Here is a 230,686-nt window from a genome sequence, read left to right as displayed (position 1 = left end):
TAAAAATAGAACCGCTTCGCTGGTATTATCACTGCGATAAAATCGGAATGCTTGTTTGGCAGGATTTTGTAAGCGGAGGCGGTCCATATAAGGACTTTGTCGTAAAGTATGCTCCTTGGCTTGGTTTTAATTTTAAAGACGGAAAAAGCCGTTATGCTCTTCACGGAAGAAAAAGCGAAACCTGCCGGAAAAATTTTATGCGCGATGCCGAGCGTACTATCGATTTATTATACAACATAAGCTCTCTTGCAGTCTGGGTTCCTTTTAACGAAGGTTGGGGCCAGTTTGATGCCGCCTCAGCAGCCGCCCTTGTACGCAAAAAAGATGCTGCCCGCCTAATCGACCATGCAAGCGGTTACTTCGATCAGGAAGCCGGGGACTTTCACAGTTACCACATTTACTATAAGGCTTTTAGACCTAAAAAAGATAAGCGGGGCAGGGTACTGGCCCTTACGGAATTCGGAGGCTTCAGTTTGCCGGCTCAAGAACATATGAGCTCTGATATTCTATTCGGCTACAAAATGTTTGGAACCAAAGAAGAGTTGAATGATGCTGTTTGGAAGCTTTATACAAAGGATGTTTTCCCTGCTATTGAAAAGGGCTTGAGTGCTTCAATCTATACGCAGGTAAGCGATGTGGAAGACGAAATAAACGGAATTTTTACCTATGACAGGAAGGAAATAAAATTTGATGAAGCCTTGGGATTAAAAATTACAAAAACATTAAACGAAATTTTTAAGGAGAAATTTAATGGGAATTTATAATTACACAGTTAAGGACAGCTTAGGAAATGACTTTTCTTTTAATGATTACAAAGATTATGTTATTTTAATCGTGAACACGGCTTGTGAGTGAGGACTTACTCCTCACTTCCAAGGTTTGGAAGCATTATACAAAGAATACAGGGATAAAAAATTCCTTGTTGCAGCTTTTCCATGTAATCAATTCGGCGGTCAAGATCCGGGCACAAACGAGGAAATCAGAAATTTTGCTCAAAGTAAGTATGGGGTTTCTTTCCCCATAATGGCAAAAATTGAAGTCAACGGTGAAAATACCGAACCTATTTTTTCTTTTTTAAAAAAAGCTTCAAACGGTGAAGACATAAAATGGAATTTTGCCAAATTCTTAGTCGATAAAACGGGAGAAAGAGTTACCGCCTATGCTCCGACTGTTGCACCTGAAGACTTAAAAAAAGATATTGAAAAACTATTGAATTAGGTTTTTATTGACGGCATTTTATTCTTGTGATATAATCCCTCATTAGGAGTTATGATGAAATTTAAGCACATTTTTATGATTTTATTTTTTGCGGTAGTTTTTCAGATTTTGGGAGCTCAGGCTGTTCTAAGTCCCGAAGTTCTAAAAAAAATAAACGGAGCCGTATTTGAAGTTGTTGTTTTAAAACCGGAAGAAGGGAAGCTGGAATATGAAAAAAAACTTCCCATGGAAAGGATTCCATTTGCAATACGAAACGACAAATATATTCCCATAGGAACCGCTTTTTTAATGGATGACGGCAAATTCTATTCTGCCGCCCATGTTTTTAACCTTTATGAAGAAAGTTTTTATAACGACTACAACCTCCGTTCGGTTTCGGGGGATATTTATAAGGTAGGATCGGTTTTAAGTTACTCTGTTGAAAAGGATTTTATAATTTTTGAGGCAGAAAATTATAAGCATGTAAAAGGCGAAGGCCTTTCAGCCTTAAATGAATTCAACTTAAATACCCCCACCTTTTCCGTCGGCAATGCTTTGGGCGAAGGCATTATAATCCGTAACGGTCTTCTTACAAGCCAAACCTTTGAAGAAAGAAACGGAAAATGGAAGTGGCTTAGGTTTTCGGCTGCAGCCAGCCCCGGCAATTCAGGAGGGCCGCTTATTTCACCTGATGGAATGGTTTTGGGAATTATTACCATGAAAAGCGAAAATGAAAATTTAAACTATGCACTTCCCTTTGCCGAAACAAAGAATATTGCAAAAAATCTAGGTACGGTCTATCTTCCTATTTTTTATAGGCTGCCTCATATTCTTGAAGAAAGCAGTTTTTATGAATTTAAGTATGAAGAAAAATTACCCAAAAAGCTGACGGAGGTTCGAAAATCGGTCCTGTCCGATTATAAAAAATTTACACTCAGCATTATAGATGACTTGAAGAAAAAATATAGTTTTTCCGGAGCCGAATCCTTTACCAAGGCCTTGGGTTCGGAAGAGATTATGTATGGAGCTTGGGCTCCTTCTTTTCCTCTTCATTTGGCCCGTCAGGGAAATAAAAAGTGGGGATTATTTATTCCCAATGATCTAAAAGAATATAAGCTTCCTCAAAACGGCAAAGTAGTTTACGGTAAAATGCTTAATTCAACCATGGCTTTGATAAAAAAGCCCGATAATGTAAGCGAAAAAGAACTTATACAATCCCCGAAATTATATATGGACTATATTTTAAGTGCTGATCGTATTTATAGGACCGTCGCAGGAGAAAAAGTTCCTGTTTTATCTTACGGACAGGCATCAAGGTCTGAAAGCCATATAGATGTTTACGGTAGAAAATGGCTTGTAAATTATTGGGAGCTTCCCTTTGCAGACGGGGAAGTTATATCGTATTCTCTTCCTGTTCCCGGAGGAATCTATGTTATGAGTAAAATTGATGCAATTTCTTCTACAAGGAACGGACATAACCTTGATTATAGTTTTATGACCGACTATATTCTACCTTCGTATAATGCAAATTTCGGAGATTGGAAAGAATTTTTATCTTTATCGCCCAAAGATTATCCTATTGACCCTATGCTTGCAGCAATTAAATTTGATTTTAATTCAAAGAATACGATTATAAAAGCCGGAGATTATGATTTTTCAATATCCAAAAAAGACTTTTCAAGTGATAAAGAAACTACCTTAGTGCTTTCTTTAGGATTTAATTTAAAAGGCAGTACGCCCGGTATTGAAGTGCGTAACTTGCAAATGTTTACAAAGGCCAGAAGCGATGATTATATATATATCGGGCTTTCAAAAAATTTAAAACCGCCTAAGGAAGCTCCCGAAAAAAATATAGAACAGTGGCAGCAAAAAATAAATCAAGCAGCTCCTTATAATGCGAAACCATATAATCAAGATCAGTATACATTTTATGATGAAATTCTTTTTATGGATGATATAAAAAAATCCGATACGGAAAAAATCAATCAATTGTATTATATAAGTTTAGAGTTAAAACAACAGGATAGGTTTGAAGAAATTCAAAAATTGGCTGCTGAAATAAAAAAAGGTTTAAAATCTCCCTTAAAAAAATAACTAGGGAATATTTATAGGAGAAATTATGGCAAAAGAATTTAGAACAAAAGCCGAAATAGATTTAGGCGAAGGTTTTAAAGTTGAATGTGAGGCATCAGGCAAGAAAATTATTGCGGATGAGCCCTTGAGTTTCGGGGGAACCGATTTAGGAATGAACCCGATAGAACTTCTTTTAAGCGGTTTGGGAGCCTGTAAGTGTGTTACTTCAAAGGTAATTGCAAAGAAAAAAGGTCTCAAACTGGATTATTTGGCTGTTGAATGTATAGGCTTTTTTAGACCGGGTACACTGGGACTTTCCGATATTGAAACAATATATCATATTAAGTCCGATGCTTCCGATGAGGAGCTTGAAAAATTTATGGCTTTGGTTGACGACAGCTGTCCGGTACACGCCACAATCAAAAATCCTGCCCCGATAGCTCATAAACTTATCAGAGTTTAATATCTGTAATTTTATTGAGCCTTAAAGATACGGATTTAATCCGTATCTTTAAGAGCCTCTTGTTTTTTAGCCTTTTTCTTGCGTCTATGCTTAACCTGTTTGCCGAGTTTTGCAGGGCGTACTTGGGTTCTGTCCATTGATACCTTTATTCCCAAATCATTTAAAACGCTTTTTACCGCAAATTCCAATTCTTTTCTTTGAGGGTTCATGGGGAGAATAAAGTGCCTGCATTCCTTGTAAACATAGGTATAAACTTCTTGCGGCGGCCCTTCGGGATTTGCAATCAGTCTGATGTAATCTTTAAGTAATGATTTTAAACATTCTCCCTGTTTTATTTGAGGTTTAGCATCGACTTCCTTATCCAAAAGAGCAAGATTTTCTATATATATCTTTTTAAATTTTGAAGACGAATCTATAAAGGCGCATGCCCCAGGCTGTAGGTAAACATAGAGCTTAAAATCCAAAAGCTTTTTTATAATATCGCTTGCATGCCCGCTAAAAATAATCTTATTTATTTCTTCGGTTATTCTTGAAGGGGATACAAATTCCAAAAGATGGGCATTTTTTCGTATTTGAAGCTGAAGAAAAAACGGAATACCGGAATCCGTCATTGCCGCATACTTTATAGCCCGAATCATTCTTACAGGATCTTCCGAAAAGATAAGCTGGAGGGGAATAATAGGTCTTATTTTTTTTGCTCTTATGTCCTTAACGCCGTCTACATAGTCTATTACAAGCTCATGTATGGGGTCGTAATAAAGCGCATTTAAAGTAAAATCCCTTCGGTGAACGTCTTCATCTATTGTGCCGAATTTGTTTCCTATGCTTCCGTCTTCCGTTGATCTAAAGGTACTTACCTCATATATCTTTTCTCCGAAAAATATATGAACCAACCTAAAACGCCGGCCTATTACTCTGGAATTGCGGAACATTTTTCGTATTTTTGAAGGTTCGGCCGAGGTCGCTATATCGAAATCTTTTGGAACATGACCTATCAATAAGTCTCTTACTGCTCCTCCTACTATGTAGGCTTCAAAACCTTGAGAATTTAAACGCTGTATAATTTTTACGGCTTCAATGTCTATTTTTTCGAGAGCAATCTTGTGCTCATCCTTAGTATAGACCAAAGCCTGCCGAACCTGCTTTCCTTCGGCATTTTGACCGTATCGAACTAACATTTATGAATGAATATATTGCATGTAAAAAGGTTTTATGTCAATGAGTACCGCCTATTTTTGCCAAATTTCTATGGTTTTAGATAAAGAAGCCCTTTTTAAATTCGTTACAATATGATATAATATTCTTTCTATACATTAGGTGATTGCATATTGGAGAAGTTGCGAAAAAATATGACAATAGATAATGCAGGACTCGGAACTATAATCTCTACAGACATAGTTGTTCTAAATGATCATGAAAGAACATTGGTCAAATATGCTTTTGAACAATTGAATGAAGAATACAAGTCCACTGTTTTGGAAATAGGAAAGAAACTCATGGATTTGGAAAGAATGTCGGTTGCGATTTCCCACTTTCCTTCGATCCATGAGACAAGCATTCTTGCAGGCCAAAAACGCAGTCAAGAAACACTCATAGAAACTCTGTGTAAAACTCCTTCCGATGCCCGTACTCTTTCAATGCCCACGAAGGCCGTATTGGGACGCGGTTTTCTTGTTGCAAAATTCCATATATTTTCTGCCATTACCAAGATCGCTTCAAATTCATCATTTTCGGAAGAAAAAATTGAAGAACTTAGAGCGGCTACTATGAATATCATGTTTACGATTATGTCCGAAGACGTTTATATTTCGATTTTGGACAGCAATATTTTGGATAAACAAAAACGAGAAAAGGTCGCAAATGCCTTAACCTATCTTTGGGAGCACCGTTTGGATCAAAACACAACTTCTTTTGCTCCCGTTCTAACCCGCGTCTGGACTGCCCGTGACACAATAGCTCCGGTATTCGGTACGATGATGGGCACCAGCGAGCTTTTTTTGCTTTCTTCCAAATTGGATGATTCTTGGCAAAGTTTTATGCTTGCAAAACTATCCAATAAGATTATAGGGCAGTCTCTGGAAGAGTTTTTATTCGGCATCTCATATGAAGATATTCTCTATGTACGCAATCAGTTGGTAAGCTGTAAAATACCTGCAATGGGCAGGGAAGATGTTGCCAAGCTCTTAAATAAAAAACTGGATTTTGATAATTCCGATCCTCGCCATTTTTATTCTTCATATGTACAGCGCCGAAACAATGCCGATGCCCGCAAGCGCCTCAACGCCGCCGGCCCTAAAAATACGATTGAAGACTACTACATCAGCTTTTTATTCGAAAAAGGCTTGGAGCTAAAAGACGGGAAGGCGGAGACAAAAAAGTAAGCCTTATTCTCGTCAAGTATTTTTGGGAAGAATATTGTTTCATTTGCCGGATTAATAATAGAAATTGTTTTTTTGTAAAATTGTCAAAAATTTGGCTAAGTCCTCAATACTTGTAATAAAAGGGAAATATATAGAAACAAAGAATTCTTTTTCGGTAGATGATGCGATATTATCTCCAATTTTATCGTAATTTTGTTTACTGCCATAATCTTTAAGATAGTTTTCAACGCCGTATATTTCGAAGTGAACAGAACTAATTATATTCCAGTCAAAAAGTTGTATTTGATTCCTTGATATCTTTGTTGTAATTGAAATAGTATCAAAATCGAACTCAATATCACATAATCCGATAAAGCTGATTACAGGGATAGGGTACATATCCGGCTGATACTCTCCTTCGGAATTTTTATGATAATGACCATTAAAGAAACCTCTGTTTATTTTGCTGCCTGTATATTGTTTTATCAATGTTCTATGCAGTTCATGTGATTTATGGATTATAGGAGAATAAATTCTATTCAGTATCTCTCGTGTAGCTTCTGCCATAGCGTCTAATTTAACAAATTTCAGCCATTTATACAAGTTATTTTTTTTGGCTAAAAATATGTCTGACCTGACTTCTATAGTATGTTTTTAGATTTTACTAATTCCCGGCCTTCAGCTTGTCTATCGTTTTGACCATCGGTTTATACCGTGAGAGATTTTTGTTTGTAAAATTGTCCCATGCCGTGTACATGTGCCCGAGCATAGCAGGGTTATCCTTGTATAAAAGCGAATAGTCGATGAGAGCATTTACCGCTTTAATGCCTTTGAAACTTGTCGGCAGAACACGGAACCCCTTGTTTAAAAAATAAGGAATGGAGCCGTAGCGCTCCAGCTCGTCATAGTGCCAGTCGCAGATGATGATGTCCTTAGGGATAAGGTCTACGGCGGGGTAGGTTCCGTTACATGAGCTTTCGTATTCGCCCTTATAACCGCTATCTTCATCCTCGCTGTCGATGAGACGGTCGCCCCACATATACATTGTAAACCCGCGTTTTTTGACACAGTGATCGTAGAGTCTGTTCACGGCACCGGCGAACAGCTCGGCCTTGTCTTTTCCGCGGCAAAGGGGGCATGCGTCTTCGCCGATCAAAAACACCTCATCCAAGCCGACGTGTATTTTTTTTACCGAAAAAACTTCTGTAATTTCGTCGATTAAACCGAATAAAATCGTGTAGACTTTTTCATTGGAAGAACAGAGGCTGCGGCAATAAATATCCTTATTGCTGGGGTAGAGGCCCGGCGTTTCGTCCAGCTCGGGGTAGGCTTTGAGCAGGGCGAAGGTTTCGTTTTCCCACGATTGATGGCCGAGGCAGTTTATTTCGGGGATGAGGTCGATGGAAAGCCTGCGGCATTCTGCTGCAATTTCGCGTGCGACGGTTTCGGAAAGCACATATTTGTTATAGAGTTTCGGGTCGCTTTTCCATTGATAGTTGTAGCCTATTTCGAGAAAAAGCGTGTTGATTCCCCGTTTTTGTAAATCGGGCAGTTCTTTTATCAGATTTTTGCCCGTTTTGTCGGTATTTACGCTTGCGTGAAATGCAATGACGAATTTGCGTTTAGGCATGGTGCCGTTTGTTTGAGCGTAAACAGCCGGCTGTAAAAGCAAAAGCAGCAAGAAGGGTACGAGTACCATTGCTTTTTCTTTGAGAGTTTTTGTTGTCATAGTGAACCTCCTTATTTAGTATACCACCTTTATCACTCCCACTCAATAATTATCATAGCATATTTGTTTCTTTTATGTATTGTCAGTATCTATTAAGTTTCTAAAACCAAACATTTTATACCTATTTTTTGTGGTTTTAGAGGTTTTTAGTATCAAAACAGTATCAATAATGATACTAAAAATATTACTATCATAATCATTCCATTTTTATCTTTAATACCACATCACTATTGCTTAATAATCGCTTTATTTCTTCCTTGCTTAAATTTTTAATCTTCCCAATTCGAGTATATTCCCATGTGTTTGCTCCATAAAATACAACTATTTTGTTTCCGGAGTACAGCATTATATCTCCGGCTTCTGCTGTAATTCTTTTATCAGATGAGGAGTAAGTTTTACCCAGTTCTCCTACCTGCTCGAAATCGCTATATTTAGATAACTGGATGGTTACCTCTCCTTGTTTTAATTCTTCCTTTAGTTCCTTTACAGTATTATTGTTTTCCCATTCAACATCAAGTACAGTGCCATCTATTTGCATGTCTTTTATCATATTTTCATAGGCATCTTTTCCAAAGTAATAGTCTGTTTAACGATTCCTTTTTCCAGTATTTTCTGTTCCTCGGATTTCCTCATGATAGAAATAATCCACGATCACCGGATGTCCCTGCGGGACTCTGCCATAAGGCATTTCATTATCCACAAAGGGACAATCATACTTCTTAGCCATTTCCTCAGCTTTTACTTCAAGCGCTTCAAAGTAGCTGCGGTTATGCTTGTTATAGATCTCATCGTAAAGCGGTACAAGGTCAGGATATTTTCCAGCGATATAATCCATAATCGTCTTCTTGAAACCGCCCCGAAGATTGAGATTTTCGAGCCAGAACAGATCGCACTGACCCTTTACCCGCTCAAAGATCGCTTCAAAGTCCGTGATACCGGGGAATACCGGGGATACGAAACAGACTGTACGGATCCCTGCGTCATATACCTGCTTCATAGAAGCGATACGACGCTCAATGCTCGAAGCAGAGTCCATATCGTTCTTAAAATTTTCATCCAGTGTGTTGATCGACCATGAAACGGTTACTCGTCCAAGCTTCTTCAGCAGATCGATATCCCGTACCACAAGATCAGACTTTGTGCAGATTAGAATATCTGCGTCACTGCCGATCAGCTGCTCCAGAAGTTTTCTGGTATTCTCGAATTGCCCCTCCTGTGGATTGTAGCCATCCGTCACAGAACCGATGACCACCCGCTGTCCGGCATATTTCTTCGGATTTTTAATTTCCGGCCAATGCTTCACATCAAGGAAAGTGCCCCATTCCTCCTTGTGTCCGGTAAAGCGCTTCATAAAAGAAGCATAGCAATACTTGCAGGCATGTGTACAGCCTACATAGGGATTGACCGAGTAACCGCCTACAGGTAGACTGGACTTGGTCATGATGTTCTTTGTTTCCACCTCACCAATGAGGATTCCATCGATTACTTCTGCCATGATCTCTGTACCTCCAACACTTTATTGAATTCTTCCGGCATTTCCTGAATCATATTTTCATCCCCTATGATAGAGACAAGGTCTTCCTTCATAAACACCGGAATGCCGAGCGCGTGTGCCTGGTCCGTCAGAGACCATGCCCACTCCGGCTCCGTATGAACCTTCCTGCTCTGAGCTCCGGTCATGGTGCCGACAACGATCCAGTTGATTCCGGAAAGTCCAACTGTACCGGGATCGTCGAATAACGGCTCAAAGGTAACATGGTAGTGTTTTGCTCTGACGTTTCTCCGAAGCGCGTCAATACGCCACAGTTCTGCTTTCCTCGTTACTGTAACGCCAAACCATGCGTTTTCCAGATCGGTATCAAACTCCAGCAGATCGGGGCGCTTGGTAAGAAACAGGAACTGATGCTGTGGATTTTCACGGATCTTTGCAAATACCTCGTCTCTCCATTTCAGCTTCCATCCGGAGAGATCGCTCATGCCGGTAAGAAGAAAGTTCTGCGGACGTTTCTTTTCCATCATCTTGAGCTTTCCCGGAAAGAATTCAGGGTCAGCGAAGTCATCAATCATATGCCAGCGTTTCACATTGTTGCGGGCATAGCAATATGCACACCCCACTGTACAGCCGATGACAATATTCATGTTTTGAATCTGATCTTTGATACAAATACTCATGACTTCTGCCACTCCTCAAGATTCTTTCTGATACGGTCGAGGCATTCCTCAAACCGGGTAATTTCTTCCTCTGAAAAACCTTTGTAGTAAATACTGCCCATCTCATCAGATACAGAATTGTACTCATCCTTTAAGGCATGTGCTTTCTCAGTCAGAAACAGGAGTATTTTCCTTTTGTCCGTTTCAGACTGAACGCGGCTTATCAGCCCTTGATTTTCCATTCTTTCCAGCATCGTCGTAAGAGAAGTTATCGCTAATCCACATTTGATCGAGAGTGACCCAATCGGGATTCCATCCTCCTGCCACAGCACATAAAGAATACGCCCCTGGGCTCCATTGAACGCATCAATATTCTTTTCACTGAGAATCTTCTCAAAGATCCGGTCTCCAAGCTGTTTTATTTTGGTGACAAGAAATCCTCCATTCATTTCCATACAAAAGCTCCTATATAGTAGTTTATCAAATCATACTATATAGGAGCTTTGTTGTCAACAGTTTGTATGTCTAAATAGAGGTAAATTCAAATTTATCAACTACTATTTCCACAAAAGCCTCCCACCAAAATGATGGAAGGCTTTCTAAACAATTTATCTAAATTCAACAACTTCCTTTTAAACCTACTTTTTCTCATTTTTAGTATCAAAACAGTATCACTAAGGAGCTTTTTGCTTCCGTAAACCGTTGTAATATTGTATTTTCAACGATTTTACGGAAGAAACATTTTTGTTACTCTACTCCCACTCAATAGTAGCCGGCGGTTTTGAAGTTATGTCGTAGACTATTCGGTTGATGCCCTTTACTTCGTTTATAATGCGGGAAGAAACCTTATCCAAAACCTCGTAGGGAATGCGTACCCAGTCGGCTGACATAAAGTCCGAGGTTTTTACTGCACGCAGGGCGAGGGTGTAGTCGTATGTTCTAAAGTCGCCCATAACACCCACCGTCTTTGTTGAGGTAAGAACGGCAAAATACTGGCTTAAATCCTTTTTTATGTCAGCATGCTCAAGTTCGCTCCGCCAGATAGCATCGGCTTCCCTTAAAATATCGAGCTTTTCTTCGGTTATTTCGCCCATGATTCTTATGGCAAGGCCGGGACCGGGGAAGGGCTGGCGGTGTACTAAATAATCGGGGAGGCCGAGCTCCGTGCCTAGGTTTCGTATTTCGTCCTTAAAAAGCGTTTTTAAGGGCTCGATGAGGGACTTAAAACTTATGTGATCGGGAAGGCCTCCGACATTGTGATGGCTTTTGATTACGGCGGAACCCTTGGTGCCGCTTTCAACTACATCGGCGTAAATTGTACCTTGGGCAAGGAAATCCACAGTTCCGATTTTTTCGGCTTCTTCTTCAAAAACGCGGATAAATTCTTCGCCGATTATTTTCCGTTTTTTTTCAGGGTCGGAAACGCCTTTTAACTTGCCCAAAAAACGGCTTTCCGCATTTACGCGGATAAAGTTCATTGGAGTATCCCTAAAGGCTGCCTCTACCTCATCTCCCTCGTTTTTGCGCATAAGGCCGTGATCCACAAAAATACAGGTTAGATTTTTACCGACAGCCCTATTTAAAAGAGCCGCAAGTACGGAAGAATCTACTCCTCCCGATAAGGCTAAAAGCACCTTGCCGTCTTTTACCGTATTTTGTACATCTTTTATAGCCTCAGCCAAAAAGCTTTTCATATTCCAATCGCCTTTAGCACCGCAAACATTGTATAAAAAGTTTTTGATTATATTTTGCCCTTCTTCGGAATGTTCGACTTCGGCATGGAATTGAATGCCGTAAAGTTTTTTTTCTTTATTTGCCATAGCCGCATTTTTTGTATTTGCCGTTTGAGCTGCCGAAACAAAGCCTTCAGGCAGGCGGGAAACGCAGTCGACATGACTCATCCAAACCGAAGATTTATCTTTTATATTTTTAAATAGCGGAATACCTGTGTCGAATTTTGTTAAGGTTTTGCCGAATTCTCTTTTTAAGCTTTTTTCGACCTTGCCGCCTAGGCAATGGGCCATGGCCTGCATACCGTAACAAATGCCTAAAATCGGAATATTTAAGTTAAAAATTTCTTTTGGGGGCAGGGGAGCTTTTTCTTCATAAACGCTGTTAGGCCCTCCGGTAAAAATGATACCTATGGGTTTATTTTCCCTTATGTAATCAAGGGCCTTTGAGGCCGGCACAATATCCGAATAAACATTTAGGTCACGCACGCGCCTTGCTATGAGCTGATTATACTGACCGCCGAAATCCACAATTAAAATCTTTTCCGTAATCTTCATAAAAACTATTTTAGCCGATAAGGGCTTTTTTTTCAAGTAAACCAAGTTTTTTTTACGAATGCATAAAAAAAAGCCCCATCCTCAAGATGGAGCTTTTTAAGGTTTGGTGTAAAATTAGAACTTGTAGCCTACGCCTAGACCGAACTCTATTTTCATTTGATGACCGCCTTTTATGTTTGCACCGGCTTTCTTTGCTGCTTTTGCAGTCGAGTTCTGTCTCAAATCAAAACCGAAAGTTGCTTTGGGTGTTACAAAGAGATTGCCTGTAACAGTGATATCGGCTCCTACACCTAAAACTAGGTAGTAATGATTTAAGTCTTTTTTTTCATCATCAGACAGATGCTCCTTTGCATTCTTACCGTCATACTTAGCTGAAACATTGAAATCCACTTCCATACCGGCTAAGGGGTATAGCTTTACAATCTTAGCAATGGTAAAGGGATATTTTCCCAAAACCGAAAGGCGGAGGTTTATTAAAGATGTCTTATTATCTTTAGTTGTTCCTGAAAGAGGACCGGCATTTTCAAGTTTTGCCGTTATTCCGCCGACGAGGAAATTTACTCCTAAGCCTGCTCTTACGTATTCGGCATCAAAGAAACCGTTAACACCTAAAAAATTCACAGAAGTAGTTCCTTTTACATCTTCAACTTTAACTATGTTCAACATATGAGCAAAGCTAAAATCGCCACCTGCACTGAAATCAAGTGCAGCCAAAGGTGTTGCAAGCAATGCAACCAATAAAAAAACAAAAATAAGTTTTTTCATTTCATTCTCCTTTTCCGTAATTTTACGGAATAATTTTTTTGAGAAAATTCTCATTTGGTTGTAACCATAAATAAGCTTTTAATTTTATTGACAAGTTTACACGATACAACACGTACATAAGTATAAGTTATTAAAAAGAAAAGTCAAGCCCTCGCTATTTTTTTTTAAAAATTTATAGACGGCTAAAATGATTGACTCTTAATTGACTTATGATAATGATTATGTTATACTTTTTTTTAAAGAGGTATACAAATGTTTTTAAACAGTGTTGCCATCCGCACGGATGAAATGGAAAAATCACTTGAATTCTATGAAAAAGTACTTGGATTTACTTTTAATTATATGATGTCGGCCGCTCCGGGAAAAAGAATTGCTTTTTTAACGGAACCTGACAGCGGAATGAATCTTGAGCTCATAAGTCATGATGTTTCTAAGCCGCAAAATGGCAGCCGACTTTCTCTTACCGTTCAGGTCGATCAGATAAGCGAGGCCGAAAAGTACCTAAAAGCTAAAAATGTCCGTATAACGGCTCCTCCAAGAACCGTAAAAGACGGTAAAAAGATTTTAACGGCCGTAGATCCTAACGGTGTTGAAATAGACTTCATCGAATTCAAAAAAGAAAACGAATAAATTTAAAGAAACCGATTATCGAAAGATAATCTTCTAAAAACCTATGTTTTTAGAGGCTGCCTAAAATAAAAATCTTATTGGAGGTAATATGATTAAGACTGTAAAAGATGTAAATTTAAAGGATAAACGCATAATAATGCGTGTAGATTTTAACGTTCCTATGAAGGACGGAGTAGTGCAGGATGATACGCGGATTAGGGCGGCTCTTCCTACAATAAAATATATATTGGAACAAGGAGCAAGAAGCCTTGTTTTGATGAGCCATTTGGGTGATCCTTCAAAAGATGCAAAAAAAGCCAAGGAAAAGGCCGAAAAAGACGGAAAACCCTTTGATGAGGAAGCTTATATTAACGGAAAGCATAGGATGAAACCTGTTGCAGAATACTTATCCGGCCTTCTTAAACTTCCTGTTGATTTTGCTCCCTCCTGCATGGGACAGCTTGAAAGGGTAAAAGCTCTTCCACAGGGCGGAATTCTAATGCTTGAAAACACCCGCTTCCACAAAGAAGAAACTTCAAAGGAAAAGGCCGAGCAGCAAATCTTGGCAAAAGAACTCAGCTTGTACGGTGATATCTATGTAAATGATGCTTTTGGAACGGCTCACCGCTCTCATGCTTCTACAGCCGAAATTGCCAACTTTGTCAATACAAGGGTAGCCGGCTTTCTTATGGAAAAGGAAATTAAATACCTTGAGCCAATGTTAAATAATCCTGCAAAGCCAATGACGGCAATTATAGGAGGAGCAAAGGTTTCTTCCAAAATTGCAGTTTTGGAAAGTCTTTTAAAAAATGCATCTTCTTTAATTATAGGAGGAGGAATGGCCTACACCTTCTTAAAGGTTCAAGGAAAAAAGATCGGTAAATCCTTATTTGAAGAAGATTTTATGGATACTGCTAAAAATCTTTTGGATAAGGCTGAAAAACAGGGTGTAAAGATAATCCTTCCTGTTGATCATATCTGTTCCGAAACCTTTTCTCCCAATGCCGAAGCCGTTTTAGTTGAAAGCACAGATATTCCCGATAATCTTATGGGAATGGATGTAGGCCCTAAGACCTTGGCTCTTTATAAAGAGATTATTTTGTCGTCAAAGTCCATTGTCTGGAACGGCCCCGTAGGCGTTTTTGAGTTTGAGGCTTTTTCAAAGGGAACGGAAGAAACTGCCCGCCTTGTAGCAGCTGCAACGGAAAAAGGTGCACTTACAATCGTAGGCGGAGGTGATTCGGTTGCTGCCGTAAATAAGTTCAATCTTGCCGATAAGATGAGTCATGTTTCTACCGGCGGCGGAGCTTCCCTCGAATTCCTTGAAGGAAAAGTTCTCCCCGGCATTGCCTGTCTTGATACTATTTAATTTTTAATGAAAAATAGGGCAAATAAGGCTTTTTTTTCTATTTTTCTCTTGGTTTTTCTTTGTTTAAAAGCTTTTTCTGCGGGAGTTTCGGTTACCGATGCCGCAGGAAGGCTGGATCTAGATATTTCATGGGATCCGCTTTCGCAAGAACTTATTTTTATAAAAAATAATTCTCAGGTAAGCTGCAAAATAGGGGAAAGCCTTATAATTTTTGATAACGAAAAAGCCGATTTTACTCCGCCTCCCTATCAAAAAGACGGTCTTACCTTTATAAGCGGTGAAATGTATAAAAAGCTTGAAACTTTTTTTGCCGTACCTCAAAAAGAAGAAAATTATAGGGTAGGGGTTATCTTGATAGATCCCGGACATGGCGGAAAAGATCCCGGCTGTGTCGGCTCTTATGTCGAAAATAAAAAAACGTTTGTCTTATACGAAAAGGACATTGCCTTAAAGGTCAGTTTAGATCTGTACAAGATGCTTAAAAAGGCCTATCCGGATAAAAAAATTCTTTTAACCAGAAATAAGGATGTCTATCCGACCCTTGAAGACAGGGTAAACATGGCAAATTCGGTAAAATTAAAAAAAAATGAAAGCATTCTCTATGTTTCCATCCATGTAAATGCATCCCTTAGCTCAAAGGCAGCCGGTTTTGAGGTCTGGTATCTTCCTCCGGAATACAGGCGTGAAGTAGTCGATAAAAAAACCGTGCCGAAAGAAATTCATTCCATATTGAATTCGATGATGGAAGAAGAATTTACTATGGAAAGTATTTTAATGGCCCAAAATATTTTGGACGGATTGGATGCTCAAATCGGAAAAAAAAGTCCAAATAGGGGAATACGCGAAAATCAGTGGTTTGTGGTACGTAATGTCAAAATGCCCAGTGTTTTAATTGAATTAGGCTTTATCAGCAATAAAACCGAAATTAAGCTTTTAAATTCTCCTGACTACTTGAAAAAATGCTCCTTGGGAATATATAATGGACTCTCTGCTTTTATAAGCAATTTTGAAAATAATTGATTTCGGGGTATATAATGAATTACATAAAAACAAAGATAATTGCAGCTTTTTTATTGATTGTCATAATAATAGTTGTGCTTTTTACATCGGTTCTTAATAAAAAGTACGATCGGTATGTTATGTTTTTTAAGAATTCCATAACGGGAAAGATTGATACCGAAATCCGTTATGTTCCGATCCAAAATATAATGGAGCCTGAGGCTGCTTTTTTTGAAGAATTGATGCTTGGACCGGTTAATCATTATTGTTATTCCTTTATCAGAGCCGGGTCCAAATTACTTTCCTGTTTTGTAAAAGAAGGTGTTTTATATGCCGATTTGCCTGTAGTTTTTATCGAAGATATTAAACAAGAGCTTGATTCCGATGAAATTAGGTATCTTTTGCAAAAAAATATATTTACCAACTGTAAGGACTTAAAAGCGGCTCATATCTTCGTTGAGGGTATAGAGATTTACGAATTATTAAAAAAATAACACTAAAAAGCAAAAAAAGTGTTGACAAAATTGAATTATTACGTATACTTATAGTATACAGGGCATAAATTAAGTGCATAAAAGGAGTTTTTGAATGAAAAAAACATTTATACTTGTTGCTATGGCATTCCTTTTAATGGGTGCCGTTGCGGTTGCTGAGGAAGCGATTATTATTGACTTCGCACTGTTGAATGCAGATATCATCGCAGATCCTAATGGTAAGATGACACAAAACAGAAGAACTGTTATGGATTACGGTAAGGTAGCCGGTGCTTCTTACACAGATGAGCAAAAAGCTTTGATGAGAACATCTTTGGCTCTTGAGCAGTGGGATGTTGAATTGAATTCTTCCGCTCAGAATCCTCTTTCTGTTGCTACTTCGACGATTAAGGAAGCTGAAGTAAGAGCTGAAGGAGAGAAATTTGCCGGTCAAAAGTTGATGGGTGTCCGCATCTTGTTCCCCGAGTGGACAAACAATGCTAATGCAAAAATTAAACCCGGATTTTTAATTCCTGCTTATGAAAAAATGGCTCAGGTTGATGATCAGGGTAATTTGCAGGAACCCACTGCAGAAGATAAGGCTTCCGGTAAATCAAGATTTGAAGACGGCTATGGTGTTGTTCGAAATACCGGCGTTATCAAATCAATTGCCGTAAATACCTATGGTATGAACTTCCCCCATGGTCTTTATGTTCTTCTTAGAGATCAGAACAATGTAGTAAAACGATACTTCATGGGTTATCTCTTGTTTGACGGCTGGAGAGAATTGGTATGGAACAATCCTTCATACATTGCGAACGTAAAGTCTAGGGAATTGAGGCTTTATCCTGTTTACCCTACAGCTCTTCCTCATGTAGCTTTTGAAGGTTTCTTAATTACTCGTGATGCCGCTCATGACGGCGGAGATGCTATTGCATACTTCAAGGATGTTAAGATCATCTATGACAAAGCCGTATTGACAACAGTACGAGACTTTGCTGATGAAGACCTTTGGGGTATTCAGGAAGAAAGAGAAACAAAGAGAAAGAAGATTGAAGTTGAAAAATTCGGACACACTCAAGTTTTACGATTCCTCGAACAGGAAAAGATGGCTACAGAAGAAGGTTTCACACCTTCAGAAGGGTCCGAAAAGAACCAACAATAAGTTCTAAAAAATGATAAAGCGGTCGAGACTGCTCGGCCGCTTTTGTTTGATGTCCCTGTGTAAAAATGATTTTAACAAAATATGTTGTCTGAAGACGTACCTTGGCTCCCTAAAAAAGAAAAATTAAGGGAGGTTTATACTTCTTATGTGCCTCACTTAAATATCTTGATAGTGCGCATAGAGGAGTTTCTACGTTCTATAGTAAAAATAACTTCTGCTCCTACATATAAAACAAGGGTAAAAAGTTTTAATAGTTATTATTTGAAACTTTTAAAATTTCCTCCCAAAAAAGATACATCAGATCTTCCTGTTCTTACCGACATTCTGGGAGTAAGAATAATATGTCCATTTTTACAGGACATAAATGAAGTTGAAAGAATTCTGCTAAAAAATTTTAAGATAATAGAAGTGGAACGTAAGGGGTCTGAAAGAACTTTTAGAGAATTCGGGTATGAATCGGTTCATTTTTTGCTTGACATACCTGAAGAATTTAAGGTAGGTCTTGTCTTACCTAAAAATTTAATTTTTGAGATACAGCTTAGGACTATTCTTCAAGATGCCTGGGCTGAGGTTGAGCACGAGTTGGTATATAAATCGGAGTTTTCTCCCTTTGATCAACCCCTAAAAAGAAAGCTTGCTTCGATAAACGCAAGTTTGAGTTTGGCTGATATTATTTTTCAGGAAATTCGCGATTATCAAAACAAGCTTAATGCCGAGCTTGAAAAAAGGCGCTTTGAATTTTATTCGATGGCTGATGAATATACGGCTCAAGTTTTACCTGAAACCAATATTGTTCAACATGATAATGTTGAGCATGGAGAGGAGTTGAAGCTTGCCGAAACTATAGATGATTTGATATTATCTGCAATTGAAGCTCATAATCAAAACCTTTTCGATAAGGCCGAAAAGATTTATACAAAAATAATTGAGCAAAATCCTAACGATATAGTTTTGTCGGTTGTATATAAACACAGAGGTATGGCCTATTTTGCCCAAGCTAATTATGAAGGCGCCTATGCCGATTTTTTGCAGAGCTGTAAATATAATTCTGCAAATTTTCGTTCGTTTTATTATGTGGGAATAGCTTTAACTCTCTTAAACAGAGATGATGAAGCCATTGAATATTTTACAAAATCGCTTGAAATAAATAAGTTTCAAGCCCATGTTTATTTTAGGCGTGCCTTGTCCTATTTTAAACTGGCCTTATATCCTGAAGCTGCCAGGGACTTGGATTCTGCCTCGGACCTTGGTTTAGCCGAAGAAGATGCAAAAAAATTGCGTATAGCTATTGCAAAAAAAATTGATATGGTGTAATCTAAGCGGCTGTATTATGTCATATACAATAACTATAGTTTTAAATTAATTACGGAGGTACCTTAAATGAAAAATCGATCTGCGATTAAAAGACATAACCAGAGTGAAGTGCGCCGAATGCGAAACCGCTCTGCAAAAAGTGAAGTACGTACAACAGCTAGAAAGTATACTGAGGCTGTTCATGCAGCTAATGCGGAAAATGCCGCAGCCTTACTTCGCGAGCTCTCCAGTCAGCTTGATTCTGCAGCCCGAAAAGGAATTTTAACAAAAAATTCGGCAGCCCGCAAAAAGTCAAGGATGCAGCTTTTGTACAACGCTTCATTTGCAGCAAAATAAGAATGAAGAAAAACCGCAAAACCGATTGGGATTGCGGTATTTTTTTATAGTTTACCAAATTTGCAGTTTAGTTAAGATGAAACAAAAGCGGTCAAAAATAGACATAATAGATTCCGTTTATCGAAACAATCCTCAATACCAGCTTAAGCAGATTAATGCCATAGCTAATCTGTTTTTAGATGAGCTTTCCGTGCTTTTGCAGCAAGGAATTCCTGTGGAGATACGCGGCCTAGGTTCTTTTGATTTTGCCGTTTTGCATGGCCGAAAGAATGCTCGTAATCCTAAGACCGGAGAAGCCGTTTTAACTGCCGATAGGTGTAAGGTAAGATTTAAACCGGGAAAAGAGCTTAAAGAAGCTCTTCACAAAATCGATACTCAAGAGCTTATTGAATCATGAAAAATAAATTTATATTTTTTACTTTAAACCTTTTGCTTGCTGTTTTAGGGGCCGTTCTTTTTGCCTTATCCCATCCTAATTATTTGAATTTAAACGGGTTCCCTTTTTTTGCATATATAGCTCTTATTCCATTTTTTTTATTACTTAAAAGAACTAAGCTAAAGTTTTCATTTTTATGGGGAGCCTTTTCCGGTGCTCTTTCATATTTTATCTTTAATTTTTGGATAATATTTTTTCATCCCCTTGCTATTTATATAATAATTGCAAAGTATTGTATTCTTTATTCCGTTTTGTTTTTTGTCTTAAAAATAATAGACTCGTATTTTTCCCGTTACTCTTTTATTTTTCAAACGATAGCTTGGGTTGCTTTTGAATATTTAAATACCCTGGGTTTTTTAGGTTACTCCTACGGAATAATGGGTTATACGCAATGGAATTTTCCGATATTGATCAGAGTATCTTCAATATTCGGGGTATGGGGCATTTCTTTTTTGCTTGTTTTCTTTTCAGCATGTTCAGCCTCCTTTCTTTTTGAATTTTATAAAGAAAAAGATATAAAGAATGTTTATCAAAGATATAAATTGCCTATGATGATTTGGGTAGGTACTTTTTTTGCATTTATTTTATATGGAGCTTTTACAAAGATAGATCTTTCAGAGGCTCAACGGGCAAGGATTGCTCTTGTGCAGCCTAATAGAGATCCTTGGCTTGGAAATTTGGAAGTTTATAGAAATAATTATGAAGAACTTAAAAACTTATCTGAAAAAGCTCTTAAAAATTTTCCTGATATCGAATTAGTAGTTTGGCCGGAAACGGCTTTTATTCCTATGATAAGATGGCATTATAAATATACCTCAACCTATAATCCTAATTCTCTTTTGGTGCGGGAATTGCTGCATTTTTTGGATAATCAAAAGGTTCCGTTTTTAATAGGAAATGATGACGGTGTTTTGGATGAAAAATTTTCAGATAATAACTTTGATAATCTTGAGGATAAGAGGCTTGACTATAATGCAGCCTTACTCTTTATTCCTAAGAAAAATGTTTCACCGCCTGAACCTCAGACTTATCGAAAAATGCACTTAGTTCCATTTACGGAGCACTTTCCTTACCAAAAACTTTTTCCACGCTTTTACGAATTTTTAAAAGAAAATGATACGCATTTTTGGGAAAAAGGAAAAGAAGCTAATCTTCTTGAATTTAATAATTTTAAAATCGGAACACCGATATGTTTTGAAGATACCTTCGGTTATATTTCAAAAGCTTTTTCAAAAAAAGGTGCTAATATAATCATTAATCTTACAAACGATGCTTGGGCAAATAGTGCTGTAAGTCAGTATCAGCATTTGAGTATGGCAGTTTTTAGGGCTGTCGAAAATCGCCTTCCGGTTTTAAGAGCAACAAGTTCAGGGCAGACAGCCTTTATCGATCAAAATGGAAATATTCAGGAAATGCTTCCTCCCTTTATCAAGGATATTTTGGTTGCAGATGTTACCGTCTTGACAGAAGGGCATAAAACCGTTTACTCTTATCTGGGCGATTTTTTTGGAGTTCTTTGCACAATTGTTTTAATTTTAAATTTGTGCTTTATCATAATTAATAAATTTATAAAAAGATCGGAGGTTAAATGAAACGGAATAATAAATATAAAGAAAAGAATGTTACGGTTTTAGGTAAGGAAACCGTTTTTGATGGGGTGATGAAATTCTCCGAAACCTTACAGATTGAAGGAAAATTTATCGGAGCCATAGATTCTCAAGGTTCCTTGTATATTTCAAAAAATGCAGACTGCAGAGTTCAGTATATTAAGGCTGCTTCGATAGTTGTTGAAGGCGTTATCGTGGGATCCCTATCGGCTGCCGATAAGGTCGATTTAAAGTCCGGATCTTCCGTTAAGGGGGATATTACTGCCGGCCGTCTTAGAATAGCCGATAAGGTTTCTTTTGAAGGTTCTGTGAAAATGATTAAAAATAACAGCTTTCCCGAAAAAAACTTTTTTTCTATAAAGTCCGATCAGCTGAAAGAACAGCTTAGCCGTGAGTGATGCTTTTTTATAGGAATTTGAGTGATTGATTTTGAGCTTATAAAAAAAGTTTTTTTTGTTCTAAGAGAAAGAGGCATTAAGCTTATAACCGCCGAATCTTTGACTGGAGGCTTGATAGCTTCCGAATTCACAAAAATATCGGGGGCTTCAGAAGTGCTTTGGGGCGGTTATATAGTTTATACGCCTCAGGCGAAAATCTCGCTTTTAAATATAGAGCCTGATATAATAGACTCTTTCGGAGTGGTAAGTCCGCAAACCGTAGAAGCTATGGCTTTAGGTGCCGTTAAAAATTTCTTTAATGCTTCCTGTGCTCCTGAACCTGCTGTTTCTATTGCGGTAAGCGGAGTTGCAGGCCCATCAAGCCTTGAAGGAAATCCTCCCGGGACAGTATGTGTTTCTTCCGCTTTTTTTTGTCCGGCACCTTCTGATTTAAAAATTTTAAAAAAAGATGCTTTTGTTTTTAAAACGCATACCTATCGGTTTTCAGGCTCAAGGGATGAGGTAAGGGAACAAACTGTAAATAAGGCTTTTTTGCATGTGTTATCCTTAACGGAAAAAACGGCAGCCCCGATTAGAAACTGCCGTGATTTTAAGTGTTGAACCGAAATTGATATATAATACTGTTTTTCTTAAGACTCCTTGAAGTTTTTTATTCGTAAGGGATAACTTCGGTCCTCCACAAAATCATAAAATGAATAGCTGTGTCCTCGTATTTTGTACCCTTGTACACATCCAATATGGTAATCTTAACATCTTCTTGTTCGGGTAAAAAACTTATGTCCACAGTTTGCGGGTGGGGTGTGTCCTTTACGGTGAACTCTTTTTTCTTGCCGCTTGTAACGCCCTCAACCATTATCTTTTTAATTCTTCCGTTTTCATCGTAGAGTTTAGGATTTGAAGCGGAAATATAACCGTTCATCAGGAGTATGTATTTATCATCACTGCTCTTCCATGTTTTTATAACAAAGGACTCTCCTATACCCCAGCCGGCTACACCTTCTACCCAAGGAGTGTCTTCTCTCATGTCGCATAGATTTTCTATCTTGTATTCTCGTTTTCCTTCTTTTGATTTTTCGACAAGATGAGAACTTACATTTTCATAGTAAAAATAAGGTGTTTCTCCTGTTCCGCCTGTAGGAAATCTTGTAAAAAAGCCTGAAGCTTTTTTACCCTTGCTTGCGGGCAATATACCGAGGCCTATAACGGCATCCTCGTTTTCTCCCCAAGCTTTTTTTGCCAAGCCCGTTAAAAGCATAAATTTATTGCCTAAATATTCTTTTGATTTTGGATCAAGGTTTGCATATAGGTCATCAGGCATATCGGCATCCAATTCAAATAAGGGAAAGCGGCCTATGTACTTTTTTTTGTAAGTATAGACCTTTTTTACCTCTTGTTCTTTTGCATTATACCAGCTTATTTCGATCTTGTTTCCTTTTTGGAATTTAATAAAATAAGCAACGGGAGGTCCGTCTGTATATCCGAAGCCTGCCAAATCAAAGTTTTGTCCTACGGCAAAACTACCCATAATTAAAAAAAGACATAAAAATAAGCTTTTTTTTAATAAATCGATCTTAGTTTTTAAAAGCATTTTTTTCTCTCCTTACTGGTCTGCTCGTGCATATATAAGTCCTATAACTTCACTATTTTTCTTATCGGGAAGCCAAATTTCAAGTTGTGTATTGCCGATATTTTTAGTAAAAAATTTGACTGTTATATAAATACTATTATCTGAATCCTTAACGGTAAAGTCCAATTTCTTTTTTTCAAGTTTTTTGATAATTTGTGAGTATGTATTACCTCTTTCGATAATAAAGCCCTTTACATCAGCCCTATGAACAATCTCGAAATTAATACCTATATATTCAAAAATACCGTCATTAGTGAGACTAATTATAAATCCATCATCCTCATATACAACATCGTATCTTCCCGGCTTATGTCTATAAAAGGTCGGCTTACCGATTTTCTTTTCAATATCTTCTTTGGTATGTGTTTTATAAAATTCAAACTTTTTTCCACGCAAAATGATGGGGCCGTCATTAATTTTAACTTCACTAACATCATTGGCATATATTTGTACTAAAAAAATACAAAACAAAACACAAATAAAAATATTCTTTTTTCTCTTTAAAATCATTTTTCCTCTCCTTATAATCAATTGCTGTGTTACTTATTGGCAATATCCATATATAGTATTGCAACAAGCAGGACATTTTGCTTTTCATATCGGGAACACACAATCGTTGTGTTTACTTTTCCGAATTTTTTGCTCACAAACTCCATATCGATGACATGATTATTACCTTCTTGTTCATAAAGATTATATGTGATATTGAGATCCTTTATTTTTTTTCGAATACTTTGATATGTATCATCCTTTGTGATTTCTAAACCATATATTTTAACAGGCTTCATATCTTCTTTCATGAAAAAAAAGCTAAATCCACAAAAATAATTTTTATTGTCAAATAAAAATGCCACTCCTTCATCTTTATAAAAAATCTCAATAAAGTTTTCCTTATTCGAACTGCCGTCAGCTTTACCTATCTTTTTTTGTAATTCTTGTGGTGTATATTTTTCAGTTGGAATTAACTTTTTATTTCTAAAGATAAATGGATCATCGTTAATTATGAATTCCGCTTTTTCTGCAGCATTAAGAGTTGCTGCAAAACTTCCCATAATTAAAAAAAGACATAAAAATAAGTTTTTTTTAAATAAATCGATCTTAGTTTTTAAAAGCATTTTTTTTTCTCTCCTTATAAAAGTTTTTAAGTAATTTTTTAGCCCGGACAGGTTTTAAAAACTATTTAATCCATATACCATAGGCTTACATCTGTTACTTCTTGTTTATCTGAATCTGAACAGTTAATTATTAATTTAATATTTCCGAATTTACTTTTTATTGTAATTTCAAATTTAAGCCTTCTATAGTTTGTTTTATAAATAATATTGAAATTTTTTTTAAGTTCTATTAGCTTTTTGACTATGCTTGAATGATTATCATTTTTTGATATGAGTAATCCATAAATGTTTAAGCCTTTTAATTTTTCAGGATGGTTAAAAGCTAATCCATCAAATGAATTCTCTTGATTAAAATTAAAGATAATCTTCTCTTCATAAGAGCGGCACCAACCTCCGGGATTATCTTCATGCCAATCAGGTTTTCCCAGTTTTTTTTCAATTTCTTCTCTGGTATATTTTTTCCAAGGAATAAGGCTTACCCCCTTATAGATAAATGGCTCATCGTTAATTACGAATTCCGCTTTTTCTGCAGCATTAAGAGTTGCTGCAAAACTTCCCATAATTAAAAAAAGACATAAAAATAAGCTTTTTTTTACTAAATCGATTTTTCTTTTTAAAAACATTTTCTTTCTCTCCTTATAAAAGTTTTTAAGTAATTTTTTAGCTCGGACAGGTCTTTAAGACCTGTCCGATGAATATTTTATTTACAAATATTCTATTTCTTTATTTCAAAATAAAGACCTCCTAAATTTGATGTAAAGTCTGCTGTACTCCTAGCTCCTCGTACATCTTTCCATGATTCTCCATGACGTCCCATATACGGTTCAATAAATCCTCCGTTTACGTACCCAATACCATGTTCACCGTCTTCTGGCAATTTATCATTCCCCCAAAAAGCTCTTTGCGGGAATCTTATCATAGCCGGATTATCTCCAACTAAAGCTTTTAATTCTTTTTCGCTGAGACCAGCCGGTATCTCGTAATAAACGGCATCTAGTCCAAAGACTTCTTTGATAACATCAGTATGCAGTTTACATTTTTTACTGGAAACAGCTTTATTTGTAATTTTTTCTACATCTTCTTTTGTAAGGTCGTCTTTATAAGTATATCCCGACAATCTGACTGCACCTATGGTTGAATTGTATTTACAAGTATTAGGATATATAACTTTTCCATTTTTATCCTTTTGCATCGGTAAATCATCCTGTACTTCCTTATAGCTAGCATCAAAGCTCAGCTTTTTATTTGTCAACTTATCATCATAGTAAGCAGCCAACATGTCATTTTTGCATCCTGTCTTAGCATTTACAGTTTGTTCTATTGGATTTGTCAGGTTAGCTAATATACTCCTCGCTCTTTCAGCCGGTGAAACAGGTTTAGGACTTACATCTGCTGCTTGTGTTGTTTGCGTGGTATTGATGTTTGCTGCAGGCGGGGTGGTTGTTTGTCCTCCGTTTCCTACGCTTCCGTTTCCAATATCTCCATCATCATCGGTAGGAAGATTTGTGTTTCCTCCTGTTTCATCATCACCGTTGTCAGGTGTACCTCCTGAGGAACCATTACCTCCGTCATCATTTACCGGATTACCTGGGTCCGATGGGGTATCTTCTGTAGGATCTTTAGAATCTCCGCCTCCGTCACCATCATTTCCGGTATTGGGCGGATTTCCCGGGTTTCCTGTACCCGGTGCCGGCTTTGGATTAGTTGGGCTCGGTGAGGGTGCATGATGATGATTCCCGTCATCATCAATGATATAATCAGGTTCCGGTGATGGGTTACATACATCAATACCTCTTGTGTTTATAGTGGTGTCACCTCCAACTACATTCATCAGATCATCCATTTCTAATAAGTGATATAAATTTTTTCCGTTTTCCATAAAATTCTCCTTGTAAAAAATATTTTTTCCATGCATAGAAAATATGGAAGCTTTTGGAAATCACTTAGTTTTCCTCCTGCCTCCATTATATTATAGCTTTTAGTTAAAAACAATAGTACTTTTAACAAAAATAAATTTAATTTTCTTAAAAAATTCTGAATTTGTATTTTAATATAATTTTAACCGGTCAATGGGGGTAAGTTGACAAAGTTATTGATTAAGTTATTGATTATATGTTAAAATCCGGTAATATGAGAGCCTTTTTTGTTACAATTTTTATTGTTTTAAGTTTTGCATTATTTTCCGAAGCCGATGTTAAAAATATGCATGAGTTTTCTTATGGAATAGAAGCCGATTTATCGAGAAAGGGTAGGCTGGAAGCTTTTTCTTATGTTATGAATTACGGTTTTTTCATTCCCAAACTCTCATCAGGGCTTGGAGTAAAAACCGGATCTGATTCTATTAGCGGAACTTTATACGGAAAATATTCACCTCTTAAGCTTAAATATTTTTCTCTTGGTGTTCATGCTATATATAATTTAAACCTTTTTACCGGATACTGCATTGAAAATAATTTTTTGCTTGGAGCTAATCTATCTGCCGGAAAATTGGATAAAGTTTTATTTTCTTTCGATATATCATATTTATTAAAGCTTACAGATTTTTATAAGCTGCCTATTATACCATTAATAAAGGATAATACCTTAGCCTTATCATTAAAATTAGAAAGCCTAATTAAAGATAAATTTTTACTGAGATTTAAGATAGCTTCATATAGTATGCATAATTATCCTTTGTTTTTTACTCCTATTTTCAGTCTTGAAACGGCCTGGATTTTATCGTCTGAGATTAGGCTGAATAATTTCTTTTCCGTAAAATATTCTGATATGTTTACGCTTACATCTTATCATTCAAATATGATGATGGGGATTTCGCTTGTTTTTAAAATTCTACCTAGGAAGGCATAAAATGATAAAAAAAAGAAAGCTGCTTGTTTATATAATTTTTGTATGTCTCGTTCTTATTTCTTGCGGACATGGTTTAAGTGAGTTTTTGTACAGACCTAATAGTGTTTCAGACAGAAGTACAAAGATAGTAGATTTGGCCGCCCCCCATACATTGCCTGCTTCAAAAAAATTTACATGTGTAATATTTACAGATATTCACTTTGGTGCCGATAGAAGACGCTATGATAAAGAATTTATTGACTGGTTGAAAAATAAAAAAGCTTCAAATGAATTTCCTTCTTTTATTATTTCAATGGGAGATATTGTTGAGCATGGAAAAGAAGAAGAGTATAAACAATATGTTTCTTTTGTAGCAGATATAAAAAAAATACAGGATGTTCCCGTATATACAGCCCTCGGAAATCATGACCTTCATAATTCAGGATGGCTGCATTGGAAAAAATATATTTATCCCCATGTACCTTATTACCGCTTTAAAACTAACAAATTTTCATGGTATGTTATTGATGCAGGGGATGGAATGTTGGGAGAGCCTCAGCTAAGAAATATGGTAGAAGAAATGAAAGCTGATCCGAATCCTAAATTCGTATTTTCTCATTATGCAATTTATGGAGGAGGTATTCCATATTTTGTTATGTTAAATACAAAAGAACGGGCAGTTTTGATTGATACCTTCTCAAGAAATAATGTAAAAGTCTTTTTTGCCGGCCACTATCATCCGGGAATGCTTATTTATAGTTATGGCACATTTTCGGAGTTAGTTGTAAGAAGTATTTTAAAATCTCCATCATGGGTTGAACTTTCCATAGATGAAACTAATTCTTCCTTTTCCGTTAAAGAATATAAGTAAGTGAAACACATATAATACGCTCTCTTGACACTATTTATTATATTAGATACTATCTTCACATAGTAGGAGTCTTAATATGAGATTGGTTTTGGTAAGGCATGGTGAAAGTGAATGGAATAAGCTTAATTTATTTACCGGCTGGACGGATGTCGATTTAAGCGAAAAGGGTGTAGAAGAAGCAAAAGAAGGCGGAACCTATTTAAAAAAAGAAGGTTTTGACTTCGATATTTGCTATACATCCTATCTAAAACGAGCAATTCATACCCTCAATTATATTTTAAGCCAGATGGATAGAGAATGGCTTCCTGTCATAAAAACTTGGAAACTTAATGAAAGGCATTACGGGGGCTTGCAGGGCCTAAACAAGGCGGAAACAGCCGAAAAATACGGAGAAGATCAGGTAAAAATTTGGCGCCGTTCCTTTGATATTGCTCCTCCCGTTTTGGAAGAAGGAGATAAGCGCTGCCCCTATTTGCAGGAACAGTACAGGGGTATTGAAAAATCAGAGCTCCCCTTAACCGAAAGCTTAAAAGATACCATAGCCAGAGCCGTTCCTTTTTTTGAAAAGACTATAAAACCTCAAATGCTAGAAGGAAAAAGGATTCTTATCACAGCCCACGGTAATTCCCTCAGGGCCTTGGTTAAATATTTTGAAAATTTAAGCGATGAAGAAATAATCTCGGTAAATATTCCGACAGGCGTTCCTTTGGTTTACGAATTCGATAAGAATTTTAAGGTTCTTAGTAAACGCTACCTTGGAGATCAAGAGAAAATCAATGCTAAAATAAATGCAGTTGCAAATCAAGGAAAAAAGAAATAAGGTAATAGCATAAAATGAAGCGAATTTTAGTAGGATGTATAAATCATGAGTCGAATAGCTTTAACCCCATTATTACGGGGATTGAAGACTTTGTTATTTTTAGAGGAGAAGATGTTTTAACCGAAGGCTTAAAGCCCTATTATTCTTCTACGGGAATTATTGAGACCATTCAAAAATGGGGCTGGGAGGTAGTACCTGCCGTAGTTGCAAGGGCTGTGCCGAACGGCTTGGTTGATTATAATCTATACACCGAACTTAAAAAAGATTTTTTAGCTTATATAGATAAGGCTCTTTTGGATGCCCCGATTGACGGCATCTGTCTAGGTCTTCACGGTTCCTTAAAGGTTCAAAACATAGGGCCTGCAGAAGGCGACCTTTTAAAGGCTATCCGTGAAAAACTTCCCCGTATTCCTTTAACGACAGCCCTCGACATGCATGCTACGGTAACCGACGAGATGATTAGGTATTGTGACGGCATTGTAGGCTATAAAACCGCCCCCCATATTGACTGTTATGAAACGGGAGTTCATGCAGCGGAGCTTTTAAAAAAGGCTTTGGACGCTTCAAATAAGCTTTGTATAGGAAGGGTAAAAATCCCAATGCTGGTAGCAGGCGAAAAAAGCGAAACCGCTGCAGAGCCTATGAAAAGCTTAATAGCTTCATGCGTTGAGGCTGAAAAAGAAGAAGGCTTACTTGCAGCATCAGTTCTTTTGGGCTTCCCATGGGCAGACAGCAAGGATAACGGCGTAACCATAGTAACAACGGCCTTAAACGATCAAGGCCTTGCAGATAGGGCTGCCTTAAAAATAGCTAAAGAATTTTGGGCCGAGCGTCATAATTTTAAATTTAAGGTAGAACATTATGATTCTTTTACTTCAATAAAAACCGCTATAGAATCGGTAATGCAAAATAAAGAAGGTCCTGTCTTTGTCTCGGATTCGGGCGATAATCCTACAGCCGGTTCTACCGGAGATTCTACCGAGTGCTTTGAGGCTCTTTTAAAACAAAAAGAAGCTTTAAAGGATCTTCCCACCAAGGTGCTCTATTCGGGATTTTTCGATAAGGTTGCCGTTGAAAAATGCTTTGAGGCAGGGGAGGGTGCTTCCCTGGAAATAACTATAGGCGGAACATGGGATAAAATTAACGGCAAAAAAATTCCTTGCGCTGTAAGGGTCTTAAAACTTGTAGAAAACTATGGCGTTTATAATTCCCGTTTAGCCCTTGTCGAAATGGGAGAGACAATAATAGTTTTAACCTCAAATCACATAGGCTTCGGGGATGAAGAGCTTTTGCCTGCCCTAGATGTAAATGCAGAGGATTATTGTATAGTTATCGTAAAGCTGGGCTATTTGGAACCCTGTTTTCAAAAAATAGCAAAGAGGGCAATATTGGCGGAATCTAAGGGCTGTTCAAACGAGGTTTTGGAAACATTGGATTATCCTCAAACTCCGCGCCCCATATATCCATTGGATAAGGATATGGATATAAAATTATAATTTAAAATCGGTTGGTGTTATGAATAGAGAGAGTGTGCTGCGATTCGGAATAGATGTCGGCTCGACTACAGTAAAGGTAGTTGTTTTGGAAACTGACGGGACGGTTTTGTTCAGTAAATATCAAAGACACAGAGCCGATATAAGAACGACTATTATATCCGTGTGCGAGCTTGCCGTTGAAGCCGTCGAAAAAAAATACGGCGAAGATGTGGAGCTATCCCTCATCGTAACCGGATCCGGAGGCCTTGCCGTATCGCACTGGCTTAAAATTCCCTTTATTCAAGAAGTCGTAGCATCTACTGCGGCTGTTCGTAAGATAATTCCTCAAACCGATGTTATTATAGAACTCGGCGGCGAAGATGCAAAGATTACCTATTTTGAGCACGCCAATATCGAACAAAGAATGAACGGTACCTGTGCAGGCGGTACGGGTTCCTTTATAGACCAGATGGCTGCCCTCTTGGAAACCGATGCTCTTGGTTTAAACGAGCTTGCAAAAAAAGCTCAGACCATCTATCCGATAGCCGCCCGCTGCGGGGTCTTTGCCAAAACCGATGTTCAGCCCCTTATAAACGAGGGTGCAAAAAGAGAGGACATAGCAGCAAGTATCTTTCAAGCTGTTGTAAGCCAGACTATTTCGGGTCTTGCCTGCGGTAAACCTATCCGCGGAAAGGTCGCTTTTTTAGGAGGCCCCTTACACTTTTTAGATCAGCTAAGGCACAGGTTTATCGAAACCTTAAAACTTAAAGATGACGAAATTATTACGCCTGAAAATTCCGAGCTCTTTGTAGCCATGGGAGCTGCCTTAAGTGCTGCAGGAAGCTCTAATATACCTAAGGCTTCAAGCTCTCCCTTTCAGCCGCAGGTTCCATTGGATCTAAAAAAAGCTCAATTTAAAACCTCCTTAAAAAAAGAAGAAAACAAAGCGCCTCTTATTTTTGAAGAAGAGCCTACAGCTAAACCTCATTTTATAAAACTTTCTCAATTTAAAAAAGATATTTATAAGATAGCTTCTTCAGAGATGACTGAGGTTCAGCGCCTGCCTCCTCTTTTTAAAAATGAAGAAGAACTTGAAAGTTTTAGAATAAGACACGCAAAGGAAATGGCTCCCTCAGCCGATATTTCCGGTGCTTCGGGACCTGTATTTTTAGGGCTTGATGCAGGCTCAACTACAACCAAGGCCGTTTTAATCGATGGGGACGGAAAAATCCTATGGCGTTTTTATGATGTAAATGCGGGAAACCCCGTCGAACTTGCTGTAAGGGTTTTAAAAGACCTCTATAAGATACTTCCTCCAAAGGCCTTTATAGCCCGATCTGTTTCTACAGGATATGGAGAAAGCCTTTTTCAGGCAGCTTTAGGTGTGGATGCCGGAGAAGTTGAAACAATCGCACACTACCGTGCCGCAGAATTCTTTTTGCCCGGAGTGGATTTCCTTTTGGATATAGGCGGACAGGATATGAAATGCCTCCGCATGAAAAACGGAGCGATAAGTTCTATTCAGCTAAATGAGGCCTGTTCCTCTGGCTGCGGAAGCTTTTTAGATAATTTTGCCCGCTCCCTCGGAATGAACATAAGCGAGTTTGCAACCAAAGCCCTTCTTGCAGAAAAACCGGTAGACCTAGGTACAAGGTGTACTGTCTTTATGAACAGCCGTGTTAAGCAGGCTCAAAAAGAAGGAGCTTCCGTAGGAGATATTTCTTCGGGTCTTTCTTATTCCGTTATAAAAAATGCCCTCTTTAAGGTTATTAAATTGCGCGATGCATCCGAGGTAGGAAGTAAGGTAATAGTGCAGGGCGGAACATTTAATAATGATGCGGTTTTGCGTGCCTTTGAGCTTGTTTCGGGAAGGCAGGCTGTCCGCCCCGATGTTGCAGGGCTTATGGGGGCTTATGGAGCCGCCTTAATTGCAAAAGACCAATGGCATGACCTTCAAGAAGAAAATCTTTCCGAAGGAAAAATAAGATCAAATATTGCCGATATGGAAGGCTTGGAAAATTTTAAGGTAAAGCTTGACTTATTACGCTGTCCCAAATGCCCCAACAACTGTCTTTTGACTGTAAATACCTTCGACATATCCGGAGTAAAACGCCGTTTTATCACGGGAAACAGGTGTGAAAGGGGTGCCGAGCTTGATAAGAACAGTGGCCTTGAAGAATGTTCATCTCAAGTTTCCGCTAAGGATCACGAAACAGTAAACAAAAAAGATATACCCAACCTCTTTGACTGGAAGTATAAGAGGCTTTTTAAATATAAGCCCATTCCTAAAAATGATGCACCCAGAGGCGAGATTGGAATTCCAAGGGTTTTAAACATGTACGAAAACTATCCGTTCTGGTTTACCTTTTTTACGGAACTTGGTTTTTCGGTTAGAATTTCTCCTCGCTCTACACGGGGAACTTATGAGATGGGGCTCGAATCTATTCCTTCCGAATCGGTTTGTTATCCTGCGAAGATTGCCCACGGGCATATCGAAGCTCTCTTAAAATTAGGAGTAAAAAATATCTTCTACCCCTGTATTCCATACGAAAAAAAAGAAGATGAGGGGGCCGGAAATCATTATAACTGTCCCATTGTTACAAGTTATCCTGAAGTCTTAAAAAACAATATTGATGTTCTCAGGCAGGACGCGAATATAATTTATCTAAATCCATTTTTACCATATTACGATAAACACCGTTTAATTGACCGTCTTTATGAAGAATTGGGTACAAAGTTTTCGATAAGTTTTGAAGAGATAAGGGATGCCGTCAATTCCGCTTGGGAAGAGGAAAATAATTTTAAAAAAGAAACGGAAGAAAAAGGCGAAGAAGTATTGCGTTTAATGAAGGAAAAAAATCTAAAAGGTATTGTGCTTGCAGGACGCCCCTATCATCTTGACCCTGAAATAAACCACGGCATCCCTGAGATGCTCAACGGTTTAGGTCTTGCAGTTTTGACGGAAGATTCCGTAGCTCACTTGGGAAAAATAGAACGACCCTTACGTGTTGTGGATCAATGGAGCTATCACAACCGCTTATACAGGGCGGGGAATTTTGCCTCAACTCAAGATGATTTGGAATTTATACAGCTTACCAGTTTCGGCTGCGGCTTGGATGCGGTAACAGCCGATCAAGTGCAGGAAATAATAGAATCCAAGGGAAAAATGTACACCCTTATAAAAATAGATGAGGGCTCTAATCTGGGTGCTGTAAGGATAAGGGTAAGAAGCCTATTGGCTGCCGTAAAGGAAAGGAAAAGAAGCAGGCTTATTTTAAGCAAAAAATCGGCAGCCTATGAGCGCATAGTTTTTTCAAAAGAGATGGAAAAACGGTACACCATTCTGGCACCTCAAATGTCTCCCATTCATTTTGACCTTATAGGGGCAGCTATTTCTCATTCCGGTTATAACCTTGAGATCCTTACCGATATAGATCAAACTGCCGTTGAATACGGCTTAAAGTATATAAACAATGATGCTTGCTATCCTGCAATCATAGTTGCAGGTCAGATGATAGCTGCTTTAAAATCGGGCCGTTATGATTTACGCACCACAGCTCTGGCTATTACCCAAACAGGGGGAGGCTGCCGAGCCACAAACTACATAGGCTTTATAAGGCGTGCCCTCATAGATGCAGGCTTGGGCTTTGTTCCGGTAATAGGTATAAGTGCCCAGTCCATCGAAAAAAATCCCGGCTTTAAATTAAAGCTCCCTGTTTTACACAGGGTCGCTCAAGCTATGTGTCTCGGCGACCTTTTAATGAGGGTGCTTTATCGTACACGTCCCTACGAAAAAGTTCCCGGTTCTGCAAACGAAATATATAAAAAATATGCCGTCCTTATCAAGGATGCTATAAAAAAAATGTCTCCAAAAAAATATAAGGAGATTATAAACGGCATTGTACGCGAGTTCGATAATCTACCCTTAAAAAATATTAGAAAACCGCGTGTAGGTGTAGTAGGAGAAATATTGGTTAAATTCCATCCTGCCGCAAATAACGATATTTTCAGTACCATTGAAAGGGAAGGGGCGGAATGCGTTGTTCCCGATCTTTTAGATTTTTTCCTTTATTCTTCTATTTCGGGTATCTATCAAAATACCTATCTCGATTACTCGTTTAAAAAACGCCTCTTTGCAAAGCTTGGTATCTGGGTAATGGAAAGATACAGAAGGCCCATAAAAAAAGCTTTAAATAAGAGTAAGCGTTTTACTTCTCCTGAGAGTATATACAGATTGGCCGATTCGGTTGACGGAATTTTACAGCTTGGAAATGTTACCGGGGAGGGCTGGTTTTTAACTGCCGAAATGATAGAGCTCATTCATTCGGGCGTTTCAAATATTGCCTGTGTTCAGCCCTTTGCCTGCCTTCCAAATCACGTAACCGGAAAAGGTATGATAAAGGAATTGCGCCGCCGTTACCCCGAGGCAAATATTTCGGCTATCGACTTTGACCCCGGCGCCAGCGAAGTAAACCAGCTCAACCGTTTAAAACTCCTTCTCGCCAACGCAAAACCCGGCCTTCACCCGGATGAAACGAAGTGAGTAAGTGTGAAATGTCTCTTACAATTTATAAAGTGTGAAATACCTTGCTCCTTATGCTTGATAAAATAAGATAAATTGAGTATTATTATATTAGTTATTGATAAGGAGGTGTGATAAACAGTTCGGCACAAATGGTGCCTCTCTGTTTATCTGCCGAGTTTGCCTTTCGGCAAACGTCGCATTATTGTATGCAGTTTGTAAACAAACTGCGTGAAAAAACTTTTTTCGCAAATTGCTATTTGCTGCAAAAAGTTTTTATTGGAGAAACAAAATGAAAAAATTAAGTTTTACCGTAGCAGCAGCTGCGGTTGTTGTTGGGATGGTTTTGCTTTGTACTGCTTGTCAATTTGACGGACAAAAAATTGTTGACCAATTTCTTTTAGGTTCTTACGGAACATACTCATGGAATTCGGACAATACGAAGCTGACAATCAAGAGCAACGAAAATAATTTTCAAAAGCACTTTGCAGGATTAGGCAAAAACAGTGTTACTCTTAAAAAAGAAACTGTAGGGGCCGCCAAATATCTTACAAGCCCAGAATACTATCTTGACGCAAAAAGTATGGACGGTGATGTTTGGCAGGGGATTTTTTATTTAAACGGATATGGCTTTCGCACAATTAAAATTACGCTTAAAAGCGGCGGCCGTTGTGAGATTCAGCCCGGATTATCGGTTGAAGAAGGTATTAAATTTCCTGAAGATTTAACGATTACAGGATCCCTTGAATCAAATGCTGGAAAAATATTGCCGAAAGCTCCTTCTACTACCGGTATGCCTACATATACCAAGCAATTTTTTGCCGCTGTAAAATCCGATTCGTTAAAAACAAAATGGGTGGACGATAATGAAGTTGAAACTTTCACATATTACAGGAAGGATCAGGAAAATATGATGGTTACGGAAACCTGGAAGGGTTCACCGCAGTTATTCGTAAAAGGCACTGATGCCGGAGTGTATTACAAGAGAATTTTAAAATATGACAACACAAACACCTTTGTTTCCGGTACCTTTGAAATCTTTATCCCGAAAGGTACAGCTCTGCCCGCAGTTTTTCCTTAATGGTTGTTTAATCTATATTGAAAGGGAAGGGGATACCCCTTCCCTCCGCACGAATAAAATTTAATTCTTTTTAAAATTTTTGCTATTAACTTCAAATATTCTCTACAATAATTATGAAAGGGGAAAAAATTTTCTCTTTTAAATAATTGCTATGAGAGGTAAAAATGAAGAAGCTATTTAAAATCACCCTCCGCAACGACTACGCTTTTAAAAGAGTCTTCGGAGTAGAAGAAAATAAAGATGTTCTTCAGGATTTGTTGAAATGTATCTTAGACATTCAACCTGAAGACATCGCAGGTTTGGAGCTTTTGGATAAGGAGCTCCATAAAGATTTGATAAGCGATAAAACCGGTGTCTTAGATGTAAAATTACGCCTAAAAAACAATACAATTATCGACATCGAAATTCAAAACAGATGGAACAGCGAGTTTGTTCAAAGAACCATCTTTTACTGGGCTAAAATGTATACGGAAAACTTAAAAACAAGCGAAGTGTATACAAAACTGCCGAAATGTATTACAATAAACATAGTGGGCGAAGGTTTTGATTTGAACAATCTTATTCACAGTGAGTATAATGTGATAGAAAAGCACATAAACGACAGGCTTTCCGATGAGCTTGAAATCCACTTTTTAAACTTAGCCAAAGTTAAAGAACAACAAGAAAGCTTTGAACAGGACGAAAAGAAAAAGAAACTTTACAACTGGCTGAAATTTATTAAAACTGATAATCCGGAGGTAAGAAAAATGTTAGCAGAAAGTTCAGAAATGATGGCAAAGGCAAATGAAACAATAGAAGTAATGGAAATGAGCCCAAAAGAAAAGTGGCTATATGAAAATCGCATGAAATATGAACACGATAAGGCTTCTTGGAAACATGTAGGTTATCAAGAAGGTATTGAACAAGGTTTTGCCGATGGCTCTTACCAAACAAAACTTGAAACGGCAAAGCTTATGAAACAAGCAAATTGTGAAATCGATTTTATTATGAAAATGACAAGTCTCAGTAAAGATGAAATTGAAAGGATCTAGATTAAGGGAGGGCTGCAGCCTGCCTAGGCTCCAAGACTAACCACATTCAGAATAGGTTCAGCTTGAAAACATTTAGGTAAACACTGATTATCTAGACTCTTGGTATTTGTATTTTCCATAATTCGATATTTTCCCCTTCTTGACACTAAACTTTTTATTTTAGTATAATCCATAGTTATCATGGTAAGTGCTATCAAAAGGATAGCGTGCTATCTTTTGATAGCAATAAGGAGTTTGCGTTGACAAGAGATTTAGGAGTATTAAAAGGAATTTATCTTGCTCCTTACATGCAGGTTGCTACCGCCTTAATCGGAAAGGCTCGTCATGCAGGAGGCAATATGTTCCGGCATCAGGTAGATACTATGGCTATTCTTATAGACTATGGATACATCGACAGTGTTCTTTTAAAGGCTTCTTTAATCCATGATGTTATAGAAGATATCGAAGATTTTAATGTAAACGAAATTTTAAGTATTGATTCCGAATCGGGACAGGTTTATGAACTTGTTTTGGAAGTTACAAAGAAAAAAGGTCAAGAAAAAACCGAGTACCTAAAAAATATAATAAAAAACGGATCAGAAAAGGCTAAAATTTTAAAATGTGCCGACAGAATAAGCAATATGATAAGTTTAGGCTTCGTAACGGATTCCGAATTTATTGAACGCTATTGCAATGAAACCGAACTCTATATTTTTCCTATAGCTTTGGAAGTTAATTTTGAAATGTACAAGGAGCTTATGGCCTTGGTGGTTTCCCGCAGGCAATATTTGGTTGAGTGCGGTTATCTTGAAGAAAGAGTAAAGAAAATGCGCAAGGCAAGATAAAGGGGGGTGGAGAATTTATGATTGAAATTTCAAATGTTTCAAAGGCCTACGGCTCTTCTAAAACAAAAGCTGTAGACTGTATTTCGGTAAACGTAAAAAACGGCGAAATCTTCGGTTTTTTGGGGCCGAACGGAGCCGGAAAAACAACTACAATTAAAATGATAACCGGAGTCCTTAATCCGGATTCAGGATCGATAATCGTTGACGGTGTAAATATAGCTGAAGATCCTATGGAAGCAAAGCGCAGGATAGGCTATGTTACCGATAACCCCGAGCTTTTTTCTCAGTTAAAAGCTGCAGAATACTTAAATTTTATAGGGGACGTTTATGGGGTATCTGCCGATGTAAGACAAGAAAGAATAGAAAAATACACTAAACTTTTCGGAATAAATGATGCTTTAAACGGGAGCATAGGAAGTTTTTCTCACGGAATGAAGCAAAAACTTTTGGTTACCGGAAGCCTCTTATCAGACCCTCCTGTTTGGATTTTGGATGAGCCCATGGTCGGCTTGGATCCTAAATCAGCATTTTCCTTAAAAGAAATTATGAGAGAAAGAGCCGATGCAGGAAAGGTCGTTTTCTTTTCTACCCATGTTATGGAGGTCGCCGAAAAACTTTGTGACAGGCTCGCAATTATAAATGCCGGTAAAATTATGTTTGAAGGTTCTTTACAGGAATTACGTGAAAAAAGAGGAGAAAATGCTTCTCTTGAAAAGCTCTTTTTGGAACTTGTTGACGATAAACCTTCTTTTAATTTGGGAAACGGTGAAGCTTAAAGAGAGTTAAAAATTATGAAAGTTTTTTTTAGATTGGTTAAAATTTATTTGGCTTCTGTTTTTAACTTTAAAAATTTTAAGGCTCAAATTCAAAAAAGAAAAAAGAAGGGTGATCAAACCGTAACAAAAAATTCCAAGGCTAAGATGTTGGGAATGGTAATCCTCTTTTTATTTGTTTTTGCGGAATTTTTATTTATTTTCGGTTTTTTGATTTTCGGTCTATACGGAACGGCAAAGGCCGTAAACAATATAAGCATTCTTTTTGAAGTAACGGCACTTCTGATCTCTTTTATTAGTCTTTTATTCGGGTCCATGCTTACTATTTCTACCTACTACATAGGCGAAATTGAAGAACAGTTTTTGTCTATGCCCATTAAGCCGCGTACCTTGTTTGCATCAAAGTTTTTTGCAAACAGCCTTAATTCGATTATTACCTCTTTTGCTTTTTTTGCAGTTTTAATGGGAATTTACGGGTATATGGAATCTCCGCCCTTTATGTTTTATATATCGGCTGTCATCTGTGCTCTTGTAATTCCTCTGCCTATGATTTCCGTATGTTATTTTTTTAATATCCTTATTATGCGTTTTACTCGAGTTTTTAAAAATAAAAACGTTATAATGGCCTTAAACGGAATTTTAGGTATGGCTCTTGCCTTAGGTTTTAATTATATAATTCAATCGTCTTCGGGTTCCGATCCTGAAGCTCTTTATAAAATGGTTGAATCCAAAGCTGCCGCCTTTCAAAATTTCGGGTCATTCTACCCGCCGGTAAAACTTGTAGGTTATATTTTAAGTGAACCTTCTTCTGTTTTAAGCTTTTTATATATCCTATTGTTGATTGCTTTTTGTGCAGCTCTTCCGGCCTTGGTTATAGGATTTATGTCAAAACTTTATACGGAAAGCTTAATAGGCTTTAACGAAAAAAGTATAAAAAAACTGGAAGCAAAGCAGGTTTCAAGTTTTTTACATAAAAACATAAAAAAATCATCTCCCTTTATTGCTTATGTAAAAAGGGAATTTAGAATGATGAACCGTACTCCCGTTTATCTTTTAAACGGCCCTTTTTCCATTATCTTTATGCCTATCTTGTTGATTGTTATAAGTATTGCAAAGGGATTAAACTTAAATAATATTCCTCCCAATATAATCGATTTTATGCAGGGAAATGCAGGCTTTGTAATTACAGGCCTTGCAGCAGGCTTTTTAGGTTCAATGACCAACATCGCAGATACGGCTCTTTCAAGAGATGCAAAATTTATTCCTTTTATAAAGAGTTTACCGGTTAATATTGCGGTTTATATGTATGCCAAATTAGCCCATGCTATGATTTTTGCTCTTTTTGCCATAGTAATAGGCGTGGGGTTTGCAGGCTTTGTATTTAAATTCGGCCTTCTTCATATAGTTTTATCGTCTCTGGTAGCTCTTTGCTTTTCGGCCCTTGTAAACCTTGTTTCTTTATTTTTGGATACTGCCCATCCTAAACTTCATTGGGATAATCCTGTTGCGGCTATGAAGCAAAATACAAATGTGCTTTTTATTATGTTTTTTAATATGATTATATTGGCTCTCTCTGCTGTTGTAGTATTTTTCACTATGAATTCCTATTTTTGGCTTATCTTAATCTATTTTTGCGGTATACCTGCAGCCGTCTTTGCGATTTTGATTAAGCCCTATGGAATATATGCAGAAAATAAAATTGCAAGTATTGAATTGTAATTACCTGCTAGACTAAAACGCGTTTTTTTTGTAATCTTTTAAAATATTATGGAAAGACTTAAATTATATTTTTCTTATTTTAAGAACAAGATTCTAAAAAAGTATGAGAGTAAAAAAGCTCAGTCGGTAATAGACACGGAAGAAATAAAAGAAGAAATATGGGAAGCCGATTTTTCTAAAAAGGAAAAAGCTCGTTTTATTGAAGAAACGGGAGACGGGTATCAATCCTTGTTTGAAGAAAACCTTGACGGTAAGCATTCCTATTCTTTGGAGCTAAAGCGTAAACATCTTTACGCTTGGGCCCTAAACCCCTTATTTAGATATAAGGACTTTGTTCTTGATGCCGAAATTGAGCTGCCTGTTTTTACCGATAACTTCTTTCCTGAAGAAAATACAAGTGCGGGCTATTGTGCTGCAGGATTTGTCTTTAGACACATAAGCGATAAGGCCTTTTATTCGCTTCTTATTTCCGACAAGGGATGGATAAGACTTGAGGCTGTTGTTAATTCTACTCCCATGCCCATCCTAGGCTGGACAAAGCCCTTGACCGATATCGATAGTTCAAAATTTAAAATAAAATTAATCTGTGCGGGAACAAGTATAACGGTTCTTGTAAACAATACTTGGTTAGGTAAATTCGAGTCCGATATTGTTCAGGCTGCCGGAAAAATCGGCTTTGCAGGGCAGAACTGGGAAACCTATCCTAAGGTAAAATTTTACTTAAACGAGTTTAAAATTATCTCTCAGCCCCTTCTTGTAGAAAATACCGATTCTGCCGCCAATAATCCTGATGCAATTTCTCCTGAAGCCTATATTAACCTTGCTTCAACCTATTATGCTATGGGGCAATATGTTGCCGCCATCTACCAAATAAAACAGGCATGGAAACTCCGTGAGCCCGGCATTCAGGATCACATTTTAGCCGGAAGAATATATTTTGCCCAGCATTTAAATGAAGAAGCTGAAAAAGAATTTTTACATGCCCTCGATATTGAACACGATAATTATGAAATAATGGCCGAGCTTGCCGGCCTATACTATCAATCCGGCAATATGAAAAAATTGGGAGATATTCTCAAAGATATTCCGAATGATGAAATTGAAAAGTCGGTCTTGCTTTGCTCTTTAAAGGGGCATTTTTTAAATTCCCAAGGGAAACATGAAAAATCGGCCGCCTTTTATGCAAAGGCCTTTGAGTTAAAACCGGATCAGGGCTTATTAAAGTACAATGAAGCAAACGAGCTAAATCTTGCCGGAAAAACAGCTGAGGCTGTAGAAGCCTATACTGAGGCGGGGAAACTTTTTTTGGCTTCCGAAGAATATAACGAAATGGCCAATGTAATAAACGCCCTTGAGCGTATTGCTCCTGAGGATGAGCGTACCTGGGCCTTAAGCGGTAAATTCTATTATGCTGTAGACAATAAATGGGAAGCTAAGCTTAATTTTAAAAAACTATGTGATGCAAAGACGAGTGATTCTACAATATGGTATTTGTACGGCCTTCTTATTCATGATGAAAAACCTGAGGAAGCCGTCAAATTCTTTAAAAAGGCTTGTAAGCTTGGGCCTGAACACGGGCTTTATCATTTTCGCTTGGCGGAGGCCCTGTATTTAATAGGGGAAGACTGCTCTGTTCCTCTTTCGGAAGCTGAAGCCCTTGAACCTAATAACGGCTGGATTTTTAATTTAAAAGCTCTTTGTGCAATCGATGAAGATGCCTTTTTTGACGCTCAAATCGAAATTGAAAAGGCCCGAAAGATGCTCCCCGACGAGATAGTTATTTTGGAAAACTATGTTGAGATTATGCGTCTTCAAGGCCGTTTAAAAGAATGTGCACCTCTTTTTGACATCGAGGCGGGAACCGCCGATTTGGCTGCAGAAAGAAATAGGGCAGAGGCATTCCATATTTATGCAAATGCCTTGTTCTTTGATGAGCAATATGATGAAGCCGATATTTGGTATCAAAAGGCCTTAAAGCTTAAACCCGTAGATCCCGTTCTTCTAACCGATAAGGCAGAAAACTCCATAAAGATAGGCTATCTAAATGATGCTGACGGCCTTTTGGTTAAGGCTATGGATATAGAACCTACGGAAAGAATATACAGGCTTATTTCCCTTCTTGCAGTAAAAAAAGGAGACCATGCCCGTGCAGAAGTCAGCTTAAGACAAGCCATCGAAGAATTCGGCGAAAGCGAAGAGCTTTTATTCGATCTTACAAACCTTTATATTCAGACAAATCGTAAAGAAAAGGCCAAGGAAACTATAAAGCTCTTAACAAACTGTGAAGATCAAGAACGCCTAAAGGAACTTAAAGCTCTTTTAAAAAAATGATTTTAAAGATTAAAAAATCAAAACCCGTATCTCCCATGCCCATTGAAGTACCTCCTTCAAAGAGTCATTCAATGAGGGCTCTTGTTTTGGCTACATTTGCTGAAGGTCCTTCCCAAATAAAAAATCTTCTGATGAGCGGAGACACTAAAACGGCTGTATCGGTATTTGAATCCTTAGGCGTAAAATTTAAAATAGAACAAAAAAACATATCCTCTGCCGATATAATTGTTTTTCCGCCGAAAGAAGGCTTAAAAAAAAGAATCGAAAAACAAAAGCAGATAAAAATAGATGCGGGAAATTCCGGCACTCTTTTTTACTTTTTAGGTTCCATTCTTTCTTTAATGTCTTCCGATTTTATTTTAACCGGAGATTCATCTATTTTAAAGCGTCCCGCGAAGCCTTTAATCGAAATTTATGAGGAGCTCGGTTTAAAATACGAATTTCTTGACGGTTTTGAAAAGGCTCCCATACGGGTTTTACCCGGCTCATCTTCAATTAAAAACCTTAAAGGAAAAACGCTCTGTCTTGAGGGGGATTTTTCACAGGTTGTAAGCGGCCTCCTGCTTGGAGCCGGCTTACTCGATTTTCCTTTACAAATAAATTTAAAAAGAGCAGGGGAGCTTCCCTACTTAAAAATGACCCTTCATTGGCTTAAAACTTGCGGTATTAAATTTGATGTTTCGGACGATTTTAAAACTTTTAAAATTATAGAAAGTCAAAAAATTTTAGGTTTTTCGGCAGGCATTCCGGCCGACTGGTCTAGTGCTGCCTTTCCCATTGCCTTAGCCCTGATTACGGCTTCAACTATCAGCATAAAGAATATAGATATAAATGATGTTCAAGGAGATGCGAGGATAGTAAAGGTCTTAAAAGAGATGAATGCGGATATCCGCTTTGAGGAGAAATCGCAAACCCTTAAAATTTTTCCTTCAAGTTTAAAGGGCGGAACCTTTGACTGTTCCGATATTCCCGATGCAGTTCCGGCTCTTTCGGCGATAGCCTGTTTTGCAAAAGGCGAAACCATTTTAAAAAATATAGAAATCTGCCGTTATAAAGAGTGTGACAGACTTTCCGTAATTTCCTCAGAATTAAAAAAACTTGGAGCCGATATTACGGAGGGAAGGGATGTTTTACATATAATAGGAAACGCAGGTAAAAACCTAAGCCCCGCCTCGGTTGATTCTCATAAAGATCACCGCATAGCTATGATGCTTACCATTATAGGCTTTGGTATTGATGATAAAGATGGGACTGTATTTACCCTAAAAAACGCAGAGTGTTTTGATATAAGTTATCCATCCTTTTTGGAAGATCTAAAAAGGATGGGATTTAACATTAGTCAATAAATATGTAATGGTTCCATTAATAAGCAGTTGACTTTTTCTATTTAATGTTTTAGACTTTTTAGGTGGTGTATTGGTGTTTGATATAAGGGATTTCGGATGTGTATAAGAAACTAATTCTTTTATTTTTTATTTTGATTACTTTTAATTTATTTTCTGATGAGGATGTTCTTGTTTTTTACTCTCAGCCTTCATCCATTGCATCCAAATTTGTTACCGGTATTTTGCAGGATTCATACGGCCGGATTTGGTTCGGTACTAAAGAAGGTTTGGCATATTATGACGGTATTAAATATAAAAATTACGAATATATTCCTTTTTCAAAAGATTCCATTCAGTCTTCGCAAATTCAATGTCTTTATAATGACCCTAGAAAAGCAGAAAACGGAAGCGATGTGTTTTGGATAGGCACTTTTTACGGAGTTGAAAGGTTTAATGTCGACACGGAAACTTTTACCCATTTTGATATGACGAGTTCGGTTGTTCTCTGCTTTTTAAGGGATTCTCACGGCCGCTTATGGATCGGAACCTTGGACGGCTTGTATATACTAAATGAAGATGACGGTTCCGTTGTTAAATTTTCTCAAGCTTCCGAATTTTATATAGGAAACAACGGAATATCCCATATTTATGAAGACTCTGAAGGGCGGATATACGCATGTACACATGAGGGCTTATGGGAATATGATGAGCCCAATAAAAGATTTCGACGATCAAGGCTTTTTGAAAAAAATAGTGCGGTTACTGACTCAATTATTAATAATATTTTTGAAGAAGACGGAATATATTGGGTATCCGTTTGGGATACCGGACTATTTCGAATTGATCCTAAAAACGGAAAACGAGACCTGTTTTCATTTTCAAACAACAAAATAACATGCCTATCAAACGAATTTTCTGATAATGTACTATTGATAGGAACTTGGGGCGGCGGCTTAATAAGTTTTGATAAAAATACATATTCTTATACCGAGTATACTTCAAAACAGCGTTCATATAATCTTTCAAACGATTTTATTTTTTCGATATATGTAGATACTTACGGCTCATTATGGGTCGGCACAAACGGAGGCGGAGTAAACATATATGATACTAAACGTATGTGGTCAAAACTAATATTGCCCCATGAAAATAAAATCGACGGCAGAGAAAATTCGGTTTCCGGTTTGACTAAGGATAAAAACGGAAACTTATGGATAAGTCTTTTAAATAACGGTATAACTTATTATGATTTAAGCACAGGAAAAAAGAAATACTATCGTTATTCCGAATCTAAAATTATTTCCAACTCCGTATTTAAATTTTACATAGATAAAAATGAGGATATATGGGTTGGTACGGATCTTGGGTTATGTAAGTACGATAAAAAAAAGGATGCTTTTGTTGGAGTTAATCTATACAATGATAATATAATTGAAGACGGTGAAAGACTTATATACAATATCATAAGCGATGATAACGAGTTTTTATGGATAGGTACTTATGATGGAGGCCTTATTAAATTTTCACCTTCATCCGGAATTCTTAAGCGATATAAAAATGATCCTAAAAATCCCAATAGTATATGCAGCAATCTTGTTTTTAGCCTGCTGATCGATTCTTATAAAAGACTTTGGGTAGGAACCAACAAGGGCCTTGCCGAGTATAAGCCTTCAACCGATGAATTCGCAATATACCGATACGATGTAAATAACAGAAAAGGTATTTCTTCAGACCGAATAACCTCATTATTTCAAGATGTTTCCGGTAAATTGTGGATTGGAACAAGTGACGGAGGAATTAACATATTCGATACCGAAAAAAAAGAGGCGTTAAATTATACTGCAAATGAGGGGCTCCCCGCAAACTTTATTATCGGTATGACCCATATGGATAATCACTCCATATGTGTTACTGCAATAAAAGGTATGACAATATTTAATAAAGATACTGAAATTATATACAGTTATACTTTATATAACCATGAAAGACGATTTACAACAGTTCCTATTATGATTGGAGATCAATGTTTTGTGGGAACACAAGAAGGCGTTTTAGGCATGGATATTAACTATCTTTTATCGTTTAAAAGACAAGAGGTTCCCGTAAAAATACGAACTATAGGTATAAACGGAAATCAGACTCCGGTATTTAAAATAGATCTTCAAAAAACTTATAAATATAAGTATTCCGAAAATAATATAAGCTTTGAGTTTTCATCGATGGATTTATCTCCTCTTTCAAGACCTTCTTACATTTTTATGCTCGAAGGTTTTGATAAAAATTGGATTAATGCCAATATGAAAAATTATGTACAATATACTAATCTTAAACCGGGAAAATATACATTTAAAGTAAAGGATATTTCAAATCCATATCCTGAACCAACATCTTTTACTTTTATTATAGAAAAACCTTTTTGGCTTTCGACGCCGATGATAGCCGTCTATATTTTAATTTTTGCAGGCTTAACTTTTTTAGCTTGCAGGATTAATAGGCTCTTTCAATATAAGATTGCCAATAAAAAACTTCAACAAGAACAAAAAGACCTTATATCTGCAAATGAACAGCTTACGGTTTTATCTACGGTTGACGAATTAACAGGTGTAGGGAACAGAAGACAGTTGGACACAGTGGGTAAGGATCTTTGGCGTAGGGGATTGGATAATAAACAACCGATATCATTGATAATGATAGATATAGATTTATTTAAACAATACAATGACCTGTATGGACATCAGGCCGGAGATAATGTTCTTAGAACTGTTGCTCAAACCTTACAAAAAAAACTTAGAGCAAAATATGATTTTGTAGGAAGATACGGAGGAGAAGAATTCTTGGTTCTGCTTTATAATAGCTCTGCCTCCGAAACAATGAAGATAGCCGAAAAACTCCGTATTGAAATTAAAAATTTAAATATTGAACATTCGGCTGAAAAGGATAAGATCTTAACTATCAGTTTAGGTGCTTATACTTCCGTTCCTAATAATGAGCTTTCATATGAAACTATGCTTTCTTTTGCAGATTCTGCTCTTTATAAAGCTAAGGAAAGCGGAAGAGATATCTGCAAAATGTATACGGAGTAAGACTTATAAAATAATATCTTCCTATTGACCATTGCAAAGATAAGGTGTAGACTGTTCATCATGAAAGATAAAATAATTGACGCTGCGATTAGACGCGTTCCGGACTTCCCTAAAAAGGGAATCCTTTTTTATGATATTACCGGTATTTTGGTTAATCCGGAAGTTTTTAGCTATTGCCTTGATAAGATGACGGAAATGTACAAGGATAAAAAGGTAGATGCTGTTGCCGCCATTGAGGCTAGAGGCTTTATATTTGCTGCTCCCTTTGCCTATAAAATGGGAATACCTCTTATTTTAATTAGAAAGAAAGGAAAACTCCCCGGAGAAACTTACTCTGCCTCGTATGACCTTGAGTACGGACAAGCATCTGTTGAGGTTCACAAAACCGATGTAGTAAAAGGTCAAAAAGTCCTTCTTTTAGACGATCTGATTGCCACAGGAGGAACTTTAAATGCAGCCCGAAGTATTTTAGAAGAGGGCGGGGCAAAAGTTGTAGGTTTTTGCGGAGTTGTAGGTTTACCCTTTTTAAATTATAGCAAGGTTCTCGGGGATTTGCCTGTAAAGACTCTCATAGAATATGACAGCGAAAAAATTTAATTCTATTTTTAAGATTTTTGATTTTTTTATTGCATATTTTTTATTTATATGATAAAATCTAAAAGTTACTTTGTAAATTTTTACAAAGTAACTTTTAAACTTAGGATTTATGCTTTATTATACGTATTTGGAGTTATGATATGACTAAAACAAAAGGAAAAGTAGTCGGTATTAACGGTAACATGATAAGCGTTTCTTTTGAAGGCTTGGTTACCCTTAACGAGGTAGGCTATGTTGAGGTTGGTTCAAAAAAACTAAAAAGCGAGGTAATCCGTATCAGGGGGGAAGTAGCTCAGCTTCAAGTATTTGAAATTACAAAGGGAATAAAGGTCGGTGATATCGTAGAGTTTACCGGAGATCTTCTTTCGGTAGAGTTGGGCCCCGGTCTTTTAGGCCAAGTTTATGACGGGCTGCAAAATCCCTTACCTGAGCTCGCTGAACAAGCCGGTTATTTTTTGGAAAGAGGTATCTATTTAAATGCCCTTTCCCGCACGGCAAAATGGCACTTTACTCCCTCTGCTAAAGAAGGAGACACATTAAAGCGAGCAGACTTGCTGGGAACCGTACCTGAAGGCAGTTTTACCCATCGTATCATGATTCCTTTTAACATGTATGGAACTTATAAATTAAAATCTATAAAACCTGAAGGCGATTATACAGTAGACGATACAATAGCCGAGGTTACGGACGAAAGAGGAAACGTAATACCTCTTACCATGAGTTTTAAGTGGCCTGTAAAACGTGCAATCGACTGTTATGCAGAACGCTTAAAGCCGACGGAAACCTTGGTTACAAAGATGAGAACAATGGATACATTTTTCCCCGTTGCTAAGGGCGGAACCTATTGTATTCCCGGTCCATTCGGTGCAGGAAAAACCGTTTTGCAGCATGCTACCAGCCGAAATGCCGATGTCGACATCGTTATTATTGCAGCCTGCGGTGAGCGAGCCGGTGAAGTTGTAGAAACTCTTACAGAATTCCCCGAGCTTAAAGACCCCAAAACGGGCCGAACCCTCATGGAGAGAACCATAATTATCTGTAATACGTCTTCAATGCCGGTTGCTGCCCGAGAGGCCTCGGTTTATACAGGCGTAACCCTCGCGGAATACTATCGCCAAATGGGCTTGGATGTTCTTCTTCTTGCAGACTCTACCAGCCGATGGGCTCAGGCTCTTCGAGAAATGTCGGGCCGCTTGGAAGAAATCCCCGGTGAAGAAGCCTTCCCTGCCTATCTTGAATCCTACATCGCCGCCTTCTACGAAAGGGCAGGTATTGTCCGATTAAGCGACGGTTCAAAGGGCTCCGTTACAATCGGAGGAACCGTATCTCCTGCTGGCGGTAACTTTGAAGAGCCCGTAACTCAAGCCACGCTAAAGGTAGTAGGAGCCTTCCATGGTCTTTCACGAGAAAGATCCGATGCCCGAAAGTATCCGGCAATTCACCCCCTCGATTCTTGGTCAAAATATCCCAGCGTTCTTCCTTTAGAACAAGTCAAATACGGAAGAAGCTTTTTACGCCGAGGAACCGAGGTTGAACAGATGATGAAGGTTGTAGGTGAAGAAGGAACAAGTATAGAAGACTTTATCATTTACTTAAAAGGCGACTTACTCGATGCCGTTTACTTACAGCAAAACTCCTTTGATAAGGTAGACGATGCAGTTTCGGTTGAGCGCCAACAGCACATATACAATATTTTGATTGAAATTTTAGGTACTTCATTTAAATTTGTTTCAAAAGATGAAGCCCGCTCTTATTTCAGCAAACTTAAACTTATGTTCATCGACTATAACTACTCGCCTTGGGGCTCGGATGCATTTAAATCCCATGAAGACGGAATTAAAAAGCACATCGCCGAAAAAGCGGATAGCTTAGACGAAAGAGCTAAAAAATTATTGAAGCAGGCGGTGTAAGATGAAAAAGGTATATAGTAAAATAGAATCGATTAACGGTTCGGTTATTACGGTTAAGGCCGACGGCGTATCATACGGAGAATTGGCCGAGGTTCAAACCCGTTTCGGAGCCTCCCTTGCAGAAGTCAATAAGCTTGAAGGAGACTTGGTTTCATTGCAGGTTTTTGCAGGAGGTCGAGGTGTTTCAACCGGAGATGAGGTACGCTTTTTAGGTAAGGAAATGCAGGTAAGCTATTCCGAAGACTTGCTCGGCCGTATTTTTAACGGTTCAGGCGATCCGCGGGATTCAGGCCCTGCTTTAAAGGATAACATGATTCCCATAGGCGGCCCTTCGGTAAACCCCTCAAAGCGTATTCTTGCAAACAGAATGATTAGAACCGGTATTCCGATGATCGACGTATTTAACACCCTTGTCGTTTCTCAAAAGCTTCCCATATTTTCAAGTTCCGGTGAGCCTTATAACGAGCTTTTAGCCCGAATAGCCATGCAGGCCGAGGTTGATGTAATTATCTTGGGCGGAATGGGCTTAAAATATGACGATTATCTTTATTTTAAGGACACCCTTGAAGAAGCCGGTGCTTTGAGCCGCACTGCCATGTTCGTTCATACGGCAGCTGACCCTACGGTTGAGTGCCTTATGATTCCGGATATGTGTCTTGCAGTTGCAGAAAAATTTGCCATTGCAGGCAAGAACGTATTGGTTCTTTTAACCGATATGACAAACTTTGCAGATGCAATGAAAGAAATAGCCATTATTCAGGAACAGGTTCCTTCAAACCGAGGTTATCCCGGAGACCTTTACAGTCAGCTTGCAGCCCGCTATGAAAAGGCTGTAGACTTTGCCGATGCTGGTTCCGTTACGGTCTTGGCCGTTACAACAATGCCCGGTGATGACGTAACGCATCCGGTTCCGGATAACACCGGTTATATTACCGAGGGTCAGTTCTATCTTAAAAACGGACGAATCGAGCCATTCGGAAGCCTTTCACGATTAAAGCAAAACGTAAACGGTAAAACAAGGGATGACCACCGAGCCTTGATGGACAATATGATTAAGCTCTACGCCTCATATAAGGATACATTGGAAAAGAAGTCCATGGGCTTTATGATGAGCGAATGGGACGAAAAGCTACTAAAATACGGTGCAAAATTCGAATCGGGAATGATGGACTTATCCGTAAACATTCCGCTTGAAGATGCCCTAAATCTAGGCTGGAAAATTCTTGCCGAATGTTTTACCCGTGAAGAAACAGGTATTAAATCCGAGTTGGTAAATAAGTACTGGCCGGCAAACTAAAGGGTAGGCTATGGCGATAAAACTGACAAAAAATGAGCTGAAGAATCAAAAAGAATCTTTAAAAATGTATAGAAGATACTTGCCGACTCTTCAACTCAAAAAACAGCAGCTTCAAACCGAAATCCGCACCATCGAAGCCAGGGCTAAAGAAGTAAGGCTTCACAGAGATGCCCTTCATCGCGAATTCGAAGACTGGGTAGCGGTATTCGGCGAGCAAAATGTTTTTCACCCCTCGATGGTTAAGATAAAAGAACTTTTAACTTCAACCGGAAATATTGCGGGAGTGAGTATCCCTGTTTTTTCAGGTGCGGAATTTGAACGCTCTAAATATGATCTTTATAAGACTCCTCTTTGGGTTGATACGGCTGCCGAAAAATTGCAGGAAGTTTTGAGCTTAGACCTTGAGGCAAAGGTGCTTGACGAACAAGTCCGCCTATTGAATTCCGAGCTTAGAACGACCACTCAGCGCGTAAACCTCTTTGAAAAGGTTAAGATACCCGAAACTAGGGCAAACATAAAAAAGATTACGGTTTATTTGGGAGATCAGCAGGTTGCAGCTGTTGTTCGCGGTAAGATTTCAAAAAAGAACCTTGAAAAGGTTCATCATAAGGATGAAGCTCTATGATTGTACAAATGAAAAAAGTAACTCTTTTAGTCTTAAAAAAAGAACAGCGTCATGCCTTAAAAGATTTAAGAAAATTAGGGCTTTTACATATTGAAGACCGTCCTGCAAACGGTACTTTAATAAACGAGCTAAGATCCGAAAAAAACGATATAACTCTTGCTATGAGCCTTTTAACGGAATATCTTCCCAAAAAAGAAAAAAAAGGAGTAACACCTCCCTCTCTTTTAAGCGAAGAAGATACCCTCACCTTTGTAGATTCCGTCTTGTCCTTAACAGCTTCTTATAAGAGCAATATGGAAGAATCTGCAAGGCTTTCAGGCGAAATAGCCTCTTATGCCGAGTGGGGAGAAATAAATACTGCCGATTTTAATTTCTTGGAAGAAAAAGGTATCTATCTTTTTCCTGCAACTACCTCATTAAAAACTTATTCTTCCCTTTCCGAAGATATTAAGACTATTTTAGTGGGGAAGGGAAAAACGGGGGTAAGGTTTTTAATCTGGAGCAAAACAAATGCTCTTCCGGTTGATTTACCTCAGGATATTATTCCTTTAAAACTGCCTGAAACTTCCGTTAAGGCCTTAAGAGAAAAACTTAAGAGTTTAATGGCTAAGATTTCTTCTTACAAGCAGGAAATGACAAAGATGTCTGCCTACTTAAACTCTCTCCGTGCCTTGGATGAAATTGTTACCAAGAAGCTTCAATTTGAGATTGTGCATGATGGTATGCAGACAATAGATTTCGGAAATCAAGATGATGAAGAGAGAGTTCAATTAGTTTGGCTTACAGGTTATATTCCATGCGAAGATGAAGCAAAACTTTCTTCCCTCGCAAAGGAAAAGTCTTGGGCCTATATTTCTCAAGATCCCGAAGAAGAAGATCCTGTACCTACAAAGATAAAGCGTAATAAGATTGTAAACCTGATTTCTCCCTTAATCGACTTTTTGGGTACGGTTCCCGGTTATACTGAGCCTGATATCTCTCTTTGGTTTCTGCTCTTTTTCGGAATTTTCTTTGCAATGATTTTTGGAGATGCCGGTTACGGTGCCGTTTTGTTCGTAATTTCAATTATTTTGATATTAAAAACAAAGGCAAAAAAACAAAAAGTGCCTACAGCTTTTTATATGTTCGGCTATTTGGGACTTATGACCGTTATTTGGGGTACCTTGGTTTGTAACTGGTTCGGTATGTCTACCGAAATTGTACCGCCTTTTCTTAAAAAATTGGCTGTTCCGGCTATTGCAAACTTTACCCCTGAGGATGTACGCAATCAAAACCAGATTTTGCTTTGCTTTACCCTAGGCTTAACCCAGCTGATGATAGCCCATGTAGTAAGTTTATTTAGGAATATTAAGTCCCCTAAATTTCTTGCCGATGTAGGTTCTCTTTCGATGCTCGGCGGAATGTATTTTGTGGTTTTAAACCTTGTTGTAGATTCCCAAAAGTATGCAATAAATAATGCCGTGCTTCTTGCGATCGGTGCGGGTTTTGCTTTAAACTTTATCTTTGTAAACTATTCTAAAGGAATAGGGCAGGCTATTGTTGAAAGCTTAAAAAACATTATCAATATGCTTTTGGGCGTAGTAAACGTATTTGCAGATATTATGAGCTACATAAGACTTTGGGCTGTAGGTCTTGCCGGAGGCGCTATAAGTGCAACCGTAAACGAGATGGCAGGCCCTGCCTTAGAGGCTTTATAATCTTTGCAGGTGTCTTACTTTTATTGTTCGGACACGGTCTTAACTATATTATGAACGTGCTTTCCGTTATAGTCCACGGTGTTCGATTGAATACCTTGGAATTCTCTAATCATGTAGGCTTGACTTGGTCGGGCTTTAAATATGAACCCTTTAACGAATAAATTTGGAGGAAGGATATGACTTTTGGTTTTTTTGGTGCTGCTGCTGCGTTGGGTATTTCAGCTATCGGTTCTGCAATCGGTCTTGCAATTGCAGGTCAGTCAACAATCGGTGCATGGAAGCGCTGTTATTTAAATAACAAGCCCGCTCCCTTCAGTTTGGTCGCCTTTGCAGGCGCCCCGCTTACGCAGACTCTTTACGGTTTCTTGCTTATGAACAGGATGCTTACATCCTCCCAGAGCGATTGGTTCTTATTGGGCTTAGGCCTTGTTTGCGGTGTTTCTATCGCAGCTTCAGCTATTGCTCAAGGTAAGGCTTCTGCTTCAGGTTCCGACGCTATGGCTGAAACAGGAAAGGGCTTTGTACAGTACATTACTATCGTAGGTCTTTGCGAAACCGTTGCTCTTTTCGTAATGGTCTTCGGCATGATGAAATGCTAAAGCCTACAGTATGCGGGATGATGAAGTGCTAGGTTTAGCCGGTTTTATGCCGGGTATTGACTAAGATAGTATTTTTTGATATTCTATGAAAACTCCGGCTCGCAGAAAATGCGGGCCTCAGAAATGTGTCCATAGGAGGGAACATGAGAAACTATGAACTTATGACGGTTTTTCCGGTTGAAGAGGATCTCTATAAACCGGGAATAGATGCTCTACATTCAATTCTGGCGGATTTCGGTGTTCAGATCAAATCTGAAGAGCCTTTCGGCGATCGGGATTTAGCTTATGAAATCAAAAAGAAGACAAAGGGACGTTATGTGCTTTTCAACATTGAAGCAGATCCTGCAAAGATGATTGAATTGGATAAGCGTTTTAAGCTGATCACTCAGATGTTGACCTATCTTTTTGTTCGTTTAGAGGACTAAAAAGGAGACTTTATGGCAGATATAAATCATGTAGTATTGGTAGGCCGCTTAACTAGAGATGCTGAGCTTAAATATACGTCTTCCGGTATTGCGGTTTGTAATTTTGCTATAGCGGTCAACAGAAGACGGAAAACAGGCGATGACTGGAGCGAAGAAGCAAGTTTTTTTGACGTGGTTCTTTGGGGCCGGCAGGGTGAAGCCTTAAACCAGTACCTTGTAAAAGGTAAACAGGTTGCTATTGACGGAGAGCTTAGGCAAAACCGTTGGGAGCAAGACGGGCAAACCCGCAGCAAGGTTGAGATTGTTGCTAACAATATTCAGCTTGTCGGAGGCTCGGCAGGTCAGGGCGGACAATCACAGGCCGCACCTCAGCGCCAAGGATCATATCAGGGCGGTGGAAATAATTCGTATAATGATGGAAATCAAGCACCTTCTGCTTATCAAAGAAGACAGGAGCCTTCTTATGATGATTACCAGCCGGATATGGGAAATTCAGATTTGGATAATATTCCATTTTAAGGAGATTTAAATGTCGGACGAAACAATGAATGATGTAGACATGGAAGCTAACATGCAGGAAAATATTCGCGAAGGCGAAGACAAAAGAAAGGGTAGATCTTTTTACCGCAAAAAGGTTTGCCGCTTTTGTGCACAAAAGGTAAAGATCGATTATAAAGAACCGGATGCCTTACGCCGTTTTATAACCGAGAGAGGTAAGATTCTTCCCAGAAGAATTACCGGAACTTGTGCAAAACACCAGCGAAAACTTGCCGTTGAAATTAAGCGTGCAAGAGCTGTTGCATTGCTTCCTTTCGTTATGAACGAATAGGAATTTTAATGTAAGCAGCTGCCTAAAGCTTCATTGCGTTAGAGTTTTTGCTTACATTAAAAATTAGACTATGTCAAAAAGCCCTTTCCGACTCCCGGAATTGGGCGGATATTTTTTTAGGAGCTTGTATATGAAAGTAATTTTAAATGAAGATGTTAAGTATCTCGGAGAAGAAGGCGATATTAAGAACGTAGCTAAGGGATATGCCCGAAACTACCTTTTCCCCAGAAACTTAGCTGTTCCTTGTAATGAGTTTACTCTGGCTCATTTTGAATCACGTAAAGAAGAAATTGAAGCTAAAAAGGCTGCAAAACGCCAAGATGCTGCAGGGCTTAAAGAAAAACTTGAGGCTCTTTCAATTAAGATTCTTATGCCTGCAGGACCTAACGGAAAACTCTATGGTGCCGTTACAACTCAAACTCTTTTTGATGAACTGCAAAAACTTAATTTCGATATTGAAAGAAAACGTATCGAAATCCTCGGTCAGACAGTTAAGAGCACAGGTGTACATAAGGCCATTGTAAAGCTTTATGAAAATACCTCTGCAGAGATTTCTTTTACCGTTGAGGCTCAGATTGCTGAAGAAAAGCCCGTTAAGGCTTCCGAGAAAAAAGGACGAAGACCTCGCAGGGATGAAGAAGCTTCTGATGAACAAATTTTAGCAGAAGAAAATTCCGTTACTGAAGAAGCCGTTTCTGAAGAAATTCAAAATTCGGAATCGGAAAACTAAGACTTTATAAATATGCGGATATTTTATCCGCATATTTAAATTTTAATCCTTATGGATAGTAAAGATATACAACCCCAGCCCAGATATAAACGTTTTACTATTCGCTTTTTAGACCGCTCAATAAGATTTTTGAGTGCTTCTATCTTTGCTTTTATTATTTTTTATATTTTAAGCAGTTCCCAAGATTTTTTAGATTCCAGCCTGTTTATAATCTTAAATGTATTGATGAGTCTTTGTGTCTTACTTATAATTTTTACTTTTGCAGCAATTGCCGTTAGAATTTTTTTTATGATACGTTATAAAGAGATTAATATTATAAAATTCATTACGGATATATTTTTATTGTTTTTATCGATAATATTGGCTGTTCTTTTTTCTTTTCTCGTAGTAGTTGCAAAGGGAAACGTATAAAAAAAGACTGCCGCAAGGTTTTTCTTGGGACAGTCTCATTAATATTTCGATAAGTTTTAAGCGGTTTTTTCGTCGAGAAGTTTTATCTTCGGTTTTGACGAAGAGTTTCCTATCATTTTTTTATTTATTATCAGCTCTTTTCTACCCTTTATGGAGGGGGCTTCAAACATTGCATCCAGCATGAGCTTTTCGACAATGGAACGTAAACCTCTCGCTCCCGTATTTTGGTCTATAGCCTGCTGAGCAATGGCTGTAATAGCATCTTTGTCAAAGTGAAGATCGACATTATCAAGTTTAAAGGTTGCCTGAAACTGTTTTATTATGGCATTTTTGGGTTCAACCAATATTCGTGTTAAATCTTCCTTTGTAAGCTCATTTAAGGCTACCTTTATCGGGATTCTTCCTATCAGTTCCGGGATAAGCCCGAATTTTACCAAATCATCGGGTGAAACCTGATCATACAACTCGGTAAGATTTTTTTCGCTCAGCTTTTTTACCTCAGCACCGAAGCCTATAGGCTTTGTAGAGATGCGGGCTTCCACTATCTTATCCAAACCCACAAATGCCCCTCCGCAGATAAATAGGATATTTGTTGTATCTATTTTAAGCATGTCCTGATTCGGATGCTTTCTTCCGCCCTGAGGAGGTACAGAAGCTGAGGTTCCTTCTATTATTTTTAGAAGAGCTTGTTGAACACCTTCGCCCGATACATCTCGGGTAATGGAAACATTTTCGCTCTTTCTGGAAATCTTATCTATTTCATCGATAAAGATGATACCCATTTCGGCTTCTTTTATATCTCCGTTTGCATTTTGGATAAGCTTAAGAAGGATATTTTCCACGTCTTCGCCTACGTAGCCTGCTTCGGTCAAGGTTGTTGCATCGGCGATGGCAAAGGGAACCTGCATTTTTTGTGCAAGGGTTTTTGCTAAAAGAGTTTTACCCGATCCCGTAGGGCCCAGCAAAAGGACATTTGACTTTTCTATGACTACGTCATTCTCTAAAGGAGGATTCATTATCCGCTTATAATGGTTATAAACGGCTACAGATAGAACTCTCTTTGCCTGTTCTTGACCTATTACATATTCGTCAAGATATTCTTTGAGCTCTTGAGGTGTAGGAATGGCTCCTGAACGGTCAACAGGCCTGACAGTCTTATACGATTTTATATAGCTTTCGCAAAGATCTACACATCTATCACAGATGGCAATACCTCCGGGACCCGGAACTACAAAGCGTTCAGAGCTTTCCGGTTTATTACAAAAAGAGCATATTAAAGCTCCGCCCATTCTATTTCTAGCCATCTTTTCTCCTATTCATAACGGTATCGATAATACCGTAGGTTAAGGCTTCTTCAGCCGACATAAAGAAATCTCTTTCCATATCGGCTGCTACCTGCTTTTCCGTCTTGCCGGTATTTTCCGCAAAGTATTTAATAGTAAGTTTTTTTAATCTTACAATTTCCTTGGCTTGGATATTTATATCTACCGCCTGTCCTTGAACTCCTCCCCATGGCTGATGAATCATAACACGGGATGAGGGGAGGGCATAGCGTTTATTTTTTGCTCCTCCGGCCAAAAGGACTGCTCCCATACTGGCGCATTGCCCCAAGCAAATTGTTTGTACATCGGGACGAATGTGCTGCATAGTATCGTAAATCGCAAGGCCTGCCGTTACAGAGCCTCCTGGACTGTTTATATAGAGGCTGATATCCTTGTCGGGATTTTGGGCCTCTAAAAATAAAAGCTGGGCTACAACCAAATCGGCAGACATATCGTTTATTTCTCCGTCTACAAAGATAATTCTATCCTTTAAAAGACGCGAGAAAATATCATAGCTGCGTTCTCCGTTTCCGGTTTGTTCAATTACATAAGGTACAAGTGTACTCATTTTTTTTCCTTAAAACAGTAAAATTTAATCTTTTAAAAGTTCATCAAATGTAAGCTTTTTGCCTTTTTTGATTGTCGATTTTTCATAAAGAGCTTTAAAAAGTTTTTCTTCTTTTAGACCTTCGCTTAAATATTCTTTTTCGCGAGGGTTGGAATAATATTTTTTCAGCTCATCAAGAGCGATATCCATTCTTTCGGATAAACGGACATATTCGGCCTCAATCTCGTCATCGCTTACTTCAATATTTTTTTCTTTAAGAAGGGTTTCAATTAAAACTCTTTCCTTTAAAGTTTTCTCGGAATCCTCTCTCCAGCCTTCTAAAAGAGCTGCTTTTGATTGCGGGCCTTTACCGAACATTTTTTCAAGTTCTTCAGGCGTGGTTCTAAATTGATTAGCCATCATCATCCATCTGGATTCAAGTTCTGCTCTTACCATAGATTCAGGCAGGTCTATTGTATGTTCTTTTACCATTTGTTCGGTTAAAGCATTTTTTTGTAAAGATTTGATTTTTTCTTCTACGCTTATTTCAAACTTTTTCTTGATATCGGCCTTTAATTCGTCCAAGTTCTTATATTTTTCGTTTATATCTTGAGCAAAGTCATCATCAAGGGCCGGTAAATCTTTGTATTTAAGAGCTGTAAGAGTTACCTTTATTTTCTTTGTTTTTCCGGCAAGGTCCTTGTTTGAATCATCCTCGGGGAAGGTCTTTGTGATTTCCTTAGATTCACCTTTTTTCATGCCGACTATATCATCATCAATCTTATAGATATTTAAGCCTGAACCTATTGTAAATACAAAGTCTTTTCTTTCGGTGCCTGAAATAGTTTTTCCTTCATCGTCAAGTTCGCAATAATCGATTGTTGCAATATGGTCTTTTTCGGCTGAAGTTCCTTCTTTGCAGGCTGTAACAAGGGCATTCCGCTCTTGAAGCCTTTCAAGTTCTTTTTTTATGTCTTTTTCAGAAACGCTTGCTTCCGGCACTTCAATAGTAAAGCCCTCCGTTTTTTTAATTTCTACCTTGGGGAAGACATCATAATGGACTGTAAAGGAAAAGTCTTCTTCAACTTTTAATTCGGGCTTTTCGTTCAGTTCGGGATAAGAGTAGGGGAGAGGTCTTTCATATTCATCAAGAGATTCAAAGATTTCTTTTAAGGACTCTTCGATTAGGTCTCCTGCAAGATCTCCTTTGATAGCATCGCCGTATTTTGTTTCAAGTACGGATACGGGAACCTTTCCTTTTCTAAATCCCGGTATTTGAAGCTCTTTTGAGTATTTGTTGAGCAGTTTTTTATAGCTTTCTTGAACATCAGATTTTTTTATTTTTACTGAAAGTTCCGCATGTGATTTTTCTTTAAGAGTTACGTTCTTTTCGTAGTCCATTTTTCCTTCCTTAGAGTTGATTTTAAGACAGCCCTTTGTACAAAAGGGTATAAAAAAAAGCGATCCGTTCACCGAATCGCTTTAGAAGCGGGAAACGAGGATTGAACTCGCGACATCCACCTTGGCAAGGTGGCGCTCTACCACTGAGCTATTCCCGCAATTCTACTCCACTTTTTGTTTTGTGGAATTGTGCGAGAGGAGGGACTTGAACCCTCACGCCGAAGCACTAGATCCTAAGTCTAGCGTGTCTGCCAATTCCACCACTCTCGCTTAACAGTGAGCGTGTGTATAATATACATAAACCCAAAAAATGTCAAGTATTGAAATTTTATGAGTAAGTCATCTAAAATGTCTTGCTCATGGGGAGGAGTATATGCTTTTTTTATATTTTTGTCAATAGTTTGAGATAAAAATGTCTAAATAATTGACAATTTTTTTTAAAATGTCTATCATGTAAATGTGTATTACTAAATTTTAACCAGACTGTTCGGGAGTTTTAAATGTTGAATGATATTTATAAAAATGAAATAATTAATGCATGGGTAGAAGACAATGAGCCTGTAGATTTGATTGAAAAAAGGTATAAAAATATAAGCAATATTGTTGATGGCATGTACGATTTTGTATTATCATTTTCTTATTATTATACTATAAGGAGAGATTATGGTACGGGTAAGAAATATACGATGATTGAAATGCATATTTTGACCGATATTTATGATAATGAAAATATAACGGTTTCAGCTTTGGCAAAAAAATGGAATAGAACATCAAGCGCAATTTCTCAAATTGTGCATAGGCTTATAAAATGGGGCTTGGTTTATAAGGAGGTAAACCAAGCTGACGGTAAAGTCTTTTTTTTGCACACTACAGAAAAAGCAAAAAAAACGGTTTTAACTCATAAAGCTTATGACAATAAAGACAATGTCAAGACAAGAAAAAAACTTCTTGAAACTTTTACCGTTGATGAAATGGTAGCTTTTGATAAAATTTTGAAAGCTTACACCGATATTCTCGAAAAAAATAACAGCAAAAATAAGCCTTTATAAAAGACCTCCCCACATTTTATATATTAAATATGAGGAGGAATTTTACCGGCAGTAAATTTTATTTTTAATGCCGGTTTTTAAGATCTTTTAAGGCCTTATTTAGTCTTTCTAAACTTTCTTGAATAACAGATGATGGAGCTGCCAAGTTGATTCTTTCAAATCCTATACCTCCGTCTCCAAAAATATAGCCTTCATCAAAAAATATTTGAGCTTTGTGAATCATAAATTCTTCCATATCCTTATGATCCATTTTCAAAGCTCTAAAATCTATCCATTGCAAATAGGTGCCTTCAATAAGAGGAGCCTTTATTTCGGGGTGATTTACTTCAAAAAAATCTTTTACAATTCTTTGATTTTTGTCGATTACCTTTATGCAGTCATCCAGCCATTTTCCGCATTCTTTATAGCAAATTTCGCAAGCCTTATATCCGAGTGTAGTAAATGGCATCCCGCTTGTAATATCCCGAGACTTTGTAAACCTTTCCCTGATATCCGGATTTTTAATTATTATATTGCTCATGCCCATTCCTGCAATATTAAATGTTTTAGACGGTGCAGTAAAAGTAATTGTTTTATCGGCAAGCTGCTCATCAATAGATTGGAATACTGTATGCTCATAACCGGGCATAATTAAGTCAAAGTGAATTTCATCTGACCATAGCATAAGATCGGATTTTAAAACTATATCCTTTATTTTTTGAAGTTCATCTTTTTTCCAAACCCTGCCTACAGGATTGTGCGGCGAGCAAAAGAGCAAAGCCTTATTGTTTTTATCCTTGGATAATTTTTCTAGTTTTTCAAAATCGATTGTATAATATCCGTCTTTTTCCAATAATTCACATTCTATGATTTTACGCTCTTGATTTTTTATAGCCATAAAGAAAGGATAATAAACGGGGGTGATGATAATGACTCCGTCTCCCGGTTTTGTAAATTCCCTAACGGCATTGAACACTGCAGGAACGACCCCGGCAGTATTTATTATCCAGTCTGTTTCAATATCCCATTGATGCCTATCCTTCATCCATTTTTTTATGGTTTTTTTATACTCTTCAGTCGGTCCTGTATATCCTAACACTGTTTCGTCAAGATATTTTTTTAAACCTTCAATAAGTTCCGGCGGATTTTTAAATTCCATGTCTGCTACCGAAAGAGGAACCACCTCATTTCCAACCTCAGGATTTTGTGAATACATTAAATCCCACTTAAGTGAACCTAAGTTTTTTCTTGAAATTTTTGTTGTAAAATCGTAAATCATTTTTTTTCTCCTATTCTTCAGTTTCAGCAAGTAAGGCATCTTCGATAATTTGCCTTTTATTTGCTTCCAATTCTTCAATTTTTACATGTTTTGATTTTAAATTATAAATTGATAGAATCGATATGATAACCATAATCCCTATCATCAAAAGTTTTTCCTTTGTAGAAAGCATCATAAACAGGTTATAGCATACTATGGCTGCACAAAGTGCCGAAAGAATACATATGATGTCCATAAGTATTCTGGGCATATGCAATACCGATTTTTTCCATTGCTCCGGATAATCCCGTATCACCTTAATACATTTTATATTTGTATATAGGTTTGTAAGCATTGCAGGTATCATTACCAGCGAAACAATAGCATCTAATTTTAAGCCAAGCAAAACCGGTAAAATTGATAATATGTAATAAATACCGTAAACAGCCCATGGATAACCGGTCTGAGTTGTTTGTGTAAAAAATTTTGGAAGCCAACCTGCTTGTGCTACTTTTAGTATTGGATATCGAACCATTATTATGCCGGTAATCATAGATGTTGCTATGGCAAAGACAGCCCCTCCCATTATAAAGAGAATAAAAATTGATCTTGGGAAAATCTCAGCTGCTACAAGTGAAAGATTTTGACCTGCAACCTCGCTTATGGGAAGTACTCCTGCCGATACATAGCCCATTAAGCCATAAACAATGGCAATTGCTATTGTTACGAGGAATATACCATAGGGTATATTTTTTTTTGGCTTAATAGTTACTGCCGATACAGAAACCGGCCCCATTGTGGTTCCTTGACATGCCCATCCCATTATTGCAATGCCGGCAATGATACCTTTAAATCCGTCTGTAAAAAAATTGGGATCTGTGAAATAGCCCGGTTTTACCTTAGGAACTCCAAATACAATATAAAAAATAATTGCTAGGATTAATACTACGGTCATTATATTATTGATTGTAGAAACAAATTTTGAACCTCTTATAGTTGCTGCAAAAAATAAGGTAATAATTATGATCGCAATTAATTTAGTGTAAGGTAGAATTTGAGGAAAAACTATTCCTGCATAATTTACCATTGCAAGGCTATACATAGCAACAGAAAATCCATTAATAAATGTTATGTATCCATTTATACCTGTAAAAAAAGGATTAAACACTAGGGCCTTTTGACTATAATCACCTCCTTCAAACATAAACATTGATGATAAAAGGACATTGTAAAAGTATGCTAAAAGCATAAAAATACAACCAGCCATAATTGAAACGACAATGGATTTACCTGTAGCGGCAATTCCTAAGCCTGTTAACACGAAAATCCCTGAACCTACGGCTCCGCCAAAACCAAGAGAGAAAATGTTAAATAAATTTAAATTTCTCTTTTCTTTTTTTGCTTCCATAACTGCACTCCTTTCATTGATATTATAGTTAAGGTTGTTTATTATTTACACCATTAACTATTAAGTATATTATAAAATATCTTTTTAAAAAACGCAAGTCTTCTTTTAAGTTTTTTTTATTTTATACTGACAAAGTTATAAAAAATGCTTATATTATTAAGTAAATTAGTGTAGAATTTATAAATAAAACAGGAAAAATCGGTAAAATACTTAAAAATGCGAGAAGATTATAACTTAGGCTTTATTTTACAATATGAAAATGTTGCTTGGTTTGATGAAGAATGTGGAGAAGTGCGTATTTTAGACAGGCGTATTTATCCCGAAAAAAAAGAATTTTGTATATGTAAAACATACGTGGAAGTTGCAAAGGCTATTGCCGACATGGTAACCCAAAGCGGCGGGCCATTTTCAGCGGCTGCTATGGGTATGGCTCTTGCTGCCTATCAAGGAAAAAATCTTTCAAAAACGGCATACCTTGAGTTTATGAAAGAGGCAGCATATATTCTATCCCATGCCCGTCCTACCACAAGCAAGGCAATGCAGCTTGTTACAGCCGAATCATTGAGCCTTTTTGAAAGACTCATCCAAAGCGGATTGTCTTCAAATGAAATTATTACCTCCTTAAAACAAAATGCAGTAGAGCAAAACAATGTCAGGTATAAAAAAAATACGGCAGCCGGCTCTTTTTTTGCCGATTTGGTTCCTGACGGATCTTCGATTTTAACCCAATGTTTTGGAGAGACTACAGTCGGAGGATATTTACGCAGGTTTAAAGAAACCGATAAAAATATCAAGGTTTTTTGTGCCGAAACCCGTCCATATTTTCAAGGAGCCCGATTGACCGCTTCTTTGGCCTATGACATGGGCTTTGACACGACCGTCATTACCGACAATATGATAGCCCTTTTAATGAGCGAAAAAAAGATTAACTTTTGTGTTTCAGCTTCCGATGTTATAAGCCTTGACGGTTCTATCATAAACAAAATAGGAACCCTTCAAATTGCTATAGCTGCAAGTTACTTTGGTATTCCTTATTACGCAATAGGCTTTCCCGATAAAAATTATGTTTCTGCAAAAGAAGTAAAAATTGAATATAGAAATCCTGAAGAAGCTCTTTACGCTATGGGAAAAAGAACTGCAATTTTACCGGATGATTGTAATCTTGAAAATAAGAGCGGTTCAATCTCAGGGCTTTATCCTGCCTTTGATATAACGCCTTATGAACTTTGTGCAGGTATAATTACGGATAAAGGTTTTTTTCAACCCGGAGCTTAAGCTATAGTTTAAATATAAGACTGATTGCAACAGACTCAAAGAACATACCTATCTTCTTTTTTGAATTGATTATTTTTTGCGTAAAATGAGCTTCATCTTTGTAATTATAATAAATTGGAGCTGTCTTCCATACAGCTTGTAGTTTTATTCTTATTTTTTCAGATGGTTTAAAAAAGAGTTCATTCTTTAATTCAAAAGTCCATAATTGTTCGGCCTTATTTTTAGTAAAGGGGAGTGGCTTATATAGGTTTTTATGGCTTATAAGCTCTACTCTTATAGTGTTTAAGTAAAGAGGCATATTGTATTCTATCGAGTATGTTCCGGTATAACGGGCTCCGTTTCTATTTTCACCTAAGTCATTATCAAAAAAGAAAAAATCCTCATTTGTTTGAGGAACAATGTCTTTGTAACTTATAATATGCCTTGTTTTTAAAATTAGACCTGACCATTCATTTTTTATTTTTGAGTTTAAATCAAAATAAAGTTCTAGGCCTGCATTGAGATCAATAAAGAATTTTGAAAAATATAGCGGTTTGATAACCTGTAAGTTATTGACATTTTTATTTTCGGCAAGTCCATAAAAATTTAGGCTAGGGTAGGCCCAGCCTGTACTTATCGTAGTTCCGGAGAAAAAGTTGATAAAAGGCAGATAAACTATTTTTACATTTAAACACCCCAAAATATTTGCAGGCTTCAATGAGGCCCTAAATTCAAGCTCGGTATATTTTGAATCCGAATTTTCCTTGTAAGACCTTAAAAAATGCGATATAGAAATATTAAAATTTAAAGGATAGTTTAACTCTACTTCAATTTCAGTTTTTGTTTTATTTAGATCGGTATTTCCAAAAACATATGAAAAATTTATGAGAATTAAAATACAAAAACATATCTTTTTTAATTTCATACTTTATCTTTTTACAAAACAAAAAAGCCGAAGCAGGGATATCCCGTTTACTTCGGCTTTTTTATATTACCGATTATATCGGAAACCGATTAATCGTTATATCGGAAGCCGATTTATCGGTGATGCCTCAATTTTTTTACTGGGCATTTGCGGGGGTTGTGGCCGGGAGAAGATTCCCTGACCTGTCGATTATATCAACCTCCGAATTAGGTGTAATCTGATCTACATAGAATGTGTACATAACAGGCTCAGAAACATTGCCTACATTATCGATAGCTTTAACTTCGATTTTGTAAACTGCATTTTGCGTAAATCTGATCGGTTCTACATACTTGGTATATTCTCCGTCATTTACTTTTACATAAATTGCATCAACGCCTGAAAGATCGTCTTTTGCTGCAAATGAAACGGTTTCACTTGTAGAAACAATAACTCTGCCTTCTTCATCTACAACTCTATCGCTGGGGAATACCATGTACTCCTCATCCTTGTTGATAAGACGGTTTGAATTTGCAATGCTTACGACGGGAGCTGTCCTGTCGATAGTAACTGCGAGTAACTTAATAGGAGCAAGGTTTCCTACATTGTCAATAGCTGTGTAATAAAGGTTTACAGGTCCTTCACCATCTAAGGAAACATAGGTCTGTTCAGACTCTTTTCCGTTTCCGGATATTTTAAGAGAGTTAAGATCCGTTCCCATGTAACCGGCTGCTACACCTGATCCTCCGACTATGTCGGCTGCAGAAACATACCATTTTGTATCGGCTGAGCAATAAACTACGACACCGTCATTGTACAAAGGTGCTGTTGTCTTGATCATTGTATCAGGAGCTGTATTATCTACGATTACCGACAAAGTTTTGGGCAATTCCAGATTTCCGCTGTTATCAAATCCTCTGTATGAAATATCATATTTTCCTTCTTCAAGAAGTTGGAAGGGGTTTTTGTATCTCATAAAATCTGCACCATTCAAGGCAAATTCTACAAAGTCAAGACCGGTTTCTTTATCGGTTGATCTTAGTTTAAAAAAGACATCACTGTTTACATAGTTGGTGCCTTCTTCAACATAGTGAATTGCGGGGCGGACATAGTCTGTTCCAACAATCGAAGGAGCCTGTGCCCAAGCCGAAACCACTAAAAGTGAACATACGGCTACAAAAAAAATTTTTTTAATCATTAGTTACCTCCAAAATGATTTTTTAAAGTTTCATAGTGTTTATTTAACACTGTGAATTTCTACTCTTCGGTTTTTGAAGCGGTCAGTAATCTCTGAATGGCTTCGGGCAGGTTCACTTGCTCCTTTACCTTCGACGATTATATTGTTCGCATCAAACAGCTTCATTTTTTGAAAATAGCTTGCAACAGCAATTGCTCGCTGTAATGCAATACGATCTTCATCCTTTTGTGAATCCAGTTTTGCACTGTGACCATAAATGACGATTTTCTTTACATTTTTTGCTTTTAGATCTTCGCCTATTTCTTTTAGTATTTGTGCGGTAAACTGATCGATTTGATAAGATTGCGGTGCAAAATATACCGTGTAATAATCATCAGACATATTTTTTTCATTTGCTTTCTTATCTGTTTCTTCCTTTACTACTTCTTGTTCTTGAGTTTTTTCAGGTTCAGCCGGCTTTTCTTCTTTTTGCTTGGGAGCAGACTTACAGGAAAACATAAAAAGAACAGACAATAGTAAAAGTAATACTCTTACTTTTTTCAAAGAAACCTCCTTAAAATAATAATCCTAGATATATTATCCTGCTTTTCCTGCCAATAGTCAAGAAGATTTTATCTTTTTATCTATCATTTTTCTTTAGCTTCGGTAACAAAGGTCGTATATTGGGATAAAAACAAGAGCGGGACAGTGCCTATGGGGCCGTTTCTTTGTTTTGCCAAAATGAGTTCGGTCGGAATAGGTTTTGCTTCATCTTCGCTTGTGTCGGCTCTTTCACGGTGTAAAAACATGACCACATCGGCATCCTGTTCAAGAGAACCCGATTCCCTTATATCGGCAAGCCCGGGTTTTTTTCCTTCGGCATCCCTTGTCAGCTGGGATAGGGCAACTACGGGAATATTCAGTTCTCTTGCCAAACTTTTTAGAGACCTTGAAATTTCGGCAATCTGTTCATGACGCGGTATGCTTGCATTTTCCCCCGTAATAAGGGTTATATAGTCTATAAAAATAATTTTTACGTTATAGGGCGGACTGCAAAGCTGGCGGGCTATGGCTCTTAAATCCAAAAGCTTCATATTCGGCATATCCACAAGGTAAAATGGGGCTTCATAGAGCATACCGCAGGTTTCTGATACCTTGCCGAAATCTCTGGCCGTTAGGTTTGCAGACCTTATTCTGTTCGAATTTATTTTTGCTCTTGAAGCTATCAAACGCTGTACCAGCTGCATATCCGACATTTCAAGAGAAAAAAAGGCAGTCGGAATTTTTTCGTCAATAGCGATGTGGGCCGCCATGGTCATGGCTAGGGCTGTTTTTCCTACGGAGGGACGGGCTCCTATTATTATAAATTCCGAGTCCTGAAATCCGTAGGTCATATTATCCAAATTACCGAAACCTGAAGGAACACCGGTGTATGCTCCCTTGCGTTCGTGTAGTTTTTGGAGAACCTCCAAAGTAGGCATTATGACCTCAGCCAAAGACTTAAAAGTCGCCGAATTGCCGGCTTCCGTAAGGTCAAAGATACTTTTTTGAGCTTCTTCCAAGACTGTCCGGCTTGATATGCTGTCATCAAATACATCTGCAGAAATTTTATTGGAAACTTTTAGCAAATTTCTTCTTATAGCGGCTTCCAACACGATTTTTGCATAAAATTCGTAGTTTGCAGAGCTTGGAACCTCATCCGTAAGCGATGCTATGTAGCTTGCCCCTCCGACTGAATCCAATTCATTTACCGAGCGAAGATAGTCTGTCAATATTAAAATATCCGCCTTTTGAGACTGGGTGTCTAATTCCGAAATAGCCTTATATATCTTTTGGTGCTGAGGAGAATAAAAAGCTGACGCATCTAAAATCGGTCTTACAAAGGTAAAGACATCAGGATCTATTAAAATAGCTCCCAAAACAGCCTTTTCTGCTTCCATATTGTGAGGCGGAAGCTTGTTTTTTAAATTTTTTACACTATCCATTAAAAAAGCCCTCTCAAGCGAGGGCATTTTAACAGATAGTAAGATTAAAATCTAGCCTAAAGAAAACTTAAATTTTAAAAAGTTTAATATCTACGCTTTTATTTTCTTTGATTTCTATTTTTAACTTGTTAAATCCTCCGGGCCTTCCGCCCTTATGGTTGCCGTATCCTACAGGTTCCTTAGGCATGCCTAAAAAGTTTCTGTCCAGTTTATCGTTTTTGTTAATGTCTTGATAAACAAAAAAAACATATTCTCCTTGAGGTAGTTTTTCCGTTATTGTCATTTCCTTACCGTCTACTTGAACGCTGACAGTCTTTAAAGGCTCTTTTTTCTTAAAAGATTGTGCATCTTGATAGATACTCAAAAACAGTTTTCCTTCGATAGTTTCGATGTTGGTAATATTAAGAGTAACCTCAAATTCGGGTCCTGTCTCTTCCGAATATAGACCCGTAAAAACCGTCAAAAGAATCGTAAAAATAAAAATAATTTTTTTCATCATGTTCTCCCGTACCTTATTCGGCATTGCCGTAAAGAATCTTTACTCGGTATATTTAGATAAAAATATACAACAAGCATTGAATTATAGGAGGAATCAAAAAAGTAATTTCTGTGGTGGATAATTGACAAAAAATAGATGAATGGCCTATACTGCATTATAGAATAAAAAAGGATGGAGCATGTATGAAGAAGTTTTTTACTTTAGGTGTTGTTAGAACTGTGATTTTTGCTGTTTTGTTGAGCAGTTTTTATATGAGCTGTAAGCAACCGGTAACAGTTATTAAAGAGCCGTATGAGGTAAATACCAATGCAAATCGGATTAAAATACTGGTAATTGGTGAGCATTTAACAAAAGAAAAAGTTTCGTTTTGGGTTGAAAAAGGAGCTGTAGGTTCTGAGGTAAAAAAAGAAGCTGAAAAACTGATTACTTTTACTTCCGGCTATGAACTTGCTTCATGGAAATTGAATCAACAAAACGGTGCGGATATAAGCGATAAGGAAAAATTTACCGACGATTCAGTTCTCTTTGCGGTTGCAAAAAAAATAGACGAGCCGCAAAATACCAATATTAAGATTACTATCAAGCAGGTTGAACATACAACCGTATCGGAGCCGGAGTTTACCGTTGGGTCAAGATCATCTTGGCTCAGCATCAAAGAAACAGCAATCAAGCGGCTTAATGTTGAAACAGGGTATGAGCTTATCGGTTGGAAACTTCGCACACAGGACAGTGTTTTTATCAATGATTCATACACCTTTGAAAGCAATACGGATATTTTTCCGGTTGTTAGACAGCAAGGCTCACCGCAACTGAAAAAGTTTACTTTGAGTATATTCGGCGATAGCAATATAACAGTAAAGCGGCAAACGCTGACGGTTGAAGAAGGCACAAAGTGGTCTGGGGTTAAACAGGCAGCAACTGATAGTATAGAATGTGCTGAGGGCTATGAGTGTATAGCTTGGAAAATCGACAATCAAAGCGGTGCGGTTTTAACCGACGACCATGAGTTTACGGCAGACACAAAACTGTTTGCTGAAGAGAAAAAAATTCCTGTTCCTCCGGCCGAAATGATTACCATAACAGTTCAAGGTGATGTCGGCATCGAAGTAAAAAAAGATAGTATAGAGGTAAAAAAGAATTCCGTCTGGGCCGGTATAAAAACCGCTGTTGCATCGTGTGCGGTATGTAAACAATATTACGAATTTGTGCAATGGAAACTGGCTGATGGGTCTGGAACTGAAATAACAAACGAAACCTCATTCACGGAAGATGTAACTGTTTTTGCCGTGTCCAAGCGAAAAACTGTCACCGTCAGTATTGCAGGAAATGACAAAGTTACGGTAAACACAGCAAGTCTTACTATTGACTGTGGGTCGCTGTGGTCTGAAGTAAAATCTAAAATTGAAGCCTGCATAAGCGTTGAAAACAGTTCGAGTATCAGCTGGCTGCTCGGTGATGAAAATGGTACAAGTATAACGGATAACTATTGTTTTGACTCTGATAGTGCCGTCTTTGTTAAAGCATTTGACACAGGAATTTTTAGGCTGGATAACTATGGGGCAATTACTGGATACACTTGTCAACCTGAAAATTTACCTTCACATCTTGTTATACCCGATCAAATAGGCGGAAAAACCATTACAACAATAAACCAGAATGTATTTATCAACTGTAATGCAATAAAAAGCGTTTCTTTCCCAAAGACTCTCATTAACGTACAACCATATGCTTTTAGAAATTGTAGGGAACTTCAAGCAGTTGAATTTGCAGATGGGGGAACACAATGCTATAGTACTATTTTTGATCAATGCAAAAAATTATCAAAAATTACAATCTTGGGCGGTGTGGTAAAGAGTAACTTCTACTATGCTTTTTCAAGCTCTAGTCAGCTGCATATTTCTGAAATTGTATTATGTGAAGGTGTTACAAAAATCGAAGGTTATGCATTTAATAACTTTTCAGAGATAACGGAAATAACCATACCGGCGACTGTTACCGATATCGATACAAATGCTTTTGCAAATTGTACAAGCCTTAAGACGGTAGAATTCAAAAAAGGTTCTGTTACTATCGGCAATAATGCATTTTACAACTGTAACCAAATTACGGAGTTGCGTATATTGAGCGGTGATATAAACTTTAAGTGCTCATTGGTACAGCAGCCAAATAAAATTTTGAGTCTATACCTAGGTGAAGAAGTTACTTCAATATGTTCTAATGCCTTTTCCGGCTGTACACAACTTACGGGTTTGGATATTTCACACTGTAAAAAACTGACGTCAATACATGCTGCTGCTTTTAGTAATTGTACAAGTTTGGAAGTCCTTAAATTACCGGCTTCGCTTGAATTTATCGATAATTCTGCGTTTTTATCTTGCAGCGGTATTGCCGAGTTGGATATTGCCCATTGTGAAAACTTGAAAAGCATAAAGTCGACAAGCTTTGAAAATTGTTCAAACTTAAAAACGGTTAAGTTACCTAAGTCAATAGAAACTATTGAAAATAGAGCTTTTTATGGTTGTTATCAGATAGAACAAGTAGATTTATCGCCATATTCAAAACTTACCAAAATTGAAGACAGTGTGTTCTCCGGATGTTCAGCACTGCGGAGCATTACCTTCCCGGATAATCTTGAGCGAATTGGAAACTCTGCATTTAATAACTGTTATGCTTTGACGGCTGTACAGTTTCCGAAAAATCTTGAGCAAATAGGGGACTCTGCATTTAGTAACTGTTATGCATTGACGGCTGTGCAGTTGCCGAATAATCTTAAGCGAATCGGAAACTATTCATTTAGTGACTGTAGTGCACTGACGGCTGTGCAGTTGCCGAATAACCTTTTAGAAATAGGTAGGAGTGCTTTTTATAATTGTTCGGCAATTACCGGCATTACTTTCGGTCAAAAATTGAGAACAATACAAGATAATGCATTTGAAAAATGCCGCGGTATAAGAGGTGCACTTGACATGCGGGCATGTACAAATCTTACCGAAATTGGAGGTTCAGCCTTTTTAGACTGTTCGGCGATTACGGAAATCAAACTGCCCGCTTCGTTGCAAACGCTCAAGGATAAGAGTTTTGCAAACTGCATATCTTTACAGAAAGTTGTTCTTGGAAACGGTGCAATCACATATACAACTGGTACTAGCGGTTCTTTTCTTAAGTGCAAAAGTATTAAGGAGCTGACAATTCTTTCAGGCAAAGTAACTTTTAAGGTAAAAGATATGCTTGCCGATTCATATAAAACGATTTCCTCGGTTGTTTTCGGGGAGGATGTTACCGAAATTGGTTCTACAGCTTTTAGTGAATGTCTCGGTATAAAAGGCGTTTTGGATTTGTCGCAATGCGATAAATTAACATCAATAGGTTATTCGGCCTTTTCCGGCTGCTCAAGGCTGCTTGGAGTCCGGTTACCGAAAAACCTTACCAAAATCGACAGTTCCGCCTTTTCAAGCTGTATAGGTTTATCAGGTGTTTTGGATATGTCCGCTTGTAACAAGTTAGTGTCGCTCGGATCTTCCGCCTTTTACGGTTGCTCTAATATAAGCGACATTAAATTCCCCAAAAACATTAAAACTATCGGGTCATCTTGTTTTACAAATTGTTACAATATAGCAGGCTCGATTGATATGTCAGGCTGTACGGAATTGCAAAAAATCGAAAATTCGATATTTTCTTCCGATAAAAAAATACAAACAGTAAAGCTACCCCCGAATATTACCGAAATAGCTGACTCGGCATTTTTAAAATGTTCCGGTTTGACGGAAATTAAACTTCCGGAAAGTCTTACAAAAATTGGGAATAAAGCGTTTGGAGAATGTACTGCCTTAGCTTCAGTCGAATTTGGAAAGGGCGATATTTTAATGGCAACCGGAAACGATGCGTCGTTTTATAATGACAGAGATATAACTAAATTATCTGTTTTAAAAGGCAATATAAATTTTAAGTGTTCAGATGTCTTCCCTCATTCGTATCAAAAAATTAAGACTCTTATTTTAGGTGAAGGTATTACAGGAATCGGGGCATCTGCGTTTTCGAGTTGTAATGGCATTGAAGGCACTTTGAATTTAGGTAATTGTAGGGCATTGATCGCTATCGGTAATCAAGCCTTTAATTCATGCTATGGAATAACCGGCGTGCAATTCCCTGCAAGCTTACAAACACTCGGAGAGTTGGCATTTAACGGTTGTAATGGCATAAACACAATGATGGATTTATCTCCGTGTACTTCAATGCAATCTATCGGAAAATCCGCATTTTATAACTGTACAAAAATTACCGGAGTAAAATTCCCGCAAAGCCTTACATCAATCGGAAGTACTGCTTTTTATCAGTGTGTTGCACTTGAAGGTATGGTAGATTTATCCTCGTGTTTAGACCTTAAAATTATTGATGTCGGACTATTTCAAGGGTGCGGTTTAATAAGCGGTCTGAAGTTACCTAAAACTATCACTACAATTGGAGCATCTGCGTTTGAAAACTGTAAAAAAATTGATGCAGTTGATCTATCAGTATGTGCCGACTTAACTACTATCGGGGTGCAGGCATTTAAATCTTGTGCGGAAGCTGTCATAACCTTGCCGGGTAAGGTAAATTCAGTTGGTACAGCCGCTTTTGGAAATTATTCAAATGATTCATACTGTAAAAAAGTACGTATTCCCAGAGGGGCTGACGGCGATAGTTTGAAGGGTAGGGTAACAAGCTCCGGGTACACTGAAGCGAGAATTGAGAGGTATTAAGGCCTTTATGTGGATGATAATAAGCCAATGCAGGGTAATTGACAATTTCTTTTTTATTCCTTAAAATAGCTTCCCTATGAATAAAAATATTACGATTGATGAACTGCGTTCAAAATATATAGACTTTTTTAAAAGCAAGGGGCATGTGGAAATTTCGGGGAGGTCTCTTATTCCTGAAAATGACCCCACGGTTTTATTTACAACTGCCGGTATGCACCCGCTTGTCCCTTATTTAATGGGGGAGCCTCATCCTGCCGGAACCCGTTTAACCGATGTGCAAAAATGTGTGCGCACGGGCGATATAGATGATGTAGGGGATGCTTCTCACCTGACCTTTTTTGAAATGCTTGGAAACTGGTCTTTGGGAGATTATTTTAAAAAAGAATCAATCGCCTATAGCTTTGAATTTTTAACGGATGAAAAGTATTTAGGGATTCCTATCGATAAACTTTCCTTTACTGTCTTTGAAGGAAATGAAGACGCTCCCCGTGATGAAGAATCGGCTTCGATTTGGGAAAGTCTGGGTGTCTCTAAAGATAGAATCTTTTTCCTCCCCAAAGAAGATAACTGGTGGGGCCCTGCCGGTGAAACAGGCCCATGCGGTCCCGATACGGAAATTTTTATAGATACGGGAAAACCTGCCTGCGGTTCAAATTGCCGCCCCGGCTGTAACTGCGGTAAATATGTAGAAATATGGAACAATGTTTTTATGCAATATCATAAAAACATGGACGGATCATATTCTCCCTTAAAAAGAAAATGCGTAGATACGGGAATGGGGGTTGAACGAACAGTTGCCATGCTTCAAGGAAAGCCTTCCGTTTATAATACCGAAGCCTTTACTTCAATTATTAAATCGATTGAAGATATAAGCGGCGTAAAATACGGCGATAACGAAAAAACCGATACCTCTATCAGAATTATAGCCGACCATGTCCGAACAGCTTGCTTTATTTTGGGAGATCCGAAAACTACGCTTCCGTCAAATATCGGGGCGGGCTATGTTTTAAGAAGGCTTATCAGAAGGGCTGTAAGACACGGCAAAAAACTCGGCATAGACGGCAACTTTTTATCCGTTCCGGCTTCTGCCGTTATCGCTCAAAATGCCGGCTTTTATACCGAACTAAAGGAAAATGAAACCTTAATTTTAACGGAACTTAAGGCCGAAGAAGACAAATTCCTTGAAACCTTAAAAAAAGGCGAGGCAGAATTCGAAAAAATGCTTCCGAACCTTTTAAAAAATCCTAAAAAGATTATTCCGGGAAGAATGGCATTTAAACTCTATGATACCTACGGCTTTCCTATCGAATTAACGGAAGAACTTGCCTCCGAATCGGGTTTAACCGTAAACAGGGAAGAATTTGATGAGGCTTTTAAAAAGCATCAGGAACTATCCAGAGCCGGAAGCGAACAGGTATTTAAGGGCGGTCTTGCCGACCATTCGGAGCAGACAACGGCCTATCATACGGCAACCCATCTTTTGCACAAGGCTTTAAGAATGGTTTTAGGCGATCATGTTCAGCAAAAAGGCTCGAATATAACGGCTGAAAGGCTCCGCTTCGACTTTTCTCATCCCGAGCCCATGACGGAGGCCGAAAAAAAAGAGGTTGAAAGGCTTGTGAATGAGGCTATAAAGGCCGATTTGCCCGTAACTATGGAAGTTATGCCTTTAGAAGAAGCAAAAAAAATAGGCGCTATGGCTCTTTTCGGCGAAAAATATGAAGATGTTGTTAAGGTATACAAAATAGGAGACTTTTCTACCGAGGTTTGCGGAGGCCCCCACGTTGAAAGAACAGGTTCTTTAGGCCGTTTTTGCATTAAAAAAGAACAGTCTTCTTCCTCAGGGGTCAGGCGAATAAGAGCTGTACTTGAACATTAAATGTAACTTATTGCCGTTCAATTTTGTTAATAGGGCGAAGATCGGCTTTGCCTTCTTTAAAATATATCATCCCCATATGGGATAATAGATGAGGATAAAATGAAAAAGAACATTTTTATTGCAGTTATGTTAGTCGGTTTTTTGGGCCTTTTGTCTGCCCAAAATGATTTACAGGTTATTGCACAGGTAAATCTGTCAAAAAAGGAACCTATAACTCTTGGTCAGCTTAAAAAGCTTGTAAAATTTGCCGAATCTCAGGGCGGAAATATAGCTACAAATGATGATAAAAAGCTTGTTTTGGAAAGTTTAATGCGAACCAAGCTTTTGGTTCAAGCTGCCGAAAAAGAAAATATCAAGATTTCCAATTCCCAAGTTGATAACGCTTTTAACGATGTGCTTTCTCAATATGTAAAATATCCAATAACAGAGAGCGAATTCGCTAAATTGATAAAACAAAAAGAAAACATATCGCTTGACGAGTTTATGAAAAAACAAACAGGTTGTACTGTTGAAGAACTCAAAAAAATTATCAAAGATAATCTTATAATTCAAAACTATATAGCTTCAAAACATCAAGCAGAAATTGTAAAAATGGCAACACCTACAGACGCTCAGATACGTTCATACTATGAAATGAAAAAAGGTGAGTTGGTTCGTCCCGATATGGTCAAAATGCTTTTTGTCGCAGTAAAAAAAGAAGGTAAAGACAAGGAAGAAATAGATAAAATTAATGAATTGCACAAAAAGGTTAAGAAGAATATAAAAGAGATTGCAAACATCAAGAAAAATGCAGAAGCCGGTAATTACGTTGCCCAAGAAGGTTATATACCTAAAACGGCAGAGGGTGCTCAGTTGTTAAATGCTACTCCTGAAGCCTTAATGGAAATTTTCTCAAAAGATGTAAACTATATATTCGATATACAGGATAGGGTAGACAGCAGACAGTTTTTTGTTATAACGGAAAAGCTTAATGCCAAAATTTTAACTTTAAGTGATGTCCCTGATCCCTCATCTACAGTTACGCTTTATGATCAGATAAAAGCCCTTCTTTCTCAGGGACTTGCACTAAATGCTATTCAATCTATCATTCAAACTACATATGAAGGTTTACGCACCGATGATAATTGCAAGATATTAAAAAGCGATGCTGAACTTGATAAACTTCTTAAGTGGTAATCGATAGATTTTAAATGAGTGTAGGCAGACGCAGAGGACGGATTCTCGCTTTTCAAGCCCTTGTTGCTTGGGATGTTGGAGGAGCCGTCCTTGACGATTTATTGAATTTCTCTTGGCAAAATGAAGACTCTATAAAGGATCCCAATGGCTATCTCTTTCCTAAAATGATGGTCTTGGGTACAATCGAAAATATAACCGAAATAGATAAGGTAATTCAGGAAAATCTGGATAACTGGGTTATAGATCGGCTTAATTCTGTAGATAAGGCGATTTTAAGATTGAGTGTCTATTCTCTTATATATCAAAAAGATACCCCTCCGCCCATCGTAATAGATGAGGCTATAAATTTGGCCAAAGATTTCGGTACCGATGATTCCTATAAATTTGTAAATGCGGTACTTGACAGTATTAAAAATAAGTCTTAAAATTTAAAAATGCAGCGGCTAAAGACAGTTTTTATTCTTTTTATAGCTTTTTTATTTTTTTCTTGTTCGGGCAAAACTAATGAACAAGCTTTTTTTAAAGAACTTTCCAAGATTGATCTTCAAATAGCGGAAGGTTATCAGGCTAAGGCTTTGAAGAGTTTAAAACGTCTTCAAAAAAAGGCCGTAAATTCTACAAATTATGTAAGTATTGTCAAACGGCAATTAAAACTTAATTCTATTCCCGATGCCTTAATTTCTCTTCAAACAGGCATAAAGAAGATTCCTGATTCGCCGGAGCTTTCTGCCTTATTAACTTCGATTCTTATTGATTCAGGAAAGCCGGCTGAAGCTCTGCCTTATTGTGAAAAATTAAAAGATACGCCTTATGCTTCATTGGGTGCCGAAGCCTCAATTTTGTCCGATATCGCCTTAAATTCCTTTAATTCCGATTTTAGTCTTTTAAAAGCAGCTTACGATAAAACTGAAAATCAAGTTTTTTTAAAGAATGCCGCTATTGTCTTGGCCGCCAAGGGCCGTTTAAGGGAGGCTTCTAATTTACGCTATAATATTCCGAATGATGTTGCTCCCGAGCATCCTTTTTTTTGGAGCTGTATTGTTTACGACCTCGGTGTCTTCGATTCTATTTTCGGTGATTTATATTTTTCTCTTGTTTATGCGGATAAAGACGGAGGCGAAGGTAAAACGGCTGAAAATGCACGGCTTCATCTTATGCTTGCTGCCGATGCAGCCTACGGGCAAGGAGATACGGAGAGGGCTAGGGCCTTTTGGCAGGCTGCGGCCGATAGAAGTCCCGAAGCTTCTCCCATAGTATTTTATGATTTGGCTCTTACGGCTCCTGATGAAAAAGAGCGTGTAGATCTTTTAATAGAATGTATTGATTTATATCCGGACTTTTACCCTGTAATTGCCCGCTATGTCCGTGAAGATATTGCTTTACGCGAATTAAATTCGCAAGATGAGCTTAGTGCCTATCTTGAATCTAAGGGCTTTTATTCAATTAAGATGGAAGAAACTTATTTTACCTCTCCCAAGATGACATATAAGCCTGAAGACCTTTTAGCAAGGGCTATGAAGAATCCGAATTTTGACCAAAGGTTTATTTTAGAAGAATTTAGATACAATCAAATAACGGATAAAACCTATGCTTCCAAAGCAAGGGGCAAGGCCGATATGTGGAAGATTCTTGAAAAATACGGCAAGGAGTCCATTATCAGAGAATATGCAAAATGGTACTTTGCTCAATCGGGAGATTTTAATGCTTGTCTTAGCGTTAGTGAAATAGGAAAACGATATGAAGATTCTTTTTATGCAGGGATAAATTCGGCTTTGAGCGGAGACTTTGAAAATGCCGTATCTTCTTTTGCGGCTTCTGCACAAGTTTCTGCCTATGCTTATGCTTCTACGGTAAATTCCGCCTATATGTATTATATGTCGGGTAAAACCTCTGAGGCTGTAGATACTTACAGCCTTGCCGCATCAATGACACAGGATAAAAAAAGACAAAGTATGCTTCACTATGAAATTGCCTCAATTTTTTATGAAAGAAAGGCTTATGATAGGGCTATAAGTGTCTTAGGTTATGCCTTGGAATTAAATCCTAAAAACTATCAGGCAGCCTCCCTCTTAAAAAAATTAAAGGAGTTTAATTAATCGTTTTCGAGTTAAAAGGATTAATCTTCTTCTTCAAGTTTAAAAACCACTATACCTGAGGTTTCATGTTTATCGGGTATAAAACTTGATGCAAATAAAACGGTAATTACAGCTCCCATCTTATCCGCCATTCCTGAAACCTTTCCGGATAAACGCTTGTTTTCTGCATATTCTTTTACGATTTTAAATGCATCATCATAATCTTCACGAAGAATATAAAAGTCGGTATGGTTAAAGCCGGTAACACCGTATCCTACAAGAACCGAAGCTACATGTTCATTTTCAACACGGTATGGAATATGTTCACTTTGAAATAATGATTTTATCATCATCAAGTCTTCTTGATAGAACAAGTGCATAAATTTGACGGCCTTTTTTCCCGATTGGACAGCTTCAAAAAAAGCATCTTCCATTTCAACTACATCATCTAAGGCTTCATCTTCTGCAGCAGTTCCGTCGTTTAATTTAACTCCTTCCGAATTTTCTTTCCACGATTTTTTTAAAAATAAAAACACAAAAATACCGCTCAAAACAGCAACTAACCACCACATAAGCACCTCCAATACCGATAAACAGCAAGGCAGAATTCCTGCCGAACTGTTTATCGAACCTCCAATAATTTTTTTTCAAAGGATCACGGTTACCGCTAAAAAACAACAAGTTTTTTAGTACTGACCTTAAATCATCTTATTCATTTTTCCGTAGATAGTGCGGACTATTATTTTTTGGTCTTCGTTAAAATTTTCTCCTGCAAGGTCAATCAAGCTTTGAAGGGATACAAGGCTTTCGTGTAAGGCCGTATGAAAACCTCTTGAAGTTTTAAACCAAAAATGTCCTGTACCGTCACAAAAGAGGGTTATAAAGCCCAGCTGCTTTGTAGTCTTTTTTGCTATTGTAGTTCTAAATAAAAGATTTAAGGAATTTACAAGGGCTTCCAAGTCTTCTTCAATAAAATAATTTTTATTCCTGTCAAAGTGCTTTTCATCTTCTGTTTTTTCTATCTGTTCAATATTAAAATTATTTACCACATTTAAAATTAAATCCATCTTTTCGCCTGAGAGGAGCTCGCTCTTATTGATTTCTATTTTTCCCCTTAAGCCCTTTAATTGCTCCAAGGCTCCGTTTTGATTTTCTTCACTGTATTTTTTGAAGACAGCCTCGGCCGTAAGTTTAAATTCTTTCCATGGAAGAATGAGATGCTTTTTGCCCTTGATTTTTTTGATAAGATAGCGAGTTCCCTCGATAAGAACGCTTTCTTCTTCCGGCTTTTTCTTTTCTTCTTTTTGGTCTGCCCTGTGTTCGTCTTTTTCTTTCTTTGCTCTTTTATCCTTTCTTTCTAAAAGGGCAGGGGCAACCTCTTCAATTATCTTTTTTGAAAGAGGAGAAACCGACATGGCATACATACGCGAAGTTCTGACTATTTCGCCTGCAACTATAAACTGTTCTTTTTCCTTGTACATGCAGGAGCCGGGGTGGATAAAAATCTTTTCTGTTGTGAGGGAGCGGTAAGAGTCCCTTCCCTGAGCCGAGCATACAAACTGAATCATTCCCTTGGCTATAGCCGTAAGGTAGTGTTCCATTTTTCCGCCCGAAAGAATCGGAACGCCCATATCCGAAACTATGAGTTCAAGTTGTTCTTTTATGTTGGCTATTTCGGCCATTACTCTGTCATCGAGATAGTGAATTTTACAAAACCTTTCCTTATCGAGGGCTTGAGAGTACATTCTAAAAACCTTTAAGAATGAGGCAAAATCTCCGAGGGGTTCATCAAAAAGGGCGTGAGCCTTGCGGGCTTCAATTTCTTCGCCTTCGGGGAAGATGACGGGGCTCCGAGCCGATAAAAAAGCCGCGGCGATTAAAACTTCTTCTACAAGGTCGGGGTATCTTGTAATTGCTTCAACTATGATTCGGGATTGTCTTGGAGCCAAAGGGAAAAGACACATCATCTTTCCTATGCTGCTTAAAGAGCGGTCGCTTTCTAGGGCATCGAGCATGTTTAGGGTATCTATGGCTCCTATTATGCCTTTTTTACCCGGAGGCGAAATAAAATCGAAATTTTCAAAGTCGAGAATTCCCAGTTCCGCCATACGCATAACAACCTCGGATAGGTCTGTACGGTAGATTTCTTCGAGGGTATAAAGCTGTCTTGTTTCAAAGTCCTTGCGTGTGTAAAGGCGGTAGCATACTCCTTCCTGAGTTCTTCCGGCTCTGCCTCGTCTTTGATTACATGAGGCTCGAGATATTAGGGTTTCATCCAAACTTGAAGTAAAGGTAAAAGGATTATAAAAGTTAAGTTTTGCAAGCCCCGAGTCTATAACGGCAGCAATGTCGTTTATCGTTATGGAGGTTTCCGCTATGTTTGTCGATATAACAATCTTCTTTTTTCCGAAGGGCGGGGATTTAAAAACTCTTTCTTGTTCTTCTTTGCTTAAACGGCCGTAGAGGGGGAGAATAAAAAGTTTTCTGTACCACGGTTCTTTTGAAAGTCTTTCAATGCAGTCCTTGATGGCTCTTTCCCCCGGAAGAAAAACCAGAATGGCACCGCTTCGTCCCTCGCTTAAAATGCGTCCTACAATCGAGGCTATCTTGTCCATCAAGGCCGTTTCCGCTTCTTGGGTATCGGTAGAAGCCTTAACCGCAGGGGGGTCAAAGATCAGGGTAACAGGGTAGGTGATGGCATCTATTTTGATTACGGGGCATCCGTCAAAGTACATCGAAAATAGATCTGTATTTATTGTGGCCGACGAAATTATAACCTTAAAATCTTTTCGTTCCGTTATTATCCGTTTTAAAAGTCCCAGTATAAAGTCTATATTTAAGCTCCGCTCATGAGCCTCATCTACCAAGATTACGGAGTACTTGCTGAGCCAAGGATCCAGTTTAAGTTCCTGTAAAAGAATGCCGTCGGTCATTATTTTTATTTTCGTATCGTTTGAAGTCTTATCTTCAAAGCGCATCTTATATCCGACAAGGCCGGGCATAGGCTCTTTAAGCTGTTTTGAAATAAATTCGCTCACCGAAAGGGCTGCAATACGCCTCGGCTGGGTAACGCCTATCATACCTGAACGGCTGTAGCCTGCTTCATGTAAAATAACCGGCAGCTGGGTAGTCTTGCCTGAACCCGTAGGGCTTTCTACAACGATTACCTGATTGTGCTCAAGCATTTCCAATATTCTGTCTTTTTGTTCGTATACAGGTAGATTTTTATATTTCATATCTTGAGCATTATAGCTTATTTTGTAGGAGGCTTCAAGTATGGTGGAACAGGCTTGACAACGTATTTTCAACATGATAGACTATTTACAAGTATGTATATTTAAAACTAATTTAAGGATATTGTATAATCATGACACCACATAAATCGTTTATTTCGTACTTTAAAAAATTTTTATTTAGGCATAAAATACTTTTTGCGAGTTTATGTTTATTCTTTTTTTCTCATATTGGGCTTACTTTGTACATACCTCAGCTTTTTCAAAAGTTTATAGACGGAGTTTCAGGCGGACTTGGGACAAAAAGTATTTTAGTAATTGCTCTTTTTTATTTGGGATTTGTTTTTTTTGTAGAGGTTTTAAATACTTTCCGCAATTTTTTTATGCAAAAGCTTTCTTGGAGTTTAACTAAAGCACTGCGTTCCGATATGCTAAAAAATCTTTTGCAATTGGATATGACTTTTTATCATAACAATTCTGTCGGCGAATTGGTAGAATGTGTTGAAGGCGATGTGTTAATTCTTTCAAATAATATTTCTACTTTTGTACTTGATATAATTTCGAATATTATTATTCTTTTTGGGATTTTAATAATTGTTTTTTTTAATTCCGTTCTATTAGGATGTATTTTTGTTATTTGTTCCGTTATCAGTATTATTATGATGTTGCGTCAATCCAAAAAAGATACTAGTTCTCTTGAAACTGTGCGAAAAAAACATGGCAGAGGTGAATGCCCTTGTTACGGAAACTATTACAGGACGAGAAGAGCTTCACAGCTTAAACGCAAGAGATAAAATCCTTGAAAAGTCAGACAGCTTACATGATACATCTTTTAAAAATGAAAAAAAATTTTATAGACTTTTTACTTTTACGATGATGTTAAACCAAGCTATAACATTTATTGAAAAATCCTGTTTGGTTGTGCTCTTGTTTTATTTACTAAAAGATGCGAAGCTAAGCCTCGGTCAAACTTTTATGTTATATAATTATTTTGTACTTTTAGAATGGCCGCTTGAAATGCTCGCTCAAAATGCAACTACATTTCAGGGTCTTGGTGCAAGGATAAATAGGGTTTTTAAATTATATATTGAAAAGCCCCATATTTCTTTTGGGAATAAAACTCTCGATGATAAAACATATAGTGTTGAGTTTAAAGATGTTTCCTTTGCCTATGATGAGCGGGATTTGATTTTAGATAATTTAAGTTTTAAAATAAATGCCGGAGATCATTGTGCTTTACAGGGAAGGACTGGAAGCGGAAAATCGACTCTTGTAAAACTTTTATTAAAGCTTTATGAACCACAGTCCGGAGAAATTTTATTAAACGGTGTTCCATTAAATGAGTTCAGTCAAAAATCGCTTGCTGAAAACATCGGATATGTAAGTCAGAGTATTGTTCTTTTTTATGCAAGTATTAGGGATAATATCCGCATGTTTGACGAAAGCATTTCCGATGAGCAAATAAAAGAAGCTTTAAAGAAAAGCGGAATGTATGAAAAGATTATGGCTTTACCAGGAGGCTTAGATTATATTTGTGAAGACGGAGCGGCAAATTTTTCCGGTGGAGAAACTCAGCTTTTAGCTTGTGCGAGGTTATTCTTAAAACAAAGTAAAATTATTATTTTGGACGAGTCCACTGCAAAACTTGATAATACTGAGCAGGAAAAAATTCAGCTTGCATTTGATGAACTTATAGAAAACAAAACGGCAATTATAATTGCCCACAGAACTGAAACTTTAGAAAAAACAAATGTAAAATTTTTATTGGAGAATGGAAAATTATCTCAAGGAGAAAAAGCAATCCTCTCCGAAGGAGGAGCAAATGAAACAAATTAAACCGGAATCCTTATTATCGGTTAACTTAAAAGTTATAAAACGGCATCCGTTTTTTTTCTTGGCGGCAATGGTCTCGGCTTTTTTGCTTCAGTTTACCGCCGGATTGTTTCCTGCATTTATCGAAAAGCAAATGTTTTCTCTTTTTGAAAATAAAATTGATTTGCCATTGGGTGTTTGGTTTATTATTATTTTGATGGCGACCGGATTTTTGTTTACAGCTTTTGCATATATAACTATGAATATGGGATGGCTTTTTAGAACAAAAATAAAAAAACTTTTTGTAAGTAAAATGCTTCGGGCAATTATATTACAACCGAAAGAGTTTGATACTTCTGAGGCAATCGGGGAAACCGCTTATAAATTCCGTGAAGATATAGATCAACTTTCTTTTTTACTCACAGGATCTTTTCCGCATTTTTCTACATCTTTAGCTATTGCTATCGTAACGGTTGTGTTAATGTTTTCTGTTAATGTAACTTTTACGTTTATTGCTCTTGTTTTAATTGCTTTGAATATTGGGATTATTACTTTGCTGCTTCCAAAGGTAGAACGCTGGCGTGAAAACAGCCTCAAAGCGGCTGCGGCAACTTCAGGTTTTTTAACGACTGCATTACAATCCGCCCAAGAAATAAAAACCGATTATAAAAATCAAAACTTTATCGATGCTTATTTTAATATAAATCAAAAAGCTGCGAAAGCCGCTCTTCAGGAAAATATCGGCAGCTCTTTAATTAAATCACTGTTTAGATTGGGGCATCAGCTGATTACTTCGGCAATGTTGATTTTTATTGCTTTAAACATCGAGACTATTAGTTTTTCTGTGGGAGATCTTGCTTTTTTTATCAGCTTATCTGTTTCACTTTCAAACTTTGCATCTTCTGTTTCGGATTTTTTTGTCAGCATAAAACAAACAAAAATTTCTCTGGAGCGTGTTCAAGATATTTATACAAAAGCTAAAAACGAGGATGAACAGCTTGATATAAAAAGTCCGCAAGAATATAATATCGAGTCCATTGTTGTAAAAAATCTTTGTGTGGAGTATCCCGAGAGCAATTTTAAAATAGAAAAATCGTTCGAGGTTTCCGGCGGGGAGTATTATTTTATTACAGGTGCCGTTGCTTCGGGAAAAAGTTCTCTGATAAAGTCCATGCTGGGAATTACTAAAAAAGCCGGCGGTGAAATAATCTTAAATGGAAAAATAATAGAAAAGCCCGAAGCGATTTTTGTTTCGCCCCTTGCCGTTTATGTTCCGCCGACCCCGCAAATTTTTAACGCAAGCTTGCGTGAAAATCTTTTACTCGGTCTTAGCTCTGAAGCGGAAGGGACCATTACCGAAGCGGAAATCCAAAAAGTTTTAAGAATTACCCGCTTAGACAAAGACATGGAAACCATGCCCAACGGCTTGGAAACAAAAGTCGGTAACTTAACGGGTGGCGTTTCAGGCGGACAAACCCAACGCATTGGAATTGCAAGGGCTCTTTTATGTAAGACTAAACTTGTAGTTTTAGACGATTGCTTTACTGCCGTTGATTCCGGGCTCGCAGGCGAAATTCGCAAAGACATCGCCGCTCTCGATGATTTAACGGTAATCGAAATAAGCAATCGCTGCCCAAATCTTGAAATGATTCCGAGAATAAAACAGCTTGAGTTTTAAACCGGCAAAATATTTAAGCCGAATCGGTCAGATTTAACCTGAGGCAATACGGGGGCTTGACATAGGTCTCTTAAATTGTTACCCTATTTTATTATTATGGTTATCAATTTGATTTGGAGAAAATATGAGCTCAAATTTTAAACTATCGATTATGCCGATTTTTGTTCCGCTTTTTGCGGCTCTTATTGCCGTAAGCGGTTTTATAGCATTTCCTCTTCCCGGAACTCCCGTTCCAATAGTGCTTCAAAATATGATGCCTATTTTGGCATCGGGGCTTTTAGGGGGGCTTTACGGGACGGCTTCAACAGCTCTTTTTTTGATTGCCGGTTTACTCGGCCTTCCCGTTTTTTCGGGCGGAAGAGGGGGGCTTGCACATCTTTTAGGGCCGACGGGAGGCTTTTTAATCGGCTATCTTGCGGCAGCAGCTTTTTTAATTATTTTTTTTAGAAAGCCCGGAGCAAAGGACCTTGCCTTAGTTTCTTCAGGTAAAAATAATAGCATTAAGTTAATAAACTATTTAAAAATAATTGCAGCCTCTTTTTCAGGCTTTGCTCTTATTTATGTTTTTGGGATAGCAAGATTTATGCAGCTTACAAACAGGGGGCTTTTTGAATCATTGAGCCTTGCCTGTATTCCTTATTTGCCGGGGGATTTTATCAAGATGATATTAGTTTCCGCTTTAATTTATAAGCTGCGTCCCGTTACGGCAAGATATTTTTTAGAGGCTTCTTCTTAAACCATGAAAGCAGAAATTATAAGCTTAAAAAATATAAGCAAGACCTTTGTTCAAAGCTCTTTTGACGGAACGGTTAATTTTAAGGCCTTGGATGAAATTTCTTTGAGCGTTTTTAAGGGAGAGAGCATTCTTATTTCAGGCGCTAACGGTTCGGGAAAAACTCTTCTTATGTCGATTATTGCAGGGCTTATAAGGCCATCATCGGGGCTTGTAGATGTAAAAGAAAGATGCGGCATAGTTTTTCAGGATTCAGACTTACAGATATTGGGAGAAACACCTGAGGAAGATATTATGTTCGGGCTAAAAAATATAAAACTTCCGCAGGAAGAAAGAAAAAAAAGACTGGAAACTGCCTTGGAAAAAACAGGCTTAAAGGATAAGCGTTATTATTCTTCCCGTTCCTTATCGGGAGGAGAAAAGAGGCGGCTTTGCGTTGCAGGAATTTTGGCGATGAAGTTTCCGGTAATCATCTTTGATGAGCCCTATGCAAATTTGGATTATGAAGGGGTAGTGCAGGTTAATTCCCTTATTAAAGAATTAAAGACCGAAAACTATACCCTTCTTATTTTAAGCCATGAGCTTGAAAAATGTTATGCCCTCGCCGACAGGTTTTTAGTTCTCCATAGGGGGAAAAAGGTTTTTGATGGGACTGCTGAAGAGGGCTTAAGACAAAACCTAAAAGAATGGAGTATAAGGCCTCCTCTTACTTCATACACAAAAAGGGAGGATTTAATTTGGATATAAGGCCCTTATTTTCTTACCGAAGGGGAACGAGCTTTTTACATAGGATGTCCCCCCTTTTAAAATTGTTTTTTCTTTTCGGCTTTACAGCCATAATTTTTTTCTTTCCTAATTATGTTTTCTTTTATTCGGTCTTTTTTGTTTTTTTTGCCCGTTTTATAGGTTTTTCGTTTTTAGAGCAATTACGGGATTTAAAACCGATTCTGCCTTATTGCCTGCTTCTTGTAAGCCTCCATGTTTTTTCGGTTCTTATAAAAACGGAAAGCAGTATAAAGGATTTGGTCTTTCTTATTTTAAAACTCATCTGTCTTATGCAGATAAGCTCCCTTTTTTTTAATACCACAAGCTCTCTTCAATTGAAGGAGACATTAGAAAAAATTTTACCCTTTAAGCTTGCTGTTTTGTTTTCCCTTTTTTTGTTTTTTATTCCTCTTTTGTTTTCTATTTGGACAAAGCTGGATCACTCTTGGAAGGCAAGGGGAGGAAAAAAAAGTCTTTTAAAAATTTTTAAACTTTTTCCGATTTTTATTTCCGAAGCCCTTTACAAAGGCCAAAAACTGATGTATGCACTGCGAAACCGCTCAGAATGAACTGAAAAAAATAATTGACAAAAACTTATAATTATCTTATAATAGAACAATGATATCGATTAGATGGAGCCGAAAAGCGTCAAAACAACTTAACAAAATACAAAAAGCTGATAAAAAGCAAATTCTTGAAGCTGTTGATACTTTATCCGGATTTCCGTATGTTTTAAATGTAAAAGCATTAAGTAATCATAAATACGATTATCGATTGCGTGTCGGTAGATATAGGATTCTATTTAATCACATTGAAAAAATACATATATTATCAATCGAGGAGGTAAAAAAAAGAGATGACAACACTTATTGATGTTCAATTTATAGCAGGAAAGGACGGGAAACCGGAATATGCGGTTATTCCTTTTAAAGTTTTTCAAACATTATGTAATCATAAGGTAAGAGAATTTAACGAAAAAGAAACAATTCCGCATGAAGTAATAAAAAAAATACATTTGGAAGATATGAGTTCCATTCAGGCATGGCGTGAATACTTAAACCTTACACAGACTGAAATTGCCGAAAAAATGGGGATAAGCCAAGCAGCCTATAGTCAGATGGAAACATCCAAAAAGAATCGAAAAGCAACACTGGAAAAAATAGCCCAAGCTATGAATATTGACTATTTGCAATTACGAATATAATTTTTATACATTATATAAATTTAACACAATTAAATTCGTATTTTATGCCAAAATTTACAGCATGGTTGACGGTGCAGCCCTTATTTTGTATAATCATACTCTATGAAAGTATTATATTTAGGCGAAGAAACTTTGAGGGAAGTATCCAAACCTGTTGAAAAAATAGATGAAAATATTAAAAGCTTAATCGACGAAATGTTTGTTACCGTAAAAAAAGAAAACGGTATAGGCTTGGCGGCTCCGCAAGTAGGAGAAAACATAAGACTTTTTATCGTATTTATAAACGAACAAAAATATGTTTTTATAAACCCTGAAATTATCGAAACGTCTCAGGAAATGTGTTTGATGGAAGAAGGCTGTTTGAGCATACCTAAGGTCTATGATGAAGTTATGAGACCTTCAGCCGTAAAAGTGCAGTTTTTAAATATTGACGGTAAAATAAAGACCATTGAGGCCTCAGGACTCCTTGCCAGAGTTATTCAGCATGAAAATGACCACTTAAACGGAATTCTTTTTATAGACCGTTTAAGCGAAGAAAAAAAGGCCGAAGCTATCGAAAAGTTTGAGCATAAAAAGGCTCTTTTTTCAAAAAAGAGGATCCGCCTGAGATGAGAATCCTTTTTGCGGGAACTCCTTCCTGTGCCGTACCTGCCTTAAACCTGATAGCTCGCGAATTTGACCTTTGCGGAGTATTGACAAATCCTCCGGCTCCGGCAGGACGGAATAAAAAGATGCAGGATTCCGATACGGCTCTTGCAGTAAAGGAGCTTATAAAAGAAGGTGTTTTACCGGAAAACTTTCCTATTTTGACACCTCAAAAACTTGATGATAATTATAGAAAAGAACTTGAGGCTTTAAAATCGGAGCTTTTGGTTTGTTTTGCCTACGGTAAAATTTTCGGACCTAAGACTATGGCTCTTTTTCCGCTGGGCGGAATAAATATTCATCCCTCTCTTTTACCAAGGTGGAGGGGGCCGGCCCCTGTTCCTGCGGCCATATTGGCGGGAGATAAACTTACCGGAATTACGATTCAGACCCTTGCTCAAAAAACGGATTGCGGAAGTATTTTGGGACAGCTTGAAATTCCCTTAAATGATTCCGAAACAACGGAAAGCCTTTTAGCCGATTGTGCCGATAAGTGCTGCCCGCTTTTACGTGATGTGCTTTCGGATTTTGAAAACAAATTAAAGCAGGCAAGGCCTCAGGAAGAGGCAAAAGCTCTTTATTGCTCAATGTTAAAAAAAGAAGACGGGCTTATAGATTGGTCAAAGCCGGCTGAAGAAATTGAAAGAAAAATAAGGGCATTTACCCCATGGCCGGGCTGCTTTACCTTTAAAAACAGCGAAAAAATAAGCATAATTGAAGCTAATTTATATGAAGATGCTTCAAATGAAATGACAAAAAATAAAAAATTTGGTACAATACTGGGTACCGATAAGAAATGCGGTATTTTAATTCAAACAGGAAATGGAATACTCGCTGTTTCGGTATTACAAAAGCAGGCAAAAAAAAAGCTTGAATGGAAGGATTTTTTAAACGGCTCTCCGGATTTTTTGGAAGGCGGTTTTGAAACATAAATTTTAAAATATGGATGGTGGAATAAATGGGTCTTGGTGATATTGCAGACAGCATAGAAAGTAACGGAAAAGTGATAGTTATTACTTCTTTAGTAATGCTTGTGTTTTTTATTATTGTTTCTACAATCGTGTTTTTTATGTCGGTAAAAACGGCCGATCAAGTTTTGGTTCCTAATATCGAAGGCGAAAAATTTGAAGATGCGGTTCTTAAACTACAGGTTAAAGAACTCTATCCTCGTCTTCAGTTAAGATTTTCGGATAATACCGAAGATGCAGGGACGGTTTTAGAGCAAAGCCCTCCTGCAGGAACTATCGTTAAAGCCGGAAAAAGAATAACTGTCACTGTAAGCAGTGGTGCCGTTCTTGACAGAGTAGAAAATTATGTGGGAAAAACCTTATCGGAGGTTCAACAGCATTTTGCCTCTCTTTTTACTTCAGGCCGTAAACAGTTGATTTCGATAAAAGAACCGATTATGTACAAATCAAGTTCAATTCCTGCCGGTACGATTTTGGAGCAAAATCCCGCTCCGGATACAAAGATATCCGAAGGCGTTTTTATTGAATTTATTGTAAGCAAGGGCCCTGAAAATGAGAAGGTTTCCGTTCCAAACATGGAAGGGCTTAAACTTGACGATATTTATTCTGCAATAGCTCAAAGTAAAATTTCATTTGTAATAAAAGCCGAAGTCAATTCTTCTCTTGATGCCCCGGTTGTTGTCAGTCAAAGCCAGCCGGCAGATTCCTCTATAGATGCTTACTCTCAAATAGAATTAGGTATGCAATTCCCCGATTCTACCGAAAAAATGGTTTACGGTGTTTATTCGCCTGCTTTACCTAGATATCCTTATCCGGTAAAAGTTACGGTTGATGCCGTATATCCTGACGGAAAGAGAAAGGAGCTTATAAGTTTTAATCATCAGGGAGGAAAATGCAGCATTCCTTACGGTCTTCCCCAAGGGACGGTTCTTGTTCTAACCGTATTAAACAAACAGGTTCAAATGTTTGAAGTAAAACAATAGGTTGTAACTAAGATAGAATTCATATTGTTTAGAGTTTGTATTCTATAATAAATAAATTAAGGAGACATAAAATGAATAGAAAAATTTTGAGTATTTTAAGTGCCTTTATGTTTTTGATTGTTTTGGATTCATGTAAAACAGCACCCAAAAATGATCCTAATTTTTTAGGTGACTTTTCTCCTATAGATTTAGGAACACTTATCGGAGGTTCAGTTAAGAGGACAAAGGAAGAGATAAAACCTACCGAATTTAAATTTACTTTTTACCCACGCACAAATATTGTATCTATTGAGCATAAATTTATGATTGATAAGGTTGAAGTTTTTTTGGATCAAGCAGATAGGGAAATATTGATTAAGGCAATGGAAACTTATCTGTCTTCTTATAACGATAGAAATTTGAGTGCCGCTAATGCAAAAAGAAAAGCTTTTTTCGGGAAGACAAAGGTCTCTATGACTTGGGGACTTTTTGGCGGAGGCGCACATGAGGCAAAACCGACATTAAGAGCAGAATATCAATTATTATCTGAAAATAAACCTTATTTTATATTAGGTAATGCAACAACAAAGGCTATAGGGGAAAGAGATGATGCAAGCTGTCCGGCTTTACGATTGGCATTTTCTCCAGCCCAATGTGAAGACCTTATTGAGCTTTTAAAACAAGATAATCTTGTTAAAATTGTAGAAGGTATGCAAAAGGACTTTGATCGTTTTGAACCTTCAAATAAAACTGAAAACGGCAACAAAGAAAATGCGGAAAAAGATAAGGTAAACTACGACGGTTTTTAACATAAAATAAACCGCAAAGGTTAAGAAGATCGCAAAGATTTTTTTAGGATGTTTTTTAATCAATTATTATTCTTTGCGCTCTTGTGGGGTAATTTTATAATATAATTATTATAAAGTGTATCTTTTATAAATCTTCTATATTTCCATCTTGGTGTACGATAAATACTCTTGGAGTGTTTTTTGTAAAAAAACCGTTTTCTACTACACCTGTAATCTTGTTTAAACTTTCTTCCAAGGCTTTGGGATCTACATCGGCTGCTTTAGGCCATTTTACATCAATTATAAAGTTTCCGTTGTCGGTAACAACAGGTCCCATTTTTTTTACGCCCTCACGCAGAAATACTTCTATGCCTTGGGCTTCAAGAGCCTTTGTAATACTTAAACGTGCTTCCGGTATAATTTCTATCGGAAGGGCAAATCCTTTTCCCATAGATTTAACTTTTTTTCTTTCATCGGCAATGACAACAAATTCTTTTGAATTATATGCTATTATTTTTTCTTTGAGGAGGGCAGCTCCGCCTCCCTTGATTAGGTTTTTATCGGGGTCGATTTCGTCTGCTCCGTCTATAGCAAGGTCTAAGCTTCCTCCTATTTGCTGAGAACTTAAAGAATAAATAGGGATGCCTAGTTTTTCACATTCGATTGATGTTTGAAAACTTGTAGGTACGGCGTATATTTTTTTTAACTTACCTGACGACAATAATTGGGCGAGACGGTGTACAGCCGGCATAGCTGTAGAGCCTGTGCCGAGTCCTATCTTCATTCCGTCAAAAATTTTTCCTTCCGAAAAAAGAGTGTCTATTGCATGATAGGCAACTCTTTCTTTTAACTGTGACGTGTCCATTATAAATACTCCTTTCCTGCAAAAGCTTTAAATTGATGATAGGCTTGATATTCAAGCATTTTATAGCCGTTACAAACCTGACATCCTGCCGTCCTTGCCCGCTTTAACATCTTAGTGGTTTCAGGCCTGTAGATTAACTCAAATACTTTTTCTTTTCCTGTAAAGGTATAAAAATTAAGAGGGTCCATATATATGTCGGGCTCCATACCGGCATTTGTGGTTTGAATTATCAGTTCCGAAAAAGCATGAAGCTGTTTTATATTTATAGGATCCAATAGTGCCCATTTAAATTTATATTTTTCGGCTATGTTTTTAGCTTTTTCGGCCGTACGATTAAAGATACAGGCTTTTCCATGGAGAGAGCTTATTACTTCTGCGACGGCTCTGGCTGCTCCTCCGGCCCCTATAATAGCGACCTTATATTTGCGTAAGTCTTTTTCGTTTAAGAATTCCATTAAAGCCTGCTGAAAACCGTCAACATCCGTATTATAGCCGAACCATTTTTTGTTTTCGCTTACCAAGGTATTTACGGCTCCGATAAATTTAGAGGCTTCGGATATGGAATTTATCAGAGGAATGATTTCGCTTTTAAAAGGAGCCGTAACGGAAAGACCTTTTATCTTAAGAAGATTGGCAAAGTCCAAGGCTTCCTTTGATGACACCGCCGATATTGGGATATAAACGGAATTAAGATTTTTTCGTTTAAAACCCTTATTATGAATTTGGGGGCTCAAACTTGTGTTTACATCCTTACCTATAACTCCATAAAGACTTGTCTCCTCATCGATTTTTGAAAATCCGTATAATTCTTCTAAAGTTTCAGGATCTATAAGTTCTTGTTCAAGTTTATTTTTCTTTATGTATTCGGGAGTGAAGGTATATACTATTTGGGAATTTAATTTATTTGATAGGATACGGGAGCTTAAACCGTATGGCCCCATAACCGATAAAATGTACTCTTGGTTTTTTATCAGCTTTGATGCTTTAAAAAGCTCGGAAACATCGTTTAAACAATTTGCCGTAAAAGCCAATTTGGGAATGTCGGTTTCAAAACGGCTTAACCCTTCTACGGTCTTTACTATATTTTTTACCGGAACCTTACTGTGAAGGCTTCTTATTATTTTAATATCAAAGGCCCTTGCCGCTTCTTCGATTCCGGATGAATCAAAATCGCTTTCCAAATCTATATAAGAAAAATTTTTTATCGGGTCGGCGTTTGCAAAGGCAAGGCCGCGTGCAAAGATTGTCATCCTTGCACCTTCGCCTCCCGTAAAATTTCCGCCGTCAGATTTTCTTCGAACGGTTAAGATACAAGGGATTCCGGCCCGTTCAGGGAAATTCCTTAAATAGAGTATTTCGCTTTGATTGAGATAATCTACACGAAGCTCCGCAATATCAATAAACTTCTTATACTTTTCCAGTGCGGAAAGATTTTTTTCGATTGTTTTTTCCGTTAAAACAAGACAGACCTTTGTAGACATAATCAGCTTTTTTTTCGGTCTTGGGTTACATAACTTCCTTCAAAACCCTTAATTTCTTTTATTTTTTTAAGCCAATATTCGGCCTCGGTTTTGTTTTTAAACGGTCCGACTCTGACTCGGTGTGTAAGCCCTGTTGCCGTCTCTTTGGTAAAGATTTCCGCCTTCATGTGTTTTGAGGTGAGGGTATCTCTTGCTGCTTCTGCATTTAAGCGGCTTGTCAAAGAAGCTGTTTGAACCCAGTACAGTGTGGAAACCGTTTTTTGAGCAGGGCTTGTTTTGACAGCAGGCTTTTCCGTTTTTTGAGGAGTCTTCTTTTCGGTTTTAGGTTTTTGAACCGTATTTGAGGTTACGCCTTTTACCGAAGCTACGCCTGTATTTTGATTAGCTTCTTTTGCAGGAGTAGTTTGTGTTTCGGTATCGGAATTTTTTTTATTGCCTTCTTGGTTTGTGTTTAAATTTGCAGCAAGATTTTCCGGTAAACTTGCAGTTTTTTCGTCCTTTTGAGTATTAGTTAAATCGCTTACGTTGATAGAGGTTTCTGTTGTTCCTGTTTGGCCTTCACCGTTTACAACGGTTATATTGTTGGCAATATTTACAAGTGTCGTAGAATCCGGCTCAAGCGGAGGAATTGATTCGGGATTTCGAGTCCATTGAAGAGGATCAACGCTTGTATCCGTTTTATCTGCTTCTATTCTGCCTAAATCGGATATTTGTGCTGCAGTCATAGTGCTTTTATTACGGAATGGGGCATACAGGTATAAACCGACACCGAAGATAATCAGAGCAAACAACGAAATAAAAAGTACTATCCATAAAATTTTTTTCTGTTCCATAAATCGACCTCAAAAACCTCTTTTTTTAACTTCCTGCAATAGTTTTCTTTTTAAACTTGCAGAAGACCAAAAGTTCTTTACTACTATTGTATCGGCATTTAAAAAAAAGTATTGAGAAAAGAATTTCTTTTGTTTTGAAAATCTTAACCAAATATTTTTTAAAGGCAGCCTGTCTCTTTTTTTTGCCCTTATAAGCCTTAAAATAAAAGGTGCATCTATGTACAATATAAAGAGGCATTTTTTTATAAAGCTCGTCTTGTGAAGGGTAGGGGCATTTAAAAGAATGGGGCGCTCAGGTTTTTCGGTAAATGCCCTTTTAATTTCCTCCCATATTTTTTCTTCGATTATGGGGAGAATAAAGGCTTCATGTTTTTTTAAAAGTTCTTCATCCGAAAAGACCAAGAGGGCAAATGCTTTTTTGTCGATGCCATTTTCATTTTTTAAATTTATGCCTCGTTTTTCAGCCTCGGCTTGAAAGAGATTTAAAATTTCTTTTTCATGTTCTGTAAAAACTTTTCTTGAAACGGCATCGGCATCAATACAATAAAACCCGTAGTCTTGTAAAATAGTACTTGCCGTGTTTTTACCCGAACAAGAAGGCCCTGAAAGCCCTATTAAAATCGGTTCTGAGGGCGCATCGAGGCTTTGCCGGCTTTGTCTGCCGTTTAGAACACTATCCATTAGTGGAACTCTCCCCAGCTCATTCCCGATTCAATACTTACCCTTAAGGGTACCGAAAGTTTGATTACGCCTTCCATTTTTTCTTTTACGAGGGACATGACTTTTTCTCTTTCAGATTCGGCTGCCTCTATTATAAGCTCATCATGAACCTGCAAAAGTATGGAAGCATCAAGTTTTTGTTTTTTTAAGGCTTTATCGACTTCAAGCATTGCAAGTTTTACTATATCGGCGGCCGTGCCCTGAATCGGGGTGTTTACCGCAATGCGTTCGGCCCCCGCCTTTTCTACCTTGTTTTTACTGTTTATAGCCGGAAGATAACGCCTTCTTCCCATTAAGGTTTCTACATAGCCTCTTTGTTCGGCTTCTTGACAAACATTTGCCATAAAGCCGGATACGCCCGAGTATGTGGCAAAATAAGCCTTTATAAACTCATCAGCTCTTTTTCGAGGAATTCTTAAAGAAGAAGCAAGGCGGAAGGCGCTCATGCCGTACATTACGCCGAAGTTTATGGTCTTTGCTATGCGTCTCATATCCTGACTTACATCTTTTATGTCTACGGCAAAGATTAGGCTTGCAGTCTTGGCGTGAACGTCTATTCCCGTATTAAAGGCTTCTACTAGGTTTTGATCTTTTGAAAGATGAGCAAGGATTACAAGCTCAATCTGCGAATAATCTGCAGAAATAAGAACCCGCCCCTTTTCCGCCTGAAAGGCTTCCCTTATCTTCCGCCCCTCGTTTCCGCGTATGGGGATATTTTGTAAATTGGGGTCTCGGCTTGAAAGACGGCCTGTGGCTGTTCCCGTTTGAATAAAACTTGTATGGATTCTTCCGTTTTTGTCCGTCATCTTGGGAAGGGTATCGGTGTATGTGGATTTTAACTTTGCAAGAGCCCTGTAATCCAAGATTTTTGCAGGTACGGGATCTTCCGAAGCAAGGTTTTCAAGGACCGAAGTATCCGTAGAATACCCCGTCTTAGTTTTTTTGCCGGGGGTAAGTTTTCTTTCTTCAAATAAAACTTCTTGAAGCTGTTTAGGGGAGGCTATATTAAACTCATGGCCCACGAGGCGGTAAATATCCTTTTCGCAATCTTCAAGTTCTTTTCCCAATTCTTTTGAGTAGGCCGTAAGTTCTTCTCCCTTTAAAAAGATACCCTTTATTTCCATCTCGGTTAAAAGTTTTGTGATGGGCATTTCAAGGTCAAAGAAAAGTTTTTCCAAATTATTCTTTTTTAAGAGGGGTAAGAATTTTTTATAAAAGCGGAATGTTATGTCGGCATCTTCTGCAGCATAGGGACAGGCTTCTTTTAATGGAATATCCGAAAAGTTTTGTCCCTGCTTTACAAGGTCTTTAAACCTTATGGTTTTTACGCCTAAAATACTTTCTGCAAGTTTATCCATTCCGTAAGAAGAGCGGGCAGGGTCTAAAAGCCATGCGGCTATCATCGTGTCAAAAAGATTTGCCGAAATGCCGCTCGCAAGTTTTGATGAAAGGGCTGCCTGAATATCGAATTTGCCGTTATGCATTATGAGGGTCATCTTTGAGTCAAAGAGCTTTGTTACGGCCTTTTTAGCATCCTTAAAGGCTATGAGTTTTGGAGCTTCCTCTCCAAGTTCGGGACAGGGTGCCTTTAAGGGGAAATAATAGGCCTCTCCTTCTTTTAGGGCAAGGGAGAAGCCGCAGACTTCTGCATTTAGGGGATCTTCACTTGTGGTTTCACAGTCGTATGATGCAAGGCCCTGTTTTAAGGCTTCGTCTACTATTTTAAAAAGTTCTTCCGCTTCGTCTACAAGTTTGTAATCACCTTTATTTTGAGGAAGGGAGATTTCTTCTCCTGTTCCTAATTCTTGCGGGAGCATTTCGGGAGAAGTTTGTTCCGAATTTTCAAAAAGACCGGTCTCTTGTTTTAAGTTTTCTTTTGAAGATGGAGCATTTTTTTCGGCAATTATTTTTTCGGAATATAGTTTTGCAATATTGGGAAGCTCTTCGCTTATAAAAAGACGGGCAGCCGCCTCATAGTCCATTTGCGAAGTAGAGTAGGCGTTTAAGTCTTTTTCGACAGGAACATCGAAGCGGAGCCTTATAAGCTCTTTAGAAAAATAAGCCGATTCCTTTCCTTCTTCTATTTTTGTTTTTAAAGCCCCCTTTAAGTTTCCTGTATTTGCGTAGATGCCGTCGAGGCTTTTATACTCTTCAAGGAGTTTTACGGCTGTTTTCGGGCCGACCCCCTTTATGCCGGGAACATTGTCGGCACTGTCGCCTATGAGGGAAAGAAGATCTAACATTCCGTCGGGATAAACGCCCCATTCTTCTTTTACATTTTCGGCATCGAAGCCCTCCCAAGCCTTAATCTTCCCCGGTTTAAGCATTGTCGTGGTTTTTGAAACAAGCTGCATTAAATCCTTGTCGCCCGAAATAACCACACATTCCCTGCCTTCCTTTTCTGCAAGGGCGGCTATGGAAGCTATTACATCATCGGCCTCAAAGCCGTTACAGCGGACTGTAGGCAATTTAAATGTTTTTAAAATTTCTTCTATTTTGTCGATTTGCGCATGGAGGTCATCGGGCGTTTTATCCCTTGTAGCCTTGTATTCTTTGTACATCTCATGCCTAAAAGTAGGTGTAAGGGAATCGAGGGCAGTAACAAAGAGCTTAGGATTATATTCGGTAAATATGGAATGAAGGCTTTTAAAAAAGCCGAAGATAGCCGAAACATTTTCGCCCTTAGAGTTTGTAAGAGGTCTTGAAATAAAGGCAAAATAAGAGCGGTAAATAAGCCCGTAGGCATCCAAAACATAGATTGTATCTTTCATAAAATGACCTCCGTTCGGGAAAGGATTATACTATGTAAGAGGCTTTAAATGCAAGCATTAAATGCGGCATTAAATGCGGCTATATTGTTATTTTTATATTTTTGTGTTATTATGGGATCGGTGTATTTAAAATTATAGATAAAAAATATCAATGTTAGAGGTTTTTATGAAAAGGATATTATTTTTTGCTTTATCACTTGTTTTAATACTTTCTTCTTGTTCTTTATTTTTTCAAGAAGAATACGGAACCATTACAATCGATTTGGAAGGCGGTAAAGCCCGCTCAATAAATTCTTCGACGGGACTTCCAGATCTTGCAGACTCGGAACTTGAAATAGATATTGTAACGGATGGGAACAGCTCCATTTATAAAAAAATTCTTGCCTCCGAACCTAAGTTTTTTCAAGCCGATTTTCCTGTAGGATCAAGGTTAGAAATAACCGTAAAATTAAACGGCCCGTCTTCTTCTTGGTCGGCTCACAATAGCCACACCGTAAAAGAAGGTAATAACGATATACAGCTTCTTTTAAACAAAAACGCCTCTTCATTGGCAAACGTGGGCTTTTCGACGAAGGCTGCGGCAAATACATATGAATTTAATATAGCCGGAAAAACAATTGATATTAGCTCAAATCCACTGCCTGTTTTTACCAGAGACAGCCGAGGCCGCCTATACATTGCCTATAAAGAAAGCTCCGGTTGGAGGCTGAGCCGCTATGAAAGCGACGGAACACAGAATAATTTTGCCGGTTCCCTCCCATCTACGATTACCGGTGCTCCAAGTGTAAAACTAGCTTCCGATCCCATAACCGGAAAGGTGTATGCTGCTGCAAATTCAAATCTTTATCTTATAAAAGACGACGGTTCTGTAATTGCCGGAACTTCCACGATCCCTGCCGGCCCCATTGCAGTTTATAATAATAACCTATTTGCATTAGAGAGTCCTGCTAGTACCGATTTAAAAATGTTCACTATTACGGAAGAAGGAAGCGGGCTTACACTCACTGAGGCCGGCAGCACCGTATCCGTATCAACAGGACAAATAACCATATCGGGATCAGTAACACCAGGAACACCAATTAATGTAGATTTTAAGGATATCCTTGTAAAAAAAGATAAAATATATATCCTCTTTGCAAAAAATAGTCTGCCTTCGGGAACTCCTCCGGCTCATTATTACTCCTTAGGCGGTATGATTGAATATACATACAATTCTTCCGGAATAACAAATCATCCTCAAAAATACGGGTTTAATGATACGGTAACGGCTGAGGACGGCATAGTTACTGCCGGTGAAGCTAACTTTTACGGCCCTGCTTGTTTTATCGGCTATGATGAGCAAAGCATCTCGATTGCCGATGACGGCTGTACGTTTAAAAAGGTAGACGGCAGTGTAAGAATCGACAAAAACGTAAACCGAGTATTCTCGTTTAATACCTCAACCAAGAGCCTTTATTCTTACGCAACCGAAAATAAATGGTTTAAGGAATACGAAGAAAGCGCCACGCCTCCTCCCGGTACGGGCAAGGTCTTATTGTGGCAGAAGAATACTAATTCGAATTTAGGTATGGTGTATTATCAGGTTGATGAGGGCGGGTATACCGGTTTGCCTACGACGGCTTTTATTGCAGGTTCTAATATCAGTGTTAATATTGAGAATCCGACAGATGTTTTTTGCTATGACCAAGAAGGGAACCTCTATGTAGTTTGGAACAATACAAGTAATCTTTATTGTGTAAGAAGGTATGAAAAAAATTATGACGGCAGTTATAATACAGAGAACGTTAAAGAACAAGCTTTAAAAGGAAGCGGCTCAACTTATCTTAATTCTTCAAACCCGCCCATAGCTATTGCTGTTGATGTTTCAGATAGTACAAACGGGTATTTGTATTATGGTTATAAAGATGGAACAAATACTCCTATGAGAATTAGTAGATGGAATAAGGCAAATTTTAACACAGTTATGGAAAATAAGAATGTTCAAATCGGTAATAAATTTAAAATAACTGCTATGGCGGCTAACAAGGAGGGAGCGTTTGTTGCTGTAAAACAAGATTATACGGATTCACCACTCAGATATAAAATCAACATATTAAAATATAAAAATAACGGCACAAATCATGGTGATTGGTATTTTCATAACTCTGCACAGTCTTATTCTTCAGGAGATAACTATAAAGATGAAAATATTTTTGCAATGAAGGTAGTAAATGGTATCTTATTTTTTTTAATTGCAAGACAAAAAGGCCAAATGAATAATTTAAGTACCAACACAGTAAAAATAGAAGCTGAACTGTGGAAGACCCAATCTCCTCTTAACGGAAATTTTGATAATCAAAGATATCAAGATTTATGGAAGTCTCAAGATGAAGATCATCAACACGGTTACGCCCCATACAGGTTCATAGGTACGGTTCCCAATAAACTAATAATTGCCTCCGACGGCTATTATGGGGATAAGAGCATCACCGGTAATGAAGCTCAAAATAAAAACAAGGTCTTGAGTTTTGATATCGGGAGTTGGACTCTTACATCTACAGATACCAATGCAAAATTTTCACGGGAGTTAAAGTATGAGCCCTCAAATGTTTTTGAGTGGGAGTAAATAAAATTAAACCGCAAAGGTAAATTCAGCTAAGACTGCATAAAAAATTGCGGTCTTAGCCTTCCTTGTAGTTAAATTCGATTCTTGACCTTTAAAATAAGGAAATTATAGTGTTTCGTTTTTTTCTTAGAAAAGCTTCATAATTCTTGACTATGTGTACAATAGTATATATACTATAAATTATAAGGGAGTTAGGGATGATTTTTGAATGGGATGAGATCAAAAATGAAACTAACATAAAAAAGCATGACGGTATTTCATTCAAAATAGCTGCTCGTGTATTTCTTGACAGTAAGCGTATAGAAAAATATGATGAGCAGCATTCAACCCTTGAAGAACAGCGTTGGAATGCAATTGGTCTTGTTGAAGATGTGCTTTTTGTTGTGTTTACTGAAAGAAAAAATGATATAATTAGGATTATATCTGCACGAAAAGCAAATCAGGAGGAAATAAATGAATACTATAGTAACTATGACATTAGATGATTTAAAGAAAACTCCGCTCACCGAAGAAGAAAAACAAACTATCCGAAAGGCAAAGTCTATACCTACTGATGACTGCCCCAAACAATCTAAAGAGGAGCTTGCTAAATTCAGGCCATGGTATGAAGTACATCAAAAAAGTGAAACTAGTATTAAAATAGATGCTGATGTATTGGAATGGTTTAAAGCTCAAGGTAAAGGCTATAAAACAAAAATCAATGCTGTTTTACGCTCTTACGCGTTCGGCTGATTTTTTATATTAAAACCGTCTTCCTTCCCCAAGATTGACTTATTCTTTTTATATTGATATAATACTTATCATATCAAAATTTAAGGGGTATCTATGCAAATAAAACGAGAAGCGGTTTGCGGAACACTCCAATCAAATGATTGCCTTGTCCGTATTGTTCCTTCCGAAAAACTTGAACTTGACTTAAAAAGCTCTGTTTTAAACGAATTCGGTGCACAGATTAAAAAAACGGTGCAGGAAGTATTGGATGAGTTTGAAGTAAAAAATGCCAAACTCTTTATCGAAGACAAGGGCGCCTTAGATTGTACAATCAAGGCCCGTGTAGAAACAGCATTGAGGCGCGCAAATGAAAAATAGAAGAAGTATGCTTTTTATGCCCGGTAATAATCCGGGAATGTTGGTATCGGCCGATATTTTGGGAGCGGATTCCATCATTTACGATTTGGAAGATGCCGTTTCCCTTGATGAAAAAGACTCGGCCCGTACTCTGGTGCGGAATGCTCTTTCCTTTTTAAAGTTTACCCATTCCGAAATAACTGTAAGAATAAACCCCATCGACTCCCCTTATTGGGAAAAGGACTTGGAGGCAATTATCCCCGTTCTTCCCGATGGAATCGTAATTCCTAAGGCTTCGGTCGATGCCGTTCACTCGGTTGAGCAAAAAATAAACGAGATAAAAAAGGCTCACAATATCACTAAGAATTTCAGCTTTCTTATGCTGGTAGAATCAGCCCGCGGAATTATGGATGTAAATTCGATAGCCAAGGCCTCATCGCTGATTCAAGGCCTTCTTTTAGGCGGCGAAGATTATTCGGTCGATATGGGGATTCAGCGTACCCGTCTTTCAAAAGAACTGGAATACGCCCGCTTTAGTTTGACGACAGCCGCCCATGCCTATGGTTTGGACTCCCTTGATACCCCCTTTACGGATGTAGAAGACTTTGAGGGCCTAAGGCTCGATACGGCCTTTAGTAAGAGCATAGGATTTTCGGGCCGCTTGGTTATCAATCCGCGTCAGGTCGAAGAGATTCATAAAATATTTTCTCCTTCAAGTGCCGAAATTGAAAGAGCCGAGGCTATTTTACAGGCTGCGGAAGAAGCCAAACAAAAGGGCTTAGGCGTATTCAGCTTTAAGGGAAAGATGGTCGACTTACCGGTTATCAAGAGGGCTCAAGCTCTTTATGATTCTGCCAAAAACTGGGGCTTGATAAAATAGGGAGGAAGAGATATGAATAACATACTTGGAAGAGAAGGCTTGGACAATCCTTTTAAGGGAGCCTTTGTAAATAAAAAAAATGCAAAATATGAGCTTACAAAAAATGTAAAACCCGCCTTCGGGAAAAACGTATCCCAAGCCCTTGATGAGTTCAAACTCCATGACGGAATGGTTATAAGTTTTCATCATCACCTTAGAAACGGCGACTATGTTCTTGATATGGTAATGAGGGAAATTAAAAAAAGAGGAATCAAAGATTTGACCGTAATGGCTTCTTCGATTTTCCCCTGCCATGAGATTTTGGTTGAACTTATGGAAGACGGAACTGTTACCCAACTTATGACATCCTATATGTCAGGGCCTGTTGCAAAGGCTGTAAGTTACGGTAAGTGTAAAAAGCCCGTAATTATGACTACCCACGGCGGACGCCCCAGAATGATTTTAGAAAAAGAGGTTACGATAGACGCTGCCTTTTTAGCCTCGCCCTGTGTAGACGATCAAGGAAATATTTCAGGCTCCGAAGGAAGGTCATTTTGCGGTTCCTTAGGTTATGCCGTAGCCGATGCTCAAATGGCAAAAAAAACTATAGCCATTACCGATACAAGGGTTTCAAAAGTTAAAAGAGCAGACATTGAAGGCCGTTTTGTAGACATGGTGGTAGAGGTAGATAAAATAGGAGACCCTGCAGGTATTGTAAGCGGAACAACTCAGATTACAAAAGATCCGATCGGCTTAAAGATAGCCCGCGACTGCCGCACTCTTATTGAACACTCAGGCCTTTTTAAGAACGGCTTTAGTATGCAGACCGGAGCAGGCGGTATTTCCCTTGCTGTTGCAGACGAAATGCACCGAGCAATGAAAGAAAAAAACATAAAGGGAAGTTTCGGCTGCGGCGGAATTACAGGCTATTTTGTAAAGATGCTTGAAGAAGGCCTTTTTGAAGATCTTTATGATGTTCAGTGCTTTGACCTTTCGGCCGTAGACTCTATCGAAAAAAATGCAAACCATCACAAGATTTCAGCCGACCTTTATGCAAACCCTAACAATCCCGACCATGTTGCAGGAAAGCTTGATGTCGTTATCCTCGGTGCGAGCGAAATAGATTTGGACTATAACGTAAATGTAACCACCGGTTCCGATGGGATTATATTGGGCGGTTCGGGAGGACATGCCGATACGGCAGCCGGAGCAAAACTTTCGATAATCGTTTCAAAGCTATTTAATGCCCGCATTTCTTGTCTCGTCGATAAGGTCCGCACTGTAACCACTCCGGGAGAAACAATCGATGTTTTTGTTACTGACAGAGGTATTGCAATTAATCCGCGCCATGCAGATTTAATTAAAAAGCTGAAGGCGGAAACAAATCTTGAAATTAAAACCATCGAAGAATTAAAAGAAATTGCAGAATCCTTTACGGGAAAACCCCAAGTTAAGCCCCGTTCCGGCGAAGTGGTGGGAATAAGCACCTACCGTGACGGCACCGTTTTGGATGTCATAAATAAGGTTTAAGCAAAATTCTTCCTATTGACTTTTTTGTTGATTTTTGATAAAGTTTCTTTATCAAAAATCAACTTGCCAACTTAGCTCACCCGGCAGAGCAGCACCCTCGTAACGTGCAGGTACTCGGTTCAAGTCCGAGAGTTGGCTTTTTTTTATTTCTAAATAGTTTTTTCCTTTCACTAACAATCAGCTAAATCATCGAAAATTTTAAATAAACCGCAAGGGGAGCGGAGAGCACAAAGGGTGAGATTAGATTTACACTGTTAATTTAATATACTTGCTCATATACTTTTATAACGGTATATTATACTTATGAGCTTTATTCATTAATGGAATGTAAAATTGATAGGCTTGAAAAAGTTAGCTCAAAATAAGGAGGGATAAATATGAGTGCTTATTTTACCATATATCCGGGCAATAACAGAAATATTTTATTTGGTGATTTATTGGAAGAGTTTAAAAAAAATATAAAAGATTTTTTCCTAAAAAATGATATACATATCGACTTTAATGTGTATGCGGGTATTTATAATACCAAAAGGAAACAGGAAGACAGAATTAATAATAACATGCCTTTTAGAGCTCCTGAGGCAAATGAAGTAATATGGATTGCTTACGAATTTATGGTTTGCAATCAAAAAATTACAGATTTTACCCATGTTGATTTTTATCCATTCGATGATGATATATGTATAACATCCGACTATCTGTTTGACGGTAAACAGGCTATGATTCCCGATATTAAAGAACGTATGCCGTATATTATAAATACCGGCGGTTATTGGATCTTTAGCGGGCGTGCTTGGCCTGCTTACGGTTTTGCGGCTGCTTCTTTTGCAAAGTTGACGGACGGCATTATTTTTTCGGATACGGGTGCATGGGATTATTCAAAATTTCCATGCTTTGCGAAGGATTTTTTAAAATTTTACTATAACATTAATGATCTTTCAAATTCAGACTACGATATTACCGAGACAAAATGGTACATCAAAAAAATCAAAACCTACGACTATGCTATTAATGGAAGAATAAAAACATATCCGAATGTAAAATATAATTTCGACAACTTGTATATAGCAAGACTGTTTTTAGATTTTCACTATGATATAAAACCCTGTCTATATGATTCACACTCATATACTAAATATATGGAGATTAATGGAGATAAAACATTATTATATTTTTTAAATGGAGATACACCGATAAAAATAGACATTATAATCGACAACGTAAATAAAAGTAAAAACACTCGGGTACTCTGTTTTGTTGACAATAGGTCTCTTCTTTTTTATGAAAAACATAATGAAAAATATGCAGAACGTATAAAACTTAAATTATACTCACTATCCAAGGGGGCAAAAAAATATAAACGAAATTTACAAACAGTTTATTTCGTTTCAGGAGATGAAATCTTGGTTTTTAATTAAAATTAAACCTAAAAATCCGTAGTAACAAACTTTTTTCTCCCCTTGCTTTTATTAAGATCATCGTGTATACTTTGGAAAACAAACATTATAATGCTTAAAATTTTAAGCTGTTTTTTAGGAGATTAGTATGTATGATTTAATTGTTTTGGGCGGTGGCCCGGGCGGCTATGTTGCGGCCATAAAAGCTGGAAGGGCAGGGCTAAAAACCGCTCTTATCGAAAAAAACAGGCTTGGAGGAACTTGTTTGAACAAGGGCTGTATTCCGACAAAATATCTTCTTCACACAGCCGAGGTCTTTGGAAGTTTTGCCGAAAACGATCTCGGTCTTTCAGGTGAAAACTTAAAATACGATATTAAGGCCATCTACGAGAAAAAAAATGCTGTTGTGGATAAACTTGTAGGCGGTATCGAAAAACTCATTGAAAACGCCGGCGTTGATTTTTATAACGGGGAAGGCAAAATCACTTCAAAATCTTCCGTAAGTGTAAATGGAAAAGAGCTTGAATTTAAAAACCTCATCATCGCAACAGGTTCTTCTGTTTTTGCTCCTCCGATAGCCGGAATAGAAACTGCTATGACATCTGACGATATTTTAGGAAAAGAGCCTGTCGATTTTAAGAGCGTCATCATCATAGGCGGCGGTGTTATAGGCATTGAGTTTGCCACAGTCTATGCAAATTTAGGTAAGGAAGTAACCATCGTCGAACTCGAAAAAACAATTCTTCCTCCCTTTGATAGGGATATTGCAATGCAGCAGGCCATTGTTTTAAAAAAGAGGGGAGTAAAAATAATAAACGGAGCCATGGTAACCAAAATCGAAAAAACGGGCTGTACCTTTACCCTTAAAGAAAAAGAAGAAAGCATTACAGCCGATGCCGTAATCGTCTGTATCGGACGCATTGCCGAAATAAAGGATATCGGTCTTGATTCTGCCGGAATCGAATACGATAAACGGGGCATAATTACCGATGCCTGCATGAAAACTAATGTCGAAGGTATTTATGCCATTGGAGACGCAGTAAAGGGAAATGTAATGCTTGCCCACAATGCCGAAAATCAAGGTCATCTGGTTGTCGAAAATATTGTAAACAATACTAAACACGAAAAACAAGATGTTATTCCTTCCTGTGTATATTCCACACCGGAGATTGCAGGAGTCGGTCTTTCCGAAAAAGAGGCTGAAGCCAAAGGAATTACCGTAAAAATCGGAAAAGTTCCAATGGGTTCAAACGGAAAATCGGTGCTTTCAGGCTTGGATGTAGGCTTTATTAAGGTTCTGTTTAATGAAGAAGACAGGATTGTAGGCTGTCAGATGATGTGCGATTCGGCTACCGATATGATAGGTGCCATAGGAACTCTTGTAACAAACAAGGCTAAGAGGGAAAATATCTTAAAATCCATGTATCCTCATCCTACGGTAGTAGAAGCCTTTTATGAGGCTGTAGAAGATGTCGAAAAGTCGGCTACCCACATGATCTATAAAAAATAATTATAAGAAAGCCTTTCAAAACTTCAGTTTTGTAAAGGCTTTCCATGATAGCTTTGCGATGTTTTTCATAAGTCATTGATAAGTAAAGACTTATGAAAAACTCGTCAGGTAATTATAAAAATCAAACAAGATTTTTATAATTACCGACGGCAAGGCTTATTTTAGCTTTGCCGTTTTTGATTTTATAATTAAAGCAATATTTTTTTATCTATTTGCTATTGCTTTTCTTTTATATCTGGTGTACAATATGGTTAACTGGGAGGCGTGTTTTGAAAGAACAAAAAAGCAGTTTTAAAATGTTTTTTACAATAGGATTGCTGCTCTTAATTTTTCTCGGAATATTTGTTGTTATAAAAACTGCAGATGCGTCTGTAGAAGGCGAATTATTAAAAGTTAAAGGAATTTATGGTGTCAGCATACCGATTTCCGAAATCAGAGAGGTCAAAAAACTCGAAACTCTGCCTTCTTTAGGTGTAAGGCGGGTAAACGGCATAGGTCTGGGGCCGATTAAGATAGGCTATTTTAGGTATAATGAACTAGGCTCTGTAAAACTATGTATATTAAAAAATGAAGCTCCCTATATATTGGTTATAACCGATGAGCAAAAAATTCTTATAGGCCTAGGCAAGGGAAAAAATGAAGAGCTTTATAATAAGCTAAAAGACAATTTGTAATTAATAATTTGTAATCAAAACATTACACATTATCCATTACAAATTAAAATAAATTTAGGAGGATGAGATGAAAAGAACACCCTATTATGAAACCTTGCTCGCTAAAGGCGGCAAGTTTGTTGAGTTCGGCGGATATGAAATGCCCATTCAGTTTGCCGGTATCTTAAAAGAGCATCTTGCAGTTCGCAATAATGTAGGACTTTTTGATGTTTCACATATGGGAGAGTTTTATATTGAAGGCGACAATGCCGAAGCTGCCGTAAATGCCCTTATTACAAACGATATTCGCGGAATGGCTGACGGAGATGTACGCTACACCCTTATGTGTAACGAAAAGGGCGGAATCGTAGATGACTTCCTTGTTTACCGCTATAATCAAAAGAAATTCCTTTTGGTTGTAAATGCCGGAAACCATGACAAAGATTATGACTGGGTAAAAAAGCATTTGGATAAGAGCGTTACCTTTACTGACCGATCTTCCGAAATTGCCCAGCTTGCAATTCAAGGCCCCAATGCTCCTGCTGTGGTAAAAAAGTTTATTGCTCCTTCTGCAATGCCCTCCGCTTACTACACCTTTAAGACCTTCCAGTGCCCCAAGGGAGAAGTAATCGTTTCTCAGACAGGTTATACCGGTGAAGACGGTTACGAAATCTACTGCCCCAAAGAATGGGCTCTTGAGCTTTTCAATCAAGTTATGAAAGCAGGAGAAGAATTCGGAATAGAGCTTTGCGGTTTAGGCTGCCGAGACACCTTGCGCCTTGAAGCCGGTATGCCCTTGTACGGCCATGAAATGACCGAAGAAACCTTGGCAACCGAAGTAACATTAAAGCCCTTTATCAAACTTGAAAAAGAAGACTTTATCGGTAAAAAAGCTCTTGAAACCAACGAAGCCAAAAAAATCCGAAAAGGCTTTAAGATGATTGACAGAGGTATTGCCCGCGATCATGACAAAGTTTTCTTAGGCGACAAGGAAATCGGTTATGTTACAACCGGAACTTCTTCACCCTCATTAAAAGTCGGTATCGGACATATGAGAATCGATAGAGGCATTAAAGATGAAGAAGTCCTTATCGAAGTACGAGGTAAAAAACTAAAGGCTAAAATCGTGCCTACGAGCTTCTTAAAAGAAATTAAGGGCTAATTAAACAGGTTTTATAAGTTTTTGACAAAAACTTAAAAATAAAATATAGGAGTTAGATATGGAAATTAAAGAAGATGTAAAATACTTGGAATCACACGAATGGTTCAAGAAAGAAGGAAACATCGGTATTATCGGTATCAGTGATTATGCCCAAAGCGAAATGGGAGATGTCGTATTCATCGAGCTTCCTGAAGTAGGGGATGAAGTTACAGCTGACAAGGCCTGTGCTACGGTAGAATCCGTAAAGGCAGTTTTCGAAATCATCAGCCCCATGACAGGAAAGGTTGTTGAAATAAACGAAGAGCTTTTAGATGCTCCCGAAAAAATCAATGAAGATGCCTTCGGTTCTTGGTTCTTTAAGGTAGAACTTAAGGGAGAATCTTCAAAATTAATGGATGCAGGTAAATACAAAGGTCTCTGCAAATAATTAAAAATAAGTGTGATAAACAGTTGGGCAGAAATTCTGCCTTTCTGTTTATTCTACATGTTGACTTAAATTTAAATAGGAGGGTTTATGTCAAATTATATTCCTCATTCCGCTGAGGAAACAAAAGAGATGCTTGATCTCATCGGTGTCAAATCGATTGATGATTTATACAGCTTTGATAACAAGGGCTGTAAAAAAGTTGATATAGGTGAGGGGAAAACTCAAGCAGAAGTTGAAAAGTTTTTTCAAAATTTAAGCAGTGAAAACACTGTCTTTAAATCGATATTAAGAGGTGCCGGTGCTTATAACCACTATGCCCCTGCCGCTGTAAGGCACATGGCTTCCAGAGAGGAGTTTTTAACAGCCTACACACCCTATCAGCCCGAAATGAATCAGGGCGAACTCCAAGCAGGTTTTGAATATCAGTCAATGATTTGCGAACTTACCGGAATGGATGTTTCCAATGCCAGCGTTTATGACGGAGGCACGGCAGTCGCAGATGCTATAGTTATGTCCTTAGGACGAAAACAAAACAAGGTTTTGATTTCGGAATGTGTTGAACCAAGCTCAATCGAAATTGCTAAAACCTATCTAAAGCACAGCGGCGTAGAATTCGTAATGATTCCCCGTGACGGCTATAAAACTGATGTTTCAAAGATTAAGGGCCTTTTAGATGAAAGCGTCGGAGCTGTTGTTATGCAGCAGCCGAACCGTTTCGGTACAATCGAAGACTGCGAAGCTGTCGGTAAACTTGTAGAAGGTACAAAAACCCAGTTTGTAATGAGCTGCAATCCTATTTCTTTGGCAATCTTAAAAACACCGAAAGAATGCGGTGCATCAATTGCCTTAGGAGAAGGTCAGGCCTTAGGTCTTCCTCTAGGTGCAGGAGGCCCCTATCTCGGCTTCCTTTCTACAATTGAAGCCAATATGCGAAAAATCCCCGGCCGAATCATCGGTCAATCAACTGACCATGACGGCAGAAGAGCCTTTGTTCTAACTCTTCAAGCCCGCGAACAGCATATCAGGCGCGAAAAAGCCAGCTCCAGTATCTGTTCTAACCAAGCCCTTTGTGCATTAAGAGCTTCTATGTTTATGACAGCCTACGGAAAAGAGGGCTTAAAAACCGTTGCTAAGGTTTCCGTAAGCAATGCACATTATCTTGCAGATGAACTTAAAAAGATCGGCTTAACCGTAAAAAATAACGGAGAATTCTTCCATGAATTCGTAACTGACGGAAAAGGAAAGGCCGATGCAATTCTTTCAAATCTTGAAAAGAATAATATCTTGGGCGGTTTAAAGATTTGCGATGACTCAATTCTTTGGTGTGCAACCGATGTCCTTTGCAAATGCGAACTTGACAAGGCCGTAAAAATCATTAAGGAGGTATTGTAATGAGCGAATTGATTTTTGAAAAATCCGTAAAGGGTCATAAATTTGCCGAAGCAAAATTGACAGTACCCGAATATAAGCTTGATTCAAAATATTTAAGAGCAAGCGATGCAAAACTTCCTGAAGTTTCGGAACTTGAATTTGTACGCCACTATATGGAATTGAGCAAGCGTACTCACGGTGTAGATAACGGTTTTTATCCCTTAGGTTCTTGTACAATGAAGTACAATCCTAAACTTAACGAAGAAGTCGCAGATCTTCCAAACTTTACCAATATTCATCCCTTGCAGCCTGAACATACAATGAAAGGTTGTATTGAGGCTATGGGAGATTTAGGTAAAAAACTCGGTGAAATTACCGGAATGGATGCTTTCTCCCTCCAGCCATCAGCAGGTGCTCACGGAGAGTTCACAGCCCTTTTGGTAATCAGAGCCTATCACGAAAAACGCGGCGACCATGCCCGAAACAAGATTTTGGTTCCCGATTCGGCACACGGTACAAACCCTGCCAGTGCCGCAATGGTCGGATGCGAAATCGTAAACATTCCTTCCGATAAAGACGGAAACGTAGATATCGAAGAATTAAAAAAGACTGTAGGAAACGATACTGCTGCCCTCATGCTTACAAACCCGAACACCCTCGGTCTCTTTGAAACCCATATCAAAGAAATTGCCGAAATCGTTCACAAAGCAGGCGGCTTATTGTACTATGACGGTGCTAACCTTAATGCAATTATGGGAAGACTAAGGCCCGGAGATATGGGCTATGATATAGTTCACCTTAACTTGCACAAGACCTTCTCGACTCCTCACGGAGGCGGCGGTCCCGGAAGCGGCCCAATAGGTTGTAAAAAATTCCTTGAAGAATTCTTACCGGTTCCCGTAGTTACAGGCTCGGACGGAAGCTATAAGCTGGATTATAACCGCCCGGATTCAATCGGAAGGGTTAGAAACTTCTACGGAAACTTCCTTGTCTTCTTGCGTGCCTATGCCTATATTCTTACGCTCGGAAGCGAGGGCATAAGGGAAAGCTCAGGCTATGCTGTCTTAAATGCAAACTATCTAAAGAAGAAGCTTGAAAAAGAATATGATGTTGCCTTTGACAGAATCTGTATGCACGAATTCGTTCTTACCCTTGAAAAGATCAAGGAAGAAACAGGCGTAAGCGCTCTTGACATAGCTAAGGGCTTAATCGACGACGGCATCCACCCGCCGACGATGTACTTCCCGCTCATCGTACACGAAGCCTTGATGTTTGAGCCTACTGAAACGGAAAGCAAGTCCACCTTGGACTTTACCGCCGAAGTTATGATCAAACTCAAAAAAGAAGCTTATTCAAATCCCGAAAAGCTTCACGGCTATCCCTACACGCGTCCCATCGGACGAGTAGATGAAACAAAAGCTGCCCGTGAACCTGTTTTAAGGTACAAGGCTTGCTGCTGTTGTAAATAAACAGCTTTAAACGCCCCCCTCTAAAGACTGATGTTTTTAGAGGGGGATTTTTGAAAGCGTAAATTTATTTGATTATGTAAAAGGGATAAGATGGAGAAACAATATACTTTTTTTGATTTGATTATAGAAGTTTTTGAAAAAGTAAAAAAGCCAATGACTCCTGAAGAAGTTTGGGAAAAAGCGGTTGAGTTTTCTTTTGATAAAAAACTAGGAAGCTCGGGCAAAACTCCGGCCGCTACAGTAGGAGCAAGATTATATGTAGATGCCAAAGAAAAGGCTGAAAAAAGTACTTTTATTCAAGTTTCAAAACGTCCTTCAAGATTTATTTTAAGAAGTTTAAATATAAGCGGAAGTGAAATAAAACGGGAAATCGAGAAAAAAGAAAATGCAGAATTAAAACAAAATAATGAAAGTAATTTTAATGAAAGAGATTTACATCCGCTTTTAGTAAAATATGTTTATTCAAACCCGCATTTTAATTGTTACACAAAAACTATTTATCAGGAAAATTCAGTAAAAAGAGTAAAAGGGGCTAATGAATGGCTGCATCCTGATTTAGTAGGTGTATATTTTCCGTTTAAAGATTATTCAAAAGAAACAATGAAACTTCAAACTTCATTGAATGTCAATTCAATAAAACTGTTTTCCTTTGAAATGAAAAAGAATATAGATTATTCTAATTTAAGACAGTATTTTTTTCAGGCTGTTTCAAATTCAAGCTGGGCTAATGAGGGATATTTAGTTTGCTTGAAAATCGATGAAGATCCTAATTTTAGAAATGAGCTTCAAAGATTATCTAATGCTTTTGGAATTGGAATTATAAAACTGAATGCAGAAAATATAAGTGAATCAGAAATAATTTGTAATGCTAGATATAATGAAAATATAGATTGGGATACTTTGGAAAGACTTTCAGAAGATAATCCTGATTTTAATAAATTTATATCCGACTTAACTGAAGATATTGCTTTAGGAAAAGTAAAAAGTACTTATGATAAAGTAATTACAGATGATAAATTTGAAAATTATTTAAAAGAAAAGAGTATTATTTGATAAATCACCGATGCCGACTTATACGCCCCCGATACTATGCCGCAGGTTCTGGTCAAAGCCCATGCCGCCCTCGACTCTGCGGTAGACAAACTCTACCGTAAAACCGCCTTCTCTGATGATGCCGCCCGCACTGCTTTTTTGTTCGAGCTCTACTTAAAGAAAACGGAAGGGGTGCTTGCGGGGAAGAGGGGGAGGTAGGAAAAATAAGTGCGTATTGGAATAGCTACAATGATGAGTAAGTAGTATAATTGAAAGTGAATACAGGAGTAAAAAAATGTATTTATCGGAAATAAAATTGTGGAATTTTAGAAAATATGGCCGGAATGATTTTGATATAAATGTTCCGCACTTAGTAGTTCCTTTCCATCAGGGTATGAATGTCCTTGTCGGTGAAAATGATTCAGGTAAGACGGCTATTATAGATGCGGTAAAATTAGTATTAAAAACGCAAAGCTACGAATGGTTAAGAGTAACAGACGATGATTTCTATAATGAATCGGATCGATTGCGGATAGAATTGCTTTTTGAAGATTTAACTGATGATGAAGCAAAAAACTTTATTGAATGGCTATGCTACAAAAAACAAGGCAATCAGCCTGCAGTAATCTACCTCCGTGTTGTATTTGAAGCACGACGGAATCCGAAAACAAAAAAAATTACAACAACCGATATCCGTGCGGGAGAAGGTTCTGCTTTGTATCTGCTAACTTCAGAAGCACGCGAGTATTTGAAAGTTACCTATTTAAAACCGTTGCGCGATGCAGAAAATGAATTAATGCCGGGAAAATATTCACGGCTTTCAAATATTTTATTGGCACATGAAGTATTTACCAAAGAGGAAACTCACGAAAATTTTATTAATCATCTACAAGAATTTAATTTATTTGTAGATAATTTCTTTTCAGGCAATGACGAAATGCAAATATCAGATACTGAAGGAGCCGCAATAAAAGAACAGTTAGACGAATATTTACAGTCTTTTTGTTTTAATGATGAAAAAGCTCGATTTTCAATGAGCGAAACAACACTAAAAAGTATTTTAGGAAAATTGCAGCTTTCTTTAGAAAAGACACAAAATCCGGGGCTGGGAACTCTAAACCGGCTCTATATGGCAGCCGAACTTTTGAATTTGCAGCGAAAGAATTGGGACGGTGTAAAACTAGGATTGATTGAAGATCTAGAGGCACATTTACATCCGCAGGCACAGCTGAAAGTAATTGAAAAACTACAAAGACTAAAAGATGTTCAATTGATTTTAACAACGCATAGCCCAAATCTTGCTTCAAAAATTAACCTTAAAAATATTATTCTCTGTGCTAATAATACCTGTTACCCTATGGGACATGAGTTTACAAAACTATCCGATGATAATTACTGCTTTTTACAAACCTTTCTTGATGTAACGAAAGCAAATCTATTTTTTGCAAAAGGTCTTATTTTTGTCGAAGGCTGGTCGGAACAAGTGTTTTTGCCGTCTTTTGCAAAGCTACTTAAAAAACTGGGAATGATAAAAAAAGATATAACGCAAGCCGGTGTTTCAATTATTAACATACAATCCATAGGCTTTTTTAACTATACGCACATTTTTCAACGGAAAAACAATAATGAGTCTATACCCATCCCGATAGCTGTTATTACAGATTCCGATGTAAAATACTATGAAAAAGATAAAGATACAGCTGAAATCAGAATAAAAACTGATATTGAAATAGAACAAGCTCTATCAGAAAAAATGACAAAACTGACGAAAAAGTATGATACTAATAACAATATACGGCTGTTTGTAACAAAGGAATGGACATTTGAATATGCTTTGTACAAGTCAACAGTATTCGGTAATCTTTTTGAGGAAACGGTTAAAAAAGTACACCCAAGAATTACCTCTGATAGTAGTTCATTTGAAGAGGCTCTTGCCCAAAAACTGCTTTCTGATTCTTTAAATAAACGGAAAATTGCATATCTTCTAGCCTCAGGTCTCGATAATGTTTTTTGTTCAGAAAATGAACTTAAAAGTGATGCGGCAATACAGAATTTTATTGAGGCGGTACAATTTGTATGCAAATAACAATAACAAATGAAGATATTGAATATGCAGAGAAAATCTTGCTTCCTGCAAATAAGCATTTTGATGAAGAACGCCGAAACTTTATCACTAATTTAGATACTATTGACCTACAAGCGGTTCCCGGAAGCGGTAAAACAACAGCACTGTTGGCAAAACTTATCATTTTAGAAAAGAAAATGCCGTTTCCTGACGGTTCGGGTGTACTTATTCTTTCTCATACAAACACAGCAGTTGAAGAAATACAGTCTAAATTACAAACTATCGCCCCGAAACTGTTTAACTTTCCTAATTTTGTCGGAACAATACAAAGCTTTACCGATACTTTTTTGGCACTTCCCTATTATGCCCATGTTCATAAAACACATCCCTATCGAATAGATGATGACATATATTTTAGGAGGTGCGAGTTAGCTCTTAAATATAAATACAGTAGCTTGACGTGGTTCAGCTATCGACCTCACAAGGTTCAAATGACAACTTTACTAACCGCTAAAATCGATCAAAACGGTTGTGCAAAATGTATTAATGGGTTAAAGAATCTTAAATGCTCTACAGCAATAAAGATTGCACAATTTAAGTATGATAATGTGAAAAAAGGCTTTTTAACATATAATGATGCATTTGAATTTGCAAATTTCTATATTAATGATAATCCGCGGATAGTAAGTATTTTCCAAAAAAGATTTAAGTATGTATTTGTTGATGAAATGCAGGATATGCACAGTCATCAAATAAAGCTATTGGATGCGTTATTTTACACATCAGGACATACAGATGAACAACAAACTATAACGGTATTTCAACGTATAGGAGATGTAAATCAAAGCATTTTTGGAGAAAACGATAGTGATAATAGTGATGGTTCTACTGAGAAAGCTGATAATTCCGGTAAGGCGGATTGGAAGCCGCGAGAACACTTAACATTACTCGGAAGTCATCGGCTTTCTCCTTGTACTGCTGCCATTGTGTCATCATTTGCCGTAGAACCTAATGCGATACAAGGACTCAGAAAAAATGCAGATGGAACAGCTATAGATATTAAACCCTATCTTTTCGTGTATAAAAAAGAGAATATTAAAACGGTTATTAAGAAATTTGCTCATCTTATTTATAAACTACAAAATGAAGGAAAACTGCCGATGACAGGAAGTTATGCTGCCGTTGGCTGGCGGAAATCTATTTTAGATGACGCCGCAGACAATAAACTTGGAATTTCCGATTACTATGATTCTCTTTGTGCAGCAGCTGCATCAACTAAAATTAATTACAGCTCTCTTACAGATCATTTACTCGCAGTTGATCCTCATAAAAAGCACTTAGAAACAATGAGAAAGTCTATTTTAAATGCATTATTACATATACTTTATATGCAAAAAATACAAGATAAGCATGGACGCTATTATACAATAAGAACATTATTCAAATACCTCAAAGAAGAAACCGATATATATGAACTATTTAAGCGAAACCTTTTTCGTTGGTGCAAGCAACGGATCAATAGTGAACCTGTAGAGCAGACTATTCACAATATACAAGCATTTCTACCTGATTTTTTGCAAGCGGTATCATTAGATAATAATCTCATAAATATAAATAATGACACGTATTTGTTTATAACAAACCCTACAACTATAATCCAGAATAATAAACCAACAGGTCAAGAGCAGATAAATACATACAGTATTTCAGGAATTGATATTTCCATCAAAACCGTTCATGCAATAAAAGGTCAAACAGTAACCGGTCTGCTTTATATGGAAACATATAATTCAAGTATGCACGAATCAAATAGGCTTGTCGACTGTTTTATACATAAAAAATTTCGTAAGACTGCCAAAACAAAAAAATCCGGTATGATGTATAAAGCCGCAAAAACAGTGTATGTCGGGTTCTCCAGACCAACTCATTTGCTTTGTTTTGCTGTACAAAAAGAACGATTTGATAAGTACCTTTCCAATATTGATAGAGCTGTATGGGATATTATTGACATATAATGCTAGGCTGCGTAATATCCCTCACGAGCAACCAATGCCGACTTATACGACCCCGATATTATGCCTTCGGTTCTGGTCAAAGCCCATGTCGCTATTGCGTCCATAACAGACGATCTCTTACGGCTGCAATAGGTCACCTATTACGGCTAGAATAGATGCCCTATTACGACCGTAATCGATGACCTGTTTCAGCGCTACACTAGACGGTCTCGTGTAGTACTACAATCGATGATCTATTACAGCTACAATAGGGCTCATGTTTCAGTACTACACTAGGCAGTCTCGTGAAATACCATAACAAATGATAAGAAAAGAACTTTTATGAGAGCATCTTTTATTTCTGCAGAGGGGCAATTACTCGATTCTCCTTGTTGAAGGAAAATAATGTATTTATGAATAGAAATATAACCACCCGGATATAATCAAAAGAGCCGCCATAATTGGTAAATAAAAACAGCTTATTGTTGGCATAGTTTTTTTTGGAACTATAATATTAGAAATATCCATTGAAAAATCTATGTCTTTTTCATTTTTTTTTCGCACAGTATCATATAACACGCGATAGGATCGTTCTATTTTTAAAAAATGTATATTTAAAAGCCAAAATAATCCTGTAGGCATCATCGCACATAACATAATGAACCAACTTTCTTGTTTTCCAGCAAGAGCTAATACACCTACAGCCAATAAAATTGTCCATGTCTTTAACTGAATGGAATTATTATTCATTCGTTCGATAACATTTTGAATAAATTCTAAATGTTTTAACTTATTATCCATAAATTCTACCTCTTTTTGAGAAATTGTCTGTGAGTTTTACATCTGGAAATAATAGATCTAATTGCTCTAATGCAGAATAGGGAGTATTTTCGTGAGACATCATATGATTTTCCCATGCATATAGGTTATCTCGGGATAATTTACATAAATTTTTAATATCAACAGGAAAAGACATTGCTAGATTCTCAGCTTCCATAGAAAAGGACTGTCTCATTTCTTGTTCCGTAAGCCTTTTTATTTTATTTTTCCTGATAAATTTTAGTAATAATAATTCGTAATATATCCAAGGTGAGTAAGTAAATTGATGAATATTATTTAAAGACAATGACTGCGGTGTATTCAAGAAGAATATATAATTAATTTTATCAATCATTTTTAATAATGCAGTTGCAAGCATCATATGAACATGGCTAGATGATATAATTGTTTTCTCATAATAGTAAGTATTTATATTATTTTCACTGTAAAGTAAACTATATTTATCGTCTAATTTTTTTAATAAATCATTTGCATATCCCCATACCTTTGAGTCCACAAAACATTTTATACCAAATTGCTGATATAACCACTTTTCAAACTTTTGTACCAATTCAATATCCTTATGTGAATGTGAGATAAAAACATGAGCATCAACACTTGGAAACCAGTCTTGCTCAAGACTTTGTACATCAATAGAATTATTGGGTAACAAAAAATTATCCAATGATTGCTGTATATATTGTTTATGAGAATGAGAAATCAATAAAAAATCATCATAAACTTGATTACTATTTTTTAACAATGTATCCATTTCTTGATCTATTATGTGGACATTAAAAGCTCTATACATAGACATGCTCCTTTTACATTTCAAAATACGAATATATTTTATAGAGGTCAAGGTATTTAGTGAAATAATTATTTAATTTTTGTATTTTATCACTCTTCAAAAGAGGTATAAATTACAATTTGAAGCATCCAAATACTTATAAAACTTTACAAGCTCTCCATCCAACACATAGACTTATCCATCTTTTTATGATATAATTGTCTTTACAATTAGGAGATTGTGTAAAAAAACATCTTACCCATAGTTGAACAATAATTACGTGATGAATATGGTTTTAAAATCGATGACTTTCGTCTGGAAGAACTATATCCTCTTGAAAGCTCTTATATTCAACCTATGACGGTTTCATTCTTAATACCTGAAGAAAAACCTAAAAATTTATTTACTGCAACGGCTTTAAATTTACCATATACCCCGTATTTATAAGAAAATTGATTTTAATATGAATGCAGGAAAAATAGCTCAAATGAGAATATTTGCAGAATAGGTATTGTGCGATTATGCCCGTTCTATGGATATTCCTCTTTTAGATTTTAAAGGTATTATAAATCAACATTCTTATGTCAAAAGGGACCCCTTGACGAATTTAAAAAAATATGGAATGATAAATATTCAGAGGTGTTTTTATGAGTGAAAAATTAAATTTGGTTATTCTTGACGGGTTTACTTCCAATCCCGGAGACCTTTCGTGGGATGAGTTAAAATCGGTTTCAAATCTTACAATATACGATAAAACAAGTGCAGAGGAACTTCTTGAAAGGTGTAAGGAGGCTGATGCCGTTCTTACCAATAAGGTTGTTTTTTCTAAAGAAATAATGGATTCTTTGCCACGTCTTAAATATATAGGAGTTTTAGCTACCGGATACAATGTTGTCGATATTGAGGCTGCAAGAGCTAAAAATATCTGTGTAACGAATATTCCCTCTTACAGCACCGACAGCGTGGCTCAACTTGTATTTGCCCTTATTTTTCACTTTTATTGGCATGTAAAGGAGCATAGCGATGAAGTTATGGGCGGAAAATGGTCGGCGTCCCCTCATTTTTGCTATCATAGCTTTGATATAAGGGAGCTTTCCGATAAGACTATGGGTATAGTCGGCTTTGGGAACATAGGCCAAGCCGTTGCAAAAATTGCCCTTGCCATGAATATGAAGGTAATCTATTTTAACCGCTCTAAAAAAAATATTAAGGGCTTAGAAGAAGCAAAACAAGTTTCTTTAGATGAGCTTTTTTCTTCTTCCGATATAATAAGCTTAAACTGTCCTTTGACTCCGGAAACAAAAGAAATTATAAATGCCGAGTCCTTAAAAAAGATAAAAAAAACTTCCATTGTAATCAATACGGGACGGGGCCCTCTTATAAACGAAAAGGATGCAGCAGAGGCTTTAAAGGAAAAAAGACTTGCAGGTCTTGCCTGCGATGTTCTCAGTGTAGAACCTCCGGCTAAGGATAATCCCTTGCTTAAAGCTCCGAACTGTATTATTACGCCACACATGGCATGGCAAACCTTTGAGGCCAGAGAGAGGCTTATAAAAACAGCTGCAGCTAACGCAAAAGCCTTTATAGCCGGAAAAGAAATAAACAGGATTAATTAGGCGGTTAAGTAGATTTTATTCCCCCTGTTGTTCTTTTTTACATTTTATGTATACTATTCTTTTGAGTATTGGAAATGCTCTTAAAAGGAACTATATGAACTGGAAACTGATTTATTTTTTATTGATAGTATTATTTTTAGGCTTATTTGCAGGATTTAATATGAATAACTCTTGCAATATTTCTTTGATTTTTTATACATTTGAAAATGTACCTGTTTATGTAAGCAATATTTTTTCGTTTTTAATCGGACTTATCTTAACCATTCCTTTTTTATTTGGAAGTAAAAAGAAAAAAAATAAGCCTTTAAATGAAAAAAAAGAAACATTTACGGCGAGCGATGGTGTCGGAATAGACACTGTGGACTTAAAAAAGCCTAAAAAATCATGGTTTAAGCGTAAAAAAGAATCTACAACTCCAATAACCGATACAAACTCTGAAATTAAATGAGGTAAGAGATAAAAGGTTTATGGAATTTAATATAAAAAAAATACCGTTCTTTTTATGTACTCTCTTTTTTTTGCATAGCCTGACTGCTCAAAATTCCTTACCTCCAAATATTCAAAAGATTATCAAAAACGGTTTTACAAAAAAAACTCCTGCTGATGTTTCTTCGTTTATTGAAGCAGAAATAAAAAAGGTTTCTTCAAATGAAGAAAAAATTATAGCTTTATCCGTTTTGGCCGACTATGAAGAAAGGTTCGATTTATTTTTACGAGCCGGAAGACACTATCTTGAAGCTGCGGAACTTTCTCCCGAGAAAGAAAGAAAAACTCTTTTAACCAAGGCTCTTGGGGCATATCTTTTAGCCGATAATATAAGCGAGTCCTCCGAGCTTTGCCATAACCGCTTGCTGCCTATCATTGAAACCCCATTTTCTAAAGAAGACATAAAAGTTCTTGTTCTTTTTGAATGGCTTAAATTAAAATCGGATGAAAAAAGCTCTCTTGAAAATATAAAAAAATATGTTACCGATTCAAAATTCGCAGAATTTCATCCTGCCATGCTTTTGACTCTTTGGTGGGTCGATGGAGATAAGAAGGCTGAGAACACTCTCATAAAAAAATTCCCTAACAGCATTGAGGCCGCTGTTGTTCGAGGCGAGGCTTTTTTGAGCCCTAAAACATTTTGGTATTTAATGCCTCAAAATAGAGACTTTAAAGAATCTCTTGCAGATTCAGCTTCCGAATCCGTCTCATTAAGTCAAGGTGAAACTTTAGGATTAGCACAAAATAATGAAGTGCCGGCTGCAAAATTTTATCAAACCGGTTTTTTTAAAACTGAAAATTTTGCTAAAGGACTTGCAGATGAACTTAAAAAAAAGGGCTTTACGGTAACAATAAAAAAAGAAGAGCGAGGGGAGGATGCTTTCTTTTCGGTTTTAGTAAAGGATGACGGCAAGGGAGATATGGTTATCCGTTTAAAAAGCGAAGGCTATGAAGCCGTTCCGATTTTTGATTAGGTTTCTTAATTTCTTTCTTCAGACTTTTTATCATCTTGCGTTGAATCTTTTTTTAATTCAGGCGGATTTAAAAGTTTTTCTATTTCTTTTTCAAGTTCACTAATAGTTTTTTTATCATCTTCTTGTGTAAACTTTTCCTTGGATTCGTTAAGAAGTTCTTTTGCTTTTTCATATTTTTTTACAATAATTAGAATTCTAACATAGTTAAAGAAATATTCGGGAGTTTCCTTATTTTCCAAATAAATCTTTTCATAAATTAAAAGGGCTTTTTCTTCTTTTCCGGATGAGGCCAGAGCATAGGCGTAGGCTGTAGATATTTTTATGTTTTCCGGAGCTTGTTTATAGAGGGGTTCAATATATTTTAGACAATTATCCCATTCATTTTGAAGGGCGTAAACTTGTGCCAAATTATATTGAGCTGCATTTTTATATTTTTCAGACTTTTCGGCTTTAAGATAATAATCTGCAGCCTTAGAATAGTTTTTTAGCTCTGTATAACCTTGAGCAATTGAAAAATACTCTCCTGCAAGGTCTTCTTCAACAGCTCCCTTTGCAAAAACTTTTGTAAAGCAAATAAAAAACAAGGCTCCCAAAAAAACTATAAAAATATTTTTTCTCATTTTTTTAAAATCCTCTAGTTTCCTAAAACGGTTTTTTCTATCTGACGAAGCTGAGAGCGGTAAAGCCCCGCAATATTTGAGCCATAGTCTGCAAGGAGCTGAATAATGTTTCTGGGTGTTTCATCGGTATCGGTTCCGTTTATCCTGTCTCCTGCATCGCCGAGACCCGGCATAATATAAGCCGAAGCATTTAAAGCAGGGTCCATCCAAAGGGTGTAAAGTGTGCAGTTATCCAAGGCACGCACAATGCGTAAGGCTCCCTTTAAGGCAGAAATTACATGAAAACAGCTTATCGATTTCGGCTTTACGCCTAGTTTTTTTAGGTGTTTTACAACGGTTACGAGGCTCCCTCCGGTCGCATTCATAGGGTCTGCAAAGATAAGGTCCTTTCCGTCCAAATCTTTTAGGTTAAAATAAGACTTATCCAAATCAAGGATGTACTGCATATCGTCTTCTTTGCGGGAATCATCTCTTTTAATCTTAAAGAGGGCAAAGGGGGTTACATAGCCGTGAGAAGAATACTCTTCAATTTCTTTTGAAAGAATCATAGAGGGGAGGAGGGCTCCTCTCAACATAACACACATAACCGTATTTTCGATTTTATGGTCAATGTCGGTTATCTTGTGAACCGCATAGTTTTGAACCGGATTCGTTACAGGAGTTTTTACTACAAGATAGTTTTTCTTGTCTTTTTGGTGCCCCTTATAAGCAAGTTTAAAAAGCATTTCAAAAGAACGCTGGGTATAGTATAAGAATTCGCTGTGTTCGGTTTTTATGGAGCGGAGTTTTGCAATAACCCTTGAAGCCTCGGCATGATTTTCATGTTCAGTATCAAAAGAGAAAACTTTAAGTTGAGGTATATCTTTGCATATATTTTGCATAAGATGTCCCATCTCGGTATAAAGTCTTATAACCTCATCTTTGGCCTTTTTCTTTTTTTCGCCGTTTTCCTTTTCTAAAACAGCAAAATTTTCAATAGCTTCCTGATAAAGAGCATTCATTTCGTTAAGATGCCTTAGATCGTCTTCAGTTAAATACCCGTCAAGAGCTTCTGCCCCCATAATTACCTTACCCATATCGGCTCCTAATTTACAATCAGGGAAGTATAAAAGAAAATCGGTAAAAATTCAAGTAGTTCGCTGAAAATCGGACATCCGTGTCCGATTTTCAGCTTAGAGTTTGTGGCAAGCGCAAACTCTTGAAGTTGGAACCACGGACATCCATGTCCGCTATTAATGTACATCCGTGTACGATTTTCAGTGGGGTAAGATTACTTATTATTTTTTAGTATATATTTATATAGTGCTTTTTTTATCTTGATTGATACATTTTTTCTTGCGGGACTGTGCAATGGGACAACACGAATTGGTCTTCCTTTAAAAGTATAATAATAGATATTTATTTTTTTACCTTTCTCTTCATGAGTTTCCGGTTCCTTATTCTTGTCTTCTTTAAAAATAGCATTATATTTTTTTACATAGTATGGTATAAAAAATCTTGTATACATGTCTTTGGAAGTCAAAATTATCATATGAATGTCTTTGCATTTATCAATAATGAAATCTAGATTAGTAATTTCTATAACATTAAGATTTATATCTAAATTATTATTTTGCCTGCGTCTTGCTTTTTTGATAATATCTGTTATGCCTATTTTGTGTTCTGTTAGAAACTTTTGTTTTTCGTCTTTTGTTTGCAATGAATTTCGTTTACAGCCTAAAGCATATTCTATTAATGCCCAAAATTCGTTACGATCTGTTCCATAATACCAATCTTCTTTGTCATTCTCTTTATTAGGATCTGTGAACTTCTTTCCGGGGAAAGTACCCAGTATTAGGGTATTCGTATTTTCCAGAACATAAGCCTCAAACGGATGTACATGTTCTTTTCTGCTATTGTAAGCAGGTCTTTTTTTGCTTGTCATAAAATTTTCCTTAAAATATAATTTTTCCACTTTTTGCGATTGCCCCTATAAATTGTGGAAAGTTTTATAAGGACAGTTTAATTATTTGGCTAACCATATAAAGACAATACTCTAAAAACTGCAAAATATCAATATAATAAAAATGACAAAGTATGAATGTTAAAGTATTAATATAAAAAATATTATTTATACTCTTGACTTATACCTGTTAATCAGGTATAAAAAATTGTAGATTATCATTGATGGAGGTTGTTATGTCAAAGTTAATTCCTACACCTACAATAGGCGAAATTTTAAACGAAGAATTTTTAAAACCGCTTGATATAAGTGCTTATAGGCTTGCTAAGGATATAGCTGTTCCTGTATCACGTATTCAAGATATTTTAAAAAATAAACGAAAAATTACGGCTGACACTTCTTTACGGTTTGCAAAGTACTTTAATGTTTCAGATGATTTTTTTATTAACATACAAACGGAAATAGATATAAGGAATGAAAAGGTTAAGCTGGAACAAACAATAAAAAATATTAAGCCTATCCCTATATTTGTCAATTAAAAAGGTTTATAGAGCTGCAATGAATGGGAAATATCGTAAATAAAGCCGTTTCTTTGACAATAAGCCTTTATATCTTTTTCAATTTTTTTGCTTGGGCCGTATTCCAGTAAATAGACGGTAAATCCATAGGTTTTACATTTATCCAGATAGTCCATAAAATACTCTCTGTCTTCTATGGGTTTTACTCCAAATGTGTTATCCTTAAAATTTATTTCGGTAAATACGCTTTCCTGATTTATTCCGTTTACGATTCCTTTAAGAGCATTTTCCTTCATTGCCTGACTTATAAAAGTATCCCCGCCGTTGATTATAATAGGTTTATTTTTTTTATGTATTTCCTGTAAAAGGGTCATAAGTCCCCGATATATTTCGGGTGTTTTATAATGATAATAGATGTCGGCATTATCAAGAAAAAAACCGTCTATGCCTTTTTGAGATAAGAGCCGTGCTTTGTCCTTAATTCTTTTTTGCCATCTTTTGTCCGCAACATTTATCCATTTTTCTTCATCCCAATTTTCATAGTCGCCTAAAGCTAGATATTTAAATGCTTCATAATCATCGCGGAATGTTTCGATAGAGCCGATGTTTAAATAAGAAAATATATTAACATTTCCGTTTTTGTGAAGCTGTGCTATCTCCTCTTTAGAAAAAAATTCCGCATCAATTACCAGCGTTTTTATTCCTTTAAGATTTACCGCTTTATCTGGGGCCATACCTATCAGTACTTTGTACTCTTTGTTGTTTTCTGCTGCCATGCCTTTTATTACAATGATCGCAAAAAAAATCAAAACCATGTAAAGATATTTTGTGTTTTTCATAAACTGCTCCTTATCAAAATGAGAATATTATATCTCTTATTTATTTGCTGTGTATACTACGGCATAATCTTCTGCACGGCTTTCCGTAAAGCTGTAATCAGAATAGGCTGAAACGGATTTGAATCCTGTCTGCTTAAATAAGGCTAAAAGCATTTGCCTCTTAAGTGGATGTAATACCGTAAAATCCGAACCGACGGTACTGCGCTGCTTATCGGTAAATTCTATAGTAAATCTGATATTCCCACCCGGTAAAAAATCATAGTTCCGCTTAAAAATAAAATCTTTTGTTTCTTTATCTTTAAAGTCCATTTTTTTATCATCAAGGATGCGGTCATAATTGAGTACTTCAACAATAAAGATGCCGTGCTCCTCTAATGACCGATACACGGAACCGAAAAAACGGCGGAGAGCCTCTTCATCACGCAAGTGCGGAAGCGTATTACCGAAACACAGTACGCCCTTAAATTTACCGAACTGCATAATATCGGCGATATCTGCATGATAGAACATAAGCTCACCTGTTTTGCGGATACACGAAGCTTTCTTTTCTGCAATTCCAATCATCTTTTCATTTAAGTCGAGTCCGCATATATCATATCCCTTTTGATATAAACCCATTACAAGCTCACCGGTTGCACAGCCTGCATCACACAATCTGCCCGGCAACGGACAAAGGTGTTGTATAAATTCAAGTTTTTCCGTTTCAAGCGGAAAAAGGCCGCTGTAATGTTCTGCAATTAAATCGTATACATTCATAGTTTTCTTTATAATACCCCTGAAAACCTAAAGAATACTACAAAAGCACTAAAAAAGCAATGCTTTTAATAAAAGATTGAGGCATATTATGAATAATATACTTGAAATTGAATTACAAGATACCGAGTGGGAATTCACTTATATTGATCATGATAGAGAAATTGTAAGAGCTATTGTAATTGATGATTATGAAAATTATTATTTTGTTAAAGTTCATAGAGATGATGATTTTGGTAAAGTAACACTGATTGAGACAGCAGGCGGCGGAGTTGAACCGAACGAAGATTTGGAAGATGCAATTAGAAGAGAACTTAAGGAAGAATTAGGTGTGGAAGTTGATATTCTTTCTAAAATAGGAATTGTCAGTGATTACTATAATTTAATTCACAGGCATAATTTAAATAATTATTATCTTTGCAGAGTAAAGTCCTTCGGTGATAAGAATATGACACAAACAGAAGTTGAAGATTTTCATTTATCTACTTTAAAATTAAGTTATAAAGAAGCTATAGATAAATATAATAAATACTCAAACAGCCGATTAGGAAAACTCATTGCGAATAGAGAGTTGCCGATACTTATGAAAGCAAAAGAATTGATAAGTGATTTCTAAAAAAACTGAATACCCAACTTATAATTAAAGAAGTTCTCTCATACTCACAACCAACCTCACTCGTTAAAAAAAATATCCGGAATCCCTTATTGACAAAAAACTAAAAACCCTTATAATATAACTAAGCTATATTTGACAGGTGCTTTTAATGGGAAACGGAGATTTTGACCTTACGCATAAGAAAATTCTGGAATGCGGGAAAAAGATTTTCAAAGAGAAGGGCTTTGAAAAAGCCAATCTGCGGGAAATCTGTGCGCAGGCGGGTGTTACGACCGGAGCCTTTTACGGTCATTTTAAAGACAAAGAAGCTCTTTTTTCCGAATTGGTACAGCCGGTCATTACCGATATAGAGTACCATTATAGCTTGCTCAAACAACAAAGTTTTACAATGTATAAAAAAGAAACGGTGATCACAAAACAAACAATCGAATCCATTCTCGATTTAAAATTAAAGGGAGCCGTCGGTATGGTATCCTATTTTTTTGATAACAAAGATATTTTCGAGCTCTTGGCGTTTTGTTCTTATGGAACAAAACATGAGCATTTTTTAGATGAAATAATAGAAAAAGAAGATGAAAACCACCTGAAAATCTTGGAGATGATTCACGGGAAAAAGAAGGCCGCTCAAGTAATCACCAAAAAAGGCATTCACTTACTGAACCATGCATACCTGTATGCACTATCGGAAGTTGCCGTTCATTGCGAAACAAAAGAAGAAGCCGAACACAATGCCTATTTAATTGCGGACTTCTTTAATGAAGGCTGGAAAAAAATGCGCACAGGGCAATTTAATTATGAATTAAAACTCATTTATAATTATGAATGAGGAAAGTGAATCTATTTTTTTTAGATTCAAATATAACAATGTTATAATTGAAAATATTGGAGGTTTTTTATGAAACTAAAAGACATTGTACGGATAGCCGTGTTGACGGTTATCGGGTTTGCAATCGGAATGGCAATTTCGATGCTGACGGGAACACTGGGAGCCATAGCCTTATACGCTTCTGCAGGATTTGCCGCTTTTGCAGTCGGCCCTGTTTTTGTGATAACGGCTAAAAAAGTAAAACACCGCTGGACGGCATTTTTATTCTGGCTTATCTACGGATTGTTATATACCCTTATGGGCTATTGGATAATGATACCGATTTGTTTGGTTTCGGCAGTGCTTGCCGAAATCATCATCGGCGATTATTCAAGCAATGTAAAAGTTTCAATCGCTTTTTCGGCTGCAATGTTTATTGTTGCAATGCACCCGATTATATTTGTCAAAGTATTAGGTGCGGAAGGAATTACGAAGTTCGCTCCGTCTATTTCAAGTGAACAGGCTCAGTGGATGATTCAGTTTTACACGGGAAAAGCCATCGCAATAGCGGTAGCGTGCAACATCGTCTTGGAATCTTTGGCAGGCTTATTCGGTACCTATATCAACAAAAAGTTCTTTGAAAAGAGCAGTAAAAAGAGCGTATTATAATGAAGCCGGCAAGAAACACTCAAGGATGGTCAATGAATCCGATAACGCTTTTTATACTTATATTGCTCACATCATTCTTGGTGTTTCTTGTCAATCAGACCATGTATTATGTGCTGCTCGGAATGAGCTTTCTTTTTTTGTTCTTATTTTCGTACACGGAAGGCGTAAAAAGGGCTTTGGCCTACATCGGCCTATTTTTGCTGATAAAGCTCTTGGCATATGTCGATTTAGGAATGACAACTGGAGCATTGATAGGATTGATAGCCTTATTTTTAAGGCTCTATCCTATCTTTAACATCGGAAGGATATTGATTTTAACCAGTCCCTTAAAAATTATGAGCGCATTGCGTGCGGTAAAAGCGCCGCAATCTCTTTCGATAGGACTGGTTACCGCCTTACGCTTTTTGGACGAAATGACGGCACGGTTAAACGAAATAAAAAACGGTATGAAGGTGCGGGGTTTGCGTTTGAGCCTGTTACATCCTATCCGTTCGTTTGAACTCTATCTTATTCCCCTTATTTATAAATGTCTTCATGTAAGTGAAACGCTGACCTCTTCGATAATCGCAAAGGGGATTGAGTACGAAGGAAAAAAGACGAGTTATAAACCGGTGCGCTTCGGCTGGTATGATACGGTGGGTTTATTAGCAGCTGTTTTTTTACTATGGATATCCGTATGGGCATAGTAGAAGCAAGAATAAAAAACTTCACCTATGAAAATGATGAAAGTCCCACGCTCCATGCCATTGATTTGAGCATTGAAGAAGGCGAGCTCGTTGTGCTTACGGGTTTTTCCGGCTGCGGGAAGACTACCTTAACGCGGATATTAAACGGCTTAATTCCCTATCATTACGGCGGAATACTCGACGGTGAGGTGCGCATTTTAGGGAAGAACATCTTGGATTATAAAAAGGGCGAATTGGCAAAGTACATCGGCAATGTGTTTCAAAATCCGAGTGATCAGTTTTTTGCTACCATTGCAGAGGAAGAGGTTGCCTTTGCCGGAGAAAATCTCGGTATGGATTCTCAAACCCTGTGCGAAAAAACCGATGCTGCTTTTCAAACGATGCAGATAGAATCGCTTAAAGGTGCAAAACTTTCAGAGCTTTCCGGCGGGCAAAAACAAAAGGTCGCCATCGCTTCCACACTCATCTATGACACAAAGCTGCTTTTTTTCGATGAGCCTTCTTCCAATCTCGACTATGAGGGTATTGTGCAATTTCAAGCGATGATACGGGATTTAAAGGCGATGGGAAAAACGATTATCATTGCCGAGCACCGTTTATTTTTCTTAAATGAATTGTACGATAAGCTCATCTACATGAAAGACGGCACTATCGAAAAAATCTTTTTGAAAGGTGAACTGACAACAGAGGATTGCAGGCGGTACGGACTGAGGGCAATACGGTATGACAGTCTTGTCTGCGAAAACCCTTCGGTACCGAAACAAGCGGTTACGCATATCGAGGGTTTGAGCGTTTCTATCGGCAGACGAGAACTTATCAAAAATCTTTCGTTTGATGTACACGCAGGAGAGATTACCGCCGTTATCGGAAAAAACGGTATAGGAAAGACCACACTCGGCAAAGCTTTAGGCGGGCTTTTGTCTTGCAAGGGGCAGATCGGTTACGGGAAGCGGCGGCGGCAGCGCTTAAGAAATGCGTATTATATGATGCAGGATGTTGACTATCAGATTTTTTTTGATACGGTAGAAAACGAGCTTATTCCTTCTTCAAAACGGAAGGATGAATCCTATTTGCAACAAGCGGCTGAGTACCTGCGCACAATTGACCTTTGGGAAAAAAGGCTTGACCATCCGCAGGAACTTTCAGGCGGACAAAAGCAGCGGCTCGCCCTTGCAACGGCATTTTTGAGCGGCAGGCGCATCATCATCTTAGACGAGCCGACCAGCGGCCTCGACTACAAACGCATGGACGAAATCGCAAAGCTCATCTTACACTGCGCTCAAGAAGTTTCCGTCCTCATCATCACCCACGACTTGGAACTCTTATTCAAAGTCTGCAACACCGCCCTCCTGCTCGGTGAAAACGCATACAAGAAAATTCCGGTAAACGGAAATGAAGGTGAAATTATTGGGTTTATGGGGAAACTTTCAATATAACTCAAATTCGACTCTTCTCTAATTCAAGCGGGAAAAGGTCGCTGTAATGTTCTGCAATTAAATCGTATACATTCATAGTTTTTCCTTATGATACCCCTGAAAACCTTAAGAATACTACAAAAGCACTAAAAAAGCAATGCTTTTAATAAAAGATTGAGGCATATTATGAATAATATACTTGAAATTGAATTACAAGATACCGAGTGGGAATTCACTTATATTGATCATGATAGAGAAATTGTAAGAGCTATTGTAATAACCTAAAAATATACATTTTAATAATAAAGATACTTGACTTAAATTTAAAAAAATGATAATTTAATTATTAAAGATAATTAGATTATCAAATTAAAAATATACGGAGAAGAAGACCGGTGTCATATTGTTCGGACATAACTAAAAACAGAATTTTGGAATGCGCTAAAGAAGAGTTTTTACGGAATGGTTTTGAAAAAGCACAGGTGGGGGAGATTGCGAAAACGGCGAATGTAACCACAGGTGCAATATACCGTCACTTTAAGAATAAGGAAGAACTGTTTTTTACACTTATTGAAGATGTATATGAGTACACATTAGATATCGTAACGGATGTTGAAATTAGAAGTACTGATAAAGCGTCTATGCCGCTATCGGAAGAAACTGACAATGTTGTTATTGAAGCATTATTTTCTGAAACCATGAGGTTTGTAGATTATATGTATGAGCATTTTGATGAGTTTAAGCTGCTTCTTGCCTGCAGTAAAGGTTCACGGGTAGAAAATTTTGCGGAAGAAATTGCAGATAGATATACGCATAAAAATATGAAGCTCATTCAAGCCACAGCCGGCAAAAAATCTTCTGCAACCAAAATTAAAGAACTTGAGGTACATATCATTACGAAAGGTTATATAACGTCATTATGTGAATGTATCATTCACGCTATTCCATACAATGATGTGAGCAGGTACATCAAAAGCATTGTTACTTTTCAATATTATGGTTGGGGCGGCTTATTAAATGAATTGAGGATATATCATGAATAATAAACAAAGCAATGTGGTCTCATCTCTACTAAGATATGCGGGAAATAAAAAAGCCGATTTATATAAATCAATTTTTTGGGCAATTATAGGAGAACTGTTTGGAATGGTTCCATTTATTGCTATAGCAAAACTGATAGAAAAAATCTATCTATATAAAGCAACGTTTAAGACCGTTATATACATAACGTTGATAGCCTTATTAGGACAAATATTGAAAGGCACTTTTACATTATATTCAACGGTTATTTCACATAAGGCAACCTATCATATTTTAAAAAACATAAGAAGTAACATTGCGGAAAAAATGTTATCGGTACCCATGGGAGTAATGATTGACACACCAATAGGCACATTTAAAAACATAATGGTCGATACAGTATCAAAACTTGAAGATTCTATGGCTCACTTTATGCCGGAAATAACATCTAGTGTGATATCCCCTGCATTTTTTTTGATTTTGATTTTTGTCTTGGATTATAGAATGGGCTTTGCTTCCTTGCTTACCATTCCCTTAGGTATGCTCGGATATATCGGCATGATGAAAGATTATCAGATAAGAAGTAAGACATATGCAAAAGCGCAAAATGATATGAATAGTACCTTGGTTGAATATGTAAACGGAATAGAAGTTATCAAAGCATTTAATCAAAGTACTGCTTCTTATGAAAAATTCAGTAATGCAATAGATTTTTTTCACAACAGTACCTTGAGTTGGTGGAAGCAAAGTTGGTTTTGGTCTGCGTTTATTCAGGCAGTTACGCCTTCAACCCTGCTCGGTACTTTACCGGTCGGAGCCTATTTATATATGAACGGGCAAATAACTTTGTCAAATTTTATCGTTTGCATTATTTTACCTATCAGTTTTATAGCGCATTTTATAAAAGTAGGAAAGTATTCCGAGCAATTCAATATGGTAAAGGCAAGTTTAGGCATGATAGAATTGTTTTTGTTAAAAGATGAGCTTATAAGACCGAAAGAAAAAGTAACATTTGATAATACGTTATACCGTTTTGAAAATGTTTCCTTTGCGTATGATACGGAATTGGCAGTAAAAAATATCAGCTTTGAACTAAAACCGAATACGGTAACGGCTCTGGTAGGCTGCTCCGGATCCGGTAAATCAACTATTGCTAAATTAATGGCCGGTTTTTGGGATCCTACAAAAGGGCATATCTTTTACGGCGGCAAAAAAATATCAGAAATACCATTTGAGCAGCTTACCGGTGAAATAAGCTATGTGGCCCAAGATACTTTTTTATTTAATACAAGCATAAAAGAAAACATCAAAATAGGAAAGCCCAATGCAAGCGATGAAGAAATTATTGAGGCGGCAAAAGCAGCCTCTTGCCATAATTTTATTATGGAATTGAAAGACGGCTATGATACAAAAGTCGGAGACGGAGGAGGAGAGCTTTCCGGCGGAGAGCGCCAGCGCATTACTATTGCACGCGCAATATTAAAACAATCTAAGGTCATCATTTTAGATGAAGCGACCGCTTTTGCCGATCCGGAAAATGAATATTTAATTCAAACCGCAATCAATAATCTTATAAAAGGTAAAACGCTTATTGTTGTGGCTCATCGACTTTCAACAATTACACATGCCGATACTATTTTAGTTATGAAAAACGGAGAGATTGTTGAAAGCGGTATTCATGATGAGCTTTTAAATCAACACGGTGTATATACCTCATTATGGAATAAATATGTCGGCGGAGTAGATGAAGATAAGGAAGAACAATAAATGTTTAACATTGTAAGAAGAATATTAGAAATATCAGGCGAATACCGTTCAAATGTAATTCGAGGTCTTATTTTCGGCGCATTTAAATCTTTTTTTGCTTCGTTTATGCTGTTTTCGGTTTTATTTATCCTGATAAACCTTGAAAAATTAAATATGCTCATTATTTTGCAGGCTGTTTTAATTGTAGGAATAAGTATATTGGGGAGGTTTATCTTTCAATATTTGTGTGATAGAAACCTAAGTGCATCAGGCTATGAGATTTTTAGAGACAAAAGAATTGAAATAGGAGAAAAATTAAAAAAAGCACCGATGGGGTATTTTTCGGAAAAAAATTTAGGAACAATTCAAACCATCTTAACGACGACTATTTCCGATTTAGAGGCAATGGCTATGCTTGCAGTGAACTTTATTGTAGGCGGATTTTTTCATGCGTTCAGTATGACAGTTATGCTCTTGATATTTTGTTATCCGGTAGGGCTGATATCTTTGACGGCTATTATTTTAGGGGTTGCAGTATTAGGGTTGATTGCAAAACAAGCCGAAAACTATTCATCGGTTATGCAGGAGGCGCAAGAGCAGTTAGTTACTCATGCTATCGAATACATCAGAGGCATTTCTGTGCTTCGTTCGTTTAAAAAAGGAAAAGAAGGTAAAGATAAGATTGAAGAAGCTTTTTCTAAAAAGTGTAGCGTTGATATAGCTGTTACGGAAGCTACCGCATTAGTTATGAAGCTGTATGAGATGATTTATAAAATTGCAAGCTGCGTGTTAGTATTTGTTGCAGTGATCTTGTATTTACATCATAGTATTCCGCTTTCGTATACACTTATGTTTATTGTATCCGCATTTTTGATATTTATGGAATTGGAGTTAATAAACAACGGGGCATTTTTAAGCAAAATGTTAGCAACACAATTGGATCGATTGGAATATATTTCCGACATTCCTTCTTTAGATGAAAATGGAAAGGATATAACTATAAACTCCTATGATATAGAGTTTAAAAACGTTGACTTCGGCTATAACGAAAGGACAATCTTAAAAGATGTCAATTTAAAAGTAAACTCAAAAAGCAGCTTAGCGATTGTAGGCGCTTCCGGTTCGGGTAAAACAACATTGTGTAATTTAATAGCGCGGTTTTGGGATGTAAAAAAAGGCGAAGTGCTGATCGGCGGAAGGAATGTAAAAGACTTTACTTCCGAAAGTTTATTAAAAAACATCAGTATGGTTTTTCAAAAAGTTTATTTGTTTAACGATACGATTGAAAACAATATAAAATTCGGAAATCCGAATGCTTCTCATGAAGAGGTTATAGCAGCGTGCAAAAGAGCCTGTTGTCATGATTTTATTATGAACTTTCCGGATGGATACCGCACCCTTATCGGCGAGGGCGGTTCTACCTTATCAGGAGGAGAAAAACAAAGAATATCCATTGCACGGGCAATTCTTAAAGATGCTCCGATTATTATTCTTGATGAAGCAACTTCGAGCGTTGATCCTGAAAATGAGCATTTATTAATCAGTGCGATACGGGAGTTAACAAAAAATAAGACGTTTATAAGTATTGCTCATAGATTATCTACCGTTAGAGAAGCTGATCATATTATCGTTATAGATAAAGGCAGAGTTGTGCAGCAGGGAAGTCATAAAGAGTTGATTAAGCAAGAAGGAATTTACAAGCATTTTATCGAAATACGCGAAAAATCCATCGGCTGGCATATATAGGATAATTGAATGGCAGATAGTATTGTTGATTTTGATGATGTAAGTTTTAGCTATGGAACACAAACAGAGGGTTCTTTAAAGCATATCAATCTTAAAATAGAAGAAGGAGAATGTATTGTCCTCACAGGACAATCCGGCTGCGGAAAAACAACTATTATGAGGTTGATAAACGGTTTAATACCTCATTTTTTTGAAGGCAGTTTGACAGGATGTGTGAAAATTCTTGGTAAAGACACAAAAACTACTTCTGTAGGAGAGCTCGGCAGAAACATTGCTTCCATATTTCAAAATCCGAGGAGTCAATTTTTTACAACAAACACCACGGCAGAAGCGGCATTTGCTTGTGAAAATTACGGAATAGAGAGAGCCGAAATGATAAAGGGCGTTGACAATGCGTTTTATGATTTTGACGCTAAATGCCTTATGAATAGAGATATGTTCTCTTTGTCAAGCGGAGAAAAACAAAAGATTGCTATTATTGCTGCAAAAACTTTAAATCCTAACATATATGTTTTTGATGAGCCATCTGCCAACTTGGATATTCATGCAATTATGCAGTTACAAGAAATGATACGGAAGCTGAAAGAAGCAGGACATACGGTTATTGTTTCGGAACATCGCTTATTTTATTTAAAAAACTTATGTGATAGATGTTTTATCATGAGTAACGGAAATATCGTTAAAGAATTATGTAAAAGTGATATTGAAAATATGAATACAGCCGATTTGACAAACTATAAACTGAGAACATTTAATATAGAAGAAATCGGGTTGAATAGGGAAAATAAAACAGAATATGAGAGAAGCGACAACATAAAACTTGAAATTAAAAAATTATCTTTTTCATATAACCATTCTAAGAAGCTTTTAGACAATATCAATATAACGGCTTATGCAGGGGAGACCATTGCAATTATCGGACAAAACGGTGAAGGTAAAACTACTTTAGGGAAAATTATTGCAGGCTTATTAAAATCCGCTCATGGCCGATTTTTCCTTGACGGCAAACAGGTAAAACAAAAAGAATTATATAAAAGTGTTTATTTTGTCATGCAGGAATCTGATTATCAATTATATTCAGATTCTGTTTTATCCGAGCTATATGTAAGTTCCGGATTATCCAGCAAAAGGAATACGCAAAAAATCGAATGTATAATGAAATTATTACATATCTTTGCATATAAAGAAAAGCATCCATGGGCACTATCAGGGGGTCAGAAGCAGCGGGTAACTATTGCGGCAGCGATGGCTTCAAATAAATCTATTCTTATTTTTGATGAGCCGACTTCCGGGCTTGATTACGAAAATATGAAAGCAGTTTCAAAAGCAATAAACATTCTGAGCCGACAAGGAACCGTAAACTTTGTTATTTCCCATGATTTGGAATTTCTTAGCCGAGTTGCAACAAGAGCCGTTTTTATAGCAAACGGTACAATCGGCGGAAGTATCAGTTTAAAAAACAATCGAGACTTTAGAACCGTAAAAGATTTTTTGTTACGGAATGGGGTTGCAAAGTAATGTTTAAGCGCTGTAAACGATATGGAATAAAATATGATCCAAGAATTAAATTATTGCAAGTTTTATTAGTAAGTGTTTTTGTTTTTACATTACCGGGTAAAAAATATGAGATATTGCTTTTTTTATCGGTCTTTATCTTTGCAATAATGAGCGGGATAAATAAAACTGCTGTTAAATTTCTATTTGTATACAGCGGGCTTTTTATAGCAGCCGAGATAAGTCCTTTATTTATCGCAACAACAATACATTATTTTCTTTTATGTTTTGTTACAATACTATTTGCTGCAACAAACTTGATGAGAACTGCTGAAATATCGGAAATATTGGCTACCTTACAAAACATGAAAATTCCATACTATATCAATATTCCTTTAGCGGTTATCCTGCGTTTTTTTCCTACGATAAAACAAGACATTGTTTGCATTAAACAAGGAATAAAGACTAGAGGAATAGATGTTTCTCTATTGGGTGTATTAAAGCATCCATGTAAAATGTACGAAATGATGTTGATACCGTTCTTAATGAGAATGTTATCTACTGCAACGGAATTAGCCGCTTCCGTTGAAACACGAGGATTAGGTGTTTCAGGTAAAAAAACAAGCTATAGAGAAGTTCGTTTCGGGATGCTTGATATATTGCTATTGATAATAATGCTTGTTTTTTATACAGCTGTTGTTGTTATGAAAATAAAAAATATTGAATTTTAAGGAGAACTTAACTTATGGAAGGAAAAAGAAATTTTCAAATTAAAGATTTGATTATTACGGCATTGATGGTTCTATGCTCACAGATTTTGTACAGAATACTGTCTTTTCTATTTATGTCGCCATACACAATGCTTTTAACAATGCCTATCTGGGCAATCATCGGAGCAATTGCTTATTTCTTAGTACCTGCTAAAACAAAAAATCCATGGATGATATTATTATTTTGTATACTTACAAGTATTATAGGCTTTTATCCGCCATATATAATCAGCTGCATCATTGGCGGTGTTCTTGCAATGCTCATCGCAAGAATAAAAGGAATTGAAAATTATAAAGGCTTGACAATCGGATATATACTATTTTGTGTTCTTGCAAGTTTTGGAGGAATGTATGTGCCGTTTTTATTTTATGCAGAGCAAACACTTAATGCATATAAAGAAATGTTTGGAGCCGAGTATTTGGAAACGTTAACTAAACTTGTTTCACCTACAATAACCGTAATAATGCTTATTATAACGGCGCTATGCGGATGTATTGGAGCGCTTATCTCGAAAAAGCTTCTTAAAAAACATTTTGAAAAAGCAGGTATGATTTAAGAAAGGGTGTATATCCTCTTTCAAAAACCCATTTTTAATGCTATAATCTTATCTATAAAATGAAACTGGATTTATATATCGACAAAGACGGACAAAAGCTAAGATGCGGATATACGACGGGGAGCTGTGCGGCGGCGGCGGCTAAGGCAGCGGCCTTGATTTTGGGCGGTGAAACTATGACCTCGGTTAAAATCGATACGCCTGCAGGACTTGTCCTTGACCTTCCGGTAGAGCATTGCCGCTCATATAAAAACAAAGACGGGACAGCTATTGGAGAGGCAGCCGTTCAAAAAGATGCGGGAGACGACCCGGACAGCACCGACGGCATCTATATCTATGCTCGGGTATCTTATAGAAACGATGGGAAGGTTCTCATTGATGGGGGAGAGGGTATAGGAAGAATTACCAAAAAAGGTCTTTTCGGAGAAGTAGGGGAGGCTGCCATTAATCCCGTACCCCGTCAAATGATAGAAAAAGAAGTTTTAAAGGTTTCAAAAAAGGGCTTCAATGTAGAAATTTTCAGTCCTCAAGGAGCCGAAATCGGCAAAAAAACATTTAATAAAAATATCGGTGTTGAAGGCGGCATCTCTATTATAGGTACAAAGGGCATAGTCTATCCTATGAGCGAGGATGCTATCAAAAAAACCATCTATCTTGAAATAGACGGAATATTACAAAATTCGGAAAAAAAAGAAATACTTTTGGTACCCGGAAACTACGGGGAAGGCCTTAAAGAAAAACTAAACACTATAATAGACCTTCCCACCGTAAAAATTTCAAACTATATAGGAGATAGTTTAAGCTATGCCTATTCTAAAGGCTTTAAAACCATGACCTTACTCGGACACATAGGTAAATTCGCTAAACTTTCCATAGGTATTTTTAACACCCATAACCGGACCGCCGACACGCGCATGGAAGCCTTTGTCTACTACCTTGCCATGCATGGGGCAGACAAAAAAACAATCGAAACGGTCAATGCCTTTTTAACGGCTGAAGAAGCCTTCAACTATCTTGTTGAAAACAAGATTGAAATGATTCTCAAAGCCATGGAAAGAGGAGCCGAAGAAAGAATCAAAAAATACCTCAAGGATGACAGCCTTTCGATAAGGGTTTTAATCTATTCGATGAAATACGGCCTTATAGAATAAACACTTTATAGAAAAAATTCTAAAGTTATCAAATTAAAACTTGCTATTTTGATAAACATAGTGTACAATTAAAGGTGTAAGTGGATTTAACTTAGGTTAATATATATGATATAAGGAGTATGCAAATGAGTCGACTTGAGATATTTTCACAAAACCGGTCTCAAATTATAATTGAAGAACTGTATGAGAATCTTCAACATCGAATTGAAGCAAGTCCTCCCGGACTTTGTCCCGTTTACATAACACGAGCCTTTATTGAAATGTGTCATGCCCAAACTTGCGGAAAATGTGCACCATGCCGTATCGGCCTTTTACAGTTAAAGCATATTTTAACTGATGTCCTAAACGGAAAATCAACAATGAAAACCCTTGATCTTATTGAAGAAACTGCTAAATCTATAAGGGAAACAGCAGACTGTGCACTGGGGTATGAAGCAGCCGATATGGTTTATAAAAGCATAATCTATTGCCGTGATGACTTTGAAGAACATATAAAACACGGAAGATGCGGCTGTATAACAACTCAGCCCGTACCCTGTGTAGCCCTCTGTCCTGCAAATGTGGATATTCCGGGCTATATTGCCCTTGTCAGGGATGAAAGATATGCCGATGCCGTCCGCTTAATCAGAAAGGACAATCCTTTTCCTTCTACATGTGCCTTTATCTGTGAACATCCTTGCGAACATAGGTGCCGTCGAAATATGGTAGACACCGCAATAAATATAAGAGGATTAAAAAGGGTTGCCGTTGAATTTGCCGGAAAAGTTCCGCCTCCCCCATGTGCACCCTCTACAGGAAAATCGATCGCCATAGTCGGAGGAGGGCCTGCCGGGCTTACCGCGGCTTATTATTTACAGCTCATGGGACATCAGACAACCGTATATGAGATGCTGCCCAAATTAGGAGGGATGCTCCGTTACGGTATACCTAATTACCGTCTCCCTAAGGACAGATTGGACGAAGATATAGATGCAATTCTTGAAACCGGAGTTAAAGTCGTTTACGGTAAAAAAATAGGAACCGATATAGAACTCAATGAACTTATAAAAGATAATGATGCGGCTATAATAGCAATTGGAGCCTCAACCGACAAAAAGCTGGGCCTTGAAGGAGAAGATTCGGAAGGCGTTATCTCTGCTGTTCAATTCCTTAGAGATGTGGGAATGGATAAGGGCATGGATTTAACAGGTAAAAAAACTGCAATAATAGGAGGCGGAAATGTTGCCATGGATGCAGTGCGTACTGCTGTCCGTCTAAAATCGGAAAAAGTTACCTGTCTTTACCGAAGGCGTGTAGCCGATATGACGGCTCTTCCTGCCGAAATAGAAGGAGCCTTAGCCGAAGGGGTAGAAATGATGACCCTAAAAGCTCCTTCAAAACTTGAAGTAAAGAATGGAAAACTCACAGGCGTTTGGGTTACTCCTCAGATGATTTCCAAAATAAAAGACGGGCGAGCCTCCGTTGTATCTACAGGAGAACCTGATATTTTTATTCCGTGTGAAGTGCTTGTCGTTGCAATAGGTCAGGATATCGAAACTCAACATTATGAAGATTCCGGTATACCGGTTGATCGAGGAAAGCTTTTTACCATGCCCAGCGCAAGTTTTCAAGGAATGCCTGGCCTATTTTCAGGCGGAGACTGTGCTTCAGGCCCCGCTACGGTTATAAAGGCCATTGCCGCCGGAAAAGTTATGGCCGCAAATATAGACGAATATTTAGGCTATAGCCACACTATAAGCTGTGATATAGAAATTCCCATTCCCAATATTGATGACCGCCTTGCTTGCGGAAGGGTTGAACTTGGAGAGAGGGAAGCTTCTGAAAGAATAAAGGATTTTGAAGGCGTAGAATTCTGTATGAGTAAAAAGGAAGCTTGTCAAGAATCAAATCGCTGTCTTAAATGCGATCACTTCGGATTTGGTATATTTAAGGGAGGACGGGAACGATTATGGTAAACTTGACTATAGATAATATAAAAATATCGGCTAAAGAAAACATGACGATTATGGAAGCTGCAGAAAGCGCCGGAATCCCTATACCGAAACTTTGTTTTTTAAAAGGAATAAATGAAATTGCTGCCTGCCGTGTATGTGTTGTTGAACTGGAAGGAAAAGAAAAACTTATAACCGCTTGTAATAATTCCGTTGAAGAAGGAATGGTTGTATACACTAACAGCCCCAAGGTAAGAATTGACAGAAGAAGAACCGTTCAGATGATTTTGTCACAGCATGATTGTAAGTGTGCCATCTGTGTAAGAAGCGGAAACTGTACCTTACAAACTCTTGCAAACGATCTTAACATTCAAGATGTTTTATATGAAGAACAGCTTGAAGATCAGCCATGGGATAAGAATTTTCCTCTTATACGGGATTCAAAAAAATGTATTAAATGTATGCGCTGTATTCAGGTTTGCGATAAGATCCAAAGCCTGAACATTTGGGAGTTGGAAGGAACGGGAGCAAGAACTACAATAAATGTTTCAGGCTCAAGGACTATAGCCGATGCAGACTGCTCTTTATGCGGTCAGTGTATTACCCATTGTCCCGTGGGTGCCTTACGTGAAAGAGATGACACGGAAAAATTCTGGAGGGCAGTTGCAAATCCTGATAAGGTTGTTGTCGTGCAAGTAGCCCCTGCAATACGTACGGCTTGGGGAGAACATATCGGCCTTGATCTAAAAGATGCTTCCGTAAACAAAATATTTGATGCATTAAAAAGAATAGGAGCCGACTACGTATTTGATACAGCCTTTTCGGCAGATTTAACCATAATGGAAGAAGCCTATGAATTTATTGAACGTTTTTCGAAGGGAGAGCTAAAAGATAAACCGATGTTTACCTCCTGTTGTCCCGGATGGGTTCGCTTTATAAAAAGCCAATATCCTCATTTGGTTTCTCATCTATCTTCCGCTAAGTCTCCCATGCAGATGTTCGGTGCGGTTATGAAGTCATATTTTGCAGAAAAAATCGGTAAAAAACCTGAGGATATTTTCTCTGTAGCTATTATGCCCTGTGTTGCAAAAAAAAGCGAAATCGATATGGAGCTTTTCTATGGAGAGTATGCAGGACATGACATGGACTGTGTTTTGACTACGCGGGAATTTGTAAGGATGCTTAAGTCTGCTCATATTCTCCCCGAAACCCTTAAAGAAACGGAACCCGATAAGCTTTTCCATGATGCTTCAGGAGCCGGAATTATTTTCGGAGCTACAGGCGGTGTTATGGAGGCCGCCTTACGTACAGCCTATTATGCCATTATGGGAAAAAATTGTCCGCCGGATGCTTTTAAGGTTGTAAGGCATTCTTCGCAAGAAGAGTCGGGCATTATTGAAGCATCTTTTACCTTAAAAGAAAATAATTTACGGATTGCCGTAACCAGCGGACTTGCCAATACCAGACGGCTTATAGATTCTATAGAAGCAGGCGAAAAACACTATGATTTTGTAGAAATTATGGCTTGCCCCGGCGGATGCGTAGGAGGCGGAGGGCAGCCGATACATGAATCCGGTGAATTAGCTGTTAAAAGAGGCAGTAATTTATACTTTATCGATAAGAACTCAAAAGTGCGGTATTCTCATGAAAACGAATGCATAAAAGCTCTCTATAATGATTTCTTTGAAAAGCCGAACAGCCACAAAGCGCACAGTCTTTTACATACGGACCATTTTATATGGGAAATGCCGAGAAGTCCGAAGCGGGATCGAAAGGGCTATGTTATAAACGAGAAATTTCAATCATAATTATAGAACAGATTTTTAAATCTGCATCTTTTTGGTGTTGCCGTATAGTTCTTCACGCAGCTTTTTGACGTGTTCGTCTTTTATATAGTCGTCAAAATTCATCATCCTGTCGATTACGCCGTTGGGGGTAATTTCGATAATTCTATTTGCAATTGAAGAAATAAATTCGTGGTCATGGGAGTTAAAAAGAATAACACCGGGGAATTCCACAAGGGCATCGTTTAGACTCGTAATAGCTTCAAGATCGAGGTGGTTTGTCGGCTCATCCAATATTAAAACATTTGCTCCCGAAAGCATGAGCTTACTCAACATACAGCGTACCTTTTCACCTCCGGATAGAACATTTACGGGCTTTAATGACTCATCACCCGAAAAAAGCATTCGGCCTAAAAAGCCTCTTACATAGGCATCATCTTGGTCGGGGGAATATTGTTTAAGCCATTCGGTAATATTTAAATCGTTATTAAAATACTCGGCATTGTCCTTATTAAGGTAGGCATGGGATACGGTCTGTCCCCAGTAAACATCTCCCGAATCGGGGTTTAATTTTCCGGTTAAAATATCGAAGAGGGCGGTTTTGGAATTATGCTCTTGGCCTACGAAGGCTATCTTATCGGTTCTGTTTACCGTAAACGAAAAATCGCTTAAAAGCTGAATACCCTTTTCTTCCGCTGTGTCGGGCGTCTTATAAAAAATTTTTTCGGTGCGGACAACATTATTTCCGATTTCCCTATTGGGCTTAAAATGAACATAAGGGAATTTACGGCTCGTAACTTCAATTTCTTCCAAGGCCAGTTTATCGTAAACTTTTTTTCGGCTGGTTGCCTGACGGCTCTTTGCAGCATTTGAGGCAAAGCGTAGGATAAACTCCCTCAAATCCTTCATCTTTTCTTCTCTCTTCTTTTGTTGGTCCTTAGCCTGCCTTTGCATAATTCTGCTCATCTGGTACCAGAAATCGTAGTTACCTGAATACATGCGGATTTTTCCGTAGTCAATGTCGCAGACATGGGTACAAACCGCATTTAAAAAATGCCTGTCGTGAGAAACAACAATTATAATATTGGGAAAGTCTATTAAAAACTCTTCAAGCCATGCTATGGATTCAAGGTCTAAACCGTTTGTCGGTTCGTCCAAAAGAAGAATATCGGGGGTGCCGAAGATAGCCTGAGCCAGCAAGACCCGCACCTTCTGCCCCTCATCCAGTTCGCTCATCATCCTGTCATGGTAGTTTTCATCAAGACCTAGACCTGAAAGAATTTGCTCTATTTGATTTTCAGCCTCCCAGCCGTTTAAATCGGCAAATTCGGCCTCCAACTCCGAAGCCCGTATTCCGTCTTCTTCGCTAAAATTTTCTTTTGCATAAATGGCTTCTCTTTCATTTCTAACATTGTAGAGCTTAGGATAGCCCATAAAAACCGTGTCTTTTACGCTGTACTCATCAAAGGCAAAGTGATCCTGCCTTAAAACAGCCATTCGCTCTCCGGGGGTAATACTGAACTCACCTGAGTCATGCTCCAATTCTCCCGAAAGCACTTTTAAAAAAGTAGACTTTCCGGCTCCGTTTGCGCCGATAATTCCGTAGCAGTTGCCTTTTGTAAATTTTAAATTAACATCCTTAAAAAGCGGCCTGTCGCCGAACTTTAAACTTAAATCGCTTACTGTAATCATAAGATACGATAATACAATAAAGGGGAGAAAATGTCAATCAATTCAATTTTTGCATCAATTCAGTTTGGGCGATGAAGAACCCGACCAGCCGAGCTTTGAACGCAGGGCCTTGTAAAAATTATCGGGAGAACAGCCTGCCATTTTTACCTTATTGGGAGACTCGCTTATTATAATCTCATCGTCTTCTTGTAAAGAAACCATCTCCTGTCCGTCAATTGAAACTATAATGTCTTTTGCTCTTGCAGGAAGAATTTTTATCTTCATTTGACCCGACGATGGAAGAACCAAGGGGCGGTTCGATAAGGAAAAAGGAGAAATAGGGGTCAAAACAAAGGCCGATACATCGGGGTCTAAGATTGGTCCTCCCGAAGCTGCCGAGTAGGCAGTCGAACCTGTAGGAGTAGAAACTATTACCCCGTCAGCTCTAAAAACACCGAAAGAAATTCCGTTAAAGGAAATATCCAAGTTTATCAGCTTTGCTATGCCCGAACCTGAAACAACGGCATCATTTAAGGCCTCATATTTTACAATTTCTTTATTTTTCCGATTTATCGAAGCTGAAAGGAGCATCCTTTTATGTAAGGCTTGTTTTCCGTTTAAGAGGTGTAAAAGTTCTCCTTCCCATTCCTTGGGTTCGATATTTGCTATAAAACCGAACCTCCCTAAATTTATCGGAAAAACGGGAATATGCCGAGGAGCACTATAACGGGCAGTAAATAAAACCGTACCGTCTCCGCCAAGGCTTATTGCAAGGTCATAGTCTTCGTTTAATTCGGGAGAATGGGAGATGCCGTCATATTTATATACAAAGGAATCGATTCCCTTTGCCGATAAAAAAGCTTCAATTTCTTTACAAATCTTTTTTGCATTGGGTTTTTCGATACTTAAAACTATAAGGACTTTTTTCAAAATTCCTCCTTAAAAGCTCGGCCTAATTTTATAAAAGAAATTAGGGCAGGGTAGCTAAAACTCTTGCAATCTCGGACGATTTTTTTGCACCCAATCGCGGATAAAGAGGAAAAAGAACACATCTTAATAAAAGAGAAGATGCATTTATAAAACTTTCTTGATTTTCTTTTAAGTATTCGACGGTAGAATTTTTAAAAGCAAGCTCTATGTCTATATCCTTTTTTGCCGCATATTTTTGCACATCAGAAACTCCGGAATTTAAAATAACCGGAAAAGAATAAACCGGATTTACCGTGTCTTCTTTTTGAGCTATCGTTTTATGTTTTCCCTGCATTAAAGAGCGGATATAGGACTCGTGCATTTCCTTGCGCTGCTCCATGTTTTTTGCCATCTGCTTCAACTGCACAAAGGCCAAGGAAGCATTTATGTCGGGCAATTGGTCTGTAAGAGGGGATTCGTCATAAAGTTTTTTTAAAACTATTGCATTCCGCCTTTCGGGAGCAAGTAATACGGCACCTCCTCCACCTGTTAGAATATCCTTTTCTTCCAGTCCCAAAATCGAAAAGACTCCCATACTGCCGGCATATTTTTCCTTATAGGCAGCTCCTGCACTTTGAGAAATATCTTCTATTACGGGAATGTTTAAGCTTAATATCTTTTCCATATCGGGTAAAAAGCCCAAGGTTTCATGTAGGACAAGAACTCTTCCGCCTGCTTGAACCGCATTTTCAATGCTCTCGAAGGAAGGAAAAACGGAATCGGCTTCTACATCAAGCACAATCGGCTTATACCCTTGGCGGTTTAATTCTACATATTGCCAAGATGGTGCAAGGCTTGAGATAATAACCAATGCTTCGTTTTCAAGGTTTAAGGCCTTTAAAGCATAATTTAAAGCTATGGCCGGGCTTCTAAATGCGGCGGCTCCTGCCGTTTGAAAGGTCTCGCAAACCTGCTTGATAAGCTTTTGGTTCATCTCACCGGGGCCTATTTTTTCCTCAACCATACATGTAAGAACAGCATCCATTTCGGAGCGTCTTATAGTGGAACTGTAAACGGGTATTTTCATAATTTTTATAAATTCGTAATCTTCTGTAATTCTTTCGGATTAAAGAGCCTGTGAATATCCAAGATTATCAGATAACCCGGATCTCGGCGGACAACGCCGTTAATGTACTCGGCTCCGATACCTGCAATCATCTGGGGCGGAGGCTGTATTTCTTCTTTTTTTACGTCAACAACACGGGCTACTCTATCGATTATAATACCTATTTTATTGTTCTCAACCTTTATGATTATAAAGCCGCCCAAAAACTCATCGCCTTCATCCAAAGAAGCCTTTTTTATGTGAAATCTCTTGTGAAGACTTATTACCGGAATAATTTCGCTTCGTAGGTTAAAAATTCCTTCAACATAATACGGAGCATTCGGAATAGGCCTTACATCCTGAACCCTGACTATTTGGTCAACATCCATAATTTCTACACCGTAAAGTTCTTCTCCGAGTTGGAATGTAACTAATTTTAAAAGGTCATCATTTTCGACCTTGGCCTTTTTATTAAGGCCTCCTGCATTTGCCATATAGTTTCCTTCCTCCAATATTTAAGATATTATCATACAAACACATAAAATTCAAGGGGAAAATGGAGATGTTTTAGTTTTATTTAATTAAAACTCGTCGTCAGCTTTGCTGATGTGTCACATTCCCTCAAAATAGTTTATTTTCATTGCAGAGCGGACAGAATGAGTTGTAGCTGCGGCTTTTTCCCTTGCTTTTTTGGTGCCTTCAATCAGGATTTGATAAACGGAAGGAAGGTCTTTTTGAAAGGCCTCTCTTTTTTCCCTGATTGGCCTAAGTTCTTCCTGTAAAATATTGTTTAAAAATTTTTTAATTTTGACATCGCCTAGACCGCCTTTTTGGTAATGCTCCTTAACCTCATTCAAGCATGAATAATCGCTCCAAAACTCAGGGAAGTGCTCATTTCGGGCAAAGGCGTCAAGATAAGCAAATACCGGATTTCCTTCAACCTTCCCCGGGTCTTCAACACGGAGGTGATTAGGGTCTGTAAACATTCCCATTACCTTCTTTTTGATTTCTTCGGGGCTGTCCGAAATATAAATACAGTTGCCGAGCGACTTACTCATCTTAGCTTTTCCGTCGGTTCCGGGAAGCCGGCCGCAGGTTTTGTTTGCAGGCAAAAGCTCCTTGGGCTCTACCAAGGTTTCCCCGTAAAGAGAATTAAAGGAGCGGACTATCTCGCGCGTTTGCTCAATCATGGGCATCTGGTCTTCGCCAACAGGAACCGTATTTGCCAAAAAGGCCGTAATATCGGCTGCCTGACTTATAGGGTAGGTTAAAAAACCTACAGGGATACCGGTGTTTCCACCGGCGTTGACACCTGTGTTAAAGCCTCTCAGCTTAATCTCATTTTTTACCGTAGGGTTCCGTTCAAGGCGGGCCAGGGTAACGAGATTCATATAATAAAAGGTAAGCTCGCAAAGTTCAGGGATTTGAGTCTGCACGAGGATTGTCGATTTTTGAGGGTCTATTCCGCAGGCAAGATAATCCAAGGCCACTTCGATAACGCTTGTACGCACTTTTTCAAGATTATCCGCATTGTCAGTTGTAGCCTGCGCATCGGCAATCATAATATAAATTTCGTCATACTTGCCCGAATTCTGCAAAGCCACCCGGTTTTTTAAGGAGCCTACATAGTGCCCTATATGAAGTTTTCCTGTGGGTCTATCCCCTGTCAAAATAATGTTTTTCATTTAAACCTCATTCCTTAATAACCAAATGGAGTTCGTCCAGCTGCTTTTGGTCTACTTCGCTGGGGCTGTCGTCCATAGGGCTTACTGCAAAAGAGTTTTTCGGGAAGGCGATTACTTCTTTTATCGATGTTTCGCCTGCCATAATCATCACTATGCGGTCAAGCCCCGGAGCAATGCCGCCGTGGGGCGGGGCACCGTATTTAAAGGCTTCCGTTAAAAAGCCGAACTTCTTTTCCGCCTCGCTTTCGTCAAAGCCGACAATCTTAAAGATACGCTTTTGCAGTTCGGGATTATGGATTCTTATGGAGCCCGAGGCTACCTCATATCCGTTTAAGACCAGGTCGTAAAGATCGCCTTTTACGGGTTCGGGATTTTCTTCCATTGTTGCAATATATTTTTCTTGAGGAGCCGAGAACATGTGATGAGCCGGGTCCCATTTGTTTTCTTCCTCATTCCATTCAAAGAGGGGGAAGTCCACAATCCAAGCAAATTTAAATTCGGCAGGGTTTAAAAGACCTAAGTCCTTTCCGAGTTTGCTTCTGACGGCGCCCAAGGCCGTGCAGGCAATCTTGTACTTATCGGCTACAAAAAGAATTAAGTCGCCTTTTTCGGCTCCGAGTTTTGAGCAAATTTCCGCTTCCTTTCCTTCAAAGAATTTGGAAACACCGCCTTCAAGCTTTGCACCGCCTTCCGTTACCTTAATCCAAGCCAAGCCCTTAGCCTTGTATATTTTGGCTGCGGCTTCAAGCTCTTCAATTTTTTTTCGGCTATAGGCTTCCGCCTGTCCTTTTACAACCAAGGCCTTGACGGCTCCGCCTAAAGAAACGGCATCTTTGAAAACTGCAAAGTTTCCGATTTCGGCCATAAAGGCTGCATCCTGCATCTTCATTTCAAAACGGAGATCGGGCTTATCAGTGCCGTAAATATCGATAGCTTCATCGTAGCTTATGCGTTCAAATGTTTTAGGAAGGTCTACATTTATGCTCTTTTTAAAAGCATACTGCATCATTCCTTCGGTTAAGCTTAAAACATCTTCGCGGGAAGCAAAGCTCATTTCAAGGTCGATTTGAGTGAACTCGGGCTGTCTGTCGCCTCGGGCATCCTCGTCGCGGTAGCAGCGCGCAATCTGAAAATATTTATCAAAGCCGGAGACCATTAAAATCTGCTTATAAATCTGCGGAGATTGGGGTAGGGCATAGAATTTTCCCGGATAAAGGCGGGAGGGAACCAGATAGTCGCGGGCTCCTTCCGGCGTGGACTTAATAAATGTCGGGGTTTCAATTTCCAAAAAATCTTTTGAAGTTAAAAATTCGCGGACAGCAAAGGTAAACTTGGAGCGCAACATAATGTGTTCCTGCATAGCCTTTGAGCGTAAGTCCAAATACCTGTATTTAAGCCGTAAATCTTCGTTTGCATTTGTTTTTTCGTCAATCTGAAAAGGAAGCACCTCGCTTTTTGAAAGCACTTCAATCTTTAAGGCCTTAACTTCGATTTCTCCCGTTGCCATTTCTTTGTTTATCATAGAATCGGGGCGGGGTCTTACAAGCCCCTCAACGGCAATACAGAATTCCTGCTTGAGGCTTACTGCAAGGGCTTTTAAGTCTTCGCTTGCATCATCGTCCACAACTACCTGAGTCAAACCGTAACGGTCGCGTAAATTTAAAAAAGTAATACCGCCGTGATCCCTTTTTCGGTGAATCCAGCCGTTTAAAACAACAGTTTTTCCTGCAAAATCCTTATTTAAGCCGCCGCAGGTTACGGTTCTTTGCATTTTTTCCATAATTAAATATTATAGTTAAAATGCAAAAGCTATGCAAGAGTGCATGAAGATTTTATTGTGGAGATTTTATCTTAAAAAAATAAGGATGTCATCTTAAAAAAAGATTGACAAAAGCCGGTAAATAATTATAATTACAAAATATTTTTATTTTTAGGAGTTTATATGAAACACACCTATAAGACAAGGATTTACAGAGTCCTTGTAAATGCTGCTATGGGATTAGCTCTTGCCGTAATTGTAAGCTTTATTGTCGGTTTTTTTATACCAAGCAATATAGTAAGAGCGCTTGTTTTTATTGCCATTTTGGCAGGGTATGTTTGGCTTGTAATTATCAATAATATCATTACGATAGAGGTTGATGATAAAACGCTGACCATAAAAAAAGGTAAAAAAACGGACATATATGATATTGCGACAACAGCTGTCAGGGCTAAAATCGTTACCTCGACATACGGACGATCTTCTGCCGGAAGCGATACGGAATGTTCACTGTATCTTACGAGACCGGGAGAAGAGGAAGTGCTGGTTGATTGCGAACTTATCGGTATTTCTCATTTTAATGAGCTTTTGGAGAACTTAGGTATTACCGGAGATTCCGTAGCCAAGCTCGATACCGAAAATACAACGGAAAAACACAACAGCTGATAAAACGGCTAAGCTGAAAACCATAAAGGAGCAAACATATGGACACAATCATGAGTAATGCAAGTTTTTCGAATATCTATTATTTTATCATTATCCCGATAGGTTTAATTGCTTATTTTGCCTTTGCAATCTTTAAAACAAAGAATGAGAAGAAACGGGTTACAAACTGGCTGAATGAACATCCCAATGCCGTAAAAGTGTATATCGGTAAAACAAGTTCGGTAACCGGTTATCTGGCAAGTGCTGCCCGGCAAATATCCGTCAACAGTGTTGACGGAGAGCGCCCGCTATTTTTTACAGAAAAACTTTCAAACGGATTTTATGTTACACCGGGAACCCATATCGTCGAATCTTCGTTTACTAAAACGAGGCCCGGTATTATTTATAGGAGTGTTACTACTACCTATGGTCCGAGCAAACAGGAAATTACTGTAGAAGGCTTAAAATCTTATAATTACAGCTTTAATACAAACGAAGAACGATATGTTTTTGAAGCGATAAACTAAAAATACCGATCAAAACGGGAAGCTTTGTTATGAGCACGGAAGAAAAATATATACATCCGACATGGGATGATATTTTATAGCTGTGCTCCAACAGAGCTTCCCCCTAACTATTCCAATTCAAAGACAACGCTTATTTCTGCAGAAACTTCAATCTGTCCCATGGGAGAAAAATTTCCACCTGCTGCCTCATAATCGGCGGCTTCTTTCATATTTTGGGCAGCATAATTATAATAGTTTCGTTGGAACATACCTGTAGGTTCCTCGCTTATGCTGATTATTTTTCCTAAAGAAAGGGGTTTTCCGCTGTTGGTGGCTGCCTTACAAAGAAGGAGAGCTTTTTCTTCAGCTGCTTTTACGGCCTCAACCCTTGCTTCGTCCATCAGCTTTCTCATATCGGCAACCGAAAAACCGACATTGTAGATTCTATCTACTCCCGTATTTAAAAGTTCCGTTAAAAAGACTTCGTAATCTTCAATCTTTGTAATAAGAACAGCTATGTTTTGTACCACCTCATATCCATCAAAATATTCATCACCGTTGTCCCTATATCTGGATCTAGGGTTAATATTTACGCGTTCAATACTTATATTTTTTTGTTCGATTTTATATTTTTCAAAAAGCTCTTTTAATTTTAAAATTGCCGCATCATTTTTCTTTTTTGCCGCAGATAAGTCCCTATCCTTAGAAAAAACCGAAAACGAAATTGAAACCTGATCAGGAGATTTCGAAATAGAAGATCGTCCTGTAACGCTTACAAAACGCTTTTCGCTTGCTTGAGGACTGCATGCTCCAAATAAAACAAAACAGATACATAAAACACCGATAAGTTTTATGACCTTAATACTAGAATTTTTCATAAAAGCCTCCAAAAAAATTAAGCACTTACAAAAGCCAAAAAACTCCTTTGTAAGTATACTAAAACAACAAAATTTTACCTTATAAAGTTACGACTTTTTAGTTATAGTCTTTTAAAATCAATAAAACTATGGTATCATTATTATAATGGATGCAGGATAAACAGCTCGGCAGGAATTCTGCCTTACTGTTTATCTGCGAGTTTTGTGCTTTACACAAAACATCGTTTATTGTATGTAGTTTTGCTTTGCAAAACTACTTGAAAAAACTTTTTCGCAAATTAATATTTGCTGCAAAAGTTTTTATAGGGGAAGCTTATGAAAATAATGATGGTTACAAGCGAGCTTGTTCCTTTTGCAAAAGTAGGAGGTTTGGCTGATGCCGTTACAGCTTTATCAATAGCTCTTGCAGAAAAAAGACATGATGTAAGGGTTGTAATGCCTCGTTATTATAAAATCGATCGAAAAAACTTAAAGCAAATTCCGGGGGCTATGGCCGTTCATCTTGGGCCTTATGAACACTGGGTAGGAGTTTATGAGTCAAATCTGCCTTCTTCAAAGGTAAAGGTTTATTTTATAGACCATGAACAAGCCTTTGGCAGAGATGGCGTTTACGGTTCAGCTTTTGAACCTGATTTTTCCGATAATACGAAAAGATTTTCACTTTTAGCCCATGCAGCTTTTCAAGTTTGCAGAAAACAGGCATGGATTCCCGACGTTGTACATGCCCATGATTGGGCTGCGGGCTTGGTACCCGTACTTTTACGCTTTACAGAAAAAAATACGGAATTTAAAAATACGGCAAGTGTTTTTACCATTCATAATATGGGTTACCAAGGTGTTTATTCAAAGCATACCTTTCCCGACACAGGCCTTGATTGGAACGACTTTTATACTACAGGCTTTGAAGACTGGGATAGAATAAACTTTTTAAAAGCGGCCCTTGTTTCTTCCGATATGCTTACAACCGTTTCTCCTTCTTATGCGGAAGAAATTAAACGCCCCGAATTCGGCTTTAGGATGGATGGTATTTTGCGGTACAGGGAAAAAGAACTGACAGGAATTTTAAATGGGGTAGACACCTCAATTTGGAATCCTTCAAAAGACGAGTATATTCCTTACCGATACAATTCTAAAACCCTTGAGGAAAAGGAAAAAAATAAATCCGTTTTACAGGAAAGGTTCGGTCTCGAAATAGATATTTCCGTTCCGGTATTCGGTATGATAAGCCGATTGGTTGATCAAAAGGGTATTTCAGAGCTTTTCGGACCCATGTACGGTTCAGCCTTTAAGATATGTTCCGATATAAAACTTCAAATGGTTGTTTTGGGCTCAGGTGAATCTTGGTGCGAAAAAGAGCTCAATTTTCTTTCACAAAGGCTGCCTAATTTTAGATGTTATATAGGCTATAATGAAGAATTAAGTCATTTAATCGAAGCCGGAAGCGACTTTTTCTTGATGCCTTCAAGATATGAACCATGCGGCTTAAACCAAATGTATTCCCTCCTTTACGGAACCTTGCCCATAGTCCGAAAGACTGGAGGGCTCGCAGATACGGTAGAAAACTATAATGAAGAAACAGGCGAGGGTACGGGTTTTGTGCTTGACTACTTAAGCCCTCAAAGTATTTACGATACGGTCGGCTGGGCAGCTTATGCATGGTATAATAAAAAAGATCACATAAAAAAGATGAGAACCAAGGCCATGAGTAAAAAGTTCGGATGGAATATAGCCGCGGAAAAATATTTAAAAGTATATGCCGATGCTATTGAAAAAAAAGCTTCCATGTTATAGACTAAATGAAAAGGAGGAGGTTTAAAACCGTATTTCTATGATAAAATATGTAACTTCATTTTTTAGAGCCATTAATGCAAATGCTCATCCCGGTGATATAGCTCATGCCGTCGCCTTAGGCCTTTTTTTGGCAATATTACCTAAAAATAATTTAACATTTACGTTTTTGTTTTTTTTGTCTATTTTTATCCGCATAAATAAAGGAGCCTTTTTTATATCTTTTATTTTATTCGGGTTTTTAACCCCATTTATGGATGTACTAATAAACAACATAGGTTTTTGGGCTGTTCAACTGCTATTTTTACGCCCCATCTTTATCGCCTTAGAAAACATTCCTTTTGTAGCTCTTTTTAAGCTTTCGAACACAATGGTCTTGGGAGGTATAATTTGTGGACTTATACTGTATATTCCCGTATACATCTTAACAAGAATTATAATAGCAAAATATAGAAAATATATGCAGCCTGCCGTAAATGTAAAGGGTGTCGGCCTTTTAGGTAAGATACCGCTTCTTCGCCACTTAACAAAAATATCTGATATAAAGGACAATTTTTAATATGACGAATAAAAATAACGAATCATTGCAAAAAGATGAAATAAAAGCTGCCAAAAGGGCCGCTAAAGAGGCAAAAAAACTTGAAAAGGTAAAAAAACTTTTTAAAAAGCGTTATACAAAAAGATCTCTTAATCGAAAAATCTATAAAAAGATTTTCATTCCGGCAGATAAAGATTTTATCCAAGGTTTTATAGTTTCAAGTACCGATGAAAAAACAAACAAAGAATATTTCGAATTCGATAAAACAAAGATAAACGATAAGACTCAATTAAAACGAATAAACAAAATAGCTTTGGAAATAGGCAGGCAAAAGGGAAGGGTAAATTTTCCGGCAGTACTGGGTGCTTTGGCCTGCGTTTTTGCCGTTCTATTCTTTGTATATATTTTTAGAAATGTATTGGCAAAAAAAATTATAGTCGGAGGCTCCGAAGCAGCCTTCGGTGCAAAATGTGAGGTAAGCCTTGTAGACTTCGACTTGTTTAACACTAGGTTTAGAATCCAAGGATATAAGGTTGCAAATAAAAAAGAACCCATGCGCAATTTATTTGAAATCCAAAATATAGACTTTTATTTTAACCTTTTGGAATTAAGCCGCGGAAAATTTGTTGCAGAAAATATGGCGATTGAAGGTTTTACATGGAATACTGAAAGAACAACTTCCGGAGCCTTGCCTCCCAAAAAACAAAAACCTGTAGATCCCAATAAGAAGCCTAATCCCATTACGGAACTAATCAATGCTGAACTTAAAAAAGTGCAATCCCAAGTATCCGTTGACAGCGGTTTAAAAGCCGTTCAAGATCAAATAGATCCGAGAAAAATTCTTGAACGAGAAAAGGCCGCTTTTAAAACTCCTGAAATTACCGAAAAGATAATAAATTCCGTAGATCCTATGGCTCAAAAATGGATTAAGACTAAGGACGATGTAGAAAAACAGGTCGTAGATACCGTTGAGTCTGTTCAAAAACTAATGGCCATAGACATAAATAATATTAATGATGTAAAACAGCTTCAAGAATTGATAGAAATTATTCAAAAAGTAGTTAAAACAGGGCAGGATGATTTTAATTTGGCGAACAGCCTTTTTAATGATGTTCAAAATGATATAAAGGATGTTGACCGGCTGGCACGGGATGCAAGTGAAGCAATTAAAAATGACTTAAACCGTTTAAACAACATTGCAGGGCAAATAAAGTCTATCAATATCGATACCGGTAAAAAACTGGTTGCCGATCTTATAAACACTTTTATAGTAAATACTCTTGGTACATATTATCCTTATTTTGTTCAAGGAATGGAACTTTTACAAAGCTCTCAAAAACAGCCTAAACAAGAAAAGGAACTTACATTGGCTCAAAAATCGAAAGCTATGGAACGCCTTCCCGGCAAAACCTTTATCTTCGGAAAAGACTCGGTTCCGACTTTTTTGATACGGAATATTTCGCTTTCAGGTCATCATCCCGAAAAGGATGTCTTTGAAATCGGAGGAAGAGCTAAGGCTATAACTAATGATTACGATAAACTCGGTATTCCTCTTACAATTAATTTAAATGCAGCCCACGGAAAATTAAAAGAAACTGCAGAGGGTATAATCGATTTACGTTCTTATACAAATGAGCTCGTCGATACCGATTTTACATTTGAAGGCTTGGATATGGATATTCCTTCACCTGCAGATGCCGTTCCTTCTCTTACAGGTATCTTAAAAACCGGAGGCGGTATAAAGATTTCTAAAGATAAGGATGTAGTTATCAATGCAAATATGGAAATCATCAAAAGCATTCTTAGTGTTCAAAAATTTGAACCGGCCTTTGTTTTTGAAATCTACCAAAACATTCTATCAGATATAAAAAAGATAAACGTAAAAACAACCCTTACAATCAATAAGGGAGAAAGTTTTACCCTCGATGTCGATACGGATGTGGATAATCAAATAGCAGCTGCCTTAAAAAAAGAATTAGCCCGCCAGGTTGAAAAAGTAAAAGCAGAGCTTTTAAAGCAGGGACAAAAATGGCTTAGTGAACAAAAAGAAACTTACAAAAAAGAAATCGACACCTTTATGTCGGCAGCAAATAAGGCTAAAAAACTTCTTAATGACGTAAAAAATTATGAAACAATATTGGATAAGAAGAAGGCTGAAGCCGAAAAACGTATAAAAGATATTGCCGCCGGAAAAATAAAAGAAGCTCAAAAAGAGGCAGAAAACAAGGTAAAAGATCTTTTAAAAGGATTCGGATTTTAATGTCCTTAAACAATAAAGAAATAGATCTAATTCTTGAAGAGCTGAAATTAGAGGGCTTTTTTATTCAAAAAATAATTCAGCCCTCTTATACAGCCTTGGTCTTTTATCTTTACAAAGATAAACCTCTTACTCTTTTTATTTCTCTTGATGCCGGAGCATGCCGGCTTCATTCTACACGTAAAAAAATTCCTAAATTCGATAAGCCTATGCGTTTTATGGAGCTTTTAAAATCCAGAATCAAGGGCGGGAAAATTCTAAAAGCGGAACAACTAAACGAAGACAGAATCATACGTCTTCACATTGCAAGCGGAGCAGGGGACTTTTTTTTATATTTAAGGCTGTGGAGCGGGGCTGCAAACATAGTTTTAACCGATGAAAATAACCTTATAATCGACGCTTTTTACCGCCGGCCTAAGAAGGGAGAAATATCAGGCGGAACTTGGCTGACTCCAGAACCTCAAAAAATAAAAAAACAAGATTATTGTGTTCGCGAGTATGACAAAACAAAAACTTTTAATGAGGCTGTCGAAGAATGGTATATTAATAATGCTCCAAAGGTTTCAAAAGAAGCCCTGCTGGACGAGGCCGAAAACCTTTACGGAACTAAAATATTAAAAATCGAAAAAGCTCTTTTAAAACTTAAAGCAAAAAGGGAAGAATTTTTAAATGCTCAAAGTTTAAAAAATGCAGGAGATTTGCTTTTTTCAAACCTTCATCTGATAAAAAAAGGAATGAAATTTATAGAACTTGAAGATTACACAAAAAACGGTGCAAAAATAACTATTACTTTGGAGCCCCTAAAAACACCCCAAGAAAATGCGAATCTCTATTATGAAAAATATAAAAAAGCCGTTTCGGGTTTAGAGGCCTTGGAAGAAGATATTATATCGGCCGAAAAAGAAATAGAAAAACTAAAAGAAAAAATAGAAAAAATTAAAACGGAAGAAAACCCTTATTTAATTCAAAAAATTCTTCAAAAAGAAAAAATTCCGGTACAGCAAAAAGCTAAAAATACGAAGAGTGCTCCGGGTTTAAAATTCTTTTCGGAAGGTTGGACTATTTTAGTAGGCCGAACGGCAGCTGAAAATGATGAGCTTTTGCGTCATTTTGTTAAGGGTACAGACCTTTGGCTTCACACAAGGGATTATGCAGGCGGCTATGTTTTTATAAAGGCTAGGGCAGGGAAGAGTATCCCCTTACCTGTTTTGATTAAGGCCGGAAACCTCGCAGTCTTTTATTCAAAGGCGAGAAAAAACGGACAAGCCGATCTATATACCACTCAGGTAAAATATTTACGCAGGGCAAAAAACGCACCCAAAGGAACCGTTCTTCCTACACATGAAAAAAATCTTTCCATAAAACTGGATGAAAAAATCTTAAAACAATTGGAAGAAGAAAAAATATCTGCTTTATAAATTTTTAAATTCCATTGACGGTTTTGCATCTTTGCTCATAGTTAAAATTCCATAGCTTTTATTTGAGCCCATTCTAGGTCTTGATACCGAACCGGGGTTTATCAAAAATATTCCGTTTACTTCTTTAATTAATGGTACATGGGTATGGCCGAAAACCGCAACCGAGCAGTCTTGCTGCCGTGCAAAATTTAAAAGAGTGTTTAATTCAAAATCTACATAGAATTCATGCCCGTGGGTTAAAAGAATTTTTTTACGGCAAGTCTCTAAAAAAAGAAATTCAAAAAATTCCAAATATCGTTCGGGATTTTTTTTAAAGCCGAAATCCGCTCCCGTTTTTCTTGCATCTAAATTTAGAACATATTTTTTTGAATCGCAATTTCCCATAACAAGGGCTGCTACAGGAGGCATACATTCCATCAGCTCTTTTTCATATTGTGAAATCGTTATATAATTTAAAAAATCTGCAAGGCCGTCTCCTGAAAATAAAACGGCATCGGATTTTTTTCCCTCGCGGCCCAAAATATCAATTATAGTATCTACATTACCGTGTGTATCCGAAATTAAAATAAGGCGTGCTTTTTCGGCAGATTTTAGTTTTTCAAGAGCTTCAGGAGATGCAAAAATTCCCTTATTAAAGTACTCCAAAGAGTTCACCGGTTAAGCACCTCCCTCAAGCTTATCCGGATTTATAATGCCGTCATTCTCCGTTTCGTTTTCCCCTGAGTTTTCTTTATCATCCGAAATATCCGTTTCTTGACTCTCATCAAAATCCTTATAAATTAAAATATATCTGTGGGATTGAAGTCCCGTATCGGAATCAGTATACGGTTTAATTGTATAATGATGATTAGTAAAAAGCGTCTTGCCCAAAATTGTTTGTGCCGTAAAAAAAGCCTGTTGAAATTCCTCAATCGGAAAAATCTTTATGTTTTTTTTATGAGCATTTATATCCTCACCGGCAAAAATAGCTGCTACAAGTAAGAGCATAACCTCATTATCGCTTATCAAAAAATCCTTTTCCTCATTCATTATCTCTTTAGGAATTTGAAAATCAACTACAATATCCGAAGCAGCTTCTAGTGGGAGAATTTCGTCCATGGGCAAAAGGCTTATTATTGAAAGTTCAGGATTATTCTCCGCCGCCTGAATAAGATAACGGCCTCCGCCTTCAGGTATACCTATGGAAATAAGTATCGTGGTTTTTTGTTCTTCAATCTTTTCGTTAATCATTCTAAGACGAGGCTGTTTAGTCGCTTTCACCATATCGGAATAGGGTAAAACTCTAACATGAGAATCGGGACTTCCGAGAGCATATTCATTTTCAAGATATTTTAAAATATCTTTCCGCTCATAATAATCTTTTCCAAGAACAATGAGGATATTGTTTTTTATAATCCTTTTAGGTTTTATTTTTTCATAAACAATTTCTTTTTCTTTATTATTGCTGCAAGAAGTAATAAAGGTTGAGAACAGTATACTTATAAAAATCAAAAAAAATAAAAGCTTTTTCTTCATAATAAAATTCCAATTTTCCTTTTAATGAAAGGGGCTTATAAAATATAAAGAAAGTATATCAAAATTTTAAGATAAAGAAAAGAGGAGATGAAACCTTTTAAAAACCACCCAATCCAATTAAAACCTCATGTAAGTAGACAGAACATACATTATAGGAAGTTTTATAAAGGGTTTTTATGAGTTTTTTTAGAAGGAATTTTTACCCATTCTTCACAATAAAATCCAAGTTGACATCTCTACGGCCCAACTTATCCATTTATAAAATATATTCTCTATTTTAGTCGAGTCAACACATATTGTGTTTATTAAGATGTATTATTATTTCTACAATATTTAATAATTCAGTATAAAAATGTATACATGTTAAGATTTTATCTAATTAAGATTTGCTCTAAATGTTTTTCCTTTTAGTTCTTTTAATTCTGCATGGGCAAAATTTCCGATTAAGGATTCGGGAGGATTGCCTTGGATTACGGTCATCTCTCCTTGTTCGGTGTGCCCGAAAAGTTCAGACCTTTCATTTCTTGAATGGGATTCAACCAAGATATCTACCTTTTTACCGAGTTTTGCCTTCATTTTTTTTGCCGTAATTTTTAGCTGTAAGTCGATTACACGGCCCAATCTTTCTATTTTTACTTCTTCAGGAATCCTGTCAGGATAATTGAAAGCCTTTGTTCCTTCACGCGGATTATAATGATACATAAAGGCCGAATCGAATTCTATTTCCTGCATCAAATCCAATGTAGCCTTTACATCATCTTCGGTTTCTCCGGGGAAGCCCATCAGAATATCGGTACTCAAGGCTATATCCGGTATGGTTTCTTTTAGGCGTTTTATTCTGTTCTTATAATGTTCAATCGTGTAAACCCTGTTCATTCTTTTTAAAATTGTATCGGAGCCGTGTTGAACCGGAAGATGAACGAGTTTGCAAAGTCTTTTTTCGGCAGCGATTGTGTCGATTAAAGCATCGGACATATCCTTAGGATGACTCGACATAAAGCGTATCCATCTTATCATATCGGTTTTATCCGCTTCTCTCGCTATAAGAGTTAAAAGTTTTGGAAAATCGATTAGCCTCCCCTCCCCGTCTTCTCCTTTATAGGAATTTACGTTTTGGCCGAGCAAGGTAATTTCCCTTACCCCCCTTGATGAAAGCTCGGTAATTTCCTGCAATATTTCATTTACGGGACGCGAAACTTCCCTGCCCCGAACATAGGGCACAATACAATAAGTACAAAAATTATTGCAGCCGTTCATAATGGGCACATAGCTTTGAAAGGACTTCGGCGAATGAGAAAGAGGTGCGAAATAATAACCCGATACGGGTTTTTCTTCGATATTGTCATGAGTAAACTCCGCCATATAATTATCATTTTTAAGGCGGGCTTTAATTTCATCAAAAATTTGAGGAAGAAGATTGCGTTCAAACATTCCGACAACATAATCGATGAGCGGGAATTCTTTTTGTATTTCGGTATAAAGCCTTTCAGCCATGCAACCTATTAAAAGCACAAAAAATTTACGCTTTTTTTTCAAACCCGAAAAATGTCCCAGTCTTCCCAGAACCCTGTTTTCGGCAGTTATGCGTACGGAACAAGTATTTATTATAAGTAAATCGCAGTGTTCGGCATCGGAAGAATTCGTCCACCCCTTTTCTAGCAGAATCTGTTCCATTGATGAGGATTCAGCCTGATTCATCTGACAGCCGTATGTTTCAAAAAAGTATGTCATATTTAGCTCAACACATGCTTTTCGGCATGATAACTGGAACGAACAAGGGGACCGCTTTCCACAAAAGAAAAGCCCTTCTCCAAACCTATTTGTTTATATTCTTCAAAGACTTCAGGCCTTACATATTCTTTAACCTCAATGTTTTTTATAGAGGGCCTGAGGTATTGGCCTATGGTCATAACTTTGCAGTTTATTTTGCGTAAATCGTCCATGGTTTCTAAAATTTCAGCCCTTGTTTCCCCCAGCCCCAACATAATACCTGATTTGCATACCAAGCCGGAGTCTGCAATTTGTTTTAAAACTTTGAGAGAAGTATCATATGTAGCCCTGCTCCTGACATGGGGAGAAAGCCTGCGTACCGTTTCAAGATTATGAGAAATTACCTCAGGTTTTGCTTCGATAATCATCGATACCAAATCTTCATGGCCTTGAAAATCGGGAATTAAAACTTCCATAGTAACATTCGGTGTTTTTTGTTTTACGGCTCTTATAACCTTTACCCAGTGGGAAGCACCGAAATCTTTTATATCGTCCCTATCTACCGAGGTTAAAACTACATGTTTTAATTTTAAAGCCTCAACCGATTGAGCTATTTCCATCGGCTCATTAGGATTTAGGGGCAATGGGCAACCGGTAGGCACATTACAGAATTTACATGCACGCGTACAGATATTTCCGCAAATCATAAATGTTGCAGTTCCGCACCTCCAACATTCTCCCTGATTGGGACATTTGCCGCTGGTACATATAGTATTTAATTTATGTATTTTTATTGTATTCGATACTTCCTGTGAAAGTTCTCCGGTAGGAAGTTTTATTTTTAACCAATCAGGTTTTCTTTGATTACAAGTCATAAACCCAGCCTTAAAATTCATAATTTTTTTGATTATAGGTTAAAATCATAAAAAAGTCTAGGTACCGGGTAATTCCTCTCACTGTAAATTTCTTTATACTTTTTAATGAAAAGCATTTGTGCAAAAGTATTGCTTTTTTATTGCTTTTGTAGTATATTACTAATAAGAGGTAAATATGAAAACAGCAGTTTTACAGACACGGATAGATAAAAATCTAAAACAGGATGCGGATGCTTTTTTTGAATCAATAGGAATGGATACGACAACTGCAATACGTATATTTTTAAAACAAACTTTAATACAGCGTAAAATCCCATTTGAAATTGTTCAAGATAATTCTTTTTATTCGGAAAAAAATATAAAAGCTTTGGAACATTCTAAAACTCAAATGGAAACAGGGCAGCATTCAATTCGTGAACTTGTTGAGGTGTAGTTTTGCCTAAGAAAAACTCTGAGATAAAATTTGAATAATATAATTTTTTACTTTAGCACTAATTTTCCGAAAAATTCATTCTTAACTTTTTTCTCTTAATAAAAAAATTATATAATATAGCATATTCTTTTTTGATTTTACCATTATCAGAATTAGCTACACTTTTAATACTATATAATACTGAATATGGAGTATTAGAAAAAACTAAATAATATTTATTTATATATCTAACTTCAAATAACTTAATAAATTCATCATCATACATATTTTTTGCAGCTAATGGTGGTCTTCCAATTCTATTTATACCAGTAAAAACAATCATATCATCAATAACAAATGAAAATAATAAGTCATTAAATCCCTTCATATTAGCTTTCAAATCTTCGAGGTTAACATCACAATTAACTTCTATGCAATGCTTATCATAAAAATATGATAATATTTTTGATTCCTCTATTGCATAAATTATATTTATTTTCTCTTTTAAACACATAACAATATCATTCTTATCTAATTTTTTAATATCAGAATCTTTAATAGATATATCCCAAAAAATAATTCCAGAAAACATTGCATTAACTTCCATAATTATTAAAATAAAAAACAAAATTAAAAAAAAATTCTTCATTTTTACTCAATTTCTCCTGTTTTATAATAATGCTCTATCTAATTTGCTGCATAATCATTAATCGACTCAGTTTTTTCACTAGCATTATACCAAGCCTCAATAATAGGATTTGGTATATTTGCTTAATACTCTTAAACGATCTTCTTCATCAAATAATCTTTTCTGTTTCATTCTTCTTTTTAACATATTTTTCATCTTTTTTAAAGTAAGTTTTTAGAGGTGACCTCTAATATAATCACCATTAATACCTCTTTCTAAATAAAACTACATACGTCATTTTCAAGACTATCTATAAAAATATAGTTTTTTAGTGCCTATTACTCCTCAATTTCATTATTATTGTTTCACTAAAAAAAATACAATAATTAATGCAATTAGAGGAAATAAAATACATGATAATATTGCTGTCATTTTATAAGCAAATCCCAAATCACCATTTTCCGCACGTTTCTTTTGTATACTCGATATAATCCACGCTCCTAAAAACCAAATTACTCCTACAATAAATATTATTAAAATTTTTATAGAACCATAACGATAATCCATATTACCATAATACATCCTTTTACCTAAAATTATCGTAAAAATAATTAATATTATTGAAGGTAGTATTGTATATCTAAAAATATGAAACCATGTATCAACTGCTAGACTACTAAATATAATAGTTTTCATTTTTCTATTCAATCTTCCTAACCATGAAGCAATTACATATAACAATAAAAGAATATATAATATGATCCAATAAAGTCCAGGCAAAAACGACAAAATTATAAAAAAATTATCTATATACCTTGGCATTTATTTTTCCTCCAAATTTTTATTTTTTCACACCATTGCTTATATTCTTCATAAGAAGTTTTTATAGTATCAGCAATACTTCTGGGAACAAGTTTTGCACGTTTGAAAGCTGATTCTGCATATTCAAAATAATGACTTCCAGCTTTGCCTAAAGCCATACCAATCTTCAAAACTGCTGTTTAAAAGGGCGGAGCAAGCATCTTACCCTTAAGAATCCCAAAGCTTTCTTATAGTTTTTATTATTGCACAAAATATAAAAATAAACAAGCGTAGGCACCCATAGACAAACTGTTTATTCTAACAGCACACAAAAATCAAGTTTCATCAAATATATGATCGTATTTTTTATACCAAAAATTTAGTAATAATCTTCTTTTGGCGAACTGCTCAATTTTGTTTTTTAGTATTATGAAGAAAACAAAATTGAGCACCGCACTTTTCAAGGCTCCGCCGTCGCTTTCAATCGCTGTTCGAAAGATGAGATATTTAAAATATTTACAATAATAAAAAAAAATCATAATTTCTTCAAATAATTATATCTATTACACCATTATGGCAAATATATATCTTGAAATTTACCTTTTACAGCAACCACACGATAATTCAGTTTTTGTATTTGCACAGGTTCATTATCAAGGGAGTATTGAATTTCAATTACACAATTAAATTCATCACCCGCTTTTTTATCCATAAATACATTACCTAATTTTATAGTGGCTAAAGGATCAGCAAACTCTCGTAAAAAATACCATCCATTAAGGGTCTCATAATATGAATCTTTAAAAGTGTATACTTTATTCTTGCATAAAGTCTTAATAGTCTTTCCATCATTGAACAAAACTCTCATTTCATTTATTTTCAATATTGTATATGGTTTTTTTACAAATAAGTCAAACTGGATAGCTGTTTTGACCACCCGCAAAGTAAGAATATTTCCTGGCGGGCTAAAATATAAATTAAAGGCCTGAGGATATTTATCGCCAAACGCTAATCTTTGGTCAACCGCCGATGGAGGTTTTGCATCCAAGCAATAAAAACCAAAACTCGTTTTAGGATATAAGATATCTGCAAACAGACCGCCATTTATAAAACTATAAATGCCTATAACACATACCGCAACCAATAGAAATATACCAATAATTATTTTCATGCTATCCTCATTTATTCTTTATCCAACAGCTAGTATTATAACCAAACCAATAAGATTTGTTACTAGTAATAAGAACATTATGCGTTATCAATTTTTCGTATGGTTTTATATCGTATAATGAGTGCCCCCGCCATGTAAGCGGATTAATTATTGATCCGTTTACATAATTAAATGTTCCTTTGTCAGGATAATCCAATACGACCATTTCTTTTGAATTTATAACCACTTCCCGCCCATCTTGATGAATAAATTTTGCATTTAAATTCGGTTTTTCTGCATTAGTTTGATGATATTGGGATTCGATACTAGACACTTCTGACCATCCAGAATTTGGATTCATTAATTCATCAAGACTATAATTCATCGTTCCATCTTCTTTAAGATTTAAAAAGTCATGTAATGTTTCATTCATAAAAGTCTCATCAGCCTTAAATAATCCGTCAAGCTTCATTGAATCCTTCAACGTTCTCATTTCTTTGGATTTTTCCCCTCTCAATTGATTTGAAGGAGATACTTTCACACTATCATATTCGTTTTTTAAGAACTCAAGCTGTTTTTTAGCAGAGCTTTTTTTAAAATTTTCAATTTCATCTTCTGTATACATTCCCGTAGGATCTATATACTTAATCGGGTTATTTCCGCCATAATGGTATACATTAAAGTTGACAGTATTATATATACCGCCTTTACCAACAGAAGAGCCTGCCATGTAATCATTTAGCGCCGGGTCTCCACTCAGCCACCTTGAATATTTCGGATCAAGGTATCTAGCTCCATAATAATACAGTCCTGTCTCCTCATCCAGCTCCTTTCCCGTAAATCTGAACGGTAACTTATCCAGCCCTGCAGCAACTTCTTCAATCAGCCCTGAGGGCTGCTTTGCAAGGAAATTATTATACGTCGTCAAAAACAGCATAGCAGTTTTTGACTTGTAAGTCCACAGTTCTCCGTACGGTGTGTATTCAATGTTCTCGTACTGTCTGCCTTTCCAGTCGGTTACAAACTGTGCACTGCCTAAGTGGTCACTATGGTAGTAATACCGCTTTGCTTTTTGTTCTTCGTTGTCGCCTTGGTTATCGGTGTGCGTCATTTCTTTTGAAATGGCGGGCACCTCCTGCGTCGCTACGTAAAATGAGCTCGACGTATACCCGATACGCCTCCGCTTTATTTTTACTAGGCTCCTTGTATCTGCTCCACCTATTTCCAAAAGTCCTGTCAGTGGGGAGGTTTATTAATAACTTTATTTTGGCGGACTGCTCAATTTTGTTTTTTAGCATTACGGAGAAAACAAAATTGAACACCGCGCTTTTCAGGGCTCCGCTATCGCTTCGGTATCTTTCCGCAGGAATTACTGCGGAAAGATGTACAGCAAAAGCAATTTTGACAAATTGCTTTTGCTCCCTTCCAATCGCAGTCCGGGGGGTGAGAGAGTTAGGCTGTGGATAAAGACAACGTTTTGTTTTCATAGTTTTATCTATTTTCCTCAACAGTTTTATCAATTACCTGTTACTCTTTCCTCCAAGTTTTTTATTTTCTCACATAATATCATATTTCAACTATTTATACAATTTATTTTAATATCCTATAAATACTAAGTAAATCCGTATGTTCAACATCATTTCCTTCTTCATATATTTGCTTATGGAAGTTTAAAAATTGAGAAGCCTCATAATATGTCGGAAAAAGAAAAAAATTATTAAGATTCTCTTTGTATTTATAAAAAAAATCATATGAGGAAAAAATTATCTCATTGTATATTGAAGAAAAGGAATAATAATCAATATCAAGAATTCCTACATCAAAACCATAACATTTATTATTTATATTATGGTTTTGATCTACACAAATACAGTTAGAGTAAATACTTTCTCTATCCACTACAATCCCCTCAATACCTTTATAGGCTTGAAAAAAAACATCTAAATTAATGTGTTTTATTTTTGCAATATTTAATAACTGTTTAGAGTAACCATTTACTATTTCAGCACGTTCAATAATTATCTTGCAACTCATATTCACCAATTACTCACTAACTACAGGAATAGTTGCATTATCTTTTTTAAAAATATTTTATTATCAATGTGTAAGCCTTTCATTATACTTCAATTGCCTCCTTAATGCATTTTCTGTTATTGGATCATTAGAAAATTCTCCAACACCTATCATCAAATGTTTTTTTCCATCCGGATCCACATATTTAAAGGGAAGGAAAGACACTTTTGCAGATAAAAATTTCTTTACCTCGAAATGTTGTTGGTTGTTACCCTTCCCTATGCCTCTCCTATCTTCAAAACTGCTGTTTAAAAGGGCGGAGCAAGCACCTTGCCCTTAAGAATCCCGAAGCTTTCTTATAGTTTTTATTATTGCATAAAATATAAAAATAAGCAAGTGTCGGCAAAACAGCACACAACTTTCTAACTTAGAAGTCCATAGTTCTCCGCAGGTAGTTAATACCGCTTTCCCTGTTGCATAAATTAATTAAAAACATACCATGACTCCAATATTCAACTCAGCACACATCTTACATATCTCGGAAGAAAGTTCAAAAGCGTAATGATAATAAGTCTTTAGACATAATGTTATTTTACACCATACCTTTTCTTTTATAGATAGACACATATCAACAATATGTCTTTTATAAAAACTAATAGCCATATTAATTTCATTCTTTAAATAAGTATCCTCAGTTAAAAGGAACTCATGTGCATAATAAACTACCCCATTATTTGGTATTGGCTGTTCAATGGAAACGGTTATAAAATCCAGAGCCTTATAATCTGTATTTTTAGAGACTATATTTTCACTCGCCATCAACATACTCAAACATAATGGTATACCTAAATCAGCACATTCATCTAAAATCCATGGAGACAATTCAAATATATTTTCATCATGTATTTTATCCAGATAAACTTCATAGGTTATATTCCCGCCGCTTTGCAAAAATGATTCAAGTTTTTGTCTATCCTTCACTTTCGATTTAAAATATGTATTCAAATCATGAATGATAATATCATGATTATTCCCCTTTAGTATTTCAGGAACAACATCATAGCGAACATAAGATTCCCTGAAAATTCCGCATTTTTTACCGGAGGCTGAAACTCGTACTTCATTAACAGAGTGTTCAGCAGCTGCTTTAATATCAAAAATAAGTGTTATATCACGAGCAGGCAGTATCGGATGTCTTACTACAATTGCAATATCAAGTTTAAGCATACACCCCACCTATTTTACTGGTATTACTGGAAATCTTTAAGATTCTCTTCAACTTGTGCATTCCCTTTTCCATCCATCATTTACAATAATATATAGCCAAAATGTTTATTCTAAAAGCACACAAAAATCAAGTTTCATCAAACATATGATCGTATTTTTTATACCAAAAATAAGGCAAGACATGGCGTCCCATCACATATAAAAACAATAAGCCTGTTAAAATCCATAACACTAATAAAATAGAAGCTATAGAATTTGTATAATACCACTGTAAAGCAGACACCTCAACAATTTTCATATCTTCCTTAGTAACTAAATAATAATTACCATTCATAATCATTGTAGTATTAAAAATGAAATTCTCACACTCCCAATATTTATTCATTCTATCCAAAACTGTGAATATTATAGTCAATATTACAATGCATATTCCAAATTTTTTCATAATCTTACTCCTCAATTTTATTATGATTTTTGACCCGATACACCTTTAGTTTTCATTTTTAATATTATTCCAGTCTCTTTTACAAAATATTCATTTTGAAAATAAAAATGTATATTTTTCAGGCATTCCACGCCTAAGCCATTCATCATAACTGATCATAATGTTAAAAACATTAGAAACACCTGCAAAAATTAAAATTATAATTGCAAATAAAAGAATACTAATTTTTCTTTCTGAACTGAAAAAAATTAATATAAGTCCTAGTATAAATCCCAGCAATCCATAACATATAATATAACAGGTTATATTATATGATGAATGATTTGATAAACCTGTAAAGACAAAGCAATAAAAAAATAATACTAAACATCCTAAAATATATAATATGCCTAATACTCTAAAAAAAATAGTCATAATTTATTCCTTTCGATAATTCCTTCTTGGAAGTCTTGTACCATCTCCCTTAGGATTATTTTTTGTTCTGTTATAAGCTTCCAAATAAATTGAAGAAGCAAAAAAAATAAATCTAAATTTTTCAAATGCAGAGGAAAAGTTAGCATATCCGGTTTGTCCAGATACTGTAATATTTTCCTTATTTGCAAAAGCTTGTGATATTCCAGAATCAGAAGACCCACTGTTACAGGAATGTAGTATCATTTGAGCATTTTTTGAAAAAGAAAAATCATCTAAAAAACTTACATCACTGACAGATAAATTACCTCCTTTAAAGTATAAATTCTCAGCATCTCCATGACAAAAAATCTCCATATTGTCAACTTCTATATTATTTACTTCAAAATAAACATTCAGCCAACTCCATTGAGATTTAAACTCATCGGCAGTATAAACCTCAATCAAATAGGTATTATCTTGATTTGAATAAGACTTAGCTGCGGTTTCAGCAGCTTTTTTAAAAGCTATTTGATCTTTTCTATTGTAATAAATTATAACAGTAACTTCAGCACCATCTTCTGTCGTACGGCCTGTTGGGTCCACATACTTTACCGGATTATTCCCCGCATAATGATAAACGTGAAGATTTACGGTATTAAACACTCCGCCTATTCCGGGTAAGTTCTCGTTGTGCTTTTTGGCTTCGTCATTTACCGGCGCTTGCGGTATATACTCACCTAATGCCGGATCCCCGCTTAACCACCTTGAATACTTCGGATCAAGATACCTCGCACCGTAGTAGTACAGTCCCGTCTCCTCGTCAAGCTCTTTTCCCGTAAACCTAAAGGGCAGTTTATCCAGCCCTGCGGCAACTTCCTCTATCCATAGTTCTCCGTAGGGTGTATACTCTATATGTTCATACTGCCTACCTTTCCAGTCTGTTACGAACTGTGCACTGCCGAGGTGATCTGAATGATAGTAGTACCGTTTTGCTTTTTGTTCTTCGTTGTCTCCACTGTTATCGGTATGTGTCATTGCCGTTACAAGGCGGCTGTTACCGACAAAGATATGTTTATGCACCCTTAAGCCTTGCGGGTTGTTTTGATCTTGCGTCGGGATATGTATCGTGAAAAAGTTATTGAAGTATAAGGTTTCGCTTCTTCCCTCATCGGTATACTTAAGTGCCCTCTGTCCATCGTCTCCGTAGCGGTAGTGTACGGTAAAGTTGCGGTCGCTTGATTTTGTTAATAAGTTACGCTCATTCCATGTGTAGTTACGCCTGTAAGCAAAGAGGTCTTGCGGGTTTGTCTGCTCGGTTTCTTTCGGAGCGTCAAGGCCGAAGCCGTAGTCGGTACCGTAGACGTCTTCATTTTCAAAATATGAGTAGGTAAAGGTAAATTCTTCTTCATCCGTAAAAGGTCCGTCTTTTTCTGCCGTTATGTTGCCGTTCGCGTCGTAGCGGTAGTATCGGGTGCCTGCATGGATTAGTCGATGAGCGTAAGCCGGATCGTATTCGTAGTCGAGGCTGTAATCAAGTTCTGCTTTGGGATACGAGTTTCCTTGGGAACCGGGTATGTTGGTAGTACTTAGCTTATTGGTCATGTTGCCTATATTGTCAAAGCTAAAGGTTTGTTTATATTTTGCAATACTTACCGGCGTTGCTCCGAAGCTCTTTTTACCCTTGTATTGGTTGCTTGTTCCTTCTACGCTTATCAGTTGGTACAAGTTGTCATAAGAATATGTTTGTTGTGTTTCGTAGGTAGTTGCGTCGTTATTATAACCTCGTACGTTTCCTACAGGGTCAAATGAGTACTTTATTTTTTGGAAGATATCCTGAGTTTGGTTATTCTTTGTTTCTATTGTATCAAGCCATCTTCGTTTTTCATCATATTTGTACCGTGTTTCTACGCCGTTTCCATACTTTATATATACTCTTTGTGCGTGTTCGTCATATAGGATTTTATCGACGTAGGAGTATTTTATACTACCCTTGTTTGTAGTTTTTGCTCCGCTCACTCCCTTGAGCTGTCCGCCTTTATCGTAGGTGTAGGTTATGGTTTCTCCGTCAGGGTATTTCATACTCTGCATTCGGCCAAGGTAGTCCGAGCGGTATTCAAAGCTTGCAGTTTCAGGATTAGTTCCCGCTCCATAGCGGTTTATCGTTCTTGTTTCTTTTATTACCTCGTTTAAGTTTCCGTAACTATAATGCGTTTCTCCCGTCTCATCTTTTTTGTAGACTACTTGCCCTGCTCCTTTTTGTCCCGGCGCTCCGTATTTATATTCTATGTCTTGGCTAAAAGGATAGTCTGTCTTTATTATGCGGTCAAAGCCGTCGTATTCATATCTTATTTCGGCAGCTTTGTTTTTTAATACTGAGTCCGTTTCTGCGTAAAGCCGGCCCTTATCATCATATATCCATTCTTTTTTGCCTGTGTCCTTGCTTTCTAAACTTATTCGCCGTCCTAACATATCATAGTTTACCGCCAATAAGTTGTCTTTAGCATCGTAGGCTTTTAGCATTTCTCCTAACACCGAATATTCGTATCTTGCCTTTGTAAGGAGGCTATTATTTTTATCTAAGCGTTCTACTTCCCGTATGTTTCCCCGTGCATCTTTTTTGCTTATGCTTATGTTTTCTTTCGGGTCGGTTGCCTTTGTTATTTGTAAAGAAGAGTCTATCGAGTATTCCGTTTTTTGTGTGTGGCCATCTGGAAGCGTGGTTAGGATATTTCGGTCAATGTCGTCATATTCGTATTTTGTTCCGTTTCTTATCGTTGTAAAATTATTTAGTTCGTAAAAAGATTCAAGGGCTTGATAAGAGTTTTTATTTACCAGTTCTTGTTCTAAGTTCCCTCCGTAAAAGAAGGGCATTCCTTCTTCACTCTTTCGTCCTGCCTTGTCGTAGTTGATTACACTTGAGATGTTCCAGCCCGTTTGGGTTTGATCATTCGTTCCGTCAATGTACACTTCTCCTTCTTTGGCTGTGTAGCTTATTCTTCCCAGACCGTCGTGAATTACCTCTTTTGAAAATATGCGGGCATCTCCTGCGTCGCTACGTAAAAATAAATGCTCGACGTATACCCGATACGCCTCCGCTTTATTTTTACTAGGCTCCTTGTATCTGCTCCACCTATTTCCAAAAGGCATGTCAGTGGGGCTGTCTAGTAATGAGTTTGTTTTGGCGGACTGCTCAATTTTGTTTTTTAGCATTACGAAGAAAACAAAATTGAACACCGCGCTTTCCGCTCCAATCTTTTTGCTGCATTTGTCTTCACAGGCAAGGCTCTTCCCTCCGGTCAGAGCTTGCTTTTTGCTTAAACACACCGCAAAAAGGATTTCTGCTTCAATCGCTGTCCGAGAAGTGAGATAGTTAGGTTGTGAATAAATACAAGGTTTTAGTTTCATAGTTTATGTTAACTCAATAATTTTGTAAAATATTATCAAAACACAAAGGAATCTATTCAGTGATAAACATTTAAGTTGACTGTATGATATATTTCACTAATTGGTTACAAAAATAATCTTACTCCTTCTTATATAAATCTTTGAAAGGCAAAGTCCAATTTTCCCCATAATAATGGGTATATGCAATTTCAAAATCAATATTTTCCAAAGTTGATCCTGACAATTTTTCGATTTGAATAATTGCTTCACATTTTAAAATAATCGTACTGATAGGAATAGGATAAAGCCCCGCTTTTTGTCCATTTAGTTTTAAACACATTAAAATTCTATCAACATAATTAAGAAATTCATCTTCAAAGACAAAATATATATAAGTTCCGTCTATAGTATATTCAAATTTTGGTTTATACAAAGAATCTTGAAGCTGTCCATTTTCTATTTTTATAATATGAAAAATATTACTTTCATCTTCATACAGTAAACAATCAGAGGATTCTGCAATACAGTGTATAAATGATGGAATTAATGAATTTCCTTTTATCCTTTTAAATTCATTTATAATTTCTTTTGGTGCTATATGCTCCTTAAAATCAAAATAAGTGTCCTCAGATAATAATTTTACATATACCGCATTTTCATTGACTTCACATCTGCTCATAATAAACAAGATAAATATAATGAGCATTATAATTAAAAGGAATAATTCTTTTTTTATATTTTTATACATATATTATCTCTCATACTCCTCAATTATTTGACTGAGTAAATCCAACGTATCCTTATCTATACCGGAAGTTGTCGGAACTTGCCCCTCTGCTTTTGAAGATAAATGATTAAATAATCCATCTGTAAAATTAGCTTCAACAGGATTTAGAAAAAAGGCCAACCCAAAACTTATAGCAGCAAAAGCTAATTTGTTTGCATCTTCTCCTTTAAGAAAATCTATAAAATTATTTAAGTTATAAAAACCATTATATATTGATTTATCATCACCTAGTGGATCGTTAGCAAAAAATGAAGATTTTAAGTGTTTAGTATTTGATATAAAAAGTAATCTAATATTAGATTCACCTTCCATTTTAAATACATCATAATTCTTGCCATCAAGATTTATATTAAATCGTTTCAAAGTAACTGTAGTTATAGTTTGCGCCTCAATACCTCCTTGTCTAATTTCTATGATATCTTTTGTTCCTGATAAACTATAAGAGTGATTTTTTATAGTATTTGTCTCTCTTGTTGCCCTATAATGTTCAGTATTTATAGAAAATACTGCATAACAATTTCTAAGATCAGGATTATATAAACTATTATAATGAATATCTCCATCCTCAGCTCTATTCCATGTTATTTTCCCATCCGGATCCGTATATTTCACCGGATTATTCCCCGCATAATGATACACATGTAAGTTTACAACATTAAATACCCCGCCCATGCCCGGCAGGTTCTCGTTGTGCTTTTTAGCTTCGTCATTTACCGGAGCTTGCGGAATATACTCACCCAGTGCTGGATCTCCTGACAGCCATCTACTATACTTCGGGTCAAGATACCTAGCTCCATAATAATAAAGCCCCGTCTCCTCATCCAGCTCTTTCCCCGTAAACCTAAAGGGAAGTTTATCTAAGCCTGCAGCAACTTCTTCAATCCATAGCTCTCCGTAGGGTGTGTATTCAATATGCTCATACTGTCTGCCTTTCCAGTCTGTTACAAATTGTGCACTTCCCAAATGGTCACTGTGGTAGTAATATCTTTTTGCTTTTTGTTCTTCATTGTCGCCGTGGTTATCCGTATGTGTCATTGCCGTTACAAGACGTGAGTTACCGACAAAGATATGCTTGTGCACCCGTAAACCTTGCGGGTTATTCTGATCTTGTGTGGGTATGTGTATCGTAAAGAAATTATTGAAGTATAAGGTTTCACTTCTTCCCTCGTCGGTGTATTTTAGTGCTCTTTGCCCGTCGTCTCCATAGCGGTAGTGGACGGTAAAGTTGCGGTCGCTTGATTTGGTTAAGAGGTTACGCTCGTTCCAGGTGTAGTTGCGCCTGTAAGCAAAGAGGTCTTGCGGGTTTGCCTGTTCGGTTTCTTTCGGAGCATCAAGGCCGAAGCCGTAATCGGCACCGTAGACGTCTTCATTTTCAAAATAGGAGTATGTAAAGGTAAATTCTTCTTCATCCGTAAATGGTCCGTCTTTTTCTGCCGTTATGTTGCCGTTTGCGTCGTATCGGTAGTATCGGGTGCCTGCATGGATTAGTCGATGAGCGTAAGCCGGATCGTATTCGTAGTCGAGGCTGTAATCAAGTTCTGCTTTGGGATACGAGTTTCCTTGGGAACCGGGTATGTTGGTAGTACTTAGCTTATTGGTCATGTTGCCTATGGCGTCAAAGGCAAAGGTTTGTCTGTATTTTGCAATGCTTACGGGTGTCATGCCGAAGCTTTTTTTACCCTTGTATTGGTTGCTTGTTCCTTCTACGCTTATCAGTTGGTACAAGTTGTCATAAGAATATGTTTGTTGTGTTTCGTAGGTAGTTGCGTCGTTATTATAACCTCGTACGTTTCCTACAGGGTCAAATGAGTACTTTATTTTTTGGAAGATATCCTGAGTTTGGTTATTCTTTGTTTCTATTGTATCAAGCCATCTTCGTTTTTCATCATATTTGTACCGTGTTTCTACGCCGTTTCCATACTTTATATATACTCTTTGTGCGTGTTCGTCATATAGGATTTTATCGACGTAGGAGTATTTTATACTACCCTTGTTTGTAGTTTTTGCTCCGCTCACTCCCTTGAGCTGTCCGCCTTTATCGTAGGTGTAGGTTATGGTTTCTCCGTCAGGGTATTTCATACTCTGCATTCGGCCAAGGTAGTCCGAGCGGTATTCAAAGCTTGCAGTTTCAGGATTAGTTCCCGCTCCATAGCGGTTTATCGTTCTTGTTTCTTTTATTACCTCGTTTAAGTTTCCGTAACTATAATGCGTTTCTCCCGTCTCATCTTTTTTGTAGACTACTTGCCCTGCTCCTTTTTGTCCCGGCGCTCCGTATTTATATTCTATGTCTTGGCTAAAAGGATAGTCTGTCTTTATTATGCGGTCAAAGCCGTCGTATTCATATCTTATTTCGGCAGCTTTGTTTTTTAATACTGAGTCCGTTTCTGCGTAAAGCCGGCCCTTATCATCATATATCCATTCTTTTTTGCCGGTGTCCTTGCTTTCTAAACTTATTCGCCGTCCTAACATATCATAGTTTACCGCCAATAAGTTGTCTTTAGCATCGTAGGCTTTTAGCATTTCTCCTAACACCGAATATTCGTATCTTGCCTTTGTAAGGAGGCTATTATTTTTATCTAAGCGTTCTACTTCCCGTATGTTTCCCCGTGCATCTTTTTTGCTTATGCTTATGTTTTCTTTCGGGTCGGTTGCCTTTGTTATTTGTAAAGAAGAGTCTATCGAGTATTCCGTTTTTTGTGTGTGGCCATCTGGAAGCGTGGTTAGGATATTTCGGTCAATGTCGTCATATTCGTATTTTGTTCCGTTTCTTATCGTTGTAAAATTATTTAGTTCGTAAAAAGATTCAAGGGCTTGATAAGAGTTTTTATTTACCAGTTCTTGTTCTAAGTTCCCTCCGTAAAAGAAGGGCATTCCTTCTTCACTCTTTCGTCCTGCCTTGTCGTAGTTGATTACACTTGAGATGTTCCAGCCCGTTTGGGTTTGATCATTCGTTCCGTCAATGTACACTTCTCCTTCTTTGGCTGTGTAGCTTATGCGTCCCAGACCGTCGTGAATTACAATCGTCTTCATTACACCGCTGTCTTCGGCTTCGGTGCTTATTTTGTTTTCGGTTACGGTGTACCAAAAGGAATCGGCCGGTGTGTGATATTCATATTTTGCATAAGGGGTTTCTCCGGCTTTGATTATTTTTCCGTTGTTTTTATCTCTTTCATAATCGTAGGGACTTCTCACCTCGGTTACTCTTCCAAAGTTGTCATATTTATAACTCATGGTGTTGTTTGCACTATCTGTTTCTTTTAGCTTTACGCCTAAGACGCTGTCCCATTCTATTTCGCTTATGTAAGGCGCTTCTCCTTTAGAGCTTACCTCTTTTATTTCAATCGGGTATATACCGTCAAGGTATTTGTATTCACTTCGCTTTCCGGTCGGGCCTGTTAGCGCTTTTATGTTTCCTTCATCCGTCCATTCTATGCGGTGTAATAGATACGCCGACTGCGTTGTGTATTGTTTTAGTTCGGTTAAGGCGCCGGTTCTTGCATCATAGCTTCCTTCCCGTTTGCGTAAGAGAGTTCCCGTCTTTCCGTGTAAGACTTGTATTTTTTCAGGGTGTGCTTTAAAGTATGTTTCTCGGTTTCCGCCTTTCCAGTACGTTATCTCGGCTATGATGTCGTCGTTTGTGTTTGTTACGTCTCCCTTATCATAGAGTTTTGTAACGTTGCCGTATTTGTCGTACTCGTATTCGCTTTCAGTTTTTATTTCACTGTACCCTTCCCGTACGGTGTTTACTTCTTTTTTTATTCTCGCATGCGGAGCTGTGTCTACCTCGTATTCTTTTATTGAGTATACTTGGTTTCCGTTTTTTATAGTCTCTTTTTTTACCATGCCTTTGCGGTAGTAAGAGTCGATATAGTATTCGGTTTCCGTTTCCGTACCTATTGCGTTTTTACTTCTTACCGTTTTAAAGCCGTAGAATTCTTTTTCTATTCTGTTATAATAACCGTCATCGTAAGTGTAATGGGTTGTATACTCTTGTTCATTGCCTGTTTTAGTTTTTAGGCCCGACCTTGCCGTTACTTCGCTTAATACGTATTTGGCTTGGGGAAGGTCTACGGTGTTTCCTACCCGCTCATATTTTAATTCATAGCTTCCGCCTTGGGGTAATTTTATTTTTTTAAGTAAGCCTACCTTTCCTAAAAGATTGCGCTGGACGTACACGGCTCCGTTACTTCCCGGTATTCTTAATACTCGGTCAGCTAAACCGTCGCCGTCTATGTCAAGCATTGAAACGTTTACACCGGAAACTCTTCCCGATGCATTAACACCTGCTCCTGCCGAAAATGACAGGTTTAGACTATAACCTGTAAGAGGTATCAATACATTGCCTGAAACTCCTCCGTTTGTGCCGGCACCGAAATTTACGGTTGAAGACATATTTAAACAATTAATCTTTTTTATAAGAAATGCAGACAATGGGTTTAAAGCCAATCCATCGCTTAAAACGGCCGAATCAAAACCGCTGTTTAGATATTTTCCCAATCCCGGAATATTTTTTAAAAAAGCCACACCCAAATTAGCATCACTTACAAAAAATAATTTTGCTTTATCTTCAGACGATAAATCCCATTCAGGAAGATTTATCGTCATCTCCTTTTCTATCTTTCCGCCGGTATTTAGGGTGATTACAGCCGCATTATTTTTATTACTAAGACTCATCATATCTGGTAAATGACCTCGTAAATTTACAAACTGTCTTTTCGTGTCGGTATAACTTCCCGAATATGACAGTGAACCCGATAAATTGGCCGATACCGTATCGGTTTTTACGCCTTCATTGGCATAAGTATTACTCAAAGATGTTGAAAGATTTAAAACTCCTGATACGGTATGTGTTTCAGTTTTTCCTAGATTTACTTTTAAAATATTATCTCCTACAAAGCATACCTTATCCCCGCAGTTCAAATAAGAACCTTCGTTTCTCACGCTATCAGGTAAACCGTCTCCATTTATATCCATAAAGGAAGTTTCATCTACTCCGGACCCCTTAGATTTGCTTAAATTGGCTCCTGTACTTATAGGATTTACGATTGTCGAATAAAGCAGTTTTCCTTTGGAGCTGTATACTTTTTTATTTACTCCTCCTCCGCTTACACCTCCTCCGGTTGATGTTATCTTATCGGAGGTTTCTATAATTTTACTCAAATCTTGAATATAATATTCTTTTTCAAAACCTTTTCCGTCTCCTAAAGAAACTTTTATATTTTGCCCTTCTTTTTGTATTATATCCGCTTTTCCGTCTCCGTTTACATCACTCAATAAAATATCGACATACGATTTTCCTCGGCTTGTACTACGGCTGATATCGCCGCTAATAGATATTTCTTGTATTTTCTCCATTTCATCAGCAAGGCCTTTCATTAAATCTTCTATATCTTTACTCTTAATAACATTAAAAATCTTAGTATAATTTAAAGAAGGGGAAAAAGAGTCCTCTTTACTTTTATTTACTGAACGTCTAATTGATATACCAGACAAATTTGAAGGCTTTATTCCGGGAATAGTATAATATACAGTACCGCCGCTCCTATTTATAAATATAAGGTCTTCTTTTATATACGGGCAATATTTTTGTAAACTATCTTCGTTTTCAGATAAAGATTCCGAAACGTTTCCTATATAATATTGTTCGTCTATATCTTTTTTAGACTCTGCTTCCTTTTTTATGGGTGTTATTTTTTGTCCATCTGAAAGTATAAACTCCTCATTCTTTCTAATAGGATAATACAACGGAGTTTCTTTTCCATTCAGATTTTTTGAAATATTATCCTTATTGGATTCCATATCATTGATATCTTTATTTATTGCATTAGAAGATTCATATGCTATCCTCTTCAATTTTTCTTCACTAAATGCATTTTCCTCATAGTTTTGGTCTTTTATCCATACACCATAATACCATTGTTTATTTCCCCCTGATAAAAATTCTTTTACTCCGCATTTAGTATCAATGTTTATTATTTTTTCTACTTCTACCTCCTTTATAATTTTTTCTCCATTCTCTTCTACTTCATGCAACTCTTTATATTTACGTTTTTCTGCTTCAGTATATTTAATAACTTCTTCCGATAATTGATTGTTTGAAAAATCTTTTGCACTATCCCAAGTCTCTATAAATATATTTTTTGATTTTAAAATTCCATTTTCAAATATAGGAAGCCTTATATATGGATGCTCTCCTCTATAATCCATAACCTGATATTCATTATTCTTATCATATTTAAGATATGTTTTTATTACATCATATCGGCCTAAACCTATATTTTGCTCATCATCTTTAAGTTTATTGTATTTTAATAAAGCATGTGTGTAAGCTTCTCCTTCTAAAGCAAGGAGTTCTTCCTTTGTAAGAAGATTTAATGCTTCAATATCTTTTAAATTATATATTTTTTCTATATCATCATATTCATACTTACGCTCCTTAATAAATATCGATAATCCATATTCAATCAGTATTTTATTTAATCTTTCTTTTTCTTCCTCACTTATCTCCTCTTTTATATTATAATGGTTTCCTTCCTCACTAATTTTATAAACACTGCCTATAAATAATTTTCCTTCTTCTCCTTTCAGTTTTTCTGCCATTTTTTCTATTTTTAAATAAAGTCCTTTATTTATCTTTTTCCATTTTTCATTATCCAATGTGTAGGACACATATCCTTTATTCTCTTTCCATACCTTCATAAATTCTTCATATGAAAGTTTAAATGCTTTCGGCTGATAATTATTCAATTCATAGGTTAAAACTATTTTGTTACTGTTTATTTTTGTTTTTATTCTTTTCTGCCTATAACTTTCTTCTACTGCTATCACTTCTCCAAATTCTTCTTCTTCAAGAAAAATCTTTCTATTTTTTAATATTACAAATTTATTATCTATTTTATCTAAATAAATATCCCCATTGGTATCTATATATCCGATACCTTTAAATTTCACCTCTCTCCTTTTCTCTTTCCCTTTAATTTCCCATGTGTCTCCGGTAAATAATCCTTTATTAGGATATATATTCTCTTCTAATCCCCTTATATATTTATTTTTATATCTTAATATCTTTTCTAAAGTTTGCACATCTATATTCTTAAATACATTCCTAAGTTTTATTTCTTTATCGATAGGATTTCTTCCAGGCCAATCTTTAAACTTATATGACAACACATCTTTATCATGTAAAATATATTTTTCACTTGTTATTTCATATGTATACATACTTATAAGCAATTTTTTTAATTCTTTTTGTTTATCATCACCTTCATACCCCCTAGCCTGTAAAATTAAATCCATGTCTTCTTTGTATATATATTTTGGTACAAAATAACCGTTTTTTATTAAGTAATAAGCTGCTTTTGTTTTTTCTACATTATCTTTATTTATTCCTTCATTTAATATTTCTTGCCAATCGTCTTTGACCACATATTGCCATGTATATTCATCTTCATATTCTTTTCCTCTCAATATTTCTAATTCCGTATCCTTTAGAATACTTTCTCTATCTACCCTCCATAATACTACATTTTCCATATCTGAAAAGGGCTCTATACTTTTATATCTTACCTTCACATTCCATTTTATTCTCTGACCGCTTTTTTTACATTCTCCATAAGGTACAAAATATAAGTTTCCTCTACCTTTTATACTGTCTTCATTAATACTATGGCTATATCTATTCCCTTCATTTATTATTTTGTTTGATATTTTTTTATTTCCTTTATATATTTGAAACCATATCTCATCATAATTACTTTCACCGTCATCAAATCTTCCTTCAGTTTCTATTTCTATCTTTCCATTGTACCGGCCGATCCAATTCCGAAACGGATTTTGTTGATAAAAACTATCATTGTATTCTTTAGCTGCCGCTTTATCAAGTTTGATTTCGGCTATCTTTAAACTATCTATATTTTCAAATTCAGTACGGACAAATCTTTTACCCGTATTCCTCAAATAATACCCCGCTCCTTCTATTACTATATCTATAAAACCGTCTCCATTAATATCGCTAAATGAAGTTTTTAACTTTGTTATCGTATCTTGTTTTGCACGTGAATATGTGAATCCTGGTGAGGGTACTCCATCAGGGGTTCCAATTCCTCCATATACATTTAGACTTGTTCCTGTACTGTCACTGACTTCTTTTTCTATTCCTTCAATATCGGCATCCCATTTTTCAGCAGGGCCAAAACCATTCCCCGTATTAAGACTAACCAAAAATCCACCCCTGCATTGTGAAACCGCATCAGGCCTTCCGTCTCCGTTTATATCCAAATATAGCTGCTCACTTACACTATTTCCCGAACTTTTACTCCCTCCTCCTCCTACCGTAATCCTTCCATCATACTTTCCAGTCAGATCACCAACTCCTATGCCCCCTGACCCTGAAATATTGGCTCCCTTCGAATTTCCGCTTGTTACGCGTATTCCGCCCGTATTTTTATCAAGAATTCCGCTTCCCTTATACCACCTCTCCGTTTCTCCAAAGACTCTTATGCTTCCATCTTCATACTTCCCGGCATCCTCATATTCAAACCTGTATGCGTATTTTCCTTCTTCTCTTCCCCTTCCCGTTACCTCTATGCTATCCAATAAGCTTTCTAAAAATGTGTTTTCTTTATAATTAAATTTATATGTCTTTACTTCCTCTCCTTTAACTTCACTTCTTATCTCTCTTATTCTTTTACTTTCTTTCTTTAAATACTTTCCTCTTCCCTCTACTCTTACATCCTCTCTTCCCTCATACTCTATCTTTATTCGTCTCTCTCTTTCTTTCCCATACACTATTTCCTTTAATACTACCTCTTCCCCTTCTACGCTTTTTCCATTTTCATAGTTATATTCTATTATGTTCCCAAAGCTGTCCCTTATCTCATCCAAGTAATATATATATTTTTTACCTTCACTTATTCCGCTCCAATTCCTTAGCCCATATATTTTAACACTTCCGTCTTTTTCTCTTATCTCAAAATAGTTTTCGCTTCCCTTCCTTTCTGCCCACTCATTTTTTATTGCTGCATAACTTTGTTTTTTCTCTTCCTTCCATCCTCCTCCCTCATATCTTACCTTTATTCCGTTTATTATATACGTGTCTTTGCCGTTATATTCAGGTAAGCCCAATCTTGTATCTATACTTATGCTTTCTATTCCGCTTAAACTAAAACCTTTGCCCAATACTCCATACCCGCTTCCGCTTGAATAGCTTACCGCCAACTCAGGTGTAAACCCTCTTACTCCGCCGGGTAATTGCAGTTTCATGTTAAATGAGGCACTTCCTTCACTTCCGCCCTTTAATCCTTCTATTCTTTCTATCCCCCCTACCGCATCCGCTGCTTTTAGTTCTTTTATGCTGTTTAAGTTTATGTTTACAGGACCGGGCGATTCAGGTAAGCTTAACGTCCCATTTATCATATCCGTAAAATGATTTGTGTAAGACTCTATTACCTTTTTTTCTACATCTATGCCCTTCCTTTTTAACGCTTCCCATGCCTTCTTTCTTTTATTATAATAATACGTATATATCTCTTGTGCATATTCTTCTTCGATACGCTCATCATATGCCATTTTTATAATACACTCTTTTTTAAATTTTTGCCCCTCAGGTTCAAATCTGTATCCGCCTTCTCCTGCCGTTACGTTTTTTATTTCTCCCTCTTCTACTCTTATTAATCTGCTTATCTTTATTTCAGTTTCTTCTTCTAATGCTCCTTCAGGTATTTCAAATCTTATTCCTTCTCCTTCTATAACGCCTCCTTCTTTCCCTATTACCTTGCTTGCCAATAAGATAGAGTTGTTTATTTTTATCTGCTCCTCTCCGACTCCTTCACCATATAGGTTTATGGGTAATACTCCTACCGTCATATATGCTATAAATAATATTATCGAAATGCTTTTTTCTTTTATTCTTTTCATTATCTTTCTCATTTGCTTTTATCTCCTCTTCTTTTATAAGGTTTTATTTAAAATCTTTTTTTTACCTATTTTAAATATTTACTTCACTTTGTATTCTATCCACACAAAATCATCAGGGAACTTATCTTTTGCCGAAACTACTCCTATTAACCCGGCTTCCCCTTCTCCAAGTAAATATTCACTTGAGTCGTTTATCGTATATGAAGGCTTCCTTAAATAACTTTCATCGTTAAAATATATTTCTATTTTTTTCCCTTCCTTCTTTACGCTTATACTGTTTTCTATCCCGTACCCTTTATTAAGTTCTTTACTTTCTTTTTTCCACGCTATGTGTTTGTATAAGCCGTTTACTACGTATCCTATAGAATACTTCCCGTCTACATGTATTAAAATCACGAGCATTCTATATTTTTTCTGCCCTGCCTCCGTCTTTGTGCTGTAGCATACTAATCCGTATCCTGCTTCGCTTGCTCCTTCTTTTTTTACTACTTTTATACTCGGCTCTTTTTTATTTATTTCTTTTCCTAAAAATTTCCATAACGTATAGCCCCTAACTCCCCAATATTTTGCATTGTTTGTTTTTAATATTATTTTTTCTCCTTCTTTTTTAAATAACTTATCTTCAAATGGATTTGTTCCTCCCTCTTCATCTTCATTTCCTTCAAGATCATTACCTTCTTCAAAAATCCCGCTTTCTCCATCCCTTATCCGGTTATAAGGATTAACGCAGCCTGTTATCACAAATATTATAATTAAGATTATCACCTTCTTTATTTTTTTCATTCTTTATCTTCTCCTTCTATGTATTTTTTATATAACCTTAATAGCCTCTCTTTCTTACCCATCTTTTTCTCTCTTTCTCGATGTATGTACGGCACGATGTAGATGACCATTTCCGTTACTGTTTCAGAGCCGTTTATATCTTTAAAAGCTAAGCCTGCTATCGGTATGTCTCCTAAGCCGGGAATTTTTTTTTCGCTTGAGTTTTGTTCAACCTGTAATAGTCCGCCTATTATAATCGGCTTGCCGGAGGGCGTTCTCACTTTTGTTTTTACTATTTTTTCGGATGTCGGAGGTAAAACACCGCTTGTAACTCCGCCTGAGCCCTGTTTTGACACTTGTGCATTTACTTCCATCGTTATCATTCCGTCTCCGGATACATTACCCTTTATGTTAAGTAATAAACCCGATGTTATCTCTCTCATCGAACCGTATAAAGGTTTACCGTTTGAATCAAGAGTTTTATCTATATATCTGAATGTATTGGTATTTTGAAACCTTACTTCTTCTCCCGTTATTCCGTTTAATGTTGTATCCGCTAAAACTCTTGCCTTATTTTCAGCTAATTCAAAATTAAGTTTTGCTATAAATTGATAACCAAATTTGCTGACTATATCAAAATTTATATTAAATATATTGCTCATTATACCTGAAAACTCACTCATAGGCTTTCCCTTAGCTTTTTTTACTTCAAGACTTTTCGCCCAGTTTATGTTTTCACTTTTTTCATATTGCACTACCAACAGCTGATACCTTATCTGTGCCTTAGGTTTATCTATCAGCTCCATTTCTTTTAAAAACTTTTCCCTCTTTATATTGCTCCCTCTAAAAAATATTAAATTGGGATTTCCGGTTACTACTATACTTTCTCTATTTACGGCAGGTGGAAGATGTTTTAACAATTCCTCCGAAGATATATATTTTAATAATATCGCTCTCTCTTCTTTTTCTATATCCAGTATCTTTATATATTCTTCCACTATTTTTTGTTCTTCTTGAGTACATCTTATTATAAATCCGTTTATATCCGCCAATACATTTATCTTATTTTTTTTCAGTTCTTCCGGCAATGCATCTATAAATTTTTTTACTTCAATATACTTTAATTCATATTTTTCACTTTTTGTATCTTTAACTCCTTCTTGCCCATATAGCATACATACCGAGAAAAATAATATAAATAAAATCGTTTTCTTTCTCATTATTTCTTTCCTATTTTATTGATATAAGTCTTAACGTATATGGATAGCATCCTCCTCCCGCACTGCCGCTTACCACTATGTTCCTATCCAATGATATTTTAAAGCTTAATTCTTTTTCTACATCCGTATCATTTTTTATTATGATACCCACATTATTTGCAGGTTTTTCACTGCTGCCGTTATACGGTTTTGTTATTATAAAAGGTAAATTAGCTGCATCGTATACTATTGCTATCGTAGCCTGTCTTTTTGCAGGTATTCTTACCTTATACCAATCCTCATCTTCTAAAACAGTCCCTTCATGCGACCTATAATAATATACATTTCCTTGTATATCGTTTTGCAATAATACAGCCTTTTCTTTTCTGTCGTTGGGTTCATATACATCTTTTACCTGTTTACTGTATATGCCCATGTAATGTATATTCCCTAAAAATCTTTTTTTACCTCTAATCTTATCAAGTCTATAGATATATCTTGTATCTTCTTTTAATACTCTATCTTCATATTCCGTCCCTTCTCCATTATACACTTCTTTAAACTTTAATACGTTTTTATCTTCACTTCTCATCAATATGTATTTATCGCACCTTTCATCTTCTTCCCAAATGCATTTTATTACATTTTCTTCGCTAAAAGAATCTACGTTTACATAAAAATTATCAGGATCTCTTTGATCTCTCGATACTATCTCATATACTCCGGTTCCGCACGCTCCATTAAAAATTACAATGACTATTATAAGTAATTTCAATATTTTCCCTTTCATTTTCTTTTATACTCCTTTTTAAAAACTTCAAACTCAACTCCAACCTTTCCTAGATATTTACTCATTACATTTTTATAGAATACAAACTCAAATTCATTCGCAAATATTATTTTTATCTTCTCAGTTACTGCGTATTTATAACCGATACCTGTAATAATTCCAACAGCTCCCGATGTATTAACTTTACTATCCGAATATTTATCTTGATATGATACGATGTCTAAACTGTATAAGACTCCGGCTTTGGCGTAAACTCTATGAATATCATAAAAGTTTATGTACATATTTGTATATCCTACTGCATTTATATTATTTAAATAACTTTTTATCGCCTCTTTGCGGTTTACACCCAATCTATAATCCAAAGATAATCCCACCGAAAAATAAACGGGATATGTTTTTATAAAAAACACGCTATCATCAGGTATTATTTCAAAACTACCGCCTATTCCGATAGTCCCACTCATGTATTTTACCAAAGCCTTATTCATAAATGTCCAATACCAAATATCAGTCCCTACATTTATTCTGCTATACTTCTCCACTTCTTCCTGTTTCGGAATATAAAAAATTTCATGTAAACTATCCAGAACTTTTTTGCTTATATTCTTTATAAATTTTTCATAATTTTCTATTCCATCTTTTTCATACACAGTAAATATATTTTTCCTTCCCTCGCCGTCAAAAATTCTTAATTCACCTTCGTATGTGTATTCACTTTTCTTTATCCAGCCATAGATCAAATATTTTATTTTTTCTTCTCTGCATAATTTCAGCGCATCATATGAAGACCTTACCTGTTTTATCTTTTTTCTCGTCTTTATTATTTCTACTCCTAAAAATTCTTTTTGCTCTTCTATGCTCTCACAAATATCGTCTTGCAATTTAGTATCTGTTTCATAGCTCTCCTCTCCTTCATCTACACTTAATAAAGGGGCTATATATACTTGTTCAGCTTCTAATCTTATAAAAATTATTATTATAGCTAATAGTAAACTCTTAACTCTGTTCATCGTTTATTGCCTTTTCTCTTTTTATAAAGTTTTCTATTATTTTAAAACTGCTTTCTTCCATTCCGTTTTTTCTTAAGTATTCTATTTCTTCCAATATATAATCATAATTTTCTTTATCCATCTCATTTGAATAAAACAAACTATATACTCCGTAATATCGCGAGCTCAATCTTTCAGGATCACTTTCCTTTATTTCTTTATATATTTTATATGCTGCTGCATATCTTTTTTCTTTTAGCAAATTATATGCTTCCGTTTCTCTTTTTTCCAATATACCCTCTGCATATATCAATCTTAGATCCTTTTTCTTATCGTTTTCATTTATTCTTTTTTGACTTGAGAATAGGTTTTTAAGCTGTAATTGCGTTTCCTTACCTTGCAGTTTTAATAGTTTTTCCGTTTCTTTTATTTCGTTTAATATGTTTTCCGTACTTATCTCGATTTTCGTATTTATTTCATCCCGATTGTACTCTATTCTTTCCAGTATATTTTTTTCCATATGCTCAAGCAATTTAGTTATATTTTTTACTTCTTCTTGACTTTTTTTTATTTGAAAAACCGTATAAATATTTAAACATAAAAGTACTATGAGTATAACGGAAAATTTTATATTTGATTTTAACTGCTGTTTAGCATTTTCTTTTTCCATTATTTAAAATCCTGATCATTTTAATTTTCTTAAAAAGCTTTTTATGCTTTCATTATCTTTTTCTTTTAGTTTTTCCAACAACTCAGCGGCTTCCTCTTTCTTTCCTTCTTTATATTTAATCACTGCTTTTAAAAAAAGACCTTCATCCCGATACTCTTCTATTTTTATAACCCTATCTATAGATTCTTCTGCCCGTCTATATTCTTTTTCATCTATCAAACTTTCAGCTTCTTTTAATATATCTTCTCCGCTTTCCATCCTTATATGCAATAAACTCATAGGCTCATAATAAAATACTTCTTCAATTTTCTCATAGCCTTCTTTTTCAAGCTCTATCCTTTGTTCTTTTTTATCCTTTATGTCTGCATATAAAAATTTTAAGATAAACCTGCCCTGCCCGTCCGATACTGCTTTTAGCCCTCCATTCACTTTTACATTTACCCCGGAAACCCCTTCTTCATTTCCATCATAGATCATCCCATACATAACGCCTGCATCGTCTTTGTACTTTTTACTCCACACACTTGAACAGCCGCTTGTAAATATTAAAACAGAAAACAATAAACACAAAAACGGTTTAATGCTTAATTTTTTCATAAAAACAATTTTCCTAAAAATAAAAGTATTAAGCCGTCAAATTAAAGGGAGAAAATGATACGCACACAAAAACGGCCTATTCGTAAACTTATCATACATATATTAATTTGTCAAGACGTAAATTAAAAAAAATACATTTTTTACTTTTTTGAGATTATGCCTGAATAGTTTTTACAATGTTTTTCATAAGTCATTGAGACATAAAGACCTATGCTATTGGGATGCTCTCTATGATACTCTTGCATAAAATCATTTTTTTATTATAATAGCTTTCCATGAAATACATAGTTAACAATTCGCATGACCCCGAATATAATATGGCCTTTGAAGAGTACTGCTTTAGGAACCTCCCTTTGGAAAATGAGGAATATGTTTTTTTATGGAGTAACAGCCCCACTATTCTTTTAGGTAAAAATCAAAATACCTATCAGGAAATAAACGAAAAATATATAAATGAAAACGGTATAAAGGTTGTCAGACGTATTACAGGCGGAGGGGCCATCTATCAAGACCTCGAAAACTTAAACTTTTCTTTTGTTACAAAAACAAAAGGAAACGAAAAGATTGATTTTAAAAAATATTATATTCCGATTGTAAATGCTTTAAAAAAAATCGGAGTTGATGCAGAACTTTCAGGCAGAAACGATGTTACGATTGAAGGGCAAAAATGTATAGGGGCGTCTCAGTCGGTTTGGCAGGGACGGGTTTTAAGCGACGGTTCCATTCTTTTTAATGTGGAAATGGAAGCCCTTTCCAAAGCCTTGACTGTCCGAAAAGAAAAACTTGAATCTAAAGGCGTAAAAAGTGTCCGCTCAAGGGTAACAAATATAAAACCATATTTAAAACGCGATATTACAGTTGACCAATTTAAAGACGAACTTTTAAAAGCAATCTTTGAAGTTGAAAATCAAGAGCCTGTCGAGTATAAACTTTCGGAAGAAGAACTTAAAGGTGTTATGAAAATTTATGAGGAAAGATTTTCCCGTAAAGAATGGAATTACGGAGCCTCTCCAAAGGCAGAATATTCTCACTACGAGCGTTTTCCAATAGGCAGTATCGAAGTATTTTTTAATGTTGAAAACATGAAAATAAATTCTTTAAAAATTCACGGGGATTTTTTCGGTACAGCCGATAAGGCAGAACTGGAAGAACTTTTAAACGGCTGCGAGTATTCCGAAAGTGTTTTAACAGAAAAACTTAGAAACACTGATCTAACACCCTATTTCGGAAGTCTGGAAAAAAAAGATTTTATCGGAATGTTTTTTAAGTAAAAACTTTCAAATTAAAAAAGCACCGGTTTTAATCGGTGCTTTTATTTTTAAAATCAATTTATTTTTTCTTCCTCTTTTCTTTTAAATTTCCTTTTTCGAGTAAGAGGGTCTTAGTAGGTATGTCACATACTTCAAGGTCACCGAAATATTGAATTGCTCCGGGGAATCGGTAAAGGGTTTCGACAGCCCACTTATCCCTATTTTTTTCATAGGTTTTAAAAGGTTTACCGTTTAGATCTACTACGGATTTTTTTATAACCGGAGTCATCTTACCCTTTCTTCTTTCCATATTCATCATCATGGAAAGAGGTACGCCGCAAGGAAGCCAATGTTCTACCTCATCAGTCAGGTTTTTAACCGAAGCTATATAGCCTGAAAAGCCGTTAAGTGCCAATAAAAAGGCCGTAAAGCCCAAGGTATAACAATAATCCGAATCAAAGTTTGAAGGAAAGGCAGAGCGCCCTTCATATCCGAAAAAATGAGCATAGGTACTGAATTTTCCGTTATATGTACCTTCCTTTTTCATCTCGGTTATTTTTCTGGTAACCAAATCTATTAAAAGTTTTTCAGTTTCAATGCGGGAAACTTGAACATTTCCGTGTGGGTCTCTATCCATTAAAAGCTGTAAAGAAATGTTTTCAGGCAGGTTGTCAAAAAGAGCAAAGGCTTTTTTGGACAAGTGTTTTTGAAGCCAAGATTTTTTTCCTGCAAAGGTCTTTAGCTTTGAAAAGGCTGAAGTCTTTTCGGCCATAATATCATTTATTTCTTCAATCAATTCATCCATTTCAGGGATAAATTCTATAATTCCTTCCGGAACCAAAACAACCCCGAAGTTTTCGCCTTTTTGGGATCTTTTTACAATTATATCCACAATGTAATCTGTAACCTGCTGTAAGGTAACCTTTTTTTCGGCCAGTTCTTCACCGATTAAGCAGACATTGGGCTGGGTTTTTAAGGCACATTCAAGGGCTATGTGGCTTGCAGAGCGTCCCATGAGCTTTATAAAATGCCAATATTTACGTGCGGAATTTACGTCTCGGCAAATGTTTCCGATTAACTCCGAATAGAGTTTTGTTGCAGTATCAAAACCGAAGGAAGTTTCGATGTATTGATTTTTTAAGTCGCCGTCTATTGTTTTTGGAACGCCTATAACCTTGGTATCTAATTTTGCCTGAATAAAGTATTTTGCCAAAAAAGCCGCATTTGTATTCGAATCATCTCCTCCGATTATGATAAGGGCATCCAGTTTTAATTTTTTTACGTTTTGAATAGAACTTTCAATCTGTTCCTCAGTTTCTATCTTTGTTCTTCCTGAGCCGATTATGTCAAAGCCGCCCGTATTTCTGTACTTATCGATTAAGGCTTTTTTTATTTCGACATAACGCCCTTTTACCAAACCTTCAGGGCCTCTTAAAAATCCGTAAAGTTTGGAATTTGCATTACCTTTTTTTAGGGCATCAAAAAGACCGGAAATTACGTTGTGACCTCCGGGAGCCTGTCCCCCCGAAAGAATTACACCGAATTTTAAGGGCTTATGCTCTACTTCCGATTTTCCCTTTACAAATCTGATAATGGGCATTCCGTAAGTATGTGGGAATATTTCTTTTAATTCCGCCTGATTAGATTGCGCGTGTGTAGCCTCTCCTATTTCCGGCTTAATCAAACTCAAAGGTTCCGCAAATACTTTTGGGATTTTCGGTTCGTAATTATAGCGCAATCTCTGCATTGTGGATTCATTCATTTTTATTCTCCCATAAAAATTAAAATTTAATGCGGCCGTTTAAACTCCTTGCAAGGGTCAAACGATCGGCATATTCCAAATCGCCTCCGACAGGTAAGCCTGAGGCAAGCCTTGTTATATTAACAGGCAGGTCCTGCAATATTTTTTGAATGTACAGGGCCGTAGTATCGCCTTCAATCGTAGGGTTGGTTGCAAGAATAACCTCGGTAATTCCGCCTTCATGAATACGTCTGATAAGCTCACTTATATGTAATTGATCGGGGCCTATACCTTCAAGGGGAGCTATAAGTCCGCCCAAAACATGGAACAATCCTCTATATTCGGGGATTGAAGAAATTGTATTCACATCCTGAGGAAAGCCTACTACACAGATAGTTGCCCTATCCCTTGTTTCATCCGCACAAATAGAACAAATCTCATCTTCCGTATAAGAACCGCATATAGTACAAGGATGAATTTTCTCGTGTAAGGTAGAAACAGCTTCCGCTAAACGCAAGGCATCCGCAGGCCCTTGTTTTAGAAGATGATAGGCGATGCGGGCAGCACTCTTATGACCTATACCGGGAAGGCGGGAAAATGAGTCTATAACTGCATCAATAGCATTCATCTAATTTAATACCTCTTTTAAAAAGGTAAACCGCCTGCAAGACTTGCAAGGGGCCCAAGTTTATTTTGTAAAAGTTCTTTTAGTTTTGCCACTGCATCATTATGAGCAGCCCTGACTAAATCCTGAAGCATAGGAACATCACGATTATCTACAGCTATAGGATCAAGGAAGATAGATTCAACTTCAAAACTGCCTTTTAAGCGGATTTTTACAAGACCTCCGCCCGATACACCTTCAACAACTTCTTGATCAAGGTCGGATTTAATATTGGCAATTTTTGCTTGGATTTCTTTTGCATTTTTCATAATATCAAAAGGATTCAATTTGTTACTCCTCACAAATACTTTTTTATTGTAAATAACTACAATAAGATTAACATTTTTTTATAAATAATACAAGTAAGCTATTTATAAATATTTTTACAAATTTTTTACAAAAAAAGATCTGCGCTGAATCGGACTATAGCCGTTAAATCTAATTGCTTCTATGTGCTTTTTTGTTCCGTAACCCTTGTGTTTTTCATATCCGTATTCAGGATAAATCCAAGAGTAGCGTATCATCATTCTATCCCTTGCAGTCTTTGCTAAAATAGAAGCAGCCATAACCTCATAAACGGAATCATCAGCTTTTACGAGAGCTTTAATCGAAGAGCAATTTTTAATATTGGGAATAAAGTTACCGTCAACAATAATATCCGGTTCTATAAATTTATCATTGTTTAATTTACAGAATTCTTGAAGTTTTAAATAAAGGCCTTCATAAGCTCTTTCCATTGCCAAAAAAGTTGCCTGCAAGATATTTATCTCATCTATTTCATAATTGGATGCCCAGCCGATAGCCCAAATAACATTTGGGTCGGCATATATGGTTTTACGTACTTCTTCTCTTTTTTTTTCTGTCAGTTTTTTTGAATCTTTTAAAATTGAAAAATCAAAGCTGCTTGGAAGGATAACGGCAGCTGCCGTAACAGGACCTGCAAGGGGCCCTCTTCCCGCCTCATCTATACCGCATAACATTATGGTTCTCTCTCAATTGAATTTGAAAAACCTCTGACAATGGGTTTGAATTTAATATCCATTCTTGAATTCTTATTATACCAAACAGCGGTATCTCTATTTTGTGCCGATTCAGGTAAACGGATAAGGTTAAGCCTTCCTAAAGATATTTCGGAATTCCAAGCCTCCAAAAACCTTGCAGTAAAATTCGGACTAAGAGAGGCGTTTAGATTATCAAGTTCAATAATTGAATTTGAGGCGGAGATTGCTGCAACCGAAAATCCTTTTCCTGTAAAATCAGTATTTTGAAAAACGGCTGAAGAGTTATTTAGGTTAAATATAAGACAGTGCTTTGTCTGTTCCGAAATTACCTTAGTATCGGATATATCCAAATGAGAATAGAAAGAACTTAAAACAGGCCCGCCCTCAAAAGCTTGAAGACTTACATTATTAAGTTTTATACTTGCCTTATCTGCATAAATTATCGGAACCTCACGCGGTTCTTCAGCTCTTTCCCTTCTAAAAATTTTAAAGTTTTCAATTTCGAAATTTGCACCGATTACAACAAAACCCGAATTTTTAGAAAAATGAATTGCGGTCTTTTGACCTGCAGAGGTAATTTTTATATTTCTTGTAATAAGCACGGCTTCATTTAAAATACAATCCCCTCTTACATATATTTTCCATTTTTCGGAACTTACCTTATTTTGTTGCAATAGAGATACCTTATTTATATAATCAACAGCTTCATAAATAGAGGAAAAAGGTTTTGACGGATTTCCATCGGAATTTTTAATCTTATAATTATTATCTACATATACGGCATTTTTATCTATTATAAATTCCTTATTGACATTTGCACTCTTATTACCTGCTTCATCCTTATTATAAATATTTACGGAATAAATAGTTTTTTCCCCCATAGCTCCGGTTAAAACAATTTCGTCTTTCGAAGACGAAGTAAAAATAGGAGGTTCAATTTCAACTACTGTCTCAACTGAAGCCGATTTAATTTTTATTTTTACATCCGAATTTGTAGGCGATATGAGCGGGGTAAAAGAAACTTCAGGTTTTTCGGGAGGAAGCTTATCTATTGTAAATGATGTTTTCAACTCACCATGAAAGAGACCATCATAGAAAGCTCTTATTTTAACATCAAAAAAACGTTCTTCTTTTATTCCCACATCAAATATATAAGATGCATCTTTTTTAAATTGAGAAGAATTTTTATCGGGATAAATATAAGTATTGCCGTCACCTGTTTCAAAAAAATAAGTATAACGCTCATCATCAAATTTAAGCTCAATATTTCTATTTACTGCTGTTTTGGGTACCGAGGATAAAACAGGTTTTTTAGGTAAAAATATTTTATTTACATTTTCTTCTTTTGCTTTTACCCAGTAAAATACGGTATCTTTAGTTCTATCAATAAAAACAGGCCCGTCATAAATATTTAAGAGTTGGGAAGCATCGGTTGTTGAATCATCATTTGTTTTTTTGATCAAATAATAAATAGGCACATCGGAATTAAATTCCAAAAAATACCAATTTAAAATATTGTACTCTAAATCTTTATCGGGCTTTTCATTTAAAGCGGTCTCAGGTATTTTAGGAGAAGGAATACCATCGGGAGATACTTCATAGTTTATTATTTTCTCTGTGATATTTCCCGATTCGGGTACAGCCTTTATTCTAAGCTCTATTTTTCCTTCTTTTTCAAGGTTGATAGGTCCGGTATATAAAAGACCGAAGTCCAAGGGATCGCTTCCATCCACGGAATATATAATTTGTGTTTTAGGAGGATGTTGAATTATAAGTTTTTGCGTCTCATTCCAAGTACCCTCTTGAGGACTTAAAACATTTAAAAGTTTTTTTTCTTCCAAGGGCTCAACAATTAGATGAGCCGGTTTACTTAACTTTCCCGATGAGGTTTGTACCCAAACACAAAGTTCCGTTCCAAAATTAAAAAACGGTCTTTCACCTTTTTTTAGTTTACCGTTTGAATACAAATTGGTAAGCGGATTAAAAGATCTATAAAAAACGTAATCCTCTTGGCTTTCAGGATATTTTATATCAAGGTTTACACCGTCTTTTTTATAATCTTGCTTTATTTCAAGTTCATCCAATTCATAGCAATTTAAATCTAAAGCAAACAAGCCAAAAGCTGCTATAATGAAACCAATTTTAAGAATGCTATAAATTTTAAGTCTTTTCAATTTATTATTCCTTTAAATACATCTTTTAAAGCAGGATTTTTCGAATAATAGTTTTCTTCGAGTTCTTTATTAGAAAGACCGACTAATTCATGGCTCATATAATGAATCCATAAATTATCCTTTTCTGTATAAATATCATGCTTTCGGCACCAATAATCGGGGTGATGCTCATATTGTTCTTTTTTATCATGAAAATATTTATAATCATGAACGGCAATTTTTATATTTTCTCTTTTTAATCCTTGTTTAATTAACTCATCGACGAGATAATTTATTGTAGCACCGGAATCGAAAATATCGTCTACCAATAAAACCAAAGCCTCGGCCGGCAGTTTGCTTGGATGGAGCGTCCAACCGTCCAATACTATTTCCGAGTTATTATGAACTCCGGAGTAAGAGTGAGCGACAACTGTTGAATATAAAATCTTCTTTTCGTCTTTATAAGCTATTTTAAAAAATTCACTTATTACATTTGCCAGATAAGCACCTCCTCTCATAGAGGCATAAATAACATCGGGAACATATCCTTCATCATACATCTTTCTGGCGAGAATGAATCCGTTATCTCTTACCGTATTGTAATTTAAAAATTCTTTCATAAAATCCTCGTGATATTAGAAGATTATATCATTTTACGGTATATTTTTCAATATATTTTTCGGTTATTTTTTTAGCAAAGAATCTATGTATTCGATAGTTTGATGAGCTGTGGTCTCCCAATTATATTTTTTTACCCAGTCAAGACCTTTCTCTATAATTTCTTTTCTTTTTGCCGTATTTTTATCGCAATCGACTAAAGAAGAAATGGCTTCTGCAATTTCCTCTGGTTTTTTTGAATTAAAAAACAGAGCAGAATCCCCTGCAACTTCCGGAAGCGCTCCGGCCCTTGCACAAGCAACAGGAACACCGCAGGCCATGGCTTCAATAACCGGTAAGCCTACTCCTTCTATCATCGAAGGAAAGACACAAAGGTCTGCCGATGAATAAAGCTGAGGAAGACTTTCATGAGGAAAATAACCTGTAAGCAAAATATCCGAAGAAAAGCCCGATTGTATTACCGCATTATGAACAGCTTCGGAATTATTTCCGTCAGAACCTGCAATAACAAGACGATGAGGAGAACCTGTTTGCTTTTTAAATAGGGCAAAGGCCTTTATCAATTCTACATGGCATTTTTGTTCATGTGTTATGCGGGAGGCATAAATTATATACGGTCTTTGAATTGCAAAGGGCTGTATTAAAACCCTATCTTCATCATTTGTGATGGGCTTAAAAAGAGAACAGTCAATACCGTTATATATTACTTTTATGTCGGATGCGTTTACCCCAAATTGCGATAAATCGTTTTGAATGTATTTTGTAGGACTTATAAGGCCTGAGGCATTTTTAAGCGTACGCCTTAAGCCCATCTTTGCAATAGTACCAAGGTCTGCAGATAAAAGACTTTGAATAACCAAAATAGAAGGTACGGTAAAAATCGGAGGTAAAAGTTCTACCCCTGCAGGGTAAATGACGGCATCATATCTTTGCTTTTTTATAAAAGAGTTTAAATTTTTAAAATGCCAAATTTTTTCCGAAAATTTTGTATCGGAAATATCTATACCTGTAAAAGAAACATAATCTATGTCGGATGTATATGTATACTTATCAAGTTCGGGACCAAAAAGCTCGAATTCGTAATCATTTTTAGGCAAATTTTTTACAATAGACAGTATATAAGAGCCTATGCCTGAGCGGCCGTGATCACATCCGAATGCATCTACTCCAATTTTCAAAACAAATTCCTCCGAGCGGGAATAATTATATCACAAATGATAATTTTATTCTACAAGTACCTATTATTGACCGGCGGCTTTTTTTAATAAAAGACCTTCTCCGGCCTTATTATGCTCAGTTATGGTTTTTGTAAATACATGCTTTCCGGTATCCGGATCGATCAGTCTGAAATAAAAATAATCCGTATTTGCGGGATTACAGGCAGCATTTAAGGCCGTAAATCCGGGGTTCGAAATAGGCCCCGGCGGAAGGCCTTCATGGATGTAGGTATTGTAAGGACTTTGAATTTCCAAGTCTTCATAAAAAAGCCGAGTAGGATGCTTTTTATTTTTGATTTCGGTGATTATGTATTCAACGGTTGCACATGATTGAAGTCCCATATTTATTTTAAGGCGGTTAGTAAAAACGCTTGAAATTATAGGAGCTTCTTCAGGAAGCTGATACTCTCTTTCAATAATGCTGGCCAAAATCACCTTTTTATAAATTTCGTTAAAATCTTTAGGAAAATTCGGAATGGATGAAGTTTTTTCAAAAAAAGTTTTTATAATCATTTTTACCATCATCTCAGGCGTATCTTCTTCTCCGAAAAAATAGGTATCCGGATATAAAAAGCCCTCGGCTGTTTTTGCCTTAATTTCGTTTTTTTCTAAAAAATCGGAATCGGAAGTTATTGCAATAAAGTCTTCAGCTTTTATAAGACCTACAGTTTCGAAAACTTGAGCCGTCTTTTTTAGAGTTAAGCCCTCAGGTATTGTAAGCTTTTTAAGGGCTTGAGAGCCTTGGGTCAGCTTATGTAAAATATCATGGGTGGTCATTTCGGGCCTTATTTGATATGTGCCGGCCTTTAAATTAAGTTTTTTAAGCCTAAGATAGGCATAGGCATAAAGCTCCGAGCGTATAAGATTTTTAGCTTTTAACTCACCAATAACCGTTTTTGCGGCAGTACCGCGCGGTATTTTAAATGTTACAAGCGGTTCTGAAAATTCTAAAGGGGGATTATTAAGCGACAAAACAAAAAATATTGTACCGGCAAGAAGGCCGGCTATACACAATATTATTATGACAATCTTTGATTTTTTTTTCATATAAAAAATTCCTTTTTTCTTATAAGGATGCTTGCTCAAAAAAAGCCTCTGCTTCTCCTATAGTCATCCTCCCATAAACGTACGATTCTGCAAAATCGGATAATGGTTCTAAAACTCTGGGAAGCGAGTCGGCATTTTTTCTGAGGTATAAAGCCAGTTGTTTTAATTCGTTATCTGAAAACAAATATGATACTGATTCGGTTTCACTCATATTAAAAAAGACCTGCCTTCTTGAGCAATAAAAATCTTGATATCGGGAGCACGAGAACAATCCCTGTACCAGTCGGCTGTTTGTTTGAGCGAAAATACTTTTTTATCATGATATGTAGGCTCATGATGAAAAAGAGCAATGCTTTTTATATTCCAACCGGCTGCAAAATCTATGGCTACGGAAAAAGTCGAGTGTCCCCACCCTTCCTTTAAAATTGAATCGGTAAGGGTGTATTGGGCATCAATTATCAGCATCTCGGCATCGGTATAAAATTCGGCATTTTGTTCGTTCCTTTCAAAATCACGAGGACGGAGCTCCGTATCTGTAGAATAAATTATTTTTTTTCCTTTTTCGATTACCGAATAGGCCGTACATCCTCCCGGATGACGCACTCTATGCCAGCCTATCTTAGTATCGCCTATCTCAACATATTTTTGATCAGGCTCAATATATTTAAACTCAAAAGAAGCACCGAATCCGTCTTCTCCTAACATCGAAATAGGAAAATACGGATACTTCATCTGATCTTCTAAAAATTCTTTTGCTTTTTTTCGGGTACTGTAAACAATTATCTTGTTTCGGGGGTCATAGGCGGGATTAAAAAAAGGAAGACCCTGAATATGATCCCAATGAAAATGTGAAAAAAACAAATGGTATGTCGTGTTTTTTCCATAGTCGGGTCTTTTCATCAAATCGATTCCTAACTCCCTTATTCCTGTTCCTGCATCAAAAATAAGGTGTCCACCGTCATCGGTTTCGACTTCAACACAGGCGGTATTGGATCCTATAGTACCAAAAAGCCATTTAGGAAGAGAGGCTAAAAACCTTTCCCTTGAGTCCTGACTTTCGATGTCTTTTAGAGTTATCCTTTGAACTACAGCAGCAATCTTACTTTGAACTTGTGCCGGCGTAAGCGGAGCCGGAAGCGACCCCCTAACGCCCCAAAATTTTACAAGCATAAATACTCCAAAAATTCTTCCTTAAGATTTTAATCTACTCTCCGTTTAATACAAGGTTCAGCTTTTCTCCTTGTAAGAATTTTTTCAATTTTTTCTGCAGAATAAAATTCGCCTTTTCCCATACCGGGACAATATCGGGCATTTATATCCCACATATCCTTTGAACTTAAAATCGAATTCCAAAAAGGAAAATCCGAGCATTGACGAGGTCTGGCAGTATAGGCCTTACATCCGTCATCCCAAAGTATACAGTCATAATTGGGTTTTTCTTTTAAGGATAGGTACTCAAAACCGTCATCCTTAGGAACCCAGCGGCAATACACTTTTATAAATTCATCTTTCGGCATAGTTGCCCATTCCAATAATCTCGAAAGATCATGTTCGGATAAAAACACAAATCCCGGATCAAATCGGCAGCAGGCCGAACACCTTGTACATGAAAAATTTAAACCGCTTTTCCAGAATTGCTTATCCATGTCAATAGTATAAAACAAAAAAGGGATTGTTTCAAGCTCTTTTTATCAAAAGACTTAAAACAATCCCAAAATGGGGAGTCAAGGATTCGGACCTTGGAAGGCATAGCCAACAGATTTACAGTCTGCCCCCTTTGACCGCTCGGGAAACTCCCCATAAAAAGCCAACTTAGGGATTCGAACCCTAGACCCCGAGATTACAAATCACGTGCTCTGGACCAGCTGAGCTAAGTTGGCATAGACAACAAGAGCAAGTTTACTCGATATACCGGATTTTGTCAAGAGGTTTTACTCAGAATTCAGATAATTTTTCCTTAATTTTTTATAAATCTTATTTCTCCATCAGAACCGACATATAAAAGATATTCCGTATCGGGTTTAAAATTATGTAAACTTACGGTTTTTGTCTTTGCATAAGAAAAAACTTTTAAAAGATAGGGAGAAAAAACTGCATATCCGTAAAGGCTTTTTATAAGTTCTTTTTCTTCTTTTGAAAAAAAATAGTAATCATAAATTGCAGGATACCCATCTCGGTTATAATAATCAAAAAGTTTTACGCCGGTACCGTACTTTGACTCATTCGAAAAAAGGCGGTAAGGAAATACTATTGAGCCTGATTCAAAGGTAAAAACTATACATTCAAGATTAAGCTCCCAGCCCTGCCAGGCTCTTTCGTAACTGTTTATAAGATTTCCGCTCGGTGTAAAAAAAGAAATAACGGCGCTCACCGTTTCCGTATTTTGTCCGAATGTTTTTATCATCGTTCCTGTACTATAAATACTTAAATTTGTTTTAGACAGTTTTTGTTTGATAGAACCTAATTTATAATTATAAAGCTCCACTGCCCCGAAGATTAAAAAAAATAAAAGAGAAACGGATAAAAAAATAATTAAAAACCTTTTTTTTCTCTTTAACAAGGCTATACCTTCCCAATAAGATTTAAAAAAGCCTCTTCGGTTATGATTGCAGTTCCCAATTCTTGGGCTTTTTTGTTTTTAGATGACCCCGAATCGGGTGTATTGGTTACAAGATAACTTAGGCCCTTTACAACGGAAGATTTTACAGTTCCCCCCTTTTCTTTTACCAAGGCTTCAGCCTGAGCCCTCTTCATCGTGTTAAGCTCCCCAGTAAAACAAAAACTTAAGCCCTTTAAAACTGCCCCCTCTTCCGATGTAAGCGGAGGTTTAATTTTTATATAACCCTTATCTATCAATCCGGTCATCTCATCTTTTAAGATCGAAAGGTTTGTTACTAAGGTATGGGATAGAACCTGCCCGAACTGATAAACATTTGCAAAGTCGGCTTCCGAGGCTCCAAGAAGCTCATTCAAATCATTAAAACCCGCTTCTTCAAGCTTTTCGACCATTGTTTCGCCGATTCCTTCAATATCAAAGCCGGCAATAAATTCGGTTAAGCTTATTTCTTTTTTGGAATGGAGGGCCTTATAGACCTTTTCGGCAGAGAGCTTTCCCATGCGGTCTATAGCTGCCAATTCTTCGACAGTGAGGGTATATAAATCGGTGATTGAATTAACCCGTCCCATCTCAAAAAGTCTTTTTATGAGGGTTATACCGAAATCCCTTATATCGAGAACGCTTATCCATTTTTCGATTCGGTGATGGATAAGTTTAGGGCAGCTCATGTTGGGGCAATAAAGCCTTGTACCCTCATTGGTAAGAGGACTGCCGCATACGGAACAGGTATCTGGATATTCTATTTCTTTAACATTAGGAGGATTTTCTGCAAGGGCTTCTATCTTAGGAATTATCTCCCCCCTCTTGGTTACCACTACCCTGCTTCCGATTTTTAAGTTTAGGGCCTTGATTATGTTCGGGTTTGCAAGGCTTGCTCTTTTTACCGTAGTACCGGCAAGGCGTACAGGCTCGATAAGGGCTATGGGGGTATAGGTAGCCCCCGACTCGCTCCATTCGATTTCTTTTAGGACGGTAACCGCTTCTTCCAAGCTGAACTTAAAAGCTATCTGCTTTTCTGGACGGGCTCTTTTCATGTCTTCAGGATCGATTGTATCATTTTTGATTACAAGGCCGTCTATGTCATAGTCCAAGGAAGGGCGGATATCCATAACATGAGCCCTATATTCTATTACTTCAGCAATACTTTTACAGTATTTTACTTCAACACAATTAAAGCCCGCTTTTTTAAGCCAGACGAGTTTTTCGGACTCGGTTTTAAAGGGGGCATCTCCCGTAAAAGGGCGGCCTATACTTCCTTGAACGGCATCATAGGCAAAAAGATTTAGGTGTTCGCACAATTCTCCGTTCTTTTTTTTCATAAGCCCGTTTGCAGCATTTCGGCAATTAGCCTTATCCTTAAAGTATTTTTGATGAATGGAACGAAGCATTATAACCTCGCACCTTATTCCGCCGGAAAAGGGTTTAGTCCCATAGGCAGGCCCCGCATTTACAGTAATATCTTTTATCAGCCCTTTCATTTTAAGTACATTCTCGGTTATATCGTCCCCGATTTTTCCGTCGCCTCTGGTAACGGCACGCACAAAATGCCCTTCTTCGTATTGAAGCTCAAGACTTGCCCCGTCCATTTTATATTGCACGATATATTCTTTAAAGGGCATCTTTAAGGCCCAAGCTTCAAAGGAAGGCGGATCGGCAGCCTTTTCCTGACTTCCCATAGGAATAATATGCTCCGACTTTGCAAAACCCTCGGTAGACTCCAGCGGAACCGTAAAAAAAAGTTTATTTTGAGGATCCAGTGCTTTTAATTCATCCCAAAGAGCATCGAATTCCGCATCCGAAATTTCAGGTTGGGCATTATAATAAAGGTCTTGATGTTTTTTTATGGTCTTTTCAAGGTCTAAAATTCTTTTTTCTTTTGCCATAATTCTGCTCCAAAATTTTTATAGCATTCTTATTTTACCAAAAAAGAAGAATTTGGGCAATTACCAAATATAGATTGCCAATTTTTCCTTTTTGTGATATATTGTGAAAAGATGATGGAATTAAAAAATCGGCTTGAACATATCGAAAAAACTCTCGATTGTTTTTTGCCTGAAAAAATAAATTCTTCGTGGATTTCTCAAAGTTTCGGCGAATTAGCTTACAGCTTGCCGGACAGCTTTTTTTTAAATATCATCAATCCTGTAAGGGATTTGGTAAAACGCGGAGGAAAAAGGTGGCGGCCCCTTCTATGTGTTCTTTCATGCGAACTTGCAGAAGGCGATCCCGAAAAGGCCTACCCCCTTACCCCCCTCATCGAATTTTGTCATACGGCAAGCCTCGTCCATGACGATATAGAGGATAAATCCGATACCCGCAGAGGGGCTCCTGCGGCTCACATAAAATACGGGCTTGATACGGCTTTAAATTCCGCCTCATGGCTTTATTTTGAAGCCCTTAATCCCCTGATAAATTATGAAGTTTCAGAATCCGTAAGGGCCGTAATATACTCGCTTTACTCGCAAAATTTAAGAAGGCTCCATTTAGGGCAGTCTATGGATATAGGCTGGCATTCAAATTCCGATATAATTCCGTCAGTTGATGAATACATAACTATGATAAGTCTAAAAACAGGCTCTCTTGCAAAGTTGGCAGGAGAATTAGGCTTTATAGCTGCCGGTAAACCTATCAATGAAGTTCTGGAATACGGAAAACTTATGACCGATATGGGTATAGGTTTTCAGATCTTGGACGATGTAAAAAATATTACTGAAGGCAACGCCGGTAAAAGGCGGGGCGATGACATAGTTGAAGGCAAAAAAAGCCTTCCTCTAATTTTTTATACGGAAGAAAATCCTGAAGGTGTCGAAAAAATAAAGCTTTTATTTAAACAGGCTGCAAAAGAAGGCATAGAATCTCCCGCAGTCGAAGCCTCGATTTCGGCTATTTGTTCTTCAAAGGCTGTAAAAAGGGCAGAAGATTACGGCAAAAAGATTGTAGAAGCTTCATTGATAAAGCTTCAAAATAATTACAAACAAAACGAAGCAAAAGAACTTATCTTCGATTTGTTTAACACGATATTGAGGTAGAAAATGCAAGAATCGGCTCAATTTTTTAACGATACGGGAGTGAGCATGTCTATGCAGGGCTTTCACAATGAAGCTATAGCCTGCTTAAAAAAAGGGCTTGCCCTTGAACCCGATAACAGCCTGATGTGGCTCAACCTAGGTTTGAGCTACTATGCCGCTAAAAGGCAAAATGACAGTAAGTTTGCCCTTTTTCAATCCTTAAAATATAATCCCTATGAGGCTGACGCTTGGGATTCATTAGGGCTTGTTTTATTTGAAACGGGAGACATCGACCAGGCAGAAAGAGCCTTTGAAAGCGCTATAAAACTGGAGCCCGAAAACGGAAGGGTTTGGAATAATTACGGAACGGTTTTATTTAATAAGGAAAACTATAGGGCTGCACGGAGAGCCTTTGAATCGGCCGTTACACTTGACCCTGAAATGGGAGATGCGGTTTTTAACTTGCGTGATACCTATCTTGAATTGGGAATGAATGATTTGGCTGAAAGATGCAATAAAATTTTAAAAGAGATGGATTATCAAGAATAAATAATGAATATTTTATATATTGCCGAAATTACAGGCAAGGCCGGTGTATGGCTAGTAAAAACACAACTTTCAAATTTAAAAGAAAAATATAAGGCCGATTTTGTTATTGCTAATGCAAATTCGGCTACGGGCTCAGGGGGGCTTGGAAAACAGCATGCAGTCTACTTAAAAAAACTCGGTATCGACTGTATCACTTCAGGAGATTTAATCTTTCAAAAAAAAGACTTGGTAGATGACCTTCCTAAAACACCCCATGTACTACGCCCCTTTAATTTGCCGTCGGAATCTCCCGGCAACGGATGGAAGATTTTTAATTTAAAACCGAACAAAAAAATAGCCGTCGTTTCAGTCATCGGCAGAATAGGACATCACAAAATAATGGCTGAAAACCCCTTTACTGAAACCGAAAAACTTGTTTCCCGATTAAAAGAAGAAGCGGATATCATCTTTGTGGATTTTTCCTCTTTTGCAACTGCCGAAAAACAAGCCCTAGGCTTTTTGCTTTCAGGCAAGGTTTCAGCCCTGATCGGATCGGGAACAAGGGTGCAGACAGCCGATGAGTGTATTTTAGAAAATAAAACCGCCTACATAACGGATGCAGGCAGAACAGGAAGCCTTAATTCTGTGGGCGGATATGCGATTGAAGATAAAATAAGAGAATACCGCACCTGCCTTCCCGATTTCGGAAAAGACGCTTGGGCACGCCCCGTCCTTCAAGGCCTTTTTATCAAAACCGATGATGAGGGGAACGCAATAGAAATAAAAAGAATTTTTGAGGAGTCGGAACTTTGCAAAGATACGGAATAGTTACATCAGTGTGGACTGATAAAAACAATGTAGAAAAGATAAACATAGATTTGGATAATTCAAAGACCGAAAATGCCTGCTCCATAAAACAAAAAGATTGCTATGCGGTAAAAAGCTGTGCAACTTGCGGAGGCTGCGGTTTTGCCGGCAAAAATAAGGAAAGAGGGCTTTTGGCAGTCAGCGGAAATAAGATTACGGCCTTAAACAATAGCGGAAGAAATTTAAAAAAAGGAGACTTCGTTATTGTAGAAATTAATGAAAACCAAACAAGGATTCAAACCCTTTCTTCGGTTATTATTCCCATACTCCTAGCCTTTGTTTTCAGTTTAAGCTCCTACCTCATTTTTTACACCGAAAAAGCGGCTGTAGGAGGCCTTTTTTTAGGGCTTTTAACGGGAACTGCCCTAGCCTTTTTATTAAAAAATAAAATGGGAGATAGGGCTCTGCCTCAAGTAATAAGCAGTCTATAGACAGACAGCCTATCGGCGTCCTAGCCCCTACGGCAGATTTTACGGATTGAATACTCCGGGTTGGGGAGCCCTGATTCTGACCAAGGCCGTAAAGGCATTAGAGTTCAAGCTCATAAATTGCTCTATTGAAGTTTCTTTTCCGCTTTCGTAAACATCAATATGAAAATTACCGAAAACGTCAAAATAAGGGAAAAAAGCGGCAATATGATGATATTGTCTAAGAGGCGGACTTCCTTTTTCAGGACTTACAGTACGGCTTACCGCTCCTAAATAAAAATGCCCCGGCTCGCTTATTGCAAGGTAATAAAGGAGAGCTTGCAAATACGAAGTCTGATAACCCGCTGTTTTTTCATATCCCTTAAACGAAGCAAAATCTTCTTTTACATTCTTTTGCTTTATGGGAGGCACAAGAGCAAAGGGTTCAACCGTAACATCAAGGCCCGAGCCTATGGGCTTTACGGTACGCTTTACGTTTAAACTTAACGCTGCAGCCGCAAGATTACGTATCCACTCAAGACCGAAATAGAGTTCTCTTTCTTTGTAAGGCTTGGTAAAATAAGTATCAGGTACATCGGTTTCGGTTTTAAGGCTTTTAATAAAGATACCCTGCCCTGCGATGGGCCGAATCATTCCGTCCACTATCCATTTGGCAAAACCTGAACAGTTTACACCGCCCTTTACGTCTTTAAGCCTTTGGTCGGGCCGAATAGCTTTAACAATATCATCTTCAGTCTGAGGTCTTCCGTCTGTTAAATGAATGGGTTCACCGAATTCGTCAAAGGCTCCGTCTTGAATATAAACCAAGGTCTTTAATCTGTCCCGAATTGTATCTGATGCCGCTTCAACACCGTTATAAAAAATAGGCGGATTGAAGATGTCCCAAGGGAGCATATCCTTTGTAATGTCCCTTAGTTTTAAAAGCGGTAAATAATATAAATTCTCAAAAGGAATACCTACGGAAATATCTTTTCTGACATAAGTATTAAAAAGACAAATACTTATAAGAGATTTATCTTTTGATGATGAAGGCCTTATGCTTAAATAAAGTTCAGGATTTTCACGCGGATAAATTTTAATACATTCGGGCGCTCCGGTTTCATAATTCCGGTATAAAATCCATGTCCCTTGCGGAACCTTTTCGAGGTTTGAAAACTCGGTATCGATGGGGCTTATAACTACGGCAAGAAGCTTTTTCTCTTTTAGATATACCGATCTTATTTTAAAAAGGTTTCCGGCCGAATCCGCGTCAATGTGTAAATGCCGGGAGGCAATTTCTTCAGGAGCCGCTAAAAGCCATGATTTTGCAATATCCCTTCTAACCAAAGCGGAATCCGGCATTCTATCTAAAGGAACCAGAGGAATCAGCCCATCATCAACCTTTAAAAATTCGCTGTCATAAGACTCCTTAATATCATCATCAGAATAAACGGAAAAAAAAGAAAGAGAAAAAAACAAAATAAAAATATATTTTTTAAAGTTTATATTAAAACTGCCCATGTTCATAGTATCGGCTAAATTGAGGAGAAACTTAATGATCAGGATAATTTCTAAATATCACAACAATATCAGTAATAAAGTCATCAGGACTTATACGCATAAGGTCTTCCAAACTATAAGTGTCGGCATCGACAAAAATACGGTGTAAAAAATAAGGTATAGCCGTATCTCCTACATATTTTTTATCAAATCTCTCAATGTTCCAATTCTTATCCCGTAGGAACAAGCCATCGTCAGTATCTCTAAATAAACCGTCCGTATTGGCACATACTGAAGAATCCTCCCAAAAAGTTTTATACCATATACGCATCTTATCCTCTAAAGAAGCAAATGGTAGCTTTATATTTTGCTTTAAACGCAGGCACCCTTCTATATAAAAATCCTCAAAGCCTGTATCAGTTTCTTTAAAAAGTTTGTTATAGTCTTCTGCCAATTTCTTTACTTTTTTTATAAGTAAATCTTCTTTTTCGACTATAGCCACCCCAAGTTTTTTAACATGTTCAACCTTTTCAGTAGTCCATTCAAATGAATGGTTAAGATTAAGACAGCGATCAAATAATAGACAATCCTTTAAGTATTCATAAATGGCATCATCTATCATATTCTAAAAAGACCTCCGCCTCCGTATAAAAATCTTTTGGAGTTATTTTTAGTACATCTTCAATAGCAAAACAGCTTACAGTATCTAAAAATATGGATAGGGGTTTACAGATTTGAAAATCATCAATATCATCAATACAGCCATATTCTTTTTTATCGGAATCCATATATTCACGGTTCGGCATTTTGGTACTACCTGTACAATCAGGTATACCTGTTGCAAAAATTTGATAAAGCTCCCATTTTAAAAAAGAATCAAGAGCTTCTTGCATTTTAATCTCACGCTTTGTTAAAGCCGGATTCTCATTATCGGGAGCATATAAAATTGAACCTTTAATGCTGTAATTAGAATACTCCGTTTTTCCTTCAGAGATAAATCTATCGTGTATTTCTTTTAATTTTGCAACTTGATCATAAAGAGAATCCATCAATGAGCATAAGTGATTATTAAGGTCAAGAATCTTTTGCTTATTTTCTTCGGTCCATATAAAAGCATTATTTAACTTTTCTTTCCTTTTTTGCAAAGAATAAAATTTAGACGGTTTTTCAGGAATATTCCAATCCATCATAAAAAACTCCTTTAAAATAACTGCCTTATAGTGTAACATAATTATGCTCATTATTCAAGTTCTTTACACTATTGATAATTATTAAAATATGTTATAATCTTCACTGTTCTTTTTACTTGGAGGTATTTATGGCAACAGGAAAAGTACATGATGAACACATCGCAAATATCTTGGGAAAGGAATTTTCTTTAAAAAGACCGGAAGAATTAAGGCTGATTCAGGATGCGGTCTATGTTTTGATGGATGCAACAGTAAAGGATAAAAACGGAAAAAGGCTCAATGAGGCTTTGCAGCGTTTTAGGGATTGGAATATAGCCGACATAAATCCAGATGAAATTGTTGCTCCCGAAAGCTCTGCAAGTACCCACCAATACTATGCCCACAGGGGCTGGGATTATAATTACGAGGTTGAAGGGCTTGCCGAACAGCTAAATACTCAAGAATGGCAAATCTGGGATCTCAAACAAAAAGAGGAATTTAAAACTCATCTTTATAAGAGTCAAGTCCGGTTTAAGCTGGGTAAGGAAATTTTAATTAAAAGCATAAGAGAAATATTCCCATATTTTAATATTCAAAAAACGGAGGCTCTTGCCCGTATATTTTATTATACCCATATTTACGGAGACCTCCGCTGGAATTCCCGCCTCGATTATTTGATAGATGTCCCAGAATTTCGTGACGGCCTTATCGGCGGTTTAAGAGATTTTGCAAGTCCTAAGGATAAAGAAAAAATAAATAAGCTCATAAGTAAAATTATGAAGGAATTGCCTGACGGGCTAAAATTCACAATCCCTGCTGACGGCGACAATGCCCCAATCGAAGACTGGAAACATTGCCTGCCGCTGGATCGAGCTATGGAAGCGGTGTTTGAGTATTTTAGTCTGTGTCAAGTTTTTACAAATTAACCGCAACGGACGCAAAGACGCTTGCCGCTTTTAGGCGGCAAGCTACGCAAAGGTGGGATTAGTCTTTATTATCAAGAATATTTTTTACAATTTGATTTATAAAATTTATAAATTCTTCAAAATTAAGATCTGAAGATACCTTGTCAAGTATTGATTTTTTTTCATTGTAGTTACAAACATCCGTTATTGCATAAATTAACATTTCTTTTAATGTATTTTTTATATCAATTATTTCATCATCATTGCTGTTTGTTGCCTTAGAAAAAAGAGTATAAAAATTTAAAATACTATCTACAGATTTGTTTACATCCTTGCCGTCATCACAAAATATACAAACAGAATTATTAGTTATTTTTAAAGATATAGAATCATTTATTATTGTTTTACTATAGTCAACTAGTTTATCAAAATCCATTTTTTCAGTAGTAATATCAAAATATTTTTCTCTCATCGTTCTATCAATGCCATAGACTCTATGAAATATAAATTTTGAAATATTTCCATCTAAAAAATCATAAATATCACTAAATTCTTTTGCTATATTATTATCAATTCGAGAAAAAAGCTCAAGAATACGTATCGAATTGTTTACCGTATAGCTATCAGCATTCGAGTTACAAAATACACAATGGCAGTCACGATCTTTTTGAGTATTTACCAGCTGCTCTATACACTCTTTTGTAAGTTTTTTTAATTTTTTAATATCTTTTTTCCCATTAGTAACTGTATTTTCAATAAAAAGATCAAAAATTTCGTCTCTTTTTTCTTTTGAAATTTGACTATCATCAGTATATATTTTTTCTTTTAGCATAGCGACTAACTCATTTTTTTTATCTATAAAATCCTGATCTTGATTATTGCGAACAAGCCTATATATTTTTAATGCTAAATTTAAAGAATAAACAGTTTTTTGATTTTTACATACAATACATTCTTTTTTTGTAGTGAAATTTCTACTAGTCTTCAAGAGTTCAGGTACAATAGTACTCATAAACTCTCTTTTCTTATCTTTTTCAGGAATAATTGCTAAAAAATTTTTATATGCTTTGTTTCTTAGTTCTGTATCTTGTGTTACATCTATTATAAAATCTTGAATACAATTTCTAATCATCGGTTTATAGTTTTGGTGTTTTATATTCTGATAAGCTTCACATATATAATCAATACATCTCTCTTTTAATCCCTTAAATTGATGATTATCCGATAGAAGTTTCTTTACTGTATCGTAAGGAAAAAATTTTAAATTATCTACTTCATTAAATACTTTATATTTAAATTCATCCGATGAATGATGTGCTGATAATAATTCAAAAATATTAGATGACTCACAAAAATTTTCAGTAAGAGAATACAGTTCATTCTTATTTTTTATTACAAAAATATAATATTCAACTAAAGATTTTAGTACTTTGTCAATTTCAGTCTTTATATCAGGATATTGTAATATACATTCTATTATATCTTTAACATCACGAATAATATTATCAAAAGGAGCAAACCATCTATTTTTAGTAAATAAATCTAATATATCTTTTACTTTTTTTATGGAGTAATATATAGATTCCTTTTTTTGTTTTTCAAAATTATCTAGTTTTTTATTATTTAAATCAAAAAAATAATTAGCTTTTGTCGCATCAATTAACTTAATAATTTTTTTACAGGTTTGTATAGAGTCTATAGAAGAATTATTTTTTATAATACTCATTATTACAGTTATTTTGTTATCTGATATAATATTATTTGTATTGGTATTAAAATATTTTATTATAATTTCATCAATACTTGTTAAATGAGGATATTTTTTATTTTCCAATATTATAGCTAAATGTCTCATTATTTGATCTTTTTCAGAAACTTGATTAAAATTTATATTTAGTTCATTTATAAAATGTAATGCGATATTTTTCTCATCTTCAATTATTTTAAGTTTTTTCCAAAAATCCAACTTATCAAACTCATTTTTTAAACCTATTTTTTGTTGTTCAGTTTTAAAGTCTTCATCATCAACGTCATCGATTTCAATATCTCTGGTATATCTTATTATATCTCTATAATCATTATCTTCTAAAGTATAATCTTCTATCATAGGTTGTGCAATAATAATTTCGATATTTGAATTATTAGATATTTGCATATTATTTTGTTCTGGAACCATCTCATATTGATTTTCTAAATTACTCATAATTATTCAATCCTCTCCAAATTAGTTTTTGTATTAGCTTCAAGACATTTCTTTTTATAAATATCATATTTTGTAACAAATAAAATAGGATTATTTCTAATATCGTAGTCTATAATCTCTTTAAAATCAGCACTTAAATCAGGTCTATTTGTGATCCATTTAGATTTTTTATGCGCTACTTCCATAGCTTTTTTTCTTAAATTAAAGTAAGACAATAATTGATGAAATAAAATAAGTACAAAAGAAATCATTTGAAAAACTTGATATAAGTTACTTATCTGGACTTTATTTTCTCCTGTAGTAAGTATTTTTTGAAGAAAAGGTTCAAGTAATTTAATAATATCATTTTTAATACTCTCAATAAAAAATAATCCGCCTATAATGGTTATAGCAGTAATACCAAGCAATACAATAGGTGAACAGATAAGGCATAAAGTAGTACCGACAAATGTAAATAATTTAACAAATAGACCTATAATTTTAGTAAATAATCTATTTGCAGTTTTTGTGCCGCCAAAAACGCGCGTTTTTAACTGAGAAAGTAACAAAATAATACCACCGCCGCCTATAATAGCTATTAACCATCTTGCTGTTGAATTACCAACAAATAATTCATTATATATATTATCAGGAAATAAATAAAAAACAATAATTTTAATTAAAAATAAGAGTACACCAAAACTAAGTACTAAGATTGGTGATTGTCCTATAGAAATTTCAAAACTTTTTATTTTTGGAACTACCTTATATAGAAAATCGAAAAAAATGACTATTGCTACGATTACATATTCAACAATCCCAATTCCCGATATAGGAAACAGAACGATAGTATAAAAAGAAGTATAAATCAAGCTATCAGCTATCAATCTAATATATGAAATATAAGCAGGTTCTTTAAATCCTTTATGATTTGTATACTCTTCATTTATAACCTTTTTTATCTCATAAAAATTATAAGCTTGAAAAATACCGAATATTATAAAAACCATATTTTGAGGAAAAAGTAAAATTGAAAATTTTATATTTCCACCTGAAGATCTATATGCGCTTGATAGATATAGAAACCAAACTCCTATAGCAAGAGACCAACAAACCTTATATAACTGTTTTTCATTTTTTTCAAAAATATAAAAATCCATAAAAACTCCTCAATATAATTCAGGTATCGTTTCATCAAAACGATATTTTTTCCAAAAATTTCCACCTAAAGCCTTTGTTAACTTCCCACTATTACGTAAATTTGAAAGGTGATCATAAAAATTCTTAAGATATTCTGCCTGTAAAGGATATCGGCCATTTTCACCTAAGTAGTTTTGAAAATCAATATCTCGCAATTTTTCAATATGATCTTGCAAACTTTTCCATTCAGCTTCATTTGAATTACGAGTTTCATATAAACTTCTTATTTGTATGCAGGCAATTATTGCTCCTTCTTTAGATAATACACTACCATTAGGCTCGGTAATATTTTTAAAATACAAATCACATAATTTTGCAGTTTTAATATTATATAATTCATGCTTGCTTATACAATAATACGGTATTATTTCAGAAAAAGCATATATATCCGATTTACTTAAATTTATACTCTCAAGATATGAAGTCATATCAATTAAATGTTCAAAAAAATATTCGGGATTATCATATTCTTCAGGTTTTAAAATGTCTCTTTCAAAATAATCACCAATCTTAGGAATATATCCCGCTATATCTGTAACTACATTTGCAGCTTCATCAAACAGAGTTCTATTTTTATACTTATAGTATTTTGAAAATAATAACAAATATTTACGAGCTTCAAGAGGTATATTATCACTTAATTTTGTATCTATCTTACTTATAGCTAAACCTAAGTACCTATTTTTGATATCGGACAAAATAGATGTAACCTCACTTTTATTAATAATTTTTCCATCCAGTTGCTTATTTACACCACCTTCAAACTCTACAAGATCATTAGCATACTTAAATAATGAGTATGCAGGCATTAAAATAAAAGTAAGCAATATGCTCCATTTTATTATCATTATTATCATTTTTTTTAATTTCTTCTCTCTCATTTTCCCATTCCTCCCCTCTTATACCAGGTCATACCCCTGTTTAGCGAATAAAAAAGGCCGTTTTCGGTTGTTGCCAAAAGCTCTTTTCCGCCGTCTGCAATGTCGTAAAAGACTCCGGTTTGATAGCCTTGAAAACGCAGATACCAAGTTTGTCCCTGATTAGGCGAGTATTCAATGTGTTTACCGTTTTTAGGGCTTATTCTTATAAGCTCTTTTTCAAGATTAAGCATCATCGGCATCTAAAAACTCCTTTTGCGGTAATTTTAACCGCAGATAAACATCTATTTGCAGAACAAGAAGTCCTGTTGAGCAAATAAAAAAAGCTTTTTTGTAAAATTTCAGGCAATGCCTGTAAAATACAAAAAAGCTTATTATGTAATATTATGTTTATATTATTTAATATTGATATATAGATAAAATTATATCGATAAAAATTTATCGGGGGGGGGGGGGGGAGTAAATTCACACATTACTTTATTAAGATCATTTTTAATAAAATTCATAAAAAACACCTCCTCCAAACCTGATACTCGTCAAAGTATATACGTTTTTTGTAGTTTTGTCAAGGAAGAATTTTTCGATTCATATAGCTTATACTTTCTAAATCACTTTCAGTTATAATACCGGTTAATTCTTTAACAAGAGGAGAAATTTCCGGCATTTTGACGGTTTTACTTATTAAATCTTTAAAAATCTCCCTTATCAGCTTCAGATTGTACAAAATGATAATTTTATCGGCGGTGCCGCCTGTGGAGATATTGTTTTTTTCGCACCATTCGGAAAATTCTTTTATAGCTCTTTCTTGAGCCGGCCCTTCCTCTATGCAAAGGAGACTGTGAGCTTTTTTTTGTACTTCAAGTAGGGCTTTTTCGCCCTTGCGTTTTATAATTGTAGTATCGCAGGTAGTTTCAATCATCTTAACAATAATTTTTACAAAGTCCCCGCCTTCCGAAAAAGTTTTTTTATAGAGGGGTAGCCAATTTTGAAAGTGTTCTGCAAAACCTGAAAGGGCTAAGCCCCTCACTCCCCCGCTCCCCAAATTATTAAAGGCTTGTAAAGAAGACGGGGAGCAGGCTTTAAGCTCAAAATCTTTTTTTAGGGGAAGAGAAAAGTCTGCAATTTCTTTGCTTAAATCGGTAAAGGCTTTTTTTTCTTTTATTATACGGAATGTGCAGGCATTTAAGATAAGAAGCAAAAATAAGGCACCCTTATAGGTGTTTACCCCGCCCGTTAAATCAAAAAGTTTTTTTTCTTGTTTTTTTCCGTATTCACGCAAAGCCTCAAAGGATTCGCAATCTTTTCCGCTTAAATTTTTAATTGCACTCCCTATAAGGGGAATACATTTTAGCATGAGTAAAAAATCCATATCCTTGTGGGAACCTTGAGAATTAGCCGTAACACAGCCGAAGCCCAATGGACGGCAAAGCTCTGCAAGGAGGGAGCTTTCGGTTAAATTACCCAAAAGTTCAAAAATATCCCCATCGTAAGACCAATCTTCATGAACTTTTTTTAAGATAAAATTCATTATTTCTTTTTGGGAATGGGCACGGCTCCTCGCACAAATAACGGCATCTTTTTCGCATAAAAAACATTTCCGCCTCTTATTCTCATGGGGAAAATCATTGCGCGAAAAAAGTTTTTTCGCAGTTAAAACATCGATATCGGCAAGGCGGCCTAGGGCTTCATCATCTTCAATTTTTATGCTTAAAGCCTTCACTTCCAAGGGCGGAGCATCTACAATCAAAAAAAAGATTAAGCCTTCTTCATCGGTGTAGGAATGAAAAATTTTTAGCGGAGCCATCTTTTTTTTACATTCCAAAAAAATGCGGTATACAATCCAATTCGATTCGATTGAGCCCTTCTTTCCTCCCGGCATATTGGCCCTGATTACTACAAGTGTTTTAAAAGGAAAACGGTTTAAAAGTTCTTTTTCAAAAAAGTCGGTTTTCTCTCTTTTTTCCAATAAGGATAAGCTCATCTTTTCTCCGGTATCAATTAGTCTTTTTGTTTTAAAGACCTTAAAAAATTATAAGTTATTTCGGGTAAAAAGGAACGTACTTCTTCAAGACTATTATTTTGAAATGCCTTTCGAACCTGCGTTGCGGAAATGATTTGCTGATTTTGAGTTTTTTTACGCTCAATTATTTTTACCTCACATTGAGGAGGAAGCTCATTCAATAGAGTTTGATTATATATTTCGGTACTCGGATCTAAGGGTTCTTCTCCCAAAAAGCGGATTTTAATATTAAAAAGAGGTACAAAGTATTTTAAAAATATCCTTGCATCAAGCTGAGTTTGATTTTTGCTTATTAAACTTTTTTCTTTTAAAAAATAGGACGGAAATGTCGCCCCGCTTATTAAAAATTGAGATGAGGGAAGCACTACTACATTTTTTAGGTCTTCCGTATTTTTTTTGATAAGCATAAAACGGTCATTAAAAGAAAAAAAACTTTTGTCTGTCTCAACGGCAAAAACAAAAAGGCGGCTCTTACTTCCGCAATAGTCTAAGGCTTTTTCTATTAAATATCTGTGGCCGAGGGTAAAGGGATTTGCATTCATAACTATAGCTGCATTTCCCTCATCGCTTATACTGCCAAGTATACCGTCAGGGCAATAAGGAAAAAGCTCATTCTTTAAAACCTTCTCTACGGTTTTTTCTCCCCTGTATAATAAGGAAGAATCATCCGATGAGGCTAAGTTTATAAATCCTGCCCCCGTAAAAAAGGAAACGCTTGATCTTTTTGTAAATATAAAAAAGAACTTATAACCTTCTCCGTAAGCATCTTTTAAGAGGGCCGATAAAATCTCGTCGGTAAGACCAAGACCCTTAAATTCATCTTTTACGGCAAAGCATTTTAAGATATTTTTTTCCCGCCCTCCGCAAGCGGCCAAATTGTCGGCTTCATCAAAAATGCCGTAAACACTTTCAAGGGAGTCCGCAATAAGGCCGTTTTCTTTTAAAAGAGCTGTAAATTTTTCTTTTTGACTTTTAAGCTCTAGGTTAATTTTTTGTAAATTAGTCATCTACCTTAGTTTAGGCTTTTTAAGTATTCTTCGCGTCCCAGTTTATAAAGGTTGTTCCCCTTAGAATCGATTATGCAGGTTACGGGAAAATCTTCAACATAGAGCTTACGGACAGCTTCAGCTCCCAAATCTTCATAGCAGATAACTTCGGCCGATTTAATTCGGCTTTTAATCAAGGCAGCGGCTCCTCCGATGGCGGCAAAATAACAAGCTCCATGTTCTATTATTTTTGCAACTACCTCATCGTTTCTTTTTCCTTTTCCGACCATAGCCATAAGCCCCTCATCTAAAAGCTGAGGTGTATAGGCATCCATTCGGTAACTGGTTGTAGGCCCTGCAGAACCTATGGGCTCTCCGGGCTTTGCAGGACTCGGTCCTACATAGTACATGACAGCCCCCTTTACATCTATGGGGAGTTTTTCTCCCTTTTCTAAAAGTTCGCATAGGCGTTTGTGAGCTGCATCTCTTCCCGTATAAATATAGCCGTTCAATAAAACAATATCTCCGGCCTTAACATCTTTTAAATCTTCCCTTGTAAAGGGTGTTGTAAGTTTTTTCATCTCAGACATTTTTCCTTCCTCCCTTATAAAGTAACTTCCTTATGGCGTGTTGCATGACAGTTTATATTTACACAAATAGGAAGACCTGCAATATGTGTGGGATAGGTTTCGATTAAAACCCTTAAAGCCGTAGTCTTGCCTCCGTAACCTTGGGGGCCTATACCTAAGGCGTTTACCTTCTCAAGCATTTCTTTTTCGAGGTTGGCATAGAAAGGATCGGGATTATAACTATCCATCGGTCTCATCAAGGCTTTTTTTGCTATCAAGGTTACCTTATCTACGGTACCGCCTATTCCGACACCTACAACTATGGGAGGACAGGGGTTGGGACCTGCAAGTTCTACAGTTTCCAATATGAATTTTTTTACCCCCTCAAGGCCGTCGGAGGGTTTAAGCATTCCAAGGCGGGACATGTTCTCTGAGCCGAAGCCCTTTCCTGCAAACATAATATGAAGTTTATCGCCGGGTACGATATTATAGTGAATTACGGCAGGAGTATTATCCTTTGTGTTTACCCTGTTGTAAACCGGATCGGCAACAACGGATTTTCTTAAATAACCTTCCGTGTAACCCTGTCTTACGCCCTCATTTATAGCATCTTCAATATAGCCGCCTTCAATGTGAACATCCTGTCCAATCGTAACAAAAACTACGGCCATTCCCGTATCTTGGCACATGGGCGAATTCGTATTTTTTGCAATATCGGCGTTTTCTATAATCTGATCGAGAGTATCACGGGCTAAGCTCCATTTTTCAGCTTCCCGCGACATCTTTAAACTTGTCAATACATCTTGCGGAAGATAATAAGCGGCTTCAATAGCCATCCTCTTAACTTCTTCCGTAATTTTTTTTGCTTCTACAATGTGCATACTCAAAAATACCCCCAAAAGTGATTCTTGGGGGTAATTATAGAACATTAAAAGATTACTGTCAATTGATGAAGAGAATCACAGCTTAATAGTTTCTACCATGTAGCGGATGGAGTTTCCAAGTTTATCATATTGATGTTTTTCGATTACAAAGATGAGGCTTGTATTTGTGTTATCGATAATTACTTTTTTTATTGCATAGTCCCGTACACCTGATCTGGTTTTTCCTTTTTGACCGGCTGCTTTTTTTATCTTATTGCCGTTAGGTTTGATGATTTCGACTTCAATGTAAAAGGAAGCTTCTAAATTGGATTTTTTATCCTTGTACAGCATTACCTTATACTCGTCATTGGTTTCAAAGTCCTTAAAAATCAAGGTAGTTTCGTTTATTGTAGAATCCGTAGCGGCATAAATAGCTCTTCCCTCATTTTTATCGCTTATTTTCCATCTTAAGAGAGAAGGATTTGCCCTATCCAAAAGGCTTAAAAATATATTTTTACTGTCTTTATCGGCCGTTTCAGATGTAGGACTTGTTATAAAGCGTCCTGAAGGTAAAAACTTATTTTCTGCTACATCTACCCCATAAATTTCTGCATAGGCACGGTAGGTTTGATCGGTTAATCCGTATTGCCCGAAAGCGAATTTACTTCCGTCAGCCGAAAAACCTAAATTAACAAAGGTCGCAATATCGCCTGCAAACAGAAAAAAAGAACAAAAAATAAAACAAAAAGAAATCATAGCTTTACGCATAATACACCTCTCATCTGCTTAAAATATCGGTTTAAAAAAAAATAACTAAAGCCTTTTTAAAATTGAGATAAAGTCAAACTTTTACACTTGCAATAAATCAGGCTTTTAAGATTTTGATAAAGCCGGTTCTTCTTTTGTAAAACTATACATAGTTTTAAGGGCTGCAAGGGGGCCTATTACCGAAATAAGGGCAAAGGTCAAAAGAAAGCAAACAAATGTCCAAAGAAAAGAAGGGTTTAAAAAAGGCATCTTCATTCCTGTAACAATTGCCTGATTAAATAAAAACATAATCAAACATGAAAGAACCGTTCCTATAATTGCTCCCGACATACTTATCATAAGAGATTCTAAAACCGCAAGTTCAAATAATTTCTTTTTGGTACTTCCTATTATCCTCAACATTCCGAATTCTTCTTTACGCTCATTAAAAATCGAAGAAAAAGAAACAGCCAACACGATAAATGAAAGAATCCATAGGATTGCAATAAGGATATAAACATAGATATTTAAGCTTGAAATACTTGAAGATATATTTGTCATCATCCTCTTCGATATTAAAGGATAAATTTCTTCTCCCTTAAATTCTTCTCTTATCTTTTTAGCTACCTCACCTGCATCGTATCTCGGATTAATCTTTACCATAACACTTGAAATCAAATTTTCATTTTTTGCAACAGGATGCTGCATAATTCTTTCGTACTCTTTTGCAAGCTTCCTTGCATTTTCTATTGTCATAAAAATAGAATTATCAAACCCCATTCCAGTTTTAGTTAAACGGCCTGCAATCACAAAAGGTTGGTTAAAAAATTTTACTTGAGAATTATAATCACCTGATATATTACTTCCGGCTACAATTTGATTATCCAAAAGAGGTAGTTTTATCTGTTTTTTAAGCCAAGGTTTTACATTAAAATCTGAATCAAAATCGATACCTATAATCTGTAAAGGAAAAGAACAGCAGCCTGCAGAGAGGGTCGCAATAAAAAGCTGGGGAGATGCAAGTTCAACCCCTTCAATTTTTTTCACACGTTCTACGACTTCCGTATCAAAATAAAAACTATTAGGTTCCCCTCTCAATAAGGCGCTTTCAATCTTTGAGTCATAACCTTGGGGCACGACAATAATATCAGCACCCAGACGATTTGAAAGCGACAACATTCCGCCCCTTAAACTTTTTACCAAAAAACTGCCTGCAAAAAGACTAAAGGCTAAAACAGCCGTCAGAATAATTAGGCTTGCAGTTCTAAAAGGTTTTCTTTTGATATTTAATTTTGCAAGCTCAAACACGGTCAGTTTTTTTGTTTGTAAATTTTCCATAGTTTTTTAGAGGTTTCCTTAATTTTCTTTTGCATTTTGCATTGCACCCTGCAATGCATTTTCAACCGCATCTTTAAACAGTTTATAAGAAATTGAAGCTCCGGCAATTACATCGACATCATCAATATTTTGAGTTTCAATTAATTTTTGACCGTACTCCGCAGCTTTTAAAACAGAGGCTTGAGCAATTTTATAAAGGCCCATATTTTTTATAACTCCGTCAACCTTTCCGTATTCAGGCCCTTTTAGATTGCCGTTTTTTTCGTAAGACAAAAACGTACACTCAACAATCTTACCTTCTTCAATTTTTATTTCAACCTCGGCTGTTCCGCCCCAATCATCTTTAATATTGGCAAAAGACTTATAGACGCCGTCTTTGTATTTTATACTCTTCTTTGTTTCCGTTTTTGAACAAGAAAAAATACAGATAAAACACAGTGCAGTCAAAATAATTTTATAATTTTTCATACATTCTCTCCTCTTGAGGGTCTTACCCTGCTCATTTTTTCAATTCTTGCTATTTTACCGTGCTCAAGGACAACCATCCGTTCAGCCTGATCTGCAACCTCAGGATCGTGGGTTACAACTATGATGGTGCTTCCCGCATTATGGAGTTTTTCAAAAATTTCCATTACAAGTTTTTCATTCTTTTCGTCAAGGTTTCCCGTAGGTTCATCGGCAAGCAGGAGCTTGGGATGATTTATCAGAGCACGGGCAATACAGACACGCTGCTGTTCTCCTCCCGATAATTGATTGGGCAGATGCTTGGCTCTTTCTTTTAAACCCACACTTTCAAGGGCTTCAAGAGCTTCCTTTTCATCCGGGAGGCTGTGATAGTACTGGGCCATCATAACATTTTCAAGGGCTGTAAGATAGTTTACAAGGTGAAATTGTTGAAAAACCAAGCCTATCATATCCCGCCTGACTATCGTCAATTCTTTAGAAGAAAGCTTTGAAATGTCCTGACCCGCCAAATCAATTTTTCCTAAAGAAGGCTTATCCATACAGCCGATTATGTTCATCAATGTGGTTTTACCTGAACCCGAAGGCCCCATTATAGAAAGCCACTCTCCCTCTTCAACCGTTAAATTTATTTTATCGAGGGCTTTAAGATCTCCATATATTTTAGAAATTTCGGTTAAGGTTAAAATATTCATAAATTCAAATTCTCCTTAAAATTAATATTACTCTCCGCGCAAAACAAGAGCTGGGTCCACATCCACAGTTGCCCTTACGGGAAAGAGGGAGGCTACAATAGTTATAACTATGGAAGAAATTACGGTAAAAGGTGCCAGCCTTATGGGAAAGGAAACTTCTCTTGCAAAAACACTTATACTTACATTATTTGCAAATAAGTAACCGAGCCCTATTCCTAAAATACCGCCCATGAGCCCAAGCATAACCGCTTCTCCCAAAAAATCTATAACAACACTTTTATTTGAAGCACCTAAAGCTTTTTTTAAGCCTATTTCTTTTCTGCGTTCCACAACTACGGCCATCATGGTAGTGGTTACACATATCATAGTCAAAAACAAAACAATAATGGTAACTATCCAAACAAGGGCCTGAAGTTTACTTAAAACCGTATCCTGAGATTCGGTAACACGCTTTACAAGACGGGGGGTAATACCTTTTACATCATTTGAAACTTTTTCGGCAATTAAATTAAGATAATCCCTGTTTCCGTCAATACTGCACTCAATTACATCGAAGGCATCATTATAGCCGACAATATTTTTTATATCCTCAAGGCTCATAAAGATAAATTCTTCTTCGACACCCCCTGTTGTAACTATGCCCGAAACCTTAAACTCGTTTACGGTTACATCTCCGTCAGGTTTCGGAGTGTTTACAATAAAATTATCTCCTATAGATAAACCTATAGCCTTACTTATTTCATGGCCTATTAAAACTTCCTTTTTTTTGTCAGGCCATTGTCCGCGTACAAGCCAATAGGGACTATTGTTCTTTGCGCTTATAAGATCGGTAGCTGCTATCATATAGGGCTGCTCGTTTACCTTTGCAGGTTTATAAATATAAGGGGCAAAACCTACAAGTTTACCTGAGTCGATTTCTTTTTTTATTTTATCGATTTGCTCTTTTTTTATTTTTGCATCGCTTTCGGAAGGAAGAAATATCATATTTGCCCCGTATGAGCGGAACACCGTTCCCATCTGCCGCGGAATGTCGTAGTAAATTGTCAATAAGCCCGATAAAACGGTTGAGCCGATTGCAATAGCCATTAAAGCCACCAACATTCTTGAACGGCGCCGCAATAAAGAACTCATTATCATTTTAAAATACATCTTATTTTTAGTCATATCTTACATCCTTAACACCTTAAACGGGAATGTTTATTTTCCGTGCAAAACTTCCGTGGGGTTTAACTTTAATAAATATCTTACCGACGGAAGACTTCCCAAAAGGGTGATCAAAAAAATTATAAGTACCACAATAGGAATAACCATGGGAGCCGGCGGAATTGCAGAACCGAAAACGCTTCGGCCTATTATCTGCGTTAAACCCAATCCTACAAAATATCCGGCGGCACCGCCGATAATTCCTATTACCATAACCTCAGTTAAAACCGAAACGGTAACGGCCGTATTACTTGCCCCGATTGCTTTTTTTAAGCCGATTTCAGCCCTTCTATCCATAACACTCGCCGTTACCAAGTTTGAAATACCGAGAGCCGAAGCGATCAAACTTAAAACGGTAATTAAAAGCATTAACAAGCTTGTCTTATTTAAGATAGCACCTTCGGATTCGGCCACCTGTCTTATCGGCTTTGCAACCGCATCCGTTATAACCTCCTGAATCTGATAACAAATACTGCTTACATAGGCGGTGCAATACCATATTTCCATTTCTTTTATAGTTAAACTTAAAGGGTTTCTTGCGGCCTTTCTTGCCAAATCATTATCGGGAGTTGTCAAAGCACTTACCTCGATGCTTTCACAAACATTTGTCTTTCCTAAAAATTCTTGGGCCGTATGCAATGTAGTAAAAATTACCTCATCTTCATTGCTTCCCGAATTAAAAATTGCAGAGACTTTTAAAGTTTTAGAGGCTACAGCACTTGTAAGTTTTATCTCGTCCCCTACTTTTAAGTTATTCCTTCCTGCAAAAAGACTTCCTACCATACAGGAAGAATTATCATCATCCGAAACCCAGTTTCCGTTTACTTCCCACCATGTACGCATTCTTCTTATTCCGGTTATAACTTCCTGCCCCGTATGTAAGTCTATCCTAAAATCGAACCATGTACCCGACAGGCGGACAGGTTTATCCGCTCCGTCATAATCTACTTGCACATTTAAAAAAGGTGCATAATCGACAATATTGTATGCCCAAAATATGGTTTTAATTTTATACAATTCATCTTCTTTTAAGAATTTTTTTGTGTTTCCGGATTCTTCTCCGTAAATATCATCTAAAAGAGAAGATTCTTTATGAGCAACATTGATATTGGCTCCGTATGTTTTAAGTTCTTGGTTTACCTTATCCCCTACACCAAGCATTGTGTTAAGCATAGAAGTTGAAAGACTTGCACCTAGGGCAATGGTAAAAGCTATCATCACCATTTTTCCTTTTTGTCTAAAAAGCGCCCCCGCTATCATTCTCCAAAACATAACTTCTCCTATAAAAACTTTTTGCAGCAAATATTAATTTGCGAAAAAAGTTTTTTCAAGCGGTTTGTTTACAAACCGCATACAATAATGCGATGTTTGCCGAAAGGCAAACTCGTCAGCTAAACAGAGAGGTGCCATTTGCACCGAACTGTTTAGCACTTCTCCCATAAAAACTTTTTACTATTTAAAACGATGAGCCTCGGACTCAAGGTCTGATATCTTTATTTTAATATTCCCGTCATGTACAATATAAGGAATCGGAACCGGATTACATCCTCCGGGAAAACCTATGGTAGCCTTATTCATAACTACATCGCAAAGTTTACAGATTACTTCATTATTCCGTTCAAAATAACCGCTGGGACCGCATATATCGCAGGCATCAAGGCCTACACCGTAAGAACCTTCACTTTTTTTTATGGCAATAAAACGCATACCGATTCCTTGCTCCGTTATATATTCATAGCGGTGAAGTTTATCATCTTCCAACTGCTCTAAAGAAATAACAGCCATACCGTCTGCAATCGTATAATTTTCAGGCGGTGACAAAGGAACTTCTCTGTCTACATAAAAACGCAAAAAAGATAAAGAAAAAACCGAAATCACTAAAAGGCTTAAAGAAAATCGAGCCCACCTTTTTGCATTACGTTTTTTTGCTTTTATTTTTCTTAATTCGGCATTGTTATTATATGCTTCCGTAATTTTAATATTTTTTTTCCATAAAAGAATCGGAGCAAACATTATAAACACAATGACGGCAAATATAAAAAAGTTTCCATTATTCACCACCATTGCAATAAACCAAAAAATAAAATTATTCCGCGGAATTATTCTTAAAGAATATAAACGCTGGATTATTACCACAATTTGAGTTATCCCTAAAATACAAAGAGAAGCTATTACGGTAATATTTAATTCGATATCGGATAACTTTATTAAGGTTTTATAAATTGAAAGACTTGCAAGAACAATAAAAACTATTCCGAGCAAGTAGCCTATAAGTCTATATAAAACGAGGGTGCTTACCGCACTTTCGCCGTAATTAACCAAGGTTGTAGAAAGAGTTATTATAACGGGAAGATAATAAAATATTGTTGCAGCCGTATATAAAAAAACGGTTGTACCGAAAATATTTTCGTACAATAAAGATTTTTTCGCTTTTGTTTTAAACAGTAAAAGAACAATTAAAATTAAGAAAAATATACTGACGGGAATCATCGACCAAAAAGCAAAATTGGTTCTATTTATGTAATTAGGAATAGATCTTAATATTGCAGAAACAATACTGCCGATAAATCCTGTGAGTATACCTAAAAAAACAATATACCGTTTTTTTTCTGGTCTTTGGGTTCTAAATGAAGCAAAAACAACTGCAAGAACTAAGGCAAAGCCTATGCCTGCTTCAATAACCCTTATATAAAATTTTAAAATGGTGCACCTCCAAAACATCAAAAGTAACCGCCCAAGCTAAAGCCTCGGCGGTTACAAATTGAATGAGTAATTAGTATTAGATTATACTACTACCGATTGGACAAGTTTACCACTGAGGTCCTGTCCATTCAAAATCTTTCCATTCAACAACGATGGGTTCCGTCCAGAAACGTCCGGTAACGCCTGTTTCTTTGTCGACATGAAGAAGATAATCATTTCCCGGTGCCTTAATTTCAAACTTGATATTGTACTTACCTAAGCCTTCTTCAAATTTTACGTTAGCACCATAGTGAGGTCCGTCACTGGCATTCATCGGCATAAATGCAACTTCCTGTACCTTTGAAGAACCTACTTTTTGGATGTAAGCCTTAACATGTAAGTAAGGAACAAAGTCGCCGGCACCGTAACCCAATGTTGCGCCTTTTTCATTGGCAGAAATATCGGCTTCCATGTGGCAATCAGCTTCGTTCTTTGACAAACTGTTACCGGCAGGTTCCATATCTACAGGCTGAAAATAAACACCTGCAACCGTTAATATTCCGGCATCTTGCTCATCGCCGATGGGGAACTCGTCAAAACCGGCAGCGCCTTCCTCGTGGGGTTTAGGGGCAGCCGTTTTCTCTTCAGTAGGAGCAGGTTTCGCAGCCTGCTGTACCGCTTCTTTTTTTTCGCATGATGTAATTACAAAAGCAATTGCAAGCAATGCAAAAATACAAGATAAAGTTTTTTTCATTTAAAAACTCTCCTCTATATTTAATTTTTTTGGACTAAATTAATTATCCCCGCCTTCTTCTTTCTTTTTTAATTCGGCAAGAATCTTTTTATTTTTTTTGACATATAAACTTGAAAACACAATAATCGTAATTAAAACTATTATTTGAGGTATCAAACTTTCATAGGTTGCATATATGCCTAAAAAATCCAACTCAAAACTTTGCATCCACGGGATTATAGTCTTTCCGACCACACCTGCAGCCTGCAATTCCGAAACGCCCTTTCCCGTAAACGAAAAACAAAGTATGTACATCAAAATACTTGTTACGGTAAAAAACGGCTTTAAGGGCAGTTTTACACTTAAAAATCTAAATGCAAGGAAAACACCGGCTAAAATAATCACCGATAATACAATAGCTAAAATCATAGCTCTTTGACCGCTTGCACCTTGAACGGGAACTCCTTGGAAAAATAAAATAAGTTCGGCTCCTTCCCTTGCTACGGCAATAAAGGCAGCAAAAATCAAGACCCACTTATTACCGGTCGATACCGAAGATTCAACCTTCTTTTTAATATATCTTTCCCATGCTTCCGTTTCCGATTTTGAAATCATCCAGTTGCTTACATAGAACAAAACTATTACGGCAACGAACATTCCGATGCCTTCAAAAACCTCTTGAGCTATACCGCTTTGCGCACCTGCCAATAAACCAAATAAAAAAGCTAAAACTATACTTACAAGAATACCTGCAAGAGCTCCGATATAAACGGAAGATATGTACTTCTTTTTTCCGGTTTTTACAAGATAAGCGATAATAGCCGCTATAACCAAAATAGCTTCCAAGCCTTCACGCAGTATAAGCACAAAACATGAAATAAAGGTTGCAACAGCTGCCGACTTTCCGCTTCCTCCCTTATCATTGGAAGTGCCGTCAAGCTCGGCTGCATCATGGTAGAGCATTGCAATAAGAGCATCCTTATGAGCTCTTATCATTTCGTTATCCTTATCGCTTTTTACGTTTTTTCTGTACTCATAAAAAGCATTTTCGACAGCCGTTTTGCGTGCACCGGAAAGATAGCTCATCGTTATCTTTTCCATTCCCTTGGATTCGTAATATCTAAAATAAGCGGCATTTACTTCGTCATAGGCTTCACGGGTTTTCCCCTGTGTATACAATTCGTATGCATTATTCAGGTGAATTTCCATTTTTTCGACTATTTTAGTCCAAGTGCTCAAGTCTTCTTTTTCTTTGGCTGAAACAGAAAACAAAAAAGCAAAGAAAATCAAAAAAATCGATAAAAATCTTTTAAAACTATTATTAAACATATTAACTCCAATTTTGTAGCCAATACTTACAAAATTCTACTTAAAGTATATCAAGTCAAAAAAACAATGTCAAGATTCTCTTACATATTTTTTTAATTTTTTTAATAACAGAAACGGGACTAAAATCAAGTTTTCGTTAATTCTCCATCATTCATTCTATATATGGGACTATTTTCATTTAAAATTTCAAAATCATGTGTTACAATCAAAACGGCGGTTCCCAGTTTATTAACACTTTTTATAAGATTCATAACCGTTTCAGAAGTTTCCTTGTCAAGATTTGCCGTAGGTTCATCTGCAATAAGTAATTTAGGAGAATTCATAAGAGCTCTTGCAATCAACATTCGCTTTAGTTCTCCGCCGGATAAATTTTGGGGCATCTCATTTTTTAAATGAGCTATATCCATCAAGTCCAAGAGGCTTAAAGCCCTTCCCTCGCTGTCGCCGTCCCTGTTAAATAAAAAAAACGGAACCCTTACATTATCAAAGACCGAAAGGTTCGGCAAATAAGCTAAAGACTGAGGAACAAAACCTATCGACTCGTTTCGGTAAAAGCTTTTATCGGTATCATTCATAGAAGAAATATCCTGATCTTCAAAAAAAACCTGCCCTTGGGTAGGATCTAAAATACCGGATATCAAATTAAGAAAGGTTGTTTTTCCCGAACCCGAACGCCCTACAATGAATACAAAATCGGAAGCAGAAATGGAAAAGTCAACATCTTTTACTGCAAAAAAAGAGTTCTTACCTCTGGCAAAGGATTTGGAAAGCGATTTTGTTTTTAAAAGCATGAGTTTCCTTTTATAGATTATTCAAATTTTTCTTTGCGCGAAAGAAAAACATAAACAAGGCTTACCGCAATCAAAGCAATAGCCAATAGAATAACTATAGGCTTTGTATAAACATTACAGCTCATATTTGGGTGCTTACAGGTGCCTATAACAAGGGTTTCAAGTAAAATAAGACTTACTCCGGTTCCGATATTGTAGACGGATATTCCAAAGCGCGATTTTTTACAAATAAAAAAAGCAAGGCCAGATAAGGCTATCAGCCCCCCTAACAACCTCACAGCTTCTCCCATCCAATGACATTTCATAAAACTGCCGTCAGCCTTAGGATGACATACATGGGCAAAGCCGAACGGAGCAAATAAAACCAATAAACCGATTATAATAATAAGAGCACTGAATATATATCTTTTCATATTTTCCCTTCCTATAATTTATAAAATTTAAAATATCATATGGAGTATAGACTCATCAAAAAAAAATGTCAACATAATATTACATAAACAATGTTATTTTTTGCAATTTAATTTATGGTAACCTCTTAAAAACTTCAGTTTTTAGAGGTTTTCCTTAAATCCAACTTGCGATGTTTTTCATAAGTCCTTGATATATAAAGACTTATGAAAAACTCGACGGGTATATATAAAAACCAACAAGGTTTTTATAAATGACCGCATATTGACCTCAGCAATTTTTTTTTATATAATATCGCCAATTATGGATATCTTTGATATTATAGGCCCGATTATGATAGGGCCGTCCAGTTCGCATACGGCAGGAGCCGTAAGAATAGGCTATTTAACAAGGGTTCTTCTTGCAGAACCTGCTATAAAAGCAAGAGTGTACTTACACGGATCTTTTGCCTACACCTATAAGGGGCACGGTACCGACAGGGCTATTGCAGCAGGTATTATGGGAATGAAACCTGAAAACGAGCGTATAAGAAACAGCCTAACCCTTGCAAAAGAACAAGGCTTGGACATCACCTTTGAACCTATAGATATTCCTAATGCCCATCCCAACACGGCATTGATTGAAGTTACCGGTATTGACGGAAAGGAGCTTTCCGTGCAAGGCTCCTCCATAGGAGGCGGGAATATTCTAATTACCAAAATAAACGGAAAACCTGTAGAGCTAAGCGGTAAAAACCCTACACTGGTAGTAGAATATCAAGATATCCCCGGAAGAATAGCCGCCATAACAAGCGTAACGGCAAAACACAAGATAAATATTTCGCAAATTCATATCGGAAGAGATTACCGAGGGGGAACCGCCACAATGTGCCTTCAAATGGACGGTTTAAGCGTCGGCCCGGAATTAAAGGAGGACATTTTGCAAATAGACCACATCTACAATGTTATCCTGATTCAGCCGGTATAATTTTAAAAGGGTATAAACTATGAAAACAATAGAGTATAAAAAAATAGAAGACCTGATACAAAAAGCAGCCGAAAATTCTTTAAGAATTTCGGATATTATTTTAGAAGACCAAAGCTCCGCCCTTGAAGAAACTAAGGAGCAGTGCTTTGAGAGAATGCAGGAGCATTTAAACGTAATGCTTGAAGCAATTGACAAAGGAACAAACCCGGATATACGCTCGACAAGCGGGCTTACGGGCGGAGATGCCTATAAAATATACGAAAGATCGGAAAACGGAAAAGCTCTCTGCGGGCCCCTCCTTGCTAACGGTATAAGAATGGCAATGGCCGTTTCCGAATTAAATGCTTCAATGGGAAAAATAGTTGCAGCCCCCACTGCCGGCTCTTGCGGTATTCTCCCCGGTGCAATCGGAGCCGTTCTAAAAACAAAGGATGTAAAAAAAGAAGATGCAGTTATGTCTCTTTTTACGGCCGGAGCTATCGGCATGGTTATAGCGAATACGGCTTCCATTTCGGGAGCTGAAGGCGGATGTCAAGCCGAATGCGGCTCAGCCTCAGCCATGGCAGCAGGAGCTATAGTGGAAATGTGCGGAGGAACACCTGAAATGGTAGGCCATGCAACGGCTATTGCCCTTAAATGTATCTTGGGTCTTGTTTGCGATCCTGTAGCAGGCTTGGTTGAAGTTCCTTGCGTAAAACGGAATGCTTCCGGTGTAAGCCTTGCCTTTACGGCAGCAGAGCTTGCCCTGGCAGGAATCAAAAGTGCTATTCCCGTAGACGAGGTTATAATAGCCATGAAAAAAGTCGGAGATTCTATACCTTCAGCCTTGAGAGAAACTGCCGAAGGAGGTCTCGCCTGTACAGCCACAGGCAAAAGACTTCAAAAAGAAATATTCGGAAAAACTTTATAAGATGGTATCTTCTAAAAAACGATTTTTTTAAAGGTTCCTAAAAGTTATTTTTCAGCCTTTTCAACAATGTAGGTAAGCCCTTCGCGTCTGAGAACCCTCACCATTGAGCCTGCAGGAATTTCTTCCGAAAGAGAGCGGGCACTCCATGTCGTACCCTGATACTTTATTCTGCCTTCCTTGTTATGAAAAACCGTTTCAATAACATCGGCAAACTCTTCCCCTTCTTTGTCGCTTTTTTTATCCGAATAGAAAATAGTACCCTTAAAAATAGGAGTAAATTTTTTACGTAAAAAAGCCAAAGAAAGAACCGAAAAAATAACAAATATTATTA

Annotated in this window: 209 protein-coding genes, 5 tRNA genes and 1 pseudogene (2 of these 215 running past the window's edge); 109 read left to right on the top strand and 106 right to left on the bottom strand. The window is 36.8% G+C overall.

Going from position 1 to position 230,686, the window contains the following annotated elements; all coding sequences use genetic code 11:
• The 4 genes in view from TDE_RS08285 to TDE_RS08270 are tightly spaced (at most 51 nt apart) and all read left to right on the top strand, a layout consistent with a single transcriptional unit that may run on beyond the window.
• Positions 1-764, top strand: the final stretch of a protein-coding gene (locus TDE_RS08285; protein WP_002679450.1) for a glycoside hydrolase family 2 protein. It extends 1,039 nt beyond the left edge of the window; the window shows 764 of its 1,803 coding nt (coding positions 1,040-1,803); its start codon lies off the left edge, out of view; its stop codon occupies positions 762-764.
• The gene (locus TDE_RS08280; RefSeq protein ID WP_010957027.1) at positions 751-1,218 is read left to right on the top strand and encodes a glutathione peroxidase; all 468 of its coding nucleotides are present in this window, start codon (positions 751-753) and stop codon (positions 1,216-1,218) included. The genes TDE_RS08285 and TDE_RS08280 overlap by 14 nt, the downstream gene beginning before the upstream one ends.
• A 51-nt stretch (positions 1,219-1,269) precedes the next feature.
• Positions 1,270-3,291, top strand: a complete 2,022-nt coding sequence (locus TDE_RS08275) for a S1 family peptidase (protein ID WP_002669422.1) — start codon at positions 1,270-1,272, stop codon at positions 3,289-3,291.
• A 25-nt stretch (positions 3,292-3,316) separates the two neighbouring features.
• Positions 3,317-3,733: an OsmC family protein gene (locus tag TDE_RS08270; protein WP_002669420.1), complete on the top strand. Its 417-nt coding sequence runs from the start codon at positions 3,317-3,319 to the stop codon at positions 3,731-3,733.
• Positions 3,734-3,768: 35 nt separating this feature from the next.
• Here TDE_RS08270 and pcnB read toward each other — a convergent pair whose 3' ends face one another.
• Positions 3,769-4,911: a polynucleotide adenylyltransferase PcnB gene (gene pcnB / locus TDE_RS08265; RefSeq protein ID WP_002669419.1), complete on the bottom strand. Its 1,143-nt coding sequence runs from the start codon at positions 4,909-4,911 to the stop codon at positions 3,769-3,771.
• Between the two features lie 171 nt (positions 4,912-5,082).
• Between pcnB and TDE_RS08260 the strand changes: the two genes are divergently transcribed.
• Positions 5,083-6,114: a hypothetical protein gene (locus TDE_RS08260; RefSeq protein WP_002679444.1), complete on the top strand. Its 1,032-nt coding sequence runs from the start codon at positions 5,083-5,085 to the stop codon at positions 6,112-6,114.
• A 51-nt stretch (positions 6,115-6,165) separates the two neighbouring features.
• Here the strand turns inward: TDE_RS08260 and TDE_RS08255 are convergent, their stop codons facing one another.
• From TDE_RS08255 to TDE_RS08220, 8 genes are all read right to left on the bottom strand, one after another.
• Positions 6,166-6,660 carry a hypothetical protein gene (locus TDE_RS08255; RefSeq protein ID WP_002670920.1) on the bottom strand — a complete coding sequence of 165 codons (495 nt, stop codon included), beginning with the start codon at positions 6,658-6,660 and terminating at the stop codon, positions 6,166-6,168.
• A 97-nt stretch (positions 6,661-6,757) separates the two neighbouring features.
• Entirely contained in the window at positions 6,758-7,822 is a 1,065-nt protein-coding gene (locus TDE_RS08250; protein ID WP_002679442.1) for a family 20 glycosylhydrolase, read from the bottom strand.
• A 196-nt stretch (positions 7,823-8,018) separates the two neighbouring features.
• A complete protein-coding gene (locus tag TDE_RS08245) occupies positions 8,019-8,372 on the bottom strand; it encodes a cyclophilin-like fold protein (protein ID WP_002679440.1) in 354 nt (117 codons plus the stop codon).
• 36 nt (positions 8,373-8,408) lie between these two features.
• Positions 8,409-9,317, bottom strand: a complete 909-nt coding sequence (locus tag TDE_RS08240; RefSeq protein WP_002679438.1) for a radical SAM mobile pair protein B — start codon at positions 9,315-9,317, stop codon at positions 8,409-8,411.
• Positions 9,305-9,994, bottom strand: a complete 690-nt coding sequence (locus TDE_RS08235) for a radical SAM mobile pair protein A (protein ID WP_002679436.1) — start codon at positions 9,992-9,994, stop codon at positions 9,305-9,307. Before TDE_RS08235 ends, TDE_RS08240 begins: the two co-directional genes overlap by 13 nt.
• Positions 9,991-10,428, bottom strand: a complete 438-nt coding sequence (locus TDE_RS08230) for a radical SAM mobile pair system MarR family transcriptional regulator (RefSeq protein ID WP_002679434.1) — start codon at positions 10,426-10,428, stop codon at positions 9,991-9,993. The genes TDE_RS08235 and TDE_RS08230 overlap by 4 nt, the downstream gene beginning before the upstream one ends.
• 297 nt (positions 10,429-10,725) lie before the next feature.
• Positions 10,726-12,261 (bottom strand): glutamine-hydrolyzing GMP synthase, encoded by a 1,536-nt coding sequence (gene guaA / locus TDE_RS08225; protein WP_002679432.1) that lies wholly within the window; start codon positions 12,259-12,261, stop codon positions 10,726-10,728.
• A 114-nt stretch (positions 12,262-12,375) separates the two neighbouring features.
• Positions 12,376-13,026 (bottom strand): TDE1717 family outer membrane beta-barrel protein, encoded by a 651-nt coding sequence (locus TDE_RS08220; protein WP_002679430.1) that lies wholly within the window; start codon positions 13,024-13,026, stop codon positions 12,376-12,378.
• A gap of 252 nt (positions 13,027-13,278) precedes the next feature.
• Here TDE_RS08220 and TDE_RS08215 point away from each other — a divergent pair, with 252 nt between their 5' ends.
• From TDE_RS08215 to TDE_RS08165, 11 genes are all read left to right on the top strand, one after another.
• Positions 13,279-13,656: a VOC family protein gene (locus TDE_RS08215; protein WP_002669403.1), complete on the top strand. Its 378-nt coding sequence runs from the start codon at positions 13,279-13,281 to the stop codon at positions 13,654-13,656.
• A gap of 88 nt (positions 13,657-13,744) precedes the next feature.
• Positions 13,745-15,004 carry a phosphoglycerate kinase gene (locus TDE_RS08210; RefSeq protein WP_002679428.1) on the top strand — a complete coding sequence of 420 codons (1,260 nt, stop codon included), beginning with the start codon at positions 13,745-13,747 and terminating at the stop codon, positions 15,002-15,004.
• 6 nt (positions 15,005-15,010) lie between these two features.
• Entirely contained in the window at positions 15,011-16,024 is a 1,014-nt protein-coding gene (locus TDE_RS08205; protein ID WP_002679426.1) for an N-acetylmuramoyl-L-alanine amidase, read from the top strand.
• Positions 16,025-16,038: 14 nt separating this feature from the next.
• Positions 16,039-16,497 carry a hypothetical protein gene (locus TDE_RS08200; protein WP_002670926.1) on the top strand — a complete coding sequence of 153 codons (459 nt, stop codon included), beginning with the start codon at positions 16,039-16,041 and terminating at the stop codon, positions 16,495-16,497.
• Between the two features lie 94 nt (positions 16,498-16,591).
• Positions 16,592-17,641 carry a flagellar filament outer layer protein FlaA gene (locus tag TDE_RS08195; RefSeq protein WP_002670927.1) on the top strand — a complete coding sequence of 350 codons (1,050 nt, stop codon included), beginning with the start codon at positions 16,592-16,594 and terminating at the stop codon, positions 17,639-17,641.
• Positions 17,642-17,722: 81 nt separating this feature from the next.
• A complete protein-coding gene (locus TDE_RS08190; protein ID WP_002679418.1) occupies positions 17,723-18,955 on the top strand; it encodes a RelA/SpoT domain-containing protein in 1,233 nt (410 codons plus the stop codon).
• A 66-nt stretch (positions 18,956-19,021) separates the two neighbouring features.
• The gene (gene rpsT, locus TDE_RS08185) at positions 19,022-19,291 is read left to right on the top strand and encodes a 30S ribosomal protein S20 (protein WP_002669392.1); all 270 of its coding nucleotides are present in this window, start codon (positions 19,022-19,024) and stop codon (positions 19,289-19,291) included.
• Positions 19,292-19,367: 76 nt separating this feature from the next.
• Complete coding sequence (locus tag TDE_RS08180; protein ID WP_002669390.1) at positions 19,368-19,688, top strand: HU family DNA-binding protein; 321 nt, start codon at positions 19,368-19,370, stop codon at positions 19,686-19,688.
• Complete coding sequence (gene lnt / locus TDE_RS08175) at positions 19,685-21,319, top strand: apolipoprotein N-acyltransferase (protein ID WP_002679415.1); 1,635 nt, start codon at positions 19,685-19,687, stop codon at positions 21,317-21,319. Before TDE_RS08180 ends, lnt begins: the two co-directional genes overlap by 4 nt.
• Complete coding sequence (locus tag TDE_RS08170; RefSeq protein WP_002669387.1) at positions 21,316-21,732, top strand: bactofilin family protein; 417 nt, start codon at positions 21,316-21,318, stop codon at positions 21,730-21,732. The genes lnt and TDE_RS08170 overlap by 4 nt, the downstream gene beginning before the upstream one ends.
• Positions 21,733-21,753: 21 nt before the next feature.
• Positions 21,754-22,332, top strand: a complete 579-nt coding sequence (locus TDE_RS08165; protein WP_002678481.1) for a CinA family protein — start codon at positions 21,754-21,756, stop codon at positions 22,330-22,332.
• 49 nt (positions 22,333-22,381) lie between these two features.
• On the opposite strand, the gene TDE_RS08160 is transcribed toward TDE_RS08165, so the two are convergent.
• The 5 genes from TDE_RS08160 to TDE_RS08140 form a co-directional block, all read right to left on the bottom strand.
• Positions 22,382-23,320, bottom strand: a complete 939-nt coding sequence (locus tag TDE_RS08160; RefSeq protein WP_002679413.1) for an NADase-type glycan-binding domain-containing protein — start codon at positions 23,318-23,320, stop codon at positions 22,382-22,384.
• A gap of 12 nt (positions 23,321-23,332) precedes the next feature.
• On the bottom strand, positions 23,333-23,869 hold the full coding sequence (locus tag TDE_RS08155) for a hypothetical protein (protein WP_002679411.1): 537 nt from the start codon (positions 23,867-23,869) through the stop codon (positions 23,333-23,335).
• Positions 23,870-23,898: 29 nt separating this feature from the next.
• Positions 23,899-24,474, bottom strand: coding sequence for a hypothetical protein (locus tag TDE_RS08150; protein ID WP_002678477.1), 576 nt, complete (start codon positions 24,472-24,474; stop codon positions 23,899-23,901).
• A gap of 65 nt (positions 24,475-24,539) precedes the next feature.
• The gene (locus TDE_RS08145; RefSeq protein WP_002679410.1) at positions 24,540-25,097 is read right to left on the bottom strand and encodes a hypothetical protein; all 558 of its coding nucleotides are present in this window, start codon (positions 25,095-25,097) and stop codon (positions 24,540-24,542) included.
• Positions 25,098-25,189: 92 nt separating this feature from the next.
• Entirely contained in the window at positions 25,190-26,353 is a 1,164-nt protein-coding gene (locus TDE_RS08140; RefSeq protein ID WP_002679407.1) for a hypothetical protein, read from the bottom strand.
• A gap of 233 nt (positions 26,354-26,586) precedes the next feature.
• On the opposite strand from TDE_RS08140, the gene TDE_RS08135 reads away from it, so the two are divergent.
• From TDE_RS08135 to rplI, 23 genes and pseudogenes are all read left to right on the top strand, one after another.
• Positions 26,587-27,321 carry a hypothetical protein gene (locus tag TDE_RS08135; RefSeq protein ID WP_002670956.1) on the top strand — a complete coding sequence of 245 codons (735 nt, stop codon included), beginning with the start codon at positions 26,587-26,589 and terminating at the stop codon, positions 27,319-27,321.
• 1 nt (position 27,322) lies between these two features.
• Positions 27,323-28,171 carry a metallophosphoesterase family protein gene (locus TDE_RS08130; protein WP_002669381.1) on the top strand — a complete coding sequence of 283 codons (849 nt, stop codon included), beginning with the start codon at positions 27,323-27,325 and terminating at the stop codon, positions 28,169-28,171.
• Between the two features lie 76 nt (positions 28,172-28,247).
• A complete protein-coding gene (gpmA, locus tag TDE_RS08125; protein WP_002670958.1) occupies positions 28,248-28,991 on the top strand; it encodes a 2,3-diphosphoglycerate-dependent phosphoglycerate mutase in 744 nt (247 codons plus the stop codon).
• A 14-nt stretch (positions 28,992-29,005) separates the two neighbouring features.
• Positions 29,006-30,487 carry a M81 family metallopeptidase gene (locus TDE_RS08120; protein ID WP_010957021.1) on the top strand — a complete coding sequence of 494 codons (1,482 nt, stop codon included), beginning with the start codon at positions 29,006-29,008 and terminating at the stop codon, positions 30,485-30,487.
• Positions 30,488-30,506: 19 nt separating this feature from the next.
• Positions 30,507-35,009, top strand: a complete 4,503-nt coding sequence (locus TDE_RS08115) for a 2-hydroxyacyl-CoA dehydratase (protein WP_002679398.1) — start codon at positions 30,507-30,509, stop codon at positions 35,007-35,009.
• Between the two features lie 271 nt (positions 35,010-35,280).
• Entirely contained in the window at positions 35,281-36,069 is a 789-nt protein-coding gene (locus TDE_RS08110; RefSeq protein WP_002679397.1) for a hypothetical protein, read from the top strand.
• Between the two features lie 164 nt (positions 36,070-36,233).
• A complete protein-coding gene (locus tag TDE_RS08105) occupies positions 36,234-37,100 on the top strand; it encodes an Rpn family recombination-promoting nuclease/putative transposase (protein WP_002679396.1) in 867 nt (288 codons plus the stop codon).
• 239 nt (positions 37,101-37,339) lie between these two features.
• Positions 37,340-37,924, top strand: coding sequence for a hypothetical protein (locus tag TDE_RS08100; RefSeq protein ID WP_002669375.1), 585 nt, complete (start codon positions 37,340-37,342; stop codon positions 37,922-37,924).
• Between the two features lie 17 nt (positions 37,925-37,941).
• Positions 37,942-38,700, top strand: coding sequence for an ABC transporter ATP-binding protein (locus TDE_RS08095; protein ID WP_002669374.1), 759 nt, complete (start codon positions 37,942-37,944; stop codon positions 38,698-38,700).
• A 15-nt stretch (positions 38,701-38,715) separates the two neighbouring features.
• Complete coding sequence (locus tag TDE_RS08090; RefSeq protein ID WP_002679395.1) at positions 38,716-40,416, top strand: hypothetical protein; 1,701 nt, start codon at positions 38,716-38,718, stop codon at positions 40,414-40,416.
• Positions 40,417-40,464: 48 nt separating this feature from the next.
• On the top strand, positions 40,465-42,747 hold the full coding sequence (locus TDE_RS08085; RefSeq protein ID WP_002679393.1) for a tetratricopeptide repeat protein: 2,283 nt from the start codon (positions 40,465-40,467) through the stop codon (positions 42,745-42,747).
• Positions 42,744-44,093, top strand: coding sequence for a 3-phosphoshikimate 1-carboxyvinyltransferase (aroA, locus tag TDE_RS08080; RefSeq protein WP_002679391.1), 1,350 nt, complete (start codon positions 42,744-42,746; stop codon positions 44,091-44,093). Before TDE_RS08085 ends, aroA begins: the two co-directional genes overlap by 4 nt.
• Positions 44,094-44,191: 98 nt before the next feature.
• Positions 44,192-47,155 carry a ligand-binding sensor domain-containing protein gene (locus tag TDE_RS08075; protein WP_002679389.1) on the top strand — a complete coding sequence of 988 codons (2,964 nt, stop codon included), beginning with the start codon at positions 44,192-44,194 and terminating at the stop codon, positions 47,153-47,155.
• Between the two features lie 60 nt (positions 47,156-47,215).
• The gene (locus tag TDE_RS08070) at positions 47,216-47,752 is read left to right on the top strand and encodes an adenine phosphoribosyltransferase (protein ID WP_002678446.1); all 537 of its coding nucleotides are present in this window, start codon (positions 47,216-47,218) and stop codon (positions 47,750-47,752) included.
• 140 nt (positions 47,753-47,892) lie between these two features.
• On the top strand, positions 47,893-49,662 hold the full coding sequence (locus TDE_RS08065; RefSeq protein WP_002669362.1) for a V-type ATP synthase subunit A: 1,770 nt from the start codon (positions 47,893-47,895) through the stop codon (positions 49,660-49,662).
• 1 nt (position 49,663) lies between these two features.
• Complete coding sequence (locus TDE_RS08060) at positions 49,664-50,959, top strand: V-type ATP synthase subunit B (protein WP_002669361.1); 1,296 nt, start codon at positions 49,664-49,666, stop codon at positions 50,957-50,959.
• Between the two features lie 10 nt (positions 50,960-50,969).
• Positions 50,970-51,584 (top strand): V-type ATP synthase subunit D, encoded by a 615-nt coding sequence (locus TDE_RS08055; protein ID WP_002679385.1) that lies wholly within the window; start codon positions 50,970-50,972, stop codon positions 51,582-51,584.
• Positions 51,581-53,442: pseudogene (locus TDE_RS08050) on the top strand (V-type ATPase 116kDa subunit family protein). The gene TDE_RS08055 and the pseudogene TDE_RS08050 overlap by 4 nt, the downstream one beginning before the upstream one ends.
• A gap of 15 nt (positions 53,443-53,457) precedes the next feature.
• Positions 53,458-53,880: an ATP synthase subunit K gene (locus TDE_RS08045; protein WP_002669353.1), complete on the top strand. Its 423-nt coding sequence runs from the start codon at positions 53,458-53,460 to the stop codon at positions 53,878-53,880.
• A 143-nt stretch (positions 53,881-54,023) separates the two neighbouring features.
• Positions 54,024-54,305: a 30S ribosomal protein S6 gene (gene rpsF, locus TDE_RS08040; protein WP_002669351.1), complete on the top strand. Its 282-nt coding sequence runs from the start codon at positions 54,024-54,026 to the stop codon at positions 54,303-54,305.
• A gap of 12 nt (positions 54,306-54,317) precedes the next feature.
• A complete protein-coding gene (gene ssb / locus TDE_RS08035; RefSeq protein WP_002669349.1) occupies positions 54,318-54,824 on the top strand; it encodes a single-stranded DNA-binding protein in 507 nt (168 codons plus the stop codon).
• 40 nt (positions 54,825-54,864) lie between these two features.
• On the top strand, positions 54,865-55,134 hold the full coding sequence (gene rpsR, locus TDE_RS08030; protein ID WP_010957016.1) for a 30S ribosomal protein S18: 270 nt from the start codon (positions 54,865-54,867) through the stop codon (positions 55,132-55,134).
• Positions 55,135-55,264: 130 nt separating this feature from the next.
• On the top strand, positions 55,265-55,864 hold the full coding sequence (gene rplI, locus TDE_RS08025) for a 50S ribosomal protein L9 (protein WP_002679371.1): 600 nt from the start codon (positions 55,265-55,267) through the stop codon (positions 55,862-55,864).
• 467 nt (positions 55,865-56,331) lie between these two features.
• Here rplI and clpX read toward each other — a convergent pair whose 3' ends face one another.
• The 5 genes from clpX to TDE_RS07995 form a co-directional block, all read right to left on the bottom strand.
• Positions 56,332-57,579, bottom strand: a complete 1,248-nt coding sequence (gene clpX, locus TDE_RS08015; RefSeq protein ID WP_002679368.1) for an ATP-dependent Clp protease ATP-binding subunit ClpX — start codon at positions 57,577-57,579, stop codon at positions 56,332-56,334.
• Complete coding sequence (clpP, locus tag TDE_RS08010; RefSeq protein WP_002679367.1) at positions 57,572-58,165, bottom strand: ATP-dependent Clp endopeptidase proteolytic subunit ClpP; 594 nt, start codon at positions 58,163-58,165, stop codon at positions 57,572-57,574. Before clpP ends, clpX begins: the two co-directional genes overlap by 8 nt.
• Positions 58,166-58,189: 24 nt before the next feature.
• The gene (gene tig, locus TDE_RS08005; RefSeq protein WP_002679366.1) at positions 58,190-59,545 is read right to left on the bottom strand and encodes a trigger factor; all 1,356 of its coding nucleotides are present in this window, start codon (positions 59,543-59,545) and stop codon (positions 58,190-58,192) included.
• Between the two features lie 86 nt (positions 59,546-59,631).
• Positions 59,632-59,703 (bottom strand) — tRNA-Gly (locus tag TDE_RS08000).
• A 32-nt stretch (positions 59,704-59,735) separates the two neighbouring features.
• Positions 59,736-59,815 (bottom strand) — tRNA-Leu (locus TDE_RS07995).
• A 230-nt stretch (positions 59,816-60,045) separates the two neighbouring features.
• On the opposite strand from TDE_RS07995, the gene TDE_RS07990 reads away from it, so the two are divergent.
• Positions 60,046-60,594: a MarR family transcriptional regulator gene (locus TDE_RS07990; RefSeq protein ID WP_002679365.1), complete on the top strand. Its 549-nt coding sequence runs from the start codon at positions 60,046-60,048 to the stop codon at positions 60,592-60,594.
• Positions 60,595-60,658: 64 nt separating this feature from the next.
• Here TDE_RS07990 and TDE_RS07985 read toward each other — a convergent pair whose 3' ends face one another.
• Both TDE_RS07985 and TDE_RS07980 read right to left on the bottom strand, forming a co-directional pair.
• Positions 60,659-61,852, bottom strand: coding sequence for a MalY/PatB family protein (locus tag TDE_RS07985; RefSeq protein WP_002679364.1), 1,194 nt, complete (start codon positions 61,850-61,852; stop codon positions 60,659-60,661).
• A gap of 10 nt (positions 61,853-61,862) precedes the next feature.
• Positions 61,863-63,239: an APC family permease gene (locus TDE_RS07980; protein ID WP_002679363.1), complete on the bottom strand. Its 1,377-nt coding sequence runs from the start codon at positions 63,237-63,239 to the stop codon at positions 61,863-61,865.
• 216 nt (positions 63,240-63,455) lie between these two features.
• On the opposite strand from TDE_RS07980, the gene TDE_RS07975 reads away from it, so the two are divergent.
• The gene (locus tag TDE_RS07975; protein ID WP_002679362.1) at positions 63,456-64,514 is read left to right on the top strand and encodes a s-methyl-5-thioribose-1-phosphate isomerase; all 1,059 of its coding nucleotides are present in this window, start codon (positions 63,456-63,458) and stop codon (positions 64,512-64,514) included.
• Between the two features lies 1 nt (position 64,515).
• On the opposite strand, the gene TDE_RS07970 is transcribed toward TDE_RS07975, so the two are convergent.
• The 5 genes from TDE_RS07970 to TDE_RS07950 all read right to left on the bottom strand — a co-directional run bounded on the left by TDE_RS07970 (position 64,516) and on the right by TDE_RS07950 (position 69,055).
• Positions 64,516-65,418 (bottom strand): hypothetical protein, encoded by a 903-nt coding sequence (locus TDE_RS07970; protein WP_002679360.1) that lies wholly within the window; start codon positions 65,416-65,418, stop codon positions 64,516-64,518.
• A 136-nt stretch (positions 65,419-65,554) separates the two neighbouring features.
• A complete protein-coding gene (locus tag TDE_RS07965; protein ID WP_002669316.1) occupies positions 65,555-66,595 on the bottom strand; it encodes an OmpL47-type beta-barrel domain-containing protein in 1,041 nt (346 codons plus the stop codon).
• Positions 66,596-66,634: 39 nt separating this feature from the next.
• The gene (locus tag TDE_RS07960) at positions 66,635-67,138 is read right to left on the bottom strand and encodes an OmpA family protein (RefSeq protein ID WP_002671003.1); all 504 of its coding nucleotides are present in this window, start codon (positions 67,136-67,138) and stop codon (positions 66,635-66,637) included.
• A gap of 83 nt (positions 67,139-67,221) precedes the next feature.
• Positions 67,222-68,559 carry a replicative DNA helicase gene (gene dnaB / locus TDE_RS07955; RefSeq protein WP_002669313.1) on the bottom strand — a complete coding sequence of 446 codons (1,338 nt, stop codon included), beginning with the start codon at positions 68,557-68,559 and terminating at the stop codon, positions 67,222-67,224.
• A 67-nt stretch (positions 68,560-68,626) separates the two neighbouring features.
• Complete coding sequence (locus tag TDE_RS07950; RefSeq protein ID WP_002671005.1) at positions 68,627-69,055, bottom strand: DUF2141 domain-containing protein; 429 nt, start codon at positions 69,053-69,055, stop codon at positions 68,627-68,629.
• A gap of 185 nt (positions 69,056-69,240) precedes the next feature.
• Here TDE_RS07950 and TDE_RS07945 point away from each other — a divergent pair, with 185 nt between their 5' ends.
• From TDE_RS07945 to TDE_RS07925, 5 genes are all read left to right on the top strand, one after another.
• Complete coding sequence (locus TDE_RS07945) at positions 69,241-73,797, top strand: leucine-rich repeat domain-containing protein (RefSeq protein ID WP_002679357.1); 4,557 nt, start codon at positions 69,241-69,243, stop codon at positions 73,795-73,797.
• A 76-nt stretch (positions 73,798-73,873) separates the two neighbouring features.
• Positions 73,874-75,676, top strand: coding sequence for an alanine--tRNA ligase (locus TDE_RS07940; RefSeq protein ID WP_002679355.1), 1,803 nt, complete (start codon positions 73,874-73,876; stop codon positions 75,674-75,676).
• A 99-nt stretch (positions 75,677-75,775) separates the two neighbouring features.
• A complete protein-coding gene (locus TDE_RS07935; RefSeq protein ID WP_002669285.1) occupies positions 75,776-76,852 on the top strand; it encodes a membrane protein in 1,077 nt (358 codons plus the stop codon).
• 14 nt (positions 76,853-76,866) lie between these two features.
• Positions 76,867-77,277, top strand: coding sequence for a transcription antitermination factor NusB (gene nusB, locus TDE_RS07930; protein ID WP_002679351.1), 411 nt, complete (start codon positions 76,867-76,869; stop codon positions 77,275-77,277).
• Between the two features lie 9 nt (positions 77,278-77,286).
• Positions 77,287-78,948 carry a tetratricopeptide repeat protein gene (locus TDE_RS07925; RefSeq protein WP_002679349.1) on the top strand — a complete coding sequence of 554 codons (1,662 nt, stop codon included), beginning with the start codon at positions 77,287-77,289 and terminating at the stop codon, positions 78,946-78,948.
• A gap of 20 nt (positions 78,949-78,968) precedes the next feature.
• Here TDE_RS07925 and TDE_RS07920 read toward each other — a convergent pair whose 3' ends face one another.
• Together TDE_RS07920 and TDE_RS07915 are read right to left on the bottom strand one after the other, a co-directional pair.
• The gene (locus TDE_RS07920; RefSeq protein ID WP_002679344.1) at positions 78,969-79,499 is read right to left on the bottom strand and encodes a putative signal transducing protein; all 531 of its coding nucleotides are present in this window, start codon (positions 79,497-79,499) and stop codon (positions 78,969-78,971) included.
• A gap of 126 nt (positions 79,500-79,625) precedes the next feature.
• On the bottom strand, positions 79,626-82,163 hold the full coding sequence (locus TDE_RS07915) for a helicase-related protein (protein ID WP_044971578.1): 2,538 nt from the start codon (positions 82,161-82,163) through the stop codon (positions 79,626-79,628).
• A 239-nt stretch (positions 82,164-82,402) separates the two neighbouring features.
• On the opposite strand from TDE_RS07915, the gene TDE_RS13290 reads away from it, so the two are divergent.
• From TDE_RS13290 to TDE_RS07860, 12 genes are all read left to right on the top strand, one after another.
• Positions 82,403-82,954: an ABC transporter transmembrane domain-containing protein gene (locus tag TDE_RS13290; RefSeq protein ID WP_281054484.1), complete on the top strand. Its 552-nt coding sequence runs from the start codon at positions 82,403-82,405 to the stop codon at positions 82,952-82,954.
• Positions 82,878-83,996, top strand: a complete 1,119-nt coding sequence (locus tag TDE_RS13285) for an ABC transporter ATP-binding protein (protein WP_281054483.1) — start codon at positions 82,878-82,880, stop codon at positions 83,994-83,996. The genes TDE_RS13290 and TDE_RS13285 overlap by 77 nt, the downstream gene beginning before the upstream one ends.
• On the top strand, positions 83,983-85,650 hold the full coding sequence (locus tag TDE_RS07905) for an ATP-binding cassette domain-containing protein (protein ID WP_002679340.1): 1,668 nt from the start codon (positions 83,983-83,985) through the stop codon (positions 85,648-85,650). The genes TDE_RS13285 and TDE_RS07905 overlap by 14 nt, the downstream gene beginning before the upstream one ends.
• Positions 85,651-85,774: 124 nt before the next feature.
• The gene (locus TDE_RS07900; protein ID WP_002679338.1) at positions 85,775-86,386 is read left to right on the top strand and encodes a biotin transporter BioY; all 612 of its coding nucleotides are present in this window, start codon (positions 85,775-85,777) and stop codon (positions 86,384-86,386) included.
• A 3-nt stretch (positions 86,387-86,389) separates the two neighbouring features.
• Positions 86,390-87,130, top strand: coding sequence for an ABC transporter ATP-binding protein (locus TDE_RS07895; protein WP_002679334.1), 741 nt, complete (start codon positions 86,390-86,392; stop codon positions 87,128-87,130).
• The gene (locus TDE_RS07890; protein WP_002679328.1) at positions 87,121-87,717 is read left to right on the top strand and encodes a CbiQ family ECF transporter T component; all 597 of its coding nucleotides are present in this window, start codon (positions 87,121-87,123) and stop codon (positions 87,715-87,717) included. The genes TDE_RS07895 and TDE_RS07890 overlap by 10 nt, the downstream gene beginning before the upstream one ends.
• A gap of 49 nt (positions 87,718-87,766) precedes the next feature.
• Positions 87,767-88,021: a type II toxin-antitoxin system RelE family toxin gene (locus TDE_RS07885; RefSeq protein WP_002669263.1), complete on the top strand. Its 255-nt coding sequence runs from the start codon at positions 87,767-87,769 to the stop codon at positions 88,019-88,021.
• Positions 88,005-88,352: a helix-turn-helix domain-containing protein gene (locus TDE_RS07880; RefSeq protein ID WP_002669261.1), complete on the top strand. Its 348-nt coding sequence runs from the start codon at positions 88,005-88,007 to the stop codon at positions 88,350-88,352. The genes TDE_RS07885 and TDE_RS07880 overlap by 17 nt, the downstream gene beginning before the upstream one ends.
• A gap of 102 nt (positions 88,353-88,454) precedes the next feature.
• Positions 88,455-88,964: a peptide deformylase gene (def, locus tag TDE_RS07875; RefSeq protein WP_002669259.1), complete on the top strand. Its 510-nt coding sequence runs from the start codon at positions 88,455-88,457 to the stop codon at positions 88,962-88,964.
• Positions 88,961-89,929: a methionyl-tRNA formyltransferase gene (fmt, locus tag TDE_RS07870; protein WP_002679327.1), complete on the top strand. Its 969-nt coding sequence runs from the start codon at positions 88,961-88,963 to the stop codon at positions 89,927-89,929. Before def ends, fmt begins: the two co-directional genes overlap by 4 nt.
• 26 nt (positions 89,930-89,955) lie before the next feature.
• Complete coding sequence (locus tag TDE_RS07865; protein WP_002678383.1) at positions 89,956-90,948, top strand: PASTA domain-containing protein; 993 nt, start codon at positions 89,956-89,958, stop codon at positions 90,946-90,948.
• Positions 90,949-91,019: 71 nt separating this feature from the next.
• The gene (locus TDE_RS07860; RefSeq protein WP_002679326.1) at positions 91,020-91,736 is read left to right on the top strand and encodes a hypothetical protein; all 717 of its coding nucleotides are present in this window, start codon (positions 91,020-91,022) and stop codon (positions 91,734-91,736) included.
• 124 nt (positions 91,737-91,860) lie between these two features.
• On the opposite strand, the gene rpiA is transcribed toward TDE_RS07860, so the two are convergent.
• From rpiA to polA, 5 genes are read right to left on the bottom strand one after another with little or no spacing between them, the layout of a single operon-like run.
• Positions 91,861-92,580 (bottom strand): ribose-5-phosphate isomerase RpiA, encoded by a 720-nt coding sequence (rpiA, locus tag TDE_RS07855; protein WP_002679325.1) that lies wholly within the window; start codon positions 92,578-92,580, stop codon positions 91,861-91,863.
• Entirely contained in the window at positions 92,580-94,061 is a 1,482-nt protein-coding gene (locus TDE_RS07850; protein ID WP_002679324.1) for a type I 3-dehydroquinate dehydratase, read from the bottom strand. Before TDE_RS07850 ends, rpiA begins: the two co-directional genes overlap by 1 nt.
• 2 nt (positions 94,062-94,063) lie before the next feature.
• Positions 94,064-94,894 (bottom strand): SPOR domain-containing protein, encoded by an 831-nt coding sequence (locus tag TDE_RS07845; protein WP_002679323.1) that lies wholly within the window; start codon positions 94,892-94,894, stop codon positions 94,064-94,066.
• 9 nt (positions 94,895-94,903) lie between these two features.
• Complete coding sequence (gene coaE / locus TDE_RS07840; RefSeq protein WP_002679322.1) at positions 94,904-95,575, bottom strand: dephospho-CoA kinase; 672 nt, start codon at positions 95,573-95,575, stop codon at positions 94,904-94,906.
• Positions 95,575-98,385, bottom strand: a complete 2,811-nt coding sequence (polA, locus tag TDE_RS07835; protein WP_002679321.1) for a DNA polymerase I — start codon at positions 98,383-98,385, stop codon at positions 95,575-95,577. The genes coaE and polA overlap by 1 nt, the downstream gene beginning before the upstream one ends.
• A gap of 166 nt (positions 98,386-98,551) precedes the next feature.
• Between polA and TDE_RS07830 the strand changes: the two genes are divergently transcribed.
• From TDE_RS07830 to TDE_RS07750, 18 genes are all read left to right on the top strand, one after another.
• Positions 98,552-100,990: a hypothetical protein gene (locus TDE_RS07830; protein WP_002679320.1), complete on the top strand. Its 2,439-nt coding sequence runs from the start codon at positions 98,552-98,554 to the stop codon at positions 100,988-100,990.
• Positions 100,991-101,187: 197 nt separating this feature from the next.
• A complete protein-coding gene (locus TDE_RS07825) occupies positions 101,188-101,475 on the top strand; it encodes a BrnT family toxin (RefSeq protein ID WP_002679319.1) in 288 nt (95 codons plus the stop codon).
• Complete coding sequence (locus tag TDE_RS07820; RefSeq protein WP_002679318.1) at positions 101,444-101,722, top strand: BrnA antitoxin family protein; 279 nt, start codon at positions 101,444-101,446, stop codon at positions 101,720-101,722. The genes TDE_RS07825 and TDE_RS07820 overlap by 32 nt, the downstream gene beginning before the upstream one ends.
• Positions 101,723-101,815: 93 nt before the next feature.
• On the top strand, positions 101,816-102,079 hold the full coding sequence (gene citD, locus TDE_RS07815) for a citrate lyase acyl carrier protein (RefSeq protein ID WP_002669237.1): 264 nt from the start codon (positions 101,816-101,818) through the stop codon (positions 102,077-102,079).
• Positions 102,069-102,938 (top strand): HpcH/HpaI aldolase/citrate lyase family protein, encoded by an 870-nt coding sequence (locus tag TDE_RS07810; protein ID WP_002679317.1) that lies wholly within the window; start codon positions 102,069-102,071, stop codon positions 102,936-102,938. Before citD ends, TDE_RS07810 begins: the two co-directional genes overlap by 11 nt.
• A gap of 12 nt (positions 102,939-102,950) precedes the next feature.
• Entirely contained in the window at positions 102,951-104,447 is a 1,497-nt protein-coding gene (gene citF, locus TDE_RS07805) for a citrate lyase subunit alpha (protein WP_002679316.1), read from the top strand.
• A 65-nt stretch (positions 104,448-104,512) separates the two neighbouring features.
• Positions 104,513-104,585 (top strand) — tRNA-Thr (locus TDE_RS07800).
• A 239-nt stretch (positions 104,586-104,824) separates the two neighbouring features.
• Positions 104,825-105,865, top strand: coding sequence for a hypothetical protein (locus TDE_RS07795; RefSeq protein ID WP_002671050.1), 1,041 nt, complete (start codon positions 104,825-104,827; stop codon positions 105,863-105,865).
• 127 nt (positions 105,866-105,992) lie between these two features.
• On the top strand, positions 105,993-107,354 hold the full coding sequence (gene lpdA, locus TDE_RS07790) for a dihydrolipoyl dehydrogenase (RefSeq protein WP_002679315.1): 1,362 nt from the start codon (positions 105,993-105,995) through the stop codon (positions 107,352-107,354).
• A gap of 269 nt (positions 107,355-107,623) precedes the next feature.
• Complete coding sequence (locus TDE_RS07785) at positions 107,624-108,028, top strand: PH domain-containing protein (protein ID WP_002669225.1); 405 nt, start codon at positions 107,624-107,626, stop codon at positions 108,026-108,028.
• A 67-nt stretch (positions 108,029-108,095) separates the two neighbouring features.
• The gene (gene gcvT / locus TDE_RS07780) at positions 108,096-109,169 is read left to right on the top strand and encodes a glycine cleavage system aminomethyltransferase GcvT (protein ID WP_002683018.1); all 1,074 of its coding nucleotides are present in this window, start codon (positions 108,096-108,098) and stop codon (positions 109,167-109,169) included.
• 58 nt (positions 109,170-109,227) lie between these two features.
• Complete coding sequence (gcvH, locus tag TDE_RS07775) at positions 109,228-109,596, top strand: glycine cleavage system protein GcvH (RefSeq protein ID WP_002669223.1); 369 nt, start codon at positions 109,228-109,230, stop codon at positions 109,594-109,596.
• An 87-nt stretch (positions 109,597-109,683) separates the two neighbouring features.
• The gene (gene gcvPA / locus TDE_RS07770; protein ID WP_002678346.1) at positions 109,684-110,988 is read left to right on the top strand and encodes an aminomethyl-transferring glycine dehydrogenase subunit GcvPA; all 1,305 of its coding nucleotides are present in this window, start codon (positions 109,684-109,686) and stop codon (positions 110,986-110,988) included.
• A complete protein-coding gene (gene gcvPB / locus TDE_RS07765) occupies positions 110,988-112,436 on the top strand; it encodes an aminomethyl-transferring glycine dehydrogenase subunit GcvPB (RefSeq protein ID WP_002679310.1) in 1,449 nt (482 codons plus the stop codon). The genes gcvPA and gcvPB overlap by 1 nt, the downstream gene beginning before the upstream one ends.
• A gap of 90 nt (positions 112,437-112,526) precedes the next feature.
• Positions 112,527-113,489, top strand: coding sequence for a COG2958 family protein (locus TDE_RS07760; RefSeq protein WP_002679309.1), 963 nt, complete (start codon positions 112,527-112,529; stop codon positions 113,487-113,489).
• Positions 113,490-113,525: 36 nt separating this feature from the next.
• Positions 113,526-113,687, top strand: coding sequence for a type IIL restriction-modification enzyme MmeI (locus tag TDE_RS13425; RefSeq protein ID WP_010957010.1), 162 nt, complete (start codon positions 113,526-113,528; stop codon positions 113,685-113,687).
• A 76-nt stretch (positions 113,688-113,763) separates the two neighbouring features.
• Positions 113,764-115,554 (top strand): ATP-dependent nuclease, encoded by a 1,791-nt coding sequence (locus TDE_RS07755; RefSeq protein WP_002679308.1) that lies wholly within the window; start codon positions 113,764-113,766, stop codon positions 115,552-115,554.
• Positions 115,545-117,548: a UvrD-helicase domain-containing protein gene (locus tag TDE_RS07750; protein ID WP_002679307.1), complete on the top strand. Its 2,004-nt coding sequence runs from the start codon at positions 115,545-115,547 to the stop codon at positions 117,546-117,548. The genes TDE_RS07755 and TDE_RS07750 overlap by 10 nt, the downstream gene beginning before the upstream one ends.
• A gap of 390 nt (positions 117,549-117,938) precedes the next feature.
• Here the strand turns inward: TDE_RS07750 and TDE_RS07745 are convergent, their stop codons facing one another.
• Together TDE_RS07745 and TDE_RS07740 are read right to left on the bottom strand one after the other, a co-directional pair.
• Entirely contained in the window at positions 117,939-118,328 is a 390-nt protein-coding gene (locus TDE_RS07745) for a hypothetical protein (RefSeq protein ID WP_010957009.1), read from the bottom strand.
• Entirely contained in the window at positions 118,321-119,157 is an 837-nt protein-coding gene (locus TDE_RS07740) for a toll/interleukin-1 receptor domain-containing protein (protein ID WP_002679305.1), read from the bottom strand. Before TDE_RS07740 ends, TDE_RS07745 begins: the two co-directional genes overlap by 8 nt.
• Before the next feature lie 626 nt (positions 119,158-119,783).
• Between TDE_RS07740 and TDE_RS07735 the strand changes: the two genes are divergently transcribed.
• The 3 genes from TDE_RS07735 to TDE_RS07725 all read left to right on the top strand — a co-directional run bounded on the left by TDE_RS07735 (position 119,784) and on the right by TDE_RS07725 (position 122,212).
• Positions 119,784-120,752: a D-2-hydroxyacid dehydrogenase gene (locus TDE_RS07735; protein WP_002679304.1), complete on the top strand. Its 969-nt coding sequence runs from the start codon at positions 119,784-119,786 to the stop codon at positions 120,750-120,752.
• Positions 120,753-120,846: 94 nt separating this feature from the next.
• Positions 120,847-121,200 (top strand): hypothetical protein, encoded by a 354-nt coding sequence (locus TDE_RS07730; RefSeq protein ID WP_002679303.1) that lies wholly within the window; start codon positions 120,847-120,849, stop codon positions 121,198-121,200.
• A 19-nt stretch (positions 121,201-121,219) separates the two neighbouring features.
• Positions 121,220-122,212 (top strand): SPOR domain-containing protein, encoded by a 993-nt coding sequence (locus tag TDE_RS07725; protein WP_002679301.1) that lies wholly within the window; start codon positions 121,220-121,222, stop codon positions 122,210-122,212.
• Between the two features lie 5 nt (positions 122,213-122,217).
• On the opposite strand, the gene TDE_RS07720 is transcribed toward TDE_RS07725, so the two are convergent.
• From TDE_RS07720 to TDE_RS07710, 3 genes are all read right to left on the bottom strand, one after another.
• Positions 122,218-122,832, bottom strand: a complete 615-nt coding sequence (locus tag TDE_RS07720; protein WP_002679299.1) for a tetratricopeptide repeat protein — start codon at positions 122,830-122,832, stop codon at positions 122,218-122,220.
• Between the two features lie 14 nt (positions 122,833-122,846).
• The gene (locus TDE_RS07715; RefSeq protein WP_002671073.1) at positions 122,847-123,908 is read right to left on the bottom strand and encodes a uracil phosphoribosyltransferase; all 1,062 of its coding nucleotides are present in this window, start codon (positions 123,906-123,908) and stop codon (positions 122,847-122,849) included.
• 194 nt (positions 123,909-124,102) lie between these two features.
• Positions 124,103-124,756, bottom strand: a complete 654-nt coding sequence (locus TDE_RS07710; protein WP_002679297.1) for a uracil-DNA glycosylase family protein — start codon at positions 124,754-124,756, stop codon at positions 124,103-124,105.
• A gap of 254 nt (positions 124,757-125,010) precedes the next feature.
• Here TDE_RS07710 and TDE_RS07705 point away from each other — a divergent pair, with 254 nt between their 5' ends.
• Entirely contained in the window at positions 125,011-125,313 is a 303-nt protein-coding gene (locus TDE_RS07705; RefSeq protein ID WP_002679295.1) for a HigA family addiction module antitoxin, read from the top strand.
• Here the strand turns inward: TDE_RS07705 and TDE_RS07700 are convergent.
• Together TDE_RS07700 and TDE_RS07695 are read right to left on the bottom strand one after the other, a co-directional pair.
• Positions 125,310-126,131, bottom strand: a complete 822-nt coding sequence (locus tag TDE_RS07700) for an endo alpha-1,4 polygalactosaminidase (protein ID WP_002679293.1) — start codon at positions 126,129-126,131, stop codon at positions 125,310-125,312. The genes TDE_RS07705 and TDE_RS07700 overlap by 4 nt on opposite strands.
• Positions 126,132-126,167: 36 nt before the next feature.
• The gene (locus tag TDE_RS07695) at positions 126,168-126,887 is read right to left on the bottom strand and encodes a class I SAM-dependent methyltransferase (protein WP_002679291.1); all 720 of its coding nucleotides are present in this window, start codon (positions 126,885-126,887) and stop codon (positions 126,168-126,170) included.
• Between the two features lie 88 nt (positions 126,888-126,975).
• Between TDE_RS07695 and TDE_RS07690 the strand changes: the two genes are divergently transcribed.
• From TDE_RS07690 to TDE_RS07625, 14 genes are all read left to right on the top strand, one after another.
• Positions 126,976-127,500, top strand: a complete 525-nt coding sequence (locus tag TDE_RS07690) for an NUDIX domain-containing protein (RefSeq protein WP_002679290.1) — start codon at positions 126,976-126,978, stop codon at positions 127,498-127,500.
• Positions 127,501-127,648: 148 nt separating this feature from the next.
• Complete coding sequence (locus TDE_RS07685) at positions 127,649-128,326, top strand: TetR/AcrR family transcriptional regulator (protein ID WP_002679289.1); 678 nt, start codon at positions 127,649-127,651, stop codon at positions 128,324-128,326.
• A 69-nt stretch (positions 128,327-128,395) separates the two neighbouring features.
• On the top strand, positions 128,396-128,974 hold the full coding sequence (locus tag TDE_RS07680) for an MptD family putative ECF transporter S component (protein WP_002671086.1): 579 nt from the start codon (positions 128,396-128,398) through the stop codon (positions 128,972-128,974).
• Positions 128,974-129,660 carry an energy-coupling factor transporter transmembrane component T family protein gene (locus TDE_RS07675; RefSeq protein ID WP_010957006.1) on the top strand — a complete coding sequence of 229 codons (687 nt, stop codon included), beginning with the start codon at positions 128,974-128,976 and terminating at the stop codon, positions 129,658-129,660. The genes TDE_RS07680 and TDE_RS07675 overlap by 1 nt, the downstream gene beginning before the upstream one ends.
• Positions 129,651-131,096, top strand: a complete 1,446-nt coding sequence (locus TDE_RS07670; RefSeq protein WP_002679287.1) for an ABC transporter ATP-binding protein — start codon at positions 129,651-129,653, stop codon at positions 131,094-131,096. Before TDE_RS07675 ends, TDE_RS07670 begins: the two co-directional genes overlap by 10 nt.
• A gap of 374 nt (positions 131,097-131,470) precedes the next feature.
• Positions 131,471-132,118 (top strand): TetR/AcrR family transcriptional regulator, encoded by a 648-nt coding sequence (locus tag TDE_RS07665; protein ID WP_002679286.1) that lies wholly within the window; start codon positions 131,471-131,473, stop codon positions 132,116-132,118.
• On the top strand, positions 132,111-133,862 hold the full coding sequence (locus TDE_RS07660) for an ABC transporter ATP-binding protein (RefSeq protein ID WP_002679279.1): 1,752 nt from the start codon (positions 132,111-132,113) through the stop codon (positions 133,860-133,862). Before TDE_RS07665 ends, TDE_RS07660 begins: the two co-directional genes overlap by 8 nt.
• Positions 133,863-135,587, top strand: a complete 1,725-nt coding sequence (locus TDE_RS07655; protein WP_002679276.1) for an ABC transporter ATP-binding protein — start codon at positions 133,863-133,865, stop codon at positions 135,585-135,587.
• A 9-nt stretch (positions 135,588-135,596) separates the two neighbouring features.
• Positions 135,597-137,105, top strand: coding sequence for an ABC transporter ATP-binding protein (locus tag TDE_RS07650; RefSeq protein WP_002679275.1), 1,509 nt, complete (start codon positions 135,597-135,599; stop codon positions 137,103-137,105).
• Positions 137,105-137,812, top strand: coding sequence for an energy-coupling factor transporter transmembrane component T family protein (locus tag TDE_RS07645; protein ID WP_002679272.1), 708 nt, complete (start codon positions 137,105-137,107; stop codon positions 137,810-137,812). Before TDE_RS07650 ends, TDE_RS07645 begins: the two co-directional genes overlap by 1 nt.
• Positions 137,813-137,826: 14 nt before the next feature.
• A complete protein-coding gene (locus TDE_RS07640) occupies positions 137,827-138,408 on the top strand; it encodes an MptD family putative ECF transporter S component (protein ID WP_002669155.1) in 582 nt (193 codons plus the stop codon).
• 59 nt (positions 138,409-138,467) lie between these two features.
• Entirely contained in the window at positions 138,468-139,559 is a 1,092-nt protein-coding gene (gene cbiD, locus TDE_RS07635) for a cobalt-precorrin-5B (C(1))-methyltransferase CbiD (RefSeq protein ID WP_002669153.1), read from the top strand.
• Positions 139,560-139,684: 125 nt separating this feature from the next.
• The gene (locus TDE_RS07630) at positions 139,685-141,514 is read left to right on the top strand and encodes an NAD(P)-binding protein (protein WP_002679271.1); all 1,830 of its coding nucleotides are present in this window, start codon (positions 139,685-139,687) and stop codon (positions 141,512-141,514) included.
• Positions 141,508-143,298, top strand: coding sequence for a [FeFe] hydrogenase, group A (locus TDE_RS07625; protein ID WP_002671107.1), 1,791 nt, complete (start codon positions 141,508-141,510; stop codon positions 143,296-143,298). Before TDE_RS07630 ends, TDE_RS07625 begins: the two co-directional genes overlap by 7 nt.
• A 15-nt stretch (positions 143,299-143,313) precedes the next feature.
• On the opposite strand, the gene TDE_RS07620 is transcribed toward TDE_RS07625, so the two are convergent.
• The 6 genes from TDE_RS07620 to aspS all read right to left on the bottom strand — a co-directional run bounded on the left by TDE_RS07620 (position 143,314) and on the right by aspS (position 150,415).
• The gene (locus tag TDE_RS07620) at positions 143,314-144,966 is read right to left on the bottom strand and encodes an ABC-F family ATP-binding cassette domain-containing protein (RefSeq protein WP_002669145.1); all 1,653 of its coding nucleotides are present in this window, start codon (positions 144,964-144,966) and stop codon (positions 143,314-143,316) included.
• A gap of 54 nt (positions 144,967-145,020) precedes the next feature.
• On the bottom strand, positions 145,021-145,875 hold the full coding sequence (locus TDE_RS07615) for an NAD(+)/NADH kinase (protein ID WP_002679270.1): 855 nt from the start codon (positions 145,873-145,875) through the stop codon (positions 145,021-145,023).
• Positions 145,876-145,915: 40 nt separating this feature from the next.
• Positions 145,916-146,941 (bottom strand): DegT/DnrJ/EryC1/StrS family aminotransferase, encoded by a 1,026-nt coding sequence (locus TDE_RS07610; protein WP_002679269.1) that lies wholly within the window; start codon positions 146,939-146,941, stop codon positions 145,916-145,918.
• A 5-nt stretch (positions 146,942-146,946) separates the two neighbouring features.
• A complete protein-coding gene (locus TDE_RS07605; protein WP_002669135.1) occupies positions 146,947-147,453 on the bottom strand; it encodes a chemotaxis protein CheW in 507 nt (168 codons plus the stop codon).
• A 117-nt stretch (positions 147,454-147,570) separates the two neighbouring features.
• The gene (gene trpS / locus TDE_RS07600; RefSeq protein WP_002679267.1) at positions 147,571-148,644 is read right to left on the bottom strand and encodes a tryptophan--tRNA ligase; all 1,074 of its coding nucleotides are present in this window, start codon (positions 148,642-148,644) and stop codon (positions 147,571-147,573) included.
• Positions 148,645-148,651: 7 nt separating this feature from the next.
• The gene (gene aspS / locus TDE_RS07595; RefSeq protein ID WP_002679265.1) at positions 148,652-150,415 is read right to left on the bottom strand and encodes an aspartate--tRNA ligase; all 1,764 of its coding nucleotides are present in this window, start codon (positions 150,413-150,415) and stop codon (positions 148,652-148,654) included.
• A 171-nt stretch (positions 150,416-150,586) separates the two neighbouring features.
• Here aspS and TDE_RS07590 point away from each other — a divergent pair, with 171 nt between their 5' ends.
• Positions 150,587-151,069: a hypothetical protein gene (locus TDE_RS07590; protein WP_002679263.1), complete on the top strand. Its 483-nt coding sequence runs from the start codon at positions 150,587-150,589 to the stop codon at positions 151,067-151,069.
• 38 nt (positions 151,070-151,107) lie between these two features.
• A complete protein-coding gene (locus TDE_RS07585) occupies positions 151,108-151,575 on the top strand; it encodes a hypothetical protein (protein ID WP_002679261.1) in 468 nt (155 codons plus the stop codon).
• Positions 151,576-151,682: 107 nt separating this feature from the next.
• Here TDE_RS07585 and TDE_RS07580 read toward each other — a convergent pair whose 3' ends face one another.
• Positions 151,683-152,432, bottom strand: coding sequence for an SIMPL domain-containing protein (locus TDE_RS07580; RefSeq protein ID WP_002679259.1), 750 nt, complete (start codon positions 152,430-152,432; stop codon positions 151,683-151,685).
• Between the two features lie 315 nt (positions 152,433-152,747).
• Here TDE_RS07580 and glgA point away from each other — a divergent pair, with 315 nt between their 5' ends.
• Genes glgA through TDE_RS07560 form a run of 4 tightly spaced genes read left to right on the top strand, consistent with a single transcriptional unit; the run spans position 152,748 to position 158,433 of the window.
• A complete protein-coding gene (glgA, locus tag TDE_RS07575; RefSeq protein ID WP_002679256.1) occupies positions 152,748-154,223 on the top strand; it encodes a glycogen synthase GlgA in 1,476 nt (491 codons plus the stop codon).
• Between the two features lie 37 nt (positions 154,224-154,260).
• Positions 154,261-154,779 carry a DUF2062 domain-containing protein gene (locus TDE_RS07570; RefSeq protein ID WP_002679252.1) on the top strand — a complete coding sequence of 173 codons (519 nt, stop codon included), beginning with the start codon at positions 154,261-154,263 and terminating at the stop codon, positions 154,777-154,779.
• A gap of 1 nt (position 154,780) precedes the next feature.
• A complete protein-coding gene (locus TDE_RS07565) occupies positions 154,781-157,018 on the top strand; it encodes a TIGR03545 family protein (protein WP_010957002.1) in 2,238 nt (745 codons plus the stop codon).
• Positions 157,018-158,433 carry an NFACT RNA binding domain-containing protein gene (locus TDE_RS07560; RefSeq protein WP_002679249.1) on the top strand — a complete coding sequence of 472 codons (1,416 nt, stop codon included), beginning with the start codon at positions 157,018-157,020 and terminating at the stop codon, positions 158,431-158,433. Before TDE_RS07565 ends, TDE_RS07560 begins: the two co-directional genes overlap by 1 nt.
• Here the strand turns inward: TDE_RS07560 and TDE_RS07555 are convergent.
• From TDE_RS07555 to lipA, 4 genes are all read right to left on the bottom strand, one after another.
• Complete coding sequence (locus TDE_RS07555; protein ID WP_002679247.1) at positions 158,428-159,087, bottom strand: metallophosphoesterase; 660 nt, start codon at positions 159,085-159,087, stop codon at positions 158,428-158,430. The two genes, TDE_RS07560 and TDE_RS07555, sit on opposite strands and share 6 nt — an antisense overlap.
• A 3-nt stretch (positions 159,088-159,090) precedes the next feature.
• A complete protein-coding gene (locus TDE_RS07550) occupies positions 159,091-159,948 on the bottom strand; it encodes a lipoprotein (RefSeq protein WP_002678265.1) in 858 nt (285 codons plus the stop codon).
• Between the two features lie 375 nt (positions 159,949-160,323).
• Entirely contained in the window at positions 160,324-161,679 is a 1,356-nt protein-coding gene (gene miaB, locus TDE_RS07545) for a tRNA (N6-isopentenyl adenosine(37)-C2)-methylthiotransferase MiaB (protein WP_002679246.1), read from the bottom strand.
• A 2-nt stretch (positions 161,680-161,681) separates the two neighbouring features.
• The gene (gene lipA / locus TDE_RS07540; RefSeq protein WP_002679245.1) at positions 161,682-162,533 is read right to left on the bottom strand and encodes a lipoyl synthase; all 852 of its coding nucleotides are present in this window, start codon (positions 162,531-162,533) and stop codon (positions 161,682-161,684) included.
• A gap of 175 nt (positions 162,534-162,708) precedes the next feature.
• On the opposite strand from lipA, the gene TDE_RS07535 reads away from it, so the two are divergent.
• A complete protein-coding gene (locus tag TDE_RS07535; protein WP_002679244.1) occupies positions 162,709-162,966 on the top strand; it encodes a type II toxin-antitoxin system RelB/DinJ family antitoxin in 258 nt (85 codons plus the stop codon).
• Between the two features lie 58 nt (positions 162,967-163,024).
• Here TDE_RS07535 and TDE_RS07530 read toward each other — a convergent pair whose 3' ends face one another.
• The 17 genes from TDE_RS07530 to TDE_RS07440 form a co-directional block, all read right to left on the bottom strand.
• Positions 163,025-163,594: a hypothetical protein gene (locus TDE_RS07530; RefSeq protein WP_002679242.1), complete on the bottom strand. Its 570-nt coding sequence runs from the start codon at positions 163,592-163,594 to the stop codon at positions 163,025-163,027.
• 336 nt (positions 163,595-163,930) lie between these two features.
• Positions 163,931-164,269, bottom strand: a complete 339-nt coding sequence (locus TDE_RS07525; protein WP_245522406.1) for a hypothetical protein — start codon at positions 164,267-164,269, stop codon at positions 163,931-163,933.
• A 110-nt stretch (positions 164,270-164,379) separates the two neighbouring features.
• Positions 164,380-164,553: a hypothetical protein gene (locus TDE_RS07520; RefSeq protein WP_155116690.1), complete on the bottom strand. Its 174-nt coding sequence runs from the start codon at positions 164,551-164,553 to the stop codon at positions 164,380-164,382.
• Positions 164,554-164,945: 392 nt separating this feature from the next.
• On the bottom strand, positions 164,946-165,545 hold the full coding sequence (locus TDE_RS07515) for a hypothetical protein (protein ID WP_002671162.1): 600 nt from the start codon (positions 165,543-165,545) through the stop codon (positions 164,946-164,948).
• A gap of 7 nt (positions 165,546-165,552) precedes the next feature.
• Positions 165,553-166,752, bottom strand: coding sequence for an RHS repeat domain-containing protein (locus TDE_RS13150; RefSeq protein ID WP_245522405.1), 1,200 nt, complete (start codon positions 166,750-166,752; stop codon positions 165,553-165,555).
• 362 nt (positions 166,753-167,114) lie between these two features.
• Positions 167,115-167,558 carry a hypothetical protein gene (locus TDE_RS07500; protein WP_002679236.1) on the bottom strand — a complete coding sequence of 148 codons (444 nt, stop codon included), beginning with the start codon at positions 167,556-167,558 and terminating at the stop codon, positions 167,115-167,117.
• A 465-nt stretch (positions 167,559-168,023) separates the two neighbouring features.
• Positions 168,024-168,764 (bottom strand): hypothetical protein, encoded by a 741-nt coding sequence (locus tag TDE_RS07495; RefSeq protein ID WP_002679233.1) that lies wholly within the window; start codon positions 168,762-168,764, stop codon positions 168,024-168,026.
• Positions 168,765-168,891: 127 nt separating this feature from the next.
• Complete coding sequence (locus tag TDE_RS07490) at positions 168,892-169,209, bottom strand: hypothetical protein (RefSeq protein ID WP_002679232.1); 318 nt, start codon at positions 169,207-169,209, stop codon at positions 168,892-168,894.
• Positions 169,210-169,626: 417 nt separating this feature from the next.
• Positions 169,627-173,007 carry an RHS repeat domain-containing protein gene (locus TDE_RS13280; RefSeq protein ID WP_010956993.1) on the bottom strand — a complete coding sequence of 1,127 codons (3,381 nt, stop codon included), beginning with the start codon at positions 173,005-173,007 and terminating at the stop codon, positions 169,627-169,629.
• A gap of 118 nt (positions 173,008-173,125) precedes the next feature.
• The gene (locus TDE_RS07475; RefSeq protein WP_002679223.1) at positions 173,126-173,734 is read right to left on the bottom strand and encodes a hypothetical protein; all 609 of its coding nucleotides are present in this window, start codon (positions 173,732-173,734) and stop codon (positions 173,126-173,128) included.
• 3 nt (positions 173,735-173,737) lie between these two features.
• Positions 173,738-183,700, bottom strand: coding sequence for a toxin TcdB middle/N-terminal domain-containing protein (locus TDE_RS07470; RefSeq protein ID WP_010956992.1), 9,963 nt, complete (start codon positions 183,698-183,700; stop codon positions 173,738-173,740).
• 66 nt (positions 183,701-183,766) lie between these two features.
• Positions 183,767-184,471: a hypothetical protein gene (locus TDE_RS07465; protein ID WP_002679217.1), complete on the bottom strand. Its 705-nt coding sequence runs from the start codon at positions 184,469-184,471 to the stop codon at positions 183,767-183,769.
• On the bottom strand, positions 184,468-185,670 hold the full coding sequence (locus tag TDE_RS07460; RefSeq protein WP_002679216.1) for a type II secretion system protein GspD: 1,203 nt from the start codon (positions 185,668-185,670) through the stop codon (positions 184,468-184,470). The genes TDE_RS07465 and TDE_RS07460 overlap by 4 nt, the downstream gene beginning before the upstream one ends.
• Before the next feature lie 10 nt (positions 185,671-185,680).
• Complete coding sequence (locus TDE_RS07455; protein ID WP_002679215.1) at positions 185,681-186,439, bottom strand: hypothetical protein; 759 nt, start codon at positions 186,437-186,439, stop codon at positions 185,681-185,683.
• Complete coding sequence (locus TDE_RS07450; protein WP_002679214.1) at positions 186,436-187,452, bottom strand: hypothetical protein; 1,017 nt, start codon at positions 187,450-187,452, stop codon at positions 186,436-186,438. Before TDE_RS07450 ends, TDE_RS07455 begins: the two co-directional genes overlap by 4 nt.
• Entirely contained in the window at positions 187,439-188,101 is a 663-nt protein-coding gene (locus TDE_RS07445; protein WP_002679213.1) for a hypothetical protein, read from the bottom strand. The genes TDE_RS07450 and TDE_RS07445 overlap by 14 nt, the downstream gene beginning before the upstream one ends.
• A gap of 15 nt (positions 188,102-188,116) precedes the next feature.
• On the bottom strand, positions 188,117-188,698 hold the full coding sequence (locus tag TDE_RS07440) for a hypothetical protein (protein ID WP_002679212.1): 582 nt from the start codon (positions 188,696-188,698) through the stop codon (positions 188,117-188,119).
• A 275-nt stretch (positions 188,699-188,973) separates the two neighbouring features.
• On the opposite strand from TDE_RS07440, the gene TDE_RS07435 reads away from it, so the two are divergent.
• A complete protein-coding gene (locus tag TDE_RS07435) occupies positions 188,974-189,969 on the top strand; it encodes a lipoate--protein ligase (protein ID WP_002679211.1) in 996 nt (331 codons plus the stop codon).
• 58 nt (positions 189,970-190,027) lie between these two features.
• Here the strand turns inward: TDE_RS07435 and TDE_RS07430 are convergent, their stop codons facing one another.
• From TDE_RS07430 to ligA, 15 genes are all read right to left on the bottom strand, one after another.
• The gene (locus TDE_RS07430; RefSeq protein ID WP_010956991.1) at positions 190,028-191,710 is read right to left on the bottom strand and encodes a diphosphate--fructose-6-phosphate 1-phosphotransferase; all 1,683 of its coding nucleotides are present in this window, start codon (positions 191,708-191,710) and stop codon (positions 190,028-190,030) included.
• Positions 191,711-191,729: 19 nt separating this feature from the next.
• The gene (gene recR, locus TDE_RS07425) at positions 191,730-192,317 is read right to left on the bottom strand and encodes a recombination mediator RecR (RefSeq protein WP_010956990.1); all 588 of its coding nucleotides are present in this window, start codon (positions 192,315-192,317) and stop codon (positions 191,730-191,732) included.
• Between the two features lie 17 nt (positions 192,318-192,334).
• Positions 192,335-192,640: a YbaB/EbfC family nucleoid-associated protein gene (locus tag TDE_RS07420; protein ID WP_002669078.1), complete on the bottom strand. Its 306-nt coding sequence runs from the start codon at positions 192,638-192,640 to the stop codon at positions 192,335-192,337.
• Positions 192,641-192,736: 96 nt separating this feature from the next.
• A complete protein-coding gene (locus tag TDE_RS07415) occupies positions 192,737-193,333 on the bottom strand; it encodes a ribonuclease HII (protein ID WP_010956988.1) in 597 nt (198 codons plus the stop codon).
• Positions 193,333-195,528: a chitobiase/beta-hexosaminidase C-terminal domain-containing protein gene (locus TDE_RS07410; RefSeq protein WP_002679203.1), complete on the bottom strand. Its 2,196-nt coding sequence runs from the start codon at positions 195,526-195,528 to the stop codon at positions 193,333-193,335. The genes TDE_RS07415 and TDE_RS07410 overlap by 1 nt, the downstream gene beginning before the upstream one ends.
• Positions 195,525-196,127: a phosphoribosyltransferase gene (locus TDE_RS07405; protein ID WP_002679200.1), complete on the bottom strand. Its 603-nt coding sequence runs from the start codon at positions 196,125-196,127 to the stop codon at positions 195,525-195,527. Before TDE_RS07405 ends, TDE_RS07410 begins: the two co-directional genes overlap by 4 nt.
• Before the next feature lie 63 nt (positions 196,128-196,190).
• Complete coding sequence (locus tag TDE_RS07400; protein WP_010956987.1) at positions 196,191-197,303, bottom strand: glycosyltransferase family 4 protein; 1,113 nt, start codon at positions 197,301-197,303, stop codon at positions 196,191-196,193.
• Positions 197,304-197,366: 63 nt separating this feature from the next.
• Positions 197,367-198,389, bottom strand: coding sequence for an endolytic transglycosylase MltG (gene mltG, locus TDE_RS07395; RefSeq protein WP_002671179.1), 1,023 nt, complete (start codon positions 198,387-198,389; stop codon positions 197,367-197,369).
• 19 nt (positions 198,390-198,408) lie between these two features.
• The gene (locus TDE_RS07390; protein WP_002669067.1) at positions 198,409-198,600 is read right to left on the bottom strand and encodes a hypothetical protein; all 192 of its coding nucleotides are present in this window, start codon (positions 198,598-198,600) and stop codon (positions 198,409-198,411) included.
• Positions 198,597-199,559, bottom strand: coding sequence for an MBL fold metallo-hydrolase (locus TDE_RS07385; RefSeq protein WP_002669065.1), 963 nt, complete (start codon positions 199,557-199,559; stop codon positions 198,597-198,599). The genes TDE_RS07390 and TDE_RS07385 overlap by 4 nt, the downstream gene beginning before the upstream one ends.
• 29 nt (positions 199,560-199,588) lie before the next feature.
• Positions 199,589-200,035 (bottom strand): YkgJ family cysteine cluster protein, encoded by a 447-nt coding sequence (locus tag TDE_RS07380; protein WP_002671181.1) that lies wholly within the window; start codon positions 200,033-200,035, stop codon positions 199,589-199,591.
• 71 nt (positions 200,036-200,106) lie between these two features.
• Positions 200,107-200,188: transfer RNA gene (locus TDE_RS07375), tRNA-Tyr, on the bottom strand.
• 6 nt (positions 200,189-200,194) lie between these two features.
• Positions 200,195-200,269: transfer RNA gene (locus TDE_RS07370), tRNA-Thr, on the bottom strand.
• 77 nt (positions 200,270-200,346) lie between these two features.
• Positions 200,347-200,949, bottom strand: coding sequence for a hypothetical protein (locus TDE_RS07365; RefSeq protein WP_002679197.1), 603 nt, complete (start codon positions 200,947-200,949; stop codon positions 200,347-200,349).
• A 2-nt stretch (positions 200,950-200,951) separates the two neighbouring features.
• Entirely contained in the window at positions 200,952-202,889 is a 1,938-nt protein-coding gene (gene ligA / locus TDE_RS07360) for an NAD-dependent DNA ligase LigA (protein WP_002679195.1), read from the bottom strand.
• A gap of 111 nt (positions 202,890-203,000) precedes the next feature.
• On the opposite strand from ligA, the gene TDE_RS07355 reads away from it, so the two are divergent.
• The 4 genes from TDE_RS07355 to TDE_RS07340 are packed head-to-tail and all read left to right on the top strand — an operon-like array spanning position 203,001 to position 205,840.
• The gene (locus TDE_RS07355) at positions 203,001-204,035 is read left to right on the top strand and encodes a polyprenyl synthetase family protein (protein WP_164920597.1); all 1,035 of its coding nucleotides are present in this window, start codon (positions 203,001-203,003) and stop codon (positions 204,033-204,035) included.
• Positions 204,036-204,038: 3 nt separating this feature from the next.
• Positions 204,039-204,563 carry a tetratricopeptide repeat protein gene (locus TDE_RS07350; RefSeq protein ID WP_002671188.1) on the top strand — a complete coding sequence of 175 codons (525 nt, stop codon included), beginning with the start codon at positions 204,039-204,041 and terminating at the stop codon, positions 204,561-204,563.
• Positions 204,564-204,566: 3 nt separating this feature from the next.
• On the top strand, positions 204,567-205,370 hold the full coding sequence (locus tag TDE_RS07345; RefSeq protein ID WP_002679190.1) for a TIGR00282 family metallophosphoesterase: 804 nt from the start codon (positions 204,567-204,569) through the stop codon (positions 205,368-205,370).
• On the top strand, positions 205,352-205,840 hold the full coding sequence (locus TDE_RS07340; protein WP_002679188.1) for a SoxR reducing system RseC family protein: 489 nt from the start codon (positions 205,352-205,354) through the stop codon (positions 205,838-205,840). Before TDE_RS07345 ends, TDE_RS07340 begins: the two co-directional genes overlap by 19 nt.
• 39 nt (positions 205,841-205,879) lie before the next feature.
• Here TDE_RS07340 and TDE_RS07335 read toward each other — a convergent pair whose 3' ends face one another.
• The 3 genes from TDE_RS07335 to TDE_RS07325 are packed head-to-tail and all read right to left on the bottom strand — an operon-like array spanning position 205,880 to position 208,506.
• Positions 205,880-207,343, bottom strand: a complete 1,464-nt coding sequence (locus TDE_RS07335) for a hypothetical protein (RefSeq protein WP_002679186.1) — start codon at positions 207,341-207,343, stop codon at positions 205,880-205,882.
• A gap of 25 nt (positions 207,344-207,368) precedes the next feature.
• Positions 207,369-207,938, bottom strand: a complete 570-nt coding sequence (locus TDE_RS07330) for a hypothetical protein (protein ID WP_002679184.1) — start codon at positions 207,936-207,938, stop codon at positions 207,369-207,371.
• Positions 207,928-208,506, bottom strand: coding sequence for a hypothetical protein (locus TDE_RS07325; RefSeq protein ID WP_002679181.1), 579 nt, complete (start codon positions 208,504-208,506; stop codon positions 207,928-207,930). The genes TDE_RS07330 and TDE_RS07325 overlap by 11 nt, the downstream gene beginning before the upstream one ends.
• A 128-nt stretch (positions 208,507-208,634) precedes the next feature.
• Between TDE_RS07325 and TDE_RS07320 the strand changes: the two genes are divergently transcribed.
• The gene (locus tag TDE_RS07320) at positions 208,635-209,411 is read left to right on the top strand and encodes a hypothetical protein (protein WP_002679176.1); all 777 of its coding nucleotides are present in this window, start codon (positions 208,635-208,637) and stop codon (positions 209,409-209,411) included.
• A gap of 58 nt (positions 209,412-209,469) precedes the next feature.
• On the opposite strand, the gene TDE_RS07315 is transcribed toward TDE_RS07320, so the two are convergent.
• The 19 genes from TDE_RS07315 to TDE_RS07225 all read right to left on the bottom strand — a co-directional run bounded on the left by TDE_RS07315 (position 209,470) and on the right by TDE_RS07225 (position 228,481).
• On the bottom strand, positions 209,470-211,593 hold the full coding sequence (locus TDE_RS07315; RefSeq protein WP_002679175.1) for a hypothetical protein: 2,124 nt from the start codon (positions 211,591-211,593) through the stop codon (positions 209,470-209,472).
• A gap of 2 nt (positions 211,594-211,595) precedes the next feature.
• Entirely contained in the window at positions 211,596-212,732 is a 1,137-nt protein-coding gene (locus TDE_RS07310; RefSeq protein ID WP_002679174.1) for a hypothetical protein, read from the bottom strand.
• A 9-nt stretch (positions 212,733-212,741) separates the two neighbouring features.
• Entirely contained in the window at positions 212,742-213,653 is a 912-nt protein-coding gene (locus TDE_RS07305) for a hypothetical protein (RefSeq protein ID WP_002679173.1), read from the bottom strand.
• Positions 213,650-213,892, bottom strand: coding sequence for a hypothetical protein (locus tag TDE_RS07300; RefSeq protein WP_002679172.1), 243 nt, complete (start codon positions 213,890-213,892; stop codon positions 213,650-213,652). The genes TDE_RS07305 and TDE_RS07300 overlap by 4 nt, the downstream gene beginning before the upstream one ends.
• 323 nt (positions 213,893-214,215) lie before the next feature.
• Positions 214,216-215,631, bottom strand: a complete 1,416-nt coding sequence (citX, locus tag TDE_RS07295; protein WP_002679170.1) for a citrate lyase holo-[acyl-carrier protein] synthase — start codon at positions 215,629-215,631, stop codon at positions 214,216-214,218.
• Between the two features lie 17 nt (positions 215,632-215,648).
• Positions 215,649-216,677: a citrate lyase ligase gene (locus TDE_RS07290; RefSeq protein WP_002679169.1), complete on the bottom strand. Its 1,029-nt coding sequence runs from the start codon at positions 216,675-216,677 to the stop codon at positions 215,649-215,651.
• 5 nt (positions 216,678-216,682) lie between these two features.
• Positions 216,683-217,246, bottom strand: a complete 564-nt coding sequence (locus tag TDE_RS07285) for a Fe-S-containing hydro-lyase (protein WP_002669045.1) — start codon at positions 217,244-217,246, stop codon at positions 216,683-216,685.
• Positions 217,247-217,260: 14 nt separating this feature from the next.
• A complete protein-coding gene (locus TDE_RS07280; RefSeq protein WP_002671202.1) occupies positions 217,261-218,106 on the bottom strand; it encodes a fumarate hydratase in 846 nt (281 codons plus the stop codon).
• Between the two features lie 78 nt (positions 218,107-218,184).
• Positions 218,185-218,856, bottom strand: coding sequence for a DUF2259 domain-containing protein (locus TDE_RS07275; RefSeq protein ID WP_002679167.1), 672 nt, complete (start codon positions 218,854-218,856; stop codon positions 218,185-218,187).
• 105 nt (positions 218,857-218,961) lie between these two features.
• Positions 218,962-220,173: an ABC transporter permease gene (locus tag TDE_RS07270; protein WP_002679166.1), complete on the bottom strand. Its 1,212-nt coding sequence runs from the start codon at positions 220,171-220,173 to the stop codon at positions 218,962-218,964.
• A gap of 18 nt (positions 220,174-220,191) precedes the next feature.
• Entirely contained in the window at positions 220,192-220,641 is a 450-nt protein-coding gene (locus TDE_RS07265) for an FMN-binding protein (protein ID WP_002679165.1), read from the bottom strand.
• On the bottom strand, positions 220,638-221,330 hold the full coding sequence (locus TDE_RS07260; RefSeq protein ID WP_002669030.1) for an ABC transporter ATP-binding protein: 693 nt from the start codon (positions 221,328-221,330) through the stop codon (positions 220,638-220,640). Before TDE_RS07260 ends, TDE_RS07265 begins: the two co-directional genes overlap by 4 nt.
• Before the next feature lie 27 nt (positions 221,331-221,357).
• Entirely contained in the window at positions 221,358-222,494 is a 1,137-nt protein-coding gene (locus TDE_RS07255; RefSeq protein ID WP_002671214.1) for an ABC transporter permease, read from the bottom strand.
• Between the two features lie 33 nt (positions 222,495-222,527).
• Positions 222,528-223,805 carry an ABC transporter permease gene (locus TDE_RS07250; protein WP_002679164.1) on the bottom strand — a complete coding sequence of 426 codons (1,278 nt, stop codon included), beginning with the start codon at positions 223,803-223,805 and terminating at the stop codon, positions 222,528-222,530.
• Positions 223,806-223,985: 180 nt separating this feature from the next.
• The gene (locus tag TDE_RS07245; protein ID WP_002671216.1) at positions 223,986-225,254 is read right to left on the bottom strand and encodes a Fe-S-containing protein; all 1,269 of its coding nucleotides are present in this window, start codon (positions 225,252-225,254) and stop codon (positions 223,986-223,988) included.
• Positions 225,255-225,342: 88 nt separating this feature from the next.
• Positions 225,343-225,969 (bottom strand): iron transporter, encoded by a 627-nt coding sequence (locus tag TDE_RS07240; protein ID WP_002669021.1) that lies wholly within the window; start codon positions 225,967-225,969, stop codon positions 225,343-225,345.
• A gap of 39 nt (positions 225,970-226,008) precedes the next feature.
• The gene (locus tag TDE_RS07235) at positions 226,009-227,277 is read right to left on the bottom strand and encodes an FTR1 family iron permease (protein ID WP_002669020.1); all 1,269 of its coding nucleotides are present in this window, start codon (positions 227,275-227,277) and stop codon (positions 226,009-226,011) included.
• A 125-nt stretch (positions 227,278-227,402) separates the two neighbouring features.
• The gene (locus TDE_RS07230) at positions 227,403-228,068 is read right to left on the bottom strand and encodes an ABC transporter ATP-binding protein (protein WP_010956980.1); all 666 of its coding nucleotides are present in this window, start codon (positions 228,066-228,068) and stop codon (positions 227,403-227,405) included.
• A 17-nt stretch (positions 228,069-228,085) separates the two neighbouring features.
• Positions 228,086-228,481, bottom strand: a complete 396-nt coding sequence (locus tag TDE_RS07225) for a DUF4418 family protein (protein ID WP_002679162.1) — start codon at positions 228,479-228,481, stop codon at positions 228,086-228,088.
• A gap of 301 nt (positions 228,482-228,782) precedes the next feature.
• Between TDE_RS07225 and sdaAB the strand changes: the two genes are divergently transcribed.
• On the top strand, positions 228,783-229,445 hold the full coding sequence (sdaAB, locus tag TDE_RS07220; protein WP_002671219.1) for an L-serine ammonia-lyase, iron-sulfur-dependent subunit beta: 663 nt from the start codon (positions 228,783-228,785) through the stop codon (positions 229,443-229,445).
• Between the two features lie 19 nt (positions 229,446-229,464).
• Entirely contained in the window at positions 229,465-230,355 is an 891-nt protein-coding gene (gene sdaAA, locus TDE_RS07215; protein ID WP_002671221.1) for an L-serine ammonia-lyase, iron-sulfur-dependent, subunit alpha, read from the top strand.
• A gap of 44 nt (positions 230,356-230,399) precedes the next feature.
• On the opposite strand, the gene TDE_RS07210 is transcribed toward sdaAA, so the two are convergent.
• A protein-coding gene (locus TDE_RS07210) for an NfeD family protein (protein WP_002671223.1) crosses the window boundary here: on the bottom strand, positions 230,400-230,686 show its 3' portion. Its footprint extends 157 nt past the window's final position; 287 of the gene's 444 nt are visible here — the last part of the coding sequence; its start codon lies off the right edge, out of view — the gene reads right to left on this strand; it ends in the stop codon at positions 230,400-230,402.

Origin of the sequence: Treponema denticola ATCC 35405 (assembly GCF_000008185.1) — a bacterium.
Classification (GTDB): Bacteria; Spirochaetota; Spirochaetia; order Treponematales; family Treponemataceae; genus Treponema_B; species Treponema_B denticola.
The sequence above is the reverse complement of the archived record's forward strand: the minus strand, read 5'-3'. Positions and strand labels throughout refer to the sequence as shown.

Excerpts from the sequence above, each read along its gene's own strand:
- TDE_RS07905 (WP_002679340.1), top strand. The coding sequence starts at position 83,983 with ATGAAACAAATTAAACCGGAATCCTTATTATCGGTTAACTTAAAAGTT.
- recR (WP_010956990.1), bottom strand. The coding sequence starts at position 192,317 with ATGAATGCTATTGATGCAGTTATAGACTCATTTTCCCGCCTTCCCGGT.
- TDE_RS07620 (WP_002669145.1), bottom strand. The coding sequence starts at position 144,966 with ATGATTACAGTAAGCGATTTAAGTTTAAAGTTCGGCGACAGGCCGCTT.
- TDE_RS08260 (WP_002679444.1), top strand. The coding sequence starts at position 5,083 with ATGACAATAGATAATGCAGGACTCGGAACTATAATCTCTACAGACATA.
- TDE_RS07455 (WP_002679215.1), bottom strand. The coding sequence starts at position 186,439 with ATGAAAGGGAAAATATTGAAATTACTTATAATAGTCATTGTAATTTTT.
- TDE_RS07895 (WP_002679334.1), top strand. The coding sequence starts at position 86,390 with ATGAAAGCAGAAATTATAAGCTTAAAAAATATAAGCAAGACCTTTGTT.
- mltG (WP_002671179.1), bottom strand. The coding sequence starts at position 198,389 with ATGAAAAAAAAATCAAAGATTGTCATAATAATATTGTGTATAGCCGGC.
- TDE_RS07560 (WP_002679249.1), top strand. The coding sequence starts at position 157,018 with ATGTCCTTAAACAATAAAGAAATAGATCTAATTCTTGAAGAGCTGAAA.
- TDE_RS07700 (WP_002679293.1), bottom strand. The coding sequence starts at position 126,131 with ATGAAAAACACAAAATATCTTTACATGGTTTTGATTTTTTTTGCGATC.
- TDE_RS07300 (WP_002679172.1), bottom strand. The coding sequence starts at position 213,892 with ATGCCGATGATGCTTAATCTTGAAAAAGAGCTTATAAGAATAAGCCCT.
- TDE_RS08120 (WP_010957021.1), top strand. The coding sequence starts at position 29,006 with ATGAAGCGAATTTTAGTAGGATGTATAAATCATGAGTCGAATAGCTTT.
- TDE_RS07450 (WP_002679214.1), bottom strand. The coding sequence starts at position 187,452 with ATGAACAGAGTTAAGAGTTTACTATTAGCTATAATAATAATTTTTATA.
- TDE_RS08245 (WP_002679440.1), bottom strand. The coding sequence starts at position 8,372 with ATGATAAAAGACATGCAAATAGATGGCACTGTACTTGATGTTGAATGG.
- TDE_RS07515 (WP_002671162.1), bottom strand. The coding sequence starts at position 165,545 with ATGAAAATAATTATTGGTATATTTCTATTGGTTGCGGTATGTGTTATA.
- TDE_RS07885 (WP_002669263.1), top strand. The coding sequence starts at position 87,767 with ATGATATCGATTAGATGGAGCCGAAAAGCGTCAAAACAACTTAACAAA.
- TDE_RS08115 (WP_002679398.1), top strand. The coding sequence starts at position 30,507 with ATGAATAGAGAGAGTGTGCTGCGATTCGGAATAGATGTCGGCTCGACT.
- TDE_RS07495 (WP_002679233.1), bottom strand. The coding sequence starts at position 168,764 with ATGCTTAAACTTGATATTGCAATTGTAGTAAGACATCCGATACTGCCT.
- TDE_RS07630 (WP_002679271.1), top strand. The coding sequence starts at position 139,685 with ATGAGTCGACTTGAGATATTTTCACAAAACCGGTCTCAAATTATAATT.
- TDE_RS07345 (WP_002679190.1), top strand. The coding sequence starts at position 204,567 with ATGAATATTTTATATATTGCCGAAATTACAGGCAAGGCCGGTGTATGG.
- TDE_RS07330 (WP_002679184.1), bottom strand. The coding sequence starts at position 207,938 with ATGATAGATGATGCCATTTATGAATACTTAAAGGATTGTCTATTATTT.
- TDE_RS07825 (WP_002679319.1), top strand. The coding sequence starts at position 101,188 with ATGATTTTTGAATGGGATGAGATCAAAAATGAAACTAACATAAAAAAG.
- def (WP_002669259.1), top strand. The coding sequence starts at position 88,455 with ATGAAAGTATTATATTTAGGCGAAGAAACTTTGAGGGAAGTATCCAAA.
- TDE_RS08160 (WP_002679413.1), bottom strand. The coding sequence starts at position 23,320 with ATGCTTTTAAAAACTAAGATCGATTTATTAAAAAAAAGCTTATTTTTA.
- TDE_RS07945 (WP_002679357.1), top strand. The coding sequence starts at position 69,241 with ATGAAGAAGTTTTTTACTTTAGGTGTTGTTAGAACTGTGATTTTTGCT.
- TDE_RS07310 (WP_002679174.1), bottom strand. The coding sequence starts at position 212,732 with ATGGATTTTTATATTTTTGAAAAAAATGAAAAACAGTTATATAAGGTT.
- TDE_RS07245 (WP_002671216.1), bottom strand. The coding sequence starts at position 225,254 with ATGTTTTGGAGGTGCACCATTTTAAAATTTTATATAAGGGTTATTGAA.
- TDE_RS07675 (WP_010957006.1), top strand. The coding sequence starts at position 128,974 with ATGAAGCCGGCAAGAAACACTCAAGGATGGTCAATGAATCCGATAACG.
- TDE_RS13425 (WP_010957010.1), top strand. The coding sequence starts at position 113,526 with ATGCCGCAGGTTCTGGTCAAAGCCCATGCCGCCCTCGACTCTGCGGTA.
- TDE_RS07970 (WP_002679360.1), bottom strand. The coding sequence starts at position 65,418 with ATGAAATTAAAAAAGATATGTTTTTGTATTTTAATTCTCATAAATTTT.
- TDE_RS07950 (WP_002671005.1), bottom strand. The coding sequence starts at position 69,055 with ATGAAAAAAATTATTTTTATTTTTACGATTCTTTTGACGGTTTTTACG.
- TDE_RS07740 (WP_002679305.1), bottom strand. The coding sequence starts at position 119,157 with ATGTATAGAGCTTTTAATGTCCACATAATAGATCAAGAAATGGATACA.
- TDE_RS07685 (WP_002679289.1), top strand. The coding sequence starts at position 127,649 with ATGGGAAACGGAGATTTTGACCTTACGCATAAGAAAATTCTGGAATGC.
- aroA (WP_002679391.1), top strand. The coding sequence starts at position 42,744 with ATGATTTTAAAGATTAAAAAATCAAAACCCGTATCTCCCATGCCCATT.
- TDE_RS07585 (WP_002679261.1), top strand. The coding sequence starts at position 151,108 with ATGGACACAATCATGAGTAATGCAAGTTTTTCGAATATCTATTATTTT.
- TDE_RS08235 (WP_002679436.1), bottom strand. The coding sequence starts at position 9,994 with ATGAGTATTTGTATCAAAGATCAGATTCAAAACATGAATATTGTCATC.
- TDE_RS08195 (WP_002670927.1), top strand. The coding sequence starts at position 16,592 with ATGAAAAAAACATTTATACTTGTTGCTATGGCATTCCTTTTAATGGGT.
- TDE_RS07470 (WP_010956992.1), bottom strand. The coding sequence starts at position 183,700 with ATGAGAAAGATAATGAAAAGAATAAAAGAAAAAAGCATTTCGATAATA.
- glgA (WP_002679256.1), top strand. The coding sequence starts at position 152,748 with ATGAAAATAATGATGGTTACAAGCGAGCTTGTTCCTTTTGCAAAAGTA.
- lnt (WP_002679415.1), top strand. The coding sequence starts at position 19,685 with ATGAAAAATAAATTTATATTTTTTACTTTAAACCTTTTGCTTGCTGTT.
- TDE_RS07985 (WP_002679364.1), bottom strand. The coding sequence starts at position 61,852 with ATGATTTACGATTTTACAACAAAAATTTCAAGAAAAAACTTAGGTTCA.
- TDE_RS07830 (WP_002679320.1), top strand. The coding sequence starts at position 98,552 with ATGAAAAGGATATTATTTTTTGCTTTATCACTTGTTTTAATACTTTCT.
- TDE_RS07490 (WP_002679232.1), bottom strand. The coding sequence starts at position 169,209 with ATGAAAAAATTTGGAATATGCATTGTAATATTGACTATAATATTCACA.
- TDE_RS07605 (WP_002669135.1), bottom strand. The coding sequence starts at position 147,453 with ATGGCAAATGCAGGAGGCCTTAATAAAAAGGCCAAGGTCGAAAATGAT.
- TDE_RS07900 (WP_002679338.1), top strand. The coding sequence starts at position 85,775 with ATGAGCTCAAATTTTAAACTATCGATTATGCCGATTTTTGTTCCGCTT.
- TDE_RS08205 (WP_002679426.1), top strand. The coding sequence starts at position 15,011 with ATGAAAAATAGGGCAAATAAGGCTTTTTTTTCTATTTTTCTCTTGGTT.
- TDE_RS07935 (WP_002669285.1), top strand. The coding sequence starts at position 75,776 with ATGAAAAAGAACATTTTTATTGCAGTTATGTTAGTCGGTTTTTTGGGC.
- gpmA (WP_002670958.1), top strand. The coding sequence starts at position 28,248 with ATGAGATTGGTTTTGGTAAGGCATGGTGAAAGTGAATGGAATAAGCTT.
- TDE_RS07975 (WP_002679362.1), top strand. The coding sequence starts at position 63,456 with ATGCGAGAAGATTATAACTTAGGCTTTATTTTACAATATGAAAATGTT.
- TDE_RS07275 (WP_002679167.1), bottom strand. The coding sequence starts at position 218,856 with ATGCGTAAAGCTATGATTTCTTTTTGTTTTATTTTTTGTTCTTTTTTT.
- TDE_RS07250 (WP_002679164.1), bottom strand. The coding sequence starts at position 223,805 with ATGTTTTGGAGAATGATAGCGGGGGCGCTTTTTAGACAAAAAGGAAAA.
- TDE_RS08215 (WP_002669403.1), top strand. The coding sequence starts at position 13,279 with ATGTTTTTAAACAGTGTTGCCATCCGCACGGATGAAATGGAAAAATCA.
- TDE_RS07640 (WP_002669155.1), top strand. The coding sequence starts at position 137,827 with ATGGAAGGAAAAAGAAATTTTCAAATTAAAGATTTGATTATTACGGCA.
- TDE_RS13285 (WP_281054483.1), top strand. The coding sequence starts at position 82,878 with ATGGCAGAGGTGAATGCCCTTGTTACGGAAACTATTACAGGACGAGAA.
- TDE_RS07255 (WP_002671214.1), bottom strand. The coding sequence starts at position 222,494 with ATGACTAAAAATAAGATGTATTTTAAAATGATAATGAGTTCTTTATTG.
- TDE_RS07305 (WP_002679173.1), bottom strand. The coding sequence starts at position 213,653 with ATGAGAGAGAAGAAATTAAAAAAAATGATAATAATGATAATAAAATGG.
- TDE_RS07965 (WP_002669316.1), bottom strand. The coding sequence starts at position 66,595 with ATGATTAAAAAAATTTTTTTTGTAGCCGTATGTTCACTTTTAGTGGTT.
- TDE_RS08055 (WP_002679385.1), top strand. The coding sequence starts at position 50,970 with ATGGCGATAAAACTGACAAAAAATGAGCTGAAGAATCAAAAAGAATCT.
- TDE_RS07730 (WP_002679303.1), top strand. The coding sequence starts at position 120,847 with ATGAACTGGAAACTGATTTATTTTTTATTGATAGTATTATTTTTAGGC.
- TDE_RS08250 (WP_002679442.1), bottom strand. The coding sequence starts at position 7,822 with ATGACAACAAAAACTCTCAAAGAAAAAGCAATGGTACTCGTACCCTTC.
- TDE_RS07650 (WP_002679275.1), top strand. The coding sequence starts at position 135,597 with ATGGCAGATAGTATTGTTGATTTTGATGATGTAAGTTTTAGCTATGGA.
- TDE_RS07405 (WP_002679200.1), bottom strand. The coding sequence starts at position 196,127 with ATGAAAGAATTTTTAAATTACAATACGGTAAGAGATAACGGATTCATT.
- TDE_RS07265 (WP_002679165.1), bottom strand. The coding sequence starts at position 220,641 with ATGAAAAATTATAAAATTATTTTGACTGCACTGTGTTTTATCTGTATT.
- TDE_RS07695 (WP_002679291.1), bottom strand. The coding sequence starts at position 126,887 with ATGAATGTATACGATTTAATTGCAGAACATTACAGCGGCCTTTTTCCG.
- lpdA (WP_002679315.1), top strand. The coding sequence starts at position 105,993 with ATGTATGATTTAATTGTTTTGGGCGGTGGCCCGGGCGGCTATGTTGCG.
- TDE_RS08130 (WP_002669381.1), top strand. The coding sequence starts at position 27,323 with ATGATAAAAAAAAGAAAGCTGCTTGTTTATATAATTTTTGTATGTCTC.
- TDE_RS08070 (WP_002678446.1), top strand. The coding sequence starts at position 47,216 with ATGAAAGATAAAATAATTGACGCTGCGATTAGACGCGTTCCGGACTTC.
- TDE_RS07525 (WP_245522406.1), bottom strand. The coding sequence starts at position 164,269 with ATGAAAACTATTATATTTAGTAGTCTAGCAGTTGATACATGGTTTCAT.
- TDE_RS07580 (WP_002679259.1), bottom strand. The coding sequence starts at position 152,432 with ATGAAAAATTCTAGTATTAAGGTCATAAAACTTATCGGTGTTTTATGT.
- TDE_RS07865 (WP_002678383.1), top strand. The coding sequence starts at position 89,956 with ATGGGTCTTGGTGATATTGCAGACAGCATAGAAAGTAACGGAAAAGTG.
- gcvT (WP_002683018.1), top strand. The coding sequence starts at position 108,096 with ATGAAAAGAACACCCTATTATGAAACCTTGCTCGCTAAAGGCGGCAAG.
- citX (WP_002679170.1), bottom strand. The coding sequence starts at position 215,631 with ATGAGCTTATCCTTATTGGAAAAAAGAGAGAAAACCGACTTTTTTGAA.
- TDE_RS07460 (WP_002679216.1), bottom strand. The coding sequence starts at position 185,670 with ATGAGAAAGAAAACGATTTTATTTATATTATTTTTCTCGGTATGTATG.
- TDE_RS07715 (WP_002671073.1), bottom strand. The coding sequence starts at position 123,908 with ATGGGTAAGGTAATTATGGGGGCAGAAGCTCTTGACGGGTATTTAACT.
- TDE_RS08095 (WP_002669374.1), top strand. The coding sequence starts at position 37,942 with ATGATTGAAATTTCAAATGTTTCAAAGGCCTACGGCTCTTCTAAAACA.
- TDE_RS08170 (WP_002669387.1), top strand. The coding sequence starts at position 21,316 with ATGAAACGGAATAATAAATATAAAGAAAAGAATGTTACGGTTTTAGGT.
- TDE_RS07880 (WP_002669261.1), top strand. The coding sequence starts at position 88,005 with ATGACAACACTTATTGATGTTCAATTTATAGCAGGAAAGGACGGGAAA.
- TDE_RS08240 (WP_002679438.1), bottom strand. The coding sequence starts at position 9,317 with ATGGCAGAAGTAATCGATGGAATCCTCATTGGTGAGGTGGAAACAAAG.
- TDE_RS07670 (WP_002679287.1), top strand. The coding sequence starts at position 129,651 with ATGGGCATAGTAGAAGCAAGAATAAAAAACTTCACCTATGAAAATGAT.
- TDE_RS07725 (WP_002679301.1), top strand. The coding sequence starts at position 121,220 with ATGGAATTTAATATAAAAAAAATACCGTTCTTTTTATGTACTCTCTTT.
- TDE_RS07225 (WP_002679162.1), bottom strand. The coding sequence starts at position 228,481 with ATGAAAAGATATATATTCAGTGCTCTTATTATTATAATCGGTTTATTG.
- pcnB (WP_002669419.1), bottom strand. The coding sequence starts at position 4,911 with ATGTTAGTTCGATACGGTCAAAATGCCGAAGGAAAGCAGGTTCGGCAG.
- TDE_RS08060 (WP_002669361.1), top strand. The coding sequence starts at position 49,664 with ATGAAAAAGGTATATAGTAAAATAGAATCGATTAACGGTTCGGTTATT.
- TDE_RS07235 (WP_002669020.1), bottom strand. The coding sequence starts at position 227,277 with ATGTTTAATAATAGTTTTAAAAGATTTTTATCGATTTTTTTGATTTTC.
- TDE_RS07735 (WP_002679304.1), top strand. The coding sequence starts at position 119,784 with ATGAGTGAAAAATTAAATTTGGTTATTCTTGACGGGTTTACTTCCAAT.
- TDE_RS07690 (WP_002679290.1), top strand. The coding sequence starts at position 126,976 with ATGAATAATATACTTGAAATTGAATTACAAGATACCGAGTGGGAATTC.
- TDE_RS07465 (WP_002679217.1), bottom strand. The coding sequence starts at position 184,471 with ATGAAAAAAATAAAGAAGGTGATAATCTTAATTATAATATTTGTGATA.
- TDE_RS08190 (WP_002679418.1), top strand. The coding sequence starts at position 17,723 with ATGTTGTCTGAAGACGTACCTTGGCTCCCTAAAAAAGAAAAATTAAGG.
- TDE_RS08045 (WP_002669353.1), top strand. The coding sequence starts at position 53,458 with ATGACTTTTGGTTTTTTTGGTGCTGCTGCTGCGTTGGGTATTTCAGCT.
- TDE_RS07240 (WP_002669021.1), bottom strand. The coding sequence starts at position 225,969 with ATGAAAAAAACTTTATCTTGTATTTTTGCATTGCTTGCAATTGCTTTT.
- coaE (WP_002679322.1), bottom strand. The coding sequence starts at position 95,575 with ATGGATAGTGTTCTAAACGGCAGACAAAGCCGGCAAAGCCTCGATGCG.
- TDE_RS07745 (WP_010957009.1), bottom strand. The coding sequence starts at position 118,328 with ATGGATAATAAGTTAAAACATTTAGAATTTATTCAAAATGTTATCGAA.
- TDE_RS07440 (WP_002679212.1), bottom strand. The coding sequence starts at position 188,698 with ATGAAAAAATTAAGCATTAAACCGTTTTTGTGTTTATTGTTTTCTGTT.
- lipA (WP_002679245.1), bottom strand. The coding sequence starts at position 162,533 with ATGACTTGTAATCAAAGAAAACCTGATTGGTTAAAAATAAAACTTCCT.
- TDE_RS07845 (WP_002679323.1), bottom strand. The coding sequence starts at position 94,894 with ATGGAACAGAAAAAAATTTTATGGATAGTACTTTTTATTTCGTTGTTT.
- TDE_RS07990 (WP_002679365.1), top strand. The coding sequence starts at position 60,046 with ATGTTGAATGATATTTATAAAAATGAAATAATTAATGCATGGGTAGAA.
- TDE_RS08155 (WP_002679411.1), bottom strand. The coding sequence starts at position 23,869 with ATGATTTTAAAGAGAAAAAAGAATATTTTTATTTGTGTTTTGTTTTGT.
- TDE_RS07385 (WP_002669065.1), bottom strand. The coding sequence starts at position 199,559 with ATGCTTGTAAAATTTTGGGGCGTTAGGGGGTCGCTTCCGGCTCCGCTT.
- cbiD (WP_002669153.1), top strand. The coding sequence starts at position 138,468 with ATGAAACTGGATTTATATATCGACAAAGACGGACAAAAGCTAAGATGC.
- clpX (WP_002679368.1), bottom strand. The coding sequence starts at position 57,579 with ATGGCTAGAAATAGAATGGGCGGAGCTTTAATATGCTCTTTTTGTAAT.
- TDE_RS07520 (WP_155116690.1), bottom strand. The coding sequence starts at position 164,553 with ATGGCTTTAGGCAAAGCTGGAAGTCATTATTTTGAATATGCAGAATCA.
- TDE_RS07335 (WP_002679186.1), bottom strand. The coding sequence starts at position 207,343 with ATGAACATGGGCAGTTTTAATATAAACTTTAAAAAATATATTTTTATT.
- TDE_RS07415 (WP_010956988.1), bottom strand. The coding sequence starts at position 193,333 with ATGTTATGCGGTATAGATGAGGCGGGAAGAGGGCCCCTTGCAGGTCCT.
- rpsT (WP_002669392.1), top strand. The coding sequence starts at position 19,022 with ATGAAAAATCGATCTGCGATTAAAAGACATAACCAGAGTGAAGTGCGC.
- TDE_RS07355 (WP_164920597.1), top strand. The coding sequence starts at position 203,001 with ATGATGGAATTAAAAAATCGGCTTGAACATATCGAAAAAACTCTCGAT.
- dnaB (WP_002669313.1), bottom strand. The coding sequence starts at position 68,559 with ATGGATAGTGTAAAAAATTTAAAAAACAAGCTTCCGCCTCACAATATG.
- rpsR (WP_010957016.1), top strand. The coding sequence starts at position 54,865 with ATGGAAGCTAACATGCAGGAAAATATTCGCGAAGGCGAAGACAAAAGA.
- TDE_RS07565 (WP_010957002.1), top strand. The coding sequence starts at position 154,781 with ATGACGAATAAAAATAACGAATCATTGCAAAAAGATGAAATAAAAGCT.
- TDE_RS07710 (WP_002679297.1), bottom strand. The coding sequence starts at position 124,756 with ATGACAAGCAAAAAAAGACCTGCTTACAATAGCAGAAAAGAACATGTA.
- TDE_RS08085 (WP_002679393.1), top strand. The coding sequence starts at position 40,465 with ATGGAAAGACTTAAATTATATTTTTCTTATTTTAAGAACAAGATTCTA.
- miaB (WP_002679246.1), bottom strand. The coding sequence starts at position 161,679 with ATGACATACTTTTTTGAAACATACGGCTGTCAGATGAATCAGGCTGAA.
- TDE_RS07500 (WP_002679236.1), bottom strand. The coding sequence starts at position 167,558 with ATGAGTTGCAAGATAATTATTGAACGTGCTGAAATAGTAAATGGTTAC.
- TDE_RS07350 (WP_002671188.1), top strand. The coding sequence starts at position 204,039 with ATGCAAGAATCGGCTCAATTTTTTAACGATACGGGAGTGAGCATGTCT.
- TDE_RS07860 (WP_002679326.1), top strand. The coding sequence starts at position 91,020 with ATGAATAGAAAAATTTTGAGTATTTTAAGTGCCTTTATGTTTTTGATT.
- TDE_RS07270 (WP_002679166.1), bottom strand. The coding sequence starts at position 220,173 with ATGGAAAATTTACAAACAAAAAAACTGACCGTGTTTGAGCTTGCAAAA.
- guaA (WP_002679432.1), bottom strand. The coding sequence starts at position 12,261 with ATGAAGATTACGGAAAAGATTTTAATTGTGGATTTCGGCGGTCAGTAT.
- TDE_RS07610 (WP_002679269.1), bottom strand. The coding sequence starts at position 146,941 with ATGAAAATACCCGTTTACAGTTCCACTATAAGACGCTCCGAAATGGAT.
- TDE_RS07760 (WP_002679309.1), top strand. The coding sequence starts at position 112,527 with ATGGAGAAACAATATACTTTTTTTGATTTGATTATAGAAGTTTTTGAA.
- TDE_RS07430 (WP_010956991.1), bottom strand. The coding sequence starts at position 191,710 with ATGAATGAATCCACAATGCAGAGATTGCGCTATAATTACGAACCGAAA.
- TDE_RS08145 (WP_002679410.1), bottom strand. The coding sequence starts at position 25,097 with ATGTTTTTAAAAAGAAAAATCGATTTAGTAAAAAAAAGCTTATTTTTA.
- TDE_RS07530 (WP_002679242.1), bottom strand. The coding sequence starts at position 163,594 with ATGAAGAATTTTTTTTTAATTTTGTTTTTTATTTTAATAATTATGGAA.
- trpS (WP_002679267.1), bottom strand. The coding sequence starts at position 148,644 with ATGAAAAACATTATTTTGACAGGGGATAGACCCACAGGAAAACTTCAT.
- polA (WP_002679321.1), bottom strand. The coding sequence starts at position 98,385 with ATGAAAGATACAATCTATGTTTTGGATGCCTACGGGCTTATTTACCGC.
- TDE_RS07625 (WP_002671107.1), top strand. The coding sequence starts at position 141,508 with ATGGTAAACTTGACTATAGATAATATAAAAATATCGGCTAAAGAAAAC.
- TDE_RS08255 (WP_002670920.1), bottom strand. The coding sequence starts at position 6,660 with ATGGCAGAAGCTACACGAGAGATACTGAATAGAATTTATTCTCCTATA.
- fmt (WP_002679327.1), top strand. The coding sequence starts at position 88,961 with ATGAGAATCCTTTTTGCGGGAACTCCTTCCTGTGCCGTACCTGCCTTA.
- TDE_RS07645 (WP_002679272.1), top strand. The coding sequence starts at position 137,105 with ATGTTTAAGCGCTGTAAACGATATGGAATAAAATATGATCCAAGAATT.
- clpP (WP_002679367.1), bottom strand. The coding sequence starts at position 58,165 with ATGAGTACACTTGTACCTTATGTAATTGAACAAACCGGAAACGGAGAA.
- TDE_RS08275 (WP_002669422.1), top strand. The coding sequence starts at position 1,270 with ATGATGAAATTTAAGCACATTTTTATGATTTTATTTTTTGCGGTAGTT.
- TDE_RS07260 (WP_002669030.1), bottom strand. The coding sequence starts at position 221,330 with ATGAATATTTTAACCTTAACCGAAATTTCTAAAATATATGGAGATCTT.
- gcvPB (WP_002679310.1), top strand. The coding sequence starts at position 110,988 with ATGAGCGAATTGATTTTTGAAAAATCCGTAAAGGGTCATAAATTTGCC.
- citD (WP_002669237.1), top strand. The coding sequence starts at position 101,816 with ATGCAAATAAAACGAGAAGCGGTTTGCGGAACACTCCAATCAAATGAT.
- TDE_RS07705 (WP_002679295.1), top strand. The coding sequence starts at position 125,011 with ATGTCAAAGTTAATTCCTACACCTACAATAGGCGAAATTTTAAACGAA.
- TDE_RS07810 (WP_002679317.1), top strand. The coding sequence starts at position 102,069 with ATGAAAAATAGAAGAAGTATGCTTTTTATGCCCGGTAATAATCCGGGA.
- rpsF (WP_002669351.1), top strand. The coding sequence starts at position 54,024 with ATGAGAAACTATGAACTTATGACGGTTTTTCCGGTTGAAGAGGATCTC.
- TDE_RS07820 (WP_002679318.1), top strand. The coding sequence starts at position 101,444 with ATGAATACTATAGTAACTATGACATTAGATGATTTAAAGAAAACTCCG.
- TDE_RS13280 (WP_010956993.1), bottom strand. The coding sequence starts at position 173,007 with ATGAAACTAAAACCTTGTATTTATTCACAACCTAACTATCTCACTTCT.
- TDE_RS07550 (WP_002678265.1), bottom strand. The coding sequence starts at position 159,948 with ATGAAGAAAAAGCTTTTATTTTTTTTGATTTTTATAAGTATACTGTTC.
- TDE_RS08065 (WP_002669362.1), top strand. The coding sequence starts at position 47,893 with ATGACTAAAACAAAAGGAAAAGTAGTCGGTATTAACGGTAACATGATA.
- TDE_RS07445 (WP_002679213.1), bottom strand. The coding sequence starts at position 188,101 with ATGGAAAAAGAAAATGCTAAACAGCAGTTAAAATCAAATATAAAATTT.
- TDE_RS08210 (WP_002679428.1), top strand. The coding sequence starts at position 13,745 with ATGATTAAGACTGTAAAAGATGTAAATTTAAAGGATAAACGCATAATA.
- TDE_RS07940 (WP_002679355.1), top strand. The coding sequence starts at position 73,874 with ATGAATAAAAATATTACGATTGATGAACTGCGTTCAAAATATATAGAC.
- TDE_RS08200 (WP_002670926.1), top strand. The coding sequence starts at position 16,039 with ATGAATTACATAAAAACAAAGATAATTGCAGCTTTTTTATTGATTGTC.
- TDE_RS07435 (WP_002679211.1), top strand. The coding sequence starts at position 188,974 with ATGAAATACATAGTTAACAATTCGCATGACCCCGAATATAATATGGCC.
- TDE_RS08090 (WP_002679395.1), top strand. The coding sequence starts at position 38,716 with ATGAAAGTTTTTTTTAGATTGGTTAAAATTTATTTGGCTTCTGTTTTT.
- TDE_RS07390 (WP_002669067.1), bottom strand. The coding sequence starts at position 198,600 with ATGAGTGAAACCGAATCAGTATCATATTTGTTTTCAGATAACGAATTA.
- TDE_RS08140 (WP_002679407.1), bottom strand. The coding sequence starts at position 26,353 with ATGGAAAACGGAAAAAATTTATATCACTTATTAGAAATGGATGATCTG.
- TDE_RS07285 (WP_002669045.1), bottom strand. The coding sequence starts at position 217,246 with ATGTCTGAGATGAAAAAACTTACAACACCCTTTACAAGGGAAGATTTA.
- TDE_RS08150 (WP_002678477.1), bottom strand. The coding sequence starts at position 24,474 with ATGCTTTTAAAAACTAAGATCGATTTATTTAAAAAAAACTTATTTTTA.
- nusB (WP_002679351.1), top strand. The coding sequence starts at position 76,867 with ATGAGTGTAGGCAGACGCAGAGGACGGATTCTCGCTTTTCAAGCCCTT.
- TDE_RS08220 (WP_002679430.1), bottom strand. The coding sequence starts at position 13,026 with ATGAAAAAACTTATTTTTGTTTTTTTATTGGTTGCATTGCTTGCAACA.
- aspS (WP_002679265.1), bottom strand. The coding sequence starts at position 150,415 with ATGCAAAGAACCGTAACCTGCGGCGGCTTAAATAAGGATTTTGCAGGA.
- tig (WP_002679366.1), bottom strand. The coding sequence starts at position 59,545 with ATGGACTACGAAAAGAACGTAACTCTTAAAGAAAAATCACATGCGGAA.
- TDE_RS07980 (WP_002679363.1), bottom strand. The coding sequence starts at position 63,239 with ATGGAAGCAAAAAAAGAAAAGAGAAATTTAAATTTATTTAACATTTTC.
- TDE_RS07750 (WP_002679307.1), top strand. The coding sequence starts at position 115,545 with ATGCAAATAACAATAACAAATGAAGATATTGAATATGCAGAGAAAATC.
- sdaAB (WP_002671219.1), top strand. The coding sequence starts at position 228,783 with ATGGATATCTTTGATATTATAGGCCCGATTATGATAGGGCCGTCCAGT.
- TDE_RS07655 (WP_002679276.1), top strand. The coding sequence starts at position 133,863 with ATGTTTAACATTGTAAGAAGAATATTAGAAATATCAGGCGAATACCGT.
- TDE_RS07720 (WP_002679299.1), bottom strand. The coding sequence starts at position 122,832 with ATGAGAAAAAATATTTTTATAGTTTTTTTGGGAGCCTTGTTTTTTATT.
- TDE_RS07920 (WP_002679344.1), bottom strand. The coding sequence starts at position 79,499 with ATGTGGTGGTTAGTTGCTGTTTTGAGCGGTATTTTTGTGTTTTTATTT.
- TDE_RS07280 (WP_002671202.1), bottom strand. The coding sequence starts at position 218,106 with ATGCACATTGTAGAAGCAAAAAAAATTACGGAAGAAGTTAAGAGGATG.
- citF (WP_002679316.1), top strand. The coding sequence starts at position 102,951 with ATGAATAACATACTTGGAAGAGAAGGCTTGGACAATCCTTTTAAGGGA.
- TDE_RS07230 (WP_010956980.1), bottom strand. The coding sequence starts at position 228,068 with ATGCTTTTAAAAACAAAATCGCTTTCCAAATCCTTTGCCAGAGGTAAG.
- gcvH (WP_002669223.1), top strand. The coding sequence starts at position 109,228 with ATGGAAATTAAAGAAGATGTAAAATACTTGGAATCACACGAATGGTTC.
- TDE_RS07925 (WP_002679349.1), top strand. The coding sequence starts at position 77,287 with ATGCAGCGGCTAAAGACAGTTTTTATTCTTTTTATAGCTTTTTTATTT.
- TDE_RS07290 (WP_002679169.1), bottom strand. The coding sequence starts at position 216,677 with ATGACTAATTTACAAAAAATTAACCTAGAGCTTAAAAGTCAAAAAGAA.
- TDE_RS07570 (WP_002679252.1), top strand. The coding sequence starts at position 154,261 with ATGATAAAATATGTAACTTCATTTTTTAGAGCCATTAATGCAAATGCT.
- TDE_RS07380 (WP_002671181.1), bottom strand. The coding sequence starts at position 200,035 with ATGGATAAGCAATTCTGGAAAAGCGGTTTAAATTTTTCATGTACAAGG.
- sdaAA (WP_002671221.1), top strand. The coding sequence starts at position 229,465 with ATGAAAACAATAGAGTATAAAAAAATAGAAGACCTGATACAAAAAGCA.
- TDE_RS08135 (WP_002670956.1), top strand. The coding sequence starts at position 26,587 with ATGTTAAAATCCGGTAATATGAGAGCCTTTTTTGTTACAATTTTTATT.
- TDE_RS08270 (WP_002669420.1), top strand. The coding sequence starts at position 3,317 with ATGGCAAAAGAATTTAGAACAAAAGCCGAAATAGATTTAGGCGAAGGT.
- TDE_RS07795 (WP_002671050.1), top strand. The coding sequence starts at position 104,825 with ATGAGTGCTTATTTTACCATATATCCGGGCAATAACAGAAATATTTTA.
- TDE_RS07475 (WP_002679223.1), bottom strand. The coding sequence starts at position 173,734 with ATGTATAAAAATATAAAAAAAGAATTATTCCTTTTAATTATAATGCTC.
- TDE_RS07325 (WP_002679181.1), bottom strand. The coding sequence starts at position 208,506 with ATGATGGATTGGAATATTCCTGAAAAACCGTCTAAATTTTATTCTTTG.
- TDE_RS07755 (WP_002679308.1), top strand. The coding sequence starts at position 113,764 with ATGTATTTATCGGAAATAAAATTGTGGAATTTTAGAAAATATGGCCGG.
- TDE_RS07315 (WP_002679175.1), bottom strand. The coding sequence starts at position 211,593 with ATGAGTAATTTAGAAAATCAATATGAGATGGTTCCAGAACAAAATAAT.
- TDE_RS07320 (WP_002679176.1), top strand. The coding sequence starts at position 208,635 with ATGGCAACAGGAAAAGTACATGATGAACACATCGCAAATATCTTGGGA.
- TDE_RS07680 (WP_002671086.1), top strand. The coding sequence starts at position 128,396 with ATGAAACTAAAAGACATTGTACGGATAGCCGTGTTGACGGTTATCGGG.
- rplI (WP_002679371.1), top strand. The coding sequence starts at position 55,265 with ATGAAAGTAATTTTAAATGAAGATGTTAAGTATCTCGGAGAAGAAGGC.
- TDE_RS08180 (WP_002669390.1), top strand. The coding sequence starts at position 19,368 with ATGAAACAAAAGCGGTCAAAAATAGACATAATAGATTCCGTTTATCGA.
- ssb (WP_002669349.1), top strand. The coding sequence starts at position 54,318 with ATGGCAGATATAAATCATGTAGTATTGGTAGGCCGCTTAACTAGAGAT.
- TDE_RS08230 (WP_002679434.1), bottom strand. The coding sequence starts at position 10,428 with ATGGAAATGAATGGAGGATTTCTTGTCACCAAAATAAAACAGCTTGGA.
- TDE_RS07535 (WP_002679244.1), top strand. The coding sequence starts at position 162,709 with ATGAAAACAGCAGTTTTACAGACACGGATAGATAAAAATCTAAAACAG.
- TDE_RS07915 (WP_044971578.1), bottom strand. The coding sequence starts at position 82,163 with ATGAAATATAAAAATCTACCTGTATACGAACAAAAAGACAGAATATTG.
- gcvPA (WP_002678346.1), top strand. The coding sequence starts at position 109,684 with ATGTCAAATTATATTCCTCATTCCGCTGAGGAAACAAAAGAGATGCTT.
- TDE_RS08110 (WP_002679397.1), top strand. The coding sequence starts at position 35,281 with ATGAAAAAATTAAGTTTTACCGTAGCAGCAGCTGCGGTTGTTGTTGGG.
- TDE_RS07660 (WP_002679279.1), top strand. The coding sequence starts at position 132,111 with ATGAATAATAAACAAAGCAATGTGGTCTCATCTCTACTAAGATATGCG.
- TDE_RS07850 (WP_002679324.1), bottom strand. The coding sequence starts at position 94,061 with ATGTCTACAAAGGTCTGTCTTGTTTTAACGGAAAAAACAATCGAAAAA.
- rpiA (WP_002679325.1), bottom strand. The coding sequence starts at position 92,580 with ATGGACACGTCACAGTTAAAAGAAAGAGTTGCCTATCATGCAATAGAC.
- TDE_RS08105 (WP_002679396.1), top strand. The coding sequence starts at position 36,234 with ATGAAGAAGCTATTTAAAATCACCCTCCGCAACGACTACGCTTTTAAA.
- ligA (WP_002679195.1), bottom strand. The coding sequence starts at position 202,889 with ATGGCAAAAGAAAAAAGAATTTTAGACCTTGAAAAGACCATAAAAAAA.
- TDE_RS07590 (WP_002679263.1), top strand. The coding sequence starts at position 150,587 with ATGAAACACACCTATAAGACAAGGATTTACAGAGTCCTTGTAAATGCT.